The organism is Mycobacterium sp. GA-1285, from assembly GCF_001499905.1.
In the GTDB taxonomy this organism is placed as follows: domain Bacteria; phylum Actinomycetota; class Actinomycetes; order Mycobacteriales; family Mycobacteriaceae; genus Mycobacterium.
Genome location: NZ_LQIS01000004.1, coordinates 1 through 162,836, shown reverse-complemented (window position 1 = coordinate 162,836; position 162,836 = coordinate 1). Strand labels below are relative to the sequence as shown.

Here is a 162,836-nt window from a genome sequence, read left to right as displayed (position 1 = left end):
GTGGTCTCGGTCACCCTGCTGGTGTCACTGGCCGTCTATGGTTCCAACGGCAACTTCAACCTGTCCGGATAGGTGGAACGTTGACCAGCAACCACAAGCCGCCAACACAACCGCGTGAATACGCAAGGCCGATCGCGGGTTTCGTTTCCATCGCCGCGATCGCCGCGGTCGTCGCCATCGCCGTCGCGCTCTTCCGGGGGGATTTCACCAGCACTGAACCGGTCACCGTCATCACCGACCGCGCCGGCCTCGTGATGAACCCCGATGCCAGGGTCAAGCTGCACGGCGCTCAAGTCGGCACCGTCTCCGCCATCGAACCGCTCCCCGGCGGTAAGGCCGCCATCCACCTCGCGATGGATCCCTCCGCGATGGAGTTGATTCCGGCCAACGTACGTGTCGACATCGCATCTTCGACGGTGTTCGGCGCGAAATCCGTTGCATTGGTGCCGCCGTCGGATCCGTCTGCGCACTCGCTGCGAGCGGGCCAGGTTCTCGACGCCGATCACGTGTCGGTCGAGATCAACACCATATTCGAACAACTCGTCTCCGTGCTGACCAAGATCGAGCCGGCAAAACTCAACGAGACACTGGGAGCGTTGGCCTCCGGGCTCAGCGGTCGTGGCGAGAAGTTCGGGCAGGCACTGTCCGACCTGGACGCCATGCTTGCAAAGCTCAACCCCAGTTTGGACAACCTCAGCCACGACATCGCGGTTCTACCAGTAGTTCTCAACACGTACGCCGACGCGAGCCCGGATCTCCTGGCGATCGTGGACAGTGCGTCCACCGTGAGTGACACGATCGTCGAGAAGCAGCACGACCTCGATACTCTGCTGCTCAGCGCCGTCGGGTTGGCCGAGATCGGCAACGAAGTACTTTCCGACAACCGGCGCGCGATCACCGAAGTTCTCGACCTGCTCGTACCCACGACCGACCTGACCAGCCAGTACCACCCCGCCCTGAATTGTGTTCTGGCAGGAATGATCCCGTTGGCCACGGCGGCGCCCTCACCGGTTCCCGGGGTTCTTCTGCTCGATTCCTTCGTGCTGGGCTCCGAACGGTACCGTTACCCCGGAAACCTGCCGAAGGTGGCGGCCAAGGGTGGCCCCCAGTGCGCGGGCCTGCCTGACGTGGGATACGAAACGCGGGCACCCTACGTCGTCAGCGACATCGACGCCAGCCGTGCGCAGTACGGCAATCAGGGCATCCTGTTGAACTCCGATGCGCTCAAGCAGGCGCTGTTCGGCCCGATCGACGGGCCGCCGCGAAACACCGCACAGATCGGGATGCCGGGATGAGCGGTGTTGGCACAGCGATCAAGCTTGGCGTCTTCTGCGCGGTGATGCTGCTGTTGACCGGCGCGCTGTTCGCGATCTTCGGCCAGTACCGCACGGGGTCGTCGAACGACTACTCGGCCGTGTTCACCGATGTCTCAAGTCTTAAAACGGGTGACTCGGTGCGGGTTTCGGGAATCCGTGTCGGCACAGTCCGCGATGTTTCACTGCGACCGGACAATACCGTCGTGGTCAGCTTCGATGCCAGTACCGACATCGTGCTCACCACCGGCACCAAGGCCACGGTTCGGTACCTCAACCTCGTCGGGGATCGCTACCTCGAACTCCTCGACGGCCCCGGCTCCACCAGGTTCGCCGGACCGGGCTCGGAGATCCCCGCCGACCGGACCGAGCCGGCGTTGGACCTCGACCTTCTCCTCGGTGGCTTGAAACCGGTGATCCGCGGTTTGAATCCCGACGACGTGAATGCCCTGACCAACTCGTTGATCCAGATCCTGCAGGGGCAGAGCGGCAACGTGGAGTCGTTGTTCGCCAAGACCGCTTCATTCACGACCGCGATCGCCGACAACGGCCAGATCGTCCGGCAGCTCATCGACAACCTGAACACGGTGATGGCGACCGTCGCCGAGGATGGGACCAAGTTCTCCGGCGCGGTCGACCGCCTCGAGAAGCTCATCACCGGTCTGGCCGCCGATCGCGACCCGATCGGGGAGGCCATCACCGCACTCGACAGCGGGACCGCCTCGCTGGCCGACCTGATGACCCAGGCACGTCCGCCGCTCGCCGGCAGTATCGACCAACTCAACCGGGTGGCTCCGTTGCTCGAGAAGGACAAACCGCTGCTCGACATCTCACTGCAGAAGCTGCCGCAGAACTACAAGAAACTCGTTCGTCTCGGCGCGTACGGGAGCTTCCTGAACCAGTACCTTTGCGGTATCTCGGTGCGGGTCACCGACCTGCAGGGCCGCACCGCCCACTTCCCCTGGATCCTCCAGCAGAACGGAAGGTGCGGGGAACCCTGATGCTGAAATACCGTGGTGCCTCGTTGATCCGGGCCGGGTTCATCGGTGTGACGCTCGTCATCCTCATCATCGCCGTCGGGCTACAGCCGGAACGGTTGTGGTCGTGGGCGACCGCCGTCAGGTATCAGGCATTGTTCACCGAGGCTGCAGGCCTAGCACCTGGCAACGACGTCAAGGTCTCGGGTATGACGATCGGATCGGTATCCGATGTCACGCTGAGCAAGGGCAAGGCGTTGGTGACGTTCACCGTCGACGGAAAGATCAGCCTCGGATCGCAGACCACGGCGCACATCCGCACCGGCACACTGCTGGGGGAGCGGATGATGACGCTCGACCCTGCGGGCGACGAGCGAATGAAACCGTTGGATGTGATTCCGCTGTCGCGGACCTCCTCGCCGTACTCGTTGACCGAGGCGGTCAGCGAGTTCACCGCGAACACCGCGGCGACCGACACCGCATCGGTGAATCGGGCCCTGGACACGCTCTCCGAGACGATCGACCGGATCGCGCCTCAGCTCGGTCCGACCTTCGACGGTCTGAGCCGTCTGTCTTCGTCACTGAACGGCCGCGATGAGTCTCTCGGTGAGCTGCTCGCCAGCGCCGCCGACGTGACCGGCGTGCTGTCGGAGCGCAGCAGGCAGCTCAACACCCTGCTGCTCAACGCCAATGACTTGATGGGTGTTCTCGAACAGCGCCGACACGCGATCGTCAACCTGCTGGCCAACACCTCGGCGGTCGCTCAACAGCTGACGGGTCTCGTGCACGACAACGAACAGGAGATGGCCCCAACGCTGCAGAAGCTGAACTCGATCTACGACATGCTCCAGCGCAACCGCGACAACATCGCCAAGGCACTCAGCGGTTTGTCGAAGTACCAAGTGACACAGGGTGAGGCGGTCAACAACGGCTTCTACTACAACGCCTTCGTCGGCAACCTCCTGCCCGCCCAGTCGCTGCAACCGTTCCTCGACTACGCGCTCGGCTACCGCCGGGGCGTGAACGCCGGTCAGCCGCCGGACAATGCGGGGCCACGGGCCGAATTCCCCTTCCCGTACAACGGCATTCCGGGAGGGTCGCGATGATGCGGCGCAAACGTCTGACAACTGCACTGCTGATCGCAATGACCGGCTTGCTCGTCGCGGGAGTCGCCGTCGTGGCGCGACAAGCATTCTTCGGCCCCAGAACCATCACCGCGTACTTCAGCTCGGCAACCGCGATATACCCCGGTGACGAGGTACGCGTCGCGGGAGTGCGGGTCGGCGCCATCGAATCGATCGAGCCCGACGGGGCGCACGCACGCATGCTGCTGTCCGTCGACCGCGACGTCCCGATTCCCGCCGACGCCAAAGCTGTGATCGTCGCGCAGAACCTCGTCTCGGCGCGCTACGTCCAACTCGCCCCCGCGTACGAGACCAGCGGGCCCACCTTGCCCGACGGCGCGGTCATCGGTGTCGACCGAACGGCGGTGCCCGTCGAGTGGGATGAGGTGAAGACCCAATTGACCCGGTTGGCGACCGATCTGGGCCCACAAGGCGATATTTCGTCGACGTCGGTCAGCCGCTTCATCGACAGCGCCGCCAATGCCATGGACGGAAACGGCGACAAGCTGCGCGAGACGATCACCCAGCTCTCTCAGGTCGGTCGGATCCTCGCCGACGGCAGCGGCAACATCGTCGACGTCATCGAGAATCTCCAGACCTTCGTCGCCGCACTGCGCGACAGTAACGCTCAGATCGTGCATTTTCAGGATCGCTTGGCCACCGTCAGCAGTGTGGTCGATGCGAGCAGGTCGGATCTCGACGCGGCACTTACTCACCTGTCCGAAGCCGTGGGCGAGGTGCAGCGGTTCATCGCCGGCAGCAGGGATCAGACTGCCGAGCAGATTCAGCGACTCGCCGACGTCACGCAGAACCTTTCCGACAACCGGCTCGCGTTGGAGAACGTGCTGCACGTCGCGCCCAACGCCATTGGCAACGGCTACAACATCTACAACCCCGACACGGGGACTATGATCGGCGGCTTCGCACTGGCCAATTTCGCCAACCCGGTGCAACTGGTGTGCTCAGCGATCGGAGCGGTGAAGAACGCGACGGCGCCGGAAGCATCCAAGGCCTGTGCCGAATACCTTGGTCCTGCACTGCGCTTGCTCAACTTCAATTACCTGCCGATGCCGTTCAACGCCTATCTGCAGAAGTCGCCCAGCCCCGGCAACCTGATCTACTCGGATCCGGCGCTCGCTCCGGGCGGAGCGGGTGAGAGCCCGCCGCCGCCCGAGATCGCACCGGCCGTATCGGCTTACACGGGTGCTGGTGACACGGCGCCGCCACCGGGTTGGAACACCCCGGCCGGTCCGCCCGGCGCCTACGCGCCGACGGGTCTGCCCGCCGCTCCGCATCCAGCGCTGTTCCCGGGCGCACCGGTTCCGCCGGGCCCGCCGGCGGCTGGCTCCGAGCCGACGACTCTCGAGAACATGTTGATGCCCGCCGAGGTACCGGCGCCGCCGGCGACTTCGATGGGGCCGTCATGACACCCGCCGGCTCGATCCGCCGCCTCATCGTCGTGGCCTGCTGCGCCGTCTTCGCGGTGACCGGGTGCACATTCGAAGGCGTCAACTCATTGCCGCTGCCCGGCACGGTCGGCCGGGGGGAACACGCCGACGTATACCGCGTCCAGATCCACAACGTCGGTTCGCTGGAACCGAATTCGCCCGTGCTGATCGGCGATGTCGTGGTGGGCAGCATCGGCAAGATGAAGGTGACGAACTGGACGGCCGACATCGAGGTCTCGGTGCGGCCCGACGTCGTCGTCCCGGCGAACGCGGTGGCTACGGTGGGACAGACCAGCCTGCTCGGGTCCATGCATCTCGCACTCGACCCGCCGCTTGGCCAGGCGCCCAATGGTGAACTCGAACCCAGTTCGACCATCGGGCTGGACAGGTCATCGACGTACCCGTCGACCGAACAGACGCTGTCGTCGCTGTCGGTCGTGCTCAACGGCGGCGGCCTCGGCCAGATGGGAGACATCGTCCGCGAATTCAACGCCGCGCTGAACGGACGCGAAGGCCAGATCAGGGACCTGCTGGTGCGGCTCAACGATTTCGTCGGAATGCTCGACACCCAACGTGACGACATCAACGCATCGATCGCGGCCATGAACCGGATGTCCGGAACTCTTGCATCGGAACGCGAAGTGATCAGCGGTGCACTGCAACGCATTCCACCCGCGCTCGACGTCCTGGTCGAGCAGCGCCCTCGGATCACGGAAGCGTTGGACCGGCTTGGGCGGTTCAGCGACACCGCCACCGGGCTGATCAACGACACGCAGGACGACCTCGTTCGAAACCTCGCGAACCTCGAACCGACGCTGCGGGCGCTCGCCGATGTTGGCTCGGACCTGGGCACCGTCCTGGCCTACGCGCCGACATTCCCCTACACGCAGAGCTTTATCGACCGTACCATACGCGGGGACTACATGAACCAGTTCATCATCTTCGACTTCACCATCCCGCGCCTCAAGCGGGGGCTCTTCCTGGGCACCCGCTGGGGGCAGGAAGGAGCGCCGATGGTGCCCGCTCCGGGTGACCCCTGGTACCTCACCTACACCCTCGATCCGTTGAAGGCGCCGATCACCGCGACGCCCACCGAGGTGGCAGGCCTGCCGCCGCTGGTGGAAGCTGTTCAGCAACAGGCGAATTCACGGCTGGCGGTAGACCACGCGCCAGGGACGGCCCCCGGACCGGTGCCTGAAGCTCCTCCCGCGACCGCCGGCGCGGTGGACGCCGGGGGAGCGGGGGGCAACTGATGTTGACTCGATTCATCCGCAATCAGCTGATCGTCTTCACCATCGCTTCGGTGGTCGGCATCACGTTGATGTTCTTCACGTACATGCAGGTACCGACATTGCTGGGCATTGGTCGCATATCGGTGCAATTGGAGTTGCCGGGCACCGGGGGCCTTTATCGGTTCTCCAACGTGACGTACCGCGGTGTGCAGGTGGGCAAGGTCCTCGACGTGCGGCCCACCCGGGAAGGTGCCGTCGCGACGCTGTCGCTGAACACGTCGCCGAAAATCCCGGCTGACGCGAAGGCCAACGTCCGTAGCGTGTCGGCGGTCGGTGAACAGTACGTGGATCTGATCCCCGAGAACGCGAACGGCCCTTTCCTGCAGAACGGTTCGGTGATCCCCCGGCAGAACACATCGGTGCCGCAAGCCGTCGGTCCGATGCTCGACCAGGTGAGCGCGTTGGTCGACAGCATTCCGAAGGACAAGATCAGCGGGCTGCTCGACGAATCGTTCAAGGGCCTCAACGGAACCGGTTACGACTTCGGCTCGCTGCTCGACTCCTCGGCCAGGATCATCGGTGACGGCGATGCAGTCGCCGACCGCACTCGGGCGCTGATCGACGACAGCGGTCCGCTGCTGGATGGCCAAGCACAGTCGGCCGACGCCATCCGCAGCTGGGCGCGCAGCGTGGCCGGCATCACCGGCCAGCTCGAGGCCGATGATGCGCAGATACGCACGATCCTCGAGGAAGGTCCAGGTGCGGCGGACGAGGCGGCGCGGCTGTTCAACGATATGAAGGCCACCCTGCCCGTGCTGCTGGCCAACCTCACATCCGTCGGCGAGGTCGGCGTGACGTATCACGCGGCGCTGGAACAACTTCTGGTGCTGTTCCCGCCGTACGTGGCGGCCACGCAGACAGTCGGCGTGGCGCGAAACAATCCCACCGGCATGGCGCTGGGCGATTTCACGTTGGTGATGAGCGATCCGCCAGCGTGCACGGTCGGATTCCTGCCGCCCAACATGTGGCGTTCACCCGAGGACGAAACGATCGTCGACACACCTGACGGCCTCTATTGCAAATTGCCGCAGGATTCACCGATCGGCGTACGAGGTGCCCGAAACTACCCGTGCCTCGACCAGCCCGGTAAGCGCGCCCCGACCGTCGAAATGTGCCGCAGCGACAAGCCCTTCGAGCCGTTGGCGATGCGCCAGCACCCGCTGGGCCCGTACCCGATCGATCCCAACCTGATCGCCCAAGGGGTCAAACCCGACGACCGCGTCGACTTCAGCGAGCGGATCCACGCCCCGCTGGAGGGCACGCCGATGCCGCCGGCGCAACCAGGGTCGCCGCTGTCCGAGGGCCAGGCTCCCGCAGCGGCCCCGAGTTCGTCGCGCTCCGATGGTGGGCCGTCCGTCGCCTTCGCTCCCTACGATCCGCAGACGGGTCGGTACTCGACGCCGGACGGACAGGTTTTCCGGCAAGCCGATCTGGTGGCGCCCGCCGGACCGCGGGCGTGGCAGGATCTCCTCGTCCCGGCCGGGTGAGTCGATCAGCCGTCGTTCATGACGAGCTTGAACGGCATGTTGATGAAGACCGGCTTGCTGACCCCGCATGCGCCACTTGTACCGGTGGTCTGGTCTTCACCCGCCAAGGTCGTCGACGCGGGATCGGTCAAACTGCCGTCCTCGTTGACGGGTACGAACCGGAACACCTGCAGCCCCGGTGCCGTCGTGCCGTCCGGACACGGGATCCAGTTCTCGACCGTGTGCTTGACGTACCAGACGCCACCCGTCTTGTAAATTGGCGCGGTCCAGCCGAAATCGCTGACCACAGTGCCCGTGCATTCGGTCGGATAGCTGCACGTCGTGGAGATGGTCCAGGTGCTGCGCAGGCTGGCTTCGTCGCGGAACACCTCGTTGGTCTTGGCGTATTCGCCGTTCGAGGTGGCGGTGTAGCGGCCGTTGAGGCCCCACTCGTTCTCGGTGGCTTGGGCGCTCCCGACGAACCCCACCCCCGTCACGGCGAACGCGACGACACCTGCTGCAACACCGGGCATCCGCATCGCCGTCTCCTTCATCGATCGTGACGAAGGATCAACCTAGGCCGGTTTCGGCGTCCAGAGCGATCCTCGTCCGCTCAGTGGAACAGGTGCTCCCGCTCAGCGGCACCGGGACCGTTCGCCGTTGTCGATGTGACGTATCAAGGAGGCCGTGCCTGTAGGACGCCGCTTCGGGAGCGCCGTGAGTTCGGCGTTGGTCGCCGTGACGCTTGTCGGCGCGGTGTCACTCGGCCCGGCGCTCGCCCACGCCGACACTCCGTATGGCAACTTCCATCTGGTGATCGACGGGCGCCACGACTTTCACACGTGGCTGTGGGCGATCTCGCGTTGTCCGGGCGACTGCCTGCACATCCAGGCCATTCCTCAGCCCATCGCGAAGGCGTTCCCCTACAGTGGCGATGCGCATCTGGCGGATGGCCGCTACACCCTGACCGTGGACGTTCCGGACGGGCTGCGGTGCGGCAACGTGTACTACGGTCCGGTGATCCCGACCAGGGACGTCTACGCGTGGGATGCGGCAACCAGATTGGGCACACTCGAGTCGTCGTTCGCCGCCGGGTGTGACGGCGCGCCGGGAGGAACCTTCACCTACCCGTTCAGCCTCGCGCGCTTGTAAACGATCGCCGCGTCTCGAGGAAACGCGTGGACGTGATCGGTCGGCATCCCGTTGAATGCCAACATGGTGAGCCAGGCCCGCAGCGGGGTGCTGATGGCGGTCGCGGCAATGCTGTGCGTGCAGACCGGCGCGGCGATCGCCGTCACGCTGATCGACCGCATCGGCGCCGAAGGTGCGGCTTGGCTGCGGCTGGCGTGGGCGGGCCTGCTCATGCTTCTGATCGTCCGACCGCGGCCAAAGGCCTTCACGTGGACAAGCTTTCGTATGTGCGTGGTGCTCGGCGTGGTCATCGCGGGCATCACGCTGCTCTTCATGGCGGCGCTCGCCCGCATTCCGTTGGGCACCGCCAGCGCGATTGAGTTCCTCGGCCCGCTGGGCGTCGCTGTCGCGCACGGCACCGGGCGCGGCCGGCTGCTGTGGCCGGGCCTCGCCGCCGGGGGTGTCCTCCTGCTCACCCAGCCGTGGGCGGGTCACGTCGACGGTGTCGGGGTGCTGTATGCGCTGGCCTCGGCGCTCTGCTGGGCGATCTACATCATGCTGACGCAGCGGGTAGGGGACCAGGTTTCAGGCATGAACGGTCTCGCCGTGTCGATGCCCGTCGCAGGGATCGTCGCCACGCTGGCCGTCGGCCCCCTGGTGCTACCGCGACTCACACTAGACATTCTGCTGATCGGAGTCGGCTTGGCGGTCCTGCTGCCCGTTGTACCGTTCGCGCTGGAACTGCTGGCGCTGCGCCGGCTCACGACTGCCGCGTTCGGCACACTGATGGCGCTCGAACCCGGCTTTGCGATGATCGTCGGCCTCGTCGTTCTGCGACAGGTGCCCGAACCGCTCGGCGTGCTCGGCATGTGCTTGGTCGTGGCCGCCGGTATGGGCGCCGCACGCGCCGGTGCTCGCACACCGCCGGTCCCGGTCGAGGTGGGTTGAGCGCCGACGAGCATGCGCGCCGAGGTAGCGTCGCTAGACGTCGATCCTTCTGCGCCGGTAGAGGGTTCCCGCCGCAAGCAGGATGAGACTGATCACCAGGATCCCCGTGGCGAGAACGTTGATCTGCGGCGGCACCGCGGCCTTCACGGCGGCGTTGACGTACAGCGGATAGGTCACCGTCGAACCGCTGACGAAGTAGGTGATGATGAAGTCGTCGAGCGACAACGCGAACGACAGCATGCCCGCCGCGACGATGCCGGGAACGATCAACGGCAGCGTGACCCGGAAGAAGGTTCGCGTCGGGCTGGCGCCGAGATCCATCGACGCGTCCTCGAGCGTCCAGTCAAAACCGCGCACCCGGGCGCGCACCGTCATCGCGATGAAGCTGACCTCGAACGCGATGTGTGCCAACACGATCGTCACATAGCCAGTGGCCCAGCCCAGATCGAGGAACAGCACCAGCAGCGCCGCACCCATCACCACTTCCGGCGCCGTCAACGGCAGCACGAGAAATGTGTCGACCGCGCGTCGACCCCGCCACCGTTGTCGCACAAGGGCTATCGCCACCAGTGAGCCCAGCACCAACGCGATCGCGGTGGACACCGCGGCGACGTTGATGCTCAGCTTCAGCGCCTCGGTCAGCGCCGGATACTTGAACGGATCCGCCCAGTTGTCCAGGGTGAAACCCTGCCAGCTGTAATTGAACTTGCCCTTCGGATCGTTGAACGAGAAGAGCACGATCACCAAGATCGGCAGGAACAGATACAGCAGCACGAGGCCGGCGACGATCCGCAGCAGCCAATCGCCCCATTTGGGCGAGCCCTTCACCCGCTTGCCCGGTGTGGGATTGGTCGCCGCGTCCATCGCCTGGACGGTCATACGAGTTCCTCCGTGCCCAACGCCCGGGTGTAGAGCAGGACACCGACCAGGATGATGCCCATCAGTACCATGCTGAGCGCCGCCGCGGCCGGATAGTCTTTGACGACCAGGAACTGCTGCTGGATCACGTTGCCGATCATCGTCGTCTGGGTGCTGCCCAGATATTCGGCGTTGATGAAGTCGCCCGCGGCCGGGATGAAGACCAGCAGACTGCCGGCCAGCAGTCCCGGAAGCGACAGCGGCAGAATGACCTTGGTGAAGCTGCGGGTGTTCGACGAGTACAGATCCTTGGACGCTTCGATCAGCCGTGGATCGATCTTCTCCAAGCTGACGTACAGCGGCAGGATCATGAAGATGATCCAGTTGTAGGTGAGGCCGCCGATGACGGCCCAGCTCGTCGACAGCAGCCGTCCGTCGGCGGGCAACAGCCCGACCGCGTCCAGTGCGTCGACCACCCAACCGTCGTCAGCAAGAATGGTTTTCCACGCAATGGTGCGAATCAGGAACGTCACGAAGAACGGCAGGATCACCAGGCCGAGGATGAGGTTCTTGAAACGCCCGGCCTTGAACGCGATCACATACGCCAGCGGGAACGACAGCAGCACGCAGAGCACCGTCGCGGTGGTGGCGTAGCCGAACGACCGCAGTATCTGCTCCTGATACTTGCTGAACGCCTCGACGTAGTTTCCGAAGTCCCACGAGAACGTCAGTGTCGGAAGGAAAATCGAGCCGCTCGCCTTCGACAGCGACATCCGTGTCAGCGAGACGAACGGGACGACGAAGAACACCGCGAGGTACACCATCGCGGGCAGGATCATCAGATACGGCGCGATCCTGCTGCGCTGCCTGCCGCTGCCGGCGACGCCTGCCATTCGTCAGCCGCCGGTGACTTCGGCGTACATCGACGCGTACTGCTGCTTCTGCTCGTCCTCGAGCGGAGCCCAGGCCTTGATCCGGTCAAGGGTGGACTGCGGAGGATTGATCAGCTGGTTCTTGCCCAGGTTCGGGTCGATCCGGTCGAGTTCCGCCGTCATGTCGGAGAGGACCGGAACGAACTGTGTGAAGGCGATGAGCTTGGCGTAATTGGCCCGGTCGTAGACGAAGTCGATCCACGCCTCGGCGGCCTTCTGGTTCTGCGTGGTGTAGGGGATCACCATCGTGTCGAGGAAGTCGGTGCCGCCGGATTCCGGAACCACGAACTGCAAATCGGGATTGTCGGCCTGCAACTGCACGACGTCACCCGAATAGGCTTGCGCGATAACGACATTGCCCGCCGCCAGGTCGTCGGCGTAGTCGTTGCCGGTGAACCGGCGGATCTGACCCCGGTCGTTCTGCTCGCGGACGAGATCGACCGCCTTCTGCACCGATTCGGTGCTGGGCGATGCGGGGTTCCCGCCCAGCGACTGCATGATCATGCCCAGGCCGTCCTGGAAGTCCGAGAGCATACTGACGCGACCCTTGAACGCGGGGTCCCACAGGTCGTCGATTCCGGTGATGTCGCGGCCGATGGCGGCGCGGTTGTAGGCGAGGCCGACCATGCCGGTCATGTACGGCGCGCTCCATTTCCGGCCCGGGTCCATCTGCGCGTCGAGCAGGTCGGGTCGCAGGTTCTTCTTGTTCGGGATGCCGTCTTCGGTGAAGTCGTTGACCCAGTTCAGGTTCCGGATCTGTGACGCCATGAACGCCGTGGGCACCACCAGGTCGGTGCCGATGTCCTGTTTACGCGACAACGGCTCTTTGACCTTGGCGAACCATTCCTCGTTGTCGTTGAAATCCTCCTTGTAGTCGACGGTGATACCCGACGCCTGTTGGAACGCGGCGATGAATCCCTCGGCCATGTACAGCGGCCAGTTCGAGATCCGCAGCGTGCCGCTGGCCGGCCCGCCTTCCTCCGTGGTGGTACCGGAGGTGCCGCTGTCTGATCCGCACGCCGCCAGCAACGACGGGCCGAGAACCACGGCGGCGGCCGCGGCGGCGCCTCCGCCGATGAAGCGGCGGCGCGACGTGCGGTTGGCGGCGAAGCGGGCGAGGCGAGGGTCCGTCTCGTAGGGCATGGCGGCTGTGCCTTTCGTCGGAGGGAGGGGAGGGGCCGACAGCTGTCGAATCGCCGCTCACGGCGGTGCCGGGTCGCCACTGGTGGCGATCAGGAATCGTCGAGCATCTCCTCGAGATCCTCGGCGGTCGGAATATCGGCCGCCGGCAACACCAGTGACGCGTCCGGTGTCCAGCACACGTGGACTGTGTCGCCGGGTCGCAGCAGCGGCAACTCCTCCTCGGGGCCGATGTGGGCGATCATCGCCGAGTCGTCCGGCGCGGCCAGCGACAGCCGGACCACCGGACCCTGGAAGGTCAGATCGGTGACCGTCGCACGCACGCCGACGAGCCCACCGGTGGGGGCGTCCATGCAGACCCGGACCCGTTCCGGCCGCACCATCAGCGTTGCGTGTCCTCCGGGTTCGATCGTGGTCTCGCCCGGCCGCGCTTTCAGCGTCGAGCCGAGCACCTCGATCTCGACGTAATCCCGGTTGGCTCGGCCGGTCTGGCGCCCCGCCCACAGGTTGGCCTGTCCGATGAAGCTCGCGACGAACACGGTGGCGGGTCGGTCGTAGATCTCGGTCGGCGTGCCGATCTGGTCGACGTTGCCGGCGTTCATGACCGCGATGCGGTCACTCATCGTCAACGCTTCCTCCTGGTCGTGCGTGACGTAGACGAACGCGATCCCGACTTCGCGCTGAATGCGCTTGAGTTCGAACTGCATCACCTGACGCAACTTGAGGTCCAGGGCGCCGAGCGGTTCGTCGAGCAGCAGCGCGCTCGGGTAATTCACCAATGCGCGGGCCAGTGCGACACGTTGTTGCTGCCCGCCCGAGAGTTGGCCCGGGCGACGATCGGCGAAGTCCGTCAGCCGGACGATCTCGAGGAGTTCGTCGACCCGCTTGCGGATCTCGCTTTTGGCCAGCTTCCTGCACCGGGGACCGTAGGCGACGTTGTCCCACACCGACATGTGCGGAAACAGCGCGTAGTGCTGAAACACCGTGTTGACGTTGCGCTTGTGCGGCGGGACCTTCGAAACGTCGGCCCCTTCGAGTCGGATCGCGCCGTCGGTGGGGCTCTCGAACCCGGCGATCATGCGCAGCGTTGTGGTCTTGCCGCAACCGGAGGGACCAAGCATCGAGAAGAACTCACCCGAGGCGATGGAGAAATCCGCGTCGGCAACGGCGACGTAGTCGCCGAAGCGTTTGGCGACGTGGTCGATCTCGATGACCGGGGCGCCTGTCGGGCGGGTCGCCTTGTTGTGTCCCGATGATCGGTCGACGGCGGTGGTGTGTGAGCCGGTCAGTGCAAATCCTCCTAGGGGCAGCCCCCGAAGCTGTGGATAAACAATCGCGGATCAAGCGGGCGCTCGCAGGCGATTCCGCAGGGGATTTACATATTCACAATGGAATCCTTTGTCTGGTGTGGTCCCGGGCACCAGATTCGCTGTCGCGGGGCAGTCGTCGACGTCAGTAGGCTGACCGCCCGGCGGCGCCGACGCTGAACCGGTGTCCTCGGACAGTTTCGCAGCCGACGGCGCCATGATCGGTCGAAACGCCGTTTACCTGCCCCGCTCCGCCGGGTACGGGAGTAGGCATGGCAGCAGTGGACGTTTCGGTGTCGTCGGACCTGAGCCCGCACAAGGCGTGGGAGTTGGCCTCGGACCTGAGCCGGTTCGACGAGTGGCTGACGATCTTCGGCGGGTGGCGCAGCGAGGTGCCCGCCAACATCGAGGTCGGCACGTGCGTGTCGTCGCTGATCAAGGTCAAGGGGTTCCGCAACACCATCCACTGGCAGGTCACGCGCTATGACGAGCCCAAGGTCGTCGAGATGGTCGGGCGGGGGCGGCCCGGCATCCGCATCGGCTTGACGCTGTGTGTGCGTGACGACAAGCCGGGTTCGACGTTCCAGGTGGTCGCCGACCTGTCCGGCGGGCTGCTGAACACGCGCATCGGCAATCTGGTCGCCAAAGTGATCGAATCCGACGTCCGCAAGTCCGTTGCCAACCTGGCCGCGTTGCGCTGACTCGCGCAGGGTTCTGGCGTCAGCCCCACTCGTGGTTCATGGCACGCGTTTCGTAGTGCGCCTCCACGGAATCCATCGGTCGTGACGACGGACGCGACATGGCGATCAACACCAGCGCGAGCGTCGACGTGATCGCGCCGCCGAGGAATATCGCGAAAAAGCTGTTCTCCATCGGCACGCCCGTTCCCGGCGCCGACCGGCTGAGCAACATGGCGACGACCGCAGCCGCGATCGAACTGCCGATGGTGCGGGCTATCGCATTCATGCTCGTGGCCACGCCCGTCTCCCCGGCGTCGACCTCGCTGACGATCAACGCGGGCAGGGCGCCGTAGCCGAGGCTGATGTAGGCGTTGGCGAGGATGCCCGCGACGATGATCTGCCACGTGTGGGAGTGCACCAGAGCGACGAACAGGAATCCGGCGATACCGGCGATCGCGGCCACGAGAAGCACGGGCCGGGCGCCGAAACGGTCGATGAACCTGCCGCTGATCAATGCGACGAGAAAGCCGGTGAACGCGCCCGGAAGCAGATAGACGACGCTGGCTTCCAACACCGTCGCGCCGAAACCGTAACCCGCTGCGTCGCGCGGTATTTGGACGAAGAGCGTCAACCCGAGGAACGCGAAGTACAGCCCCATGCCGACGAAGATCGTGGCGACGTTCGTGAGCAGGACCGGTCTTCGGGTGAGCATCGACGTCGATACCAACGGCCGGCTGATGTGACGCTCCCACCGCCACCAGCCGGCGAGTACAGCAAATGCACCAACGACGCAGCCCAAGGTGGCAGGCGATGCCCGACCCCACGTCTGGCCCTGGCTGATCGCCAACAGTAGTGCCGACAGTCCCACCGCCAAGCCAACCGCTCCCAGCCAGTCGATCGATCCGGCAACGTGGCGCGGCCGTCGTGGCACCACCAGAAGCACGATCGCGATCACGGCCACGGTGAACGCGGTCGTCAACCAGAACACCCGGTGGTAGCCGGCGTCGCCGGTCATCAGCAGGCCGACCACGACGAGGCCGGTTCCGCCGCCGAAGCCCAGTGTCCCGGACAGGACCGCCATCGCCGACATCAGACGATCGGGGGGCAGTTCCTCGCGCAGGATCGCGATGCTGATCGGGTAGAGCGCGAACGAGGCGGCCTGAAGCACGCGGGCGACGATGAGCACGTGGAGTGACGACGTGATGGCCGCCAGCAGTGATCCGGCCAGCACGACGACGAGCACGCCGAGCAGGACGTGATGTTTGCTGTGGAGGTCGGCAAGTCTGCCGAGCAGCGGCGTGGCGGCGACGGCGGCGAGCAGATTGGCGGTGACTGCCCAGCTCACGCCGACGATGGACGCGTCGAGTTGGTCGGCGATGATGCCGAGCACCGGGACGACGGCGGTCTGCAGGACGGCGACGGTGAGCACCACGATGGACAGTCCGGCGACGAGCAGGCGCGGAGAGCGCTCACGACCGATCGTGGGCGACTGCGCCGCGCCGGTCCCGACCACAACCGCTCCGATCCTTAGATGACCTTCCGTTTCGTCGATTATGTCTGCGCGTTCCGCGGGCACCCGTACCGGGCGGTGCAGGCGCCGCGGCTACGGTTCGCTGTTGACGACGGGTTGGGCGGTGGTGCTGATGAAATCGTCGAGCAGATCGATCACGTCGTTCGGCCGCTCCACGTGGGCGAAATGCCCGACACCCTCGAGCACTTCCAACCGGCATTCCGGGCGCGCCTCGTGCGTCGCGTACGCATGGGCGACGGGGATGATCCGGTCTTCGTCGCCCCAAATGGCCATGATGGGCAGCTCGTTGGCCACGTGCAGACGGTTCAATGCGCTGACCGCCTGGCCGCGATAGTCGACGACCGAGCGCAGGGTGCGAAGGAAGGCATGGCGCGTCTGGGCGTCCGCCAACGACGAGTAGGCACTCCACATTTCCGCACCGCGTGGCGATTGGATACCGACCGTGCGGAACCAACCACGCAGCTTGTTGCCGACCGTGAGAACCGGCGGGGGTGCGATCGCGGGCAGGATGAACTCGGCTCCCGGCGCCGAGAGCAGGCGAAGCGTCCAGCCGACGTCGGGTCCCAGGCCGCCGCTGCTGATCAGGACGAGGCGTTGGCAGTAGTCGGGATGCTGATAGACGAACTGCATGGCCACCCCGCCGCCCAGCGACTGGCCGACGATGGTGGCCTTGGCGACCCCTAGTTCGTCGAGCAGGTCGCGTAGCCACACTGCGAACGCGCCCAGCGAGTAGTCGCCGCGGGGCTTGTCCGATTGGCCGTGCCCCAACAGGTCGGGTGCGATCACCCGATAGCGCCGAGACAGCTGCGGGATCACCGCCCGCCACGTGTCGGAACTTCCGGCCATCCCGTGGATCAGCAGCAGTACTTCCGCGCCGCTGCCGACGTCTCGGTAGGCGACGCGATCGCCGTGCAACTCCAGATAGTCCATCTCGGTCATGAGCGTGGTCCCTTCCGGTAGGCATCTATACCCGGATCGGGACGCACATATCGCTCGGACGGTCAGGGATCGGCGTGTTCGGCGGCGAGCTGTTCGACCGAAGCGCCGTCGACCAGCCGGTCCAGCGCACCGATCATCGTCGGGCATTCGCGGGCGGGATGGTCGGCGGGGCAATGCAGCGCGTGCGTGAGGAACTGCTGGGCCCCGCGCGCCTGCGCGATCACGTCGTCGAGCTGGCTGATCTGCTGGCGCACGAGTTCGCGCCACTGCGGACTGGGCGCGTCGAGGACGGCCGCTGCGGTGTCGAGCGGAAGGTCCAGTCTGCTGAAGATCTTCAACAGTGCCAGGCGGCGCAGTTCGTCGGTTCCGTACATGCGACGCCCGGCCAGCCGGCTAACAGGGCGCACCAGGCCGCGTTCGTCGTAATAGCGCAGCGTCGACGGCGCCATCTGCAACTGGGCGGCGGCCTCGCCGATGGGGATCGCGTCCATGCGGCCATTTGACTTCAAGCCGACTCGAAGCGGCAAGCTCGTCATCATGAACGCACCCGAGAATCTGCCCGTCAACCATCACGCCGACCATCCCGGCGTCTCCGGCCCGATGGGTGCACTGGTCGGGCTGGTGTTGATGCTCATGGGGCGGCCGAGCGCCCGACTTGCGGCGGACCTCACTGAGGTGTCGGCCGCGGACACCGTGGTCGACATCGGGTGCGGTCCCGGTTCTGCGGTCCGCGAGGCCGTCCGTCGCGGTGCGGTGGCGACGGGGGTCGATCCGGCGCCGGTGATGCTCCGGCTCGCCCGCATGTTCACACCCGACGGTTCCGTCGTGTGGACGACGGGGACCGCCGAGAGCGTGCCTTTGTCGGACCAGTCGGCGACCGTGGTGTGGTCGCTGGCGACCGTGCACCACTGGCAAGACGTTGCCGTCGGGCTCAGCGAGGCGGCCCGGCTGCTGGTTCCCGGCGGGCGCCTGCTCGCCATTGAACGACAGACGGAACCGGATGCGACGGGCTTGGCCAGCCACGGGTGGACGCGCGAGCAGGCCGAAGCGTTTGCGGAGCTGTGTCGTGCTTCGGGTTTCGTGGACGTGACGGTCGGCGCGCACAAGGCGGGGCGGCGCGACGTGTGGGCGGTCACTGCCATTCGTCGGTAGCTTTCGTTGGTCGCTTGCGGTGCCGAGTGTTCGATCTGCTAGACCTTGACGACGGGCAACGGCGCCGGCTGGGCCCTGCGACCGGCTCGGCAATCGGGCTAACACGTTCTCTGGCAGGACATTACGAAAGGGTGAGCGGATGAAGGCAGCGGTCGTCACCGGCGGGGGCTCGGGGATCGGACGCGCGGTCGCGGAGAGGCTGCGCGCCGACGGCTACCACGTCGCCTCGGTCGACCTGGCACCGAGCGACGAGGGGTTCGCCTTCACCGCCGACGTCACCGATCGCGGTCAGGTCGACGCCGCGCTGTCGGCGGTCCGTAGCCAGCTCGGACCGGTGTCGATTCTGGTCAATGCCGCGGGCCTGGACGGGTTCTCGCGTTTCGGCGACATCACATTCGAGCAGTGGCGACGAGTCATCGACGTCAACCTCAACGGTGTCTTCCACTGTGTACAAGCGGTGCTGCCCGACATGGTGGACGCCGGTTGGGGTCGGATCGTCAACATCTCGTCGTCGAGCACGCATTCCGGTGCGCCGTACATGGCGCATTACGTGGCGGCGAAGTCCGCGGTGAACGGGCTGACGAAGACGCTGGCGCTCGAATACGGCCCGGCGGGCATCACGGTGAACGCGGTGCCGCCGGGCTTCATCGACACACCCATGCTGCGGGCCGCCGAGTCGCGGGGCCATCTCGGAGACATCCAGGCCACCATCGACGCGACGCCCGTCCGCCGCATGGGCAGGCCCGAGGACATCGCAGCCACGTGCGCGTTTCTCGTCTCAGAAGAAGCCGGGTACATCACCGGCCAGATCATCGGGGTCAACGGCGGTCGCAACACCTAGCCGTGGCGAGCCGTGAGCCCTGTGCGAGGATCCGCAGATGAGCACTGATCCTGTGTATTTCACGCCGACGACGGACGGCGCTCTGATGCCGTCGATCTTTGCCCAGAGCCACTGGGGCAATGATCACCTCAACGGTCCGGCCATCGTCGGGTTGGCCGCGCAGATGCTCGAGAAGCAGTGCGGTTCGCCCGACTTCATGCCGACGCGGATCACTGTCGACCTGTTTCGGGCGGCGCGCAACGTGCCGACCACTGTGGACGTGCGGGTGATTCGTGACGGTCGCCGGGTACGCAACGCGGAATGCGACGTCATGCAGGACGGTCGGCCGGTCGCACGTGCCACGCTGGTTCAGTACCGGCGATCGGTCGCGCCGCCGGGTGAGGAGTGGACCGCGCCGGACGGTGCGCCGCAATTGCCGGCTCCTGATGGCGAACTCGTACCGTTCATCGGCAGCGATGACAGCGGTTGGACGCGATCGCCCGTGGCTCACCAGAACACTTCTCGCAAACGGTTCTTCTATACGAGCCCGAACATCATTGCCGGAGAACCGGTCTCACCATTCGTCAGGGCGGTCAACGTAGCAGAGTCGACGAGCCTGGTGACGAACTTGGGCACCGAGGGAATCGGCTATATCAATGGTGACCTCACGGTGGCCTTGTCGCGCTTGCCGTTCGACGATTGGATCCTCGTCCAGGGTGACTCGCACTGGGTCGCCGACGGGATCTCTGTCGGCACGGCTACGCTGTTCGACCGGCAGGGCGCGTTCGGGTCCGGGATGGTGACCGCGGTGGCGAACCCGGCCGCGCAGATCGACTTCCGAGGCCGGCCGTTCCCGCGGGGTGAAATCAACTACGAGTGACGTGACGCTTTGTGGTCAGGGCTTCTTGCGGGTGCGTCCACCGGGAGAGTTCTTCTCCGACGGCTGACTCGAGGTCCGTGACGCGAAGCGGCCCACGGTCGCAACGCCGGGGATTCGCCCAACCGCGTTGTAGACGTCGTTGCCGGTGGCAATCAGCGCCTCGAGTTGCGGCAGGATGGCATCCATCGTCCGGATCATCGGATCGGCTAGTGCGAGATAGCGTTCGGCGCGGTCGATCGCCGCGTTGAGGCGTTCGGTCGCAGCGGCCAGATTCTCGATGAGATCAGGCACTTGGGCCATCATCTTCACCGAAGCCGGCGGGATGCGCATCGCTTCGGTGGCGGCGGCCTGGGCGGTCTCGGCGGCCGCCTGTGCCGCCTCTCTGATTTCTTTCGGGGTGGGAACCTTGGGACTCATGTGACAACGATCCCGCACGGCGACCAGGTTGTCCGGTATTTGCCACGAACGATTCGCCGGATGGACAGGATCAATTCAACGTGTGGCGAATTTGTCGCCGACAAGCGGATAACTGGATCGCTCGACCCGAGATCAGAAAGCGTCTGTCCTCCACCTTTCAGCGTCCGCGTCGGCAACGTCGGTGACAGCCTTGTGGTCTGCCGCGCATTGACCCTGTACATTCTCGGTGATCTTGACTTCTGTTGCGCTTCTGCGTGTCTCGTGGCTAGCAAACGTCTGGGCTGCCGCAGTTCACGGAGCTATGTCAGTGGTCGTCGTTATGCTGACCGCATGGCTACGGAATTTACAGTCCGGGGATCCTTTGCGAAGTCGCAGCCACCTGAGCGCGCCACCGTTCACGCTTCCATTAGCTACGAGGGCCCGTCGATGGAGCCGGTGTACACGCGGGTGGCACGCGACTTGGACGTTGTGCAGAAGTCCGTGGCAGAGCTCAAGAACAAAGATGACGCGCCAATCACCTGGTGGTCTGCTGCGCAATTGAGTACCTGGTCGTCTCGGCCTTGGAATCAGGAGGGTAAACAGCTGCCGCTCGTCCATCACGCTGGTGTCAGCATCGAAGTGAAATTTCGCGACTTCAGCGCGTTGTCGTCCTGGGTCGGCGAGCAGATCATCAACGTCGAAGGCTTCCGAGTCACGAGCATCAAATGGGCATTGACGGCAAACCGACGCCATGAATTGATCCGAGAGGCCCACGAGCGAGCCGTCCACGACGCCGTCGAGCGCGCCCAGCAGTACGCCGACGCTGTTGGTCTCGGCAGGGTCAGACCTGTTGCGATCGCTGACTCCGGCATGCTGCAAGCGAACCTGTGGCCCGACGGGGCTCACGGCGATGCGCTGACAGTGATGCGAGCGGAGTCCGGACCGGTCGGAAGTGGGTCTCGCGTCGGTCTTGTGCCGCAGGACATTGAGATCGCTGCCTCGGTTGACGCCCGCTTCGTCGTTGAGGGCTCAGACGTCAGCTCCTTCAGCCACAGCTCTGGCACCGAAGAATCGCGCGAACTGAAGCGGGAGGACGCGCACGATCGCGAAAGTGACGTGGGTGTGGGGGAGTTTCGCGACGACGATCCCGGCTATCTAGCTTGGCTCAACTTGCACCGCGATGGGTACGTGCTCAATATCGCGCGAAGCTACAGCACAAGCGGAGCGCGTGTGCATCGTGCCGATTGCTGGACGATCAGCGGTGAGCACTCGCACGGAAACACTCTGACTGGACCGTATGTGAAGCTTTGCGCGAAGCAGCTGTCCGAACTCGACCAGTGGGCGATCAACGAAGTCGGCGCTCCGGTAGCGCGGTGCGGAACCTGTCACCCGGAAAATGCTGCTGTACAGCCTGATCCAGGTCCGCGAGCGACCGCAGCCCTTGTATCGGCGGCTCGCCACGACATTCGTGGGGCGGCGGACGATGGTGTAGTCGAGGCCTGGGCCGACGATTACATCCGTTTTGAACGCCTGCCTGACTGGCAACGGCAGCTGCGGGACGAGATCCGAAGTCGTTGCAGACAACTGGAACCCTCGGCGGAGCAGGTGTTGCACGCGACGTTCTTTGGGGCCAAACATCCCAAAGCCGACGTCGAGAATCTCTTGCTCTACTACATTGACTCGTTCAAAGTCGCGGGGAGTCAGGGGATCCGTTTCGAGCACGGCTCTGGAGTGCTCCCGGGGCCTAATGCTGGCGAGTTTGCGTTCGGCTACCGTTACGCACTCGCGCCGCGCTCAGGCACTTTCACTCATTGGCGGCAAGGGCGGACGTTGGCCGCGTTCGACTGGACCAACCTAGAGTCGTTCAAGAGTGACAATCAGTTGGCGCCCGTGTGGCTGGCGTTGCGCCGTGGCGAAACGAAGGTCTACGAACGGGCTGCATCCGACGCGCCGTTCGCCGTCCGAGTCGAGATTCGACCGCCGTATAGACGGCAACCTGTCTGGGGCGGGCTGCTTAAGGGGGTCTTAGATGGGGTCACCTGTGCATATCAGGCCCACACTGACACGGCGGTCCTTTCAGAAGCCGCCGCACGGCTCGCCGCACTTCTTCCGGCGGATTCCTTAGAAATAGAGGAGCACCTGCTTGATCAACGGCGTGCCGTACTCGGCGTTGTCCACCGGCTCATCTCCCCATACCGCGGGGGAGTCAAGTGGGACCCTTCCGACCACCTATGCGTGGCTGGAGATCTGCTCGCAGCGGAACCGGTCGACGACCGGTGGGCGATCCGCGGTGAGATCGTCGAGGTACTTCGGTGACAATGCCCGAGCGCCCACTACCTACGCCTGCGTGCCCACACTTCAATACCTACCGGCGACGTGAGGCTTGCTGCGCGAAAGACACGACCGAGCTGGAGGTCCGGGACGCTTGATTCTCCGCTCGATCGGAGCCGGGATGACGACGAGATATGCACCGTGGGGGGAACGGATAGTGACCGAATGTCGCAAGTGCGCGGCGGGGATATGCAGCCACGGGGAGCAGTGTCCGATGATGATTCGGTGGTACGACGATCCGTGGGACGGCACATTCTGGCGGCGCTGCGAGTGCAGAGCCTGGAGACACGCGACGGTGTATCCAGTAACGATCAGGAACATTACAAAACGCTGACAAGTGAGGCCTATGTGCGACTTATGCTCGCCTGGACGGGCATCCACGTCGGGGGACACGCCAAGGTGTGAAACGCCTAGTGACGTAATGCGAAGTCGCGGTGAATAATTCGTGTGCGACTCTATCGGTCACTGCCGCTGTCAGGACAGTGACTCCTTGCTTTGGGTGTCGACAGCGTGTGGTGACACGTTCTGCAGCAGTCAAGGGTGCCGAATACGTCGCCACTAATTGGCCCTGGCAGGGGAACAGAGTTTACCTCGAGTCAACACGCGTCGGTGCCCGGTTGCATACTGGGCCGCGTGCTGACAATCACCGCCATTCGTGGCGACATCACCGAGCAGAAGGTTGACGCGATAGTCAATCCCGCGAACGCTGCTATGCGCGGAGGTGGCGGCGCGGACGGTGCGATTCATCGCGCGGGAGGTCCCGCGATCCTGCGCGACTGCGTCGAGAGGTTCCCCGCCGGACTGGCCACAGGTGACGCCGGTTGGACGACAGCAGGAGACTTGCCTGCCCGGTGGGTCATTCACACCGTCGGTCCGAACTACAACGTTGGCCAGAGAGACCGGTCGCTTCTGGAATCCTGCTACCGCCGGGTCTTGGAAGTTGCTGACGAGCTTGGCGCCCGAATCGTTGCGTTTCCACTTATCAGCGCAGGCAGCTTCGGCTGGCCACGTCAAGATGCCATCGCAGCCGCAATAGACACCATCGCCGCGTCCGACACGCAGGTCGATGAGGCGCGGCTCGTAGCTTTCGACTCGAAGGCGCACGAGGAGATACGTTCGGCGCTCGCTATCTGGACTCCGATCCGCATGTTACCTCATTGCCGGCGAGTTCGGTGAGACTGCCGGTTGGATACAGAACTGAGGTGCCGTCGCAGTTCCAAGTGGCGACGACCCTGCGTACGTTTCCTGGTTCGCCGAACTCATGCGACTCGTCGAGCAATTTCGGTTGTCGCCCATCGCTTACGCCGAATACTTCGACGCCAGCGAGGGATGGGAGACCGGCTGGGGTAGCGGCAACCGGCGTCCTCGCCCTCCCGAGCCGCCCATCGTCGCCCCAAGGAGATCAGCCCCGATGCACCCAATGCCACAGAACTCGATCCCCAGCGACGCCGGGGAAGTCCTGTACCGACTGGCGGCGATTCTGCAGAAGGCGACAGGTATCTTCCCGAAAGTGAGCGCGGTGGAAGGAACGCTTATCCCACGCGGAGACCCGCTGTTGCCCAGCGTCACAGTCAAATTCGACGCTAACCATGTCCGCGGTGCCGACCGCGCAGCTCTCTTCTTTGACGACGAGTACGTTCATTTGGGTGTCTGGCCAGCCGAACTCCAGTCCCAATACACCTATATGTATTCCGACCCGGCGAGAGTTGACGCCCTCCTCGAACTGAACACCCACGGCGGCTTCACCGTCGAACCCAACTTCCAGCTTGCACACCGGTTTGCCCAACCGCTTCAACGCTGGTTTCCAACCAGGTTGCTGTCTGTAGATGACTACTTGCATCAGTGGATTGACGATTTCCGTGACGGGCGCGCTGGCGGTCGAACTCGCGATCAGGTAGCCGATCCGCGCTTCTTCCAGTGGCTGATGGGTCGCCGCTACGCCCTTTCCGCTGAGGAGGAAAGCTTTCACGAGTGGCTGGAAAGCAAAGGAGCCGGCATTCAGGTCCACGTACGCCCGGGCATCCAAATTCTCAGAACCTGGCCGTACAGAGAAGCGCTTGCGATCGAGGGTCAGAACGAGTTTGTTGCGCAGGTGCGGGAAGCGATAGATCGGATACTGACGGTGCTCGGCCAAACGCGGCTAGGTTTCACGAATGGAACGGTGGGCTGAGAAGTGAGAAGAGTAGGCGTTGCGGCACTCGACTCCATCCAGCGCAGCCGATTTGGATCCCTTGAAAGTCAAACTTCAGTATGCAGTACGGCAGAATCCAGCTACTAGCATCCGCGGTTCTGGGAGAAGCCGCTCGAGCGCGCCTGCACATCGTCCGATACCTCGGCGATTGGCGAGAGGCGTCGCGTCGCGGAGGTGCCGGAATGCTCCCAGCCTGTTCGCGACGCCTAGTTGTCAGTGCCTAGTGCTATCCATATTTAGTACGCCGAAATGGAGGTAGCAATGACGCACAGCGCGCCGGTAAAGATCGTCAACGACCAGTTGGTTCTGGGCCCTGTGACGGTGAATTTTCAGCGGACGCTGCGGATCCCCGAGAAGGGGTTGCACCCGCTGCCGCCGGGTCTGGGCCGGTTCCCGTTACGGAGAGTTGCAGACTACCCCGACACCGCGCCGGCCGAGTGGCTGTCTCGTGGCGGTGTCATGCTGCCGATCTACCAGCGTGAGGCAATGTGGCTGTCCTTCAGTGCTTCCGAACCCGCTGCGCTGCAGGTGGGTGTGGGCAAGGTGTGCGCGGTCAGCGGCTTGCCATGGATCGAGCACCTCATCAAGGACCCGCAGAACTACGTTGCGCTGCCTCGGCAGCCGTGGCTGGACGGGATCAACGCGGGTGACGGGTTCATCCGTCAGTTCGTTGCCGTGCCGCTCGGCTCTGGCGCCACGGTCGAGGGACAGGTCACCGGAGAAGAGACTCATGGCGGAGTCCAGTTGCGTGCTGTCGGTCTGACCGAACAGGCGCTTGCGGCGTGGCACGCCGAGCAGGCCCTGCGCGCGGAGCGCTGCGCTGACGTATTCGCGGACGGGGCCCCGTTGCCGGCGCCCTCGGCGAGCATGGGGCTGGGAGCCGGTGGTCGTATGCGGCAGGAGGTGTACTCCGATGACCGACCGCTCACTGACTACGACGAGGCTGGTGCCCGCCGGGTGTTCGTGCACTTGTGCTCGGCCGCGCAGTGGGCTGCCATCACCGCAGAGGTGCCGCCTCCGACCCCGGTGGACCGGGACGCTTACGTAGACGAAGGGCTGCCGTGGTTCGACTACTACGACGCCGACGCACATGACCTCGCGGCATCCGAGATCTTGGCTAAGGTCGAGAGTGTCGGCAAAAAGCTTGGTGTCGAAGAGAATCCGTTTTCCCCCGTCGACCCTAAGACGGTGATTGCACTAGGCGGCGTTGGCTCCGACGTGGTCACTGACGGGACCTGGTAGCTGGTTGGACTTGTCAGCCGAAGGTTCGCACGCTGCGAGGGCGGCATTCGATCGACACCTCGTATTCCCCACGCAGCACCGCAACGTTGACTTTCCGATTTGCGACATCTCGCCGCAGAGCACGTAACAGGTCATTCTGACTACGGATCTCGCGATCGCCGACAGCGACGATGGCATCGCCAGGCTCGAACGGGCCAGCTGAATTATCGCGAACAGAAGTCACTACGAGAGCATGGCCCCCGGGCGCTCGATCGACAGCCCGCCGTGCCACGCTGACTCCAAGCGACGCACGCTCAACGGCGCCGTAGGTGATGAGTTCATGGGTGACCTCGGCGACAGTGTCCGCTGGGATGGCGAAGCCGATGCCGTCAGCCTCGGGAATGATTGCCGTATTCACGCCGATAACAACCCCGTCGACGTTCACCAACGGGCCGCCCGAGTTTCCCGGGTTGATCGCCGCATCCGTCTGGATGACATCAAAGATCGCTTGCTTGTCACCCGTGGGAAGGCTTCGCTTCAAACCGCTCACGATGCCGATGCTGATGCTCTCTGGAAACTGGCCCAGTGGGCTACCGAACGCGAAGCAGAGCTCGCCCAGCCGGGCTCCTTCGTGCGAAATACACAGCGGCTCAGCGGATTGCGGGTCTACGCGAAGCACGGCCAGATCGGTCAAAGGGTCTCGGCCGACAACGCGCGCTTCAGTCTGCTGCGCGCCGGGCAGTTGAACGTGGATTGGATCGTCCAGATCTTCGACCACATGACTGTTGGTGACAAGGTGTTCGGCGTCGTAGAGGAACGCGGATCCACCACCCTCTTCGAAATCGTGGGTCTGTCCCTTGACAATGGCGGTCGACAGCACCACCCGTTCGGCCAGTTCGACGATTTCGTTGCTGAATTGGCGTACCAACCGCCCCGATACGCTAGACATCGAACTCGTCGCCGTCATCGTCCTCAAACATGGTCTTGCCGCCGAATCGCTTCTGGAGCAATGTGTCGTAGTGGTCGGCTCGATCGGCCACAAGCTCGATAGTCGCTAAGAGCTGTTCGGGGGAGAGGTGATCGAAGATGTGCAGCTCAGCTGCCAGCACAATCTGCGCGTTCTGCGGATCGACATAGACCTTAGCGAACGGCGTGTTTCGATTAATGGAGTTGACCGCCGCGTACACTTCTGGGCGCATCGTGAAATCCTCTAGCAGCGGGGAGAAGATCTCGATGCGCGGTGGATCGTCATCGGCAGTGCGGACGTACACGACTGCACTGCCATGGGGGATCGGGATGTCACCATCGTCGTCGCGTTCGATCGCATCGACCTTGAATTCGCGCTTGAGCGTGTCCTCCAGCCACGTATCGAGTTTGTTGGTGCGGCCTTCCTCTCCGGCCCCGAATATCCGGCCGAGGGAATGGCGTCGACTGTATTCGCGGTGCGAATCGGGACATTCATCATCTCCGCTCTGCAGGTTGCCGGCGGTCAGTCCGACTCGAAACCCGACTGATCGAACTTCAGCGTCTTCGCGTTCTCGGACACCGTACGGACTTTGTTCTCGTCGAACCCTGTTGAGTCGACGGCTTCGATCTCGATCTTCACGACCAGGTTGATTCCCTGGTCGCGCAGGTTGGCGATCACCTCATCGGCAATGTTCTTGAAGTCCATCGCGATCTTGTCCGAGTTGAGGGTCTTCACTCCATAGAACCGCGTGAACGCGATATCGATTGGACCGGCGCCGGCACCAGTTCCTGCGCTTGCCCCGGTTGAACTTCCAGTCCCAGTACCCGTGCCGGTTCCAATGCCTGTGCCGGGATCAGTTGTTGGTGGCACTTCATGCTTGCGTTGATGGATCGCCACGTCAGGACGCACGAGGAGTAGCGAGTCTGTAGGGGCAGGAGTTGCGTTGTTGTCTCCCGGAATCCACAGTCCGACATAGCGTCCGGTGGCCTCATCGAAGCCGGTTGCTAATGCGAAAGCGTCGGTTTCCCAGATCATCGGAAGGTCAAGGACGCCCTCGTCGAGCACCCGGCGGTCACGCAGCCGCGGCATATACGGGTACTGGCTGTATAGCTTCCACAGCTCGCCGAGGGATACGTGGCCGTTTATCCAGATCTGCGGCACCTTGCCGATCGCCAGCCGGATTGTCGCCGCTGCCTGCCGTGTCGATAGGTCGCCATCGTTGCCGAGGCGCCGTGAAACCCGTTCGGCCAGCGAGGGGGATTGGCCTTCGACCTTCGTCTCGCGGATGATGAACGGCGCGCCGGCATCGGGTTGCGCGGGAACGAGCGCCCAGGTGAAGGTCTGCAGCAGCCGCGAGGTGACCGTCTGGTCGGCCTGGCCCTGGCGCTGGGTCGCCTGGTTCTTCTGATTCTGTGTCAGGTCAAGGTCCACCTCATTGGCCAGAACGTGCGCCCAGCCAAGGTAGTCCCGTGTCGCATACTCCAGTTCCTCGAGCCGAGCCTCATCGGCAGCCAGGAAAACCAACATGTTTCGATTGCTACGGTTCGCGGTGCCCCGCTGTTCTGTCGCCTTGTGCGCGAAGTCCTTAGCTGGCGAGTCGGTCCCGCGCTTGTGCGCGACTTTCGGATGCAGGATGACCAACCGTGCCTCGTCGTTGTCGGGAATGTCGGCGTTGGATTCCGGGCACACGTGCACTCCGGCGAAATCGCCACGCGTCTTGGCCTGGTCCTGCAGGCGTCGGACGATCTCGGCCCACACGTCCTCCTTGTGCAGGCGCTCGGCCTGATCCTTCGCGGTGCGAGTGATGTTGGCCTGCAGGTCATACCAGTACTTGCCTGAGCCTGAGTAGAAGTAGGTAGCCCTATCGCCGAGCTGTGTCAGTGCCGAGTGAAAGTTGCCCGGGACATCGCCGGGCACGGCAGTGCCAAGGAACACCCGCTGGGTCTCCAGCCCCTTCTGCGCCGACCCGATGGTCGGAGCGGCGCCGAAGAACACCGTGCGGGCAAGACGTTTGGTCAACGACCGCTGCCCGAACAGCGGCTTGTCCTTGTCGATCCGCGCCGGCTCAGAGTTCGGGCCATCGACATCGGCGTCGATGATCGCCTTCCACGAATCCTGCAGGTATTGCGTCAATTCCGAATTCACGTTGGCTGTCGCCAGCGGAATGGAGCCCGGCATGATCAGCGGTGACGCGTCTTCGCCTGTCCACAGGGCATGGATGACCGTGCTCATGAGGCGCAGCACGCCGCGGGTTCGTTGGAACCTCTCCAGTGACGACCACTCTTCATAGAGGCGGTCGAACAGCTCGGGATGGATGGGATAGGTGCGCTTGATCCGCTCCTCGTACGCTGAATCGCGCGATTCGCGGGGGAAGTCGTCGCTGTACTTGCGGTACATCTCGACGTATGCGCGCGCGGTCGCTCCGATCGATGCCAGCGCGGCGGCGTCGGGTTGTTTGAACAGCCTCTGTTTGACGATCTGATAGGCCTCCGCCGACGAGGCGGGACGCCACTGATCCGCTACCCGGCGCACGACGTTCTGCAGGCGCTTGAGGGCCTCGAGCCCGTGCGCGCCGCCGACCTCTTCGGCGTTGCCGACGACGATTGTGTCGTCACCGCTTTCCGAGGCGGGGATCGAGATCACCAGCAGCACACCGGAGGTTCCCTTCGCGGCCTCCGTCAACGACTGCGCGAACGTGAACTGGTCGTCAAACGTGCCGCCCGCCAGATCATTTCGACCGACCAGCGAGCGGGCATAGGCGACCCACTCGTCGATCAGGATGACCGCGGGCGCGTAGGCGGCGAGCAGCTGATGCAGCGCCTTGCCGGGGTGGGTGCGGTCGGCATCGGCCTGGGCGACCATCGCATAGGCTTCCGCGCCGCCGAGCTGCCAGGCGAGTTCACCCCAGATCGTGTTGACGTGAGTGCCGTCCTCCTTGTCGACACCCGACGGGCTGAAATGGTTACCGACGATGGCAACACGATTGACGTCGACGCCCGCGTATCCGTTGGCGGTAAGGAGATCTTGTGTCTCCTGCGGGAACTCGCCGACCGGAAGGCCGGACGCGACGTGCCACAACGCCAGCATCGAGTGGGTCTTGCCGCCACCGAAATTGGTCTGGAGATTGATCACCGGCGGTGCATTGTCGTCACCCGAGAGTCGCCGGACAGCGCGGCCGATCAGATCGCTCAGGCCCTCTGTTAGATACGTACGTTTGAAGAACTCGACGGCGTCGGCGTAACCCGCGTCCTGTTCGTCTCCTGACGCGACCTTGTAGAGATCGGCCGCGAATTCCGACGCGGCGAAGTTGCCGGTCGCGACGTCGTCGTGCGGCGGGAGAACCTCGCGCCAGGGCTTGAGGCCAGCCGCTTCGGGATTGTCGACCGCGGCCTTGAGAACCTTCTTGTCGTCCTTGTCCGCCGTGACCCGTCGGAGGTTGAGACGGATGTTGCGGACTTCGTCAGCCTGCTCTGCGGCCCCGATCAGCCTCAGGAGGCGTTCGCCGGTGTCGAGCGCCCGGTAGGCATCGTCATCGGTGAAGGTTCCGTTGTGGGCCCACGTGTTGCGTACCTCACGCAGTTCGATGGCGTAGGACTCGCCGGCCTTGCCGAGTGTCTTGTTGAAGGGGTACCACCCCTTCTTGAATCCAGCGGTGATGTTCGATTCGGTCAGGATGCGGAACTGAATCTGGGGGTCGTGCGGGCTGTACGTCTTGTTACTGGACGCTCCGTCCTTGGCCTGCACCAGCTTTGGCCAAGCTGCGCCAACTGCCGGGTCCCCTTGCCCAATCACCATCGAGATGAAGTCATCCAGGGGTGGCGCGATAATCTCGAACATCTTATTGATGCGGTCACGGTTACTCAGTGCCATGTCATTCGTCCTCGTCGTTGAAGTCGAAGGAGCCTTGTGCGGTCGTTGATTGACGCTCGGAGCGGGCGGCGTCAAGGATCTCGGGCCAACTGGTCACGAGGTTGTTGAAACTCAGCGCGTCCTTGGTCCACCCATTCGACTCGGCTATCCGGAAGAGCAGGTGTGCCAACTCCTTGATGAGGTCTCCATCGACCGCACTGTCGGGGCGGCTGAGTGAAGCCTCTAAGAAGTCGCCAGCAGCTGAAATACCGTTATGCTCAAGGAGTTTGATGAGATGGTGTAGCGCTTCCCAATTACTCGTGCGGAGATCGCCGAGAACGTCGTAGGCCCAGCTCAGATCGGCTGGCCTTATCAACTGCACCTTGCCGGCGCGCGAAGTGAGTACCCCGTCACGGTCCATTGTGTCGACAGCGGTGTTCAGGGCACGTGCGAGGTTATCCGCGTCGCCAAACTTGCCAGTGCCATACCCGTGTTGGCGATACCAGGCGATCGCGAACCGTGACGTCGCATCGAAGTCACCTTCTTGCTCGTTGAGGACCTTGTCGAGAATCTCATTGATCCGCGCCAAAGCAGAGCGCACGGTCATCCTGGACCCGTCACTCTCTATCACCGCGCCGTAGCGGCTATACACCGCCATGCCGGGCCCAATTGCAGCCTGTGGCAGGTCCACGGGTGCGACCCGGCCTTCCTGGAGCCTCCTTACGGCATCCGGCAATTCAGCCTCAAGGGCGGAGATAAGGCCACGCCTATCGGTTGTGGGCGCTGTCGTGGGTCGGGGTCGTAGTGATAGCACAATCGATGACGCAAGTGCGTTCATGCCACTCGCCATCATCCGGTAGCCCTGCTCACTCCGGAGTGGCCACGTTGAAGTAATTTCCCAACCTGAGTGGATCATTCCCTCAAGAAGGGTCTCCCACCCCGTCGAGGATTCTCCGCCCGACGTCGTTTCACTCTGCTTGAAGGCGTAGTACACGGTAATCGGGTAGTCAGTTGACGCGCTCGCGCGCGCTCGTGCAAACACGCGGCGGAACCCTTCTTCGAAGAACTCGCGCGCGCCTTGATTGCCATCGTGACGGTATGGGTTGGCGACCAATTCCTCTGCCTTGGGAACCAGCATGGTCGAGAGCAGCTCCGGGTAGACGGCGCGAAGTGAGCGACGGAGCCAGACGTAGAAGAAGTCGGATAGATCGGAGTAACCAATATTGTCGTAATACGGCGGATCGGTGGAAATCACGACTCCCTCGTATTGGGCGCTCGTCGCGTCCATCTGCGCCGCAAGTCCACGAGCGTGAGTCGGTTCCCTCTCGAAAGCATCAGCTACCCAATCGAACTGGCTAAGGAAGTTGCCGGTTGACGACGAGAATAGGTTGACCTCCGCGAAGTCCCACGTCATAGGGATCGCCTGTCGGCCGAAGGTGTTGCGCACCTTGCCTAGCGACGAATCCCAGCTTGCGATTGTTGACGAACGATCGGCAGTGCGGCTGACGGCGAGTCCGAGGTATGTCGCGATGGCATCGGCGTAATCCCGTGTGCCGCCGTCGGCTTCGACGAGCTCGCGCGCTTCGGCAGCCAAGTCGCTGAAGGTAGTGAGGGCGACGAGCTGGCGACTTGTAAAGAGGTCTGTGAACTCGGTGAGGCCATAGGTAGGTGCCTTCAGGTCACGCGGGTAGTAGCCCAGCGAGCCATTCACCGAGTCATCAGGCGGAGTGACTTCGGCCGCGGTCTCATGCATTGTTGAGGAAGGTAGGTAGACCCGCTGCCGACTACCTTCCGCGACGACAGCGACTAACCGCACACCGAATTCATTGGCTCGGCCACGGTCACGAATGTAAGCCAGAGGTACGGCTGCTGCACACGCAAGGCATACAGCTCCACTTCGGCCAACTGTCCCTTCGCCTACTCGGCTTGGTGGATGGTCTGGAGCCTGTCCGATACTGAAGTCGATACGAACACCGGCCGGGCTGCTTGGGTCGCGGACAACCGTGGGCACAAGGAATGCCTCTTTGCCCCTTCGCCTACTCAACCAAAAGTTTCCAACTAGAGGCATCTCCACTCCGCAGGCCGGGTTGGGGCAGGTGACGGTCCTCGCCCAGATCCACGCGATCACTGGTGCTTCGGACCGATCGTGAAGGACTGCCTTCGGGTACAAATGCCCAATTCGCTTTTCTGCCTCGTCGTGCATCCACTTTCCGTACGCGCGCACATCAGCCGCCAAACCTTCGGCACCTCGCCAGTCCCGAATCTGTGAACCAGCTAGTCCCGGGAATACCGGCGGTTGGTTTCTAAATCTGGGAGGGATCTCAATCAATGCCTTGTTGATCAGCACTGCCACAGGGTTGAGATCGCTCGCCAGCGCGTCCAGCCCGAGTCGTTGCGCCTCAAGCGGAATAGTGCCGCCGCCGGCGAATGGGTCAAGGATGGTGGGTGGCTTGCCGTCAGCCGACTTGAGAATCTCAGCGTGGGCCTCAGCCAAAAGTGACTCATCCCACGAGTTGCTCCAAACGGCGAGCCGCTGGATCAGGGCATGCAGGCGGTCACGCTCCTTGCGCTGGAGTTCGTCGGTTGGAAATTCATCCGGCCGGGCGCTCGGGTCATCAACAAGCTGAGCGAATAGCACTGCCCGCGCCGCCACGTGTGGTCGGCGCGCCCACCACAAGTGCAACGTTCGTGGATGCGGGCGAATAGCTGGGACCTTTTCGTACGCCGCCTCTCGGTTGATCGCTTCCAGCGGCAGCGACACCTCAATCAACTTGCGCTTGTACGGCTGGTTCATCAGAACGGATTCACTCCCTTTGCCCACGTCTTGTCCCAGTCGCCCCGGATACCGGTGGCCTCGAAATCGCCGAGGTCGGTGTTGGCGAACGGGTTGTCGAGATAGCGCACCTCGTCGTACTGAGATCCGCGCGGGTCGACACGGACGAGGGCCAACCGGTAGCGCGGGGCCGCGTTCTTGCCGACCATCACCTCGTTGTGCGTGACGAAGAAGTCCTTCGCCCCCTCGAGCCGGGCCTTCACCTCGATGCGGTACGTATCCCCGTTAGGCGCCGTCGACAGGATGTCGAATCCCTTGTTGTTGTATGCCTGTTCGACCGGGCTACGCCCGAGTTCACGCTCCCGCGCCATCACCAACTCGACGCCGCGACGCTCCACTTCTTTGGTCTCCTTCGCGTGGATCGGCGCGTTAGCAGGCAGATCACCTTCCAACATCGACACCGGAAGCACCAGCGCCGCCGTGATGATGCGCGGCGGTTTCGTCGACATCAGCGCCTGCTTGTCCAGCATCTCCAACCGCCTATGCAACCGCGCATCGAGGTCGACGGCCTTGCGGTTGAGGCTCTCGGCCGACTCCTTCGGTTTCTCGCCGACCTGCTCCTTCTCGGCCGCCACGGCTGCGTCCAACAGCAGTCGGTCCCGTTCGCTCTCAAGGCGTTTCATGACGAGTTCACGCGTCTTGGCCAGTTCGGCGGCCCGACGCGGCTGAACTTCTGCGAGGTACTCCGGCAGCTGTGACGTGATGAACCAGCTGATGGTTCGGTCTTCGGCTTCGCTGAGCCACGGGAGTTGGCGCGCTGCCGCGACGGCGGCTGTCTCCGGCGCGGCGACGCAGTCGAGATACGGGGCCGGCCCGCCCGGTGTGACGGTGCCGAATTCGTCGACGTACGCGTAGCCGAACCGCCGCGACACCGCGGCGCCGGTAGCGTCGGCGACTTCCTCGATGACGCCCACAAGCAGGTGCGGCTTTTCGAGCGTCGATGACACGAGAACCGTCCCACTGTTGAGCGTGCCACCGAAACGGTGGATCGCCTCGTCCATGACGGCGTCGTGTAACGGGTGGCCGGGTGCGAGAAGGTCCGCGCGGGCCGTGTCGTCCGAATGGACGTGCTCCAGGTCGAAGCTCACGCGGTCGTACTTGGTGGCGATCGGTTGATACTTGCTCGCCCTCAGTTGTGCTGGGACATTGGCGATCTCATACCGGCCGCGCTCACGTTTGGCGATCCGCCCACCCAGGCGGGTGAAGGCGGCCTTGAACGCCAACTCGATGTAGTGCGGCTGCAGCCGCCGGGCCCGGGCTTCGTCCATCGCGGCACGCAACTTGGCCAGATCGGCGTCGGCCAGGTTGTCAGACGCGAGCGCACGTTCGTCGAGTAGCTCCTTGAGCCCGTCGGAGACCTTGTGGTCGATCACTTCGTGCATCTTGGCCTTGACATCGTCGCGCTCGCCGTACCGGATCGCATTGAGCAGCAGGTCGCGAAGCGGTGTTTCACTGAACGCCTCGCCCAGGACATCGAAGACCTTGCCGCCGTATGCCTTTCGCTGTTCCTCGATCTTGGTCAGCAGGCGTACGAAGACCTCACCCTCGCGGGTGTTGCTGGCGACGATGTTCCACAACCGGCAGACCTCTTCCTGCCCGATGCGGTGGATACGGCCGAAGCGCTGCTCGATGCGGTTGGGATTCCACGGTAGGTCGTAGTTGACCATCAGGTGGGCGGCCTGCAGGTTCAGTCCCTCGCCGGCCGCGTCGGTCGCCAGCAGGATCTGGCAATCGCGGTTCTTGGTGAACTCCTCGGTGATCATCCGGCGCTCACCGCGGCGGATACCCCCGTGGATCGAGCGCACGGCGTTGGGTCTGCCGAGAAGCGAACGGATCCGGCTGGCCAGGTACTCAAGTGTGTCGCGATGCTCGGTGAAGATGATGAGCTTGCGCGGCCACCCGTTCGCGTCGACCGTGAGCGCCTCGTCCTGCAGGATCTTGCTCAGCTCCGCCCACTTGCGGTCGGTGCCCGAATCGCGGACCTGCTTAGCCACCTTGGTGAGCTCGGCCAGCTCGAGGAGTTCGGCGTCGAGTTCCTCGACGGTCTGCGCCGCCGTCGCCGCGTCCAGCAACTCTTCTTCGAGCTCTTCGAGCTCCTCGCTGTTGTAGTCGTCGGCATCGATCCCGTCGATGTCGACCGCGGGCTCCTTGTCGCGGTAGGTGCCGTTGAGGATCTCCTGCTTCTTGCGCTCGAGCCGGTCGGTGCGGCGCACCAGGCTCTTGTAGATCGCCTCGGGGCTCGATGCGAGACGGCGTTGCAGAACGGTGAGTGCGAAGCCGACGGTGTTCTTGCGCTTGCCGCCGACCCGATCGGCGCGGTTCATGCCCTCACGGACGTAGGCGGTCACCTGCTCGTAGAGGCTGTACTCGAGCTCGGTGAGCTCGTAGGGCACGGTTTCGGCGATCCGCTCGGGGAAGAGCTTCTTGCCCTCGAACGTGAGCAGATCCTCCTTGACCATGCGCCGCATGATGCCGCTGGTGTCGGCGGTCTTGGTCCTCTTGCCTTCGAACCGGTCGCGGTCGAGCAAGGTGAGGAAGAGTTGGAAGTCCTCTTCCTTGCCGGAGTGCGGCGTGGCCGTCATTAGCAAGAGGTGACGCGTGATGCGGCCCAGCAGCTCGCCGAGCTGGAAGCGCTTGGTCTTTTCGAGCTTGCCGCCGAAGTAGTGGGCGCCCATCCGGTGGGCCTCGTCGACGATGACGAGGTCCCACTCCGTCTCCTTCAGCTGAGCTTGCAGCTCCTCGTTGCGGGACAGCTGATCCATGCGGGCGATCAGCAGGGGGTTCGTCTCGAAGACGTTGAGGTTGACGTTGGCATCGATGAGCTGGTTGGTCAGCAGGTCGAAGCGCAGGCCGAACTTGAAGTAGAGCTCGTCCTGCCACTGTTCCACGAGGCCACCGGGGGCGACGATCAGGCATTGCCTGACGTCGTCGCGCAGGAGCAGCTCTTTGATGTACAGGCCAGCCATAATCGTTTTGCCGGCGCCCGGGTCGTCGGCGAGCAGGAAACGCAGCGGCGTGCGGGGGAGCAGCTCGCCGTAGACGGCGCGGATCTGATGGGGGAGCGGACGGACATCGCTGGTGGCCACCGCGAGCATCGGATCGAACAGCCCGGCCAGGGTGATCCGTTGGGCCTCGGCGACGAGCTTGAAGTCGGAGGCGTTGGCGTCGAAGGCGCGGCTGCCGGTCTGCGCGACGGTGAGCTTGTCCTGGTCTTTGCGGAACACGACCTGCTGGCCGAGTGCTCCGTCGGCGGTCTTATACGTCAGCTCCAGAGCATCGGTGCCGTGCCATTGGGCAAAGATCACGGTGATCACCTGGGCGGGTATAAGCCCGTCAATGCGCAGGCCCGGCTTCAACTCCTCCAGCAGCACTGTTGTCCTCCCCGGTAGATAGCTGACCCACGCTAATAGACGGCTCCGACAATAGGCGGGCGAATCCCGTGTCGTGGCGAGGCTCCGCTAATCTTCCCTGTAATCGATTGACCACCGGAACCCATGAGCAAACACGAACAGCCATCGACGTCGGCGATTGGCGATGAAGTACAACGTTGGGTGGACGCCGCCAAGTCGCTGACGGTGGCTCGCCACGAGATTGCTAGCGAGTCCGCCAAGCAGGCGGCAGCACTGCGAGCCCGCACTGTGAAGGCGCGGCGAGACGACCGCGATTTGTGGCACGTCATCCCGCTGCGCCCCGACGATCAGGCGCTCATTCAGGGTATGGCAAGGGCTGCCTGCCTCTCGCCAATTCACCCGGACGTACAACGAGAGCTTGACCGGCTCACCACCGAGGTCGCTGCGGCGACGGCGGACTTGCGAAAGGTCACGGGATTCGGCCGCCTGCTGCTGTTCGGCGGAACACGAGACAAGGCCAACCAGGCAGCGCAGTTCCTCAACGACTACCACCGGTGGTTTCGCACCAGCGGTATCGGCCAAGCTATCGAGAGCGCCAGGCCGGTAGACGATCAACGGATTCACGCACTGACCGTCCGCGACGCACTGGCCGACTGGGTGGGTTTCAAGCAGCAGCTCCCCGAGAATGGCAAATCCGCGGTCCTTGAAGACTCGAGGTCATTCGCGATACTGCCGAACGCGACGGGCATCATTCGGCGAGCGGCGGCCATAGAGTCCAGGATGCGCAAGGCCGCATTCGACGTCGGCAACAACGTCCGAAACAAAGAGACCGACCGGATGCTGGCCGACATGTCAGTCGAACGGCTCCGGGAAGCCACCCGCGACAAAATCCGCGTCGGCGCTCTGGTGGACAACGGCATCACCAACGTACTCGCAGTCTTGACTAACGAGCACCGCCTCCAAACTCTGGGCGGTATCGGGGAAACCTCTGCGACCCGGATCCGCGCGGCGGCGCGAACACTGCGGCAGAACACGTTCGACGAGATACCGATGCGCATCGATATCAAGAACCGCACTCCCGAGCACACCGAGTTTCTGCGCCGCCTCCGGGCCTGGGACGCCGCACGTCGCGCCTGCGCTTCGTCTGCCGACATGGCCATCGTTGAAGAACTGGCGCCCGTCGCCGCGGCAATCGACAAGACGGTCACCCACGCGATCGTCATCCCGACCGCCCTGTCGACCGTCGAGGACTTCCGGGACGCCGTACAGATCGTCGCCCGGTCGGCTCGTGCGGTCGCGGATGCCGAAGACGCGGCAGCAAGCGGCGACCCGTGGGAGGACTTCCTCACTCGCCCCGCGGACTACTTCGCGCTGCTCGCCGAACTGGGATTCATCACCGAAGACGACGAGAAGACCCACGGTGATCTACCGACTGAAATCATCGACGCCGTTCGCGATTTCGAACTGAAGGGCGACTATCTCACCGCGTCGCTGCGCGGCTACCAGAGCTTCGCCGCACGATTCGCCTTGGTGCAGCGGAAAGTGATCATCGGTGACGAGATGGGCCTGGGTAAGACCGTCGAAGCCATCGCCGCCCTTGCCCACCTCCGCGCCAAAGGCGAGCAGAACTTTCTCGTCGTGTGCCCCGCGGCTGTCGTGACAAACTGGGTCCGCGAAGTCAATGCCAAATCGAAGCTGACCGCCCATCGGTTACATGGGCCCGACCGGCGGTGGGCGGCCAAGAACTGGGAACGCAACGGCGGCGTGGCCGTCACGACCTTCGAGACCCTGGCCTGGCTCACCAACAACATCGCGATACCAACGCTTGGCTGCGTTGTGGTAGACGAAGCTCACTACATCAAGAACCCCGAAGCACTTCGCACACAAAGAACATCGCGGCTCATCGACTCCTGCGAGCGGGCGGTTCTCCTCACCGGTACACCGCTGGAGAATCGCCTCGATGAGTTCCGCAATCTCGTCGGGTATCTCCGTCCGGATCTGATACTCGACGCAAATGAATTCGCGCCGAAGAAGTTTCGGCGCCAGGTGGCGCCTGCGTACCTCCGCCGCAACCAAGAAGATGTCCTCACAGAACTCCCCGAACTCGTCGAGGTCGATGAATGGATGCCGATGTCTGCCGCGGACGCATCCGCATACCGCGCCGCTGTAGAACGACGCAACTTCATGGCGATGCGACAGGCCGGTATGAGGCAGGGCCTCAAGTCCACGAAGATGCAGCGCCTTGTGGAGATCGTCGACGAGGCAGAGGCCAACGGACGTCGCGTCGTGGTCTTTTCGCACTTCCTCGACGTCCTCAACGACATCGCACGACATATGCCCGGCAGAGTATTCGGCCCGCTCACCGGTTCAGTCGTCGCTAGCCAGCGCCAGGTCATGATCGACGACTTCTCCGCAGCCAAGAAGGGCGCCGTCCTAGTTGCTCAAATCGTCGCTGGCGGCGTGGGTTTGAATATACAAGCGGCGTCGGTCGTCGTGATCTGTGAACCGCAACTCAAGCCCACCACCGAATGGCAAGCGATCGCCCGAGCGCACCGCATGGGCCAACTAGAATCGGTCCAAGTGCATCGGCTCTTGTCTGATGAGGGTGTCGATCAAAGGCTCCGTGAGATCCTCGCGACCAAGAAGGAGCTGTTCGAGAGCTTCGCGCGCGAAAGCGAAACTGCTGCAAGCGCTCCGGAAGCCTACGACGTCACCGAAGCCGAACTCGCTCGCGACATTATTGCTGCCGAGCGCGAACGTCTGTTCGGGCAAGGCGGCCCTCCGGCGCCGGGGGCGGGGGCAACTTCAACCTCGACGAAGGTCGACGCAAGCACAGCTGTTTCGGAGCAGCCACCTCGTGATCCTGCGCCAGGCGTAACGGCACCCGCTACACGAGTACCTGCCACCGATTCGCCGCCAGCGCCCCGTATCCCCGCGGTCCGACCCCGGTTGCCACGCCGGGAGGCCGCCCATTCTGCGGAGAGCACCGTCGCTGACCGGCCGAGGCGCGTGTCCTCTCAACAGCAGGCGTCACACGTGTCTTCGAGTGCTGTGCCACGGATGACCAGCCCTGAACCACCGACGCTGAAGGCCTACCCCGTCTTTTCCGAAGCCCTCTCACCGATCTCGCAGACGCCGCCCGACCGCATCATCGACAACGTCGTTCGCATCGTTGGTGTCGAAGGTCCCGTCACTGGCTGGCGGATACATCAGGTGTACAGGAGATGCGCCCCGAGTCGAGAGTCTCATGACGAGTTCTCTCGTCTGCTCAATCGCGCTATCTCGGCTGCTGAGCGCCACCAGCGAATCGTTTCGGAGAACCCGTTCGGCCAGACCGGTAACAAGCCAAGGACTTTCAGGCTCCCCAGTCAGTCCTCAGCAGTCGCACGCGAACTCGGTCCGCGGACGATCGATATCGTGCCTCCAACTGAGGTGCTCCAGTACTGCCGGAACGTGTCGGCTGGCCAAACGTTGTCCGAGAACGACCTCATCGAACGAGTGGACAGGTTGCTGCGTACTAGGCAAGTAGCAACTGAGCTACGGAAGGCCATCGTCGCTGCTCAGCGCTTGGATCTGGCAGAGCGACGGTAGTCGTGCGGCCCGCGTGAGCATCGGCGTATGGCTCAATCAGCTCGGGCTCTTGACAGAAGATGCCGCGGTCGACAATGCCTCTTCGATCAAGCGGTGACGCGGCTCTTGTCAAGGTTAACAAGTGGAAAAGCGGGCTCTGGCACCCGGAAAGCTTGACGTGCGACAACTTCGTGCAATTCAAGAATATTGCAGTACAACACAAGTCGCACTAACTAACTCATGGCTAGCTTCTAGCGACGTGTCAGCCGATGCACACAAGAAAACGCGGCAGTGTTTGGCTGCAGGCTCACTTGGGGTTGGGCCGAGTGTCTTTGTTATTGCCAATCTACGATTGTCCAGGTGTCGCCATAGTCACCCAGTCCTCCCTGCACCTTAATCTCCGTTGGGCTCTCAGGTGAAGCCGTGTTGGCCCTATACAGCTTATTTTCGCGGTCTTTCCCCTCGATGACGAACAGAATAGTAGAACCCGTCGGGTCTGCTGCAGCGCTCAGTGGACCGTTCAGGACCAACGGAGAAATTTGTGTGCCAGCCCAACGATCACACATTCCACTGTCGTCGTGTGCGGCAGGTATGGTATCTACTGCCAAATACCTGTCATGGTTAATTCCGCTTCCCTCGTCGCCGGGCAATTTCACCCGGAGGTAACGTCTATCGTCGATCACCCACAGCCCCATGCAGGTGCGGAAATCACTTTTGCCCGGAGTCGCCACCCATCGGAGCCATTCGGGCGCGTCGACAGCTGCCCCGGGAGGCCAAGCGTCGTTCGTGCCGCTATAGGGTGCACTCCTAACGACCCGCTTGCTGTTCGTGTCGAAGTACTTGACTTCTTTCGCTACGTTGTCAATGAATCTGAATAAGCCATCGCGTGTGAATAGTGGCGAGCTGTGCTTAGGCTCAACGTCAAAATCGCCTCCCGCAGGATTAACAATTTCGCTCACGTCTACTCGGTTGCCCAACTGAAGGTCGTAGTAGCCGACATGGTTCGAAAGACCAGGCCCGAGGTCTATAACTCTTTTTCGCCAGTCAGGGCTGTATAACGTGGTCAATCCTTGTGCGACGAAATTGTTTTCACGAGGGTAACTTGTTCCGTAGGCCGGCTTGGTCGCACGCACGCCATCGCATCCCCCGACGGGAAACTGAGCTATCGGTTTCAACTCACCCGTCTTTATGTTGAGTTTGCTGATCGTCGTACCTGGGTCAGGGGTCGGTGTGGCTGTCCAATGGCAGTGGAAGACAATGGGTCCGCTAATGTCGCTTGCGTCTTGTGGTGGGGACTGCGTGGGCGGCGTGGCGCTTCGGGATGACGTTGGTGCCGTAGCGGTCGTCGAGGGCTCTGAATCAGAAGAACAGGCGCCCGCCGTTATGGCCAGAATGAACAGCCAAATACACATCTTTCGCAAATTCAAATCCTTCCGGGGCGTGTCGCGCGGTCACCGCTCCCAGGGGCTGAGATAAGTGTTGGCAGGTACCGTCCGATCAGCGCCGGCAGCGCCAGCCGCTCGAACCGCTGTGTACGGTCACCGCTTTGCCGCCACCCTGCTGATTGCACGCATCCTGTACGTTCACGCCAACGAGACCGTATCGAGTTCCACAACGCCAGCCATCCCACCGATTATTGATATTGGTCGCTGCCGATGGTGCGGCGGTTCCCGATTCTATGTTCCTGGCGCACCATGCGCCGATGTTCACGCCGTAGTCGGCCGCTGATGCTGGAGCGCTAAGGCCCACAGCGAGGCCCGCGGCAGTGATGCCGGATGCCACTAGCGAAATGATCTTCCCCCCGGTATTCATGAGTAGGAGCGTAGCAGCCAGGTAGTTCCTCGCAGCGAATTTCTTGGCTTACCGAAACCTTCGCGGTGACTGCGCAAACGCATGCACCCTTTACGACATACGCCCGCAGGCCGGCGACCCGCATGCCGAGGCAAGCCGTCAGTCGATGGTCGGCGGAGCGGCGCGGAGCCCTGTCTCACGGGAGTAGGAAGATGGTTAGCTGGGGGAACTCGTCTAGTGCGGAGCTTCGACTCGCTTGCGGTATAACAGAGGACCGGCGGCGGCTTCTCGGACAGCGACAGCCACCGCTGCGGTGTGCTGCGCCGACGTGGAGGTGAAGGTATGGGTGCTGAGGCGCCGAGAATCGGATGCGGGTGGTTCCCTCGCAACAGGCCAAGTCACCGACGCAGCCGCGCCGCCATGCGGACCGCCGAAGCTTGGATCGGCTCTTGTCTCAAGGCATTCGAGGCACGAAGCATTCGTCGACCATCATGGCGTCTCTCCCACCAACCTCATTCGCGCCGAGACGATCGTGCCTCCATGAAGAGCCGACGTGTCGCCGGTCCACTTTGCTATACTTCGCCCTCGAAAAGGGGCGGAAGTTAAAGAGGGGGAGACGGTGGACCGACACGGGAAAAGGTGAAGAGTCGACATCGCCATGTGACCACTACGCGGTCCTAATCCGACGTGGGGTCAGTTTGTTGACGATTACATCGGTTACGACGTTTCTGTGGGATGGAGGCGACGATGGCCGTCTCCCTATGGAACGCCCCGCTTGAAGTTCATTGTGAGGGTGGCCCGTCCGACGCCGTCTTGGATACCAATGTGACCCTCGAAAGAAGCTGCTGAGAAGACGCGTCAGACTCTTCGCCCGTGAGATCGCTCGGAAGCGACTTTCTCCGGAGCGCGAACCTCACGATTGATTATCCCTGCGCCACAGAATGATTCGTTACAGTGAGGTATCGGCAGGGCGGCGATATGAAGGAGGGCGGGGTATAGCCGGTCGTTCGTCGATTTGGGGCGAGCGTTGGCAGCTACTTGATTCGCCAAGTGTTTCCGACTAGTAGGCGGGAGCGGTGGTTAGGGAGCCTTGCCGGAAACTGCATCATTTATGAAACATTCGCAGCTGCAAAGAGAGATCAATGACAAATTCGAAACGTCCGAACGGCAGTCCGTCGGGGGAGAGAGCAAGATTCAATCCTCCCCCGGGGTGGCCGCAGCCGCCGGCAGGATGGCAACCGCCGCATGGGTGGCAGCCAGACCCTTCATGGCCGCCGCCCCCGCCGGGCTGGCCCTTCTGGCTGTCTGATCACCGACGGGATGTGCTCAACGGTCTCGGGATTGCCGCCGAACAGTCGCCACGGAAAACCTTGAGCCAGCGACTCATTGACATGGTTGGAAATCCACGACACGTCATCGTTGGGACCGCGGCCATCGTCGGAATTCTTCTAATCGTTACCGCGACAATACGAATGATCGATGGCGGTTCGGAACACCGTATCCCGCAAGGAATGGATGATTGCACCTTCTTAGCCCCACCTAATCCAAGCATCGGTGAGGCCAGGGCGGCTTACGACGAATACTTGGGTCTGCTGCGTAAGGCGGCAGAAGACGCCGGGGTGCACCCGGACGGTATAGATGCAGTGTTCAGCGGCACCGCGGACGACTTCGAAGAAGAGAATTTAGCTTCGATTGTGGAAGGAATCCCTTCCGGGGGAGTCATGAAGCAGCGAGGCATTCATTGCCGATCACTCAAGGAGGCGGCGGCAACACTTCGCACCCGGCCAGCGCAACCGGGTGACCCTGACATTGAAACGCAGCTTGAGTACACGAGAAAGTATCCCTACTGGGCTCTATTCCAGCAGGGCCTTCCGATCTGCCGCCTGTATGCAACAGGTGACGCTCAGCCGTACGACGAGGTCGGGAAACGAATTATGGAAGAAACTAGTGCAGTCCTCTGCCCGCGCCTTCGGTAACTGTGCACGTGATGCGAAGAGACGCGCGATCACGCGTGTATCTGCTTGATGTGTCTAAGTCCGGCCAATTGAGTGCCAGCCTCTAGCGGACAGCGCCCGAAACCTCCTCGTCGCGAGCGGCTTTCGGGGGCGGGGGTGATACAGCATCGATTCGTCACAGTGACGAAACAATCTTGTGCTAGCCGGGGAGGCGGGGGGCCTCGATGCCAGCCAGCCGGACTGGCTGTCGCCGCCACGAAACGGTTTGATCGACGAGGTTGGCGCCGGCGTCGCTAACGGGATGATCTCACGCGCCTGCTGGTGCACGGAATCAACCCGTCAAAGAGTCGTCCGGGCGGAGCGTGTGGCTTGAACGGAGCGAGTCGTCGTCGGTACTCCGGGCGTCGGTCGCGACCAAGCCGGCATCGGCATCCAGCCAGGTTATCCAAACGCCGATAAGCCACACTATGTCAAGTTGGATGTCAGACCATAGTGCCAGACCCTATCGAGGCAGGCAGTTCGGGCAGCAGGACCGCCAGTTCGGGCTGGGTCAATTCGTCGTAGGACATGTGCTTTCACCTCGCTGGAAGCTTTGCCCGCCATAGGGTCGGCGGTTTTAGAAGATGTGGATGCCTTCTCGGTTCGGGCGAAGTGATCCGTAGGCGGGGGTCAAAGGAAGGTGCAACGCGTCGACTATTCCGGGTTCGGCTTCGCATACCCAGGGGATCGCGTTGAGGGCTCGCATGCCGGTGGCCAGCAGTCCCTGATTGCTGGTGTTTTCGTCGGCATTGAAGCCGACTTGGAATTCGCAGTCGATGCTCGGCTCACCCTCCATGATCACGCGCCAGATGCCGTCGGTGTCACCGGCGCGGCCTTTGGGCCAGTCGGGAGCGATGTCGTCGGCCATGCGGTCGACGTGCTCGATGGTCACGACTTCCTTGCCATCTTTCATGCCGATGCAGCGTGACCACACCGCACCCGCGGTGCCCGGCTCGATGATTCCCGACGCCGTCTCAAGGCGACGCGGTGAGGGGGCGAACTCGCAGGATTCGCGGATCTCGTCGAATTCGATACCCAACGCGTCAGCGACCATGGTCACTGCCGCGCCCCACCCGATGGTGATGGCTCCGGGGATGCGCAACCCCCCTTGATAATCCAAAGGCTTTCCCAAACCGAACATTTCGTGCATATCGAAAGCGACCGGGTATTCGGAGTAGTTGGTGATCTCCAAGCCGCGGATGGAGTACACGGTGTGCGACATCGAGGCCAGTGCAATGGGTAGCAGGTCGCAGCCGAAGCCAGGTTCGATGCCGGAGGAAAACAGCGAAGCGTTGCCCGCTTTTCCAGCCTCCACGATCGGTGCAGTGTAGCGCGGCGAGAGCGACCCGCGTTCATAGACCAGACCCGGAATCGACGTGGTCACGATGTTCTTGCCCGCCCGCAGGATCTTGCAGTAGTCGTCGCGCGCCTCTTTGGGCCGTGAGGTGCCCGGTCCGACGTAGATCACCGCGTCAGCGTCGGAGGCCAGTAGCGCATCGGCGTCGTTGGTCGCCAGCACACCGATCGGTTCCATGCCGGCAAGGGTGCCGGCGTCCTGGCCGACCTTCGACGGTGAGTGCACCCACACGCCGACCAGTTCCAGATTCGGCCGATCCATGATGGTGCGGATGGCGTAGCCACCGATCGTTCCGGTGGCCCAGACGATGACCTTGTAGGTCTTCCCGTTGGACAGAGGATCTGTCACAGTCCGCTCCTTTGCGCTGGTCGGCATCGACCACAAAACCATAAACGGTTAATGTTTTGTGTGCAAGGTCGCAGTGCGGGCGTATCTGGGTGAAGTGTGGTGATGTGGAGTCATGAAGGCACCGGCAGCGCCGACTCGCCCGTCGCATGGCAGTCAGCCTCGAGCCGAACGTACGCGCGCGAGCATCCTCGATGAAGCGGTTGCACACATTCTCGAAGCGGGTTTGGCCGGCGCGAACGTCAAGGCGATCGCACAACGCGCGGGCGTCACCTGGGGGGTGGTGCAATATCACTTCGGTGACCGCGAGGGGCTGCTGGTCGCGGTCGTGGACAAAGGGTTCGAGGAGCTGACCACGGCGCTGGCCGTTTCCCCCAGCGGCCGATCCGGGGACGTTCACGATCGGGTGCGTGACGTCGTTGAGACCGCTTGGTCGGCGATGTCGAGCCCGACGTCGCGCGCGGCAATCGAGATCCTGATCGGCACCCGCGCCACACCGGGATCAGCTGCCCGAAAGCAACTCTCGCGCTTGGCATCAACCTTCGCCGAGCTCGCTCAGTCGATCACCGACGACCTCGACGCCACCCAATCCAAAGCCATCGGCGACCTCCTGCTGACCAACATCCGCGGCCTAGTCACCACCCAGCTCATCATGCCTCGACAGATCGACACTGCCACCGAGCGCCGAATGCTCATCGACGTGCTCAGCACCTACATCGCCACAACCGCAAAACCAGGGATCTGACCCCAACGCAACGTCTACTACCGCACGCCGGACACCCACCATCACCCCGATAACTGATCCGAGAGCCAACCCAATTCGCGCTGTCCCAGTTCTAAGAAAAGAGACGGCCTCGATTTCACGCTCCCCTGCTCTATAACCCCTCGAATCCGCCATCTTTGAGGGGAACCTACAAATAGACCGCAATGACTGACTGGCCCAGTTCCCTGACCTCTTCCTACTGAGATCTGACTTGCTCACCCAGCGGACGAGTGCCACTACGGAAAGGACAATCGACTGAGACAAAGCGGGGCCCCACCGTCTCACTGAAGTTGGCATCCTCGCAGTTCGGTGATGACAACAAGAATGAGACCGGACACTAAGCCTGCGGTGTCGACACTCAAGGTGACGACTGTTTGGTTCGTTCGAAGGGATGACGGCGCTGATCTCATAGATCGAGAACGACGCGTAGGGCCGCATCAACGCGGCGCATTTCGTCGAAACTGAGGAATCCGACGCTCTTACCGAGTCGACTTGGAGCAACCGCCGCGGTCTGCTCGGCAAGTACCCGGGTGTTCACGCCGGCGATTTCAACCTCGGGTCGGAAGCTGGCGGCACGAGCCGACGTGGACGTCGGTGCGACCAGCCAAGTCGACAGCGGCACGTGATCCGACTGGATTACTACGGCGTATCGGGAATCAGACTGCTCGTGGCCACGACTCCCCCGCGGGGCGTGTAACCGAAAGACCTCACCACGCACGCAGCGTCTCCATGTCGCGCAACACCTGCTTGGCCTCAGTGCGGTCGGACTCGTCTTCGGCAAGCCTTTCCGCCTCGGCGCGAATCGCCGCTTTGGCCTTTCGGCGTGCGGCATCGATGAGAGCAGTTCGAACGGCTGCGGACACCGCCGTGCCATCTCTCGTTAAAACTTCCAGCGCCTTAGCGGTCTCGTCGTCCGGCCGGAAGGTAATCGTGTCAGCCATAGCAACAGTGTAGGACGTTTTGTAAGACAATCGCTGGTTCTGGGTGTGCCACCGCCGTCGCGAAGGCTCATACCTGCATCGGCTCGAGCAATCCTCGCTTCCGCAGTTCATCCGCCCAGCGCCCAGCGGCCGTGCTGATGTTGCGGCTGAAGATCGACCAACGGTCTTGATGTCCGAAGCAATCGTGCAGCCGTGTCACGTATTCCGTCAGCGTGTCGATGTCATCAATTGCAGCCAGATACCGGCAGGTCTTGTCGTATTCGATGAGCAAGTTGTTGTCGACTGCGTATCGCACCAATTGCTCTGTGGTGCTTATCCGTTCCATCTCGACCAGTACCAAGTCGAAGCCGTCGCAGAGCGCGTCGGCGAACTGTCGCATGTCGGTGCGGCGGTCGAACCGGACCTCGTATGGCAGATCGGGTACCAAGCCCTCCCAACGACGTTGCAGCAGCGAACCTTTGAGGGGATGTCTCACTCGCTCGTATCCAGGACATGCGGCGTCGACCTCGACTGATCCGATTCCGACATTGACGAAGAACCCGTGCCACGACATCGTGCCGTTGTGCCAGTCGGGCTGAAGGTGGATCATGTCGTAGAGCGGCCCCCGCTCCTGCTTGAAACTGCAGTCCGATATGCCAAAGCCGCGTGCGCGTAGGAACGGTCCGACATCGGCGGAGACCACCGCCTCGTAAGCCCGTTGCAATGAACCGTTGACTGCCCCCTCGCCCATGACTCAAGGCTAAGGCGACGGCACCATCCTTCAGCGCACCAATTTGACGCTAGCAAGGCAGGCGCGACCATGCCCGACGATGAGCGCGAAAACTACCTTGCGCGTTAATGTGGTAGCGGTGAGATCCAGGGGCCATCAAGGAGTTCGACTTGATGCCGAGTTCGACTTCATCATCGTGGGAGCAGGCAGCGCAGGCTGCCTGCTCGCCAATCGGCTGAGCGCCAACCCCGATCACCGTGTACTCGTGATCGAGGCCGGCGGTACGGACAGCTGGTTCTGGATCAAGGTGCCGGTTGGCTATCTGTACACCATTGCCAACCCCCGCACCGACTGGTGCTTCACGACCGAACCTGATCCAGGCCTGGCCGGCCGCAGCATCATCTACGCACGCGGCCGCGTGATCGGCGGCTGCTCATCGATCAACGCCATGATCCACATGCGCGGGCAAGCAAGTGATTACGAGCTTTGGGCGCAGGCCACCGGCGACGAGCGATGGCTTTGGGGCGGCCCAGACCGTCCCGGCGAGACACTGGCAATTTACAAAGAGTTGGAGAACTACTTCGGCGGAGCCGACGACTGGCACGGCGCTACAGGCGAGATTCGAGTCGAACGGCCGCGCGTGCGCTGGAAGATTTTGGACGCCTGGCAGGCCGCAGCTGCCGAGGTGGGCATCGAGCCGATCGCCGAGTTCAACCGGGGCGACAACTCCGGGAGTGCGTATTTTCACGTCAATCAACGGCGTGGCAGGCGATGGTCGATGGCCGATGCCTTCCTACACCCCGTCACCCATCGCCCCAATCTGACCGTCTACACGCAGACTCAGGCTCTCCACCTGCTGATGGACGATCAGGTTTACGAGGATCAGCGTCGCGGTGCCTGGACCACGGCGCAGCACCGCGTTACCGGCGTGCGGCTGCTCAAAGACGGCCAGATCGTCGACGTTCGAGCCCGCCGGGAGGTGATCTTGAGCGCCGGTGCCATCGGCTCGCCTCATCTGATGCAGGTCTCGGGGTTGGGCCCGGCCGAGTTGCTCACCCAGCATCACGTGCCGGCGGTTGTTGATCTGCCAGGAGTCGGCGAAAACCTTCAGGACCATTTGCAGCTTCGAACGGTTTACCGCGTTCGGGGCGCGCGGACCGTCAACACGCTGTACCGGAATTGGATCACCCGGGCGGGCATGGGAATTCAGTACCTGCTGCTGCGATCAGGGCCGATGACGATGCCGCCGTCCACCTTGGGGGCTTTCGCCAAGAGCGACCCTGCGCTGGCCAGCCCGGATATGGAGTGGCATGTGCAGCCGTTGTCGTTGCCGAAATTCGGGGAAGCCCTGCACACCTTCGGCGCCATCACGCCCTCGGTCTGCAACCTACGACCCACCTCGCGGGGTCACGTGCGTCTGGTCGATGCAGATCCGCTGACCCACCCGAAGATCAGCTGCAACTACCTGTCCACTGATGCCGACTGCGAAGTCGCCGTGCGCGGCCTTCGGATGACCAGGCAGATCATGGCCGCCCCTCCTCTAGCCCGCTACTGTCCGGAAGAAATGCTTCCCGGCTCGCAACTGGTGAGCGACGAAGACCTCCTGACGGCGGCGCGTGAATTGGGCACCACCATCTTCCACCCGGTGGGCACCTGCGCGATGGGTGCCTTTGATACACGCGGTATCCCACGGTCGGCCGCGACGGTGCTCGACACCGACTGCCGCGTGTTCGGCGTCGCGGGCCTGCGGGTGGCCGATGCTTCGGCGATGCCCACCATCACTTCCGGGAACACCAACGCGCCGGTCATGCTGATCGCAGAGCGCGCAGCGCGAGCGATACTGAATTGAGTCGGTCGCACTGCTCGTACCGCGGCAGAACCACGCGTTTCACGCCGGTCTCGGCGACTGCGAACAGAGCGTGCCTCCAGGACGATACGCCGTATTCGACTGCGGCCCAGAAGTTGTCGCCAAATGCGCGAGGCCAAGCGGTTTCACATCACCTGCGAAGACCTACCCCAATCCTGACCTTCGGCGGCGGTGCCCACTGCTGTCTGAGAGCCAACCTCGCGCGCCGCGAGCTGGCGGAGGCACTTGTAGTCCTCATCCGCCGTCTCGATGCGCCCTGCCGCGTCGGTCCGGCGCCGTGGAAATCCTTGTTGGGAATGACTGATCCTCTATCCACGACTCACCGCGTTGTCGATGGACGACCGGCAACCACCGCGCGTCATACCTCGAGGTTCGCGACAGGCGCGTCAATAATGCCCAGGAAACTCACAGGCGTCTGCTAACTTCGCGAGGTGCCACTTCGCCAGCGAAGCGAGAGAAGCCGGAAGGCCTTCGCCGCAACCGTAATCGCCAGTCTGACTATCGTAGCCGGGGCCGCCTGCGGTGGTGGCGCAGAGCCCGACGAGTCCCCGGCGGCCACCGCCGACGAATCAACTTCGGCTCAACAAGCTGAGGCAAATCCAGAGGATCAACAGGCTCAATCGATCGTCAAAGACGAGGACGGCGATGGCCTGCCCGAGATCGCCGGAGGCGTCTATGGAGATCCTGCGGCCGCGATCCACTACTGGGAGCAACAGACCGAAAGCGACTGCGGGTTGATGGCTACCCGCATGGTGGTCGGCGAGATCACCGGGGCGGCGCCCACTGAACGGGAAATCATCGATCTCGCGGCCAAAACTCCGAGCGACTGTGACCCGGGCGAACCGGTGTATGACGAGAGCGTCGATCCCAGCGATGGCGGCGTCGGCCACGGCACCTGTACGACCGACCTTCTACTTCTGCTCAAGCACTACGGAATCAAAGCCGACTACACCAACGACGACACGGCCGCCAAGGGTGGACTCGCCACCGGAATGGACGCGTTGGCGGACTATCTGGGTGACGGACGGCAGGCGATTGTATGCGTCAATTCCAACACCATCTGGGATGGCGACGGTGATCGGACGGGATGCGGTCACTTGGTCACCGTCGCCGCCATCGATTACGACAACGACGCCGTTTACCTCGGCGACAGCGGTGGCGACGACACCAAGGGCGAGCACGTCACCACCGACGTGTTCGAATCCGCCTGGGCCGCCGGCGACCACGAACTCGTGGTCACTGCGCCGCGCTGACATCACCTGTGCCGCAACCGGTCACAATACGCTGGGGCAAGCCGCGTCTGGGATCACTGACCTTTGCGCCTGTTGTTGGTGATGACCCGCGCCACGTGTCCGGGGCGCATCAGGCTCGTCAGCGGGTCGACGCCCTGCAACATCCGCACGAAGGTTTCGGTGAGCACCATGTCTGTCGACGCGGCAGTCATGTAGGCGGTGGCGTAGCTGTTGAACGCCCGCTGCGGCCACGAGGTCCATCCGCTGGCCGGGGTGAAACCGAAGTCGTTGAGCCGGTTTGCCCACCAGAGTGGCGCCAGGCGCCGTGCGACATCGTGAAAGTAGACCCGGCTCGACGGCTCACCGTCAGAAACAAGGTTCTGCTGAAGACTGCGCGCCTGCAGGAGCGCCGAGGTCATTCCCTGGCCGTACATCGGGTTCAAACTGCACACCGCATCCCCAATTACCAACAGGCCCTTGGGAAATGAGGACAGCTTGTCGTAGCGACGCCACACGCTGGTCGGGAACCGGCGATGATGCGTCTCCCCCAGCGGCGGGGCGTCGGCGAGCGCGGCGCTGACCTCCGGCGGTACGCATTCGGCGACTGCCGCCAAGACTTCGGGTAGCGCGGTGGGAAGCCGGTGCCCGGCGACGCCTATCAGCGTCACAATCATCGTGTCGTCCTCATAGGCGAGCATGCCGACGCCGGTCGGGCGTTCCAATGTGGGGCTCACGAAGACCACCTTGTCGCCCAACGCGTCCGGCGCCAGCCGAAACAGTTGACTGGCGTAGCTGAGCTGTACGCGATATGAGCGCTCGGCCGGGCGCGTAAACCCACGTGCCGCAAGGAAGGCCGGTGTTCGCGCCGAGCGGCCCGTTGCGTCCACCACGAGATCGGCCGGCAACGTCCATTGCCGCGAACCGGTGCGGTCGCTGATACGAACACCGGTTACCGCGCGGTCGCTCAACACGGGTTCGACGACATCGTGACCATCCAGCACGGTGACATTGGGCAGTGCCCGACCCGTTCACGAACAACGGATTCCAACAGCGGTCTGCTGGCCGGCTGGACGGGCATGGCATCGGGATCGACCAATGCTCCCGTTCGACACAGCGAATGCGAACGGACCTCGACGTACACCGCCGACAGGTCGTGCGTGTCGATGGCCGGCGCGCCCGCCGCTTTCAACTCCGTAGTGGCACCGGGAAACATCTGCTCGAGAATCTTCAAACCCGCACTCGTCACATGTGCAGGTGGTGCCCTTGAGGGACGCCTGCGCGATGCGACCCATCGGCGGGCAATTCGTCCCGCTCGACGACGGTCACCGAGTCGTATACATCCGCCAGCACCCTCGCCGCGAACAGCCCGCCCATACTCGCCCCGCACACCACGGCTTCTCGCGTCGCCATCGCGCCCCTCTTCGGCTGGCTGTCTCCCCAACCGTCGCACAGCGCGCGGTCGACGGTGCGGTTTCATCCGCGACGCGCCGAACCGGCGTATCAAAACACACATCCGCGGCCGCCCAGACCATCGGAGCACCGTCCGCTTAGCGATCTGTAGCGTGGCGGTCGTGAACTCCTCGCGTGTGTCTCTTCCCGTAGGGCTGATCGCCCTCACCGCATCGACGGTTATGGCTCTCGCCGCGTGCGGCTCCGACACGGAAGCTTCATCGACCGACACGACCTCCTCGACGACCACGTCCTCGCTGGCCGACGAGTTCATCCCGCCACCAGTCGAAACGGGCGATCCGGCCAGCGCGATGTGCCCGACGGCGGCGCCGCAATTCGGCGGCACACCCGAGTGGACGCTCAACGGCGACACCGGCAGCGTCTCCGTCACCGGGTCCACCGACGCGACGGCACCACTGATCAACGTGCAACCGCCGTTCAGCGTGTCCGAGACCCAGGTGCACACGCTGAAGCCCGGTGACGGGCCCGTGGTCGCGGAGACGGCCACGGTCTTTGTCTGCTACATGGGCGTCAATGGTCGCGACGGGTCGGTGTTCGACAACAGCTACGAACGGGGCACGCCCGTCGACTTCCCGCTCGACGGAGTCGTGCCCGGCTTCCAGAAGGCCATCGCGGGACAGAAGGTCGGGTCGACGGTCGCCGTGGCGATGACGTCCGCCGACGGCTACCCCGAGGGTCAGCCGGCCGCCGGAATCCAGCCAGGCGACTCGCTGATCTTCGCGATCAAGATCCTCGACGCCTCGAGGTGACGTAGGCGGGTCAGCCCCCGGCGGTGACCGGATTCTTGGTCAGGGGGATGAAGCCGCCGTTCTTCCACACGCCCCAACGTCCTCCCCACCCTGAGAACCACACGACGGGCTCCCCGTTCCAGAACTCAGCGGGCTTCCGCGGCGCCCATGCCGGCACCGGTTCGCCGGCCATCGGCCTGGCAGGTGGCGGGGCAGCGCCCGGCGGTGGAGGTGCGGCATTGGGTATCTCCGCGGCCAGCGCCGGCGGCGGCGGTGGCGGCGGAGACGGCTGGGCGATTGCCGGAGCGCTCAGGCCGAGGGTGGCCGCGATCAGCCCGCCTGCTACTGCAACGCCAGGCAGCGTGGTCTTCGAGGAGCTCATCAGCGTGCCTCCAGCGGTAGAGCGAATGATGCTTAGAATTTATAACCTTGGGCCGCGGCGGCCAAACTTTGCAGCTACTGCTTCTCCGTGCCCTCAGTGTCCTCTTCGGACGGGTCACTGTCCTGCGAATCCGGCTCCGTGTCGTCGGTCGGCGACGGTTGCAAGGCAACGCTTCGCATTCGCGGGATTTGCCCCGGCTGGTCGCCGGCCGGCTGGAGACGGGCGACGCGACCGACCGCTCGACGGAGCCCGGGTGGGCCTTCCTTGCGGAGGAAGTCGCCGATGCGCCCGGCGCGGAAGCGCAACGGCGAGCCGATGAACTCCCCCAACACCACCCCGCTGCCGAGAGCGAGCGCGATCGCGATCGCCGACATCATCTGGCGGATCCCGTTGTCGAAGTTACCGTCGACGGCGAAGGAGAACACCGCGCGGAAGACCGCGAGGCCGGGCAGCATCGGCATGATGCCCGCGGTGGCGGTCACCAGCGCGGGCGCCTGCCGTCGGATCGAGATCAGCGTGGCGACGAAACCCACCCCGACGGCGGCCGCTCCGCTGGCGAACACCTGGCCGAAGCCCGCGTTGCCCAGAGCGATCAGCACCGCCTCGGCGAGTCCGGCGACGAGTCCCGCGGTGAGGATCCCCCGCAGCGGCGCGTAGCTCGCGATGGTCAGACACGCGCCCGCCAACGCCGCCCCGAACACCGCGAGCGAGATCCTCAGCGCACCGCTCGGCGCGATGAACGATTCGGTCGCGTCGACGTGCAGCGAGATCGAGATGCCGGCGATCTCGGCGACCTGCAGCCCCGCGAGGATGCCCACGACGATTCCCGACGTGAGCAACACCGCCTCCCCCAGCCGGGCGATCGAGGTCAGCATGTAGCCGGTCACCGCGTCCTGCATGGCGCCGACCAGCGTCAGCCCCGACAGCAACATCACGATCCCGGTGGCCACCATGACCGTCGGCCCCACATCGGCATAGAGAAACGCCGCCACGGCGACCGTGGTGGCTATCGCCGCACCGGTCACCTGCTGGAAGAAGAACGGGGTGCCGATCCGGTTCAGCCTCCGGCCCACCTGGTCGATGACCGCTGACGTCAGAGCAGCCAGCAGACAAGTCAGCCAGTCGCCGCCGAGCAGCATCGCGATTCCCAGGGCAAAGCCGGCCCAGCCCGCGGTCGCCAGCCAACGAGGGTACGGGTGCGGGCGTTCGGTCAAGGCGTCCATGGCCTCATGGGCCTGGTCGACGGTCACACCCCCGGCGGTGATCCGCTGGATGAGTCGGTCGAGGTCGTCCAGCCGCGTGTAGTCCGTCGACCGGGTGTGCACCGCGCGGACGATGGTCAGTGGCGGGCTGTCCGCGGTCGGTAATGCCGACACGATGACGGTGGTGACGAAGATGTCGACGACGCAGTCGGTCAGTCGATAGGCCTGGGCGACGTCTTGAGCGGTCGCGACGACATCGGCGGTGCCCGAGCCTGACGACAACATCACCTCGGCGAGGCGGATCGTCAGATCGAGCACCTTGCGGGTATGCAGGTCGCCCATGCCCTCGGAACGTCGGCGCCGTTGCCCCGCGACGGGCGCCGGATCGCGGGGGCCGCGCAGCGCCTTGCGTAGGCCGCGGCGGACGCGGCCACGCGGCGTTCGATCTAACGGCATCCAGGTGAACGATACTGAGGTGTGGGCATCATGGCCCAGGCAGCTAATCCCCCTGCGGCGCCCGACAACACATGCCAGACACCGTGGTACTGCCACAGGCTGTCCGGCCGGCACAGCGGCGAACCCGTGCGCCCAGCTGCATAGGCGGCCAGACCGAGCGCGAAGATCGCGGCCGCAGCGACCCACGCCGACCGCTGCCCTCGCGCGCCACGGGCCACACCGATGACGCACACCCCCGCCAACGCGACGATGGGCCAGTCGTGGACCGGGCCCGCCCACGGCGGCTGAGGCCCGTGGAACACGAAGCTGCCGACACCGACACCTACAAGCGCCACTCCTGCGGTTCCTGTCAGCAGCGCTCTTCCGCGCATGGCCCAGCACAGGACAAAGATCCCGACGGCGACGTACGTCAGGCTGGTGAGGGCGAGGACGGGCTGGGCGAGCAGGGCGTCGTCGATGAGTTCGCAGTCCGAGCGTCCGAAGGACGCGGCGGCGGTCCAGCCGTGCATTCGACTCACGATAGCCACCGATGGTGTCGCTCAAGCGAACTCGTTCGCGCTCGGTCGACTCCGGGGTACGACACGTTGGATGGGCCCTCGGTCAGTTGATTTCGAGCGGTGCTACGGTCGCCTGCCACCGCCGGCGTCGCTGTTCGTACCCGGGAACCGTTCGGCTACCGATCCCAACTACGCGGTTTCTCCCGTTGGGGGCGGGGGTATCGCTCGGCGAGACGATCCGTGAAGATCACGGCCTAGGAGAAACGATGAGCTCACCCGAACAACCCTCGGACGACGCGAAGCAGGGCGACAGCGCAGAACAAGGTATTCCGCCGACAGCCCCTGCGTATTCGACGCCGCCACCCGAGGGCCTGCCTTCGGCCGACGACGAGGACGGCGCCGAGTAGCGGGGGTCAACCGCACTCGGTGTGGCGCCGGCGGTCGCGCTAGCGTGCATTCAGATCGCAAATCCATACCGAATCACGGCTTTTCGCGATCTGAGTGCACACTAGCGGTGATGCAGATCGGCCAGCGAGTTCTGCAAACCACCGTCCATGCGGATCTGGATACCGGCGATCGCCAACATCACCGCGGCCGTCACCAGATGAACCACCGCGTCGGTGATGTTGTTAGGGAACGTGAACACGTACGCGACCTGATGCGAGAAGAAAGCCCACAAGCCCGGCAACGCGACCGCCACCGCCGCGGCGAGCAGATACAACACCGACCACGACTTGCGCAACACGAACACCAGCCCTGGTCCGAACAGGGCGAGTCCGGCGACGGCGTGCCAGCCGTTGAAGTCCATTCCGAGGATCTGCGCGGTCGGTGCACCCGGGCCCGTCGCGAAGCTCGGCTCCACGATGAAGCCGATCACCGCCTGGAGGATGTGGAAGATGGCGATGACCAGCAGGCCGACTTGGGCGAAACTCCACTTCACGGATACGTCCTCCGCTTCGTCGATCCTGACGCCGTGAATACTACGCTCGGTAGTAGCCCTTGTTAAGGGCTCGAGTCGGGAAATCCTGTCGAGGCCGCTTGCCGATTCCGCCGCTAACCTGTCCGGGTGGCGCGAGTGCTGTCAGTGAATGTCGCACGGGTGCGGGTCAATCCCGATGCGCCATCGAGATCAACGGGTATCGACAAGGTTGCAGTGCCGGATCGGGTCGCGGTGCGTGCGCCGGGCCCGTTGCGCGGCGGCTTGGGTAGCGGACTCGTCGGCGACACCATCGGGCATTCGAAGCTGCACGGCGGTGACGACCAAGCCGTGTACGCATATGCGCGAGAAGACCTCGACGACTGGGAAAGTCGACTCGACCGCCCGCTGAGCAACGGCATGTTCGGCGAGAACCTCACCACGGCAAACGTCGACGTGACGCAGGCCCGCATCGGTGAACGCTGGCGCGTCGGCACCGACGGCCTTCTGCTCGAGGTCTCGGCGCCGCGCACCCCGTGCCGCACCTTTGCGGCCTTCCTTCAGATCGACCGCTGGATGAAGACCTTCACCGCGGCCGCCAAACCCGGTGCGTACCTGCGGGTTATCTCGCCGGGTACGGTGGGGGCCGGCGATGCGATCTCCATCGAGCACCGCCCCGACCACGATGTGACCGTCGAGTTGGCATTCCGCGCAAGGATGTCCGACCGGTCCTTGCTTCCAGAGCTGCTCGCGGCCGACGCGTTGTCCGCCGAACTCAAGGCTTACGCACGTCGGCGCCTGTCGGCCAACGGCAAATGACCACTGCGGCGGCTCGCTAAGACGGTGACGCCCCGACGCGTCGGTAACGGGACCGCCGCCGATGCCGACATAACGATCAGCAGCGGCTACAGGCGGCGGGTGTCTTCCTACGCGGCAGGTGTGAAGCAGCAGCACCTGAACCGGCAGCCGAGACCCGGCACCGGAACGCCCATCCGCGATGACCGCTCGGCGGTATCCCTCAATCAGGAGTTCACAGCGATGACATTGCGACACAATTGGGCGCGGCGCATGATGGCCGGCGCGCTGACGGCCCTGCTCATACCGGGCCTCGTCGCGGCGGTGGGTGGAACGTCCACCGCCGCGGCATACTCCCGTCCCGGCCTACCGGTCGAAACCCTCATGGTCCCCTCGGCCGCCATGGGCCGCGACATTCCCGTCAAGTTCCAGGGCGGTGGTCCGCACGCGGTCTACCTGCTCGACGGCTTGCGTGCGCGCGACGACAACAGCGGCTGGGACATCGAAACCGCCGCGTTCGAGAACTACTACCAGTCGGGGCTGTCGGTCGTGATGCCGGTCGGCGGCATGTCCAGCTTCTACACCAACTGGCAAGGACCCGCGGTCGGCAACGGCGGCACCTACACCTACCAGTGGGAGACCTTCCTGACCTCCGAACTGCCCGCGTATCTGGCCGCCAACAAGGGCGTCTCGCCCAGCGGCAACGCGGTGGTCGGTCTGTCGATGTCGGGCAGCGCGGCGCTGATCCTGGCGGCGTATTACCCCGGCCAGTTCCGCTACGCGGCGTCCCTGTCGGGCTTCCTGAATCTCTCCGAGGGCCTCTGGCCGCTGCTGGTCGGCGTCGCCATGCGCGACTCGGGCGGCTTCAGCGCCACGGCGATGTGGGGCCCACCCGGCAGCGCGGCTTGGACGCGCAACGACCCGACGGTCAACGTCGGCTCATTGGTGGCCAACGGCACCCGCATCTGGGTTTACTGCGGCAACGGCGTCCCGTCCGAACTCGGCGGCGGCGGTGACATCGCCGGTCAACTCCTCGAGACCATCACGCTGGACAGCAACAAGAACTTCCAGCAGGCCTACGAGGCAGCGGGCGGAAGCAACGGCACGTTCAACTTCCCCGCCAACGGCACCCACGGATGGGGCTACTGGGGTTCGCAACTGGCCGCGATGAAGGGTGACATCCAGGCCACGCTGGGCGCCTGAGCTCCTGACGCCACTGGACGACCGCCTCGTGCGGTCGCCCAGTGCGCGTTTGGAGACAATCACTGCGTGACCCAGCAGCCGCGACCGACCGTTCCCGCGCTCTTAGCGCGCGCTTCCGCCGAATTCGGCGACCACACCTATCTGGTCACCCCGACGGACCGACTCACCTACCGCGAGGCGGATCAGCGCTCGGCGCGCATAGCTCGATGGCTCATCGGCGAGGGCGTCGGCAAGGGCACCCGCGTCGGATTGTTCTTCCCCAACGGGGTGGACTGGATCATCTGGTGGCTTGCCGTGTCGCGCATCGGCGCACTGGCCGTGCCGCTCAGCACGCTGTACGCCCCGGCGGAGATCGCCAAAGTCGCCCGGCTGGCCGACATCGCGCTCATCGTCGCTCCCCGCCGCGTCTTGAGCATCGACGTCGCCGACCGATTCGAAAAGGCTTGGCCGGAGTTGACGGCCCAGCAGGGCACACGGTTGGCCATGACGGCCGCCCCATACCTACGCCGGATCGTGTTCGTCGACCACCCAGTCCCCCACTGGGCCACCGGGTGCGACGGCAAGGGTGTGCCCGCCGAGGTGCTGGCCGCCGCGCAGGACGAGGTGAGCCCCGCCGATCTCGCCGTGGTCATCCACACCTCGGGTTCGACCGCGGATCCGAAGGGTGTCATGCACACCCACGGCACCCTTGTGCGGCAGACGTCGACATGGCCGAACGCGATCCGTGCGGTCTCCAAAAGCGAAGGCGCTGTGCGGATCCTGTGCGCGATGCCGTTCTTCTGGGTCGGGGGCCTGCTCGCGGCGACCGGCGCGCTGCACGAACCCGTCACCGTGCTCGTCATGCCCCGACTGGACGCCAGAGGCGCACTGGATCTGATTGAGCGTGAGCGGGCCGCCGGAGTCGTCGGATGGCCCGCGTTCACCCAGCGGCTCCGTGACCATCCGAGTTTCCCCAGCCGGGATCTGGCCTGCGCGCCGATGCTGCGCGACGGACCGCTCGACATCGCGATGGTCGACGTACCCGACGGATATCCCGTGCACCGCACCATGTCCGAGACCGCGGGCGGATTCGCGTACACCGACATGTGCATCGTCGACGACGACGGCACACCGGTTCCCGACGGGCAGGTCGGCGAGTTGCTGATCCGCGGCATCGGCGTGATGGCGGGCTACAACAAGCGCGAGCGGTGGGAGACCTTCGACGAAAACGGTTGGTACCACACGGGTGACCGCGTCTACCGCAGACCCGGCGACCCGCGGCTGTTCTACGTCGGCCGGACCACCGACATGATCAAGGCCGCCGGCGCCAATGTCTCACCGCTCGAGGTGCAGGCGGTCATCGAGGAATCCCCCGGCGTGGCACAGTGTCTCGTGCTCGGCATCGACGACGCGCGACGCGGGGAGGAAGTATGCGCAGTCGTCGTGCCCACCGCCGAAGGCATCGACGTCGAGGCGTTGGCCGCGCACGCCCGCGACCACCTGTCCGCGTACAAGGTGCCGACCCGCTGGGTGCTGGTCTCCGGCGATCAGATCCCGATCCTGCCCAGCGGAAAGTTCGACCGCAAGACGCTGCGCGCCATGATCGTCGACGGCGTCCTCGAAGCGGTTGTCCGGTGACCCGGTCGTCGCCGCACGGGATGATCAGAGGCCGAACTGGTCCTCGATGATCCCGAGCCAGACCTGAGCCGCGTCGATCGCCACCTTCTCGCTGATGAACGCGTGCTGGGTACCGGTGTACATGTCGCGGAACGCACGTTCCAGACGGCTGCCTTCGCGGATCGAGCTGGTGCCCGCGACCAGATGTGCCCACTCCGCACACTGGCGGGCCACGTCGGTGGCATACACCGCGGCCACCCTCATGTCCGCGCGCAGGCCCGGGGTCAAGTCCTCCCCGTCCGCCACACTGGCTTCTGCCGTTGCGAACGCATCGAGCACCAGCAGCCGCGCCGCCCGCCACGCCGCGACGTGGTGGGCCAGCCCCTTCTGGAAGGTCGGCCGACTGGCCAGCGACGCCATGTCACTCATCCGGTATTTCGTGGCGGCCAGTTCTTCGACGTCGTCCAACATGCTCTTGGCGACGCCGAGCGCCCATGACGCATGCCCGGCCGCGGTGACGGGCATCATGCCCATCCGCGTCGCCGGTGAGGATCCGCGCAGCGGCTCGCGCGTGAACAACGCGAACGTCCGCTCGGCCGGCACGAAAACGTCCTCGACGCTGTAGTCGTAGGAGCCCGTCCCCTTGAGCCCCTGCACGTACCAGCCGTCGTTGAAGCTGACCTCCTCACGCGGCAGGATGGCGACCTGCATGTCCGGCACCCCTTCGCTGACCCAGCGCATCTCGGTCCCGTCCATCGGAAGAAAGCCGGCAGCGACATACTGCGCATGCCCGATCCCCGAACCGAAGCTCCACGATCCGGTCAGCCGGTAACCGCCGGGTACCGCGGCGCCTTGACCGTTCGGGAAGAACTGCCCGCCCATCGTGACCCGATTGTCGAGCGCGGTGAACACCTCGGCGAACCCGGCGTCGGGCAGGTACGCGGCGGCAGCGAACGACGACGGCAGGTTGGCGATGCCGATCCAGCCGAAAGATCCGTCCTGCCAGGCCATCTCGATCCACGTCTCGATCATCTCGGCGAACGACGGTTCGCTGCCACCGGCGGGCGCGGGGTTGAACGCCGTCATCAGCCCGGTGTCCCACATCGCCTCCACGACGGCTGGGCTGAGCGTGCGCAGCCGCTCCGACTCACCGGCTTCCCTCTGCACGATCTCGCGCAGGGTGCGCACCCGTTCGGCGATTCCCTCGGCGGCTTCGATTGTCGACGACATGAGTCCTCTTTATCAGCGATCGTCGCCGCGCACCCACACTTCGGCCACCTCGGGGACTCCCTGAGGGTCAGGTCAAGGCGCCGGGCGCCTGCCGGCAGGCGATCACTTGATGATGCGAACCAGGTACGGCGCCATGTTGTTGGTCCGCACCGGCGACGTCGCCACACCGGATTCGGTGGCCTCCAGCATCTGCCCGTTGCCCAAATACAGTGCCACGCTCTGATTTCCGTTGGGGCCGTAGAAGATCATGTCTCCCGGCAGCGCCTCGGACGGCAACACCTTCTGCCCGACGTTGTACTGCGCGCCTGACGACCGCGGTAGCTTGACCCCGATACCGGCGAACGAATAGACCATGAGGCCGGAGGCGTCGAAACCGACGGTGCTGACCGCGGGATTCAGCCCGACGATGCGACCCTCACGGTCGAGACCCGCGGCATTCTCGGCCGTACCGCTGCCCCGCGTCGGCCCGTTCGCGTCTCCCCCGCCGTACGAGAACGGGACACCGCGCTGCGCAAGACCCCGGGCGATGACGAGGTCGACCGCCTGCTGGTTTGCCGCGGACCGCGAGGATGGTGCGGCGGCCGCCACCCCAGGGATGATCACCAACAGGGCGACACCGAGCACCAGGGCGTAGATGCGTCTCATGGTTCGTTGCTCTTTCTTCGTCTGCGCATACCGATGGCGCTGTAATCACTTGTACCGCGTGGTTTGCTCGTGATGCCAATTCGCGCCTGGCTCAGCGTCAATGAGATGCAGTACCGTAACCGAACAGTGACTACCTTCCTTTGTTGCGGCGTCTGGCGATGACCGAACGAGTCGCGGTGATCGGCGGCGGCATCCTCGGCGTGGCGGTGGCCCGCGAGATCGCGCGGCGCCGTCCCGACTCCGAAGTCACGCTCTTCGAGAAGGAAGACCGCCTTGCATCGCATCAAACCGGGCGCAACAGCGGGGTGGTGCATGCGGGTCTGTACTACCAACCCGGTTCGCAGAAGGCCCTGCTGTGTCGTCGCGGTGTGCACCTGCTCGAACAGTTCTGCGCCGAGCGCGGAATCCGCCGGATCGCTTGCGGCAAGGTCCTGGTCGCGCTCACCGAAGAAGAGAAGGCCAGGCTCGCCGACATCGAGCAGCGCGCGTTGGCGAACAAAGTCCCGGGAGTCCGGATCATCGGAGCAGACGAACTGCACGAACTCGAGTCAAACGTGCGCGGCATCGCCGCCCTGCACTCCCCGTCCACGTCGATCGTCGACTATGCGGAGGTGACCAGAAAGCTTGCCGCCGATGCTACCGCAGCCGGCACGAAAGTCCTTGTCGGACATGAGGTCACGGGGCTACGGGCGGGCGATACCGAAGTGGTGGTCAGGGTCCGCGCGGCCGGAAGCGGTGACCGGGCCCGATTCGACCGGGCCGTCGTGTGTGGTGGCCTGCAGAGCGACCGGCTCGCCGAGATGGCCGGCGACGGCCCCGATCCGGTGATCATGCCGTTCCGCGGCGAGTACTACGCGCTGGAACCCAACCGGCGCGATCTGGTCAACGGTCTGGTCTATCCGGTGCCCGACCCGCGTTATCCGTTCCTGGGGGTCCACTTCACCCCGCGGGTGGACGGCGAGGTGCTGATCGGGCCCAACGCGGTGCTGGCACTGGCGCGTGAGGGCTATACCTGGGGCACGGTGTCGGTGCGCGATCTGGCCGGCATCGCCTCGACGCCCGCCTTCTGGCGGTTCGCCCGGCGGCACTGGCGCACAGGGGTCCGCGAGGTGTCCGGGTCGCTGTCCAAGCGGCGATTCATCACCGCCGCCAGGGCCTACGTGCCGTCGTTGCGCGACGTGGACGTGGTGCGCGGCACCGCGGGTGTGCGGGCCCAGGCCCTCGACCCCGACGGCGGTCTGGTCGACGACTTCCGGATCAGTGTCCGCGGGCGCGTCGTGGTGCTCCGCAATGCGCCATCGCCCGCGGCGACCTCGGCGCTGGCGATCGCCGAGCACGTCGTCGACACCTTCGAAGCGTCGACGTAACGCCTCCGCCCTGCTGATAACGCCATCCCCGGCAAGGGCGGGTCGTACTGTGGGGGCATGGCCATCATCGAAGCGGACGCCGCGCCTCAAACCCCGTTCGAGCAGGAGGTCGCTGCCACGCAGCGGTACTTCGACAGCCCGAGATTCGACGGGATCATCCGCCTCTACTCGGCCCGTCAGGTCGCCGAACAGCGCGGCACGATTCCCTCCGACTACATCGTGGCGCGCGAGGCGGCCACGGCGTTCTACGAGCGCCTGCGCGAACTCTTCGCCCAGAAGAAGAGCATCACCACCTTCGGGCCGTACTCGCCGGGCCAGGCCGTGACGATGAAGCGGATGGGCATCGAGGGCATCTACCTCGGCGGCTGGGCGACATCCGCCAAGGGGTCCACCACCGAAGACCCCGGACCCGACCTGGCCAGCTACCCGCTCAGCCAGGTGCCCGAGGAGGCGGCCGGCCTGGTCCGCGCACTGCTCACCGCCGACCGCAACCAGCAGTACCTGCGGCTGCAGATGCCACCAGGGCAGCGCGACACGACGCCCGCCGTCGACTACCGACCGTTCATCATCGCCGACGCCGATACCGGCCACGGCGGAGATCCGCACGTGCGCAACCTGATTCGTCGCTTCGTGGAGGCCGGCGTGCCCGGTTACCACATCGAGGATCAGCGGCCGGGGACGAAGAAGTGCGGCCATCAGGGCGGAAAGGTGCTGGTGCCGTCCGACGAGCAGATCAAACGGCTCAACACCGCCCGCTTCCAGCTCGACATCATGCGGGTTCCCGGGATCATCGTGGCCCGCACCGATGCCGAGGCGGCCAACCTGATCGACAGCCGCGCCGACGAGCGCGACCAACCGTTCCTGCTCGGCGTGACGAACCTCAAGGTGCCGTCGTACAAGTCGTGCTACCTGGCGATGATGCGGCGCTTCTACGAGGCGGGCGTCACCGAACTCAACGGTCACCTGCTCTACGCGCTGCCCGAAGCTGAGTACGCCACCGCCAACGCCTGGCTCGACCGCCACGGCATCGGTGACGCCGTTTCCGAGGCCGCGTCGGAGTACCAGGACCGCCCCGACGGTGAGATCGACGCGATCTTCGACCGGGTCGAATCGAAGGCCGTCGACGCCTGGCAGGTCGACGCCGGCGTGATGACGTACGGCGAGGCGGTCGCGGAGCTTCTCGAGTTCCGGGAAAGCGAGGGCGAACAACTCGACATGAGCGTCGCGGAGTGGCGTGCGTTCGCCGAGCGCGCGCCGCTGTACACCGCGCGTGAGAAGGCCAGGGAGATTGGGGCGGCCGTCGGGTGGGACTGCGAGCTGGCCAAGACCCCGGAAGGCTACTACCAGGTTCGCGGCGGCATTCCTTATGCGATCGCCAAATCGCTTGCCGCAGCGCCGTTCGCCGACATCCTGTGGATGGAGACCAAGACCGCCGACCTCGCCGACGCGCGCGAGTTCGCCGAGGCCATCCACGCCGAATTCCCCGAGAAGATGTTGGCTTACAACCTGTCTCCCTCGTTCAACTGGGACACCACCGGCATGACCGACGACGAGATGCGGGCGTTCCCCGAGGAACTCGGGAAGATGGGGTTCGTCTTCAACTTCATCACCTACGGCGGTCATCAGGTCGACGGTGTCGCTTCCGAGGAGTTCGCCACCGCACTGCGTCAGGACGGCATGCTGGCGCTGGCGCGGTTGCAGCGCAAGATGCGCCTGGTGGAATCGCCCTATCGCACACCGCAGACGCTTGTCGGCGGGCCGCGCAGCGATGCCGCACTGGCCGCGTCGTCGGGCCGCCTGGCAACCACCAAGGCAATGGGCAAGGGTTCGACCCAACATCAGCACCTCGTGCAGACCGAGGTTCCGAAAAAGCTGCTCGAGGAGTGGCTGGCGATGTGGGGCGAGCACTACAAACTCGACGAGAGGCTGCGGGTGCAACTGCGTCCGACTCGACCCGGATCAGACGTGCTCGAGCTGGGCATCTTCGGTGAGCGTGACGGTGCGGACGAAAAACTCGCCAACGTGATCGTCGACCCGATCAAGGACCGGCACGGTCGCAGCATCCTGACGGTGCGCGACCAGAACACGTTCGCCGAGAAGCTGCGCCAGAAGCGGCTGATGAGCGTGGTCCACCTTTGGCTGATTCACCGGTTCAAGCCGGAGATCATGTATTACGTCACGCCGACCGAGGACAACATCTATCAGACCGAGAAGATGAAGTCGCACGGCATCTTCACCGACGTGTACCAGGAGGTCGGCGAGATCATCGTGGCCGACATCAACCAGCCGCGGATCGAGGAACTGCTCAACCCCGACCGGGAGGCGCTGGGCCGGTTGATCCGCAAGGAGGACTGACGCTTACGGCGAGTCGGAGCCGTCCGACGTCGAACCGTCCGACGTCGAGCCGTCCGTCGAGTCACCCGTGCTGCCACTGGTGGTCCCGCTGGTGGTTCCGCCGCTAGTGCCAGTCGTCGTTCCTCCGGTGGTGCCGGTCGTGGTGCCGGTGGTGCTGCCGGTCGAATCACTGGCGACGGTCGTTGGCGCGTCTGTGACCGTGCTTTCGGTGACCGACTCTGATGTCGGCGCGTTGGACGTCGTCGCATCCTCGGTCGTGGATGAGGGCTCCTCGGACACGGTGTCTGTTGGGCTAGCCGCGTCGACGATTGCGGTCGCTTCCGCAACCGAGGCGCTCGGTTGTGTACTCGTTGCCGAGGGCAGCGCCGCGGCGGTGGTGGGCTGGGTAGTGGGCACAGCCGTCGTCTGTGTGAGCGACGGGAACGTACCCGGCTGGTCGCGCTCGACGATCCACATGATCTGTTCGGTGTATTCGGCCAGCCGCCCGTCGATTTCGTTCGGGTCCGCCTCACCGGCCGCGATCTGATCGCCGTATGCGGCGATCTCTTCCCAGAGTTCGTTCAGCTCCGCCTTGGCTTCCGGCGAGAGGTCCTCGTCGAGTGTGACGAACAATTGGCGGGCGAGCGCGTACGTCATGCAGTTGACGCACTCGTAGTTGAGCGCACCGGCCAAGTTCTGCGGCACGGCGACGTTGTCGTTCGATTCATCCTGATCGATGACGAACACCACTTGGTAGGCGATCGCTACCGCCGCGCAGTTTTCGCACGATGCGTAGGCGTGAGCCTCGTTGACGTTCATCGCGTATTCCTCGTCGGTCGCCCAGACGAGCGCGAACGCGGCGTCGTACACGACGGTGTTGTCGGTCGTGTTCACGGCGAGCGCCTGATTGTTGCCGTCACCGGGTTCGGGTGCGACAGGCTTGTCGAACGGGAACACCCAGCCTTGATCGGCTTGCGTGGCCGGGGCGGCGACGATGTACCCGCCGCCGTTGGCCGCCGAGATCGGCTGTCGCGGTACGAGGATCACCGCAAGCTGCGGCGTCCTGAATGTCGGTGGCGCCGTCCGGGTGTCCCACAGCGCCGGCATCACACCGCGCTGGCCGGGCGCAAGAGCACGTGTCGCCGCAACGGGTTTCGGCGTCTCCTGAACGGTCCGCGGCGAATCGCCCAATCGCTCAACGCGTAAGGCATAGACGATATCGCCGAGGGTGCCGCGCTCGGACGCCTCGATGGGTCGGTAGTTGTCGGCCAGCGGCCACCATGCATACGCGATACCGGCCAGAGCAGCCGCGCCAGCGAGGCCCGCGAGCAGTCGCTTCACCGGCTTACCCGATGTGCCCTTCCATGCGGTGGTGACGATTCGCCGGGCAACCCGGGTCAGCAGATAGATCAGTCCGGCCATCGGGATCACGATCGCGATCATCGCCAGTACGCGCGCGACCGCCTGCACCATGTCACCGTCGACCCACGCGGTGGCCAGCACATCCTGCTGCTTGTTCAACGCTGCCCACGCCGAACCGAGCAGCCGGGGCAGTGCGAGAACGGCCAACGTGATCATGCCGAGCAGCAGCGGGACCACGACGATCACCCAGGCGGTCACCACGATGCGCGCCCACCATTTCAGCTGGCGCGCCTGCGGATCACCCCACCGCCACGGCAGCATGCCGAGCAGCGTCGGCTTCATTCGGCCGTAGAGATCGGGCACCCCGGTGAGGTCTGCAAGCACGTGGTAGCCGTCGAACCGAACCAGCGGCGTGAGTTGGCGGATCATCTGGATGATCTGGGTGGCCACGACAAGCAGCAACGCGTCATATCTCAGCGATAGCCACAGGCAGGTAATGGCTACCGCGACAATGGCGTTGAAGTACAGCCCGCCGAGGTCGGTGCGCAGTCGCCCACGCCGCCCGAGGCGGTACGAGTCGGTCACATCGGTATAGAAGGCGGGCCACAACAGATACAGGCCGAAACCCATGACACCGGGCGTCGCGCCACCGTACCGTGCGGCCGCTGCGTGTCCGAACTCGTGGAAACCTGCCGACAGCACGGTAACCGCGAATACGAGGATCAGCAGTCCCGGGCGTTCGAACGCGTCATAGGCCGCGGCGGCCAGACCCTTGCGGAACGACACCCACCAGCAGACAACAAGAAAGGCCGCCAGAACCGGAATGACGACCCAGGGCCGGAACAGAAACCGGAACGGGTCGGTGAAGCGCCGGGTCTGCTCCGGATCGGTTACCGCCCGCTTGAGATGTAGACCCAGTAGCGGAGGGCGCTTCTTCACTTCGGGTTCTGCGCCGTCGGCAAGCAGCATCAAGCCGAGCGGCCGCAATCTAGCGTCGACGAGTTCGTGGACGTTGTCCTCGGTAACGGTCCGCCCTGTTGACTCCGTTACCGCGGTAGCGACCTCGGAAGCGGTTCGCGTGCCGTCGATTTCGCTCAGCACCGCGTAGAGCAGTGGAGTGAGCTGGATCGTCTGACCGTCGGCGCGACGGACCAAGGCGGGCGGAATCCGGTAGCCGGATCCCGCCATCGCCCCGATCAGTTCGACACCGTCCGCGTGCTGCAGGACGGCACTCTGGGCCGCCGCATCCCGCTCGGTTGTCACGGTCATGTCGGCACCATCGCTTCAGTGAGAGGGCCGAGCGTCAGCCGGCAGAACCGCCGCCGCTGCTGCCGCCACTGTCGCCACCCGAGCCGCTGTCGCCGCCGCTCGAAGTGCCGGCACTGGAGGTGCCGCCGCTGCTGTCCCCTCCGCTCGTGCTGTCACCGGTGCTGGCGCCGGTCGAACCGCTCAAGGAACTGCTGGTGGAGTCGCTGGTAGAGCTGGGCGCCGAAATCACCTCAGTGCCACTCGTCGGGTCCTCGTCGTCGGGTTGGCTGGTTCCCTGCAAGATCTCGGACGTCTGGTCCGCGCCCGCATAGGTCTCGCCCCTCAGTTCCTGGTTGACCACTGCATCCTGATAGGAGAGGGCGTCCGCCTCGGAGTCGATCGACAGCACGTTGGCCGCCACTGCGGCACTGATCGGCGCCGCGACGTTCGCGTTAGCCGCCACCGCGCCGGCGATCGGCGCAGCCAAGTCGGTGTCGAGGTCGACGTTCACATTGACGTTGAGCAGGGGACCCTCGAGGGTGGCCAAATCGCCGACCTCCACCGTGCCGCCGTCGTCCGGGGGCGGCGGGGCCGCATCGCCGTCCGCCTCGTCGGTCTGGTCGATACCGCTGTCCTGAGTGGAGATCGCCGTCGCGTCGGCCTCGAGAATCTGGTTGACGTCGGCCGACTGTTCTACCAAGGCACCGGCAGTGGAACCCTCGGACAGTACGTTGGCTGCCGCCGCTGCGTCGATCGGCGCTGCCACGTTGAGCTGCGCCGCAACGGCGAGATCGATCGGCGAGGCAACGTCGAGGAAGACGTCCACGTCGACGTTGAGGTCGAGTATGGAGACGACCTCTTTGTCTGGTAGCACGGTGGCCACCTCGGCTGCGATTTCTTCTGGGGTCAGTCCCTGAGTGGTCATGGCTCTCTCCCGTGTGCGCACTTCGACGTTGCTGTCGCCGAGTGATCTGGACAACATTGATGTCGAGAGACGTACCCACGTGTGAGCAAGATCAACAACTTATTTCAAAAATCACCGTAAATTTTCATGTTGCCGCAGCTAGATGCACGTCAAGCTAATTAACTCCACCGAAAGCTCAAGCTGGGTTGCCGCCTGGTACGTGGAGAATTTGCACTGATTGGCAAGATCGATACTTTGCTGGCAAGCACAAGTGTGCCGACGTATGAGGTTGCGTCGTCGGCCGGGGCTCAGGTGTTCGGCGGCGAGATGTGTACGACCTTCATCTCGGTCATCTCGTCGAGCAGTTCCGGGCCGAACCCGAAGCCGTTGCCACTAGCGCGGCGCGGCTGTGACGCCCCGCCGGGCGCGCCGCCGAAGACGTCGTTGATCTTCACCGTGCCGACCGGCAGGGCACGCCACGCCTCCTGCGCATGCCCCATGTCGGCGGTCAGCACGGTCGCGGCCAACCCGTAGCGGTCATCGGCCGCTTCGCGCAGCGCGGTCTCGAAGTCCGGCACCACTCGCACCGGCGCGACTGGACCAAAGGTCTCCTCGCGGAACACCAGCATCTGCGGTGTGCAGTCGGCCAGAACGGTCGGCGGATAGAACGAACCCGGACCCGGCCGCGGCGCGCCGCCGGCCAGGACGCGTGCACCGTTCGCGACCGCGTCGTCGACCTGGTCCTGTACGACGTCGCGCTGCCGCCGGTCGACCAGCGGCCCGATCCGGTCCTCCCACGCTTGGGCTTGCGATGCCAACTCGTCGAGGAAGGCCCCGGCCAGCGACTCGACCACGAAGACGCGCTCCACCGAAACGCAGATTTGCCCGGCATTGGCGAACGCGCCCAGCGCGGTCTGCTCGGCCGCCCACCGCGGGTCCACGCCCGCGTCGACGATCAGCGCGTCGTTGCCGCCGTTCTCCAGTACGGTCTTGGCGCCGCGCTCCGCGCAAGCTCGGGCGATCGCCCGACCGGTCGCGCTGCTGCCCACGTGCGCCACGACGTCGACGTCGGCCGCCGAGGCGAGCCGGGCGCCGACCGATCCGTCACCGTCGAGGATCTCCAGCACACCGTCGGGAAGCTGCTCGGCCAGCAGTTCGGCAAACCGCCGACCGGTCGCCGGACAGCGTTCACTTGGCTTGTGCACCACCGTGTTTCCGGTCACCAACGCTGCGCCCAGCAGGCCGGCCGCGACGGCAACGGGATCGTTCCACGGAGTGAGGACCGCCACGACACCGCGCGGTTCGGGAACCATCAGGTCGGTCGCGGACCACGAGCCGTGCAGGCTTCGGCCGCGATGCAGCGGTCCCAGCTCGGCGTACTGCACGAGTGTGCCCGCGCCCGCGTCGACTCCGCCCAGCGCGTCGTCGCGGAGCTTGCCGGTCTCACGTTCGTTGAGCCCGGCCAGTTCCTCCGCGGCGGCCCGCACCGCCGCGGCCGCCTTGGTCAGCGCTGCCGCGCGTTCGGCGGCGGGGGTCCGCGCCCAACCCGGCGCGGCTGCGCGGGCTCGAGCCACAGCTTGGGCGCAGCTCGAGGGATCGGTGATCGGGACCTTGCTGACTTCGTCGCCGGTGCGCGGGTCCAGCACAGTCATCTCCATGGTCTGCGACACGCGAAGCGTGGTACCCGCTGAAATCACGATCAACCGCGTTATGCAAATGCGGCCACGCGGCCCGGTGTTTCAGCCGTAGAGCTCTTCGAATTTGCGGATCGAACGTTCGATGTCGCCTCTGACCGCGCGGGCCGCCGTCGCTCCGATGGGACCGAACAGCGGCGCTCCCCCGAGGTTGAGGGTGAGGGTGAACGCCGAGCCGGTGTCGACCGGCGCGACCTTCATCGTGAGCCCGTACTTGGTGCCGCCGACACCTTTTCCCGTGACCTCGATCAGCTTGGGCGGGTCGAACTTCTGGATGGTCCAGGTGACGCGGTTGCGCAACCCCTTGGCCCCCGCGACGCCCACGATCGTGGTGCCGACCGTCAACTCATCGGGCAACTCGCTACGCCAGCCTTCGTGCATGACCAGCCAGTCCCCCAACGCGTTGAGATCCGATACGTGCTCCCACGCGTCCTGCGGACTCAGCGTGAGCTGACGCGACAACTCGAGCTTGGCCATCTTGGAATCGTAGCCAGCTCAACTCGGCGCGGGCAGCCGCAACACCAGCCGTGCCCCGCCGAGCGGGCTGGCCTCCATCGCGGCGGCGCCCCCGTGCAGTTCGGCCTGCTGAGCCACCAACGCCAGGCCCAGCCCCGATCCGGATCGCGCGGCCGTCGAGCCGCGGGAGAACCGCTCGAACACCGCGGCGCGTTCGTCCTCGGGTATCCCGGAACCGTTGTCGTCGACGGTGATCTGCACGCCTTCACCGGAAGCGACTGTGCCGAGCCGGATTTCGGTGGCGCCGCCGTGCTTGACCGCGTTGGTGATCGCGTTGTCGACGACGAGTCGCAGCCCGGCGGGCAGTCCGATCATCAGCACCGTCGTCGATGACGACAGCGACACCTTCAGCCCCGGATAGTTGCGCATCGCGTCATGTGCGGCCCGGTCCAGCAGTTCGGTGATGTCGACGGGGACGAAGTCGTCGACCGTGGTCAGTTCGCCCTGCGCGAGCCGCTCCAACGCGGTGAGTGTGGCCTCGATCCGGCTCTGGGTGCGCATGACGTCGGCGATCACCTCCTGGCGTTGCTCGTCGCCCATCTGAAGCGTGGAGAGCACCTCGAGGTTGGTGCGCATGGCGGTCAGGGGTGTGCGAAGTTCGTGCGAAGCCACCGCGGCGAAGTCTCGCGCCGACTCCAGTGCCGCTCGCGTTCGCTGCTGCTCATCGCCGATACGGGCGAGCATCCCCTCGACGGCTTCGGCGATCTCGACGGCCTCCTGCACGCCGCGCACCTGAACCTCTTCGGGTTTGGACTGAGCGTTGATCGCGCGCGCCTGCTGGGCGAGCAGACGGAACGGGTTGATCATGATCGACCACATGACCCAGCCGACGAGCACGGTGCCGACGATGACGCCTCCGCAGATCAGCAGCACGCGTCGGTGCAGTTCGTCGATGCGGCGTTGAGTCTCGGCGAGCGGTGCGCCGATCGCGATCAAGGCACCGCCGGCGGTGAACGTCCGAACCCGGTACTCGACTCCGTCGATGGTGGTGTCGGCGTAACCCACGTCGAACCGCGGCAACACGATGTTCTCCGGTATGGAGACCGTGACCCCGCCGACGCGGGCGGTGCGCACCAGGCCGCCGTCCGGGATGGGTGGGTTCAGGTCGGCCTGTTGTGCGGTGCGCAGCAGCTCACTGATGTCGCCGAGGCTGCTCACCGAGTCGAGGCGACGGTCCAGCTGGCTGTACTGGTCGTTGGTGACGCCGAACCACACCCACGCACCCAACGTGATCACCAGTGCGACGACCGACAGCGCCGCGACGATGACGATGATGCGCAGCGACATCACCCGGGTCAGCAGCTGGTAAAGGCGTCCACCGAGTCGCACGATCAGCAACGATAGGACGGATCAGATCCGCCGCGGCAGCTGCGCGCCGATCAGCGGCGCGATCTTCTCCGCCATGTAGCTGTGACCGGCGTCGGTGGGGTGAACGCCGTCGGGGCCGATCAGCTCGGGCCGGTCCACAAACCAGCGGGCGGCGATCGGGTCGACGAATGTCGCACCCGCCACTTCGGCCTGATACTTGAGTGTGTCGCGGATGCGGACGATCGTGGCGGGGACGTCTGCGGTGGGCCACGGTGGTCCGATCACCAGGAATCGCGCGGACGGCGCGATGCGCCGTGCCAACCGGAACGTGCCGTAGACGAGGACCGACAACTGAGTGGGGTCGACGTTCTGGTCGTTGCGTGAACCGAAGAACACCACCAGCGTGTCGTCGGGTTTCACCGTCGCGGCGGTCAGATCCTCGAACAGGCTGCCCCGGTTGCCGCGGGTGCCGTAGCCCGCTCCGCCCTCGGCGCCGACGTCAGCCGTCGTGGACAATCCCTGCGCGGCCAGAATCTGCCAGGCTAGGGTGGTCCAGGATTTCTCGCCGAGCCCGCCTTCCGGACCGCCGGTCGTGTACGAGTCGCCGATCACCGCGATGCGGTTGAGCGCGAAGCTGAGCGCGTCGATCTCCTTGTGCTCCATCGGCTTCGAGAGCTGACAACCGGTGACCAGGAGTATGGCGATCGCCACCGCGACGGTCAGGGTGCTCCTCACCGCACCGGCGTGGGGCCGTGAGAACAGGCGCGTGAGAAGCGTCGTCACCCGGCGCGGGCCGTCATCGCCTCGGACCGTTCGGGCGGCCGAGACACGGTGTGCAACTTGCCCGGCGCATTCGAGGCCGACGCGGTGGGGCCGTTCATCATGCTGCGCATCCATTTTCGGGCGGGCTCCTCGACAAAGTGGTACAGCATGGCCGCGCCGATCAGCGCGGTGCCAAGCAAGGCAACCATTATGAGCTTGCCCGTGAAGTCCGATGACAGGCGCAGCCCGAATTGCTCCACCATCCAGTTCCAGGTGGTGTGCACCAATTCGTGAACCATGTAGAGGCTGAACGACACGTGTCCGAGATACACGACCGGACTGCGTGAGAGAAGCCAGGGCACGGACCCGGCGCCGATCGCCAATGCGAACAGCAGCGGCACGAACAGCACATCGACCAGGCCGGCGCCGTCGACGATCTTCGGCAGCGGATGTGCATCGAGCCGATACAGAATCGCGACGATCGCGACGACGAGGAGTAGTGCGGCGTACCCGGCGGCGCGCCGAGCCTGATCGCTCGGGTCGAGCTTGCGGACCGCCGCAGCGATCAGCGCGCCCGCGGTGAACTGCATGACGATCCGCGGTAGCCAACTCCACGGGGTGTAGAACTGTCCGGACGCCACCAGAAGCAGGATCGGCGGCATCACGGCGACGAAGGCCAGCGCTATCAGGCCCCGCGCCCGCGTCGACCGAGCGATTCGGAAGATCACCAGGATCAGAACGCCGAAAAGCAGATAGGCCAACCACTCCGCGCTGATCGACCAGGCGGGCCCGTCCCAGCTGGAGCCGTCGAAATAAGGCACGAACCACAGTTGGACCATCAGCGCTTGGCGCAGATAGTTGGTGGCCGTCAGTGTCTCGGCCGCCGGTGACGGCACGTGTCCGACCTGCAGGGTGAAGATGATCCACAAGGCCGCCAGATGCATCGTCACCAGGTAGACCGGCCAGACGCGGGCCAGCCGAAGCCACAGGAAACGCAGGATGGCTCGCCACTCGAACGACGGTCCCATGCGGTCGAGATAGTTCCACGTCAGCACGAACCCGCTCAGCAGGAAGAACAGGTCGACTCCCTGGGCGCCGCAGTCGAGCACTGGGGCCAACGCCGAGCGGAACCCCGGCATGGTCTGCTCGAGCAGTGGCCGGAAGTGAAAGAGCACGACCCATACGGCGGCGATGATGCGCAGGCCGGAAAGGGCCTTGATTTCTCCAGTGCGCACAACACTCTCTTCGCGAAGTCCGTAGCGTTTCGTTCGGGTATCGACTGAGGACACTCACCGGGTGGTCCACTCCCCTGACCACAGACCCGGCAGCCAGCGAAGGGTAGCAGCGCGACCGCCCGGTGTTCACGCACCAAAAGTGCGCATCCTGCGGCGCGCGACATTCGAAAGCGTTGGTAACGAGGCACTTCGGCGACGACAGCAACGTCGGTGGAAACTTGCCCGACACGCCGTTGGAACAAGTCTTGCACCGAGTCTTGACTGATTCCAGAAAACAGCGCATATTGGCAGCGTGTCCCCTACGCCCGACTACGCGGATCGGCTACGCGCGGCCGATCTTCGTGTGACCCGCCCGCGGCTTGCGGTGCTGGAGGCGGTGTACGGACGCCCCCACGCCGATACGGAGACGATCTTCAGCGCGGTGCGTTGTGCCCTCCCCGACGTCTCGCGACAGGCGGTTTACGACGTGCTCGCCGCGCTCACCACCGCGGGGCTGGTGCGCAAGATCCAACCGTCCGGTTCAGTCGCCCGCTACGAGTCGCGCGTTGGCGACAACCACCATCACGTGGTGTGCCGGTCGTGTGGCGTCATCGCCGACATCGACTGCGCCGTGGGCGACGCGCCCTGCCTGACACCGTCGGACCCCAACGGCGCGTTGGACGGATTCGTTCTCGACGAGGCCGAGGTCATCTACTGGGGCTTGTGCCCAGAGTGTTTGGTATCGCAGGTTTCCCGATCACAACCGTGATCACAGCCCAATCAACCCACCGGAAGGAACGCTGTGTCATCTGATACATCCGACGCTCGCCCGCCTCACGACGATTCCAAGACGGCCAGTAACAGCGAGAGCGAGAACCCGGCTATCGATTCACCGAAGCCGAAGACGCACGCTCCGCTGACGAACCGGGACTGGTGGCCCGACCAGGTCGACGTGGCGGTGCTGCACAAGCAGAACGAGAAGGGCAATCCCCTCGGCCAGGACTTCAACTACGCCGAGGAATTCAAGAAGCTCGACCTCGAGGCGTTCAAGGCCGACGTCCACAAGCTGATCACGACATCGCAGGACTGGTGGCCTGCCGACTACGGCAGCTACGCCGGGTTGTTCATCCGTATGAGCTGGCATGCGGCCGGCACCTACCGGATCTTCGACGGTCGCGGCGGCGCGGGCCAGGGTGCCCAGCGTTTCGCGCCGCTTAACAGCTGGCCGGACAACGCTCAGCTCGACAAGGCCCGGCGGCTGTTGTGGCCGATCAAGCAGAAGTACGGCAACAAGATCTCCTGGGCCGACCTGATCGCGTACGCCGGAAACGCCGCACTCGAGGTGTCGGGATTCAAGACCAAGGGTTTCGCGTTCGGTCGCGAGGACATCTGGGAGCCCGAGGAGATGCTCTGGGGCCAGGAGGACACCTGGCTGGGCACCGACCAGCGCTACGGCGGCACCAATGATTCGGAGCGCAAGCTGGCCGAGCCGTTCGGCGCGACCACCATGGGCCTGATCTACGTCAACCCGGAAGGGCCCGAGGGCAAGCCGGATCCGTTGGCGGCGGCGCACGACATCCGCGAGACGTTCGGCCGGATGGCGATGAACGACGAGGAGACCGCGGCGCTGATCGTCGGCGGCCATACCCTCGGCAAGACCCACGGCGCCGGCGACGGCGATCTGGTCGGGCCGGAGCCCGAGGCCGCGCCGATCGAGCAGCAGGGCCTCGGCTGGAAGTGCGCGTTCGCCTCGGGTAAGGGCCCTGACACCATCACCAGCGGCCTCGAAGTGGTCTGGACGCCGACCCCGACGCAGTGGGGCAACGGGTACCTGCAGAACCTGTACGGCTACGAGTGGGAGCTGACCAAGAGTCCCGGTGGCGCTTGGCAATTCGAGGCCAAGGACGCCGAGGCGATCATCCCCGATCCGTTCGGCGGCCCGCCGCGCAAGCCGACGATGTTGGTCACCGACATCTCGATGCGGGAAGATCCGATTTACGGCCAGATCACGCGTCGCTGGCTTGACCATCCCGAAGAGATGGACGAGGCCTTCGCCAAGGCCTGGTTCAAGCTGATGCACCGCGATATGGGGCCGGTCAGCCGCTACCTCGGGCCGTGGATCCCCGAGCAGGAGATCTGGCAGGACCCGGTGCCGGCGGTGGATCACGAACTCGTCGACGAGCAGGACATCGCCCAGCTCAAGAGCAAGCTGCTGGACTCGGGCCTGACCGTGCAACAGCTGATCAAGACCGCGTGGTCGTCGGCGTCGAGCTTCCGCGGCACCGACAAGCGCGGTGGCGCCAACGGTGCCCGGATCCGGTTGGAGCCGCAGAAGAACTGGGAGGCCAATGAGCCCTCCGAGCTGGCTCAGGTGCTGCCCGTGCTGGAGCGGATCCAGCAGGAGTTCAACGCCTCGGCCACCGGCGGCAAGAAGATCTCGCTGGCCGACATCATCGTGTTGGGCGGCTCGGCGGCGGTCGAGAAGGCCGCGCGCGACGGCGGTTACGAGATCGACGTGCACTTCGCGCCGGGGCGCACCGACGCCTCGCAGGAGGACACCGACGTCGAGTCGTTTGCGGTGCTCGAACCGCGGGCGGACGGCTTCCGTAACTTCGCGCGGGCGGGTGAGAAGGCGCCGCTGGAGCAGCTCCTGGTCGAGCGGGCCTACATGCTTGACCTGACCGCTCCTGAACTGGCGGTGCTGATCGGTGGCCTGCGGGTGCTGAACGTCAACCACGGCGGCAGCAAGCACGGCGTGTTCACCGACAAGCCGGGCGTGCTGAGCAACGACTTCTTCACGAACCTGGTCGACATGGGCACGGAGTGGAAGTCGGGTTCGGCGGAGAACGTCTACGAGGGTGTGGACCGCGGGACCGGACAGCTCAAGTGGACAGCCACCGTCAACGACCTGGTGTTCGGCTCGAACTCGGTGCTGCGCGGCATCGCCGAGGTCTACGCGCAGGACGACAGCAAGGACAAGTTCGTCGAGGACTTCGTCGCCGCCTGGGTGAAAGTCATGAACAACGATCGGTTCGACTTGGATTAACAGGCGAGTCTGATCGTCGGTAACGGCATGCGGCACCCCGCGGGCTCATCGGGCTCGCGGGGTGTCGTGCCGTCTACGCCGTTTCTGTTGCTGTCCATCCGGGGAGAGGATGAAGCCGCCGACGACGAGTACCGGGCGATGATGCGATTCGCCGGCCTCGATTCCACCGGCATGCACCGGATCCGGTTGACCCATGAAGCCCTGGGACGCATCGACCTCGACGACTGGTCCGGAGTCATCCTCGGCGGCGGGCCCTACAACGTCAGCGATCCCGTCGAGACGAAGTCGGCCACGCAGCGGCGGGTCGAGGAAGAGCTACTGGAACTCATCGGGCGCATCGTCGACCGCGATTACCCGTTTCTCGGCTGCTGTTATGGCGTCGGCACGCTTGGGACGGTCATCGGCGCCACGGTGGACCGCACACATCCGGAACCGGTCGGCGGGCTGACCGTCACCGTCACGTCGGCTGGCCGCGACGACGAACTGTTCGCCGAGGTGCCGGAGGTTTTCGACGCCTACGGCGGCCATCGCGAAGGCGCCACCTCGCTTCCGCCCGGCGTCGAACGCCTCGCGTGGTCACCGGACTGCCCGGTCCAGGCGTTTCGGGTGGGGCGTCACGTGTACGCCACGCAGTTCCATCCCGAACTGGACCTCGACGGAGTGATCACCCGCATCAACGTCTACAAGGACTACGGATACTTTCCGCCCGAGTCCGCGGAAGTGTTGAAAGAGGCTGTGCGCCAATGGGATGTCCGTTATCCGCACACCATCCTGCGCCGGTTCGTCAACCGGTATGCACGCTGACGGTTGGGCATCGGGTTGCCGGGGCACTCCAGGGTGATGCACACCGTCGAGTACTCCCCCGGCAGGTCCGCAGACGTCTTCGGTGATCCCGCGCAACCGACGGTCCTGATGTGGCACGGCGCGCAGACCGATTCGCGCGCCGCGATGCGGCCGCTCGCCGACCGGGTGCACGGGCACGGACTGGCGGTGGTGTTGGCCGACTGGGACTCACACGCCGACGATCGTGGCCGTGCCGACCTTCTGGCCTCGGCTACACATGCCCGAGAGCGCGCCGGCGACGCGCCGTTGGTTGTCGTCGGATGGTCGATGGGCGGACTGGCTGCGGCGGGGCTGACGATTCACGCCCGGCAGTTCGACGTGGTCCACACCGTATGCCTGGCGGGGGCGTTCATGGTGCCCGACCCGGTCAGCGGGACGTCGCTGCCCGCGTCGCTGGACGGAAAGCCCGTGGCGTTCACGCTGTTGCACGGTGCGCACGACGACGTCATACCCGTTGAGGCCAGCCAAGAGTTCGCCTCGACACTGGAGCGCAATGGTTGGCCGGTCTCGGTCGCCGTATTGGAGGCCGATCACGGCTCGATCGCCGGGGCGACCTACGACGCTGCAGCCGACCGCTACTCACCCGCATCCGACGAGGTGTCTCTTGCCGTGGCGTCCGACGTGGCCGGCCGGATCGCCGTCGCCTTCTGATCACTCAGCGGTGTCGATGCGGTGGGCCCAGCGTAGGTGGCCGCCGCCCATGTCGGTACACACGAACGCCACACCGTCGGAGCCTTGAGCCGACAGGTCTTGTCCGGGGCAGTCCATCGCGACATTGTGGATACCGATCAGCGGCCCGGCGGGCGTCCAGACGCCCACCCTGTTGCAGACGAACGTTGCGCCGTCTGGACCGAGTCCGTAATTGAAATACTTGCCGGGCTTACAGGGCGTCCCCTCCACGACATTGCGGGCGACGTTGGGCACGCAGTCGGCGGAATAGCACACGGCCGACGCGTTGGGCGCGACGGCGATCGAGGCCGCGGTTGTCAGGACCGCGGTGAGGACGGCGAGGTGTGAGCGCGCCATCCTTCGATGGTGACATTCGGATGGGACGTTCGGATAGGAATCTTGACCTCAACAATGGTTTAGGTCGCAGAGTCAATGCATGACCACTTCAACCACGCATGATCTGACCCGGATTCGAGACGACCTCTGGCAGACGCGGACGGACACGCCGTTCCCCGGGCTCACCACGCACGCCTACCTGTGGCGTGGGCCGAGCGGCAACGTGCTGTTCTACAGTCCGGCTTCCGAGGCTGACTTCGATGCGATCGATAGTTTGGGTGGCATCAGCGCGCAGTATCTGTCGCATCTCGACGAGGCGGGACCGAACCTGAAACGCATCGAGGAACGGTTCGGGCGCCGGTTGCACGCGCCGGAGGCGGAACTCGACGCGATCACCAAGCACGCGCGCGTCGACGTGGGCATCGGCACCACCCGGCACATCGACGACAACGGTGTCGAGGCGATACCCACCCCAGGCCATTCACGCGGCAGCACAAGCTATCTCGTGACCGGCGTGACGGGTGAGCGTTACCTGTTCACCGGTGACACGATGTTCCCCACGGCCTCGGGAACGTGGGCGACCTTTCTGGTGCCGGGCCGTGGTGACGCACATCAGCTGCGCGAAAGTGTGCAGTTGTTGGGCACTGTCGCCCCCGATGTCGTGATCTCCAGCGCGTTCGGTGGTGAGACGGCGTGGATGGCGGTGGACTCGCGGCGGTGGGCCGACTGCGTGGCGCAGGCGTTGGCGACCGTGCCGTCGTAGACGCGACGGTGCGCCTGGGACCGGCGGCGGCGGATCTCGTTTGTGCAACCAGCGACGGTTTCGTCGAGTTTTCGTCGCTGCTTTCACAATTGGGGTGTGGGATCAGTCGTGTTTCGCCTCGTAGCGCAACAGCACGGCGCCACCGGGGAAGGTGCGGTTCTCCAACAGTCGCAGCGAGATCCATGACGGCAGGGTCGGGAAGAACGGGATGCCGCCGCCGACAGCGGTCGGTGCGATGACGAGGCGGTACTCGTCCACCAGTCCGGCCTGCACGACCGGTGCGGCAAGCGTCGCGCTGGCCACTTCTAGATTGCCGTCGGTTTCGGCTTTCAGCTTCGTCACCACCTCGACGGGGTAGCCGCGTTCCAGGCGGGAGTTCCAGTCGACGGACTGCAGGGTGCGCGAAAACACGACCTTGGGCATGTCGCGCCAGATGCGGGCGAAGTCGACGATCAACGGGGTGGCGTCCGGGGCCTTATCGGCGGTCGGCCAGTACGCGGACATCAGTTCGTAAAGCCGCCGCCCGTAGAACGACACGGCGGTCTCGCGCTCGAAGTCGTTCCAGTACCGGTGCAGTTCCTCGCTCGGATCGCTCCAGTCGATGTTGCCTTGTGCGTCGGCGATGTATCCGTCGACCGACACGTTGAAGCCATAGATGAGTTTGCCCATGCAGACCAGACTGCACCGGAGGCCAGAATTCATCGCGACGCCACACGGGAGCCTGCCCGCCTTCGCAACAGCTGCCCGCGCGAACGCTACGCGGCCGCGTTGAGCTCCGCGAAACGTGCCAGTGCTCGGTCGCGGTCCTCGAGGTCGAAGGCCTCGATATGCGTGACGTGGTCGCCGCGCCAGAGGTTGATGAGCACGAAGGGAACCTCGATCGCGAGGCCATTGGTGGACGTCCCTCTGACCACGACATGAGTCACGACGCCGAGGGCTGAGTGAGCCAGAATGTCTGCCGATTCGATCGAGAGGTCCGGTGCGAGAGACGCCAGCGTCCGGATTGATTCGATGTAGTCGGCGGTGTTGCTTCCGAGCTGCCGATGATTGATATAGCCGGCGCCGGCGCAGAGAGCGGTGAGCGCATCCCACTCATGGCGGTTGGTCATGTCGAGGTTTCTCCGGTGCGCCTCGATGATCTCCGGATGTGCGACGTCGCCCGAGGCAATCCAGCGCGCATCCAGTTCTCTCATCGCACCGTCGAGGTCGTCGCTGTCGAAAATCACTGATTGGCAGACGAATCCGTCTTCAGTGACTTCGGTAAGCGATAAATCATCGACGGCGACGGGTTGGCCCGGCGCGTCGGTGTCGCGGAACCAGTCGCGACATAGCACCAAACGGTGTCCGCGGATGGCGATCGGTTCGTGCGTCCATTGCCACCCTGCGGGGGCGACGGACAGCATGGTGGGCGCGAATTCTTCTCTGAGTGACCCGGAGTCGCGCAGTCCTTGCCGTCGGTCGTCATATCGTCCGTCTGGGGTCAGCAAACGACAGAAGGTGTCGAGGTCGCGGTGACCGAATGCGTCAATCAAGCGTTCGCGGGTCTGGGTCGCCGTATTGGTAAGCCCATGTGTCGGCCGATTGAGCTCGTCGAACCTGGCGAGCGCAGCGTCGACGTCCGTCTCGTCGAACACCTCGCAGCGGCTGATTGCGTCACCCGAGACCGTCAGAAGGGTGATCTCGCGCCATTCACCATCGAAACCCTCTTGGGATGTCGCTTGCACGATCTGTGTGAATACCGCTCCAAGCGTGTCCAGCCTATGGATCACCTCGGGATACACGTGGATCTTCCGGACAACCTCCCATGTTGCAATGATAAAAGCGCTCTGTTCACCGGGTGCGAACGCGGTGCCGCCCCGCCGGTGATCGACGTTCACCCAGTCCGATGTGGTCTTGAAAAGCTCTCGCCGGTTGAAGACGGTGTACGCCTGTGCGACTGCTGACCATGTTCGGGCGTGCGCGGCCGCCTCGCCGGCAAGGTAACGGGTTTCGAGTTCACCGAATGCGGCGTCGATGTCGTCGCTGTCGAAGTTGACGATGTCGGCAACTAGGTCATCATCGTCGACCTCCACGATGGTCAGCAGCTCCACGGTGATCGGTCGTTCAGTGTCAGCGAAGTCGCGGTAGGTCTGGTGGATCAATGATAGACGTGAACCTCTGATCGCGACCGTTTTGATGGCCGTCCGCCAGCCGTCAGGCACTCCGAACACGGCCTGCGCCGCTCTGATGCGTTCGACGCCAGAGTGTGTACCGCTCAACCCTTTTCGGCGATCTTCCACTCGCCCGGCTGGCGCGACCAAAGCGAGAAATCCGCTCTTGTCGCGGCTGTTGAACGCATCGACTGCACGAGCCCAGGTGGTCGTCGCGGCGTTATCCAGGTGGCGTGTCGGCCGGCTGAGTTCATCGAATCTTGCGATAGCGGCGTCGAGGGCGTCCTCGTCGAACAACTCGCACCGATCGATGGAATGCCCCGTGACGGTGAGGAGTTGAAGGAATCGCCACTCGGCTTCGAAACCATCTTGCGATGTGCCGTCGACGACAGCTGTCATGAGCACTGCTGTGTCAGTGAGGCGATGCACCACTTCGATGTGAGCGCTCAGGTCGGGCGTCACATCCCACATCTCGGGATGCGTCGAGCCGGTCGAGGTGGCTGATGCGAACGGTGTGCCTTGTCGGTGGTCAATGAGGATCCAATCCCACTCGAAATGCTCATGCCGATTGAGCGCGGAATAGGCACGGGTAATGGCAGACCACGTGCGTGCGTACGCGGCGGCCTCCCCGGCGGCATACTTGGCGTCGAGATCTGTGAACGCGATGGCAATGTCGTCAAGATCGAACACCGTATTCGAGATCAGTCGGTTCCCGGCGTCTGTTTCGACGATCAATAAGGCTTCTGCGACGACCTCGTCGCCCAGTTGCCCTGCCGCGAAGCGGCTTTGACACAGAGCGAGGCGTTGTCCGCGAGTCGCGATGACGGTTGACCCGGCGTTCCTCAAGCCGACATCACCAACCGACTGCATGTTCTCGATATGGATCGCCCGACCGCGACGCACTCCGGCGTTGACGACTTGGCGGTGATCGTAGGAGGTGAAGTCTTCGGCCAACACCTCTGTCGCCGCGTCCCAGTCGCGCGCATCGAAGCAGACCCACGCACGTGTCAACGCACGGGTGGCTGCGTTCTCGGGTCGGCGCGCAAGCGCGCTCAATCCGTCGAATTTGGCGAGTGCGTTATGTAGGTCGGCCTCTTCGAACAGCTCACAGCGATTCGTTGCGCTACCGTCCATCGTCAGTAGGGCGACCATTCGCCATTCGGCATCAAAGCCGTCCGGTGAACGGCCATACGCCGTGTGTGTGATGACGGCGCCGTGATCGCTCAGCCGGTGCACGCACTCGACGTACATCTTGTTGTCCGGTGTGACGTCCCATCCCGAACGAATGTATGCATCGAGGTTTTCCGCGGCGAACGTGTCGCGCACCCGGTGGTCGACGGTCACCCAATTCGACACCGGGAAAACCTCATGCCGGTTGAACATGGCGTAGGCGTCCGCGATGCCCACCCACACCCGCGCGTACAGGGCCGCTTCACCCGCGAGGTAACGGGCATCGAGCTCGGCGAATGCAGCATCCAGATCATCGGTATCGAAGATGACGCGTGCCGCGATTCGTTGATCTTCATCGATCTCGACGATGCCCAGGAGGTCGGTGTAGAACCCACCGGGGCCACGGTCGCGGCCGAGGAAACGACTACGACTGAGCGCAAGGCGTTGGCCGCGAACGGCGATGGGGACGGTCTTAACGTCGGTAACACCCAATCCCGCAGTTGTCCGCATGCTCTCGATCTCCGCACTCAGACCCTCTCGGATTCCTCCGTTGACGCCTCGCCGTCTATCGTTGGTGTAGGTGTCTTCAGCAAGCAGAAAGGCCATTGAGTCCCAGTCACGCGCGCCGAAGCACGCATCGAATCGGTCGTCCGCGCGTGTTGCTGCGTTCTCGAGTTGCGTTGACGCACTAATGAGCTCGTTGAAGCGGGCAAGCGCTGCGTCGAGGTCTGTCTCGTCGAAGATTTCGGTGCGATTGATGAGGTCGCCTTCAACTGTCGATAGAGCGACTTCCCGCCACTCGGCGTCGAAGCCATGTCTCGACGTCGCCGATGCGGCGTAGGTGACGACCGCGCCGGTGTCCTTCAGTCGATGCACGGTCTCGATGAAGGCCCTGAAATTGGGTGAGTCGTCCCAAGTTGCTTGTGCGCGCGGGAGCAAGTCACCGGGCCCGGCTGCGACGGCACCACGCCGGTGATCGAAGTTCACCCAGTCCGATGTCACGTTGGGCAACTGCCGCTTGGTGATTGCGGCAAATGATCCAGCGATCGCCGACCACGTCCGTGCATACGCGCGGGCCTCACCAGCGGCATAGCGAGCATCGAGTTCGGCGACAGCGGCGTCCAGGTCCTCAGGCTCGAAGACGATTCTCGACACGAGCTCGCTTTCGTCGTTGACTCCGATGACGCCTAGTGCCTCGGCGTGAAATGCCTCGGGCAGCTGGTCAGACCCGGCGTAACGGACACGACATAGCGCAAGGTGGTCACCGCGAACGGCAACGGCTTGCGACGTCATCGTCGTCGCGCCGATGGCGGCGAGGGCCCGGGATTCAGAGAGGTTGATCTCACGTCCCCGGAGGGCGCCGGAGCCGACCACGGGACGGCGGTCGTCGGCAATGATTTCGTCTGAGACGAGGTGACTCATCGCCTCCCAGTCGCGATCGGCGAAGGCCACGCAAATGCGCTGGACCGTTCGGCTTGCGGCGTTCTCAAGGCGCCGTGCTGGACGACTGAGTTCTTCGAAGCGCGCAAGCGCGGCGTCCAGATCGGCCTCGTCGAAAAGTTCCGACCGATTGATCCGGTCGCCCTCGACGGTCGTCACACCGATTTCGCGCCACTCGGCAGTGAATCCCTCGCGAGACGTTCCTTGGATAACACGGGTGACGACCGCTCCTGTGTCATTCAGGTGATGGACTGTCTCGACATAGATCCTGATATCCGGGTTGAGAACATCCCAGGTTGCCTTCAGGAATGGCTCCAGCTCGTTCGGCGCGAACGACGTCACGCGGCGGTGGTCAACGTTGACCCAATCAGCCGCCGTCGGCGGCAATTCATGCCGAAGCACGGCGGCGTAAGCGCCGGCGATGACTGACCACGCGTGTGCGTGAGCGGAAGCTTCGCCGGCGAGGTAACGACTTTCGAGTTCGGCGAAGGCGGCGACGATGTCGTCCTCGTCGAACACGATGCGGGCGACAACTCGTTCGTCGAGACCGAGTTCCAGGATGTCCACGGCGTCTCCGCGGAATCCCCCATGTTCTTGTAAAGACCTGACACGGCTCAGAACAAGGCGCTCGCCCCGGGTGGCAATCGCTTCTGACGTGACGCTGTCCGCTCCCACCTCGGCCAGCGCCCTGAGTTCGGTGACCAACGCCTCGCGACCCTTTCGGAGCCCGGTATTGACGACCCGGCGACGGTCGTCGCTCGAAAGATCCTCGGACAGCATCCCGGTGATGGCGTCCCAGTCCCCGGCCGCGAAGCACACCTTGAATCGCTCGTATAGTCGGCTTGCTGCGTTCTCGAGCCGCCTTTCTGATCGGCCAAGTTCGTCGAATCTTGCGATGGCTGCTTCCAAGTCGGTCTCATCGAAGAGCTCAAGTCCGCTAACCAGTGGACCGTCAATAGTTGTCAGGTTGAGCATTCGCCATTCAGCTGGGAAACCTTCGGACGTTGTTCCGCGCGAAACCTGCGTGCATAGCGCTCCATGGTCGCCCAGTCGATGCACTTTCTCGATGTGACTGTGGAGATCTGGCGTGACATCCCAGATATTGGTGACCACCGTCCGAAGATCGGTGTGGGCGAGCGGTGTCCCTCGCCGGTGATCAATGCTCAGGAAGTCTTGCGTCGATGGAGGGACCTCATGACGAGCCAAGCTTGCGAAGATCCCTGCAACCACCGACCATGTCTGCGCGTGACCGGCGGCTTCGCCAGCGATGTAGCGAGCGTCGAGTTCGGCTATGGCAGCCTCGCGGTCGTCCAAGTCGAAGATCACGCCCGCCTTGATCCGGTTGTCGGCGTCGATCTCGACCAGCGTGAGGTCTTCCAGCCGGAATGCCTCTGATCCGGGGTCGCTGCCCGAGTACCGCGTGCGAAGCAGCGCCAGGCGGTCGGCGCGCGTAGCGATGACCACCGAGCCGATGTCCTTCGCCCCGAGGCCCGCCCCCGCCTGCATACTGGCGATGGTCGCCTCTCGACCCCGCCGAACTTCGGTATTCACTACCCGGCGACGATCATCGACGATGATGTCCTCGGTCATCAGGTTGCCGGCGGCGTCCCAGTCGCGGTTCGCGAAATACCCTTGCATGCGTTGGTGCGCGCGACTCGCTGCATTCTCCAGTCGCGTTGCCGGATGCCTGAGTTGGTCAAACCGCGCGAGGGCGGCATCGACGTCTTCCTCGTCGAAGAGTTCGTATCGCTGTAGCTGGTCATCATCGATCAGCAGAATGTTGACCACCCGCCACTCGGCTTCGAAACCATCTTGCCCAATCCCCCGGGATCGGTTGGTGATGACCACACCGTGATCGCTCAACCGGTGCACGATCTCAATGTGAGTATGGAGGTTTGGTGTGATGTCTCCGGTTGCACCGGTGACGGTAGTTAGGTCACCGCCCGCAAACCGCATAACCCGGCGGTGGTCGATGCTCGGACAGTTCGTCGCATCGTATTCGTGCCGGTTGTATGCAGCGGTTAGGTGTGTGACGACCGACCATGTGCGCGCGTATGGTTTCGCTTCGCCGTTGGCATAGCGAGCATCGAGTTCCGCGAAAGCCGCGTCGACGTCATCGCAGTCGAAGTCGACCTTAGCGATGATCAAACCGTCGACGTCAACCTCTGTTATCTCGAGTGCTTCTACGCGGAACGGCTCGGAGCCCGCTTGCTCTGCTTCAAACGTCATGTGCCGAAGGCAAAGCCGCTGTCCCCGCAATGCGAGAGTCGAGTTCGTGAGCGTGGCGTCGAATGAAGCGATCGGGCGGATGTTTTCGACCGCGGGTGCGCGGCCCTCACTCTCGCGCTGGAGTCCGCGACGCCGATCCACATGAGATGTGCGGTCTGAGAACAGAGCGCCCACCTCGTCCAGACGACGCTCATGGAACAGCTCTATCAAGCGATCGTCAGAGCGAGTCGCGCTGTTCTCGAGCAGCGACCGCGTATGGAGCCTTTCCTGCTGGTTGTACAGGGCATCCAACTGAACGAGCGCAGCGTCCATGTCGTCCACGTCGAACCACACCTGCAGCGATACCCGGCCCGAGTCATCGATTCCGTAGATCTGAAGAAGCTCGTCCTGTGGCGCACCAGGACTCATGTCTGTACTACCCACCGACAATCGAGAGAGTGCCAGACGCTCGCCTCTCACGGCGATGACCGTTTGAGCAATCCGGATGTTGCCGCTCGCCTCAAAGATGCGCCTGTTCTGGTGCGCCCAATCACCGTGCTGTAGATCATCCAGGGTGAAACCGACGATCCTTCGTCGACTCTCCACCACAGTCCCCGGGGAAAAGAGCCCCTCGAACTCGTCCCAGGACTTGCGGTTGATGGCGCTGACTGCTCGCTGCCCCACCTCGACGCACGCGTTCGTCAACTCGACAGCAGGCCGCTCGACTTCGCTCGGCTTCGGCGCATCGTGAGACCCCAGAATTCTACGCGCCTTCTCGGCGAGCGCCGCGGCACCTTTCCGTTCGTAGAGCGCAACCGCCTGCTCGGCCACGGCTCGCATGCCCGCCGTGTCACCGGCGAGGCGCAACACCGTCGCCAACGCTGTACAGGCATCTCCGTGATCGACCAGGGCATCTGTCCCGGCGGCCAGGCTAACCGCCTCTTCCGCGACCTCCTTGGCCCGATCGTGAGCACGCCCGCGTGCCAACAACTGCGCCCTGACCGAACGCCACGCAATAGACGCCTTCGACCCGTGACCCGCGAGACGCTCGCTCACCGAGCACAATTCGTCCGCCTCCGCGTCCCGGTCCAACGCCAGACAGGCCCGCGCCAACAACGCCGCCGTATCCGCGGTGTCGGTGTCGAGACCCATGCGCCGGAAACCCTCGTAGGCCCGACGCAGATACGGTTCGGCGGCAGCCGCATCGTCGGAGACCAACTCGATGATGCCCGCGAACTGGTCCACCTCCAAAAGCGCGTGACGCAAACCGAGTTCGGTCAACGTCCGCCTCGCCGACTCGATCAGGCGCCGGCCTTCTGCCGCTCGTCCCCGGAACGCATCCAACACGGCCTGACACCGCGTCGACGTCGCTTCCACAAGCGGTGAACCGGTCGTGATGCGGAGCAACCGCACCACGTCCAGACAGCGTCCGCCCGCGCGCGGAACGGGATTGGGTCCCCACAGCGCCGCTAGCGGCGCCCCGGCGAGCACCGCGTTCACTCGGCTGTGGTCACGTGCGCGCCGCGCCGCCGTCAGCGCCTGGTCCAAAGCCGTTTCACAGTCGCCGATCCGGCCGAGGCGCGCCAGGCATCCCGCGCGGACGGTGTGCGCCTTGGCCTCCCCCGCCGCGTCGTCGAACCCGGCGAGCTGTTCTGCGGCCACACTCACCGCCGACTCGATATCGTCCAGCCGCTCAGGATCGGTGAGTATCGAAAGCTCACCGTCGAAACACACACCCCAGGCCGCCAGGCGCCCGGAACTGGCGGCGCCCTCACGCACCTGCCTCACGGCATCCTTCGCCGATGTGACATCACCGGCGGCCAACAACGCCTCGCAATGGGCGATCAACAACTCGGCTTGCAACTCGTCGCGGTCCGGAAGCTCGTCGTCCAACTCCTCGAGAGCATGGAGCGCCCGGTCATACAGGTCGGCCGCGCCCTCATAGGCAACCCGCGACATCGCCTGCTCCGCCGCACGCCGGCAGTACTCGACAGCCTTGGCCGCGTTTCCGGCCCAGGCACATTCGAAGTAGTGATAGGCCAACTCCGCGAGCAGTTCGTCGTCGGCGCCCGCTTCGGTTTCGAGCGTCCCCGCGATGCGCTGGTGCAGCCGCATGCGCCGCACCGAGGGCAGCTCGGCGAGCAGCGACTGTCGCACCAGCGCGTGATTGAACCGGTAACGGCCTCCGGGCTCTTCGATGACGATGCCCGCCTTACCGGCTTCATCGAACGCATCCACGAGGTCTTCACCGACCACCTGCTCAACGAGCGTCAACGCGAACCGGCTTCCGACCACTGCGGCTGCCGCCAGCGCCTTGTTCGTCTCGGCCGTCAGCCGGGAGAGCCTGCGGCTCACCGCTTCTCGAATACCCTGCGGCAGCGTGCTCGGATTCCACCGGCCTCCGCTTTCCTCCACATGGCGTAACGCCTCGATCAGGAAGAACGGATTGCCACCCGTCACCGTCGCCAACGCTCGGCCCAATTCTTCGTCGTCGTAACCTGCTTCGGCGACATAGGCGGTGACGTCACCCTCATCGAGACCGGACAGTTGCAGGCGAGTGGCAGTACCGTCGCGATGAAGATCGGCGAGCATCGCGGCCAACGGGTGAGAGCGGTCCAGATCGGTGCTGCGATATGTGCCGATGATCTGCACGCGGGCCTCTTCGCCGAAACGCAGCAGATGACGTAGCAGCAATAGCGTCGGCTTCGCCGCCCAGTGAAGGTCGTCGAGAATCAGCACGACGGGCGTCGTCGCGGAGGCGGTACCCAGCAGAGCGACCACGGCGTCGAACAGCGCGTAACGTTCGGTGTCCGGGTCGGCACGCGGAGGGGCGGGCACATCGGGCAGCGCGACAGCCAGGCCAGGAATCAATGGCAACAGCGCCTCGATGCCCCGCACATTGCGCAGTCGGCTCGAGTCGACACACGGCGCCAGCGAGCGCAACGCCTCCGCGAACGGCTGATACGGCGCGCCGAGGTCCTCGTCGCACCGGCCGTACAGCACGATGGCGCCTTGCTCGTAGGCCTGACGGGACCATTCACCGGCCAGTCGCGTCTTACCCACGCCCGGTTCGCCGGCGATCAGCACCGCGCGCGTGCCGGCCGCCAATGTCGACTGCCACGCCGATACGAGTCGCTCCAGTTCACGACTGCGGCCTACGAACGGTCCCGGGCCTACCAGCACCGCAGGAAGTGGGGGCCGCTCCATCGGCGCCTCGGTGGGGGGCGGTCCGGTGTCGTCCACGGCCTCCATGCGCAGTTCGAACACATGCTCCGGCCGCGGGAGGTTGCGCAGCCGACGCGTACCCAGGTCGGCGAGCACGACGTCGTCTGGAAGCGAATCGATGACGAGTTCCGCAGTCGCGCCCGAGCAGAGAATCTGCCCGCCGGTGGCCAGTGAACGCAGCCGCGCGGCGCGGTTGACCGCCCGGCCGAAGTAGTCGCCGTCGCGCACCTCCACTTCCCCGGTGTGGAGCGCCACCCGGATCCGCATCGGGTTGGCAAGCCGCCACGGCTCGCTCCGGATTGCTTCTTGTAGTTCGATCGCCGCGGCGGCGGCCGCCGAGGGCCGGTCGAACACCGAGAACGTCGCATCCCCTTCGCCGCGCGTCTTGATGAGCCGTCCGCCGCGTGACGTCACGACCTGTTCGACGAGCTCGTCGTGTCGGGCCAGCGCCGCGGCCATAGCGCCGGCGTCGGCCTCCCACGCCGCCGTGGATCCCTCGATATCGGTGAGCAGGAAGGTGACCGCGCGCGTGACGGTCGAGAGTTGCTGTGACTGAGGCACTTCCAGCGCGGCATCCTGCGCGACGATCGCCGCCTCCAGTCGCCGCAGCTCCGGTCCCGGATCGACGCCCAACTCCTCGGCCAGCAGCGAACGTGCTCTCTTGTAAGCACCCAGCGCCTCGCCCTGGCGGCCGGCCCGATACAGCGCGAGCATCAGATGACCCCAACGGCGTTCGCGTAGCGGAGCTTCGGCGATCGCGCTCTCGAGTTCTCCCACGATCTCTGCGGCGCGACCCGTCGCGAGCAGGGCGTCGGCCCGGTCCTCCACGAGGGCGGCGTGGCCTTCGAGCCAACGTGTCTTCTCGGACGAACCGCGCGCGCTGTCGGGAAGTTCGGGAATCCCCCGCCACAGGGCAAGCGCCTGCTCGAACAGGGCTACCGCGCGGGTCGGATCACCCGCCGTGAGGGCCTTGCGCCCGAGCTTTGCCGCCGTCTTGTAGTGGATGGCGTCGATCTCGGTGGTGTTCAGCGTCCAGCCCGTGCCCTCGGTCAGCACGAATCCGTCACCGAGGGCGCGGCGCAGCGACGAGATGTGGGTCTGCAATGCCTTGGTCGCGGTCCTGGGCGGGTCGTCACCCCACAACAACTCGACGAGGGCGTCGGCCGACACGACCGAACCGCCATGCAGTCCGAGCATGGTGAGAATGGCCCGGGGTTTGGCACCGGGGATGGCGACCGGCAGCCCGTACTGCCGGACCTGGAGAGGTCCCAAAACCCCCAGTTCCACCTGTTGAAGCGTAGTCACATTGCCATCGTCAAAAGGGCGATTCAACATGCGGTCAAGAACCGGTAAAGAACCGTTGAGCTGGGTTTTTGCGCTGGCAATGAAAGGCGGGCCTGTGGTGTGGCAGGCTCGGCTCGTGGCCCTGCCCGCGCCGGATCGCACGCTGCCCCACCTCGCTGATGTCGTGCCGTCGGTTCTGTCGGCGATGGGCGCAGCCGGCTTCCACAACTCCCTTGAACTACCAGGTGACCTCGCCGGGGCCTGTGTCCTGCTGATCGACGGCTTGGGTGCCGAACTTCTCGACCGGTACGCCACCGATGCGCCAACGATGGCGTCGCTGCGGGGCAGGACTTTGACGGTCGGATTTCCGTCCACCACCGCGGCGGGGTTGGCGGCGATCGGCACCGGCCACCGCTCCGGCGAGCACGGGATGGTCGGCTATTCGTTCCGAGTGCCCGACGCCGGCGTCATCAACGCCCTGCGATGGCGCCCGCACCCCTGGGGCCAGGACCTTCGTGGCACCGTCATCCCCGAACAGGTGCAACCGCTGCCCACCACCTTCGAGCGCGCCACCTCGGCCGGCGTCGCTGTCAACGTCATCTCCGGCGCCCAATTCACCGGCTCCGGCCTCACCCGCGCCGTGCTGCGCGGCGGGCGGTATGTGGGTGTCCATGCGCTCGGTGATCTCGCCGCCGCGGTGCAGACGACGCTGACAGGCGGCGGATTCTGCTACGGGTACCACGCCGAACTCGACATGCTGGGCCACCTGTACGGGCCGGGGTCGCCTCAATGGCGCATGCAATTGCGGCAGATCGACACACTCATCGAGTGCGTGGTCGAGGCGCTGCCGCCAGGCGGCCTACTGGCCGTGGTGGCCGACCACGGGATGGTCGAGGTCTCCCCGAGCGAGACGGTCGACGTCGACGCCACCCCCGCGCTGCTTGACGGTGTGGCGGCGATCGCCGGAGAGGCGCGGGCTCGGCACGTCTATATCGAGGACGATTCCCAGGACGATGTGCTCGCAGCATGGCGGGCCGTGCTGGGTGATCGGGCGTGGGTGCTCTCGCGGGACGAAGCCATCGCAGCCGGCTGGTTCGGCCCGCAGGTCAGCGACGACGTTCGGCCCCGGATCGGCGATGTCGTGGCCGCCGCCCGCGGCACTGCGGCGATCGTGCGGCGAAGCATCGAGCCGCTGGAATCTGCGCTGATCGGACACCACGGGTCACTCACCTTCGCTGAACAGACGGTTCCGTTGCTGTTGGCGTTCGGCTGAGCTGCTGTCGCGGCTCTCGTCGTGCTAGTCGGATCCACTGTCACTCAGCATGATTCGCACATACATCCCGTATCGCAGCAGCAATTCGGTTGCTGCGCGGCCGAATTCGTCCAGTGGTAATCAACGTTGCTAAGAAGACTTCAAAAGCATGCTTCCACAACGCTATTCGTGAAGCACGTAATAGAACCGCCAGGCTGTGAACGTTGTCACAGAATTTGGTGGGCCTCTCCGCAGACTTGTAGCGTCCGACCGCGTGTTTGCCATTGCCACGCTTTTGACGCTTGTCAACCAGGTGTCCGGCACGCCGTACGTATCCGGCGGCGACTCCCCTGCCGGTACGGATTGCTCGGGCCTGGTGTCCTGGGTGACGAATGCAGCGACCGGTCGACCCGTCTACGGCGACCGGTTCAACACCGGAAACATCGAGCGCGCCCTGCTCGAGCGCGGGTTCCAGTACGGCACCCAGCCGGGTGCACTGGTGGTCGGCTGGAACAGCGGCCACACCGCGGCCACCCTGCCCGACGGCACGCCGGTCTCCTCCGGTGAGGGCGGCGGCGTGAAGATCGGCGGTGGTGGCGCCTACCAGGACCAGTTCACCAACCACATGTTCCTGCCGGTGCCGCCTGAGCAGCCCATGGCTCCCGGTGCGCCGTCCGCGCCGGTGGTGATGATGGCCGGCCATCAGCCCGCTCCGCCGGCCGATCCGTTCGCACCGCTGCCACCGGCTCCGATGCCTCCGGCCTGAGCGCGACCCGCGCCCGGATAGCCTCTGCGGCGTGATCGTGCTGCTTCCGCCCTCGGAGACCAAACGAGTCGGCGGTTCCGGGCCGCCCCTGCGGCCGGAGTCGCTCAGCTCGCCCGAGCTCGGGCCACTACGCGCCGAACTGCTCGACGAGCTGGTGGAACTGGCCGCCGACCGGCCGGCATGCCGGCGCGCCCTGGGGCTCTCCGTCTCGCAGGATGCCGAGATCGATCGCAACGCGCAGTTGCGTGTCGCGCCGACCATGCCGACGATCAGCCGCTACACCGGTGTGCTCTACGACGCCCTGGACGTCGGATCGCTGCGCGGAGCCGCGGCGTCGCGTGCACGGGCACGGCTGGCCGTTGGCTCCGCATTGTTCGGATTGCTGCGCGCCGACGATCCGATCCCGGCGTATCGGCTCTCGGCGACATCGAAGCTTCCCGGACAACCTTCACTGGCCACGCGATGGCGCCCCCTGCTTGAACCCGTGCTCGCCGGCTGGGCGGCCGACGACCTGGTCGTCGACCTCCGGTCCGGTCCATACGCCGGGCTCGGTCGGCTTCCCGACGCGGTCCGCGTGGACGTCGTCGCTGAGCATCCAAACGGGCGTCGCAGCGTAGTGACTCACTTCAACAAGGCGCACAAGGGCCGGCTCGCCCGCGTGTTGGCGAGCACGCGATCCGAACCGGCCGACGCGGCCGCGGTTGCCGCCGCAGCCCGGCGCGCGGGTATGCGGGTGGAACGCAGCGGAGACGACTTGACCGTCGTCGTCGCTTGAGCGCGCAGTCCGTCAGAATTTGACGACCACGTCGCTGGTGTAGAACTCCGCGGGATTCTGCGAGAACGGGTCCGGGCGCGTGATCCACACCCATGCTCCCGTCGCTCCCGGCTCGATGCTGTCCTGAACACTCACGCGGCCGTGGCCCACGCCGTCGATTTGGAGCACCCCCGCCGCAACACCGGGATCGCCGCCCAGGCATGGCGCGGACGACGGTCGGGGAACCTGGATGAGGCGGACGTCGTAGCGCATGTTCGGAATGGCGGTGTCCATCGTGACTTCCGCGGACAAGTTCGAGCCGGACGTGCGGACGACGCTTGTGGCCCGGGCATAACCGGTCGGCCCGTTGTAGTCGGTCTCGCTGAAATCGCATCGCCGCGAGATTTGGTTCATCGGAACGAAGGTCTCCCTTGCCGACGCGATGCCGGCGGTCAGTAACCCGAGGGGCGCCGCGGTCGCGAGCGCGGCGGCCAAGGCCATCAGTCGGATCGATCGGCGCATGTCTTCCTCCCCGTTCCTCATCCGCGGTGCTGTAGCCAAGTAATTGACCATCGTCGTTACGGTAAACCACCCGACAGCCGTGCCGGACCGGTTCGCCGGGTGTTCGGCGCGATGACGATCAGTCGCGGCACTCGACGACGTCGTAGGCGCCGTCCGCGTACCGCGCCCTGATCAACTTCTTGTCGAATTTGCCGACGCTGGTCTTGGGCACCTCGTCGATGAACGCCCAGCGCTCCGGTAACCAGAAGCGGGGGACGTTGTCGCTCAGATGTTTCCGCAATTCCTCCGGGGTGACGGACGCGTTGTCACCGAGGACAACCGCCGCCAGCGGCCGCTCCTGCCACCGGTCGTCCGGCACTGCGACGACCGCGGCCTCGTATACGGCCGGGTGGTCCATGATGCGCAGTTCCAACTCGACCGACGAGATCCACTCGCCTCCGGACTTGATCACGTCCTTGGCGCGGTCGGTCAGCGTGATGAAACCCTGGGGGTCGATCTTTCCGACGTCGCCGGTGCGCAGCCACCCGTCGTCGAACTTGGTCGGGTCGGCGTTGCGGTAGTACGACCCGGTTATCCACGGGCCGCGAATCTCGATCTCGCCCACAGCTTTCCCATCACTGGGCAGGACTGCGCCCTTGTCGTCGACGATGCGGATCTGCACGCCGCACATCACGCGTCCCGCGGCCGCCCGCAAGGTCCAGTGCTCGTCGCCCGTGACTTCCGGCGGTGGCGTCGCAATGGCCGCCAGCGGAGAGGTTTCCGTCATGCCCCAGCCCTGCCGGATCACCACGCCGAAACGCTCCTGGTACTCCTTCATCATCGCCAGCGGCACCGCCGACCCGCCGCAACAGACGGTCCGCAGCGACGAGATGTCCCTATCCGGGTTGGCGTGCAGATAGTTGAGCACGTCATTCCATATCGTCGGTACCGCCGCCGACACGGTCGGGCGGTGACGCTCGATCATGTCGACCAGCGGGGCGGCCTGCAGAAACCGGTCGGGCAGCAGCAGATCCGCGCCGGCCATCACCGACGCATACGGCTGACCCCACGCGTTGGCGTGGAACATCGGCACGACCGTCAACACGCGGTCACCGTCGACCAGGCCGATGCCGTTGGCGGAGCACACCGCCATCGAGTGCAGATACGCCGACCGGTGGCTGTAGACGACGCCTTTCGGATTGCCGGTCGTGCCGCTGGTGTAACACATTGCCGCGGCGCTTTTTTCGTCCAGATGTGGCCAGTCGTACTCGAGCGGTTGCTCGGCGATGAGATCGTCGTAGCGAATCACCGTGCGGTCCGCACCGGCGAGCTCGGAGATGTCGCCCTCCCCCACGACGACCACGGTGTGCACAGAAGTCAGTTGCGGCAGGATCGGTGCGAACAACGCGGCGAGCGACACATCCACGAGCACAACGGAATCCTCTGCCTGGTTGGCGATGAAGGCGACCTGCTCTCCACCCAGACGGATGTTGAGGGTGTGCAGTACCGCGCCCATGCACGGCGCGGCGAAGTACGCCTCGAGATGTTCCTGGTTGTTCCACATGAACGTGGCGACCCGCTGGCCCTCGGTGACGCCGAGCTCACGCAGCCCGTTGGCCAACTGGGCCACCCGGGTTCCGAGTTCGCCGTAGCTGATCTCGCGCGAACCGTCGGGCGTCGCGGTGATCACCTTGCGGCTGGAGTGCCACCCCGTACCGTGTTGCAGGATCGTGGTCAGGGTCAGCGGGAAGTCCTGCATCGTGCTGTCCATGGGCATCTCCCGGTGCGGCTGGCTCGATACCGACATGATGGTCCACGTCTCGGCGTTTCGACGGGGAACCGCGTATCGCGTCGTTGGCATCTGGGTCGGCTGAAACCACCGAGCGCCCGGACGGTCTGGCCTACCGTTGGTCGGGTGGAAACACACCCGGCAAAAGCCCCCGGCCTGGTAGCGGTCGAGGCACTGCGCTCAGGAGACCCTGTCGTCGATGTCAACGGTGGCGGTCAGCGTTACACGGTGTTGGAGGCCAAAGACCTCGGCGAGGGATGCGTCGTCCTCGAACTGGAGTCGAAGGCCCACGACGAACTGCGGGTGATCGAGATGACGTTCCCCGCCGGTTACCAGATGGAAGTATCGCCCCGCCGACTGCTGTAAACCGCCGCCGGCGTCACCTGAAGATGGGAGTACGCGTGCTGCGCGATATCCGCGAGTTGTCCGATTCGCCCGAGGAGTATGCAGAGGAACTGCGCAGGCGCTGGGGCGGACTGCTGAGCTATCGCTACATCGGTCGCAGTTACGCGCAGATGGACCTCGTCGAGGAGGACAACACCGTCACCGTGCGCCGCGATATGCGCGACGCCGCGGGTGGGCTGCTGTTCGCGGTCCTGGGCATCTCGGCGCCCGAGAGCGGGCACATGTCCGACCTGGAGGCGGTCCCGAACCCGGTCATCCACTCCTGCCAGATCCTCGACCCGGGCCGGGATGTCGGATGCTTCGAGGTGGTGTCCGAGGAATTGCGGGTCGGGCGCCAGATGGGCTACAGCCGCGCGAAGATCGTCGACGCCGACAACCCGGACCGGGTACTCGCCCTGATCGAGGGGCAGGGCGTCAGCATCGGCGTCCCACCCGAGGGGTTGGAACGAATGGAAGCCAATCCTCTCCACATCGTCGACTCGCCCGACCTGCCGCCGCTGTGGCAGGTGTTTGGTGGCCGCCGCCGACCCGACGGCCGCTGGGGGCTGCCGGAGCTATCGGCCGAGGTGGCGTCGCCCGACGCGGCGCTGCACGTCGGACCGCAGTTCGTCATCCTCGAGACCGCCGCCATCGAGGCCGCGGCCGCCGCCGCGGGAACCGACCGTCTGCACGGGGTGTCCTGCCACGTCATGTTCATGGCCCGCGGAAAGGTCGGCCCGTTCCGGGTGGACACCGAACCGGTGCGCGGCTCCGGCGGCACCGTCGCGGTGCGGGTGCTGATGCACGACGAGGGCGTCGACGACCGAGTCACCACCGCGGCGGCCTACGTATTTCGGGTGGTATAGCCGAAAGACCGTCGCGGCGTCATGAGACACTTCCGCCATGCTTGTCGCAATCGCCCGCCCCAAGCTCGAGGGCAACGTCGCTGTCGGTGAGGACCGCCGCATCGGATTCGCCGAGTTCGGCCACCCGCAAGGCCGCGCCGTCTTCTGGCTGCACGGCACCCCGGGGGCCCGTCGTCAGATCCCGATGGAGGCGCGCATCTTCGCCGAGAAGGCGAACATCCGCTTGATCGGCCTCGACCGGCCCGGCATCGGCTCCTCAACCCCGCATCGCTACGAGCGGGTCGGCGATTTCGCCCACGATCTCCGCACGATCGCCGACACGCTGGGCATCGACAAGATGGCCGTCGTGGGGCTGTCCGGTGGCGGACCGTACACGCTCGGGTGCGCGGCCGCGATGCCGGACCGCGTGGTTGTGGCGGGCGTGATCGGCGGGGTCGCCCCCACCGTCGGCCCCGACGCGATCCCCGGTGGGCTGATGGGCAACCTCGGCACGCGCGTCGCGCCGCTGCTGCAGTACGCGGGGATTCCGATCGGATTGGTGGCCTCGGCGCTGATCCGCCTCATCAAGCCGGTCGCTTCCCCGGTCGCCGATCTGTACGGCCGAGTGTCACCCGAGGCCGACCGCAGGCTGCTGGCCCGGCCGGAGATCAAAGCGATGTTCCTCGACGACCTCCTCAACGGCAGCCGCAAACAACTGGCCGCACCGTTCTCCGACATCGTCGTGTTCGCCCGCGACTGGGGCTTTCGGCTCGACGAGATCACGGTGCCGGTGCGGTGGTGGCACGGCGACGCCGATCACATCGTTCCGTTCAGGCATGGCGAGCACGTCGTCTCGAGGCTTCAGGACGCCGAGTTGTACCCGATGCCCGGGGAGAGCCACCTGGCCGGCCTGGGCCGCGCCGAGGAGATCTTGCAGACGACGATGAAGGTGTGGGACGAATACGAGAGCCAGCGCCCCTGACGGCGCGTCAGCTCAGCGCTTCAACCAGCCCGACACGGTCCCCAGATCCCGGGTGTAGGCCATCAGGATGTCGTCGTGGTACAGCGCGCCGCCGCTGATGGCGTCGTTCCCCCGCCAGATCACGTGGATACGCACCGGGCTGCGCGTGTAGTAGTCGGTACGGTCCGCGTCCCTGCGGTGCCATCCGGCCTCTACGGCGCGTTCGGACATCTCCTCGCGCGCATTCTCCGCCATCGGTACTCCTCCTGTGTCGGACCCGTACGTTAGCCGATCAGCATGGCAACGTTGCAGGAGGCTGCGGACGCGCATCAGTGCTCTGGTGCGGCGAACGTGACGACGAGGACGTCGCGGCGTGCCCGCCTGGAGGGATCGACTGGGCGGATGGGCGTCACACCGTGCAGGGTACGACGGTCGTCGCCGAGCAGGAGCGTGCCCGGCTGGCTCAATGTCGTCGACAACAGACGGCGGCCGTCGGCACCGATCACCGAACTCTCCCCACCCACGGCGTTGTCGCGTGCGACCAACAGGGAGGAAACCAGGATGACGCCGTCGCGGTGCACGCCTTCCGGGGTCGGCTCACCACCGTCGGACACCGAAGCGAGAACCCGAAACGGGGTGACCTTCACACTCCAGCGCGGCAGGTCCTCCAGCATCGTGGCCATCTCGCCGAGGTACCGCAGAAAGCGTTGCAGGACAGGATCGTTGACGAAGGAGGCGGTCAGGGGCTCGAAGTGGCGGCTGCGGTCGATATAAAGCGAGTTGGAGTCCTCGGGTTGGACGAACCCGTCGTGGCCGAGGAGTTCGATGGCGTCGTCCACCGGAGTGAACAGGAACCGCCCGTAGCGTCGCAGCCGACAGGTACCCAACTCGGCGGCATAAGGGTCGGCCACCAGATCGTCCCAATGCCTGTTGAACCGTTCCCACGCCTGCCGGTCAGTCCCCAAGCTCGCATCGAGCTCTGCCGGGGCCATCAAATAAGTCCCGTCGGTGATCAACCGGGGCCGAACTCGCGTCATCTCGTACCGGGGTTACCCCCGCCGACGTCGGATGAACGTCGGATGAACGACGCAACCCTCAGCTCAGGGCGCGGCGCAGCAGGTGCATCGCGACCGTGGTGGACCGTTCGCGGATGTCGGCTCGGTCACCGGGCATCCGCAGCGATCGTGTCACCACATTGCCGTCGGCCAGCTTCAGACTGAAACATACTGTGCCCACGGGCTTTTCGTCGGTGCCGCCGCCTGGCCCGGCGATCCCGGTGATCGCGATCGCGGTGTCGGCGCCGAACCGGCTAAGCGCCCCGTCGGCCATCGCCTCGGCGACGGGTTCGGACACCGCGCCATGCTGTTCGATCAGCGCGGGGTCCACGCCGAGCAGTTCGGATTTGGCGTCGTTCGCGTAGGCCACCACCGCGCCGACGACGTACGCCGACGACCCCGCGATGTCGGTCAACCGCGCGGCCAGCAGCCCGCCCGTGCACGACTCCGCCGTCGCGATGCGACGCCCGGTCAGCAACCGTGCGACCTGATCGTCGACGCGGGAGCCGTCCTCGGAGAACAGCGCATCGCCGTGCCGATCGCGCAGCAGCGCCATCAGCTCCGCGTATGTCTCGGCGGCCTCGGGCTCATAACGGGTGACGACCTCGAGTTCACCGCGGCGCAGGCAGGTGGTGATCTCGAGACGTGCGAAGCCGTCGATTCGGCGCTCGGCGTCGCGCAGGGTGTCGGCCAGACCGGACTCGGGAAGACCGAACATCCGCACCATCTCCTGGCGGTACACCGTGCGGTCGGCGATCGCGTTCTGCACCGCAGCGGTCTGCAACGCCAGCGGCCACATCGGCTGCAACTCGCGCGGTGGGCCGGGCAGCACGACGACCGTCGGCGCGCCGGGGACCACCACACCCGGCGCGGTACCCACCGGATCGATGACTTCGGCGCCCTCGGGGATCAGCGCCTGCTTACGGTTGGCCGCCCGGATCGCCTCGGCGTCGACATCCGGGAAGCGTGCCATCAGCCGCGACACGATGCCGGCGATCGTCTCCTCGAGCCGGTTGTCCAACACCAACTTTCGGCCGCTGAACCGTGCCACGGTCTCGACGGTCATATCGTCGGCGGTGGGTCCGAGGCCGCCGGTGGTGATGATGAGGTCCACCCCCTCGCCGGCCAGGAAGCGCAGCTGCGCCTCGATGTCGCCGGGCCGGTCACCGCACATCGTGATGTGTGCCAGTTCGACACCCAACTCCAGCAGTCGGTCGGCGAGCCAGGGTCCGTTGAGGTCTTGTACCCGCCCGGTGAGGACTTCCGTACCGGTGACGACGATGCCCGCGCGTGCGCTCACGAGCTACGACATTACGCACCCGACACGGTGGCGATGCACGACGGTAATGTCGTTACCCATGACGGCACCCAAGTCGCTTCGCGAGTTGTTCGACCAACTCGGCCTGACGGAGGTGCCGTCGCCCGAGGGCACCGTGACGATGGAGATGCCCGTCGACGAGCGCACCACCAACACCGCCGGCGGCTTGCAGGGCGGCTTGGTCGCGACGATGGCCGACGTGACCGCGGGACAACTCGCCGCGCGGGCCACCCCGTTCGGCCATGCCATCGCCACCACGGATCTGTTCATCCGCTATCTGCGGCCCATCAAGATCGGGCCCGCCAGGGCCGTCGCGCGGATCCTGCGGACGGGGAAACGCTCCGTGGTCGTCCAAGTCGACATCTACCGCGGCAACGACGACGAGGTCGGAGCGACGGCCACGGTGAACTTCGCCGCCGTCGACTGACTTCGCTACTTGTGCGGGACGTCGTTGGTGAGCCCGCCGTCCATGACGTACTCCGCCCCGGTCGAGTATCGGGACTCGTCACTGGCCAGGAACACGATGAACGTCGCGACCTCGTCGGGCTGACCGGGTCGGCCCAGCGGGATCCGCAGCATGTTGTCCGGGAAGTGTTTGGTCATCGGCGTGCGGATGAAGCCCGGGTGCACCGAGTTGACCCGGATATTGTGCGGGCCGAGTTCCAGGGCCGCCGACTTGGTCAAGCCACGCACCGCCCATTTCGAGGCGACGTAGGGGTGCACCATCACCGCGCCGCGCAGGCCCTCGATCGAGGAGATGTTGATGATCGATCCGCCGCCCGCGGTCTTCATCGCCTCGACCGAATGCTGCATGCCGAGGAAGGTGCCGGTGAGGTTGACGTCGATGACCTTCTGCCACTTCGCCATATCGAACTGGCCGATCTGCCCGAGCGCGACCGTGCCCGCGTTGTTCACCAACACGTTGAGCTTGCCGAATTCATTCACCGCCGTGGCGACGGCCGCCTCCCACTGGTCGGCCTGGGTGACGTCGAGGTGAACGTAGCGCGCGGCTTCACCGATCTCGTCGGCCAGCGCCTTGCCTTCCTCGTCGAGAATGTCGCCGATCACCACCTTGGCGCCCTCGGCGACCAGTGCGCGTGCGTCGGCGGCCCCCATACCCCGAGCGCCGCCACTGATGAGTGCCACCTTGTCGTCCACACGTCCCATGGGGCGTCAGGCTACCGCACCCGAGAGAACTAGAACCTGTTCCAATTTCGTCGGCCGGCCCGCATACTGCTCGCTATGGCTATTCGGGTGGCGCTCATCGGAACCGGCAACTGCGGCAGCCTCGCACTGAAACAACTCATCAACGACGCGCGGTTCGAGCTCATCGGGGTGTGGGTCTCGTCGGAGGCCAAGGTGGGCAAAGACGCCGGCGAGCTGGCGGGCCTCGACGTCACCACCGGGGTGACCGCGGTCGGTGATCTCGACGCGATCATCGCGGCCGCACCGGAGTGCGTTGTCTACTGCGCGATGGGCGACACCCGGCTGCCCGACGCGATGGCCGACGTTCGCAGGATCCTCGCGGCGGGCATCGACGTCGTCGGCTCCGGTCTCGGCGTGTTGCAGTACCCGTGGCAGGTGATCCCCGACAAGTACATCCAACGTGTCGAAGAGGCTGCGCGGGAAGGCAATTCGACGGTCTTCATGACCGGTGTCGATCCGGGCTTCGTGACCGACCTGCTCCCCTTCGCGCTCGCCGGGACATGTCAGAGCATCGAACAGGTCCGCACGATGGAGATCGCCGACTACGCGAGCTACGACGGCGCCACCGTCATGTTCGACGTGATGGGGTTCGGCAACCAGATCGGGGACCTGCCCATGCTGTATCAGCCGGGCGTGCTGAGCATTGCCTGGGGTACCGCGATCCGGCAGCTCGCCGCGGGCCTCGGCATCGAGGTCGACGAAATCCGCGACTGCGTCGAACAGGAACCGGCGCCCGAGGACTTCGACGTCGCGGTCGGCACGATCAAGAAGGGCACTGTGGCGGCGGTGCGCTTCCAGATCGAAGGCATGGTCGGAGACCGGCCGGTGATCGTCGTCGAGCACGTCACCCGGTTGCGCGGCGACTTACGACCGGACTGGGCCCAGCCCGCACAACCGGGCGGTTCATACCGCGTCGAGATCACCGGCGAACCGTCCTACGTCATGGACATCTGCCCGACCAGTCGCAACGGCGACCACAACTACGCCGCGATCTTGGCCGCCGCCGGCCGCATCGTCAACGCGATCCCCGATGTGGTCGCGGCCGCGCCGGGCATCCGGACCACTCTCGACATGCCGCTCGTGACGGGCAAGGGGTTGTACGCGGCTCAGTAAGCTGAACGCGTTATGAGCCTGCAGCCGACGGTACCCAACCCCGTGGACGCTGTAGCCGAAGTGGCCGCGAGCCCGCAGGATCCCCGCGTCGGCGCGTTCTTCGACCTCGACGGCACGCTGGTCGACGGGTTCACCGCCACCGCGCACGCGGCCGACCGCATCCGACGCAGGCAGGCGCGCATCGGTGAAGTGCTCGGGGTGGTCGAAGCGTCGCTGCGATACCGGTTGGGCCGCATGCAATTCGAGCGGCTTCTCACCCGCGCGGCGGGTTATCTGCGCGGTGAGTCCCTCGCCGATCTGGACCGACTCGGCGAGCGGCTCTTCGTCGAGCGGGTGGCGGCGCGCGTGTTCCCCTACATGCACGAGATCGTCCAGGCGCACCAGCAGCGCGGTCACACCGTCGTGCTCAGCAGTTCGGCGCTGACCATCCACGCCGAACCCGTCGCCCGGTTCACCGGGATCGACCACGTGCTCTGCAACCACTTCGAGGTCGACGAAGCGGGGCTACTCACCGGCCGGATCACCAAGCCCGTCATCTGGGGAGCCAACAAGTCGACCGCGGTGCAGCGTTTCTGCGAGGCCAATGACGTTGAGCTGCAACGTAGTTACTTCTACGCCGACGGCGACGAGGACGTCGCGTTGATGGCACTGGTCGGCAATCCGCGGCCGGTGAACCCCCGTCCAGGACTGGCCGCGACGGCGGCCGAGCACGGGTGGCCGGTGCTGCAGGTCGAGGGGTCGAGCAACCGCAGGCGGGCGTCGTTGCGACGGCTGATCGGATACGACTGACCGCGCGCCCCGAGCCTGCGGTTTCTGATGTAATTGGCCCGAATCCCGTCATAAAGCGAAGTCTCGGCGAAGGATTGGGCGTGACCGGAAAGTTCAACGATGTCGCCGCGGTCGTCGCCACCGGCGACTACGCCGCCGCCCGGTCGTGGTACAGCGATGTCATCGGCCGTGAGCCCGATCTCGAACCGATCGAGGGCGTCGCCGAGTGGCAGATCGCCGCGACCGCCTGGCTGCAGCTCATGGAGGATCATGCGCGGGCGGGCCGATCGGCGGTCCGCATCGGTGTCGACGACCTCGACGCGCAGATCGCCGAGTTGGCGGACCGGGGTATCGAAACCGGAGAGGTCGTCGTGATCGCCGACCTGGTGAGGGTCGTCGACGTCCTCGATCCGGACGGCAACGAGGTCTCTTTCGTACAGGACCTCGACGCGTACTAAACTAGAACACGTTCCAATTTGAGCGGCCGACCCAAGGAGCAGGCATGCGCACCCCGATCTGTAACGACCTCGGCATCGAGTATCCGATCTTCGCGTTCACCCACTGCCGGGACGTGGTCGTCGCGGTCAGCAAGGCCGGCGGTTTCGGTGTGCTCGGCGCCGTCGGCTACACCCCCGAACAGCTCGAGATCGAGCTCAAGTGGATCGACGAGAACATCGGCGACCACCCCTACGGCGTGGACATCGTGATCCCGAACAAGTACGAGGGCATGGACTCCGCCGATATGGACCCGGAGGTGCTCAAGAAGACGCTCAACGACCTCGTCCCGCAGGAGCACATCGACTTCGCCAAGAAGATCCTCGCCGATCACGGCGTGCCGGTCGAGCACAGCGACGACGACGCGTTGCAACTTCTCGGTTGGACCGAAGCCACCGCCACCCCGCAGGTCGAGGTCGCGCTGCAGCATCCCAAGTGCACGCTGATCGCCAACGCGCTCGGCACTCCCCCCGCCGACATGATCAAGCACATCCACGAGGAAGGCCGTAAGGTCGCCGCGCTGTGCGGGTCGCCGTCCCAGGCGCGCAAGCACGCCGACGCCGGCGTGGACATCATCATCGCCCAGGGCGGCGAGGCCGGCGGGCATTGCGGTGAGATCGGCTCGATCGTGTTGTGGCCGCAGGTCGTCAAGGAGGTCGCGCCGGTGCCGGTGCTGGCCGCGGGTGGCATCGGCAGCGGCCAGCAGATCGCGGCCGCGCTGGCGCTCGGCGCGCAAGGCGCCTGGACCGGTTCGCAGTGGGTGATGGTCGAAGAGTCGGAGAACACGCCGGTGCAGCACGCCGCGTACGTCAAGGCCACCAGCAAGGACACCGTGCGCAGCCGGTCGTTCACCGGCAAGCCGGCGCGGATGCTGCGCAACGAGTGGACCGAGGCGTGGGAGGATCCCAACAATCCCAAGCCACTCGGAATGCCGCTGCAGTACATGGTTTCCGGGATGGCGGTGGCCGCGACCCACAAGTACCCGAACGAGTCGGTCGACGTGGCGTTCAACCCGATCGGTCAGGTCGTCGGGCAGTTCACCAAGGTCGAGAAGACCGCGACGGTGATCGAACGCTGGGTGCAGGAATATCTGGAGGCGACCGGCAGACTCGACGAGATCAACGAGGCGGCCTCGGTCTGATCCGGCGGCGGTGTAGTCGGTCGCCGTGATCGCCACGGACTACACCGGAATCACTCGGTGCGCACTCGCTGCGCGGATCGAGTGTGCCGCTAGGGAGCCGGCGCAGCGGCGGGGGCCGGCGCAGCGGCGGGAGCGGCGGGGGCCGGCGGAGCGGGCGGCGGCGCGGGCTCCGGACCGGGCGGCGCGAGCGGAACATTCGGTGCCGGAGCCTGATTCGGATAGGGCGTGTTCATACCGCGCTGCGCAAGCCCCATGATCAAGGCTTCCTTACCGCTGATCTCCTGGCTCTGTACGGCGTGCCACAAATCCTTCAGGTAGCTGATGTTCGGGCTCTCGTTACCCCTGCCGGTCGGGTCCAGCTTGGTACCCGGCGGCAGCGTCTCCGGGCTCGCGAGATGTGGCACGGGCCCGGGTTGAGCGGCCGGTGCTTCGGCGGGGGGTGGCGCCGCGGGCACAGGGTGCGTCAACGCCAACGGACCAGGTGCGGATGCGGGTGCCACCAGCGGGGCGGGCGCCGGCGCAGCGGCTGCCAGAACCGGTGCGCTGTCGGGCGGTGGCGGTGGCGGAGGAACCGGAGAGGCGGGTTCGGCGAAAGCCTGCGGCGCGGCCGTCATTGCCAGCGCCGCGGTCAGCCCCGCGCCCAGCAGTGAAAGGTTCTTCGGGTTGATGACGATCCTCACCGCTGCCCCCTTCCCGGGTTACCGCTCGGGACCGGATCACCGGCCCGTCGACGGCGTCTCTTCTGGTTCGAACAGTGTCGCAGAATTGTTACAGGAGTGCTCGTCGTGACGAAGAGGTCAAATACCGCGACACAGAGAACACGTTCCACTTCCCTTTTCGTCGGACTTTCCCGAACCCGACTCACCCGGCCCTATCAGTGGTGTAGCAATGCGGAGGGGGCACTAGACGACGTCACCGAGGGATGCATCATGCCGACTCCGAACCTTCCACCCGGATTCGATTTCACCGACCCAGACATCTACACCGAACGCCTACCGGTCGAGGAACTCGCCGAGTTGCGCAAGGTGGCGCCGATCTGGTGGAACGAGCAGACGAAGGGTAATCGTGCCTTCGGTGACGACGGCTTCTGGGTGGTCACCCGGCACAAGGACGTCAAGGAGATTTCGAGGCGCAGCGACATCTTCTCCAGCAACAAGAAGACCGCGCTGCCGCGCTACCGCGACGACGCCGATCCGGAATCGATCGAGGGCGGCAAGGTGGTTCTGCTCAACCAGGACGCCCCGCATCACACGCATCTACGCAAGATCATCTCGAGGGCCTTCACTCCGCGCGCGATCGAATCACTGCGCGCCGAGCTCCGCGAGCGCGCGGCCGAAATCGTCAAGACGGCCGCCGCCGACGGCTCTGGTGATTTTGTCGAGCAGGTGTCGGCTGAGCTTCCGCTGCAGGCCATCGCGGGGCTGATGGGCGTCCCGCAGGAAGACCGGATGAAGCTGTTCCACTGGTCGAATCAGTTGGTGGGCGACCAGGATCCGGAGTACGCCCGCAACGACCCGACCGCCGCCTCGGTCGAGTTGATCATGTACGGCATGCAGATGGCCGCAGAGCGCAGCAAGGAGCCGGGCGACGATCTGGTCACCAAGCTCGTGCAAGCCGACGTGGAGGGGCACAAGCTCACCGACGACGAGTTCGGCTATTTCGTGATCCTGCTCGCGGTCGCGGGCAACGAGACCACGCGGAACTCGATCACGCAGGGCATGATGGCGTTCACCGAATACCCGGACCAGTGGGACCTTTTCAAGCGGGAACGGCCCGTCACCGCCGCCGACGAGATCGTGCGCTGGGCCACCCCCGTGACGTCATTTCAGCGGACCGCGCTCGAGGACACCGAGCTGTCCGGCGTGAAGATCAAGAAGGGCGACCGGGTCGTCATGTTCTACCGGTCGGCCAACTTCGACGAAGAGGTCTTCGACGACCCCTACACGTTCAACATCCTGCGAGATCCCAACCCGCACGTCGGATTCGGCGGTACCGGCGCGCACTACTGCATCGGCGCGAATCTGGCCCGCATGACGATCGATCTGATCTTCAACGCGATAGCCGACGAGATGCCGAACCTGAGGCCTCTGGCTCCGCCCGAGCGACTTCGGTCCGGTTGGCTCAACGGCATCAAGCACTGGCGGGTCGACTACGTCGGCGCCGGCGGTCAGTAGTCGGGGGCGGGTCGCCGCCCCGTACCGAGTGCCGTGACGCGTTCCCCCGATCGGTGGACCCACTCCTCCACCGCAGGAGTGTCCGATCGGCGGACGCGAGCGGGCGCCGAGCATCGATACCTTGACTTCGGCACCTGAAAGAGACGGGTGCCTGGTTCCACCCGGACGGGGTCGACTACCAAGCCGGGTCTTGTTCGCAAGACCGGACCGTAAGTTGTCCATCGGGGGCAGAACTTGCCTACGGTCCGTCCCGTCCGGGCCCTCCGGAACACGCCGGATCGTAGTCCGGCCGAACAGCGCATGTGCGGCCGCAAACACCAATAGAGTCTGGCGTCATGGACATCCGACTCGTTGCGGTGGGCGCAGCCATTGTTGTTGCCGGGGTTGCGGGCTGCTCCACGCCGCCCGCCGCACTCGGTGGGACAACCGCGAAGGTGACCATCAACGGTCAGAGCACGGGCGGACCGCATGCGGTGTTGTGCACCCAGTCCGGGTGGATGTGGACGATCGAAACCCCCAACGAGAACAAGGGCTTCACGGCCACGGTCGGCACCGGTGACAAGGTCACCGTCGAATCGGTCAGCTTCCGCGACTTCGGGGGCTTCACCGGCAACTTCTGGCAAGGAAACATCGGCGAGGCCGAGGTGCAGGGTGACGGCGGCACGTTCACCATCACCGGCTCGGCGGACGGTTCGTTCACCGACAATCCCAGTAACGCGGTGACTGCCACCTTCCGCATCGAAGCCAGCTGCTGAGGCTTCGGCTCATGCACGAGTTTCGCGGGGCGGTCGAGGCCGGGGACCTCGATGCCGTCATCGCGTTGTGCCGCGACGACATCGTGTTCCGCAGTCCCGTCGTCTTCACGCCATACGAGGGGCGCGATGCGCTGCGAAAGATCCTCGCGGCGGTGATGGAGGTCTTCGAAGATTTCCGGTACGTCCGTGAGATCGGAGCGGCCGACGCTCGGGATCACGCGCTGGTGTTCCAGGCGAAGGTCGGCGACAAGGACATCGAAGGATGCGACTTCATCCGAACCGATGCGAACGGAGCGATCGCCGAACTCACCGTCATGGTGCGCCCGTTGTCGGCGACGTTGAGCCTGGCCGAGAGGATGAAGGAGCGGCTCACCCAATCCTGACCACCGGTCTGACCACTTGACCTCTGGCCTGTCGGGTGGCACCCTTGCCGCATGGCCCTGCAACCGGTGAACCGTCGTTCCGTCCCCGAGGACGTGTTCGAGCAGATCGTGTCTGAGGTGCTCAGCGGGGCCATGCAACCCGGCGAGTCCCTGCCCAGCGAGCGCAGACTGGCGGAGGTCTTGGGCGTCTCCCGACCCGCCGTTCGGGAGGCGCTCAAGCGACTCACCGCAGCGGGACTGGTCGAGGTGCGACAGGGCGATGCGACCACGGTGCGCGATTTTCGTCGCCACGCGGGTCTGGATCTGCTTCCGCGGCTGCTCATTCGGGCGGGTGAACTCGACCTGTCCGTCGTAAGGAGCATCCTGGAGACGCGGCTGCACAACGGTCCCAAGGTCGCCGAATTGGCCGCCGAACGCACCGGTTCGGATCTGGCTGAAGCGCTCGATCAGGCATTGCGGGATCTGACCGCGGAGGACGATCCCGTCGCCCGGCAACGCCACGCCCTGACGTTCTGGGACCACATCGTCGACGGCGCCGACTCGATCGCCTTTCGGCTGATGTACAACACCCTGCGGGCCACCTACGAACCGGCGCTGCCCGCATTGGCGGCGGTGATGGCCGACGAGGTCGGCAGGCCGCAGGCCTACCGGGACCTGGCCGATGCGATCACCGCGAGCGATCCGCCGCGGGCCCGACAGGCCGCCCAGAACCTTCTCGGACCGGCGACGGCGGCACTTCTGCACGCCCTCGACGATCTGAAGGAACAGCTGTGACAGCCACAGTCACACGCCGTGCCCGCAGGGGGTTCACCCTCACCGATGCGCTCGGCCAATTCTGGAAACACCCCTCCCCCTGGATGATCGGCGTCACCCTCGTCACCGCGGTGGTGGCCCGCATCGCCGTCGGCGACTGGCAGATCACCGATGCCATCGTTCCGGTAGTGATGCTCGCGCTGTTTCCGTTCTTCGAATGGATTCTCCACGTCTTCATCCTGCACTGGAGGCCAAAACGACTCGGGCCCTTGACGATCGACCCACTGCTGGCCCGAGAACACCGCGCGCACCACAGCGATCCGCGCGACGTCCCGTTGATCTTCATCCCGTGGAAGTCGTTGGCCACGTGGGTGTTGCCGTTGACGCTCGCCGTCGGCCTTCTGGCCTTTCCGCGGCTGGGTATGGGGTTGACATACCTCGTCTGCATGGGGGCTCTCGGATTGGCCTACGAGTGGACGCATTATCTGATCCACAGCGACTACAAACCGAAAACCGCTCTCTATCGGGCGATCTGGCGCAACCACCGGCACCATCACTTCAAGAACGAGCATTACTGGTTCACCGTGACCAGTTCGGGGACGGCCGACAGGGTGCTCGGCACATACCCCGACCCGGCCGCGGTGGAGAACTCGCCGACAGCGAAGAGTCTCCATGCCGGGGCTCCGGCGTGACCGTGTCGGTCGGCTACTGGACGATGACCGGGTCGCCGATGCTCACCATGTCGTAGTACCACGCCGCGTTGTCCGGGCTGAGATTGATGCAGCCGTGGCTGACGTTCGCGTACCCCTGCGAGTCCGTCGACCAAGGTGCAGAGTGTACGTACACACCACCCGAGTTGATGCGGACGGCGTAGTAGACGGTGAGCCTGTAGCCCTCCGGATCGTCCAGCGGAATGCCGATGGTGCGGGAATCCATGATCACCGGATTCTCCTTCGCGAGTACGGAAAACGACCCCCTGGGTGTCGCAAACCCCGGCTTGCCCATTGACGCGGGCATCTCGCGCATGACTTCGCCGTCGACGCTGACGGTGAAGGTGTAGGCGTCGATGTCGGCGACCCCGAGCACCGTGGAGCCGGTCTGGAAGCTGGCCTTGGTGTTCCCCGCGGTGACCGTGATCGTCGAATGCGCCGGGAAGAACTGTTCCGGAGTCCACTGCAGTACACGGTCATCGAGCCAGGCGAAAGTTCCGGTCTGAGATCCGGCGGGCATTCCCGGCGCGGCCACGGCGAAGGCGCGCTCGGCGGCGGCCCGGTTCGCGATGGGCTGCTTGAACGTCACCGTGATCGGATGCGCTACCCCGACCGTCTGGCCTGCGGGCTGGATGCTGGCTACAGCAGTAGGCGTTGTGACGCCCGCTGAACTTGTCGGGGCATAGACGACGGTGAGCACCGCGAGGCTCGCCACTGCGAGCATGTTTCGTAGCTTCAGCACACTTGCATCCTAGTTCGTCTCGTGGAGTTCCCCCCGGCAGTCGCAAAGCGGGCCCGGAGCCTGCATGTCACAGCGCAGGTCGAGCTCGCCTCACGACGGTTATCGAACGTGCTGCTCAGAACGTTTCACACCAGTCGGTCCCACCCGGAGCTGGCGTGTCGGTCGGTCGCGAGCAACATCCCGCAGAGGTGGCGTCCACCGGCGTGCAGCACACCGTCTCACGCGGTCAGAGGGTGAGTCACGCCGGCGGCAGCGGTGCGGGTGCCGGGGCCGGGGGTGCCGCGCCCTCGGCTGCTGGTGCGACGACGGCCTCGGGCGGCGGAGTCCCCGGGGGCGGAGCCGGCGGGGGATCGACGGGCGACGGGGCGGGCGCCGGGGCCTGCTGCACCGCGGGCTCGTCGCCGCCGATGTTCGAGAACCGGTCCCTGATCCGTTGCAATAAACCTCGGCGCTCGGGCACCGGAGTCGGCTGGGCCGGCACGAGACCGGGAGCCATCGATTCGGGCGGCAACACCGGCACCCCCGGCGCCGCGGCCGGCGCTTCTGGCGGCGATGCGGCAGGGAGCGGAGCCTCCGCCGCTGCGGGGATGTCGACGACGGCGACGGGCGACTCTTCGGGCGGCGCGGGAATCTCGGCCGGCGGCGACACGGGCGGCGCCGCGGGCACAGGCGCAGCGGCCGGCCGGGGCGCGGGTGCCGCCGCGATGTCGGGCGACGATTTGGCGGCCGGGCTCGGCTCGGCGGGCGTGGTGTCCTTCTCCGGCGCCAACTGCATGCTGATCGCCGCCGAGACCGATACGACGAACGTGACCGTCCCCGCGGCCAGCATGGCCAGCGGACCGGCCGGTGCGGGCTGTCGTCGAGGCTGGCTGCCTGCGCGGTCGAGCGGCCGCTCGGCGGTGAACACAGCGGGGCCGCTGTTCGCCGACGCGAGCGCGGCGCCGCGTGCCAGGGCGAACTCGGCTTCGGCGGGTGCGAACACCGGCACCGACAACACGGTGTTCAGCCGCGGCGTGATCGCGTCCAAATCCGCACCCGATCCAGCCAGCACCAACGCTTCGGGCCGCCAGTCGGCTCTGGTGAACACGGCGTTCAACCAGCGGATCAACGATTCTTCGCTGTCGATGGAATGGGTGAACGCGGTCTGCACGGCACCTTCCCGCGTATGCACGATCAGCGCGAAGACGTCGTCGGACTCGATCACGCACACCGCCGTGACCTCGTTGCCGATCAACTCGGCAACATCCCACGCCAAGGCCTCCGCAGCCTCGGGCAGGCGCACCGCCACCACGTTGTCGACCCCGCATTCGCGCAGCGATCTCAGTAGTAGCGACGCCTCGGCTTGGGCGTCTTCGCTCCACGTCACCCCGATGGGCCGCAACCGGTGACCGTGACTGGCGGCAAGGGCTTCGGTGCGCAGGACCGCCGCTGCAGCCTCGTCTGCGGTGTGGCGCGGAGACGACCGCCGGGTGGGCGGGATCTCAATGGCTTCGCGGTCGATGGTTGCGCCGTCGGCGTCCTGTCCTTCGACGAGGACAAGGCCGACGGCAGACGGTGTCACCGACAAGCCGAGTACGGCGTCCACTCATTACCCCTTCGGACGTCCACTTACCGGGGTGACCGTAACAGCACGGTGCCCAGCCGGCTTCCCGGGGAGTGGGCCGGCATCCGAAAGCCGCTGCCAGCGATCAGGATCGAAATGTGCTGTGCCGCTGAATCTCCTGCAAGACGAAGCTGAACACCTTTGCCGGGGCGATTGTCTCTATCGCTACGTCGGGATCGTCGGCGCGGTCGAGTCGCGTGCCGGGGTGATCGTGTTCGCGCCCGCATCGCGGATCAGCCGCCTTGTGCAGGGAGTGCCCGGACGGCCGGCGTCCCCGCACGGCTACGAGGCCAGAATCTGCTGCAGCAGTGCGGGTTCGATGTTGCCGCCGGAGAGCACGACTACCGTTCGGCCCGTCGGGCTGCACCCTTTGCGGTAGGCGGCCAGCGCGACCGCGCCGCTGGGTTCGCTCACCAGGTGTGCGCGGTGAACGAATTCGCGTACCGCCGAACGGATCTCGTCTTCCGTCACGGTCACGACGTCGTCGAGCACCCGTTGCAGGTGAGCGAAGGTCAACTCGGATGGCTGCGAGCGCAACCCGTCGGCGATGGTGCGGTTGCGGTCTTGAATGGACCAATCGACGCGGTGTCCGACGCTCAGGCTCTGTGCAGTGTCGGCAGCGAGTTCTGGCTCGACTCCGATCACCTTGGCGTTGGGACACAATGCCTTGATCGCCGTACCGATCCCCGAGGCGAGACCGCCCCCGCTGACGGGTATCAGCACCGTGTCGACGCTCGGCAGATCTTCGGCGATCTCCAGCCCGATCGTGCCCTGTCCGGCGATGATGTCGGGATGGTCGAATGGGGGAATCAGCACGCCGCCCGTCTCCTCGACGACCTCAGCCGCGACCCGTTCGCGTTGTCCCGCACCGCACAACACCACCGTCGCCCCGTGACCCCGGGTGGCCGCCACCTTCACATCGGGCGTCTCCTGCGGCATCACGATGTGGGCCGGAATCGCGTACACCGCCGCCGCGTAGGCCACCGCCTGGGCGTGATTTCCGCTCGAATAGGCCACCACTCCCCTGGTGCGCACCGATTCGTCGAGGTGGCCTATCGCGTTGAACGCACCCCGCACTTTGAACGCCCCGATCGACTGCAGGCTTTCGGGTTTGACCCACAGCGGCCGGTCGTCGTCGCCCGCCCACCGGGCGGGAAGCAGCGGTGTCCGCAGCACGAAGGCCCGGATTCGCGCCGCCGCCTGTTCGATGTCGTCGAGTGTCACCACGTCCACACCCACAGTGTGCTCTCACCGGTCGTCTTCCACGCCGTGCCGGGGTGTTCCCGCACCAGGACGGGAGAGACAATAGCGATATGGCCGGCACCCTGTTTTTCGACGGCAACTGCGGAATGTGCACGCGCGCCGTCTACTTCATCTTGAAGCTGAATCGCACTGGGGATCTGCGAACCGCGCCTCTACAGTGCGAGGGCGTCGCGGATCGGTTGGCTATCCCGCAGTCCCAGATTCTCGACGCCGCGCGATGGCAAGACGAGTCCGGCGTTGTGTACGAGGGCGCGCACGCGATGAACGCCGCAGTGGCGACCGCGCTGGGATCCGGGATTCCGCTCTTCGTCTACCGGCTTCCCGGAATCCGTGCGCTACAGGACGCCGTATACCGGTATGTCGCCGGTCATCGCAACCGCTTCCCGGGTACGACGCCGTACTGCGAGTCGCATCCCGTCAACTGCTGATCGCGTCCGCCTGGCGCGGTCTGCGCGCGCGGGTCGCGCTGTTGTGCGGGCTGGCGTTGCGAGTGCTGGCGTGCCCTGCGGCGGCGCTAACCCTTCGTGAGGGTGAACTGGCAGACGTCGGTGTAGCCCTCGCGGAAGAGGTCAGCGCAGCCGGTCAGATACTTCATGTACCGGTCGTACACCTCTTCGGACTGGATTGCGATCGCCTCGTCCCGGTGTGCTTCGAGCGCAGCGCTCCAGTGGTCCAGTGTGCGGGCGTAGTGCAATCGCAGCGGCTGTACCAGGCCCACTTTGAAACCGGCTTGCGTCGCGTGCCTCTTCACCGCGACGGGCTGGGGCAGATCCCCGCCGGGGAAGATCTCGTCCATGATGAACTTGAAGAACCGGAGCTTCGTCATGGTCAGCGGCAGGCCGCGGGCAGCGAACTCCTCGTCGTCGGGCTTGACGATGGTGTGCAGCATCATCACACCGTCGTCGGGCAGCGCGTCGTAGGCCATCTTGAAGAACTCGGTGTAACGGTCGCGACCGAAGTGCTCGAACGCGCCGATGGACACGATGCGATCGACCGGCTCGTGGAACTGCTCCCAGCCCTGCAGCAGAACCTGCTTGTCGCGGGGGCTGTCGATGCCGTCGAGCACCTTCTGCACATGAGCCTGCTGATTCTTGCTCAGCGTCAGGCCCACCACGTTGACGTCGTAGCGCTCCAGCGCCCGTTTGATCGTCGCGCCCCAGCCGCATCCGACGTCGAGCAGCGTCATCCCCGGTTGCAGCCCCAGCTTGCCCAGCGAAAGGTCGATCTTCGCGAGCTGGGCTTCCTCGAGCGTCATGTCGTCACGCTCGAAGAAGGCGCAACTGTAGGTCTGCGTCGGGTCGAGGAACAGCCGGTAGAACTCGTCGGACAAGTCGTAATGGGACTGCACATCCTCGAAATGCGGCGTGAGGTCCTGGGCGGTTTCAGTGGTTTTTTCTGGCACGGTGAGCCCCTGGCGTCGAATTGGGTCAGGTCGAAGCTCCGCACGGTTAGAGAGCCTCCCCGTCGAGGGCAGTTTACGCACAGCCCCTGGATGCCGCCGTATTGCCCTGGTCAGCAGCGATCGTCACGCATCGCGCCGCACATGGTGGCGCGCCGCCGCGACCGCACTATCGTTGACCTTGTACGGCTAACCCCGACAAGAACGGAGACCGATCATGAACTCACCTGACGGCCTCGCGTTCGGCGATGCCATTCCCGAAGCCGACGTGGCGGACCAGCGCACCCCGGTGTACCCCGGCGACGAGGACACCTGGCAAGACGCCGCGACGATCTCCACCGAACACACGTGGGACGCCAATGAGGCCGATCTGGTCGATCAGGCGATCGAGGTGCCGATCCCCGACGACGACCTCCCGTTCGAATAGCCCACCGTTTCAGGCACGCAGGCCCCGGGGATCCGATGACGCGCCCGCTTGCGGGGAGTAAGCATGACGCCATGGCTATGCTCGCGGAATTGCTGGAAGGTCTCGACTTCGATCCCAACGCCTCCCGGGTTTTCGGCCAGCCCTACGAAACGGCCGACGGCACCACCGTCATCCCCGTCACGGAGATCCGCGGCCGGGCACGGCGCGGCGGTGAACCGAACGTCAAAGTGACGACCAGGCCGGCCGGTGTGTTGGTGATCAAGGACGGCGACGCCGTATGGCGACCCGCGGTCGACGCGACCCGCATCGCCCTGGCCGGGATCCTGGTCGGACTGGTGGCGTCAACGCTCGCCGGGGTGGCGATGGTCCGGCGGCCGCCGTGGCCCGACCTGTACGGCGACGTCTCGTCGCGGTGAGGAGCGGCGGCGACGGTTTCGGCGGTTCGGCGCCGGGTACGCCCGTGCGATGAGCACACACGCAGACGGCGGCAGCGACTACCGTGCCGACCAGGACCCGGACGCCGATCCAGAGATGAAACAGGACAAGGCGATCCGGCAACCCGACCAGGCCGAAGGGGCCGACGACCGCGGCGAGACGAACGGCTGACGGACAGTCGAACGAAACGTCGTCGTGCTCGAGTACCGCACGAAACTTTCACATCGCCGCCACCGTACCTACTTGTACGTTTGGGGGCGGATGCGGTCGACTGGGCGCTAGGGTTCTCGAAAACGCTTGCAAGAGAGCGAGGGACGGTGGACGGAGCGGTGACGGTGTCGATGGCGGCGCCGGCGGAGCGGATCTGGGAGCTGATCGCCGATGTGCGAAACACCGGCAAGTTCTCCCCCGAAGTCATGGAGGCCGAATGGCTCGGTGATGCCACCGGACCCGCGTTGGGCGCGCGGTTCCGCGGTCACGTCAAGCGCAACGAGATCGGGCCCGTCTACTGGACGACATGCGAGGTGACCGCCTGCGACCCCGGCCGGGAGTTCGGCTTCGCGGTGCTCGTCGGGGACAAGCCGGTGAACAACTGGCATTACCGGCTCACCCCTGTCGACGGTGGCACCGAGGTCACCGAGTCTTTCCGGCTCAACGATTCCGTGCTGATGAAAGCGTTCTCGGTGCTGGGAGGTCAGCTCCGGCGCCGGCGCAACATTCGCGACATGCGCAAGACGCTCGAGCGCATCAAGGCCGTGGTCGAGGCGCCTGACGGCAAGTGAGCGGGCAAGAGGCACAACGTTGTCCGTCAACGCGATCACAGGCTTCGCATCGTGAATCCACCCCGGCGGAGCCGTCACCTTTGATAGAAACGGTGCCAGTTCAGCCCGCGAGCCGAGGAGCCTCCGATGGGTCAGTGGTCACGTGAGGAGATCGACGAGGCGTTCCACGCCTATCAGGACGCGGTGGTCGACATCGGCAAGACGTGGAACTGGTCGGGCTATGCCGATCTCTTCACCGAGGACGCGACGTACGTGGAGCACGCCTTGGGCGACATGTCCGGCCGAGAGGCCATCCGCGACTGGATCGTCTCGACGATGAACATGTTCCCCGGCAGCGAGATGCCCTTCTATCCGGTCGAGTGGTATTCGATCGACGTCGACAAGGGCTGGGTGATCAACCGCAACGTCAACAAGATGAAGGATCCCGGCGACGGCAGCGTGCACGGCGCCCCGGTCATCACGGTGCTCCGGTACGCCGGCGACGGGAAGTGGAGCTATGAAGAGGACGCCTACAACCCGATGAACTTTCTGGTGATGGTGCAGGGCTACATCCAGCGCTGCCACGAGCTCGGCACCATCTCCGACGACGCTCGCGTATTCGCCAAGAACATGAACTGGCAGTTGTCGTAATCAATTTGGCCACGGCAGGCGGATTCGGCCTGCTCGGACGGATATCGGCCTACCCTCGGACGGATGGACACCGCGACACCACCCGCCTTCGGCGCGCACCTGGTCAAGGCCAACGGCACCCCTCCGCCTGAGGTGCCGTTGTCCGAGGTCGACTTGGGCTCGTGGAACTTCTGGGTGCAACCCGACGACTTCCGCGACGGCGCCTTCGCGACGCTGCGCCGCGAGGCGCCGGTGTCGTTCCACTCTGCGCTGGAGACTCCCGGTGTGGAGGAAGGTCCCGGACACTGGGCGATCACCAGATTCGACGACGTCTGGTACGCCAGCAGACATCCGCACATTTTCAGCTCGAGTCCGAGCATCACCATCAACGACGCGAATCCGGAGTTGTCGGAGTACTTCGGATCGATGATCGTGACCGACGATCCGCGTCATCTTCGTCTGCGCAATATCGTCAGCCGTGCCTTCACACCGAGGGTCGTGGCGCGTACCGAAGCCTCCGTCCGAGACCGGGCCCGGCGGCTCGTCGAAGGGATGATCGCCGAACATCCCGACGGCCACGGCGAGGTCGTCGCGGAGCTGGCCGGTCCTCTGCCGCTGCAGGTGATCTGCGACATGATGGGGATCCCCGAGGACGACCATCTGCAGATCTTCCACTGGACCAACGTGATTCTCGGTTTCGGAGACAAGGACATCGCCCAGGATTACGAGGAGTTCGTCAAGGTTGCGATGGACATCGGCGCCTACGCGAGCGCGCATGCCGAGAATCGTCGCGCCCATCCCCATGAGGATCTGACGACCGCGCTGGTGGAGGCCGAGGTCGACGGAGAGCGATTGACATCGGCTGAGATCGCCTCGTTTTTCATCCTGTTGGTGGTGGCGGGCAACGAGACCACGCGCAACGCGATCAGTCACGGCGTGCTGGCGCTCACCCGCTATCCACGCGAACGTGAGCGGTGGTGGGCGGACTACGAGGCCGTCGCCCCCACCGCGGTCGAGGAGATCGTCCGGTGGGCGTTTCCGGTGAACTACATGCGCCGTACCCTCACCGAGGACTGCGAACTCAGCGGGGTGAAGATGTCCGCGGGCGACAAGGCCACGCTGTGGTACTGCTCGGCGAACCGCGATGAAGACAAGTTCGCCGATCCGTGGACGTTCGACGTGACGCGCAGCCCCAATCCGCATGCCGGATTCGGTGGCGGTGGAGCGCATTTCTGTCTGGGCGCCAACCTCGCCCGTCGCGAGATCAGCGTCGTCTTCGAGGAGCTGCACCGGCAGATACCCGACATCGCCGCCACCGAGGAACCGGCGCGGTTACTGTCGCCATTCATCCACGGGATCAAGCGCTTACCGGTGTCCTGGACACCGCCTCGCTGAGCTCGTCACGGTTCGCGGTGCCGGGCGCCGCGGGGGGCGACAAATAGCCTTCGCAGGTTGATCCCACTCGTCGGGTGCGTGCGATCCACCCGTTAAGCAGCCGTGGGAGAGGAATGTGCGGACGGCTCACCGTGAACTCATCGGTCGGTGTCGTCGGCTGCTCCATGGGTAACCAACGGCCATGCAACCCGATCACTTTCGTACCCTGCTGACTTCGAACGGCCCCTACGCGTCGGTGTACTTCGACGACTCCCACAACACCGCCGACGCGGCCGCCCAGATGGAATTGAAGTGGCGCGCGCTGCGCGAACAACTCGAGGAGCAGGGCGCCGATCCGGCGGTGACGCAGAGCATCGAGCGGGCCGTGACGGACGCGACTCCCCCCGTCGGCCCCAGTGGTCGCGCGGTCGTCGCGAGCGCCGACGGCGTCCTCGTCAACGAACCCCTCATTCGGCCCGTCGAGCTGGTCGTCCGCGTGTCGGCGCTACCCTACATCGTCCCCGTCGTCGAGCACGGCCTCGACCGTCCGACGTACGCCGTGGTGATCGTCGACCACGAGGGTGGAGACATCACGCTGTACCGCGAAGGCACCGTCGTCTCGGACACCGTCGACGGCGACGCCTACCCGGTGCACAAGGCTTCCGGTGCCGAAACACCGGGCTACGGCGATCCGCAGCGGGCCAGCGAAGGGGCGCGCCAACAGAACATCCGCGCGGTCGCAAACCAGCTGACCACGCTGGTCGACGATGCCAAGCCCGAGGTCGTGTTCGTCGTCGGCGAGGTCCAGTCGCGTACCGACCTCACCGCGCAACTACCCGAGCGGGTCGCTTCGCTGGCGGTCGACGTGGCTGTGGGGGCGCGGCACAGTGGTTTCGACGACGCCGACCTGCAGCACGCGATCGACCAGGAGTTCTTCCGCCGCCGCGTGGCAGCGATCGACGACGCCGCGCAACGCTTCACCGCTGAGCTCGGTCGTGGTGAGGGCATGGCGACCGAGGGGCTCGACGGCGTGACGGCAGCGCTGCGGGCGGGCGCGGTGGAGACTCTGATCATCGGTGAAGTCGGCGACGCGACCGTCGTCTCCGGCGACGACCTGACCACGATCGCGCCGAACGCCAACGTCCTGTCCGAACTCGGGACGGCGCCGACCCAGACTCTGCGGGCCGACGAGGCGCTGCCGATGGCGGCGATCGCCACCGGCGCTGCGTTGATTCGCACCGACGAGCGCATCGATCCGGCCGACGGCGTCGCCGCGATTCTGCGCTACGCCTTGCCCCGCTGACGGCAGAAACCGCTCAGCGCGCTCCGACGATGTTGGCCAGCGCGGCGATGGGGGTGTCGTCGAGGTGCTGACAGAGCTCCAGCGGATGTTCGAAAACCCCTTCTGCCCCGGCTTTTTCGAGCTCTCCGCGGGAGACTCCCCCGCTGAGTACCCCGATGCTGTCGACGCCGGCCCGCTTGCAGGCTTCCACGTCCCAGACGGTGTCCCCGACGAAGACGGCGTGCGAAGCCGTCACACCGGCCCGCTCTAGGGCGACTTCGACGATGTCGGGCTCGGGTTTGGCGGTGTCGACGTCCTCTGATGAAGTCACCGCGTACAGCAGGTGGTCGCTGTCGAGCACCTCGCGCAGCATCGACAGCTCCTCCTCCGGTGCGGAGGTCGCCAACACCACTCGGATGTCGAGGTTGTGCACCGCCTCGAGCAGTTCGCGCGCGCCCGGCAATCGTCTCAGGTGCGGCGACAACTCCTTGTAGTAGCGCGAATGCAGATCCTTGGCGTGGCTACGGGCCTCCGCGTCGGCATCTGCTGCCAGCGTGCTGACCAGCGTCGTGCCGTCCATCCCGATGGAGCGGTGGATGCGCCAGGCCTCGACGGGGTGACCGGCCTCCTCGAAAGCCCGATACCAGGCGTGCACGTGCAGGTAGTTCGAGTCGACCAGGGTGCCGTCGATGTCGAAGAGGACGGCCGAGGCGGTCTTGGCTTGGTCTGTCACGACCGGTGCTGCTGCTCAGGCGCCCGGTTGGCGTCGGGACGCGCGGTGAGATCGTCTCGCACGCTGTCGGTCTTGGTCGAGGACGGATCGGCGACGGGGTCGGCCGCTCGGGTTTCGGGGTCCAGGGCCTCGGCGCGGGCGCGTTGTTCGTCGAGCTCGTCGCGCTTGGTGTTGACCGCGTCGCGGTGCGTGCGGGCGGCATCCTGCAGCCGGGCCGCCTCGGCGGCTTTCGCCTCGGCCTCGGCCTGCGCTGCGCGGGCGCGTGCCTCGGTTTCCTGCGCGACGGTTTCGCGTCTCTGTAGATGCTGCGACTTCTCGTCGACCTCCGTGCGGAGCCGCTCGGCCTCCATGCGGCGGCGCTTGTTGCGCGCGTTACGCGCCAGGACCGCCACCAGAACGACGGCGGCGATCAGGGCGATTGCGACGATGATCCACACGATGACGTTGGTATCCATGTCGGCTCCTCCGGTCTGTCGAGCCGGCTCTTTGACGAACCCGCCAATTCTGCGGGTGCCCGTGCAGCAGCCCACCTAAACGGTGGGTGCCCAGCCGCCCCAGTGTGCGGTCGGCCGCACAACGTCGTCAGCGTGATCCGCGGGTGCGTGGTCTATGGCGTCTGCTACAGCGTCGCGGTGAGTGGCCCCGACGGTTGGCAGACCGGCTCGGGCGGATTACCCGCCGTCGCGCACCCCCGGCCGGTCGCCACATACGTCGCGCCCGGTTGATACGGCGAGTAGTAGGCCCGCGCTGTCAACAGGCCGTTGTTCTGCACGCACCGCTCCGGTCCCGAACTGCCTTGAAGCACGACGCAGGCGATCGACTGATACGGCGTGCCGCCGTCACAGTCGGCCGGCGACATCGTCACCGTCACCATGTCTGTGCCTGATACCTGGACGACGTGCGGTGCGGAGAGGGTGAACCAGCACGGCGGATCACCCGGATCGGCACTTGCCGAGGCGGAAAGTGATGCACAGCTCAGGGCGACGGTGAAGACCGCGACCATCAGCGACCTGATCATCTCCGGATCGTAGGCCACCGCCGCGTCTCTGCGCTCCCCCTTTGCGCGAGCGCTTGGTGTCGAACCGTCGGGCTCTCAACGTGCCGCCAACGCGCGCAGCATGCCGGCCGCCGCTTTCGGCCACGTGAAGTGTTCGGCACGTCGACGTGCCTCCTTGCGCCGCAGAGCCTCTGGCCGACCGATGACCGAGGTGACCGCGCGCGCGATGGCGATCGGGTCGTTGTCGGCCGCCGCTCCGCTTCCGGCGTCGAGGACCTCGGTGAGCGCCGACGTCCGCGACACCACCGCCGGTGTCCCGCATGCCAGCGCCTCGAGAGCGGCCAGCCCGAACGTCTCATGCGGTCCGGGCGCCAGCGCAACGTCTGCGGTCGCCAGGATTGATGCCAACGTGTCGCGGCAGTCGATGTGGCCGGTGAAGTCGACGGGGAGACGGGCGGCCTTGCGCTCGAGGTGGGTCCGCAGCGGCCCGTCGCCGACCACGACGAGCCGCGCGTCCACACCAGAGGCGCGAAGAGCCGCGACGGTGTCGATGCTTTGGTGGGCGTGCTTCTCCACCGACAGACGACCGCAGTGTACGAGCAGCGTCTGCCCCGGCTCGGCCCATCGTTGCCGCAACGACGCCGACCGGCGGCGTGGGTGAAACTGGACAAGGTCCACTCCCAGCGGCACCGTGAACACATTGGGAGCGTGGATACGATCGAATTCGTCGCGCGCGAACGACGTTGTGCACACAACCGCGTCGTAGTTCTGCGCGGTGCGGCGGTTCGCAACGTCGGCGACCACGCGTGCGGCACGCTTCGGAAGAACCTGTGCGACAAGGCGATCAAGCCGCTCGTGGGAGATCATCACGGTGGAGACGCCGTGTCTTTGCCCCCACGTGCCCAGGGAACGCAATGTGAGTCGGTCAGACACTTCGATGGCGTCGGGTGTCAGCCGTTCCAGTAGTGCGGTGACTGGACCGGGCATCGCGGCACGATAGCCGCCGGTGAAGGGAATTCGTCGCGCCGGCAGTGCTATTCGGGTCACGCCGGAGGGCAGTGTCTGCCACTCGAACCGGGCCGCCGGCACAACCAGGTAGACGTCGTGACCGTGTGCGTGATACTCCGCGCCGAGGCGATCCACCGCGGTACGCAGGCCTCCGGAGCGCGGCCCGTAGAAATTGGCGATCTGCACGACGCGCATGCGCTCAATGTGACCGTCGGGCGTGTGCCGGCGTTGACGCGTCGATGGCGGGCAAACGAACTGCCGGTGAACGTGCTGACCGTCCTGGGGTCGCGGAAATGGAGGATGGGTAGATGGGTCAGGCGACGTAGCGGGCGAACCAGTCCTGCACGCGACGCCACGCGTCGGCAGCTGCGGTCGCGTTGTAGCGCTCGCCGGTGTCGTTGAAGAACGCGTGGTTGGCGTCGGGTTCGGTGACCAATTCGAAAACCAGACCGGCTTTTTCGAGCGCTGCCCGCGCGACCGGTTCTGTGGCGTTCACCCGCTGATCCTGTGCCGCGTAAATCCCAAGCACTGCAACGTCTTTCGACTTAGAGAAATCGGGGTCGTCGGGTGTGGGCCCGTAAAACGGGACAGCCGCTGACAGTCGGGGTTCGCCGGAGGCAAGCAGGCGCCACACATAACCGCCGCCCATACAGAACCCCACGGCCGCGATCTTCTTACCGGGCACGCGCCGTTGCAATTCGTCGATGCCCGATTTCAGGTCCGCGACCGCCTCCTCCGGAGAAATCTTGCCCAGCGCGGCCGTCGCTTCGGCGGGATCGGCGAACGTCGTTGTCCCGCCTTGTGCCGAAAGCAGATCGATCGCCAACGCGGAGTACCCGATTCCGGCGAACCGACCCGCCACCGAACGGATGTAGTCGTTGAGTCCCTTGTTCTCGTGGATCACGAGGACACCGCCGCGGGCGTTCGGCGCCTCGGCCCAGGCGGCCTGCAGTTCGCCGCGCGGCCCGGCCCACGTGACCGGTGCGGTCGGCACCGCAGCCTCGCTACCGGGCGGCGGGGCGCTGGCCGTCACCGCGCCGCTCGACGTGACCGGGGCGTCGGCCGTGGGCTCGCGGTTCTGGCCGCATGCGGCGAACAATGCCGTGGCGCCCGCGGTTCCGACGCCGAGCAGCGCTAGCCGGCGGAGCGCCTCCCGGCGGGACAGCAGGCCGTCGACGTGGTCGGTGGCGATCTCCTCGGCGATGTACCGCTGTATCGGGGTCATCCCAGCGAGTATGCCCTGATCCCGACGACGCTGGAGCCCTTCCACGGAGTCAGCTGATTGCCCAATAAGCGCACGTCAGCACGCAAAGTAGACAACATGACGAATCTGTTCACCGATTTCGTTGACATGGCAATCGCCGGGCTGTTCTATGGCGGGGTGCCCTACGACACGATCATCCGCAACGGACGCTGGTTCGACGGCACCGGTGCCCCGTCGGCGATCCGCAACCTCGGCATCCGCGGGGGCCGCGTGGTGGCGGTGAGCCCGACCGATCTCGATGCGTCCGGTTGCCCGCAAATCATCGACGCGACCGGCAAGTGGGTCCTGCCCGGCATGCTCGACATCCACACCCACTATGACGTGGAGGTGCTCAACGGTCCCGCGCTCGCGGAGTCGCTGCGCCACGGTGTGACCACGGTGATGCTCGGGTCCTGTTCACTGTCGACGGTGCACGTCGACGCCAGCGACGCCGGCGACATCTTCGGTCGGGTGGAGGCGATACCGCGCGAACACGTGATCACCGCGGTCGAACAGCACAAGACCTGGACGAACTGCGAGGAGTACATCCAGGCGCTGGAGTCTCGGCCACTGGGCCCCAACATCGCGGCCTTCATCGGACACTCCGATATGCGCGCCGCGACAATGGGACTCGATCGCGCCACGCGGCAAGACGTGTGTCCGGACAAGGCCGAGCAAGCTCAGATGGAGCGCTGGCTGTCCGAGGCGCTCGAGGCCGGCTTCGTCGGAATGTCTTCGCAACAACTGCTTTTCGACAAGCTCGACGGTGACGTGTGCCGATCGAGGACTCTTCCGTCGACCTACGCCAAACCGCACGAACTGCGTCGGCTGAAGGCACTGCTGCGTCGCACCGGCCGAATCCTGCAGTCGGGCCCCGACATTCAGAACCCGCTCAATCTCGCCTCGCAGCTGGTGCAGTCGCTGGGCCTCCTCCGCAACCCGCTCAAGACCAGCCTGTTGTCGGCCGCGGACGTGAAATCGAATCCCTACAGCATCCACGCGCTGGGCCCGGCCGCCCGACTGGTCACCAAGCTCGGCGGCAACTTCCGTTGGCAGCATCTGCCGGTCCCGTTCGAGGTCTACGCCGACGGCATCGATCTCGTGGTCTTCGAGGAGTTCGGCGCGGGTGCGGCGGCGCTACACCTGCGCGACGAGGTCGAGCGCAACGAGCTCATGCGTGACGCGGCCTACCGGCGCAGGTTCCGCAAGGAGTACGAGAGCAAGCTCGGAATCCGGGTGTGGCAGCGCGACTTCTTCGACGCCGAAATCGTCGCCTGCCCGGACGCTTCCATCGTCGGCAAGTCGTTCGGTCAGGTCGGTCAGGACCGCGGCGGCGCGCACCCCGTCGACGCCTTCCTCGATCTGGTACTCGAACACGGTACCGCGCTGCGCTGGCGCACCACGATTTCCAACCATCGACCAGAGGTGCTCAAGAAGCTCGCGACCGATTCCGGCATCCAAATGGGCTTTTCCGACGCCGGTGCGCACCTGCGAAACATGGCCTTCTACAACATGGGTTTGCGTTTCCTGCGCCACGTGTACAGCGCCGAACAAGCCGGCAAGCCATTCATGACGGTCGAACACGCCGTGCACCGACTCACCGGTGAGCTGGCCGACTGGTATCGCCTGGATGCCGGCCACCTGCGTATCGGTGACCGGGCCGACGTCGTGATCGTGGACCCCGCGCACCTCGACGACTCGTTGGACCGTTACGCCGAAGCGCGTGTCGACCAGTACGGCGGGCTGTCCCGCATGGTCAACCGCAACGACGACACGGTCTCGGGTGTGTTCGTCAGCGGCCGCGCGGTGTTCCTCGACGGCAAACCGACCGACCTCGTCGGCCGACGCCGAACCGGACGGTTCCTGCGCGCCGCGCACAAGGCGCCCGCGCTTGTCGAGCAGGAAGGTGAATTGGCCAGTGTCGATTGAGGATACGGTTCTCGGGATGTGGAAGGCGCTGTCGGCGCGTGACTGGGAGGCGGTCAAGACCTTTCTGTCCGACGACTGCATCTACCTCGACATGCCGGTAGGTCCGACGGCCGCTGCGCGCGGGCCGGAGGACATCGTCAAGCGGCTTAAGATCGGCTTGGAGCCGCTGGCCTCGTACGAGAACTTCACTGGGTTGCTGGTCGACAACGGTACCGACGTGATGTACGAGCATTCCGAGGAATGGCATTGGGCCACCGGTGAATCGGCTGTGCTTCAGTTCGTCAGCGTGCATCGCGTCGAGGACGGCAAGATCACGTTGTGGAAGGACTATTGGGACATGGGCGCGCTGGCCAACAACGCGCCGCCCACGTGGATGGAGGACTTCGCGAACGCGGACATGTCATGGGTGTTCGACGCCACTGGCATGGTGTGACTCCACGGCAGCAGACGGCCACATAACGCGAAAACTTATACGCTCCAGGCTAACCGGAACTTGTCGGCAGCATCCTCGGCGCTGAGGCCGCCGAAGTTCTCGTGCTCGTAGCGACGCACCGCCACCACGGACTCGACGACCGCATCGCCGAGGATGGCCCGCATGAGCGAGGAGCTCTCGAGTGCTTCGACCGCCTCGGACTGGTTCTGGACCATCGTCACGATGCCGCCCCGCTGTCGCTGCTCATCGGTCAGCGTCGCGGGATCGACCGTCGTCTCCGGCGGAGGTGTCAGCTTGCGCTCGATCCCGTCGAGGGTGAGTCCGAGGATCGCCGCCGTCGCCAAGTACGGGTTGGCAGACGGATCGACGACCTTGACTTCGACGTTGGCTCCCAACGGGTTGCCGACGCCGTCGATCACGAAACGCACTGCCGCCTCCCGGTTCTCGGTACCCCAGCAGACCGAAGCGCCCGACCAGTGACCGAGCTGCATGCGCTGGCCGGACACCACGGAGCCGGCCAGCACACCCTGAGCCTCGGGCAGTCCGGCGAGTAACCCGGCCACCGCCGACTCTCCCTCGGGTGTCAGCCCGTTGACGCCGTCACCGTCGGAGAACAGCGGGGTATCGCCGCGCTTCATTGAGAAGTGTTGATGCGAACCCGATCCGACCTCCCCCGCAAACGGCACAGGCGACAGGCTCACCCGCATCCCGTGCTGCCGCGCGACCCGGCCGATGATGATTCGCATCAGCACGAGTGCATCGGCGGCGGCAACGGGCGGCAGTGGGGCAAGCGAGATCTCGAACTGGTTGATGCCGTACTCGGGGTGAAACTGTTCGATCGCGACGCCTGATGCGGTTGCCGCGTCGGTGACGTCGCGCACGAACCCTTCGAACTCCAGGACCCCGGCCAGGCCGTATTGGGCCCAGAGGTGCGACGGCAACCGGCTGCCGTCGGGGCCGACGAGCACGAACTCCATCTCGTGGCCCACGACCGTGTCGATTCCCGCATCGGACAACCGATCCGCTACCCGGCTGAGCGCGCCGCGGGTGCAGTAGGCATCGGGCGTACCGTCCTCGTTGAAGAAGTTCCCTGGCGCCCAGGCCAATCCGTCGCCGAGGATGCGCAGTGCGCCGAGGTCGATCCGGATCCGTTGGTCCCCCACCACGCCGATATCACCGCCGAAGACGATTCCGCTCTGGTCGATGGCGAATACGTGCCACACGGGGCTGGCCCCGAGACCGGGATGCGCAAAGGTGCCCATCCGGCGCAGCGGCACGGTCTTGGCGAGCGTGAGGCCGGCCGCGTTGACCACCGTGCCGATGAGGGTCGCAACCCCGTCGGCCTCGAGTTGGGCGATCGCCGCCGCCGCGAGCGGTTTGGCTGCCACTGAATTCACGACAGCCATTGTGCTCGCCCCGTCGGGACCTACAGCGTGATCTTGCAACTTTGGCCGATGTCGAGCGTGCGCAACATGCGGCCCATGCCGAGCCACATCGCACACGACAGCGCCAGGTCGGTGAGCAGTTCGTCGGTGAAGTGCTCGCGGCAGCGCTGCCAGAAATCCTCGTCGTCGCGCAGACCGGTGTGGTCGCCGGCGAAGCGTTCGGCGAACTCGGCGGCGATCCGCTCCTGCGCGCTGAAGCCTGGCCACGTTCGCCATTCGGCGGCGTGGTCGTAGAGGTCCTCGTCGACGCCGGCGGCCAGACCCTCGGAGTCGCGGGTGTTCTGGCACACGACGCATTCGTTGTCCAAAGCGATGACCATCCGTGCCAGTTCGCGTACCCGCATCGGCAGGCGGTTCTTCGTGTAGACCGCTTTGGTGAAGCCGGCCATCGCGATGCCGATATCCGGCGACTTCGTCACCCAGGCGGCAGCGTCATCGTCGGCGAACTCCCCGATTCGACTCATGGCGGCATCGTACGCCCGACGACGTCGAATTGGAACACGTTCTAGTTCTGGACCCGCAGAGTCAGCCGGTGGTGACCAGTTGGGCGCGGTCGTCGGTCCAGTCGCGCTGCAGCAGCATTCGGTGTGCGATGCGCTCCAGCGCGGCCTCGACCTGGAACCGGTCCGGGCGCCCTTCGAAGGACGGTGAGGTGGCCAACTTCTCGACGATGCGGCCCACGATCGCCGTCGAGATGGCGTCGACCTCCCGGATCCCGTTCTGGGTCAGCCAGAGCCGCTCGTCGGTGCGAAGCGCCAGCCCGCGTCGCACCAGATCGTCGAACGTCGGCTCGATGATCTCGTACGGCACACGGAGCCGTTCGGCGATGTCGCTCAGCGTTGCCGAGCCGAATACCTGGTTCTGCCGGTAGATCTGAAGCAGTGCCCACATCTGGCTGACATCAAGGTCACATCCGGGTTCGCGGGCCAGGCTGCGCAGTCGGATCTCCGGCGAGTCGCGGAACAGCCGGCCGACGGCCACTTCGAGGATTTTCTCGGGTGATTCGGTGCGCGGCATGCCGAAGCCTTCACCCAGGTCCGAGGCCGACACCGTCTCCACCTCGCGCAGCTGCACCTCTTTGAGGAACAGTGAGACGACGAAGCCGACCACCGCCACGGGCACCGCGCACAGGAACACCCGACCCAGCGAGTCGGCGTAGGCGTCGATGATCGGCGCGGCCATCTGCGGGCTCAGCATGTGAAGCGCCTGCGGCGACTCCGCTGCGCGCGGCGGCGCACCGCTGGCGGCCAGCGCGGGTCCGATCCGGCTCGCGAGGAAGTTGGCGAACAGGCTCCCGAAAATCGCTGCGCCGAAAGAGCTTCCGATGGTGCGGAAGAAGGTGACGCCCGATGTGGCCACTCCGAGGTCGCTGAAGCTCGAGGTGTTCTGCACGACGAGCACGAGCACCTGCATACACAGTCCGATCCCAGCACCGAGAATGAACAGGTACAGCGACTGTCTCCAGGTAGGCGTCGCGGCGTTCATACCGGACAGCAACAGGAAGGCAACCGCCATGGTCGCGGTCCCAACGATCGGGAAGATTCGGTATCTGCCGGTGCGACCGACGATCTGGCCGCTGCCGACCGAGGTGATCAGCATGCCCGCGACCATGGGCAGCGTGCGAAGACCCGACGTCGTCGCCGAGACGCCGTTGACGAACTGCATGAACGTCGGCAGGAACGTCAAGGCGCCCAGCATCGCGAAGCCCACGATGAACCCGAGGATGCAACACACGGTGAACACGGGGCTGGTGAACAGCCGGATCGGCAGGATCGGTTCGGCAGCACGAAGTTCCACCCACACGAAGACGGCCAGCGCAGCGACCGAGCCTACGAACAACGCGATGATGGTGGCCGACGACCAGGGATACGTGCTGCCACCCCAACTCGTGGCCAACGTCAGTCCGGAGGCGCCCAGTCCGACGAAGACGATGCCCGCGTAGTCGATGACGGCCTTCCCGGATTTCGCCAGCGGCGGGATTGTCACGGCCGCGACGGCGAGCACCACCAGTGCGACCGGTACGTTGATCCAGAACGCCCAGCGCCAGGTGAGGTGGTCGGTGAAGAATCCGCCGAGCAGCGGGCCGATCACGGTGGTGACGCCGAACACCGCGCCGAGGGCGCCCTGGTAGCGACCGCGGTCGCGTAGCGGGATGACCTCACCGATCAACGCCATTGCCGTGACCATGATGGCGCCGCCGCCGACGCCCTGCAGTGCCCGGGACGCGACGAGCATGGTCATCGAACCGGCCATACCGCACAGCACCGAGCCGGCCAAGAAGAACATCACGGCGACGCCGAATACCGTCTTGCGGCCGAACAGGTCACCCAGCTTGCCGACGACTGCCGTGACGATCGTGGACGCCAGCAGGTAGCTGGTCACCACCCAGGACTGGTGGCCCGCACCGCCGAGGTCTGCGACCACTGTCGGCAGGGCGGTTGCCACGATCGTCTGGTCCAGCGCGGCGAGCAGCATCCCGAGCAGCACCGCGACGAAAATGGCGTTGCGGCGCCGCGGGCCGATCTCCGGACTGCCGGCGGCTGGATCGGCGGCCGTTGTCGTGGCCTGACTCGTCACTGCTTCCCTTCCGATGCGAACTCGTCAGCCATATCGTTAGAAAGGCTATGGAAGTTACGTACCGGGAGAGGTTTGCCCCTGCGGGGGTGCACAAAACGCTGTACGACCGTGCATAAAACGCTGAAAAAGCGCGGCGTGTCGTGTGCAAACCCGCACCCTCGCGCCACATGGGAGTCGCGCCACATGGGAACTCGCGCCACATGGGAATAGGGTGCGCGAGCCGCGAGAGGGCGCGGTCGGCGAAAGGTGGGTGCGCTACAGCGACGTCGGCGGGCGCGACACGCACTGTGCCGAGTAGAGTTCCTCGCCCAGCTTGTCCATCAGTTGCAGCTGCGTCTCCAGGTAGTCGATGTGGTCTTCCTCGTTGTTGAGGATCTTCTCGAGCAACGTGGCCGAGGTGGCGTCGCCCTTCTCGCGGCACATGATGATGCCCGGGCGGAGGCGCTCGAGTACCTCGTACTCGATCGCAAGGTCGGCCTCGAACTGCTCACGCAGGGTCTGGCCGATCCGCAGCGAGAACAGCCGCTGATAGTTCGGTAGACCATCCAGGAGGAGAATCCGGTTGGTTATGTCCTCCGCGTGATTCATTTCCTCGAACGACTCTTTACGCGTGTACTCAGCGAGTTCGGTGAAGCCCCAATTCGCCTGCATCTTCGAATGCAGGAAATACTGATTAATGGCCGTCAATTCGCTTGTCAATTGCTCGTTGAGCAGCTTCAGGACGTCCGGATCGCCTTGCATGATGGCTCCTAGGCACTTGGGGCTGGTCGAAGATTCGCTGTCGGTCGTGCACCTTCCACGCTAGTGCAGTTACGGCGTAGAAGCGCGCTTTAAACGATGCGCGCCTCGCGTTCTCGGCTGGATCCTAAACCACTCCGGCGTCTCGAGGCGCAGATCCGGGGCCTAGTCTGGACTGCCTAGGCTAAGTAAGGTTAGACTCCGCTAACCAATGCAGACGGCGCGGGCGAGACGGGAAGAATCGATGGGTCAGTACGACTTGCACTCATTGATTTTGGCGTGCGATTTTCGCGTCGCCGACGTCGAGCGAATGTGGAAATGGCTGAAGAAGCGCCGCGATAATCTGCAATCAATCGGCGCTCACCATGTCGTCGTGTATGAGTCGATCTGGGAGCCGAACCGAGTTCTCGTGACAATTGGAATTCGCAATGCGCGGTCCATTCGCGACGTCCTTCGGTCATCGGCGGTCTTCGAGTGGTTCGACATCGCCGGAGTCGACGACATCCCGCCGATCTTCGGCGGCGAAGTGGTCGAAAAGGTCGACCTCTACCCGCCATCACCCGCCGACCACGTCGGCCGGGTGGTCGTGGGCGTCATGTCGTCGGTGGAGGACGTGTCGGCGTTGATGGTCAAGATCCACGACGGTGTCGAACGCTTCAAGCGCGGCGGAGTGCGCAAGATCTGGGTCTACCGCGCGCTCGACGACGGGCAGGAAGTCATGATCCTGCAGGAGATCGAGGATGAAACCGCGGCTCGGCAGTGGATCGATCATCCGGACGCGGCTGCGGAGTGGACGTCCAACGTGGGATTGGGTCCCTATCCGAGCCACTTCGTCGGTCGGTTCGCCCACTTGATGAGCATCGACGGGCAGGGGTGAGGGGGCGCCGTGTTTGTCTGCTTGTGTATGGGGATCACCAGTCACGATGTGACCGAATGCGTGGCCAACGGGGCGCGGACCTCCAAGCAGATCGCCGACGCCTGCGGCGCCGGCGGCGACTGCGGGCGATGCCGACGCACCCTGCGAGCGATCATCGCGGCGCACTGCGAGGCCGACGGCGCGACGCCCAATGTTGTGAACCACCAGAGCCGCGTCACTCCCCGCGCTTACCGGTGAAGTCGGCCAGCGCACTTGCGTTGGCCGCTGCGCCCATCAACACCGCGAAATGCTCGTTCTCCCGTGCCGTCGCGGCGATGATCCCCTCGCGGGTCGGTGCCGTCATCGTCTGCTTGACGGCCATGAGGCTCGCGACGGGCCGCGAGGCGAGAAGTTCGGCGTGCCGCCGGGCCTCCGCCAACAACTCCTCGGGTGGGCAGACCTTCCAGGCCAGACCCATCCGATGCGCCTCGGCCGCGTCCACCCACTCCGACGACATCAACAGCCATGCGGCGTTCTGCCTGCCGATCAGCCGCGGCAACAGATACGACGATGCCGCCTCGGGAGCCACACCGAGGCTGGTGAACGGGGTCTTGAGCCGCGCGTCGGCCGACATGAAGACCAGATCGGCGTAGCCCAGAATCGTTGCTCCGATGCCGACACCGACGCCGTTGACGGCGCAGATCAACGGTTTCGGGAAGTCGGCTAGCGCGTCGATCATCGCGGTGAAGTGGCTGCCCTGTTCGTTGAACGCGGGATCGGTTATGCGCCTGTGCATCTCGTGGAGATCGTTGCCGGCGCTGAAGGCGCGACCCTCGCCGGTCAGTAAGACGACCGCGACCTCGTCGTCGGCGGCCGCGTCCGTCAGTGCGGTCGCGGTCGCGAGGTACATCTCCTCGTTGAACGCGTTGAGCACGTCGGGCCGGTTCAGGGTGAGGGTGCGGATGCGGTTGTCATCGGCGATCCGCAGAGTCGTTTCAGCCACCGCAGCAGATTATGCGTTACCCGTTGCCGTAGACCGGGTGGGTGCGATGAGCACCGCGGTGCGACGCAGAGCCATTGATGAACGGCGTCCGGTACACGTAGCGACTGGTCGGAACCGTGTCGATGTCGCGATTCGCGCCGAACGCCGACGTGCTGGCCACCATCCGCTCCATGCGCCTGCGCAGATCGTCGTCGTCGGCCGCGCCGAAGAAGGCGTGCAGGTCGGACAGCGCGGCGGAGGGGAACAGTTCCTCGACGATCGCCGAGACCGGCGGTGCGCCCGGTGTGAGAGCCCGCACCACGGCGTTCTGCGTATAGCCGAACGTCGACTGCGTCTCGATGGCCACGGGCGTGTGGTCGATGTCCCAGCGGGTCAACCAGGTCGACTCGTCCAGGTCGGCGGGTCTGCGCAGCAGCGCGATGTTGGCGAATCCCTCGGTCCGCTCCCCCGGCGCGGTTTCCGGCGGAGCCAAGGGGACCGATTCGGTGACGAGGTAGGCGGCCGCCTCGTCGGCCTCCTGGCGGAGTCGCGCCAGGACGGCGGCGACCTGATCGCCGTAGGACTGCTGTGTCCACAGGCTGACGAAGCCGACCACGGGCGGGTCCAACGTCGTCAAGGTCATCAACGAGTCGCGGACCGCGTCGTCGCGCACGTTCACCGTCAAACCCGGAACGCCGAGGTCCAGCAGATTCGGGACGACCTGTTCGTGCAGGCGCGCACACCACGCGTCGTCGATGTCGGCGCCGCGCAGGGTGATGACGACTTTCTCCACGAGGCGAACTTAACGCGTCGCGGCGCTCAGGCTTCCAACCGCTCGCGGACGCGGGCCAGTCGCTGCCTCAACTCGTTTTCGTCGATGACGCCCCGAGCCACCAGCGAGTGCGCCAGCGACACCAGTTGGCTCTCGGGATAGGGCAACTGGGCGTAGCGCGTCGCCGTCAACGCGTCCTCTTCGTCGCGGCGTGCCTGGAAGTCCGGGATGTCGGCATCGCATGCCGCCCGGTCGAGGGCGTCGCACATCCCGTCCAGGCTCGTCTTCCACGGCGGCACAGGGTTTTCCACCCCGTACTTCGCCGCCATCCGGGGCCAGACCTGGTTGCGCTCGACGATCTCTTCGAGCGGGGTGATGGTGGTCTGTTCGATCCCGGGATCCGGTGTGGCGCTCATGCTTCGGAAGCGGGGTGAACGGCCGGACGGGTGTCGGTGATGACGTTGGTGGTGACGCCCGGTTTGGGTAAAGCGACACCGATGAGACAGTCGCGCGTGACGATTTCGGCGAGTTGCTGCTCGGTCCAGTCCTCGGTGCCTTCGGGGCGCATGGGCATCACCATGAAGCGGTGCTTCTGGTTGGAATCCTGCACGCGAACGGTCACCTCGTCGGGTAGATACAAGCCGAACTCCGCCAGCACCTGACGCGGCCACCGCACCATCCGCCTGCGGTAGTTGGGCGTGCGGTACCACTCCGGCGAATTGCCCAGGATCGGCCTCGGGTAGCAGGAGCACAACGCGCACACAATCACGTTGTGCACCGTCGGTGTGTCCGCGAGGATCTCGAAAGCCGTGAAGTCGCTGGGTGTTCCGAACCCGGTCGGCTCCATCCAGTCGACCCCGGCCTCTTTGCTGGCGGTCATGGGTTCGGCCAGCGCGAGTTCTTTGAACTCGGGATTCAGCCACGCCCTGGCGACCAGCGTGGCGGCGGGAGTCGGCCCGATCTGTTCGGCGAACTCGGTGAAGCGCCGATGCTCCTCGGCGGTGAAGATGCCCTTCTCGATGCACAGTTCGCGCAACGCGATCTCGAGTACCTCGAAATCGGTGATCTCGTCGACCATCGGCGCGACCGTGCGATCGTGTTCGTGTTCGTGATCGTGGTCTGTCATGAGACGGCCTCCAGCCAGTGCTCGGGGATCTCGGTCTGTATGACGTCGTCGCCGGTGCCGGTGTAGCCGTGCCACAGCTGCGACATGTTGAACCGCACGACGTAGAACCACTCCGGCTTCGCCGGGCGGTCCCATGTCTCATCCTCGGCCGCCGGGCTTTCGTAGGCGACGGTCGCGATCTCGCCGCGTGCTCCGCGCACGTACTCGGGAGTGCGTGTGTAGAAGATCACCGGAAGTTCCCGCACCACCACCGCGTCGCCGACCTTGAACTTGGGTTCTCCGGCCTGCCCGGCATAGACCTGCGGATCGCCTTTGCCCACCGCGTGCTTGTGGTGGGCGTTGCGCTTGACGTCTGCCCCGTCGCCTTCGAACTTCGGCTCGGCTTCCAGTCTCTTGCCGGCCAGCCCATCCTCGTAGCGCGCCTTGACCTCGGCCATCCGCTCACTCAATTCGGTCAGGCCGATGTGGTGCTTCTCGACAAGCACGCGCGCGACGGCCAACAGCCAGCGGCCGTAGTACGGCAGCCCCAGATATTGGGCCCTCCCCACATCGACGTTGCCGATGCGTCGGCGTTCCTCGGAGAGCCAGATTCCGCGCCAGGCGAGCACTTCGCAGATCACATACGTCATGTGCTCCCAGAGCTCGTACTGCTTGTTCTCGTACTTGATCGGCGCATCCGGTTCCCCGCCGACGTCGTGGACGGGTTTGAGATATGCGGTGATCCGGTCGTGGTCGAGGAGATCCGGTGTCGGGGCATCCGGTAGTTCGGGATAGGCCGACTTCAACCGGGCCACCAAGTCGAGTTGAGCTGCTCGCTCGGCCGCCGTGCTCATGACGATTCCCTTCGTCGACCTTGCCGAGCCACCGTCGTCGTGCGCGGTCCGGCCCGGTAGTTCTGGTCAGACGACCTCCGATGCTGCTACCCGACGCCGTCGGCTGACTCTAACGCCGAACCCGGGCCGTCGCAGGGGAATCGGAACGAGGGCTTCGATCCGCTCCGGAGATGCCGGGCTTGCGCTGTGGCACATCATGTTTGAGGCCGCGGCGTCTGGCTGCGCGGCGGTTGCGCTCGCATCCGCGCAACATCACCGAATTTGACGCGCGCGATGTGCAGGCGATGGCGTGCACAAGCGTCAGAATGGGAACGTGAGCACCCGCAGCAGGGTCATCGACGCCCTACGGCCGGCCATGCCCGAACCGTGGGCGGTGGCCAGAAGCCTCCTCGGCGTGTTCGCCGTCGCCGCGATCACGCTGCTGTGGGACTCGGGAACGACCGCTGTCTGGGTCGCCGGCGCGGGGGCCGTCGCCGGCGCTGTCGCCTTGCAGGACAGTCCGGGCGGACGGATCGCCCGAGTGCTGGTCGTCGCCGTCGAAATGGGCATGGCCGTCTTCCTCGGATCCTTGCTCTCCGCGTTCGACGTCGTGTTCATCGTGGCGCTGGCGCTCTGGTGCTTCGCAGCCGGCCTGCAGTGGGCCGTCGGCAATAACGTCGGCCTGGTGGCCGCGGCGGGAGGCGCCCTGTTCGCGATCGCGCCGCCGCTTTCTCCGTCGGCGTCGTCGGTGCTCGTCCCCACCGCACTGACGATCGGCGCCGGTGCCCTGCAGGCGGGGCTGATCGCGATCTGGCCGCCGCAGCGGTGGCGCACTCAACGCGAGGCGCTCGCCGACGCATACGGGGCGCTGGCCACGGATGCCCGTCAACTCGCCCAGGACGGGGAGACGCCGGCCGGTGCGACGCTGAAGCCGTCGCTGCGTGATGCGTTCATCGACACCCAGGCAGGACGGCGACCCGAGGCGTACCGCGGTGGGCACCGGTTACCCGAACGGATCATGGCAACACTGCTCATGCTGCGAGGCACCCCGGCGGGCGAGCGCGACGATGTCTCCCGTGTGTTGGCGGCCGCGGCCGAAGTGCTCGACGCAATCGCCGACCACACCCACGTCGCGCGGCGTAACGCCGAGCACGGTCTGGTTCGGCTGGATGCCGCGGTGGCCGCACTGGACGAGCCGGGAACCCCTGATGTCCAACGGCTTTGCCAACAACTTCACGAAGCGGCGGAGCTGCGGTTTCCCGATCTGTATCGGCCCGATTTGATCAGCCCCGCGCGTGGGGGCCTGGCCTCTGTACGTTCCCACATGAGCTTGGCGTCGCCGCTCTTCCGCCACGCCATCCGGCTGTCTGCGGCGGTCGCGGTCGCCGCGTGCGCGGACCGATTCGCCCCCGTCGCGCACGGCCACTGGATCGCTCTGACGGTGCTCATGGTGTTACGTCCGGAGACCGCTCACACCTATACACGTTGCGTCGGTCGGCTCGCGGGCATCGCGGCCGGGGTCGTCGTCGCGTCGCTGATCGTGATGCTGGCTCAGCCCACGGGTCTGATCGCCGCCGCACTTGCCACGCTGGGCCTAGCGGCGACGTATGCCGCCACCAGGACGGGATACATCGCCATCAGCGCGGCCGTCGCTGCTTCGGTCGTGTTCCTTCTCGAGACCGATGCCGCCACCTCCGGTGCAACACTCGAGGACCGGTTGTTCTCGATCGTCGTCGGAGGCGGACTCGCGGTCGTGGCACACGTCGCGTTACCCGACCACGCGCTGACCCGGCTGCATCACCGCGCCGGAGAACTACTCAAGACCGAGATCGACTATGCCGCAACGGTCGTCAGGGCTTATGTCCATCCCCTCGAGCATCCGGCCGACGCCGTGTCCTCGGCGTGGCAACACGCGTACCGCGCCCGCGCCGGATTCGAAGCCGCGTCGGGCGCCACCCGGATGGAATCCCGCGAGCTGCGCCGGTGGTTGCGTTCATACCGCACCGCGCTCAACGCCGTCACCATTTCGTGCACCGCGCTGGAGGCCAATCTGCCGAATCGGCCGCCGGCGACGCTGACTCCCGATTTCATCGCCGCCGTCGACGATTTCGTCGATGCGCTGAGAGGCGCACCGCCGAACCCGGGAACACCGTGGACCGTCGACATCGCGGCGTTGACCGCGGCCAATCAGCAGGTACGGGAGAAGGCCGAGGGACTCTCCGGTGACGACGGCGCCGCCCGGGTACTGGTGGCCGAGATCGGTGTCATCACTCGCAGCTTGGCGGGCATCGCCGCTATCCGCGAGCCCACTTCGGTTCGATGAACACGCCCTCGGCTTCCACCGTCACACCCTCGTCGTCGGCGAGATAGCCCGTCGCATAAGACTTGATGCCCTCGGATCTGGTGATTGTCGCCTCCGCGTGCAGCCGCCCGAGACGGGTCGGGCGCAGATATCGCAGAGTGATGGTTCCGGTGAACCGGGGGTTTGTCGAGTTGGCGGCGACCTCACCGAGGACGTGGTCGAGGATCAGTGCCGAGATCCCGCCGTGCACGTGCCCCGGCGGGCCCTCGTAGGCGGCGCCGAGTTCGAAGTCGGTGTACACGCTTCCGTCATCGCCCTGCTCGATGGTCAACGGTGGTGCGATCGGGTTGCGCAGCCCGATCACCGGGTTGCCCCACGGCAGCCGGTCGCCGCCGGTGGTCAAACGCACGCCGAAGGGTCCGTCGATCTGCCGTGACCGCAGAACGGCCGTCGCGCTGTCGATCTGCTCGCGGATCGCCGCGACCGTGTCGGCGTCCACCTCGGTGCGGATGGTGGCGTCGATCAACTGTCGGACCGACTCGGCGAGCGGACCGTAGACGCCGCGCAGCCGGTCGATCTCTGTTGGCGACACATCGCCGATGTCGGTGAACTGCGCCACCCAAGCACTAGAACACTTTCCGGCGCGGGTTGTCGAATCGCTCGTCGTGCCTGGGCGCGAGCGCTCGACCATGTACGGATCGCAGCCCAGAAACCGTACAAGGGTGTGCGCTGAGGGCCGGCGGGGCGACTCGGCCCTGTTCGCGGCGTGTCTGCTCGCAGCCCTCGCCAGCGCCGCGCTGGTGAATTATCGTGCCGTGAATGAGCATCTCGCTCAGCGACGAGACCTATTACGACCTCGGGTCGTATCACCGGCCGATCGACACACCGTCGGCGCAGGCCCAAGTGTGGTTCGACCGTGGGATGGTGTGGTGCTACGCCTTTAACCACGAGGAGGCCATCCGCTGCTTCGAGCGGGCGCTCGAACTGGATCCGGAGTCGTCGATCGCCCGCTGGGGCATCGCATACGCGATCGGGCCGAACTACAACAAGGGTTGGGACGCCTTCGATCCCGTCGACGCGGCGGCGTCGCTGGCGCGCGCCAGGATGGAGCTGCAACTGGCCGCCGGCAATCGTGCGTCGCCGGTGGAGCGTGGCCTGATCGCAGCGCTGCAGACTCGATTTCCCACCGACGATCCGCACGACACCGAGGCACTCGCGGCCGGTGGCGTACGCTACGCCGACACCATGGCGTCGCTGGCGCAGGCCTATCCCGACGACGTCGATGTGCAGGCCCTCGCCGCCGACGCGTTGGTGAACGTGACGGCATGGGCGTTGTGGGACACCAGAACCGGTGAGCCCGCTCCCGGCTCTCGGGTGCTGGCGGCCAAACGAATCCTCGACGACGCACTGGCCACCGAGGCAGGCCGCGACCACCCGGGCATCCTGCACCTCTTTGTGCACACGATGGAGATGTCGGCGGCCCCGCAGGATGCGCTGTCCGCGGCGGATCTGCTGCGCGGCCTGGTGCCTGACGCCGGCCACCTGCGGCACATGCCGAGCCACATCGACGTCCTGTGCGGCAACTACCGCGACTCGGTCGTGGCCAATCAGGTGGCGATACAAGTGGATCGGCGGTTCGTCGAACACGAGGGGCCGCTGAACTTCTACTCTCTGTACCGGGCGCACAACCTGCACTTCGTCGTGTATTCGGCGATGTTCGAAGGCAATTCACATTCCGCGTTCGCCGCCGCCGACGAACTGGCCGGCCAGCTCAGCCCGGAGCTGCTGGCGATCGAGTCTCCGCCGATGGCCGACTGGCTGGAGGCGTTCGTGCCGTTGCGCACACATGTGATGGTGAGGTTCGGCCGCTGGGACGAACTGATCGCCCAACCCCTGCCCGGTGATCGGCAGCTGTACTGCAGCACGGTCGCGACGATCCACTACGGGCGCGGCGTCGCGCACGCCGCCATGGGTAACCTGGAACAGGCCCGAGCCGAGCGCGAGGCGTTCGCCGACGCCTACGGCCGCATTCCCGAGAGCCGATACCTGTTCAACAACACCGTGATCGACATCCTGGCGATCGCCGGTGAGATGCTCGACGGTGAGATCGCCTACCGTGCAGGCGGTTACGACACAGCATTTGCCCATCTGCGGCGGGCGGTCGAACTCGACGACGCCCTGCCCTACGACGAACCCTGGGGCTGGATGCAGCCGACCCGCCATGCCTACGGCGCCCTGCTACTCGAACAGGGTCACGTCGAGCAGGCCGCCTCGATTTATGCCGCCGACCTCGGACTGGATCCCACTCTCCCTCGGCCGTGCCAGCACCCGAACAACGTATGGAGCCTGCACGGCTACCACGAATGCCTGCAGCGGCTGGGCCGCGACGCCGAGGCGCAGATCATCGGGCAACAGCTCACGCTCGCACGGGCGCGCGCCGACGTCCCGGTTCGCGCGTCGTGTGCCTGTCGGCTGGACGTCTCCCCGGGCTGCTGCGACTGAACCGTAGACTCCGACCTGTGGCCATCAGCGACGACGATCTCGCGCGCCTCGGCCGCTGCGTAGAGCTGGCGCGTGCAGCGCTGGAAGACGGCGACGAGCCGTTCGGCTCGGTTCTGGTCGACGGGGCAGGCCGCACGCTGTTCGAGGACCGTAACCGCGTCAAAGACGGCGACCGTACGCGCCATCCGGAGTTCGCGATCGCCCGCTGGGCTGCGGCAAACCTGACCCCCGAAGAACGGGCCGTCGCGACCGTCTACACCTCCGGCGAGCACTGCCCGATGTGTTCAGCGGCCCACGCCTGGGTCGGGCTCGGCCGGATCGTGTACGCCGCGTCGTCGGAGCAGTTGACTCAATGGTTGACCGAATGGGGTGCGCCGCCGGCGCCGGTGGTGTCACTGCCGATCACCACGATCGCCCCGGATGTCGAGGTGGACGGGCCCGCCGGGCAACTCAGTGAGGCGATGAAGACCCTCTATGCGGCGAAGTTCCGGCCATGACGGATTCCTCGCACACCACAGCGGTCCCGGAACCCGGCTGGGTCGAGCACGTCATCTGGTGGCACATCTACCCGCTCGGTTTCGTCGGCGCGCATCCCGCCGACCCGCCCCCGCGTCCGGAGGAGCACCGGCTGGTGCGCATCGTCGACTGGCTGAATCACGCGATCGAACTCGGGACGTCAGGGCTCGCCTTGGGGCCGATCTTCTCGTCACGCACCCACGGTTACGACACCACCGACCACTTCCGCATCGACCCGCGACTCGGCGACGACGACGATTTCGGCACGCTGATCGGAGAGGCGCGCCGGCGCGGGCTTCGGGTCCTGCTCGACGGCGTCTTCAACCATGTCGGAACCGATTTCGCCCACACCGAGTGGCTCCGCGCTCGAGGTGACGGTGTGGACGTGTTCGAGGGACACGGCGACCTCGTGGCGCTCGACCATGACAACCCGGCGGTAGCCGACTACGTCGTCGACGTGATGACGCACTGGCTGCGGCGTGGCGCCGACGGGTGGCGCCTCGACGCCGCCTACGCGGTCGCCGACCGGTTCTGGGCCCGGGTGCTCCCGCGCGTTCGCGAACAGTTTCCTGACGCGTATTTTCTCGCCGAGATCATCCACGGCGACTATGGGCAGCGGGTGCGCTCGTCGGGTTTTGACTCGGTGACCCAGTACGAACTGTGGAAGGCGGCGTGGAGCGCGCTCAACGACGGCAACTTCCACGAGCTGGACTGGGCGCTTTCGCGGCACAACGACTTTCTGGACACGTTCGTTCCGACGACGTTCGTCGGTAACCACGATGTCACCCGGATCGCCAGCCGACTCGACGACATCCGCCACCTCGAGCACGCGTTGGTGCTGCAGATGACGACCGGCGGCACGCCCAGCGTCTACGCCGGAGATGAATTTGCCTACCGCGGAGTCAAAGAGGAACGCTTCGGCGGTGACGACGCGGTGCGGCCCGAGTTCACGACTCCCCCTGTCGACGTCGACGAACACGGTGCCGACGTGTTCCGGTTGCACAAGTTCTTGATCGGATTGCGCCGACGCCACGCGTGGTTACACACGGCGCGTACGTCGCCGCTGCTGCTGACCAACCGCCAGTACGTCTACCTGAGCCGCGCGGGGTCCGAATCGCTGATCGTCGCGCTCAACATCGCCGACGACCCGCTCGCGATCTCATTGCCCCATCTGGGTTTCGATCGGGGTGAAGTCCTCGCCGGCTCCGGTGCGCCGCCGTCTGAGGTCGTCACCACGTACGAGGTCGGGCCGCACGGCTGGCTGATCATCGCTCCGCGCTGAGCAGCTCGAGGGTCAGCGGATCGGGTTCGCCGTCGTAGTACTTCGTCAGTACACGGTCGAAGACCGCCTCGTCATCGGGATCGGCGGCGGCGCGGCTGAACAACGTCATCGACGATCGCACCTTGAGGTTGTCCGGCCACCCGAACAGGTTGTCGGCCGACGACTGCTGGCTGCGCGCCACCAGGTCGGCACACTCCCGCAGTCGCGGGCCGAGCACATCGTGGTCGAGATAGGCCCGGGCTTCGGCGAGCGAGCCGATCCCGTACCGCTGCGCCGCCGGGCTCCTCCCGAGCCCACGTAACTGGGGGAACACGAACCAAATCCAATGGCTGCGTTTGCGGCCGGCGCGCAGTTCGTCGAGCACCGTGTCGTACACGCCATCCTGGGCATCGACGAAGCGCTGCAGGTCGAAGGGGTCGCCGGACGGCGATCTGTCTTTAGACATCTCATCGGCCAGTCTGACAAGCTAACCTGTGCGATTCAATGACGACTATCAGCGGCAGGCCGACAGGGGCGCCATCGTGACGCGCCGCCGCATCCCCCGTCCGCGGGAACTGGCGCCGCTGCTGCAGTTCAAAAAGCCCCAGCCGAACGCGACGCAGCGCAGGCTTGCGGCGGCCCTGACGATCGAGGACCTGCGTCGGATCGCCAAGAGACGGACCCCGAAGGCGGCGTTCGACTACACCGACGGCGCCGCCGAGGAGGAGCTGTCGCTGGCTCGTGCACGACAGGCATTCCGCGACATCGAATTTCACCCCACGATCCTGCGTGACGTGTCGAGCGTCGACACCAGCGCGACAGTTCTCGGCGGGCATGTCGCTCAGCCGTTCGGCATCGCGCCCACCGGCTTCACCCGGCTCATGCACACCGAGGGCGAGATCGCGGGCGCCCGTGCCGCCGCGCGCGCCGGTATCCCGTTTTCACTCTCGACGCTGGGTACCACCTCGATCGAAGACGTCAAGCGAGCAAACCCGCACGGCCGCAACTGGTTTCAGCTGTACATGTGGAAGAACCGCGACCGGTCGATGGCGCTGGTCGAACGGGCCGCCGCGGCCGATTACGACACGCTGCTCGTCACGGTCGACGTACCGGTCGCGGGAGCCCGCCACCGCGACACGCGCAACGGCATGTCCATCCCGCCGACGCTGACGCTTCGCACGGTGCTCGACGCCGTCCCCCACCCGCGGTGGTGGTTCGATCTGCTCACCACCGAACCGTTGTCTTTTGCCTCGCTGGACCGGTGGCCGGGCACCGTGGCCGAGTATCTCGACACGATGTTCGACCCCACGGTGAACTTCGACGATCTGGCCTGGATCAAGAAGCAGTGGCCGAACAAATTGGTGGTCAAGGGAATTCAGACGCTCGACGACGCCAGGGCCGTCGCCGAACTGGGCGTGGACGGCATTGTGCTGTCCAATCACGGTGGCCGTCAACTCGACCGCGCGCCGGTGCCGTTCCATCTCCTGCCGAGCGTCGCCGCCGAACTCGGCGACACCACCGAGATTTTGCTGGACACCGGGGTGATGTCGGGCGCGGACGTCGTCGCGGCCATCGCACTGGGCGCGCGATTCGTGCTCGTGGGCCGGGCCTATCTCTACGGACTCATGGCCGGCGGGGAGGCGGGGGTCGACCGGGCCGTCGAGATCCTTTCGCAGCAGGTCAGCCGCACGATGCGGCTGTTGGGGGTGACATCGTTGAGCGAGCTCGGCCCGCGGCACGTCACCCAGCTGCACCGGCTGCGGCCCCGTGCGGCGGGCACGTCGCGCAATTCCTCTTGAGCCACTTCGACCACACTGGTCACACCGGGTTTTTGGCTGTCCTCGAGTCCGCGCTGAGTTGCAATCGTTAGCCAACCGCGATGTGGCAACCGCATGTCGGGGCGACAGTGCAGGCGCGAGTACGTGTTTCATTACCCACGCACAGCAAACGGCGATTGCTTGTGGAAGCGATGAAAGGTGGGTTGGTTGCCGTTATGAAGATTCTGGAGAGGTGCCGGGGTACCGGTACGAAACTGTTTCGCCGAATGGCGGTGGTGGCGTTCGCGGTTGCGGCGCTGCCCGGGCTGATCGGCTTTGCGGGGGGTTCGGCCACTGCCGGGGCGTTCTCTCGGCCCGGGCTGCCCGTCGAGTATCTGGACGTGTTCTCCCCCGCGATGAACCGCAATATCCGGGTCCAGTTCCAGGGCGGCGGGCCGCACGCGGTGTATCTGCTCGACGGTCTGCGCGCCCAGGACGACTTCAACGGCTGGGACATCAACACCCCGGCCTTCGAGTGGTACTACCAGTCCGGGCTCTCGGTGGTCATGCCGGTCGGCGGGCAGTCCAGCTTCTACACCGACTGGTACCAGCCGTCGCGGGGTAACGGCCAGGACTACACCTACAAGTGGGAGACATTCCTGACCCAAGAGCTCCCGGCGTGGTTGGAAGCCAACAAGGGTGTGTCGCAGAACGGCAATGCCGTGGTCGGTATTTCGATGGCGGGCAGCACCGCGCTGACGTACGCGATCTACCACCCTCAGAAGTTCATCTACGCGGCCTCGCTGTCGGGCTTCCTCAATCCGTCCGAGGGCTGGTGGCCGATGCTGATCGGTCTCGCGATGCAAGACGCGGGCGGGTACAACGCCGAGAGCATGTGGGGTCCGTCGTCGGATCCGGCGTGGAAGCGCAACGACCCGATGGTCAACATCAACCAGCTGGTGGCCAACAACACGCGCATCTGGATCTACTGCGGCACCGGTACGCCGTCGGATCTCGATGGCGGCACGGCCGGCCAGAACCTGATGGCGGCGCAGTTCCTCGAAGGCTTCACGTTGCGGACCAACGTCACCTTCAAGGACAACTATGTCGCCGCGGGTGGCAACAACGGTGTGTTCAACTTCCCGCCACAGGGGACACACAGCTGGGGCTACTGGGGTCAGCAGCTGGAGATGATGAAGCCTGACATCCAGCGAGTGCTGGGAGCACAGGCCAGTGCCTGACGGCACCGCCTAGATCCACCCACAACAGGGAGCCTGCCGTTTCCCCCGAACGGCAGGCTTCCTGCCGTTCGGGGTAGCTACGAACGCCGCCCGACGCATGCGGGAACAAATCAGCCCATCTAAAGGTTGAGCGCAACAGACTCAAACTTTGGAGGATTGATGGCTGAAGCCAAGACAGTTCCGGTCTTGTTCTCGAGCGAGTCGATCGTGCTGCCGGGGATGGTTGTGCCGATCGAGCTCGACGAGGCCGCGCGCGCCGCTATCGACGCCGCCCGCGCCAGCGAGTCCGGAGAACTGCTGATCGCTCCCCGCCTCGGGGATCGCTACCCCTCGTACGGCGTGCTGGCCTCGATCGTGCAGGTCGGGCGGATGGTCGGCGGCCCCGCCGCGGTCGTGCGGGGCGAGAGCCGCGCGCACATCGGCGCCGGCGCCACCGGGCCCGGCGCTGCACTGTGGGTCGAGGTCACGGTGGTCGACGAGACCGAAGCGACCGAGGAGACCTTCACGCTCGCGGCCGAGTACAAGAAGCTGCTGCTGGCGATGCTGCAGCGCCGCGAGGCCTGGCAGATCATCGATTTCGTCAACCAGCTCTCCGATCCGTCGGCGCTGGCCGACACAGCCGGGTATGCGTCCTACCTGACCCAGGTGCAGAAGCGCCAGCTGCTCGAAACGCCGGACGTGGCCGAGCGGTTGCGTGCGCTGATCGAGTGGACGGGTGCTCAGCTGGCCGAGGTCGAGGTCAGCGAGAAGATCGCCGAAGACGTGCGCGAGGGCATGGAGAAGACGCAGAAGGAATTCCTGCTGCGCCAGCAGCTCAATGCCATCCGCAAGGAACTCGGCGAGGGCGAACCCGACGGCTCCGATGACTATCGCGGTCGCGTCGAGGCCGCGAACCTGCCGGAGAAGGTGCGCGAGGCCGCGCTGCGCGAGGTCGGCAAGCTCGAGCGTGCGAGTGATCAGAGCCCGGAGAGCGGTTGGATCCGCACCTGGTTGGACACCGTGCTCGACCTGCCGTGGAACGTCCACACCGAGGACTCCGCCGACCTGAAGACGGCGCGGGCGATCCTGGACGCCGACCACCACGGCCTCGAGGACGTCAAGGACCGCATCGTCGAGTACCTGGCCGTGCGGGCGCGCCGGGCCCAACGAGGGTTGCAGGTCGTGGGCGGTCGCGGTTCCGGTGCGGTGATGGCACTGGCCGGCCCGCCCGGTGTCGGCAAGACCTCGCTGGGTGAGAGCGTCGCTCGGGCGTTGGGGCGCAAGTTCGTTCGCGTCGCCCTCGGCGGCGTGCGCGACGAGGCCGAGATCCGCGGTCACCGCCGCACCTACGTCGGCGCGTTGCCGGGTCGCATCGTGCGGGCCATCGGCGAGGCGGGTTCGATGAACCCCGTCGTGCTGCTCGACGAGATCGACAAGGTCGGCTCCGACTTCCGCGGTGACCCCGCGGCAGCGCTGCTCGAGGTCCTGGACCCCGCGCAGAACCACACGTTCCGCGACCACTACCTGGACCTCGACCTGGACCTGTCGGACGTGGTGTTCCTGGCGACGGCCAACGTCATCGAGAACATCCCGTCCGCCCTGCTGGACCGCATGGAACTGGTGCAGATCGACGGCTACACCGAAGACGACAAGGTCGCCATCGCCCGCGACTTCCTGCTGCCCCGACAGCGCGAGCGGGCGGCGCTGACCGAGGACGAGGTGACCGTGACCGAGGCAGCGCTACGCAAGATCGCCGCCGACTACACCCGCGAGCCGGGGGTGCGTCAGTTCGAGCGGCTGCTGGCCAAGGCGCTGCGCAAGGTGACGACGAAGCTGGCTTCCGGCGACATCGCCGGCGTCACGATCGACGAGCCGGATCTCGTTGACTACCTTGGGCGTCCGCGCTTCCTGCCGGAGTCGGCCGAACGCACGGCGGTGCCGGGGGTGGCCACCGGGCTGGCGGTCACCGGCCTCGGCGGCGATGTGCTCTACATCGAGGCCGGCGCGACCGACGGTGAGCCCGGGCTGCAGCTGACCGGGCAATTGGGCGAGGTCATGAAGGAGTCAGCGCAGATCGCGCTGTCCTACGTGCGCTCGCACGCCGAGCAGTTGGGCGTCGACCCCAAGGCGCTGGACCGCCGGATCCACGTGCACGTTCCCGCGGGCGCCGTGCCGAAGGACGGTCCGTCGGCGGGTGTGACGATGGTGACCGCGTTGGTGTCGATGGCCACCGGCCGGCAGGTTCGTGCGGACGTCGGGATGACCGGTGAGGTCACGTTGAACGGCCGGGTGTTGCCCATCGGCGGCGTCAAGCAGAAGCTGCTGGCAGCGCAACGGGCCGGACTCTCAACGGTTTTCATCCCGCAGCGCAACGAGCCCGACCTGGATGACGTCCCGGCCGACGTGCTCGACTCGCTGGAGGTCAAGCCGATGACCGATGTCGCGGACATCGTCGCGCAGTCGCTGCAGCCCGCAGAGATGGCGGCCACCGCGGCCGCCTGACGGCGAGATTGCACTCAGGGTCGTGGTCTGGCAACGGATCACGACCCTGAGCGCTACCGTCGTGGCGTGGCATACGACGAGGACCTCGCTCACCGCGTCCGCGAACTGCTCAGCGGTGAACAAGGCGTCGAGGAGAAGCCGATGTTCGGCGGGTTGGCGTTTCTGGTCGACGGCAACATGGCGGTGGTGGTCAGCGGTCAAGGCGGGTTGATGGTGCGGGTGCGGCCCGAGGAGACCGCGAAGTTGTTGTCGCGCGAACACGTCGCACCGATGGTGATGCGGGGCAGGCAGATGCGCGGATGGTTGCGGGTGTCCAGCGCCGGGCTCGAAACCAAGCGCCAACTGCGACCGTGGGTCAGCCGTGGGATGGACTATGCGAGGAGTTTGCCCCCCAAAGAGCGCGGGTACGCGAGCCGACGTGGACGCCGCAGCTCCTGAGAAGCCGGTCAAACGCCTCGCCGAGGACGCGCGCAAGCTGGGATTGCCAAGCGACAGCGATGAATTCGCCGCGGGGGCCCCGGCTGGGTGTGCAATGCTCTGCTCCGCCCTGGTGAAGGTGTCGCTCGACGACGAGCTGCGCGAGACAGTGTCGGCGCGGGGATGAAGCGGTGGTGATCCGGATCGGCACGTCCGGATGGTCCTACGACCACTGGAAGGATGTGCTGTATCCCGCGGGCATGCCGGCGGCCAAACGATTGGCCCGCTACGTCGAGGAATTCGACACCGTCGAACTGAACGCCAGCTTCTACCGCTGGCCGAAGGACAGCGCGTTCGCCGGCTGGCGGCAGCGGCTGCCAGACGGGTTCACGATGTCGGTCAAGGCCCAGCGCGGCCTGACGCACTACCGGCGCCTGCGCGAACCGGAGCCCTGGGTCGAGCGCTTCGACCGGTGCTGGAAACTGTTGGGCGACCGCAGTGAAGCCCTATTGGTCCAATTGCATCCGGAGCTCGAGCGCGACGATGCCCGCCTGGAGCACTTCCTTAAGCTGATGCCAGATCGGATTCCGGTGGCCATGGAGTTGCGGCATTCCTCCTGGGACGACCCCGCCGTCTACGCTCTGCTGGAGCGGCACGGCGCCGCGTATGTGGTGATGAGCGGGGCGGGTTTGCGTTGTGTGCCGCGGGCGACCAGCGAACTGGTCTACATCCGGATGCACGGTCCCGACCAGAATTCGATGTACGCGGGGTCCTACCCCGACGACGAGTTGCGGCTCTGGGCCGAGCGGATCGCGGCGTGGGAAAGCGAAGGCAAGCGGATCCTGGTCTATTTCAACAACGACCTGGGTGGGCACGCGGTGTGGAACGCGCAGACGCTCAAGGCGATGCTCGCCCCCTGAACCGCCACCCCGCCGCGCGGACGAAATCGGTGTTCCGGCACGCTTGGGTGCCGAGATGCGAGTTGTATGTCTGATGTCGGCGGCCGCGATCCTGATCGCGGGCTGCTCGGCCGAGCGGATCGTCACCACCGATGAACCGTTCGTGGCGACACCGACCTCCACGACCACGGAACCGCCCCCAGCGCCGAACAGTGCGCACCTGATCGACGCATTCGACTACGTCGCGCATCCGGCAGGGTCGGCTGTGTACTACTTCACCACCCCGAGTGGACGCTGGGCGTGCGCCATCGTGCCGCGTGACAAGGCCGGCTGCCAATCGGCCACCGCCCCGCAGTCCGAGATGAACATCACCGGCGAACCCGACACGGTGCGCAACGCCGCCGGCGAGCAGGTCGCACCGAACGCGGTCGTGATCGAGCGCGACGATGATCCCCGCTTCGTCGCGCTAGCACACCCCGAGTTCGTCTCCGAGGGCGCCAAGGTGCTTCCGTTCAACCGGATTCTGGCTGTCGCCGGGTTCCGCTGCAATGTCCAGGAGGCTGGTGTCTCGTGCATGAGCGAGGCGACCGGCAAGGGATTCACCTTCTCCCCCGAGGGCTTTGCGCCGAAGTACACCGAGGTGCCCGTCAACGCACCGTAGCGATGAGGAAGGCGGGCCGGCATGAGGATCGACGCCGGGAAAGTAGCCGTCGTCACCGGCGGAACCAGCGGGATCGGTTTCGCGCTCGCCGCGCATCTGGTGCGCCGCGGGGTCGACGTGGTGATCGCCGACATCCGCGAGGAGGCGATACCCGCGGCGGCCGACGCACTGTCCGGCCATTCCGGAGCGGTGACCGGACTGCGCGTCGACGTGCGTGACGCGGCCGATGTCGATGCGCTGGCCGCGCACACCCTGAACCGATTCGGGCGCGTCGATCTGGTGTGCAACAACGCCGGCGTGGTGTGCGAACAGACGCCGGTGTGGGAGCAGCGCATCGAGACGTGGCGGTGGCTGATCGACGTCAAGCTGATGGGGGTCGTGCACGGGGTGAAGGCGTTCACTCCGCTGTTCATCGCGCAACGGTCCGGGCACTTTCTCAACACCGCGTCCGCGGGCGGGCTCATCCCGCTACCCCACCTCGGGCCGTACAACGCGACCATGCACGCCGTCGTCGGGTTGACAGAGACACTCGACATCGAACTGCGTTCAGTGTCAAGTGCTTTGGGTGCTACCGTGCTGTGCCCGGGCATGGTCGACACACCCCTTGGGCCCAACTCGGCGCGGCTGACCCCGCCGGGAGCGGTCAGCGTCCCCAACGACCGCGACGACGACGCGATGCGCGGTGCGATCAGCCCCGCCGTCGTCGCCGATGCCGCGATCGCCGCCGTGGAGGCCGGCCGGGTACATGCCGTCGTCGGGCCGGGCGCGACCCAGGCGGCCCGACGACGCGTCGATGCGCTGCTGGCAGACATCGACTGACTACAGCAAGGCGGCCGTTCCGTCTACAGTAATGCGGCCGTTCCGTCTATAGCAATGCGGCCGTTCCGTCCGAGTTGACCCGGACCTTTGCGCCCGCGATGTCGTCGGCGACGGTCGCCGCCGCGCCCGCCGCATCGGGGATGACCGCCAGTACCCGTGAGTCGTTGGGCGTGCGAACCGCGAGGAACGCCTTCTCCGGAGAGCCCTCGCGGTCGAACGGAGTCGTCCATGTCTCCACGGTGCCGACCCCCGCCCAGTCGACGAGCGCTGTCCGGGTCGGCTCGCGGTCGACCTCCGATTGCACGTCCTCCCAACGGAACTCGTGTGGTGGGGGCTCGGTGCCGTAGACGCCGAAACTGTGCTTGGTGAGGTATCCGCCGTTGGCGGTGATCAACCCCAGCGCTCCGGGAGCGGCGACGAGCCGTTCGGCCATGGTCGCGATCGAGTGGGTCACGTAGTTGTTCCACGGTCCGCCCGCGAAGGTGAGCCCGCCGGTCACGGTCAACGGTCTGGCGGGATCCGCGATCGGGAGGCGAAGTTCGTTGGCGGCGACCTGAACCGCCGAAGGGAAGCACGAGTAGACGTCGACCAGTTGAATATCGTCGATGCCGACCCCGGCCAGCTCCAGGGCGCGCTGCCCCCCGATCCTGATCGCGGGCGACGTGTAGAACTCGGCCCGCTCGCCGATCGTGTAGGTGTCGTGCGAGTCGCTGCCCGAGTACGGGAACACCCAGCGGTCCCGGGGGATCTGCAGGCGCGTGGCCTTCTCGGCCGAGGTGAGTACGAGCACCGCCGCCTGATCGACCATGTTGTTGGAGTTCATCAGCTTCGGGTAGGGCCAGCTGATCATCCGGTTGCTCGGACCGGCCTGCCAGATCTGCTCCGCCGGCAACGCGTCTCGAACCCACGCGTGCGGGTTGGTGGCGGCGACCGCACTGAACTGTGCCCACAGTTCACCGATCCGGCGCCTGTGCTCTTCGTCGGACTCGCCTGCGGCGATCCGTAAGGCCTGCTCGAACATCGGATAGACGTACACGGGCAGGTGCAGGCTTATCTTGATCTCGGCGGGACCGGCCATCGGCACTCCCTCATCGGCGCCTTCGGCCATCGGAACGGACTCGTCCTGGCGCGGCCAGTCGGGCCTGAGACCTTTGGCGCGCAGCCGACTACGGGTGCGCCAGGTTTCGCCGCCTGCGACCAGGACCACCTCGGCGCGCCCGTTCTGGATGTCCCGGCAGGCCTCGTTGACCAGCGACTGCGGTGTGTTACCGCCGACCCCGGTGTAGCGGGTGCTGGCCTCGCCGGCGCGGAGTCGTTGCGCGAGAAGCAATCCCGGGTCGCGATACCGCCACGAGAGGAGGTTGACAACCCGCACTGAGTCGACGGCCTCGAGGACCCTCGGGTCCGCTGCGTTGCGTGCGGCGGTGACCATCAGCTCGATCGGTGACACTTCGGGTCTAAAGTCGCGTTGGTTGACTTGTCCGTAGCCGACCAACACCGGCGTCCTGGGCTCCATCACGGCCTTTCTGGATAAGCGAAGAGCGTGCCGTCGGCGATGAGCCGATCGGTTTCCGCGACCGACAAGTCGAGGATCTGACTGCAGATCTCCCGGGTCTGCTCCCCCGGCATCGGTGCGGGCCTCAGCCGGGCGGGCGGAATCTTCGTGTACGGCGCCGGGCCCGTTTCGGTCAGCATGGGCGCATCGAACAGCGGATGTTCCATGTCGGAGTACAGCTTTCGGAAACGCACCTGCGGGTCGTCGGGCACATCGACGACGCGGTTCATCGGCGCGGCGGCGATACCCGCGTGCTGCAGTGCGCGCGCCACGGCGGTCTTGTCGCGGGCGCTGGTCCATTCCGCGGTGTCGACGCCGCCGGTGACGGAGTCCAACACGGCATGCTCGGTGGCGGATCGCACCGAGATCACGCACCACTCGTCGTCGCCGGCGCACGGGTACACGGCGTGTGACACGGTGTCGTCGACGACGGGCAGGCCGGCCGCGCGTGCGGCCTCGGTGACATAACGCGTCGTGAGTTGACTCACCGCGGCCTCGGACTGTGAGACGTGAACGAGTGCGGGTTCACCGGTGCGGTCGCGGCGGATCAGCGCCGCCAGCGCCGCGATCGCGGTGAGCCGTGCCGACACGTGGTCCGGGAAGATCGTCGTCGCGTCGTAGAAGCCGCCGTCGGATGACGCCCACAACGAGGTGACCCCGGTCGTGGCGCGCACCAGCGGTCCGTAGCCCATCCGCGCGCTCCACGGGCCGGTCGCGCCGAAGGCGCTGCTCTCCGCGAGCACGATGCGGGGATTCAGTTCGCGCAGCCGGTCGTAGGAGAACCCCAGCGACGCAAGCGTTCCCGGCCTGAAGTTGGCGAACACGGCATCAGACCCTGTGACCAGGCGGCAGAACAGGCCGGCGCCGGCGGGGGTCCGCAGGTCGAGCCCCAGGCTCTGCTCGTTGCGGTGGGTCAGGGCCCAGGATCTGCTCATCACCTGACCGGGCGGCGCCTGGCGCAGCCCGTCGGGATAGGCAGCGCTCTCGATCTTGATCACCTCGGCGCCGAGGTCGGCGAACAGCCTGCCGAGCTCGCCCCCGGCGACGATGACGCCGAGGTCGAGTATGCGCATCCCCTCGAAGGGGCGCTTCAACGCGGCCGTGTCGCGCGACGGCGCCACCGATGACGTTGTGGCCCAATCAGGTTCGTCAGCATCATGGGAGGGGGCCAGCCACCTCAGACCGCGATGGTGCCCGTCGACGACGAACGGCCCCACGGGCGCGACCACCTGAGCGCCCGGCGCGAACTCGGCGGTGGTCAGCGCACCGACCGCCTGGAAGTGCTGGGAGGCCAGTGCCTCGGTGGGGGTGAGCACCGCCGCGATGGGAACCCCTCGCACCTGTCCCTCGGCGACAAGGGCGTCCATGGTCTGCGGTGCAACGAAATCGCCGATCAGGGCGTTGAGTTCGCGAGACGCCGCGTACCGCGCGGCGATCGTGTCGAACTTGGGGTCGGCGAACTGCTCGGGCTCACCGAGCCAGGCGCGCATCGCCTGCCACTGACGCGGGGACAGCAGACAGATCCGTACGTGCCCGTCCTTGCAGGCGAAGATCGGATAGATGTTCTGGTTTCGTGGCCTGCCGCGCCAGATCTCGGCGGTCTTCTTGACACCAACAGCCGCCTGACCCTCCGACCCGAACGGCGGGTCCAACGACTGAAGCACCGCCTCGAACCGGGAGAAGTCGATGTAATCGCCAGCGCCGGTGCGTAAGCGGTGGTAGTAGGCGGCCAACGCCGCCCACGCCGCCTGCGCCGCCGCGGTTCCTGATGCCAGTCCGACGGGGGGCAGCACCGGTGTGCCGGCGGTCGGACCGGTACGGGACAGCGCCGTCGACAAACCGTACAACTCCGCGTCGGTGGCCCGCCACGGGGCGTACGGGCCCTCGGTGCCGAAGTCCGTGACCGACAGCACGACCAGGTGGTTGAACTGTTGCGCCAGCGCGGCGCACGATGTCCCGAAATCGCTTGCACCACTGGGGATTCCACTGTCGACGACGATATCGGCGGTGCTCGCCAGGTCCAGAAGTCTCCGGCGGCCATCGGGGGTGTCGGGGTCGAGAACCGCGCACCGCTTGTTCGCGTTGTTCAACCGGAACGGCACGCTCGCTCCGGCCACGGTCGGCAGTGCCTGCCGGTCGGACCGTCCATTCGGCGGCTCGATCTTGAGCACATCGGCTCCGAGGTCGGCGTACAGCCGGCTCACGCCATCGGATTCGGCGCCGCCCAGGTCGAGCACCCGCACCGATGCCAGAAGTGGTTCGCTCATGCCGCCAGTAGGCCCTCGACCCACCGCAGGTGGTCGTCGGTGTCACCCGCCACGTACATCAGGTCGACGAAGGCGTCCGGATAACCGGCGTCGGCCAGCGACCGTACCGCCTCGGCGACCGCATCGATCGGTGTGCCCTCGACGACGTTGATCCGCACATAGGTGTGAATGGCCGCCGGGTCCCGGCCGGCCTCGCGCGCGGCGGCGTCGATCGTGCTGCGCTGCGTCGCGAGGAACTCGGGCCGCACGCCGCCAGGCACCAGCACGGCAGGGAGCCACCCGTCGGCGCGTGCCCCGATGCGCCGCAGGCTCGCCGGGGTGAACCCGCCGAGATAGATCGGCGGACGCGGTTGCTGGACCGGTTTGAGGTCCACCCACGACAACGGGATCGACCACCGCTTGCCGTCGTATTCGACCGGATTCGTGGTCCACAGCCGCTCGAGCGCATCGAGCAGCTCGTCCAGTTGCGCTCCGCGGCCGCGGAACGGTGCGCCGGCGGCCGAGAACTCCTCCGGCGACCATCCGATGCCGAAACCGGGAACGAGCCTGCCCGCGCTGACCACATCGATCGCGGTCAGCTGGCGACCCAGCTGCACCGGCGGGTACCACGGTGCGACGAAGACGCTGCTGCCCAGCAGGACGCGGGACGTCGCGGTGGCCACCACCGCGAGCGCGATGAACGGATCCAGGCCGGCGCGGAACCGCCCGGGGATGGTGTCTTGACCCGCGTAGCCGACGCTGGGGTGCACCGCCGTCAACAGACGGTCTCCCACCCAGAGACTATCCGCGCCGAGGCTTTCGGCGGTGGCGGCGTAGCGCGCGAGGTCGGCTCGCGCGGACTCCCCGAACTGCGGCACCGCGAATCCCAACACGCCAGACAGGCTAATGGGTAGCTTCACGCGCATCGGGTACAGGAGTGGAACCCGTTCACCTGTTACGACCCGTTCACCTGTCCCGACGATGATGAGCCAGATGACTGCCCAGGCCTTGTCTCCCACGCTGTCCGCCGATGAACTCGACCTGATCGACGCTTACTGGCGCGCCGCCAACTATCTGTCCGTCGGCCAGATCTATCTGCTGGACAATCCATTGCTGCGTGAGCCGCTGGCGCCGGAGCACGTCAAGCCCCGATTGCTCGGCCACTGGGGCACGACACCGGGCCTCAATCTGGTCTACGCGCACCTGAACCGTGTCATCCGCGCCCGGGACGTCAGCGTCATTTACATCACCGGCCCCGGGCACGGTGGTCCTGGCCTGGTGGCCAACGCGTATCTGGAAGGCACCTACAGCGAGGTGTACTCGGGCATTTCCGAAGACACCGAGGGGATGCGAAAACTGTTCCGCCAATTCTCCTTTCCCGGCGGCATCCCCAGCCATGTCGCCGCCGAGACCCCCGGTTCGATACACGAGGGCGGCGAGTTGGGCTACGCGCTGGTGCACGCCTACGGCGCGGCGTTCGACAACCCTGACCTGGTGGTCGCCTGTGTCATCGGCGACGGCGAGGCCGAGACCGGTCCGCTGGCAGCGAGTTGGCATTCGAACAAGTTCCTCAACCCGGTAACAGACGGCGCGGTGCTGCCTATCCTGCACCTCAACAGCTACAAGATCGCCAACCCCACGGTCCTCGCGCGGATTCCGCAGGAGGAGCTCGAGTCGCTGATGTTCGGCTACGGCTACCGGCCCATCACGGTGGCGGGTGATGATCCGGCCAACGTGCATCAGCAGCTGGCGACGGCGTTCGACGAGGCCTTCGACCAGATCGCCGCGATCCAGCGCGCCGCACGGCTCGATGGGGAGCGGGGCCGTCCGCTGTGGCCGATGGTGGTGTTGAGGACGCCGAAGGGTTGGACCGGCCCCCGGGAGGTCGACGGCAAGAAGGTCGAGGGCACGTGGCGGTCCCATCAGGTTCCGCTCTCCGGCACCCACACCAACGCCGATCATCGCGCTCAGCTGGAAGCGTGGTTGCGCAGCTACCGTCCCGAGCAGCTGTTCGACGAGGACGGCGCGTTACGACCCGACTTGCGCGCGATCGCCCCGCGCGGGCAACGCCGGATGAGCGCCAACCCGCACGCCAACGGCGGACTCCTGCTCAAGGACTTGGATATGCCGCCGTTCACCGACTACGCGGTGCCGGTCGACGAGCCGGCCTCCGAATCGACCGAGGCCACGCGGGTGCTCGGAACCTTTCTGCGCGACGTCATCGCGCGCAACTCCGACCGGTTCCGGTTGATGGGACCTGACGAGACCGCATCCAACCGATTGTCGGCAACCCTCGAGGCGACCGACAAAACCTGGCTGGCCGAGGTGACCCCCGACGACGAGAACCTCGGTCCGGAGGGCCGGGTGATGGAGGTGTTGTCCGAACATCTCTGCCAAGGCTGGCTCGAGGGTTACCTGTTGACGGGCCGACACGGGCTGTTCAACTGCTACGAGGCGTTCATCCACATCGTCGATTCCATGCTCAACCAGCACGCCAAGTGGCTCAACAGCAGCCGCGAGTTGGCATGGCGGGCGCCGATCGCGTCGCTGAATTACCTTCTGACGTCCCATGTCTGGCGTCAGGACCACAACGGTGCGTCGCACCAGGATCCCGGCTTCATCGACCATGTCGCCAACAAGCGACCGGAGGTCGTCCGGGTGTATCTGCCGCCGGACGCCAACACCTTGCTCTCGGTGGCCGACCACTGCCTGCGCAGCCGCCACTACGTCAACGTGATCGTCGCCGGTAAGCAGCCGGCGCTGAACTACCTGGACATGGATTCCGCGATCGCGCACTGCACCAGAGGTCTCGGCATCTGGCAGTGGGCCAGCAGCACCACGGGCGAACCCGACGTGGTGCTCGCGTGCGCAGGTGACATCCCGACCCTGGAGACCGTCGCGGCCGCCGACATCCTGCGTCGCAGGCTGCCCGAGTTGAAGGTGCGGGTGGTCAACGTCGTCGACATCATGCGGCTACAACCCGACTCGGAGCACCCGCACGGCCTGTCCGAGCGTGAATTCGACTCGATCTTCACCACCGACAAACCGATCATCTTCGCCTACCACGGCTATCCCTGGCTGATCCATCGGCTGACCTACCGGCACGCCAACCATGCGCAGTTGCACGTGCGCGGCTTCAAGGAACGCGGTACCACGACAACCCCGTTCGACATGGTGATGCTCAACGACCTCGACCGGTTCCATCTGGTCATGGATGTGATCGACCGCGTCGAGGGCCTGGGCAGCAGCGTGGCCGGTTTGCGCCAGGAGATGGCCGACGCGCGGCTGGCGGCCCGGCGCTACACCCGCGAGCACGGCGAGGACGATCCGGCGATCTCCGGTTGGACGTGGGACCCGGATTACCAGGCGCCCTCGCTCTCGCAGGACACCCTCAGCGAACACGGCCGCTAAACTGGCTTTTCATGTCCGACCACGCCGCCCTCGCCGAGCGCCCACACCCGCTGGTCGAACAGCTTTCCGCCCTGCACCACTTCCGCACCTACGTCGACATCGCGGTGGTCGTGGTGGTGTTGGCCCTGACGAACCTGATCGCGCACTTCACCACGCCGTGGGCCAGCGTGGCGACGGTGCCGGCCGCGGCGCTGTTGTTGGTGGCGCTGGTGCGCTCCCGCGGCCTGGGGTGGGCCGAACTCGGCCTGAGCCGTGAACACTGGAAGTCCGGGACCGGCTACGCGCTGGGGGCCGCCGGGGTGGTGTTGTCGGTCATCGCGATCGGTGCGCTGCTCCCGTGGACGCGGCCGATGTTCATGAACAACAACTACGCCACGATCTCGGGCGCCCTCATCGCGTCGATGGTCATCATTCCCCTGCAGACCGTGATTCCCGAGGAACTGGCGTTCCGCGGGGTGCTACACGGAGCGCTCGACCGCGCCTGGGGCTGGCGCGGTGTCGCCGCGGCGGGCTCGCTGTTGTTCGGGCTCTGGCACATCACCACTTCGCTGGGCCTGACCGCAAGCAACGTCGGATTCACCCGGATCTTCGGCGGAGGTGTGATGGGCACCGTTGCCGGGGTGACGTTGGCGGTGGTCGCCACCGGCGTCGCGGGCTTCGTCTTCACCTGGCTGCGGCGCCGCAGCGGCAGCCTGATCGCGCCGATCGCGCTGCACTGGTCGCTGAACGGGCTCGGTGCCCTGGCCGCCGCGGTCGTGTGGCATCTGAGCTGACGTCAGAGCCACGTGCCGGTCGAGCGTCAGACGACCAGCACGGCGGCCCCGGAGACGCGGCCGGCGGCCAAATCGCTCAGCGCGACGTCGGCCCGGTCGAGCGGGTATTGCGGGCTGGTCACCTCGATGTGGTGCTCACCGGCGAAAGCCAGGAAGGCCCGGGCATCGGCGCGCGTGTTGGCGGTGACCGACCTGACCTGACGCTCGTGAAAGAGGTGACTCTGGTAGTTCAACGTCGGGATGTCGGAGAGGTGGATGCCGGCGATCGCAAGCGTGCCACCGCGATCGAGCGCTTCGAGTGCCGGCAGGACGAGCTCGCCGACAGGTGCGAACAGGATCGCGGCATCGAGGTCGACGGGCGGACGCTCATCGGCTCCCTGAGCCGATGCCGCCCCCAGGCTCAGTGCGAGTTCACGCGCGGAAGCCCCGCGCGTCATGACGTGAACCTCCGCGCCCTGCGCGATGGCCACCTGGGCGGTCAGGTGTGCGCTGCCACCGAATCCGTATATGCCCAACCGGCCGCCCGGCGGTAGGTCCGCGCGCAGAAGCGCGCGATATCCGATGATCCCGGCGCACAACAGCGGCGCCAGCTCGGCGTCGGAATAGCCGGCGGGCAGCGGATGCGCGTATGCCGCTGGGACCGTTGCGAATTCGGCGTATCCGCCGTCGGCATCCCAGCCCGTGTAACGCGACTCCGGACACAAGTTCTCGTCGCCCCTGACGCAGTACCGGCATCGCCCACAGGTATGTCGCAGCCACGCGATACCGACGCGGTCACCGACGGAGAACTCCGCGTTCGCGTCCTTGCCCACCTCGACGACCTCGCCCACCACCTCGTGCCCCGGTACGACCCCGGGCCGATGCACGGGCAGATCACCTTCAACGACGTGAAGGTCGGTGCGGCACACACCACATGCCCGCACGGCCACCGCAAGCTCACCGGCTCCCGGGCGCGGAATCGCGATGTCCGCGCGCTCCATGGGCCGGGTAGTCACCGGTCCCGGTCGCCGAACCTGCCAGGCGGTCATGGTGGAGGCGCTCATCACTACATGGTCGCCTCGCGGTGACCGACGCACCACCGGGCGGCCGCTTTCGCTGTCATTGAACTCGACGACATCGGCGGCGCCGTCGACGTGGCTCTCGGGCCTCCAGCACTGCCAAAAGAAAGGGCGAGGAATGAAATCAGTTGTCGCTTTGCGATTGGAACGCTGGTAGCGAGCAGTGTTGCTTTCGCCGCCCCGGCCAACGTGGGTTGCCAGTCGGGTTGGACGGCAGCTTTCAGCGTTGCCAGACGGTAGGTTTTTTCGGCTTCGGCGGTAATCTCCCGTGCTTCACGGCTGACGCGAACAACCTCAACGGTCAGCCGCCGTGGGTTGGGTCACTAAGAGCTGACTGCCGCGTCAAATTCCCCTGTCTCTGAGGCGTCTGCAGTCCTAGACTCCCAGAGATAAGGGTCGGGTGACGATCCGAGGGGAGAGCCCGCATGCGAAACATCAATCATCGGTGGGCAGTCACAGTGTCAGTTGCATTCATTCCGCTCGGAGCAGCGGTGGTATCGGCTCCGGGAGTCGCCACGGCGGCGGAGTGCGGAATGGGGACGGTGTACGACACCCTTTCGAATACGTGCGTCGTCGCGCAGTTACCGCCGCCACCAGCACCGCCGCCACCACCGCCTCCGGCATGGAACGGGGATATCACGCCTTACTTCTCCGTGGGAGTGTGCGTACCTATTCCAGTTCCGTTCGCGCCGTCGGTTTGCGCGAGCGTCTAGCACCTGCGGTCCAAGCGGAAGTGGGGGACGCACCTGCGCGGTCAGCGGCTGACGCCGCACTTGCCGTGCGGGGCGTCATGCCGCGGACCCAGCGGACGTCAGGCCGGAGGCGTCATCCCGGGCGCGTTCTCCGGCGCGACCGGAACGGGCACGCCGACCGCGGGACGCGGTTCAGGCCCGTCGGGAGCGGCCGGCGGGGCAGGCGGCGCGGCCGGCGGTGCATTGTCGGCCGGTGGGGCCGCCGGCGCCGCGGGCGGGGTGTACGGCCGGATCGAGTTGGCCAGCGTCACCGCTTCTTCCTTCGGCACAGGGTTGTTCGCGGTGCCGAGCCAGACCACGAACCACCGCTCGGGTGTGCGCTGACCGCGCGGCGTACCGGGTTCGACCGGGTTGCCGACCACGCCGGCCCAGATCTGACCAGTGGGCTTGTTCGTGTCGGTGAAGTTCACCTCGTAGTACGACGCGACGCCCGGCATGCCGTCGGCGTTGAGCTCGACGGTCTCCTGGTTGACCCGGGTGCCGGGGAACGGCATGAAGAACTCGCCCATGTCGGAGGCCAACCGCTGCGCGGCCTTCGTGTTGTCCGTCTCGGCGCCCGCGAAGAGCTTCAGGTCGAGCCGGCCCAGCAGGATGCTGGTGTCGTTGGGAGGCTCGGCGCCTTCGGGGGCGTCTTTGGTCAGCAACACCTGACCGTAGGAAAGCTGGGTCGAATCGGCCACTTTCCACCCCGCCGGCACCACGTAGCTGAGGCCACCGGCCGCTGAGTCGACACGGCCGGGATCGGCGGGCGACGGGGCCGGTGCGGCCGGATCGCCGGGCGCGGGCGCCGGTGCACCAGGCGCCGGCGCGCCGGGTGCGGGAGCAGGAGCGGGCGCCCCTGGTGCCGGAGCGGGTGGGGGCGCTCCCGGCGGCGGTGGCGGCGGAGG

145 protein-coding genes and 1 pseudogene are annotated in these 162,836 nt (G+C 65.5%); 76 read left to right on the top strand and 70 right to left on the bottom strand.

What is annotated here, in order from left to right; genetic code table 11:
- The first annotated feature begins 80 nt into the window (after positions 1-80).
- The 6 genes from AU193_RS04205 to AU193_RS04180 are packed head-to-tail and all read left to right on the top strand — an operon-like array spanning position 81 to position 7,641.
- Positions 81-1,295 (top strand): MCE family protein, encoded by a 1,215-nt coding sequence (locus AU193_RS04205; RefSeq protein ID WP_064421083.1) that lies wholly within the window; start codon positions 81-83, stop codon positions 1,293-1,295.
- Positions 1,292-2,314, top strand: a complete 1,023-nt coding sequence (locus tag AU193_RS04200; protein ID WP_064421082.1) for an MCE family protein — start codon at positions 1,292-1,294, stop codon at positions 2,312-2,314. The genes AU193_RS04205 and AU193_RS04200 overlap by 4 nt, the downstream gene beginning before the upstream one ends.
- On the top strand, positions 2,314-3,396 hold the full coding sequence (locus AU193_RS04195) for an MCE family protein (RefSeq protein WP_064421110.1): 1,083 nt from the start codon (positions 2,314-2,316) through the stop codon (positions 3,394-3,396). Before AU193_RS04200 ends, AU193_RS04195 begins: the two co-directional genes overlap by 1 nt.
- The gene (locus AU193_RS04190) at positions 3,393-4,841 is read left to right on the top strand and encodes an MCE family protein (protein ID WP_064421081.1); all 1,449 of its coding nucleotides are present in this window, start codon (positions 3,393-3,395) and stop codon (positions 4,839-4,841) included. Before AU193_RS04195 ends, AU193_RS04190 begins: the two co-directional genes overlap by 4 nt.
- Positions 4,838-6,115, top strand: a complete 1,278-nt coding sequence (locus AU193_RS04185; protein ID WP_064421080.1) for an MCE family protein — start codon at positions 4,838-4,840, stop codon at positions 6,113-6,115. The genes AU193_RS04190 and AU193_RS04185 overlap by 4 nt, the downstream gene beginning before the upstream one ends.
- Positions 6,115-7,641, top strand: coding sequence for an MCE family protein (locus tag AU193_RS04180; RefSeq protein WP_064421079.1), 1,527 nt, complete (start codon positions 6,115-6,117; stop codon positions 7,639-7,641). The genes AU193_RS04185 and AU193_RS04180 overlap by 1 nt, the downstream gene beginning before the upstream one ends.
- Before the next feature lie 5 nt (positions 7,642-7,646).
- Here the strand turns inward: AU193_RS04180 and AU193_RS04175 are convergent, their stop codons facing one another.
- Positions 7,647-8,159: a hypothetical protein gene (locus AU193_RS04175; RefSeq protein ID WP_064421109.1), complete on the bottom strand. Its 513-nt coding sequence runs from the start codon at positions 8,157-8,159 to the stop codon at positions 7,647-7,649.
- Positions 8,160-8,337: 178 nt separating this feature from the next.
- Here AU193_RS04175 and AU193_RS04170 point away from each other — a divergent pair, with 178 nt between their 5' ends.
- Positions 8,338-8,772, top strand: a complete 435-nt coding sequence (locus tag AU193_RS04170; protein ID WP_172798209.1) for a hypothetical protein — start codon at positions 8,338-8,340, stop codon at positions 8,770-8,772.
- A 63-nt stretch (positions 8,773-8,835) separates the two neighbouring features.
- Positions 8,836-9,699 (top strand): DMT family transporter, encoded by an 864-nt coding sequence (locus AU193_RS04165; RefSeq protein WP_064421078.1) that lies wholly within the window; start codon positions 8,836-8,838, stop codon positions 9,697-9,699.
- A gap of 33 nt (positions 9,700-9,732) precedes the next feature.
- Here the strand turns inward: AU193_RS04165 and AU193_RS04160 are convergent, their stop codons facing one another.
- From AU193_RS04160 to AU193_RS04145, 4 genes are all read right to left on the bottom strand, one after another.
- The gene (locus AU193_RS04160; protein ID WP_064421077.1) at positions 9,733-10,578 is read right to left on the bottom strand and encodes an ABC transporter permease; all 846 of its coding nucleotides are present in this window, start codon (positions 10,576-10,578) and stop codon (positions 9,733-9,735) included.
- A complete protein-coding gene (locus AU193_RS04155; protein ID WP_064421076.1) occupies positions 10,575-11,450 on the bottom strand; it encodes an ABC transporter permease in 876 nt (291 codons plus the stop codon). The genes AU193_RS04160 and AU193_RS04155 overlap by 4 nt, the downstream gene beginning before the upstream one ends.
- 3 nt (positions 11,451-11,453) lie before the next feature.
- Complete coding sequence (locus AU193_RS04150) at positions 11,454-12,632, bottom strand: spermidine/putrescine ABC transporter substrate-binding protein (protein WP_064421075.1); 1,179 nt, start codon at positions 12,630-12,632, stop codon at positions 11,454-11,456.
- Between the two features lie 89 nt (positions 12,633-12,721).
- Positions 12,722-13,750: an ABC transporter ATP-binding protein gene (locus AU193_RS04145; RefSeq protein ID WP_253867607.1), complete on the bottom strand. Its 1,029-nt coding sequence runs from the start codon at positions 13,748-13,750 to the stop codon at positions 12,722-12,724.
- 458 nt (positions 13,751-14,208) lie between these two features.
- Between AU193_RS04145 and AU193_RS04140 the strand changes: the two genes are divergently transcribed.
- Entirely contained in the window at positions 14,209-14,637 is a 429-nt protein-coding gene (locus tag AU193_RS04140) for an SRPBCC family protein (protein ID WP_064421073.1), read from the top strand.
- 19 nt (positions 14,638-14,656) lie between these two features.
- Here AU193_RS04140 and AU193_RS04135 read toward each other — a convergent pair whose 3' ends face one another.
- The 3 genes from AU193_RS04135 to AU193_RS04125 all read right to left on the bottom strand — a co-directional run bounded on the left by AU193_RS04135 (position 14,657) and on the right by AU193_RS04125 (position 17,577).
- Positions 14,657-16,129, bottom strand: a complete 1,473-nt coding sequence (locus tag AU193_RS04135) for an MFS transporter (RefSeq protein WP_064421072.1) — start codon at positions 16,127-16,129, stop codon at positions 14,657-14,659.
- Positions 16,130-16,219: 90 nt separating this feature from the next.
- On the bottom strand, positions 16,220-17,086 hold the full coding sequence (locus AU193_RS04130; RefSeq protein ID WP_064421071.1) for an alpha/beta fold hydrolase: 867 nt from the start codon (positions 17,084-17,086) through the stop codon (positions 16,220-16,222).
- A gap of 62 nt (positions 17,087-17,148) precedes the next feature.
- Positions 17,149-17,577 carry a MerR family transcriptional regulator gene (locus AU193_RS04125; protein ID WP_064421070.1) on the bottom strand — a complete coding sequence of 143 codons (429 nt, stop codon included), beginning with the start codon at positions 17,575-17,577 and terminating at the stop codon, positions 17,149-17,151.
- Positions 17,578-17,623: 46 nt separating this feature from the next.
- Here AU193_RS04125 and AU193_RS04120 point away from each other — a divergent pair, with 46 nt between their 5' ends.
- From AU193_RS04120 to AU193_RS04110, 3 genes are all read left to right on the top strand, one after another.
- Positions 17,624-18,238, top strand: a complete 615-nt coding sequence (locus tag AU193_RS04120; protein WP_064421107.1) for a class I SAM-dependent methyltransferase — start codon at positions 17,624-17,626, stop codon at positions 18,236-18,238.
- A 139-nt stretch (positions 18,239-18,377) separates the two neighbouring features.
- The gene (locus AU193_RS04115) at positions 18,378-19,079 is read left to right on the top strand and encodes an SDR family NAD(P)-dependent oxidoreductase (RefSeq protein WP_064421069.1); all 702 of its coding nucleotides are present in this window, start codon (positions 18,378-18,380) and stop codon (positions 19,077-19,079) included.
- 37 nt (positions 19,080-19,116) lie between these two features.
- Entirely contained in the window at positions 19,117-19,938 is an 822-nt protein-coding gene (locus AU193_RS04110) for a thioesterase family protein (protein ID WP_064421068.1), read from the top strand.
- Positions 19,939-19,953: 15 nt separating this feature from the next.
- Here AU193_RS04110 and AU193_RS04105 read toward each other — a convergent pair whose 3' ends face one another.
- Complete coding sequence (locus AU193_RS04105; protein ID WP_064421067.1) at positions 19,954-20,355, bottom strand: hypothetical protein; 402 nt, start codon at positions 20,353-20,355, stop codon at positions 19,954-19,956.
- Between the two features lie 60 nt (positions 20,356-20,415).
- On the opposite strand from AU193_RS04105, the gene AU193_RS22715 reads away from it, so the two are divergent.
- The 4 genes from AU193_RS22715 to AU193_RS04085 all read left to right on the top strand — a co-directional run bounded on the left by AU193_RS22715 (position 20,416) and on the right by AU193_RS04085 (position 26,098).
- On the top strand, positions 20,416-22,650 hold the full coding sequence (locus AU193_RS22715) for an SIMPL domain-containing protein (RefSeq protein WP_253867605.1): 2,235 nt from the start codon (positions 20,416-20,418) through the stop codon (positions 22,648-22,650).
- Positions 22,651-23,298: 648 nt separating this feature from the next.
- Positions 23,299-23,841 (top strand): macro domain-containing protein, encoded by a 543-nt coding sequence (locus tag AU193_RS04095; RefSeq protein WP_064421066.1) that lies wholly within the window; start codon positions 23,299-23,301, stop codon positions 23,839-23,841.
- A gap of 85 nt (positions 23,842-23,926) precedes the next feature.
- A complete protein-coding gene (locus AU193_RS04090; protein WP_156425110.1) occupies positions 23,927-24,835 on the top strand; it encodes a hypothetical protein in 909 nt (302 codons plus the stop codon).
- 282 nt (positions 24,836-25,117) lie between these two features.
- On the top strand, positions 25,118-26,098 hold the full coding sequence (locus AU193_RS04085; RefSeq protein ID WP_064421064.1) for a hypothetical protein: 981 nt from the start codon (positions 25,118-25,120) through the stop codon (positions 26,096-26,098).
- Between the two features lie 13 nt (positions 26,099-26,111).
- Here the strand turns inward: AU193_RS04085 and AU193_RS04080 are convergent, their stop codons facing one another.
- Both AU193_RS04080 and AU193_RS23525 read right to left on the bottom strand, forming a co-directional pair.
- Entirely contained in the window at positions 26,112-27,044 is a 933-nt protein-coding gene (locus AU193_RS04080; RefSeq protein ID WP_253867603.1) for a S1C family serine protease, read from the bottom strand.
- Positions 27,019-27,399, bottom strand: a complete 381-nt coding sequence (locus AU193_RS23525) for a YbjN domain-containing protein (RefSeq protein WP_371259139.1) — start codon at positions 27,397-27,399, stop codon at positions 27,019-27,021. The genes AU193_RS04080 and AU193_RS23525 overlap by 26 nt, the downstream gene beginning before the upstream one ends.
- Here AU193_RS23525 and AU193_RS23520 point away from each other — a divergent pair.
- Positions 27,361-27,591, top strand: coding sequence for a hypothetical protein (locus AU193_RS23520; protein WP_064421061.1), 231 nt, complete (start codon positions 27,361-27,363; stop codon positions 27,589-27,591). The genes AU193_RS23525 and AU193_RS23520 overlap by 39 nt on opposite strands.
- On the opposite strand, the gene AU193_RS04065 is transcribed toward AU193_RS23520, so the two are convergent.
- Genes AU193_RS04065 through AU193_RS04055 form a run of 3 tightly spaced genes read right to left on the bottom strand, consistent with a single transcriptional unit; the run spans position 27,567 to position 37,097 of the window.
- Positions 27,567-30,914, bottom strand: a complete 3,348-nt coding sequence (locus AU193_RS04065) for a Swt1 family HEPN domain-containing protein (protein ID WP_172798208.1) — start codon at positions 30,912-30,914, stop codon at positions 27,567-27,569. The genes AU193_RS23520 and AU193_RS04065 overlap by 25 nt on opposite strands.
- 1 nt (position 30,915) lies before the next feature.
- On the bottom strand, positions 30,916-33,687 hold the full coding sequence (locus AU193_RS04060) for a DUF1156 domain-containing protein (protein ID WP_064421060.1): 2,772 nt from the start codon (positions 33,685-33,687) through the stop codon (positions 30,916-30,918).
- Positions 33,687-37,097 carry a helicase-related protein gene (locus AU193_RS04055; protein ID WP_064421059.1) on the bottom strand — a complete coding sequence of 1,137 codons (3,411 nt, stop codon included), beginning with the start codon at positions 37,095-37,097 and terminating at the stop codon, positions 33,687-33,689. Before AU193_RS04055 ends, AU193_RS04060 begins: the two co-directional genes overlap by 1 nt.
- Before the next feature lie 123 nt (positions 37,098-37,220).
- On the opposite strand from AU193_RS04055, the gene AU193_RS04050 reads away from it, so the two are divergent.
- Positions 37,221-40,667, top strand: coding sequence for an SNF2-related protein (locus tag AU193_RS04050; protein ID WP_064421058.1), 3,447 nt, complete (start codon positions 37,221-37,223; stop codon positions 40,665-40,667).
- 314 nt (positions 40,668-40,981) lie between these two features.
- Here AU193_RS04050 and AU193_RS23050 read toward each other — a convergent pair whose 3' ends face one another.
- Positions 40,982-41,779, bottom strand: coding sequence for a hypothetical protein (locus AU193_RS23050; RefSeq protein WP_156425109.1), 798 nt, complete (start codon positions 41,777-41,779; stop codon positions 40,982-40,984).
- Positions 41,780-43,759: 1,980 nt separating this feature from the next.
- On the opposite strand from AU193_RS23050, the gene AU193_RS22700 reads away from it, so the two are divergent.
- Positions 43,760-44,413, top strand: coding sequence for a hypothetical protein (locus tag AU193_RS22700; protein ID WP_156425108.1), 654 nt, complete (start codon positions 43,760-43,762; stop codon positions 44,411-44,413).
- Between the two features lie 595 nt (positions 44,414-45,008).
- Here AU193_RS22700 and AU193_RS04040 read toward each other — a convergent pair.
- Positions 45,009-46,136 (bottom strand): hypothetical protein, encoded by a 1,128-nt coding sequence (locus tag AU193_RS04040; protein WP_064350156.1) that lies wholly within the window; start codon positions 46,134-46,136, stop codon positions 45,009-45,011.
- 112 nt (positions 46,137-46,248) lie between these two features.
- Between AU193_RS04040 and AU193_RS04035 the strand changes: the two genes are divergently transcribed.
- Entirely contained in the window at positions 46,249-46,878 is a 630-nt protein-coding gene (locus AU193_RS04035) for a TetR/AcrR family transcriptional regulator (protein ID WP_064421056.1), read from the top strand.
- Between the two features lie 424 nt (positions 46,879-47,302).
- Here the strand turns inward: AU193_RS04035 and AU193_RS22695 are convergent, their stop codons facing one another.
- From AU193_RS22695 to AU193_RS04025, 3 genes are all read right to left on the bottom strand, one after another.
- The gene (locus tag AU193_RS22695) at positions 47,303-47,614 is read right to left on the bottom strand and encodes a type II toxin-antitoxin system PemK/MazF family toxin (RefSeq protein ID WP_082682825.1); all 312 of its coding nucleotides are present in this window, start codon (positions 47,612-47,614) and stop codon (positions 47,303-47,305) included.
- Positions 47,604-47,837: a hypothetical protein gene (locus AU193_RS04030; RefSeq protein ID WP_064421055.1), complete on the bottom strand. Its 234-nt coding sequence runs from the start codon at positions 47,835-47,837 to the stop codon at positions 47,604-47,606. The genes AU193_RS22695 and AU193_RS04030 overlap by 11 nt, the downstream gene beginning before the upstream one ends.
- 67 nt (positions 47,838-47,904) lie before the next feature.
- Positions 47,905-48,567 (bottom strand): DUF4304 domain-containing protein, encoded by a 663-nt coding sequence (locus AU193_RS04025; protein ID WP_064421054.1) that lies wholly within the window; start codon positions 48,565-48,567, stop codon positions 47,905-47,907.
- Positions 48,568-48,646: 79 nt separating this feature from the next.
- Between AU193_RS04025 and AU193_RS04020 the strand changes: the two genes are divergently transcribed.
- The 3 genes and pseudogenes from AU193_RS04020 to AU193_RS23045 all read left to right on the top strand — a co-directional run bounded on the left by AU193_RS04020 (position 48,647) and on the right by AU193_RS23045 (position 51,666).
- Positions 48,647-50,395, top strand: coding sequence for a GMC family oxidoreductase (locus AU193_RS04020; protein WP_253867601.1), 1,749 nt, complete (start codon positions 48,647-48,649; stop codon positions 50,393-50,395).
- Between the two features lie 129 nt (positions 50,396-50,524).
- Positions 50,525-50,835: pseudogene (locus AU193_RS23800) on the top strand (hypothetical protein); the annotation flags it as partial.
- A 9-nt stretch (positions 50,836-50,844) separates the two neighbouring features.
- The gene (locus AU193_RS23045) at positions 50,845-51,666 is read left to right on the top strand and encodes a hypothetical protein (RefSeq protein ID WP_156425107.1); all 822 of its coding nucleotides are present in this window, start codon (positions 50,845-50,847) and stop codon (positions 51,664-51,666) included.
- Positions 51,667-51,719: 53 nt separating this feature from the next.
- Here the strand turns inward: AU193_RS23045 and AU193_RS04010 are convergent, their stop codons facing one another.
- Genes AU193_RS04010 through AU193_RS23040 form a run of 3 tightly spaced genes read right to left on the bottom strand, consistent with a single transcriptional unit; the run spans position 51,720 to position 53,055 of the window.
- Positions 51,720-52,613 carry a hypothetical protein gene (locus tag AU193_RS04010; protein WP_216637267.1) on the bottom strand — a complete coding sequence of 298 codons (894 nt, stop codon included), beginning with the start codon at positions 52,611-52,613 and terminating at the stop codon, positions 51,720-51,722.
- Positions 52,610-52,891 carry a hypothetical protein gene (locus AU193_RS22685; RefSeq protein WP_082682822.1) on the bottom strand — a complete coding sequence of 94 codons (282 nt, stop codon included), beginning with the start codon at positions 52,889-52,891 and terminating at the stop codon, positions 52,610-52,612. The genes AU193_RS04010 and AU193_RS22685 overlap by 4 nt, the downstream gene beginning before the upstream one ends.
- Positions 52,888-53,055, bottom strand: a complete 168-nt coding sequence (locus AU193_RS23040) for a hypothetical protein (protein WP_156425105.1) — start codon at positions 53,053-53,055, stop codon at positions 52,888-52,890. Before AU193_RS23040 ends, AU193_RS22685 begins: the two co-directional genes overlap by 4 nt.
- A gap of 161 nt (positions 53,056-53,216) precedes the next feature.
- Here AU193_RS23040 and AU193_RS04005 point away from each other — a divergent pair, with 161 nt between their 5' ends.
- Positions 53,217-53,864: an FKBP-type peptidyl-prolyl cis-trans isomerase gene (locus AU193_RS04005; RefSeq protein ID WP_172798207.1), complete on the top strand. Its 648-nt coding sequence runs from the start codon at positions 53,217-53,219 to the stop codon at positions 53,862-53,864.
- A gap of 10 nt (positions 53,865-53,874) precedes the next feature.
- On the opposite strand, the gene AU193_RS22680 is transcribed toward AU193_RS04005, so the two are convergent.
- The 3 genes from AU193_RS22680 to AU193_RS03995 form a co-directional block, all read right to left on the bottom strand.
- Positions 53,875-54,225 (bottom strand): hypothetical protein, encoded by a 351-nt coding sequence (locus AU193_RS22680; RefSeq protein ID WP_082682821.1) that lies wholly within the window; start codon positions 54,223-54,225, stop codon positions 53,875-53,877.
- A gap of 74 nt (positions 54,226-54,299) precedes the next feature.
- The gene (locus tag AU193_RS04000) at positions 54,300-55,883 is read right to left on the bottom strand and encodes a threonine/serine exporter ThrE family protein (RefSeq protein ID WP_064421052.1); all 1,584 of its coding nucleotides are present in this window, start codon (positions 55,881-55,883) and stop codon (positions 54,300-54,302) included.
- Entirely contained in the window at positions 55,874-56,392 is a 519-nt protein-coding gene (locus tag AU193_RS03995) for a hypothetical protein (protein ID WP_064421051.1), read from the bottom strand. The genes AU193_RS04000 and AU193_RS03995 overlap by 10 nt, the downstream gene beginning before the upstream one ends.
- Positions 56,393-56,646: 254 nt before the next feature.
- Here AU193_RS03995 and AU193_RS23035 point away from each other — a divergent pair, with 254 nt between their 5' ends.
- Entirely contained in the window at positions 56,647-56,787 is a 141-nt protein-coding gene (locus tag AU193_RS23035; RefSeq protein WP_156425104.1) for a hypothetical protein, read from the top strand.
- A gap of 101 nt (positions 56,788-56,888) precedes the next feature.
- Here AU193_RS23035 and AU193_RS03990 read toward each other — a convergent pair whose 3' ends face one another.
- Complete coding sequence (locus AU193_RS03990) at positions 56,889-57,320, bottom strand: DUF4383 domain-containing protein (protein ID WP_064421050.1); 432 nt, start codon at positions 57,318-57,320, stop codon at positions 56,889-56,891.
- A gap of 126 nt (positions 57,321-57,446) precedes the next feature.
- On the opposite strand from AU193_RS03990, the gene AU193_RS03985 reads away from it, so the two are divergent.
- From AU193_RS03985 to AU193_RS03975, 3 genes are all read left to right on the top strand, one after another.
- Positions 57,447-58,115, top strand: coding sequence for an MOSC domain-containing protein (locus tag AU193_RS03985; protein ID WP_082682820.1), 669 nt, complete (start codon positions 57,447-57,449; stop codon positions 58,113-58,115).
- A 219-nt stretch (positions 58,116-58,334) separates the two neighbouring features.
- Entirely contained in the window at positions 58,335-59,294 is a 960-nt protein-coding gene (locus tag AU193_RS03980; protein ID WP_064421102.1) for an esterase family protein, read from the top strand.
- A 66-nt stretch (positions 59,295-59,360) separates the two neighbouring features.
- Positions 59,361-60,911, top strand: coding sequence for a class I adenylate-forming enzyme family protein (locus AU193_RS03975; protein WP_064421049.1), 1,551 nt, complete (start codon positions 59,361-59,363; stop codon positions 60,909-60,911).
- 24 nt (positions 60,912-60,935) lie between these two features.
- On the opposite strand, the gene AU193_RS03970 is transcribed toward AU193_RS03975, so the two are convergent.
- Both AU193_RS03970 and ripD read right to left on the bottom strand, forming a co-directional pair.
- The gene (locus AU193_RS03970; protein ID WP_064421048.1) at positions 60,936-62,120 is read right to left on the bottom strand and encodes an acyl-CoA dehydrogenase family protein; all 1,185 of its coding nucleotides are present in this window, start codon (positions 62,118-62,120) and stop codon (positions 60,936-60,938) included.
- 102 nt (positions 62,121-62,222) lie between these two features.
- A complete protein-coding gene (gene ripD / locus AU193_RS03965; RefSeq protein WP_064421047.1) occupies positions 62,223-62,765 on the bottom strand; it encodes an NlpC/P60 family peptidoglycan-binding protein RipD in 543 nt (180 codons plus the stop codon).
- A 158-nt stretch (positions 62,766-62,923) separates the two neighbouring features.
- Between ripD and lhgO the strand changes: the two genes are divergently transcribed.
- Complete coding sequence (gene lhgO / locus AU193_RS03960; RefSeq protein WP_064421046.1) at positions 62,924-64,132, top strand: L-2-hydroxyglutarate oxidase; 1,209 nt, start codon at positions 62,924-62,926, stop codon at positions 64,130-64,132.
- A gap of 57 nt (positions 64,133-64,189) precedes the next feature.
- Positions 64,190-66,487, top strand: coding sequence for an isocitrate lyase ICL2 (aceA, locus tag AU193_RS03955; RefSeq protein ID WP_064421045.1), 2,298 nt, complete (start codon positions 64,190-64,192; stop codon positions 66,485-66,487).
- A 3-nt stretch (positions 66,488-66,490) separates the two neighbouring features.
- On the opposite strand, the gene AU193_RS03950 is transcribed toward aceA, so the two are convergent.
- From AU193_RS03950 to AU193_RS03920, 7 genes are all read right to left on the bottom strand, one after another.
- Positions 66,491-69,097, bottom strand: a complete 2,607-nt coding sequence (locus AU193_RS03950; protein WP_064421044.1) for a hypothetical protein — start codon at positions 69,095-69,097, stop codon at positions 66,491-66,493.
- 34 nt (positions 69,098-69,131) lie between these two features.
- Positions 69,132-70,001, bottom strand: coding sequence for a hypothetical protein (locus tag AU193_RS03945; RefSeq protein ID WP_064421101.1), 870 nt, complete (start codon positions 69,999-70,001; stop codon positions 69,132-69,134).
- Between the two features lie 287 nt (positions 70,002-70,288).
- Complete coding sequence (locus AU193_RS03940) at positions 70,289-71,632, bottom strand: aldehyde dehydrogenase (protein WP_064421100.1); 1,344 nt, start codon at positions 71,630-71,632, stop codon at positions 70,289-70,291.
- Between the two features lie 87 nt (positions 71,633-71,719).
- Entirely contained in the window at positions 71,720-72,151 is a 432-nt protein-coding gene (locus AU193_RS03935) for an SRPBCC family protein (protein WP_064421043.1), read from the bottom strand.
- Between the two features lie 18 nt (positions 72,152-72,169).
- Complete coding sequence (locus AU193_RS03930) at positions 72,170-73,477, bottom strand: sensor histidine kinase KdpD (protein ID WP_082682832.1); 1,308 nt, start codon at positions 73,475-73,477, stop codon at positions 72,170-72,172.
- A 63-nt stretch (positions 73,478-73,540) separates the two neighbouring features.
- Complete coding sequence (locus tag AU193_RS03925; RefSeq protein WP_064421098.1) at positions 73,541-74,233, bottom strand: GDSL lipase; 693 nt, start codon at positions 74,231-74,233, stop codon at positions 73,541-73,543.
- 44 nt (positions 74,234-74,277) lie between these two features.
- Entirely contained in the window at positions 74,278-75,495 is a 1,218-nt protein-coding gene (locus tag AU193_RS03920; RefSeq protein ID WP_064421042.1) for an acyltransferase, read from the bottom strand.
- A 292-nt stretch (positions 75,496-75,787) separates the two neighbouring features.
- Between AU193_RS03920 and AU193_RS03915 the strand changes: the two genes are divergently transcribed.
- The 4 genes from AU193_RS03915 to AU193_RS03900 are packed head-to-tail and all read left to right on the top strand — an operon-like array spanning position 75,788 to position 80,014.
- The gene (locus AU193_RS03915; RefSeq protein ID WP_064421041.1) at positions 75,788-76,243 is read left to right on the top strand and encodes a Fur family transcriptional regulator; all 456 of its coding nucleotides are present in this window, start codon (positions 75,788-75,790) and stop codon (positions 76,241-76,243) included.
- A 33-nt stretch (positions 76,244-76,276) separates the two neighbouring features.
- The gene (katG, locus tag AU193_RS03910; RefSeq protein ID WP_064421040.1) at positions 76,277-78,520 is read left to right on the top strand and encodes a catalase/peroxidase HPI; all 2,244 of its coding nucleotides are present in this window, start codon (positions 76,277-76,279) and stop codon (positions 78,518-78,520) included.
- 27 nt (positions 78,521-78,547) lie between these two features.
- Positions 78,548-79,324, top strand: coding sequence for a glutamine amidotransferase (locus tag AU193_RS03905; protein WP_064421039.1), 777 nt, complete (start codon positions 78,548-78,550; stop codon positions 79,322-79,324).
- A 36-nt stretch (positions 79,325-79,360) separates the two neighbouring features.
- The gene (locus AU193_RS03900) at positions 79,361-80,014 is read left to right on the top strand and encodes an alpha/beta hydrolase (RefSeq protein ID WP_064421097.1); all 654 of its coding nucleotides are present in this window, start codon (positions 79,361-79,363) and stop codon (positions 80,012-80,014) included.
- On the opposite strand, the gene AU193_RS03895 is transcribed toward AU193_RS03900, so the two are convergent.
- Complete coding sequence (locus AU193_RS03895; RefSeq protein ID WP_064421038.1) at positions 80,015-80,389, bottom strand: hypothetical protein; 375 nt, start codon at positions 80,387-80,389, stop codon at positions 80,015-80,017. It abuts the gene before it with no gap.
- A gap of 79 nt (positions 80,390-80,468) precedes the next feature.
- On the opposite strand from AU193_RS03895, the gene AU193_RS03890 reads away from it, so the two are divergent.
- Positions 80,469-81,131, top strand: coding sequence for an MBL fold metallo-hydrolase (locus AU193_RS03890; protein ID WP_064421037.1), 663 nt, complete (start codon positions 80,469-80,471; stop codon positions 81,129-81,131).
- Positions 81,132-81,233: 102 nt separating this feature from the next.
- Here AU193_RS03890 and AU193_RS03885 read toward each other — a convergent pair whose 3' ends face one another.
- Positions 81,234-81,800 (bottom strand): dihydrofolate reductase family protein, encoded by a 567-nt coding sequence (locus AU193_RS03885; protein ID WP_064421036.1) that lies wholly within the window; start codon positions 81,798-81,800, stop codon positions 81,234-81,236.
- Positions 81,801-81,886: 86 nt separating this feature from the next.
- The gene (locus tag AU193_RS03880; RefSeq protein WP_064421096.1) at positions 81,887-92,521 is read right to left on the bottom strand and encodes a BTAD domain-containing putative transcriptional regulator; all 10,635 of its coding nucleotides are present in this window, start codon (positions 92,519-92,521) and stop codon (positions 81,887-81,889) included.
- Between the two features lie 223 nt (positions 92,522-92,744).
- Here AU193_RS03880 and AU193_RS03875 point away from each other — a divergent pair, with 223 nt between their 5' ends.
- From AU193_RS03875 to yaaA, 3 genes are all read left to right on the top strand, one after another.
- Positions 92,745-93,881 (top strand): alkaline phosphatase family protein, encoded by a 1,137-nt coding sequence (locus AU193_RS03875; RefSeq protein ID WP_064421095.1) that lies wholly within the window; start codon positions 92,745-92,747, stop codon positions 93,879-93,881.
- Positions 93,882-94,134: 253 nt separating this feature from the next.
- A complete protein-coding gene (locus tag AU193_RS03870; protein ID WP_064421035.1) occupies positions 94,135-94,626 on the top strand; it encodes an NlpC/P60 family protein in 492 nt (163 codons plus the stop codon).
- A gap of 31 nt (positions 94,627-94,657) precedes the next feature.
- Complete coding sequence (gene yaaA / locus AU193_RS03865; protein ID WP_064421034.1) at positions 94,658-95,401, top strand: peroxide stress protein YaaA; 744 nt, start codon at positions 94,658-94,660, stop codon at positions 95,399-95,401.
- 12 nt (positions 95,402-95,413) lie between these two features.
- Here the strand turns inward: yaaA and AU193_RS03860 are convergent, their stop codons facing one another.
- Positions 95,414-95,923, bottom strand: a complete 510-nt coding sequence (locus AU193_RS03860; protein ID WP_064421033.1) for a hypothetical protein — start codon at positions 95,921-95,923, stop codon at positions 95,414-95,416.
- Between the two features lie 97 nt (positions 95,924-96,020).
- On the bottom strand, positions 96,021-97,652 hold the full coding sequence (locus AU193_RS03855; RefSeq protein ID WP_064421032.1) for a fatty acid--CoA ligase: 1,632 nt from the start codon (positions 97,650-97,652) through the stop codon (positions 96,021-96,023).
- Positions 97,653-97,796: 144 nt separating this feature from the next.
- Here AU193_RS03855 and AU193_RS03850 point away from each other — a divergent pair, with 144 nt between their 5' ends.
- The 3 genes from AU193_RS03850 to AU193_RS03840 are packed head-to-tail and all read left to right on the top strand — an operon-like array spanning position 97,797 to position 99,881.
- Positions 97,797-98,036 carry a hypothetical protein gene (locus tag AU193_RS03850; protein WP_064421031.1) on the top strand — a complete coding sequence of 80 codons (240 nt, stop codon included), beginning with the start codon at positions 97,797-97,799 and terminating at the stop codon, positions 98,034-98,036.
- A gap of 35 nt (positions 98,037-98,071) precedes the next feature.
- A complete protein-coding gene (locus AU193_RS03845) occupies positions 98,072-98,920 on the top strand; it encodes a hypothetical protein (protein ID WP_064421094.1) in 849 nt (282 codons plus the stop codon).
- A gap of 37 nt (positions 98,921-98,957) precedes the next feature.
- Positions 98,958-99,881: an alpha/beta fold hydrolase gene (locus AU193_RS03840; protein WP_064421030.1), complete on the top strand. Its 924-nt coding sequence runs from the start codon at positions 98,958-98,960 to the stop codon at positions 99,879-99,881.
- A 12-nt stretch (positions 99,882-99,893) separates the two neighbouring features.
- Here AU193_RS03840 and AU193_RS03835 read toward each other — a convergent pair whose 3' ends face one another.
- The 3 genes from AU193_RS03835 to AU193_RS03825 all read right to left on the bottom strand — a co-directional run bounded on the left by AU193_RS03835 (position 99,894) and on the right by AU193_RS03825 (position 102,215).
- Positions 99,894-100,115: a hypothetical protein gene (locus AU193_RS03835; RefSeq protein ID WP_064421029.1), complete on the bottom strand. Its 222-nt coding sequence runs from the start codon at positions 100,113-100,115 to the stop codon at positions 99,894-99,896.
- Between the two features lie 74 nt (positions 100,116-100,189).
- Positions 100,190-100,897 (bottom strand): 2OG-Fe dioxygenase family protein, encoded by a 708-nt coding sequence (locus tag AU193_RS03830; RefSeq protein WP_064421028.1) that lies wholly within the window; start codon positions 100,895-100,897, stop codon positions 100,190-100,192.
- A 58-nt stretch (positions 100,898-100,955) separates the two neighbouring features.
- Entirely contained in the window at positions 100,956-102,215 is a 1,260-nt protein-coding gene (locus AU193_RS03825; protein ID WP_064421027.1) for a competence/damage-inducible protein A, read from the bottom strand.
- Between the two features lie 58 nt (positions 102,216-102,273).
- On the opposite strand from AU193_RS03825, the gene AU193_RS03820 reads away from it, so the two are divergent.
- Positions 102,274-102,660 (top strand): PaaI family thioesterase, encoded by a 387-nt coding sequence (locus AU193_RS03820; RefSeq protein WP_064421026.1) that lies wholly within the window; start codon positions 102,274-102,276, stop codon positions 102,658-102,660.
- Positions 102,661-102,665: 5 nt separating this feature from the next.
- On the opposite strand, the gene AU193_RS03815 is transcribed toward AU193_RS03820, so the two are convergent.
- Complete coding sequence (locus tag AU193_RS03815) at positions 102,666-103,400, bottom strand: glucose 1-dehydrogenase (protein ID WP_064421025.1); 735 nt, start codon at positions 103,398-103,400, stop codon at positions 102,666-102,668.
- Between the two features lie 75 nt (positions 103,401-103,475).
- Between AU193_RS03815 and AU193_RS03810 the strand changes: the two genes are divergently transcribed.
- From AU193_RS03810 to AU193_RS03795, 4 genes are all read left to right on the top strand, one after another.
- Entirely contained in the window at positions 103,476-104,552 is a 1,077-nt protein-coding gene (locus tag AU193_RS03810; RefSeq protein ID WP_064421024.1) for a diacylglycerol kinase, read from the top strand.
- A 12-nt stretch (positions 104,553-104,564) separates the two neighbouring features.
- Entirely contained in the window at positions 104,565-105,341 is a 777-nt protein-coding gene (locus AU193_RS03805; RefSeq protein WP_064421023.1) for an HAD family phosphatase, read from the top strand.
- A gap of 80 nt (positions 105,342-105,421) precedes the next feature.
- The gene (locus tag AU193_RS03800; RefSeq protein WP_253867599.1) at positions 105,422-105,778 is read left to right on the top strand and encodes a VOC family protein; all 357 of its coding nucleotides are present in this window, start codon (positions 105,422-105,424) and stop codon (positions 105,776-105,778) included.
- Positions 105,779-105,822: 44 nt separating this feature from the next.
- Positions 105,823-106,956 carry a nitronate monooxygenase gene (locus AU193_RS03795; protein WP_064421021.1) on the top strand — a complete coding sequence of 378 codons (1,134 nt, stop codon included), beginning with the start codon at positions 105,823-105,825 and terminating at the stop codon, positions 106,954-106,956.
- Positions 106,957-107,045: 89 nt separating this feature from the next.
- On the opposite strand, the gene AU193_RS23030 is transcribed toward AU193_RS03795, so the two are convergent.
- Positions 107,046-107,636: a hypothetical protein gene (locus AU193_RS23030; protein WP_156425103.1), complete on the bottom strand. Its 591-nt coding sequence runs from the start codon at positions 107,634-107,636 to the stop codon at positions 107,046-107,048.
- Between the two features lie 249 nt (positions 107,637-107,885).
- On the opposite strand from AU193_RS23030, the gene AU193_RS03785 reads away from it, so the two are divergent.
- From AU193_RS03785 to AU193_RS03765, 5 genes are all read left to right on the top strand, one after another.
- A complete protein-coding gene (locus AU193_RS03785; protein ID WP_064421020.1) occupies positions 107,886-109,130 on the top strand; it encodes a cytochrome P450 in 1,245 nt (414 codons plus the stop codon).
- A 335-nt stretch (positions 109,131-109,465) separates the two neighbouring features.
- The gene (locus tag AU193_RS03780) at positions 109,466-109,885 is read left to right on the top strand and encodes a lipoprotein LpqH (RefSeq protein ID WP_064421019.1); all 420 of its coding nucleotides are present in this window, start codon (positions 109,466-109,468) and stop codon (positions 109,883-109,885) included.
- An 11-nt stretch (positions 109,886-109,896) separates the two neighbouring features.
- Positions 109,897-110,268, top strand: coding sequence for a nuclear transport factor 2 family protein (locus tag AU193_RS03775; RefSeq protein ID WP_064421018.1), 372 nt, complete (start codon positions 109,897-109,899; stop codon positions 110,266-110,268).
- A 51-nt stretch (positions 110,269-110,319) separates the two neighbouring features.
- Positions 110,320-111,042: a FadR/GntR family transcriptional regulator gene (locus AU193_RS03770; protein WP_064421017.1), complete on the top strand. Its 723-nt coding sequence runs from the start codon at positions 110,320-110,322 to the stop codon at positions 111,040-111,042.
- On the top strand, positions 111,039-111,713 hold the full coding sequence (locus tag AU193_RS03765; RefSeq protein ID WP_064421016.1) for a sterol desaturase family protein: 675 nt from the start codon (positions 111,039-111,041) through the stop codon (positions 111,711-111,713). Before AU193_RS03770 ends, AU193_RS03765 begins: the two co-directional genes overlap by 4 nt.
- A 13-nt stretch (positions 111,714-111,726) precedes the next feature.
- Here the strand turns inward: AU193_RS03765 and AU193_RS03760 are convergent, their stop codons facing one another.
- The 3 genes from AU193_RS03760 to AU193_RS03750 form a co-directional block, all read right to left on the bottom strand.
- Complete coding sequence (locus AU193_RS03760; protein WP_064421015.1) at positions 111,727-112,455, bottom strand: L,D-transpeptidase; 729 nt, start codon at positions 112,453-112,455, stop codon at positions 111,727-111,729.
- 256 nt (positions 112,456-112,711) lie between these two features.
- A complete protein-coding gene (locus AU193_RS03755) occupies positions 112,712-114,058 on the bottom strand; it encodes a hypothetical protein (RefSeq protein ID WP_082682818.1) in 1,347 nt (448 codons plus the stop codon).
- 300 nt (positions 114,059-114,358) lie between these two features.
- On the bottom strand, positions 114,359-115,309 hold the full coding sequence (locus AU193_RS03750; RefSeq protein ID WP_064421014.1) for a threonine/serine dehydratase: 951 nt from the start codon (positions 115,307-115,309) through the stop codon (positions 114,359-114,361).
- An 80-nt stretch (positions 115,310-115,389) separates the two neighbouring features.
- On the opposite strand from AU193_RS03750, the gene AU193_RS03745 reads away from it, so the two are divergent.
- The gene (locus AU193_RS03745) at positions 115,390-115,767 is read left to right on the top strand and encodes a thiol-disulfide oxidoreductase DCC family protein (protein ID WP_064421013.1); all 378 of its coding nucleotides are present in this window, start codon (positions 115,390-115,392) and stop codon (positions 115,765-115,767) included.
- 86 nt (positions 115,768-115,853) lie between these two features.
- Here the strand turns inward: AU193_RS03745 and AU193_RS03740 are convergent, their stop codons facing one another.
- Positions 115,854-116,741, bottom strand: a complete 888-nt coding sequence (locus AU193_RS03740; protein WP_064421012.1) for a cyclopropane mycolic acid synthase family methyltransferase — start codon at positions 116,739-116,741, stop codon at positions 115,854-115,856.
- Between the two features lie 214 nt (positions 116,742-116,955).
- Here AU193_RS03740 and AU193_RS03735 point away from each other — a divergent pair, with 214 nt between their 5' ends.
- The 7 genes from AU193_RS03735 to AU193_RS03710 all read left to right on the top strand — a co-directional run bounded on the left by AU193_RS03735 (position 116,956) and on the right by AU193_RS03710 (position 121,668).
- Positions 116,956-117,165 carry a hypothetical protein gene (locus AU193_RS03735; protein ID WP_064421011.1) on the top strand — a complete coding sequence of 70 codons (210 nt, stop codon included), beginning with the start codon at positions 116,956-116,958 and terminating at the stop codon, positions 117,163-117,165.
- Positions 117,166-117,236: 71 nt separating this feature from the next.
- A complete protein-coding gene (locus AU193_RS03730; RefSeq protein ID WP_064421010.1) occupies positions 117,237-117,581 on the top strand; it encodes a hypothetical protein in 345 nt (114 codons plus the stop codon).
- Positions 117,582-117,630: 49 nt separating this feature from the next.
- Entirely contained in the window at positions 117,631-117,771 is a 141-nt protein-coding gene (locus AU193_RS23310; protein ID WP_172798206.1) for a hypothetical protein, read from the top strand.
- 146 nt (positions 117,772-117,917) lie between these two features.
- On the top strand, positions 117,918-118,382 hold the full coding sequence (locus AU193_RS03725) for an SRPBCC family protein (RefSeq protein WP_064421009.1): 465 nt from the start codon (positions 117,918-117,920) through the stop codon (positions 118,380-118,382).
- A 126-nt stretch (positions 118,383-118,508) separates the two neighbouring features.
- Positions 118,509-119,012, top strand: a complete 504-nt coding sequence (locus AU193_RS03720) for a nuclear transport factor 2 family protein (protein WP_064421008.1) — start codon at positions 118,509-118,511, stop codon at positions 119,010-119,012.
- Between the two features lie 63 nt (positions 119,013-119,075).
- Complete coding sequence (locus tag AU193_RS03715; protein ID WP_064421007.1) at positions 119,076-120,386, top strand: cytochrome P450; 1,311 nt, start codon at positions 119,076-119,078, stop codon at positions 120,384-120,386.
- A 181-nt stretch (positions 120,387-120,567) separates the two neighbouring features.
- Complete coding sequence (locus tag AU193_RS03710; RefSeq protein ID WP_064421006.1) at positions 120,568-121,668, top strand: hypothetical protein; 1,101 nt, start codon at positions 120,568-120,570, stop codon at positions 121,666-121,668.
- A gap of 13 nt (positions 121,669-121,681) precedes the next feature.
- Here AU193_RS03710 and AU193_RS03705 read toward each other — a convergent pair whose 3' ends face one another.
- The 5 genes from AU193_RS03705 to AU193_RS03685 form a co-directional block, all read right to left on the bottom strand.
- Complete coding sequence (locus AU193_RS03705; RefSeq protein ID WP_064421005.1) at positions 121,682-122,380, bottom strand: HAD family hydrolase; 699 nt, start codon at positions 122,378-122,380, stop codon at positions 121,682-121,684.
- Positions 122,377-122,835: a hypothetical protein gene (locus tag AU193_RS03700; protein WP_064421004.1), complete on the bottom strand. Its 459-nt coding sequence runs from the start codon at positions 122,833-122,835 to the stop codon at positions 122,377-122,379. The genes AU193_RS03705 and AU193_RS03700 overlap by 4 nt, the downstream gene beginning before the upstream one ends.
- Positions 122,836-122,999: 164 nt before the next feature.
- The gene (locus AU193_RS03695) at positions 123,000-123,398 is read right to left on the bottom strand and encodes a hypothetical protein (RefSeq protein ID WP_064421092.1); all 399 of its coding nucleotides are present in this window, start codon (positions 123,396-123,398) and stop codon (positions 123,000-123,002) included.
- Positions 123,399-123,473: 75 nt separating this feature from the next.
- Positions 123,474-124,580 carry a glycosyltransferase gene (locus AU193_RS03690; RefSeq protein ID WP_064421003.1) on the bottom strand — a complete coding sequence of 369 codons (1,107 nt, stop codon included), beginning with the start codon at positions 124,578-124,580 and terminating at the stop codon, positions 123,474-123,476.
- A 118-nt stretch (positions 124,581-124,698) separates the two neighbouring features.
- Positions 124,699-125,610, bottom strand: a complete 912-nt coding sequence (locus AU193_RS03685) for a dienelactone hydrolase family protein (protein WP_064421002.1) — start codon at positions 125,608-125,610, stop codon at positions 124,699-124,701.
- A 96-nt stretch (positions 125,611-125,706) separates the two neighbouring features.
- Here AU193_RS03685 and AU193_RS03680 point away from each other — a divergent pair, with 96 nt between their 5' ends.
- Both AU193_RS03680 and AU193_RS03675 read left to right on the top strand, forming a co-directional pair.
- Positions 125,707-127,557: an amidohydrolase family protein gene (locus tag AU193_RS03680; protein ID WP_371259134.1), complete on the top strand. Its 1,851-nt coding sequence runs from the start codon at positions 125,707-125,709 to the stop codon at positions 127,555-127,557.
- Entirely contained in the window at positions 127,547-127,990 is a 444-nt protein-coding gene (locus AU193_RS03675; RefSeq protein WP_064421001.1) for a nuclear transport factor 2 family protein, read from the top strand. Before AU193_RS03680 ends, AU193_RS03675 begins: the two co-directional genes overlap by 11 nt.
- Before the next feature lie 35 nt (positions 127,991-128,025).
- Here AU193_RS03675 and AU193_RS03670 read toward each other — a convergent pair whose 3' ends face one another.
- From AU193_RS03670 to bfr, 4 genes are all read right to left on the bottom strand, one after another.
- Complete coding sequence (locus AU193_RS03670; protein ID WP_064421000.1) at positions 128,026-129,396, bottom strand: glutamine synthetase family protein; 1,371 nt, start codon at positions 129,394-129,396, stop codon at positions 128,026-128,028.
- A 20-nt stretch (positions 129,397-129,416) separates the two neighbouring features.
- Positions 129,417-129,899 (bottom strand): carboxymuconolactone decarboxylase family protein, encoded by a 483-nt coding sequence (locus AU193_RS03665; RefSeq protein ID WP_064420999.1) that lies wholly within the window; start codon positions 129,897-129,899, stop codon positions 129,417-129,419.
- 61 nt (positions 129,900-129,960) lie between these two features.
- Complete coding sequence (locus tag AU193_RS03660) at positions 129,961-132,012, bottom strand: MDR family MFS transporter (RefSeq protein WP_064420998.1); 2,052 nt, start codon at positions 132,010-132,012, stop codon at positions 129,961-129,963.
- Positions 132,013-132,267: 255 nt separating this feature from the next.
- Complete coding sequence (bfr, locus tag AU193_RS03655) at positions 132,268-132,753, bottom strand: bacterioferritin (protein WP_064420997.1); 486 nt, start codon at positions 132,751-132,753, stop codon at positions 132,268-132,270.
- Positions 132,754-132,994: 241 nt separating this feature from the next.
- On the opposite strand from bfr, the gene AU193_RS03650 reads away from it, so the two are divergent.
- Both AU193_RS03650 and AU193_RS03645 read left to right on the top strand, forming a co-directional pair.
- Positions 132,995-133,627 carry a hypothetical protein gene (locus tag AU193_RS03650; RefSeq protein WP_064420996.1) on the top strand — a complete coding sequence of 211 codons (633 nt, stop codon included), beginning with the start codon at positions 132,995-132,997 and terminating at the stop codon, positions 133,625-133,627.
- Between the two features lie 27 nt (positions 133,628-133,654).
- Positions 133,655-133,864, top strand: a complete 210-nt coding sequence (locus AU193_RS03645) for a bacterioferritin-associated ferredoxin (protein ID WP_253867597.1) — start codon at positions 133,655-133,657, stop codon at positions 133,862-133,864.
- On the opposite strand, the gene AU193_RS03640 is transcribed toward AU193_RS03645, so the two are convergent.
- Genes AU193_RS03640 through AU193_RS03620 form a run of 5 tightly spaced genes read right to left on the bottom strand, consistent with a single transcriptional unit; the run spans position 133,842 to position 137,319 of the window.
- Entirely contained in the window at positions 133,842-134,609 is a 768-nt protein-coding gene (locus AU193_RS03640) for an enoyl-CoA hydratase/isomerase family protein (RefSeq protein WP_064420994.1), read from the bottom strand. The genes AU193_RS03645 and AU193_RS03640 overlap by 23 nt on opposite strands.
- 16 nt (positions 134,610-134,625) lie before the next feature.
- Entirely contained in the window at positions 134,626-135,381 is a 756-nt protein-coding gene (locus AU193_RS03635; RefSeq protein WP_064420993.1) for an EthD domain-containing protein, read from the bottom strand.
- A gap of 26 nt (positions 135,382-135,407) precedes the next feature.
- Complete coding sequence (locus AU193_RS03630; RefSeq protein WP_064420992.1) at positions 135,408-135,776, bottom strand: hypothetical protein; 369 nt, start codon at positions 135,774-135,776, stop codon at positions 135,408-135,410.
- A complete protein-coding gene (gene scnC / locus AU193_RS03625) occupies positions 135,773-136,486 on the bottom strand; it encodes a thiocyanate hydrolase subunit gamma (RefSeq protein ID WP_064420991.1) in 714 nt (237 codons plus the stop codon). Before scnC ends, AU193_RS03630 begins: the two co-directional genes overlap by 4 nt.
- Entirely contained in the window at positions 136,483-137,319 is an 837-nt protein-coding gene (locus AU193_RS03620; protein ID WP_064420990.1) for an SH3-like domain-containing protein, read from the bottom strand. The genes scnC and AU193_RS03620 overlap by 4 nt, the downstream gene beginning before the upstream one ends.
- A 355-nt stretch (positions 137,320-137,674) precedes the next feature.
- Here AU193_RS03620 and AU193_RS03615 point away from each other — a divergent pair, with 355 nt between their 5' ends.
- Positions 137,675-139,621, top strand: a complete 1,947-nt coding sequence (locus AU193_RS03615; protein WP_156425113.1) for an FUSC family protein — start codon at positions 137,675-137,677, stop codon at positions 139,619-139,621.
- On the opposite strand, the gene AU193_RS03610 is transcribed toward AU193_RS03615, so the two are convergent.
- Entirely contained in the window at positions 139,593-140,219 is a 627-nt protein-coding gene (locus tag AU193_RS03610) for a PaaI family thioesterase (RefSeq protein ID WP_064420989.1), read from the bottom strand. The two genes, AU193_RS03615 and AU193_RS03610, sit on opposite strands and share 29 nt — an antisense overlap.
- Positions 140,220-140,419: 200 nt before the next feature.
- Here AU193_RS03610 and AU193_RS03605 point away from each other — a divergent pair, with 200 nt between their 5' ends.
- From AU193_RS03605 to AU193_RS03595, 3 genes are read left to right on the top strand one after another with little or no spacing between them, the layout of a single operon-like run.
- On the top strand, positions 140,420-142,102 hold the full coding sequence (locus AU193_RS03605) for a tetratricopeptide repeat protein (protein WP_064420988.1): 1,683 nt from the start codon (positions 140,420-140,422) through the stop codon (positions 142,100-142,102).
- Positions 142,103-142,119: 17 nt separating this feature from the next.
- Positions 142,120-142,599: a nucleoside deaminase gene (locus tag AU193_RS03600; protein ID WP_064420987.1), complete on the top strand. Its 480-nt coding sequence runs from the start codon at positions 142,120-142,122 to the stop codon at positions 142,597-142,599.
- Entirely contained in the window at positions 142,596-143,900 is a 1,305-nt protein-coding gene (locus tag AU193_RS03595; protein WP_064420986.1) for an alpha-amylase family protein, read from the top strand. The genes AU193_RS03600 and AU193_RS03595 overlap by 4 nt, the downstream gene beginning before the upstream one ends.
- On the opposite strand, the gene AU193_RS03590 is transcribed toward AU193_RS03595, so the two are convergent.
- Complete coding sequence (locus tag AU193_RS03590; RefSeq protein WP_064420985.1) at positions 143,884-144,345, bottom strand: DUF1810 domain-containing protein; 462 nt, start codon at positions 144,343-144,345, stop codon at positions 143,884-143,886. The two genes, AU193_RS03595 and AU193_RS03590, sit on opposite strands and share 17 nt — an antisense overlap.
- A 73-nt stretch (positions 144,346-144,418) precedes the next feature.
- Between AU193_RS03590 and AU193_RS03585 the strand changes: the two genes are divergently transcribed.
- The 7 genes from AU193_RS03585 to AU193_RS03550 all read left to right on the top strand — a co-directional run bounded on the left by AU193_RS03585 (position 144,419) and on the right by AU193_RS03550 (position 152,154).
- Positions 144,419-145,678 carry an alpha-hydroxy acid oxidase gene (locus AU193_RS03585; RefSeq protein WP_156425112.1) on the top strand — a complete coding sequence of 420 codons (1,260 nt, stop codon included), beginning with the start codon at positions 144,419-144,421 and terminating at the stop codon, positions 145,676-145,678.
- 194 nt (positions 145,679-145,872) lie between these two features.
- Complete coding sequence (locus AU193_RS03580; protein ID WP_064420984.1) at positions 145,873-146,877, top strand: esterase family protein; 1,005 nt, start codon at positions 145,873-145,875, stop codon at positions 146,875-146,877.
- 159 nt (positions 146,878-147,036) lie between these two features.
- Positions 147,037-149,358, top strand: a complete 2,322-nt coding sequence (lon, locus tag AU193_RS03575) for an endopeptidase La (protein WP_064420983.1) — start codon at positions 147,037-147,039, stop codon at positions 149,356-149,358.
- Between the two features lie 66 nt (positions 149,359-149,424).
- A complete protein-coding gene (locus AU193_RS03570) occupies positions 149,425-149,796 on the top strand; it encodes a TfoX/Sxy family protein (protein WP_064420982.1) in 372 nt (123 codons plus the stop codon).
- 170 nt (positions 149,797-149,966) lie between these two features.
- Positions 149,967-150,695, top strand: coding sequence for a DUF72 domain-containing protein (locus tag AU193_RS03560; RefSeq protein ID WP_172798205.1), 729 nt, complete (start codon positions 149,967-149,969; stop codon positions 150,693-150,695).
- Between the two features lie 55 nt (positions 150,696-150,750).
- Positions 150,751-151,335 carry a hypothetical protein gene (locus tag AU193_RS03555; protein ID WP_064421087.1) on the top strand — a complete coding sequence of 195 codons (585 nt, stop codon included), beginning with the start codon at positions 150,751-150,753 and terminating at the stop codon, positions 151,333-151,335.
- A gap of 21 nt (positions 151,336-151,356) precedes the next feature.
- Positions 151,357-152,154: an SDR family NAD(P)-dependent oxidoreductase gene (locus tag AU193_RS03550; RefSeq protein WP_064420980.1), complete on the top strand. Its 798-nt coding sequence runs from the start codon at positions 151,357-151,359 to the stop codon at positions 152,152-152,154.
- A gap of 46 nt (positions 152,155-152,200) precedes the next feature.
- Here the strand turns inward: AU193_RS03550 and AU193_RS03545 are convergent, their stop codons facing one another.
- Genes AU193_RS03545 through AU193_RS03535 form a run of 3 tightly spaced genes read right to left on the bottom strand, consistent with a single transcriptional unit; the run spans position 152,201 to position 156,848 of the window.
- Complete coding sequence (locus AU193_RS03545) at positions 152,201-153,670, bottom strand: acetyl-CoA acetyltransferase (RefSeq protein ID WP_064420979.1); 1,470 nt, start codon at positions 153,668-153,670, stop codon at positions 152,201-152,203.
- Entirely contained in the window at positions 153,670-155,976 is a 2,307-nt protein-coding gene (locus AU193_RS03540; protein ID WP_064420978.1) for a CoA transferase, read from the bottom strand. The genes AU193_RS03545 and AU193_RS03540 overlap by 1 nt, the downstream gene beginning before the upstream one ends.
- Positions 155,973-156,848 (bottom strand): TIGR03619 family F420-dependent LLM class oxidoreductase, encoded by an 876-nt coding sequence (locus AU193_RS03535; RefSeq protein WP_064420977.1) that lies wholly within the window; start codon positions 156,846-156,848, stop codon positions 155,973-155,975. The genes AU193_RS03540 and AU193_RS03535 overlap by 4 nt, the downstream gene beginning before the upstream one ends.
- 100 nt (positions 156,849-156,948) lie before the next feature.
- On the opposite strand from AU193_RS03535, the gene AU193_RS03530 reads away from it, so the two are divergent.
- Together AU193_RS03530 and AU193_RS03525 are read left to right on the top strand one after the other, a co-directional pair.
- Positions 156,949-159,366: a phosphoketolase gene (locus AU193_RS03530; protein WP_064421086.1), complete on the top strand. Its 2,418-nt coding sequence runs from the start codon at positions 156,949-156,951 to the stop codon at positions 159,364-159,366.
- Positions 159,367-159,377: 11 nt separating this feature from the next.
- Positions 159,378-160,139 (top strand): CPBP family intramembrane glutamic endopeptidase, encoded by a 762-nt coding sequence (locus tag AU193_RS03525; protein WP_064420976.1) that lies wholly within the window; start codon positions 159,378-159,380, stop codon positions 160,137-160,139.
- Positions 160,140-160,165: 26 nt separating this feature from the next.
- Here the strand turns inward: AU193_RS03525 and AU193_RS03520 are convergent, their stop codons facing one another.
- Positions 160,166-161,182 carry a zinc-binding alcohol dehydrogenase family protein gene (locus AU193_RS03520; RefSeq protein WP_172798204.1) on the bottom strand — a complete coding sequence of 339 codons (1,017 nt, stop codon included), beginning with the start codon at positions 161,180-161,182 and terminating at the stop codon, positions 160,166-160,168.
- Positions 161,183-162,008: 826 nt separating this feature from the next.
- The coding region (locus AU193_RS03515) for an APA family fibronectin-binding glycoprotein (RefSeq protein ID WP_064421084.1) at positions 162,009-162,836 on the bottom strand (828 nt) is incomplete at its 5' end.

Coding starts and splice junctions, on each gene's coding strand:
- AU193_RS04200 (WP_064421082.1), top strand. CDS start 1,292: ATGAGCGGTGTTGGCACAGCGATCAAGCTTGGCGTCTTCTGCGCGGTG.
- AU193_RS04195 (WP_064421110.1), top strand. CDS start 2,314: ATGCTGAAATACCGTGGTGCCTCGTTGATCCGGGCCGGGTTCATCGGT.
- AU193_RS04190 (WP_064421081.1), top strand. CDS start 3,393: ATGATGCGGCGCAAACGTCTGACAACTGCACTGCTGATCGCAATGACC.
- AU193_RS04185 (WP_064421080.1), top strand. CDS start 4,838: ATGACACCCGCCGGCTCGATCCGCCGCCTCATCGTCGTGGCCTGCTGC.
- AU193_RS04180 (WP_064421079.1), top strand. CDS start 6,115: ATGTTGACTCGATTCATCCGCAATCAGCTGATCGTCTTCACCATCGCT.
- AU193_RS04175 (WP_064421109.1), bottom strand. CDS start 8,159: ATGCGGATGCCCGGTGTTGCAGCAGGTGTCGTCGCGTTCGCCGTGACG.
- AU193_RS04165 (WP_064421078.1), top strand. CDS start 8,836: ATGGTGAGCCAGGCCCGCAGCGGGGTGCTGATGGCGGTCGCGGCAATG.
- AU193_RS04160 (WP_064421077.1), bottom strand. CDS start 10,578: ATGACCGTCCAGGCGATGGACGCGGCGACCAATCCCACACCGGGCAAG.
- AU193_RS04155 (WP_064421076.1), bottom strand. CDS start 11,450: ATGGCAGGCGTCGCCGGCAGCGGCAGGCAGCGCAGCAGGATCGCGCCG.
- AU193_RS04150 (WP_064421075.1), bottom strand. CDS start 12,632: ATGCCCTACGAGACGGACCCTCGCCTCGCCCGCTTCGCCGCCAACCGC.
- AU193_RS04145 (WP_253867607.1), bottom strand. CDS start 13,750: ATGCTTGGTCCCTCCGGTTGCGGCAAGACCACAACGCTGCGCATGATC.
- AU193_RS04140 (WP_064421073.1), top strand. CDS start 14,209: ATGGCAGCAGTGGACGTTTCGGTGTCGTCGGACCTGAGCCCGCACAAG.
- AU193_RS04130 (WP_064421071.1), bottom strand. CDS start 17,086: ATGACCGAGATGGACTATCTGGAGTTGCACGGCGATCGCGTCGCCTAC.
- AU193_RS04125 (WP_064421070.1), bottom strand. CDS start 17,577: ATGGACGCGATCCCCATCGGCGAGGCCGCCGCCCAGTTGCAGATGGCG.
- AU193_RS04120 (WP_064421107.1), top strand. CDS start 17,624: ATGAACGCACCCGAGAATCTGCCCGTCAACCATCACGCCGACCATCCC.
- AU193_RS04115 (WP_064421069.1), top strand. CDS start 18,378: ATGAAGGCAGCGGTCGTCACCGGCGGGGGCTCGGGGATCGGACGCGCG.
- AU193_RS04110 (WP_064421068.1), top strand. CDS start 19,117: ATGAGCACTGATCCTGTGTATTTCACGCCGACGACGGACGGCGCTCTG.
- AU193_RS04105 (WP_064421067.1), bottom strand. CDS start 20,355: ATGAGTCCCAAGGTTCCCACCCCGAAAGAAATCAGAGAGGCGGCACAG.
- AU193_RS22715 (WP_253867605.1), top strand. CDS start 20,416: ATGGACAGGATCAATTCAACGTGTGGCGAATTTGTCGCCGACAAGCGG.
- AU193_RS04090 (WP_156425110.1), top strand. CDS start 23,927: ATGCGACTCGTCGAGCAATTTCGGTTGTCGCCCATCGCTTACGCCGAA.
- AU193_RS04085 (WP_064421064.1), top strand. CDS start 25,118: ATGACGCACAGCGCGCCGGTAAAGATCGTCAACGACCAGTTGGTTCTG.
- AU193_RS04080 (WP_253867603.1), bottom strand. CDS start 27,044: ATGACGGCGACGAGTTCGATGTCTAGCGTATCGGGGCGGTTGGTACGC.
- AU193_RS23520 (WP_064421061.1), top strand. CDS start 27,361: ATGGGGGATCGGGATGTCACCATCGTCGTCGCGTTCGATCGCATCGAC.
- AU193_RS04065 (WP_172798208.1), bottom strand. CDS start 30,914: ATGGCACTGAGTAACCGTGACCGCATCAATAAGATGTTCGAGATTATC.
- AU193_RS04060 (WP_064421060.1), bottom strand. CDS start 33,687: ATGAACCAGCCGTACAAGCGCAAGTTGATTGAGGTGTCGCTGCCGCTG.
- AU193_RS04050 (WP_064421058.1), top strand. CDS start 37,221: ATGAGCAAACACGAACAGCCATCGACGTCGGCGATTGGCGATGAAGTA.
- AU193_RS04035 (WP_064421056.1), top strand. CDS start 46,249: ATGAAGGCACCGGCAGCGCCGACTCGCCCGTCGCATGGCAGTCAGCCT.
- AU193_RS04030 (WP_064421055.1), bottom strand. CDS start 47,837: ATGGCTGACACGATTACCTTCCGGCCGGACGACGAGACCGCTAAGGCG.
- AU193_RS04025 (WP_064421054.1), bottom strand. CDS start 48,567: ATGGGCGAGGGGGCAGTCAACGGTTCATTGCAACGGGCTTACGAGGCG.
- AU193_RS04020 (WP_253867601.1), top strand. CDS start 48,647: ATGAGCGCGAAAACTACCTTGCGCGTTAATGTGGTAGCGGTGAGATCC.
- AU193_RS23040 (WP_156425105.1), bottom strand. CDS start 53,055: ATGGCGACGCGAGAAGCCGTGGTGTGCGGGGCGAGTATGGGCGGGCTG.
- AU193_RS22680 (WP_082682821.1), bottom strand. CDS start 54,225: ATGAGCTCCTCGAAGACCACGCTGCCTGGCGTTGCAGTAGCAGGCGGG.
- AU193_RS04000 (WP_064421052.1), bottom strand. CDS start 55,883: ATGCCGTTAGATCGAACGCCGCGTGGCCGCGTCCGCCGCGGCCTACGC.
- AU193_RS03995 (WP_064421051.1), bottom strand. CDS start 56,392: ATGCACGGCTGGACCGCCGCCGCGTCCTTCGGACGCTCGGACTGCGAA.
- AU193_RS23035 (WP_156425104.1), top strand. CDS start 56,647: ATGAGCTCACCCGAACAACCCTCGGACGACGCGAAGCAGGGCGACAGC.
- AU193_RS03980 (WP_064421102.1), top strand. CDS start 58,335: ATGACATTGCGACACAATTGGGCGCGGCGCATGATGGCCGGCGCGCTG.
- AU193_RS03970 (WP_064421048.1), bottom strand. CDS start 62,120: ATGTCGTCGACAATCGAAGCCGCCGAGGGAATCGCCGAACGGGTGCGC.
- ripD (WP_064421047.1), bottom strand. CDS start 62,765: ATGAGACGCATCTACGCCCTGGTGCTCGGTGTCGCCCTGTTGGTGATC.
- lhgO (WP_064421046.1), top strand. CDS start 62,924: ATGACCGAACGAGTCGCGGTGATCGGCGGCGGCATCCTCGGCGTGGCG.
- aceA (WP_064421045.1), top strand. CDS start 64,190: ATGGCCATCATCGAAGCGGACGCCGCGCCTCAAACCCCGTTCGAGCAG.
- AU193_RS03950 (WP_064421044.1), bottom strand. CDS start 69,097: ATGACCGTGACAACCGAGCGGGATGCGGCGGCCCAGAGTGCCGTCCTG.
- AU193_RS03945 (WP_064421101.1), bottom strand. CDS start 70,001: ATGACCACTCAGGGACTGACCCCAGAAGAAATCGCAGCCGAGGTGGCC.
- AU193_RS03940 (WP_064421100.1), bottom strand. CDS start 71,632: ATGACTGTGCTGGACCCGCGCACCGGCGACGAAGTCAGCAAGGTCCCG.
- AU193_RS03935 (WP_064421043.1), bottom strand. CDS start 72,151: ATGGCCAAGCTCGAGTTGTCGCGTCAGCTCACGCTGAGTCCGCAGGAC.
- AU193_RS03930 (WP_082682832.1), bottom strand. CDS start 73,477: ATGTCGCTGCGCATCATCGTCATCGTCGCGGCGCTGTCGGTCGTCGCA.
- AU193_RS03905 (WP_064421039.1), top strand. CDS start 78,548: ATGCGGCACCCCGCGGGCTCATCGGGCTCGCGGGGTGTCGTGCCGTCT.
- AU193_RS03900 (WP_064421097.1), top strand. CDS start 79,361: ATGCACACCGTCGAGTACTCCCCCGGCAGGTCCGCAGACGTCTTCGGT.
- AU193_RS03895 (WP_064421038.1), bottom strand. CDS start 80,389: ATGGCGCGCTCACACCTCGCCGTCCTCACCGCGGTCCTGACAACCGCG.
- AU193_RS03890 (WP_064421037.1), top strand. CDS start 80,469: ATGACCACTTCAACCACGCATGATCTGACCCGGATTCGAGACGACCTC.
- AU193_RS03885 (WP_064421036.1), bottom strand. CDS start 81,800: ATGGGCAAACTCATCTATGGCTTCAACGTGTCGGTCGACGGATACATC.
- AU193_RS03880 (WP_064421096.1), bottom strand. CDS start 92,521: ATGCTCGGACTGCATGGCGGTTCGGTCGTGTCGGCCGACGCCCTCGTC.
- AU193_RS03860 (WP_064421033.1), bottom strand. CDS start 95,923: ATGAGGAACGGGGAGGAAGACATGCGCCGATCGATCCGACTGATGGCC.
- AU193_RS03855 (WP_064421032.1), bottom strand. CDS start 97,652: ATGGACAGCACGATGCAGGACTTCCCGCTGACCCTGACCACGATCCTG.
- AU193_RS03840 (WP_064421030.1), top strand. CDS start 98,958: ATGCTTGTCGCAATCGCCCGCCCCAAGCTCGAGGGCAACGTCGCTGTC.
- AU193_RS03835 (WP_064421029.1), bottom strand. CDS start 100,115: ATGGCGGAGAATGCGCGCGAGGAGATGTCCGAACGCGCCGTAGAGGCC.
- AU193_RS03830 (WP_064421028.1), bottom strand. CDS start 100,897: ATGACGCGAGTTCGGCCCCGGTTGATCACCGACGGGACTTATTTGATG.
- AU193_RS03820 (WP_064421026.1), top strand. CDS start 102,274: ATGACGGCACCCAAGTCGCTTCGCGAGTTGTTCGACCAACTCGGCCTG.
- AU193_RS03815 (WP_064421025.1), bottom strand. CDS start 103,400: ATGGGACGTGTGGACGACAAGGTGGCACTCATCAGTGGCGGCGCTCGG.
- AU193_RS03810 (WP_064421024.1), top strand. CDS start 103,476: ATGGCTATTCGGGTGGCGCTCATCGGAACCGGCAACTGCGGCAGCCTC.
- AU193_RS03805 (WP_064421023.1), top strand. CDS start 104,565: ATGAGCCTGCAGCCGACGGTACCCAACCCCGTGGACGCTGTAGCCGAA.
- AU193_RS03795 (WP_064421021.1), top strand. CDS start 105,823: ATGCGCACCCCGATCTGTAACGACCTCGGCATCGAGTATCCGATCTTC.
- AU193_RS03785 (WP_064421020.1), top strand. CDS start 107,886: ATGCCGACTCCGAACCTTCCACCCGGATTCGATTTCACCGACCCAGAC.
- AU193_RS03780 (WP_064421019.1), top strand. CDS start 109,466: ATGGACATCCGACTCGTTGCGGTGGGCGCAGCCATTGTTGTTGCCGGG.
- AU193_RS03775 (WP_064421018.1), top strand. CDS start 109,897: ATGCACGAGTTTCGCGGGGCGGTCGAGGCCGGGGACCTCGATGCCGTC.
- AU193_RS03770 (WP_064421017.1), top strand. CDS start 110,320: ATGGCCCTGCAACCGGTGAACCGTCGTTCCGTCCCCGAGGACGTGTTC.
- AU193_RS03760 (WP_064421015.1), bottom strand. CDS start 112,455: ATGCTCGCAGTGGCGAGCCTCGCGGTGCTCACCGTCGTCTATGCCCCG.
- AU193_RS03745 (WP_064421013.1), top strand. CDS start 115,390: ATGGCCGGCACCCTGTTTTTCGACGGCAACTGCGGAATGTGCACGCGC.
- AU193_RS03735 (WP_064421011.1), top strand. CDS start 116,956: ATGAACTCACCTGACGGCCTCGCGTTCGGCGATGCCATTCCCGAAGCC.
- AU193_RS03730 (WP_064421010.1), top strand. CDS start 117,237: ATGGCTATGCTCGCGGAATTGCTGGAAGGTCTCGACTTCGATCCCAAC.
- AU193_RS23310 (WP_172798206.1), top strand. CDS start 117,631: ATGAGCACACACGCAGACGGCGGCAGCGACTACCGTGCCGACCAGGAC.
- AU193_RS03720 (WP_064421008.1), top strand. CDS start 118,509: ATGGGTCAGTGGTCACGTGAGGAGATCGACGAGGCGTTCCACGCCTAT.
- AU193_RS03715 (WP_064421007.1), top strand. CDS start 119,076: ATGGACACCGCGACACCACCCGCCTTCGGCGCGCACCTGGTCAAGGCC.
- AU193_RS03710 (WP_064421006.1), top strand. CDS start 120,568: ATGCAACCCGATCACTTTCGTACCCTGCTGACTTCGAACGGCCCCTAC.
- AU193_RS03700 (WP_064421004.1), bottom strand. CDS start 122,835: ATGGATACCAACGTCATCGTGTGGATCATCGTCGCAATCGCCCTGATC.
- AU193_RS03695 (WP_064421092.1), bottom strand. CDS start 123,398: ATGATCAGGTCGCTGATGGTCGCGGTCTTCACCGTCGCCCTGAGCTGT.
- AU193_RS03690 (WP_064421003.1), bottom strand. CDS start 124,580: ATGCGCGTCGTGCAGATCGCCAATTTCTACGGGCCGCGCTCCGGAGGC.
- AU193_RS03685 (WP_064421002.1), bottom strand. CDS start 125,610: ATGACCCCGATACAGCGGTACATCGCCGAGGAGATCGCCACCGACCAC.
- AU193_RS03680 (WP_371259134.1), top strand. CDS start 125,707: ATGACGAATCTGTTCACCGATTTCGTTGACATGGCAATCGCCGGGCTG.
- AU193_RS03670 (WP_064421000.1), bottom strand. CDS start 129,396: ATGGCTGTCGTGAATTCAGTGGCAGCCAAACCGCTCGCGGCGGCGGCG.
- AU193_RS03665 (WP_064420999.1), bottom strand. CDS start 129,899: ATGAGTCGAATCGGGGAGTTCGCCGACGATGACGCTGCCGCCTGGGTG.
- bfr (WP_064420997.1), bottom strand. CDS start 132,753: ATGCAAGGCGATCCGGACGTCCTGAAGCTGCTCAACGAGCAATTGACA.
- AU193_RS03650 (WP_064420996.1), top strand. CDS start 132,995: ATGGGTCAGTACGACTTGCACTCATTGATTTTGGCGTGCGATTTTCGC.
- AU193_RS03645 (WP_253867597.1), top strand. CDS start 133,655: ATGGGGATCACCAGTCACGATGTGACCGAATGCGTGGCCAACGGGGCG.
- AU193_RS03630 (WP_064420992.1), bottom strand. CDS start 135,776: ATGAGCGCCACACCGGATCCCGGGATCGAACAGACCACCATCACCCCG.
- scnC (WP_064420991.1), bottom strand. CDS start 136,486: ATGACAGACCACGATCACGAACACGAACACGATCGCACGGTCGCGCCG.
- AU193_RS03620 (WP_064420990.1), bottom strand. CDS start 137,319: ATGAGCACGGCGGCCGAGCGAGCAGCTCAACTCGACTTGGTGGCCCGG.
- AU193_RS03615 (WP_156425113.1), top strand. CDS start 137,675: ATGCCCGAACCGTGGGCGGTGGCCAGAAGCCTCCTCGGCGTGTTCGCC.
- AU193_RS03605 (WP_064420988.1), top strand. CDS start 140,420: ATGAGCATCTCGCTCAGCGACGAGACCTATTACGACCTCGGGTCGTAT.
- AU193_RS03595 (WP_064420986.1), top strand. CDS start 142,596: ATGACGGATTCCTCGCACACCACAGCGGTCCCGGAACCCGGCTGGGTC.
- AU193_RS03590 (WP_064420985.1), bottom strand. CDS start 144,345: ATGTCTAAAGACAGATCGCCGTCCGGCGACCCCTTCGACCTGCAGCGC.
- AU193_RS03580 (WP_064420984.1), top strand. CDS start 145,873: ATGAAGATTCTGGAGAGGTGCCGGGGTACCGGTACGAAACTGTTTCGC.
- lon (WP_064420983.1), top strand. CDS start 147,037: ATGGCTGAAGCCAAGACAGTTCCGGTCTTGTTCTCGAGCGAGTCGATC.
- AU193_RS03555 (WP_064421087.1), top strand. CDS start 150,751: ATGCGAGTTGTATGTCTGATGTCGGCGGCCGCGATCCTGATCGCGGGC.
- AU193_RS03550 (WP_064420980.1), top strand. CDS start 151,357: ATGAGGATCGACGCCGGGAAAGTAGCCGTCGTCACCGGCGGAACCAGC.
- AU193_RS03545 (WP_064420979.1), bottom strand. CDS start 153,670: ATGGAGCCCAGGACGCCGGTGTTGGTCGGCTACGGACAAGTCAACCAA.
- AU193_RS03540 (WP_064420978.1), bottom strand. CDS start 155,976: ATGAGCGAACCACTTCTGGCATCGGTGCGGGTGCTCGACCTGGGCGGC.
- AU193_RS03530 (WP_064421086.1), top strand. CDS start 156,949: ATGACTGCCCAGGCCTTGTCTCCCACGCTGTCCGCCGATGAACTCGAC.
- AU193_RS03525 (WP_064420976.1), top strand. CDS start 159,378: ATGTCCGACCACGCCGCCCTCGCCGAGCGCCCACACCCGCTGGTCGAA.
- AU193_RS03520 (WP_172798204.1), bottom strand. CDS start 161,182: ATGAGCGCCTCCACCATGACCGCCTGGCAGGTTCGGCGACCGGGACCG.